This is a genomic window from Pseudomonas fluorescens (genome assembly GCF_902497875.1).
Lineage (GTDB): Bacteria > Pseudomonadota > Gammaproteobacteria > Pseudomonadales > Pseudomonadaceae > Aquipseudomonas > Aquipseudomonas fluorescens_BR.
The window spans coordinates 56,224-286,909 of the sequence record NZ_CABVHY010000003.1; the positions used below are offsets into that span (position 1 = coordinate 56,224).

The following is a 230,686-nucleotide window of genomic DNA, read 5'->3' on the forward strand; positions in this document are numbered from 1 at the left end:
TTGAAGAGTCCTGGCACTACCTATTCCCTATGACTATCCGTGACTTACGGACTCTTGATTATTCGATGCGTTCAATACCCTTCGTCTTGACAGAAGCGCAAATCACGCTCTCTGCCGAAAAATGCTTATAATGCCCAACGCTTTTTTCCGCTTTTATCTCAAACGTCGGCTGATCTTGTATACCCTGAATCGCCTAACGCCAAATTCATTCTTTTCTCTGGAAATCCAAAAGCCTTGATTCGTCTGCTGAAGTTTTTCGGGTGGTCTATCGTCGCTGTTTTCTGCGGACTGCTCCTCGGTCTGAGCGGCGCATTTCTCTATCTTAGTCCCGGGTTACCGTCCGTGGAGGCACTGAGAAGCATCCAGTTGCAGATTCCTTTGCGGGTGTACAGCAGCGATAACAAGCTGATCGCGGAGTTCGGCGAAATGCGTCGCACTCCGATCCGCTTCGCCGACATCCCGCCAAATTTCATCAACGCGCTGCTTTCTGCCGAAGATGACAATTTCGCCCATCACTATGGCGTAGACCCCAGCAGCCTGATGCGCGCCGCCACCCAACTGGTAAAAAGCGGACACATTCAGTCCGGCGGCAGCACTATCACCATGCAGGTCGCGAAGAACTTCTTCCTCACCAGCGAACGCAGCTTCTCGCGCAAGACCACGGAGATTCTCCTGGCCCTGCAGATAGAGCGTCAGCTGACCAAAGACGAGATCCTCGAGCTCTACGTCAACAAGATCTACCTGGGCAACCGAGCTTACGGGATCGAGGCAGCGGCACAGGTTTATTACGGCAAATCGATTCGCGACGTCACCCTGGCGCAGATGGCGATGATCGCCGGGCTGCCGAAGGCGCCTTCGCGCTTTAATCCATTGGCCAACCCGGCACGCAGCAAAGAACGTCGCGACTGGATCCTGGGCCGCATGTACAAGCTCGGGAAAATCGACGAAGCGGCCTATCAAACCGCTGTAAACGAGCCGCTCAACGCCAGCTACCATGTGCCGACACCCGAAGTTAATGCCCCGTACATTGCGGAAATGGCCCGTGCCGAAATGGTCGGCCGCTATGGCAGCGACGCCTATACCGAAGGTTTCCGCGTCACCACTACGGTGCCGAGTAATCTGCAGGAGATGGCGAACACCGCAGTCCATGAAGGCCTGATGACCTACGATCAGCGTCACGGCTATCGTGGCCCTGAATCGCGCCTGCCAGGCAAGACCCGCGAAGCCTGGGCCCTGGAACTGACCAAGCAGCGCACGATCAGCGGGCTTGAGCCGGCCATCGTCACTCAGGTCGACAAGAACGGCGCGCAGGTGCTGACCCGCACCGGCGAAGAGCATGTCGGCTGGGACAGCATGAAATGGGCCCGGCCGTTCCTCAACACCAACAGCATGGGCCCTAATCCCAAGCAGCCGGCAGACGTTGCCCAGGTCGGCGACCTGATCCGCGTGCAACGTCAGGCAGACAGTTCGCTGAAGTTCAGCCAGATCCCGGTCGCCCAGGGCGCACTGGTCTCGCTGGACCCGCAGAACGGTGCTATCCGCTCGCTGGTCGGCGGCTTCGCTTTCGAGCAAAGCAACTACAACCGGGCGCTGCAGGCCAAGCGCCAACCTGGCTCCAGCTTCAAGCCATTTGTCTACAGCGCCGCCCTGGACAGTGGTTACACCGCCTCCAGCCTGGTGAACGACGCACCGATCGTGTTCGTCGATGAATACCTGGACAAGGTCTGGCGTCCGAAGAACGACACCAACACCTTCCTCGGTCCGATCCGCATGCGCGAAGCGCTCTACAAATCGCGCAACCTGGTATCGATCCGCCTGCTGCAAAGCATGGGCGTCGACCGCACGATCGACTACATCAGCAAGTTCGGCTTCAACAAGCAGGACCTGCCGCGCAACCTGTCGCTGGCACTGGGCACGGCCACCCTGACCCCGATGGAAATCGCCACCGGCTGGAGCACCTTTGCCAATGGTGGCTACAAGGTTACCCCGTACATCATCGACAGGATCGACAGCCGCAACGGTGACAACCTGTTCACCGCCAACCCGCCCAGCGTGCCGACCGACGACAGCGCCAGCAACGGGATTGCCGCGCCAGTCGCCAATGCCTTCACCGTCAACTCGACGCCAGGCGAAGCAATGACGGCGCTGCCAACCGCGCAAACGCCTGCAGTGGCCGAACGCATCATCGACGGTCGGACTACCTTTATCCTCAACAGCATGCTGCAGGACGTGATCAAACTCGGCACCGGGCGCCGCGCCATGGCTTTGGGCCGAACCGATCTGGCGGGCAAGACCGGGACCACCAACGAGTCCAAGGACGCCTGGTTCTCTGGCTACAATGCCGATTACGTGACCACCGTCTGGACCGGTTTCGACCAGCCGGAAAGCCTCGGCCGGCGCGAATACGGCGGCACCGTCGCCCTGCCGATCTGGATGACTTACATGGCTGCCGCGCTCAAGGACAAACCGGCTCACACCCAGAACGAACCGGAAGGCATTCTGAGCCTGCGAGTCGATCCAATCAGCGGTCGAGCAGCCACACCTGGCACGCCAAACGCTTACTTCGAGCTGTTCAAGAGCGAAGATACGCCGCCTTCAGTCAACGAACTGAGCAACGGCAACGCGCCGGGCAGCCCGCTGCCAGCGGATGAAGCGGCGCCGATCGATTTGTTCTGACAGACCTTTTAGTCGCGACACCTGCTCGGTGTCGCGACCAAAAGATCTTTAGCCTTATCACCACCCATAGTTCAAACGCAAAAAGCCCCGGCTCTCACGAGCCGGGGCTTTTTGTTTTGACGCTACAACGGCTTAGCCGTTGAACACATCATCCACGCTTTTCAGCGGGTAGTTCTTCGGATACGGCAGGGTAGCCACTCCCGTCTCGATCGCGGCCTTGGCCACGGCGTCGGAGATCACGGTGATCAAGCGTGCATCCATTGGTTTCGGAATGATGTACTCACGACCGAATTCCAGCTTGATGCCACCGTAGGCATCGCACACTTCCTGAGGTACAGGCAGCTTGGCCAGTTCGCGCAGGGCGTTGGCGGCAGCTACTTTCATTTCTTCGTTGATGCGCTTGGCGCGAACGTCCAGGGCACCACGGAAGATGAACGGGAAGCCCAGTACGTTGTTGACCTGGTTCGGGTAGTCCGAACGACCGGTGGCCATGATCACGTCGTTGCGGGTAGCGTGAGCCAGTTCCGGAGCGATTTCCGGATCCGGGTTCGAGCACGCGAAGACGATCGGGTTGGCCGCCATCAGCAGCAGGTTTTCTGCGCTCAGCAGGTTCGGGCCGGACAGGCCGACGAACACGTCAGCGCCCTTCAGCGCGTCGGACAAGGTGCGCTTGTCGGTGGCGTGAGCGAAGACTGCCTTGTACTGGTTCAGGTCATCACGGCCGGAGTGGATCACGCCGGTACGGTCAACCATGAAGATGTTTTCGATATTGGCGCCCATGCTCACCAGCAACTTCATGCAGGAGATAGCGGCAGCACCAGCGCCCAGGCAGACGATCCTGGCTTCTGGCAGGGTTTTGCCAGCGATTTCCAGGGCATTGATCATGCCGGCAGCGGTCACGATCGCGGTGCCATGCTGATCATCGTGGAATACCGGAATATCGCACTGCTCGATCAGAGCGCGTTCGATTTCAAAGCACTCTGGCGCCTTGATGTCTTCCAGGTTGATGCCACCGAAGGTGATGGAGATGCGCTTGACGGTGTCGATGAAGGCTTGCGGGCTTTCGGAGTCGACCTCGATGTCGAACACGTCGATACCGGCGAAGCGCTTGAACAGCACGCCCTTGCCTTCCATGACCGGCTTGGAAGCCAATGGACCGAGGTTGCCCAGGCCGAGAATCGCGGTGCCATCGGAAATCACTGCAACCAGATTGCCCTTGCCGGTGTACTTGTAGGCGAGTTCAGGGTCGCGGGCGATTTCGCGGACTGGTTCGGCTACACCGGGGCTGTAGGCCAGCGACAGATCGCGAGCGGTAGCGGTGGCTTTGGTGAGCTCGACACTCAGCTTCCCCGGACGAGGATGGGCATGATATTCGAGAGCGGCAGTTTTCAGATCAGACATATCGGCATTCCGCTTTTTACTGTTGGACGACGGACCGCCGAGGATACTCGTGTCGCAAAGTCCCTACAAGACTGACCAGTCACCGGCGTCAAGGGCCCTACTATAAGACTTTGGGTGTAGAGCCACGGAACACAAGGGGTTAACTGTTCACAATAAGCTGAAAATATGTCTACAATTTTTCTTATTTCGCCAGCGCCAACATTCCCGGATGGCTCAACGGCAGCAACCAGCGAGCCTGAGTGGATTTCAGTCCACCTCGCCGGGAGCGGTCGAGCACCCAGCCACGCGCCTCGATCTGCCGCCCCTTGAGACGCTGCAGCATCGAGACGTCAAACTGGCTCAGCAGATTGGGCGCAACGCGCAATACAACCGAGCCCTGCAACTCGATCCACAGCCCGCCCTGATTGCGTTGAACATTGCTCACACGTCCGCTGAGCACGGTAAACCCCGAAGTGTTGATCTGATCCGCTTTCAGTACAGGTGATTGCCGCCAGAGCCCGAGGCCAGCCCGGCGCGCGCTGTGCTCTGCCGCTTGCTGGCAACGCAGAAGATCGACGTTCGGTGCAATAGCCACTTGATAGCCAAGACCTTCAGCCAGCAACTGGGCTTCAAGGTTCACACCATTGGCGCCATACACATGGGCCAGCGTACGGCCATAGTGATCCTTGCCCTCTTGCCCCAGACGCAGGCCAATCCGCCCGTCACTTTCGTTTACCAAAGCCTGCAGGCGCTTGCGGGCTGCCACAGCGAATGGTTCATCCGATCGGCCCTGCCTGCCCAACTCCGGAGTATTCAAGCCGATCATGCGCACGCTGCGGCCATCCTTCAGGCGAAGGGTGTCGCCATCGACCACTCGCTGGACCTGTACGGTGGCCAATGCGGTCGGCGCCGGACAGAAGGCCTGGGCGCTGGAAAAGCAAATCGCGGACATGAAAAAGGCGCCCGCAAGGGACGCCTTTTTCAACAGCGAGGAGAAGCCCATCGGGCTCTCCAGCACGACCAACCTTACTCTGCAGCAGCAGGAGCTTTGGTTGCGCCGAAAGCACCGAAACGCGACTTGAACTTGTCGACACGACCGCCGATGTCCAGAGTCTTCTGCTTACCGGTGTAGAACGGGTGGCACAAGTTGCAAACGTCAACCGGCAGTGGCTTAGCCAGGTTGGAACGGGTTTCGAAGACGTTACCGCAGCTGCAGGTAACTGTGATGGCTTCGTATACCGGATGGATATCGGCTTTCATGGTGTATTCCTCAGGCTAGCGTGCCGCCACCCAACACTATTGTTGAATACCGCACGTAATTAGGCCGCGGATTCTACCAGACCTTCGCAATCGCGCAAGCTGTCCCGGGTGCCCCCCATCAGAAAAGGCCGTTCAATTTTGACGGCGTCTGTTGTTCGGTCCGGCGTTCCGGCCATGCGGCGTTGCCGCTCCTCCCCATAGCGCTATGGCTCGTCGCGGCGCCTTGCCTGACCAAGGCGTCGGGCCGATTAAAATCCACACGTCAACTCTTGAACGCTTTCCTAATGCAGGACACTACTCCAGTGGTCTGCTAGGCTCCGGGCCTTCTTCACCGCCCGCTTACCGAGAAATTCCCGCGTGCCCGACGCCATTCTGCGCCTCGCCCTGCCTTCGCCGCTGCGCCGCCTGTTCGACTACCGCGCCCCGGCGGGCGTCCTGCGTGCTCATCTGCATCCGGGCATGCGCCTGCGCGTGCCATTCGGTCGACGCGAGATGATTGGCATTCTGGTGGAGGTCACCAGCCACAGTGAAGTCCCGATAGAAAAACTCAAGCCAGCCCTGGCACTGCTCGACGCCATGTCGCCCTTGCCACCGGCGCTGTTCAAGCTGTGCCTGTGGACTTCTCAGTACTACCAGCACAGCCTGGGCGACACCCTGAGCTGGGCACTGCCAGTATTGCTGCGTCAGGGCGAACTGGCTGAAGCCCGTCAGGAACGCTTCTGGTCGATCAGCCCTGGCGCACGCGTCGACGATCCTCGCATCAGTCGGGCTCCCCGCCAGCGCGAAGCCCTGGCGACCCTGGCGCAACATCCCCACGGCGTGGCCCATCAGTTGCTCAGTAAACTGATGCTCAGCAAGGACAGCCTTGACCTGCTGCTGGCCAAAGACCTGGTGCAGGTGGAAATCCGCAAGCACGCCCCCAGCGAACGCCACGAACACTGGCTGGCGCAACCGGAGTTGCCGCTCAACCCGGAGCAACGCGCCGCCTATGAAGCGATTCGCGCAGGCTTCGACAGCTTTCACGCGTTCCTGCTGGCCGGGGTCACCGGCAGCGGCAAGCCCGAAGTCTATTTGCAGTTGATCCGCGAAACCCTGGAAGCCGGCAAGCAGGCACTGGTGCTGATTCCCGAGATCAACCTCGGCCCGCAAACCCTGGCGCGCTTCGAGCAGCGCTTCAACGCCCGTATCGCGCTGGTGCACTCGGCAGTCAACGACCGCGAACGGCTGGAAGCCTGGCTGGCGGCCCGGGACGGCGACGCCGACATCATTATCGGCACCCGCTCGGCACTGTTCACGCCGATGAAGAATCCCGGCCTGATCATCATCGATGAAGAACACGACGGCTCTTATAAACAGCAAGAGGGCCTGCGCTATCACGCCCGCGATCTGGCATTGGTGCGCGCGCGCCAGGAAAACATTCCGATCGTGCTCGGCTCAGCCACGCCTTCACTGGAAAGCCTGCACAACGCCTACACCGGCCGTTACGGCCTGCTGCGCCTGAATCAACGGGCCGGCGGCGCGCAACAACCGCGTTTCCTGCGCCTGGACGTTAAAAGCCGCCCGCTGGACAGCGGCATTTCCGGGCCGATGCAGCAAGCCATCGGCCAGACCCTTGCGGCCGGGCAGCAAGTATTGGTGTTCCTCAACCGCCGCGGCTTCGCGCCGACCCTGCTGTGCCACGACTGCGGCTGGATGTCCGAGTGCAATCGCTGCGATGCACGCATGACCGTGCATCAGCGCTCCGCTGAACTGCGCTGCCACCACTGCGGTTATGTCGAGCGTGTGCCCCGTCACTGCCCGAAATGCGGCAAGGTTGATCTGCGTCCCGTTGGCGCGGGAACTGAGCGAGCCGAAGAGCGGCTGGGGATTCTCTTTCCGGATTACCCGGTGTTGCGAGTTGACCGCGACAGCACCTCGCGCAAGGACGCAATGAATCAGCTGTTTGCTACCATCCAGAAAGGCCAGCCATGCATTTTGGTCGGCACGCAAATGCTCGCCAAAGGGCATCACTTCCCACGGGTAACCCTGGTGTCGATTCTGGATGCCGATGGTGGGCTGTTTTCCGGCGACTTCCGCGCCAGCGAACGCATGGCCCAGCTGATCGTTCAGGTCGCCGGACGTGCCGGGCGCGCCGAAGAGCCCGGCAAAGTGATTATTCAGACGCACCTGGCCGATCATCCGCTGCTGGTGCAATTGACCGAGCAAGGTTATTTCGCCTTTGCCGAACAGGCCCTGAGTGAACGCCGCGCTGCTGGCTTGCCGCCATTTGCGCATTTGGCACTGTTACGGGCCGAAGCGCATAAGCCGGGGCAAGCCGAGAGCTTTCTCGATGAGGCCTGCAGTGAGGCCGAACGCTTGCTGGGCGAGCAGAACCTGACCGGTATCGAGCTGCTCGGCCCGGTACCGGCGCCCATGGAACGCCGCGCCGGACGCTATCGCGCGCAGCTTTTGCTGCAAGCCAGCGCTCGGGCGCCACTGCATCGATTGCTCAGCAGTTGGCTGCTGGCGCTGGAGAAAATGCCCAGCGGGCGGCAGGTGCGTTGGTCGCTGGATGTGGACCCGGTGGATTTGTATTGATCGATAAATAGTCAAAAGATCGCAGCCTGCGGCAGCTCCTACGGGATTAATGCTTGCTGCCGCAGGCTGCGATCTTTAACGGTCTTGCCAGACGCGAAGATCTTCCTGCCAGGCTCCGCAGGTCTACAACCTGCCCACGAAGGTTGGCAAGCCCGCCTTCGCAACGGATAATGCCCAGTTTTTCCACCTGCGCATCGAAGCGCCACCGCGTCTGCGGTCGAAAGAGAAGACCATGAAAGACACCATTCGCCAGCTGATCCAGCAAGCCATCACCCAACTCGTCAACGAAGGTGTGTTGCCTGAAGGCCTGACGCCAGCGATTCAGGTGGAGAATTCCCGCGACAAGACCCACGGCGACTTCGCCAGCAACATCGCCATGATGCTGGCCAAGCCCGCCGGCATGAAGCCACGCGATCTGGCAGAAAAAATCATCGCTGCGCTGCCGGCTGACGAAAACGTCAGCAAGGCCGAAATCGCCGGCCCGGGCTTCCTCAATTTCTTCCAGAACACCCAGGCCCTGGCTTCGCGCCTGGACGCCGCGCTTGCCGATCCGAAAATCGGTGTGCGCAAAGCCGGTCCGGTGCAGCGCACGGTGGTCGACCTGTCGGCACCCAACCTGGCCAAAGAGATGCACGTTGGCCATCTGCGCTCGACCATCATCGGCGACGGCGTGGCGCGGGTTCTCGAGTTCCTTGGCGACACCGTGATCCGCCAGAACCACGTCGGCGACTGGGGCACCCAGTTCGGTATGCTGATGGCGTACCTGCAGGAAAACCCGATCAGCAGCGACGAGCTGTCGGACCTGGAAAACTTCTACCGCGCCGCCAAGCAACGCTTCGACGAATCCCCGGAGTTCGCTGATCGCGCCCGCGGCCTGGTGGTCAAGCTGCAAGCCGGTGATCCGGATTGCCTGGCCCTGTGGACGCACTTCAAAGACATCTCGTTGTCTCATTGCCAGAAAATCTACGACCTGCTGAACGTCAAACTGACCCCGGCCGACGTCATGGGCGAAAGTGCCTACAACGATGACCTGATCAACGTGGTCAACGACCTCAAGGCCAAGGGCATGCTGGTCGAGAGCAACGGCGCCCAATGCGTGTTCCTCGATGAATTCAAAAACGCCGACGGCGAGCCGCTGCCGGTGATCATCGTCAAGGCCGACGGTGGCTATCTCTACGCCACCACTGACCTTGCAGCCGTGCGTTATCGTAGCGGCGTGCTGAAAGCAGATCGCGCGCTGTACTTCGTAGACCAGCGTCAGGCCCTGCACTTCCAGCAGGTGTTCGCGGTGGCCCGCAAGGCAGGCTTCGTGACCCATCCGATGGAAATGGAGCACATGGGCTTCGGCACCATGAACGGCGCCGATGGTCGTCCGTTCAAGACCCGTGACGGCGGCACCGTGAAGCTGATTGATCTGCTGACCGAAGCTCAGGAGCGCGCTTACGCGCTGGTGAAAGAAAAGAATCCGGAGCTGGCCGAAACAGAATTGCGCAACATCGCCAAAGTCGTGGGCATTGGCGCGGTGAAATACGCCGACCTGTCCAAGCACCGTACCAGCGATTACAGCTTCAACTTCGACCTGATGCTCAACTTCGAAGGCAACACCGCACCTTACCTGCTGTACGCCTATACCCGGGTGGCCGGCGTGTTCCGCAAACTGGGCCAGGACTTCAGCCAGGTTCAAGGGCAGATCGTGCTCGAGGCTGCGCACGAACACGAGCTCGCCGCCAAACTGGCACAGTTCGGCGAAGTACTGAACAACGTCGGCGACAAGGGTACCCCGCACACCCTCTGCACCTATCTGTACGACGTTGCCGGGCTGTTCTCCAGTTTCTACGAGAACTGCCCGATCCTGACCGCCGAAACCCCGGCACAGATGCAGAGCCGCTTGCGGCTCGCGGCGCTGACCGGTCGCACACTCAAGCAAGGCCTGGAGCTGTTGGGTCTGGAAACTCTGGAGCGTATGTAAGTTGGCTGCCAAGAAAAAACCTGCACCCAAGCGTGGCGCCAGCCGTTACCAAGCTCCTGCAAAGCAACCGATCCCGGGCTGGCTATGGATGGCCATCGGCCTGACCGTGGGCGCGTTCATCGTTTTCCTGATGAAGCTCGATCCGGGCCAGGGCGATGACGTCAAGCGGGTCAAGCAAGAGCAGCAGAAAGCCACCAGGATCGCCGAAGCGAACAAGACGCCTCCGAGCCCGCAGCAACCGGTGAAGCCTAAGTACGACTTCTACACCCTGCTGCCGGAATCCGAGGTGATAGTGCCGCCGGATGCCGTGCCGGAGAAAACCTTGCCGACACCACAACCGGTACCCGTGGCTCCGGTGACGCCAGCCGAAGCGGCGAAGATCGACACTGCCCGGGCTCAGGCGGCACTCGCCGGCATTACCCCGCCACCGCCACCGCCGGTCTCGAAAGCGGCGCCAGTGACCAAGTTCTTCCTCCAGGCCGGCTCGTTCCGCAAAGAGGCGGATGCCGACAAGGTTCGTGCGCAGATTATTCTGCTGGGGCAAAGCGTGGCGGTTGAGTCCGGCACCGTGAAGGACGAGACCTGGTATCGGGTGTTGGTGGGGCCGTTCAGCAATCGTGAACAACTGACCACCGCGCAAAAACAATTGGCCGGCAGCGGTTTCAGCAATCTGTTGTTACAACAGCGCCAGAGCCGATAGGCGAAGGCCTGGGATAGCTCCTACAGAACAATGCAATAACTGTAGGAGCTGCCGCAGGCTGCGATCTTTTCGGAGGTTGGGGGTTCGCTAAAAAACTGAAGCAAGATCAAAAGATCGCAGCCTTCGGCAGCTCCTACGGGCCTCGCACCGCTCGTCCCCCTTGCCCTTGTGCAGTTGAAAAACGCCCCGCCACCCCCATATGAGTTCCCATCAGGGCATTTTCGCCCCGCAGCGTGGAGACTCTCCCTTGACCACCATCGTTTCAGTTCGCCGCCACGGCAAAGTCGTCATGGGCGGCGACGGCCAGGTTTCTCTCGGCAATACCGTGATGAAAGGCAACGCGAAAAAAGTTCGTCGCCTCTACCACGGTGAAGTCATTGCCGGTTTTGCCGGGGCCACCGCTGACGCCTTCACCCTCTTCGAACGCTTCGAAGGCCAGCTTGAGAAACATCAAGGTCACCTGGTTCGTGCCGCCGTCGAACTCGCCAAAGAATGGCGCACCGATCGCTCCCTCAGCCGCCTCGAAGCCATGCTCGCGGTCGCCAATAAAGATGCCTCTCTGATCATCACCGGCAACGGTGACGTGGTTGAGCCCGAAGAGGGCCTGATCGCCATGGGTTCCGGCGGCGGCTACGCTCAGGCCGCAGCCAGCGCCCTGCTGAAGAAAACCGATCTGTCGGCCCGGGAAATCGTCGAAACTGCCTTGGGCATCGCCGGCGACATCTGCGTATTCACCAACCACACCTTCACCATTGAGGAGCAGGACCTCGCTGAGTAAGCCTGTTCCGGCCTTAGTGCCACAGCTCACTTTTGCTTGAGGACCGCCAATTACTATGTCCATGACTCCCCGTGAAATCGTCCACGAACTCAATCGCCATATCATCGGCCAGGACGACGCCAAGCGCGCCGTCGCCATCGCGCTGCGTAACCGCTGGCGCCGGATGCAACTGCCCGAAGAGCTGCGCGTCGAAGTGACGCCGAAGAACATCCTGATGATCGGCCCGACCGGTGTCGGTAAAACCGAAATCGCCCGGCGCCTGGCCAAACTGGCCAATGCACCGTTCATCAAGGTCGAAGCCACCAAGTTCACTGAGGTCGGTTACGTCGGTCGCGACGTCGAATCGATCATCCGTGATCTGGCCGATGCGGCAATCAAGCTCCTGCGCGAGCAGGAAATGACCAAGGTTCGTCATCGCGCCGAAGACGCCGCCGAAGAGCGCATCCTCGATGCCTTGCTGCCACCGGCACGCATGGGCTTCAACGAAGATGCCGCGCCGAGCCAGGACTCCAACACCCGCCAGCTGTTCCGCAAGCGCCTGCGCGAAGGTCAGCTGGATGACAAGGAGATCGAAATCGAAGTGGCCGAAGTGTCTGGCGTCGATATCTCCGCGCCACCGGGCATGGAAGAAATGACCAACCAGTTGCAGAACCTGTTTGCCAACATGGGCAAGGGCAAGCGCAAGAGCCGCAAGCTCAAGGTCAAGGAAGCGCTGAAACTGGTCCGTGACGAAGAGGCCAGCCGTCTGGTCAATGACGACGAACTCAAGGCCAAGGCCCTGGAAGCGGTCGAACAGCACGGCATCGTGTTCATCGACGAAATCGACAAGGTCGCCAAGCGCGGTAACTCCAGTGGCATCGACGTCTCCCGTGAAGGCGTACAGCGCGATTTGCTGCCGCTGATCGAAGGCTGTACGGTCAACACCAAGCTGGGCATGGTCAAGACCGACCACATCCTGTTCATCGCCTCCGGCGCGTTCCACCTGAGTAAACCGAGCGACCTGGTGCCGGAGCTGCAAGGCCGCCTGCCGATCCGTGTCGAGCTCAAGGCCCTGAGCCCGCAAGATTTCGAACGCATCCTCAGCGAACCGCACGCCTCGCTCACCGAGCAATACCGCGAGCTGCTGAAAACCGAGGGTCTGGCTATCGAGTTCTTGCCCGACGGCATCAAGCGTCTGGCCGAAATCGCCTGGCAGGTCAATGAAAAAACCGAGAACATCGGTGCCCGTCGCCTGCACACTTTGCTCGAGCGCCTGCTCGAAGAGGTGTCGTTCAGTGCCGGCGACCTGGCCACCGCGCAGGACGCTCAACCGATTCGCATCGACGCTGACTACGTCAACAGCCACCTTGGCGAATTGGCGCAAAACGAAGATCTGTCCCGTTATATCCTGTAGATCAAACTCTCCCTTGTGAGAGCGGGCCTCTGTGGCGAGGGAGCTTGCTCCCGCTGGGCTGCGAAGCGGCCCCAAAACCGGCAAATGCGGTGTATCAGCCAGACCGCATTGGCCGGATTTACGACTGCTGCGCAGCCCAGCGGGAGCAAGCTCCCTCGCCACGGATTACCCCGCTTCGGACTATCGGCCCATGACCAAACTCCCCAGCGCCATCGAACTGCACAAAGCCTCGAAAACCCTGACGCTGAAATATGCGCCGGATGAGGTCTATCACCTGCCCGCCGAATTCCTGCGGGTGCACTCTCCCTCCGCCGAGGTCCAGGGCCATGGCAAACCTATCCTGCAATTTGGCAAGATCGGCGTCGGCCTGAGCAAGGTTGAACCGGCCGGTCAGTACGCACTGAAATTAACCTTCGACGACGGCCACGACAGTGGTCTGTTCACCTGGGATTACCTGTACCAGCTGGCAGTACGCCAGGACGATCTTTGGGCGGATTATCTTGCCGAGCTCAAAGCCGCCGGAAAAACCCGTGACCCTAACGAATCCATCGTCAAGCTGATGCTCTAACTCAGGCCTCTCGCTGTTTAGAAGGCATTTTCTAATTTCATCTGTTTGAATGCTCTGCCGCGCAGGCAGCGTTTGGCCCGCTTGCGAAAAAAATTAAACTCGGGTAACCAATGTAGCTGGCAGGTTCCCTGCAGTGCTCTCTGAACTAAAAAGCAGCGATGCAGAATTAACGGTCACCCGAGCAGTAGTACCAGGCGTTTGCTGTGTGACTTCACAGCGGGTCCCGGTACTCGCCTCAGGACAATGGAGCGTCGTAGATGAGTAACAAGAATAACGATGACTTGAATCGCCAAGCCTCGGAAAACACTCTGGGGCTCAATCCCGTCGTCGGCTTGCGTGGAAAAGATCTGCTTACCTCTGCTCGAATGGTCTTGACCCAGGCCATCAAGCAACCGATTCATAGCGTCAAGCACGTCGCGCATTTTGGCGTCGAGCTCAAGAATGTGATGTTCGGTAAATCCAAACTGCAGCCGGAAAGTGACGACCGTCGCTTCAACGATCCGGCCTGGAGCCAGAACCCGCTCTACAAACGCTATCTGCAAACCTATCTGGCATGGCGCAAGGAGCTGCACGACTGGATTGGTGACAGCAACCTGTCCGAAACGGACATCAACCGCGCGCATTTCGTGATCACCCTGATGACCGAGGCGATGGCCCCGACCAACAGTGCGGCCAACCCGGCGGCGGTCAAACGCTTCTTCGAGACGGGCGGCAAAAGCCTGCTTGACGGCCTCTCGCACCTGGCCAAGGATCTGATCAATAACGGCGGCATGCCGAGCCAGGTCAACATGGGTGCCTTCGAAGTCGGCAAGAGCCTGGGGACCACCGAAGGCTCGGTGGTCTTTCGCAACGACGTGCTCGAATTGATCCAGTACCGGCCGACCACCGAACAGGTGCATGAGCGCCCGCTGCTGGTGGTTCCGCCGCAGATCAACAAATTTTATGTGTTCGACCTGAGCCCGGATAAAAGCCTGGCGCGCTTCTGCCTGCGCAACCACCAGCAAACCTTCATCGTCAGCTGGCGCAATCCGACCAAGGCACAGCGCGAGTGGGGCCTGTCGACTTACATCGACGCACTGAAAGAAGCCGTCGACGTAGTCTCGGCCATCACCGGCAGCAAAGACATCAACATGCTCGGCGCCTGCTCCGGCGGGATCACCTGCACCGCGTTGCTCGGCCACTACGCCGCCCTCGGCGAGAAGAAGGTCAATGCCCTGACCCTGTTGGTCAGCGTGCTCGACACCACCCTCGACTCCCAGGTTGCGCTGTTCATGAACGAGCAGACCCTGGAAGCCGCCAAGCGCCACTCGTATCAGGCTGGCGTGCTGGAAGGCCGCGACATGGCGAAAGTCTTCGCCTGGATGCGTCCCAACGATCTGATCTGGAACTACTGGGTCAACAACTACCTGTTGGGCAACGAGCCTCCGGTCTTCGACATTCTGTTCTGGAACAACGACACCACCCGCTTGCCTGCGGCGTTCCACGGCGACCTGATCGAAATGTTCAAAAACAACCCACTGATCCGGGCCAATGCACTGGAAGTGAGCGGCACGCCGATCGACCTCAAACAGGTCACGGCCGACATCTACTCCCTGGCTGGCACCAACGATCACATCACACCCTGGAAGTCTTGCTACAAGTCGGCGCAACTGTTCGGTGGCAAGGTTGAATTCGTGCTGTCCAGCAGCGGGCATATCCAGAGCATCCTGAACCCGCCCGGCAACCCGAAGTCGCGCTACATGACCAGCACCGAGATGCCGGTCAAGGCTGAGGACTGGCAAGAAAACTCGACCAAGCACACTGACTCCTGGTGGCTGCACTGGCAGGCCTGGCAGGCCGAACGCTCGGGCAAACTGAAAAAATCCCCGACCAAACTGGGCAATAAGGCCTTTGCGCCAGGGGAAGCCGCACCGGGTACTTATGTACATGAACGCTAAGCTGTAGGCAGCCACGAAGTCCGCGGCACTCGGAGGTGCCGCGAGCCCTACCCAACACGGACGAGGCCAGACCTCGAATTTTCTGGAACAAGCTAGGAAGGCTTGCCAGCGGTTTAATCACAGGGCTTCCGAGATGTCGCAACCGTTCATATTTCGTACTCTCGACCTGGATGGACAAACCATCCGCACCGCAGTACGCCCTGGCAAACCTCATTTAACGCCCCTGCTGATTTTCAATGGCATCGGCGCCAACCTGGAGTTGGTGTTTCCATTCGTTCAGGCGCTCGACCCGGATCTGGAAGTGATTGCCTTCGACGTTCCCGGGGTCGGCGGCTCGTCGACACCCAGCAGCCCCTATCGCTTCCCTGGCCTGGCCAAACTGACCGCGCGCATGCTCGACTACCTGGATTACGGGCAAGTCAACGTCGTGGGTGTGTCCTGGGGTGGTGCGCTGGCCCAGCAATTTGCCTACGACTACCCGGAGCGCTGCAAAAAACTGGTGCTAGCAGCCACCGCGGCCGGTGTCTTTATGGTGCCGGGCAAACCGAAAGTCCTGTGGATGATGGCCAGCCCCAGGCGCTACATCCAGCCGTCCCATGTGATTCGCATTGCGCCGCTGATCTATGGCGGATCCTTCCGCCGCGACCCAAATCTGGCCGCCGAACACGCCAGCAAGGTGCGTTCGGGCGGCAAGCTGGGTTACTACTGGCAATTGTTTGCAGGCCTGGGCTGGACCAGCATTCACTGGCTGCACAAGATTCATCAACCGACTCTGGTGCTGGCGGGTGATGACGATCCACTGATCCCGCTAATCAATATGCGCATGCTGGCCTGGCGAATTCCAAACGCCCAGCTACACATAATCGACGACGGTCATTTATTCCTGATTACCCGGGCCGAAGCCGTAGCGCCGATCATCATGAAATTTCTCGAAGAAGAACGTCAGCGGGCCGTGATGCACCCGCACCCGACACCGTTCGGCAGGACTTAGCGTCTTGCGTATGTCGACAGGATCATTGCCTGCGCAAGAGCGCTCTGGACCGACTATCGTGTCTGTCTTGAATTGATGTGCTTGTTGAAGGCTTGACGAAGGAGTGTTGACTCATGAGAGACAAAGCAGCGCAGGGCTCGTTGCCCACCCCCGCGTTTATCAACGCTCAGAGTGCCATTACCGGTCTGCGCGGCCGGGATCTGTTCTCGACCCTGCGCAGCGTGGCCGCCCACGGCCTGCGGCACCCGGTGAAAAGCGCCCGTCATGCGCTGGCCCTGGGTGGTCAGCTGGGTCGCGTGCTATTGGGTGAAACGCTGCACACACCGAACCCTAAGGACAACCGGTTTGCCGACCCGGCCTGGAGTCTGAATCCGTTTTATCGGCGCAGCCTGCAGGCCTATCTGAGCTGGCAAAAACAGGTCAAAAGCTGGATCGACGAAAGCGGCATGAGCCCCGACGACCGCGCCCGTGCACACTTCGCCTTCGCCCTGCTCAATGACGCCGTATCGCCCTCCAATACGCTGCTCAACCCGCTGGCCATCAAGGAACTGTTCAATTCCGGCGGTAACAGCCTGGTCCGCGGCCTCAGCCATTTGTTCGACGACCTGTTGCACAACAACGGGCTGCCGAGCCAGGTCACCAAACACGCCTTCGAGATCGGCAAGACGGTAGCGACCACCACCGGCTCGGTAGTGTTTCGCAACGAACTGCTCGAGTTGATGCAATACAAGCCAATGAGCGAAAAGCAGTACAGCAAGCCGCTGCTGGTCGTGCCGCCGCAGATCAACAAGTACTATATTTTCGACCTCAGCCCGGGCAACAGCTTCGTCCAGTACGCGCTGAAAAATGGTCTGCAAGTGTTCATGGTCAGTTGGCGCAACCCGGATGTTCGTCATCGCGAATGGGGCCTGTCCAGTTATGTGGAGGCTCTGGAGCAAGCGATGAATGCCTGCCGCGCCATCAGTGGTGCGCGCGAAGTCAATCTGATGGGCGCCTGTGCCGGCGGGCTGACCATTGCCGCCCTGCAAGGTCATCTGCAAGCCAAGCGGCAACTGCGGCGGATCTCCAGCGCCACTTACCTGGTCAGCATGCTCGATAGCCAGATCGACAGTCCGGCCACCTTGTTCGCCGACGAGCAGACCCTCGAAGCCGCCAAGCGCCATTCCTATCAGCGAGGCGTACTCGAAGGGCGCGACATGGCCAAAGTCTTCGCCTGGATGCGCCCCAACGACCTGATCTGGAACTACTGGGTCAACAACTACCTGCTGGGCAAGGAACCGCCAGCCTTCGACATCCTGTACTGGAACAACGACAACACGCGCCTGCCCGCGGCATTGCATGGCGACCTGCTGGACTTCTTCAAGCACAACCCGCTGAGTCATCCGGGTGGCCTGGAGGTGTGCGGTACACCGATCGATCTGCAGAAGGTCAATGTCGACAGCTTCAACGTGGCCGGCATCAACGACCACATTACTCCGTGGGATGCGGTGTACCGCTCGACCTTGCTGCTGGGCGGCAATCGCCGCTTCATACTGTCCAACAGCGGACACATCCAGAGCATCCTCAACCCGCCGAGCAACCCCAAGGCCGGTTTCATCGAGAATCCCAAACTCAGCAGCGATCCACGCGCCTGGTATTACGATGGCACCCATGTCGAAGGCAGCTGGTGGCCACGGTGGCTGAGCTGGATTCAGGAACGCTCCGGGACCCAACGGGAAACCCTGATGGCTCTGGGCAACCAGAACTATCCACCGATGGAGGCGGCGCCAGGTACCTACGTGCGCGTGCGCTGAATGCTCTCTGGACCACGGTCGGGCTATTGGCCGTGGCATGACTCAACAACCAAGAAGACTGGATGAAAACCCGCGACCGGATCCTCGAATGTGCCCTGCAACTGTTCAACCAAAAGGGCGAACCGAATGTCTCCACCATGGAAGTTGCCAATGAGATGGGCATCAGCCCGGGCAACCTCTACTACCACTTTCACGGCAAGGAACCGCTGATCCTCGGCTTGTTCGAGCGCTTCCAGGCCGAACTGACGCCGCTGCTCGACCCGCCGGCGGATGCGCAACTGACCGCTGAAGATTACTGGCTGTTCCTGCACCTGATCGTCGAGCGGCTGGCGCACTATCGCTTTCTGTTTCAGGACCTGTCCAACCTGGCCGGGCGCTTACCGAAACTGGCCAAGGGCATTCGTAATCTGCTCAATGCCTTGAAGCGCACCCTGGCCTCATTGCTGGCACGCTTGCAAGCGCAGGGGCAACTGGTCAGCGAAACCCAGGCGCTGGGGCAATTGGTCGAACAGATCACCATGACGCTGCTGTTTTCCCTCGACTATCAACGGATTCTGGGGCGCGAGGGCGAAGTACGGGTAGTGGTTTACCAGATCATGATGCTGGTAGCGCCACACTTGCTGCCACCGGCGAAACTGGCGACCGAACAGATGGCGTTGCGGTATCTGGAAGAGCATGTGTGATCTTTTGCGCTCGATCAGGCACCGGAGGGTTTTCTGAGCAAAACAAAAACGCCCGACCTTTGCAGGCCGGGCGTTTTTGTCTGTCCCGAAAAAATCAGGACTGACTGGATGGCGTCGAAGGGATCGGCGCGACAGTCGGGGTGACCGCAGGGGTCGGAGCAGCTGCAGAGTTCGAAGAGCTGAACGCAGTGGCCGGTTTGGCCTCTACGGCTGGCTTCGGCGCTGCGGCTTTGGGCGCAGCTGGCTTCTTGGCCACCGGCTTCTTCGCCGCTGCTGGCTTGGCAGCAGGTTTCGCGGCAGGTTTGGCTGCTGCGGTTTTTGCTGCGGGCTTGGCTGCTACTTTGGCCGGGGCTTTTGCCGCTGGTTTGGCTGCCGGTTTAGCGGCGGCCTTTACCAGAGGTTTGGCCGCGGTTTTAGCGGCCGGTTTGGCCGCTGCGGTCTTGCTCGCCGGCTTGGTCACCGAAGCACCGGTCAGGCGTTCGATCTGCTTGGTCAGGGTATCGACCTTGCTGTGCAGCGCCTTGACTTCATTGCGGCTTGGCACGCCCAGACGCGAAATGGCGCTGTTGAGTCGCTTGTCGAAAGCCTCTTCCAGCTCGCCCCATTTGCCCAGTGCGCGGTCTTTGACATCACCGACACGGGACTTGGCCGATTGAGCCGAATCCTTGGCGGCATCGACTTTTTTACCGACGGCGTTCTTGGTGAGTTTCTCGGCTTTCTCTCCATCTTTGACCAGGGTATCGAAGAGTTTGCTGCCGTCAGTGTCGATCTTCGAGTACACGCCTAAACCAGCAAGCCAGATTTTGCGGGAGTAGTCTTCGACTTTCCCGATCCACGAGCTGCCTTCTTTTTCAGTATTCTTTTTACCAGCCATCCCGTTCTCCTTAATGTTTACGCGCGACACGTTCAAGCAATGCCGTCAGCCCATCGAGCTTAGCAGAGAGTGTCTCAACATCATGTTTAGACGCAATGCCGAATCGATTCAAGGCACTTGCGACGCGCGCGTCAAAAGCCTTCTCGACTTTATCGAGCTGCACTTCGACTTTGCCCTTGAAGCTGGTGACGTCACCCTTGACGTTATCGATCTGACTGTTGGCCGCTTCAAGTTGCTGATCCACAACTTTTTTTCCTTTCTTTTCAACAGCTTGACCAGTCTCGATCAGCTCCTGAATGTACTCGCTGCCTTCCTGGCCGACCTTGGCGTAGGCCCCCAGGCCTGCCAGCCAGATCTTGCGAGCGTAGGATTTCACTTCGCTCGGAGCGGTAGTTTCAACATCGGTTTTTTTCTTCAAAATTACTTTGGCCATGGTGCACCTCACGCGCAAAAGGTTTGAGGAACTGCCCGCAGGAATGAGGGCTTAGGCACAAAGTAGTGAGAAAAATTAGAAACATCACCCTAGGTTACGAAGCAATCCCGGAGTGATGAGGTGACGGGCAACAAAAGGTTCGAACGCCGGATCGACCGAGGCATCCAAACCTTCTCTACCAAAGAGAGGCGGTCAGGTCAGTGCGCTATCCAACACTTTATTGATTTCAGCTTCGATCAGACCCTTCAGCGCACGCTGCAGGAAATTGAGATCGACATACACCCGGAGCTCATCCTCGGCGACCTTGAGCTGCCCGGTAATACCGGTGAGGCCATGCTTGACCGAAGCGTTGTTGCCTGACCATTGATGCTTGAGCCCGTATTGCTGCGAGAGGTCCGTCACCAGAGCCCTGGCCTTGTCCATCGCGAGCTCGAGGCCTAACGCATGGAACCGTGTAATGCTTATTTCTTGAGCCATCTTTGACTTCCTTTTCTGTGGGGGTGAATCTCCATGAAGCCAATTCTAGCCCCGCAAAAAGTCGATCAAATCCCAGACATATTTAGTGCCTTTTGCTGACTGACTTGGCGTAGGTCCAGCAGCCGGGCGGCTCCGCCCGATTCTGGAAAGTGCCCATTGCGGGTTACAAGAAAACCCTATCTGTTTGCCGCTGCGTCCTACAGCGGAAACTGAAAAGTCACTATCACGCCAGGGCTTTATCCAGCGCCTTTTCGATTTCCGACTTGATCGTGCCGCTCATGGCCGACATCAGCAGGCCCAGTTCGACATCGACCTTGATCGAGTCCTCGCCCACATACACCGCACCTTTCACACCGGAGCGCCTGAGGTTCAGGGTGTCGCCTGACCACTGCGGTTCCAGGCCATATTGATCGGACAGTCTCTGCGCCAACTTGTCGGCCTTTTCGCGGGCCGCTTCCTTACCCAGGCCGTGGGCACGTTCAACACTAATACGGGCCATCGAATGACTCCTGCTTTATCGGGACTTGCTCAAGACATCTTGACCTCGCCTGCGTCAAAACGTCCCGGCGGTTGCCTATCTTACCTTCAGCCTTGCCAAGACAAAGCAGGCCACCGGGATTAGAATGTCCCGCATTCTCTTCTGGTGACAGCGATATGACTGATCAGCGCAAAGGCAGCGATGCCGAACCCACCACTCACTTCGGCTTCAAAAACGTTCCGGAAAGCCAAAAGGCGGAAAAAGTCGCTGAGGTTTTCCACTCCGTAGCGGCCAAGTACGACTTGATGAACGACCTGCTGTCGGGCGGCATGCATCGGCTGTGGAAGCGCTTCGCGATCGAGCTGTCCGGCGTACGCACCGGCAACCGCGTGCTGGACATCGCGGGTGGTACCGGTGACCTGACCAGAAAGTTCTCGCACCTGGTAGGCCCGACCGGTCAGGTGGTATTGGCTGACATCAACGAATCCATGCTCAAGGTCGGTCGCGATCGTTTGCTGGATCTGGGTGTGGCCGGCAATGTCGAGTTCGTCCAGGCCGACGCTGAAAAGCTGCCGTTCCCGGACAACCATTTCGACTGCGTGACCATTGCCTTCGGCCTGCGCAACGTGACCCATAAGGAAGATGCCCTGCGCTCCATGTTGCGGGTGCTCAAACCCGGTGGCCGGCTGCTGGTACTGGAGTTCTCCAAGCCGACCAATGCGTTGATGTCCAAGGCCTACGATGCCTATTCGTTCGCCTTCATGCCGCTGATGGGCAAGCTGATCACCAATGACTCGGAAAGCTACCGCTACCTGGCCGAGTCGATCCGCATGCACCCCAACCAGGAAACCCTGAAGTCGATGATGGTCGAGGCCGGTTTCGACCGCGTGACCTATCACAACATGACCGCCGGCATCGTCGCCCTGCATCGCGGCATCAAGCCCTGATGCTGCTCAGCGGCCTGCTGGTCGGCGTCGAACTTGGCCTCAACCGCGTGCTTCGTCTCGACAGCACGGCGCTGCCGCGCCTGCAGCACTTGAGTGGCAAGGTGATCGCTGTCGACTGCCGCAGCCCGGCGTTGCAACTGTTCATCATGCCCAGCGATGAAGGCTTGATGCTCGCCGCCCACTGGGCCGCCGAAGCCGACTGCACCTTGCGCGCTCCGGCGTCGAGCTTGTTGAGCCTGGCGCTGAGCAAGGACAAGACCGCCGTGCTGCATGGCCCCGAGGTCGAACTCGAAGGTGACAGCGCGGTGCTGCTGGACCTGGCGGCGATACTGCAGGACCTCGAGCTGGACTGGGAGTACGAACTCTCCCGCTGGCTCGGTCCGGTCGCCACGCAATTGATTGGTGGCCATCTTCGCAGCCGCGCACAGTGGTACCAGCAGGGCTTCGCCAGCCTGAACCAGAACCTCGCCGAGTACCTCAGCGAAGAGTCGCGCACCCTGGTGGGCCAACGCGAAGCCGAAGCCCGTTTTAGTGAACTGGACCAGATCAAGCTTGATCTGGAACGTCTTGAGGCGCGCTTCGAGCGCCTTTCCCGATCCCTTGATTCAAGCGATAACGCATGAAGCTGCTTGCCGTCCGCCGTTTGTTGCGCATCCAGCGCGTCGTGATCCGCTACCGCCTCGATGACCTGTTGTTCGCCCTGCCACTGCCCTGGTTTCTCCTGGCGCTGCGCTACGCCTTGCCGTGGCGCTGGTTCCCGCGCAAGACACTGACACTGACTCGCGGTGCGCGTCTGCGCCTGGCGTTGCAGGATCTGGGGCCGATCTTCATCAAGTTCGGGCAGATTCTTTCCACTCGCCGCGACCTGCTGCCCGAAGACATCGCCGACGAGCTGATGCTGCTGCAAGACCGCGTGCCGCCGTTCGATTCGCAAGTGGCGATAGACCTGATCGAAAGCCAGCTCGGCAAGAAAATCAGCGAAGTCTTCAGCCGTTTCGACTTCGAACCGCTGGCCTCCGCGTCGGTGGCACAGGTTCATGCCGCACAGCTGAAAAGCGGTGAAGAAGTGGTGGTCAAGGTCATCCGCCCGGGCCTCAAGCCGATCATCGCCCAGGATCTGGCCTGGCTGTTCATCCTCGCCCGCGCTGCGGAAAAACTCTCCGCCGATGCCCGTCTATTGCACCCGGTGGACGTGGTCCAGGACTACGAAAAAACCATCTACGACGAGCTCGATCTGCTGCGCGAGGCGGCCAATGCCAGCCAGCTCAAGCGCAACTTCGACGGGTCGCCGCTGCTGTATGTGCCGCAAGTCTATTGGGACTGGTGCCGACCGAAAGTGCTGGTGATGGAGCGCATCTACGGTATTCAGGTCACCGACCTGGCCACCCTGGCCGACCAGCGCACCGACATGAAAATGCTCGCCGAACGCGGCGTGGAGATTTTCTTCACCCAAGTGTTCCGCGACAGTTTCTTCCACGCCGACATGCACCCCGGCAATATCTTCGTCAGCACCGTGCAGCCGTGGAGCCCGCAGTACATTGCCATCGACTGTGGCATCGTCGGCAGCCTGACGCCGGAAGACCAGGATTATCTGGCGCGCAACCTGTTCGCCTTCTTCAAGCGCGACTACCGCCGCGTCGCCCAGCTGCATATCGACTCCGGCTGGGTACCGGCGGAAACCAAGCTGAATGAATTCGAAGCGGCGATCCGGACCGTTTGCGAGCCGATATTCGAGAAACCGTTAAAAGATATTTCCTTCGGTCAGGTGCTGATGCGCCTGTTCCAGACTGCACGGCGCTTTAACATGGAAGTGCAGCCGCAGCTGGTTCTCTTGCAGAAAACCCTGCTGAACATCGAAGGCCTGGGTCGTCAGCTGTACCCCGAACTGGATCTGTGGAACACCGCCCAGCCGTTCCTCGAACGCTGGATGCGCGAGCGGGTCAGCCCCAAAACCTTGCTGGGCAACCTGCAGAGCCAGGTCGAGCAACTACCGCACCTGGCCAACATGACCCGCGACCTGCTGGAGCGCATGTCGCAACCACATGCGTCCAATGCGCCACCCGCCTGGCATCGACGCAAGGACGACTGGTTCCTGCGCCTGCTCGGCTGCGCCCATCTGGCTGGCGGCACGGTACTCGCTGCCGGCGGCCCATTGAATGAATTGGGGCACTGGCCGGCCGGAATCATGGTGGCGGTCGGTTTGTATCTGGTCGTGCGCCGATAGCCAGCAACGCGTGCTGCTGGCACACTGTTTCAACGCCTGGGCACAGCAATAAGCGCTGCGCCGGTTGTCGGAGTCGAAGATGAAAGATTGGCTGGACGAGATCAAATGGGACAATGACGGCCTGGTGCCGGCGATTGCTCAGGATCACAAGACCGGGCGCGTACTGATGATGGCCTGGATGAACCGCGAAGCGCTGGAACTGACCGCTGCCGAGAACCGCGCCATCTACTGGTCGCGTTCCCGTGGCAAACTGTGGCGCAAGGGCGAAGAGTCCGGGCACGTACAACAGCTGCACGAGATGCGCCTGGACTGTGACGCCGATGTGATCATCCTGATGGTCGAACAGGTCGGCGATATCGCCTGCCATACCGGCCGCCAAAGCTGCTTCTACCGCGTCTACGAAAACGGCGACTGGAAGACTGTCGACCCGGTACTCAAAGACCCGCACGCTATTTATTCGGCAGGACACTGAGATGACTGACACCCTGACCCGCCTGGCCCAAGTGCTGGAAGAGCGCAAAGGCGCTGCCGCCGATAGTTCGTATGTCGCCAGCCTGTACCACAAGGGCCTGAACAAGATTCTGGAAAAGGTCGGTGAGGAATCGGTTGAAACCATCATCGCCGCCAAGGACGCCGCCATCAGCGGCGATTGCAGCGATGTGATCTATGAAACCGCCGATTTATGGTTCCACAGTATGGTCATGCTCGCCCAACTGGGGCAGCATCCACAGGCTGTGCTGGATGAACTGGACCGGCGCTTCGGTCTGTCCGGACACGCTGAGAAAGCCTCGCGCCCGTCCGCTTGAATAACGCTTTTAAGAGAGGAATCGCAGCATGGGTATTTTTGACTGGAAACACTGGGTCGTCATCCTGGTTGTCGTGGTACTGGTGTTCGGCACCAAGAAACTGAAAAACCTCGGCACTGACGTCGGCGAGTCGATCAAGGGCTTTCGCAAGGCCATGAACGACGATGAGAAACCTGCTGATCCGACAGTGACACCGGCTCAACCGGTACCACCGGCACAACCGGCACAACCACAGGCTTCGACACTGAACGAGCCGCACACCATCGACGTGCAAGCACAAAAAGTCGAAGAGCCGATCCGCAAAGACTCGTGAGCACTGACTAATGTTTGGTATCAGCTTCTCTGAACTGCTGCTCGTCGGCCTCGTCGCGCTGCTGGTGCTCGGCCCTGAACGCCTGCCGGGTGCCGCGCGCACGGCCGGCCTGTGGGTCGGACGCCTGAAACGCAGTTTCAACGCGATCAAACAGGAAGTTGAACGGGAAATCGGTGCCGACGAGATTCGTCGGCAACTGCACAACGAACATATTCTGTCGCTGGAGCAAGAAGCGCGGAAGATTCTCGCGCCGCAACAGCAGACGCCGAGCACCTTCGAGCCAGTGGCGGAGCAGTCGATCCATGCTCCGGCGCAGGTCGCCACGGCTGCCGAGCCGGCGCCAGCAGCAGCCGTCAAACCGGCTGAACCGACTGTCGGCTCGCCTGCGACAGAAACTGTTTCTCCTGCGGCGGCACCCAGTACGCCTGCCCCCCTCGACCCCACTTTGCCGCCGCGAGCCCCATGAGCGCTGATAAACCGGAAAACGACCAGCACATGCCGCTGGTTTCGCACCTCACCGAGTTGCGCACCCGCCTGCTGCGTTGTGTCGCGGCGATTTTTGTGATTTTTGCCGGGCTGTTCGCTTTCACCCAGCAGATCTACACCTTCGTCTCCACGCCACTGCGCGAATACCTGCCGGTGGGCGCGACGATGATCGCCACCGATGTGTCCTCGCCGTTCCTCACGCCGCTCAAGCTGACGATGATGGTCTCGCTGTTTCTGGCGATCCCGGTGATCCTGCATCAGATCTGGGGCTTTATCGCGCCGGGCCTGTACAAGCACGAGAAGCGCATCGCAGTGCCCTTGCTGGTCTCGAGCATCATGCTGTTCTACACCGGAATGGCTTTCGCCTACTTCCTGGTGTTCCCGCTGATCTTCAAGTTCTTCGCCGCTGCCACCCCGGCCGGCGTGGAGATGATGACCGACATCACCAGCTACCTCGATTTCGTCATGACGCTGTTCTTCGCCTTCGGCGTTGCCTTCGAAATCCCGGTAGCCGTGGTGCTGCTGGTATGGATCGGTGTGGTCGACGTCAAATACCTGAAGAAAATCCGCCCGTATGTGGTCATCGGCTGCTTCGTGGTCGGCATGATCCTCACTCCGCCGGACATCTTCTCGCAGACCTTGCTGGCGGTGCCCATGTGGTTCCTGTTCGAAATCGGCATCCTTTTTGGCAGCCTGATCAGCAAGCGCGGCGAGCATCCGGACGACCAACCTGTCGACAGCGACCACGACGACCAGCCGCCAGCGACCCAAGCGTGAATCTGCTGCTTCTGGAAGAGGCCGACTTCATTGCGGCCGACCGGGTGATCCTGCGTGATCGACGCTTGACCCATATGCAGGAAGTCCATCGCAGCGCTGTCGGTGACAGCCTGCGGGTCGGGCGCATCGGCGGGTTGATGGGCTCAGCCGAGGTACTGCGCCTGGAAGCCAGCGAGGCGGAATTGCGGATCAGCCTCGACCAGCCCCCACCAGCGAAACTGCCGCTGACCCTGCTGCTGGCCCTGCCACGGCCGAAGATGCTCCGTCGGGTACTGCAAACCGTCGCCGCCATGGGCGTGCCACGGGTGGTGCTGGTGAACAGCTACCGGGTCGAGAAGAGCTTCTGGCAGACCCCATTCCTTGAGCCGCAAGCGGTTCGCGAGCAACTGATCCTCGGCCTGGAACAAGCCAGAGACAGCGTGCTGCCGCACATCATCATCGAGAAACGCTTCAAGCCTTTCGTCGAAGACCGCCTGCCAGCGATGACCGAAGGCACCCTCGGACTGGTGGGGCATCCGGGCAACTATCCGCCCTGCCCACGCGGGCTGGACGAACCGGTGACCCTGGCGATCGGCCCTGAAGGCGGCTGGATTCCCTACGAAATCGACCTGCTGGCCAAGGCTGGCCTGCAACCGGTACAGCTCGGCGAGCGCATCCTGCGGGTCGAGACGGCTGTGACAGCCCTCCTTTCCCGATTGTTCTAAGTCCAGCAAAAAAGCCCCTGTGGCGAGGGAGCTTGCTCCCGCTGGAGCGCGAAGCGGTCCAAAAAACGGTCACCGCGTTTTATCAGGCAGAACGCATTAGCTGATTTTACGACCGCTTCGCGGCCGAGCGGGAGCAAGCTCCCTCGCCACAGTAAGCAGCTTCGCATCTACAGATTCCGGCCGGCCTGCCGATACACTCCTGATAGACCCATCCATGCGTCAAGGGAGTTCACAGCATGTATCGTTGGCTAGCCCAAAACCTGGGAAATGTGAGCGTCAATCTGAAACTCGGCATCGGCTTCGGCCTGGTGCTGCTGCTGACCCTACTGATTACCTTCACCGGCTGGATGGGCCTGAGTAGCCTGATTGAGCGCAGCGACAAGCTGGCCTACATCTCCACGCTGAACGAGCTGACCAAAGACCTGCGCATTGCCCGCATGGACTACGACATGCGCCGCGGCGAACAAGGTCCGGCAGTCGTCAGCGATCTGCTGAACCAGCTGGACGAAGGCCTGCAAGTCGCACGCAAACGGCTTCAACAGCCCGACAACATTGCCATGCTCGACACACAGTTGGCCGCCGTAAACGAATACAAACGCGCCTTCGCCGACATGACCCAGGCAACCGCGAACCGCGAAGCCAGCCGCGCCAGACTCGGCGCCAGCGCCGATAATGCCATGGCCCGCGTGGCGGAAGTCGAGAAGTCCGTGCTGCAAGGTGACAGCGGCGCCGAGTTCAACAACGTGATCGAGTTGAGCAAGTTGGTCCAGCAAGCGCGCTTCCAGGTTCGCGGCTACACCTATAGCGCCAAGGCCGAGGCTGAAAAGCCGGCGCTGGACGCCATCGACAATGCCCTGAACAACCTCGAGAGCTTGCCCGACAAACTGCCGGAACAGCATATCGCCAACCTGCAACAGGCTACCGAGTCGCTCAAAGACTATCGAACGACATTCAGCCAGTTCCGCGACTCCCAGGTGGCCAGCGCCGCGGCCCTGAAACGCATGGCAGACCAGGGCAGCATCCTGCTCGACATGAGCAAGCAACTGACCGCCGCGCAAATCACCCAGCGTGACAGCGATGCAGCGCGAGCCAAAAGCACCTTGGAGCTGGTGACCGTGCTGACGCTGCTGTTCGGCCTACTCGCCGCCTGGGCCATCACCCGGCAGATCGTCATTCCGCTGCAACAGACCCTGACCGTGGTCGAGCGCGTGGCTGCTGGCGATCTCAGCCAGGACCTCGACGTCCAGCGCCGCGATGAGCTCGGTCAACTGCAACGCGCCATGCAACGCATGACCGTCGGCCTGCGGGAACTGATCGGCGGCATCGGCGAGGGCGTGACGCAGATCGCCAGCGCCGCCGCCCAGCTGTCAGCCGTCACTGAACAGACCAGCGCCGGAGTCAACAGCCAGAAGGTCGAGACCGACCAGGTCGCCAGCGCCATGCATGAGATGACTGCCACCGTGCAGGAAGTCGCACGCAATGCCGAAGAGGCCTCGGAAGCCGCCGTCGCCGCCGACCAGCAGGCCCGTGAAGGCGATAAGGTGGTCGGCGAAGCCATCGCGCAGATCGAACGCCTGGCCACCGAGGTCGGCAACTCCACCGAGGCCATGAGCCATCTCAAGCGCGAAAGCGACAAGATCGGCAGCGTGCTCGACGTGATCAAGTCAGTGGCGCAACAGACCAACCTGCTGGCGCTCAACGCGGCTATTGAAGCCGCTCGTGCCGGTGAGGCCGGACGCGGTTTCGCAGTGGTCGCCGATGAGGTGCGCAGCCTCGCCCAGCGCACCCAGAAGTCCACCGAGGAAATCGAAGAACTGATCATCGGCTTGCAAAGCGGCACCCAGCAAGTCGCCACCATCCTGGACAACAGCCGCAGCCTGACCGACAGCAGCGTCGAGTTGACCCGGCGCGCCGGCGGCTCGCTGGCCAATATCACCCGAACCGTGTCAGCGATCCAGGCGATGAACCAACAAATCGCCGCCGCCGTCGAACAGCAAAGCGCCGTGGCCGAAGAGATCAACCGCAGCGTGCTGAATGTGCGAGATGTGTCGGAGCAGACCTCTGCAGCCAGTGAAGAGACCGCCGCTTCCAGCGTCGAGCTGGCGCGATTGGGGACTCATCTGCAGATGTTGGTGGGCAGGTTCAAGGTTTAGAGGGTGATGCGGATGCCTCGGTTTATCTGAAACCGAGGCGATGCCATCGCGAGCAAGCTCGCTCCCACAAATACACCGCGGACAAACTGTGGGAGCGAGCTTGCTCGCGATAGCGGTTCGGCAGGCGCTAAATTTATAGAACCTGGCGCAAAAAGGCCTGCGCCCGCAGATCCTTCGGCGAAGCGAAGAATTCATCGGGCGGGGAATCTTCCAGCAGCTTACCGTGATCGAAGAACAGCACCCGGTCCGCCACTTCCCGGGCGAAGCCCATTTCGTGGGTGACGCAGACCATGGTCATGCCTTCCAGGGCCAGGGTTTTCATTACGTCGAGGACTTCACCAACCATTTCCGGGTCGAGCGCCGAGGTCGGTTCATCGAACAACATCACCTTCGGTTCCATGGCCAATGCCCGGGCTATCGCCACCCGCTGTTGCTGACCGCCGGAGAGGCGTGAAGGGAACTCGTTGGCCTTCTGCGCAATACCGACCTTTTCCAGCAACGCCCGGGCCTTGGCTTCGCGCTCCTGCTTACCGCGCTTGCGCACGACTTTCTGCGCCAGGCAGAGGTTTTCCAGCACGGTCATGTGCGGGAACAGGTTGAAATGCTGGAAGACCATCCCGACTTCACGGCGGTAGGCATTGACGTCGGTTTTCGGGTTGGCCAGTTCCAGGCCATCGATGCTGACGGAACCGGAGTCGAACTCTTCCAGGCCATTGAGGCAGCGCAGGAAGGTCGACTTGCCGGAACCCGACGGGCCGATCACCACCAGCACTTCGCCCTTGGCCACGTGCGTGGTGACGTTATCCACCGCGCGAACTACATGGCCACGGGTGTCGAAGACTTTTACCAGATCGCGGACTTCAATCACTTTGCGCGAGCCTCCGCTCAAGCCGGCTGGCGATTTTCGACAGCGGCAGGTTGATCAACAGATACAGTCCCGCCACGCAGAACAGGATCTCGAACGGCGAAAACGAGGTGGTGATGACTTCCCGACCGCTCTTGAGCAGTTCGGTAATGGCGATCACCGACACCAGCGAGGTGTCTTTCACCAGGCTGATGAATTGCCCCGCCAGCGGCGGCAGCACTCGCTTGAAGGCCTGTGGCAGGACCACATGGCGCATCGACTGGCCAGCGCTCAGACCCAGCGAGCGCGCAGCCTCGTTCTGGCCTCGGGCAATCGACTGCACACCGGAACGGACGATCTCCGCGACATAGGCGCCGGTGAACAGCGACAGCGCGGCAATCCCGGCGAATTCGCGGGACAGGTTCAACACTGTACCGATGAAGAAGTAGAAAATGAAAATCTGCACCAGCAATGGCGTGCCGCGCACCAGCTCGACATAGACCGTCGACAGGTCGCGCAAGGTCGGGTTGTTCGATAGCCGGCACAGACCGGTCGCCAGGCCGATCACCAGCCCGAGCACACCGGACACCACCGACAGCCAAAGCGTGGTCCAAAGGCCCCAGAGCAGCGGCCCTGCTGCCCAATGGCGAGTGACACCAATCACATCGCCTTCGGCCACATCGTCGCCACGGGCGATTTGCAGGCTGTTGTCGTCGACCGTCAGGTGCTGTTCGTCACCTGCTTCGTTGCGCAGGGTGACTTCGGCTTTATCGCCTTTACGCACCAGTTCGCTGACAGTTGAGATATCCGCTGCCCGCTGGGATTCTTCAGCGTGGTAGACGAAGTATTGCGGCACCCGGTTCCAGCGCCACTCATAGGACATCAGCGAGGTGGCGTAATACAACGCGCCAGCCAAGCCGATCAGCACCAGCACCGTCAACAGGTGCCAGGGCCATAGGACTTTTTTCTGTTTCATTGGGTTTACAGGTTCCGAATTCTTTGTCGCCAGGGAAGGCCTCATCGCGAGCAAGCTCGCGATTGGAGCGGCGCGGTGCTACTGACACCCCACCGCCAAAGTCCTTACTCCATATCCTTGAGCCAGGCGGTGTCTTTGAACCACTTGTCATGGATGCGATCGTAGGTGCCGTCTTCGCGGATCTGGTGCAGGAAGTTGTTGATGAAGTTGAGGCTGTCGTAGTCGCCTTTCTTCAGGCCAAAGGCCAGCGGCTCGTAGGTGAATGGCTTGTCGATGAACACCAGCTTGCCGTTGCCGACCTTGTTCACCGCCACGACGTTGTAAGGCGCGTCGTAGATAAAGGCGTCAGCCTTGCCATTGACCACGTCGAGCACCGCTTCCTGCTCGTTGTCGTAGCCGTGGTACTGGGCCTTGGAAATCAGCTTTTTGGCGACCATTTCGCCGGTGGTGCCGAGCTTGGAGGTGATGCGGTAGTCAGCTTTGTTCAGGTCTTTGTAGGACTTGATGGTGCCTTCCAGCTCCTTGCGGATCAGCAGGGTCTGGCCAACCACGATGAACGGTTCGCTGAAGTTCAGGCGCAGGTTGCGTTCCTGGGTCAGGGTCATGCCGCTGCCAATCATGTCGAACTTGTCGGTCAGCAGGGCCGGGATGATGCCGTCATAGCCGGTGGAAACCGTTTCCAGCTTGACGCCCATGGCCTTGGCCATGGCTTTGAGCAGGTCGACTTCGAAGCCGATGATCTCGCCACGCTTGTTGGTCATCTGGAACGGCATGTAGGTCGGGTCCATGCCGACTTTCAGTGTGCCGCGCTTGACCGCGTCCTCGATGGCGCCGGCCTGAGCCGTGTTGACTGCAACCATTGCCGTGACGCCAAGCAGCAGCATCGAGAGATACTTCTTCATCATCAAGTCCCCTGAACCCGTTTTATTGTGAGGCGCGCAAAAAGCCGATTTTCATTTGAAAACCGGCAGATACGGACAATAAGTTGTCCGGGCGCACCAATTCGGGGAGCGATGCTAACTCACCCGGCGGGTAGCACAAGGGGTTGGGCAGGATTTGTTGTTACAGGGACCACCAAAAAAAAGATCGCAGTCTCCGTCAGCGCCTACGCCGACCGCGTATACCCGCGAATTATCGGGTGTACGCAAATTCCGTAGGAGCTGCCGCAGGCTGCGATCTTTTGGCAGACGCCCCGCTCCCTAGCCAGGAGCAGGGCGCTTCATCAGGCTGGCTGTGCTTCAGCCGATATCGGCTGGAGCGGCAGCAGCGGCGCATGGGGATCAGCTTCGATCGACTGGCGCCAGGCACTCAGCCATTCGGCGTGATCTTCGTTCCAGACCTGCTCATGCAAGCGCCCCAGAGCTACCGGATCACTCAGCAGAGCCACACGTTCGTCGTTGCTGAGCCCGGCAGGGCCGACTTTCAGCGCGTGACGCACTCGCTCGATACGCAGCCATTCGATCGGCTCGGCCCCGCGGTGACGGGACGTGGCCAAGGCACATGCCAGGGCGTTCTGCTGCGGATCGACCACTGCTCGAATGAACCCTTCCTTGAGCGCGTGCCAACGGTTTTCGTGGGTGTACTGATCGGTCGCCAGCAATTCCTGTGGCGGCGCGTACTCCTCAGGAATCAGGAACAGGCTTTCGTCACGGGACTTGAGACCCAGACCGACACGGCTGGAAATCACCGAGACCGGGATCGACAGCATCAGCGAGCCGACGATCGGTACCAGCCACCAGAGGAAGCTTGGGTTGAGCCAGATCACCAGCAAGGCCCAGAAGAAGCCCAGCAAGGTTTGCGGACCATGGCGACGCACCGCTTCGCTCCACGGAGTGGAATCGTCGTCACGTTGCGGGGAGTTCCAGGTCGCGGCCCAGCCGAGGAACGCGGCGAGCACGAAACGGGTATGGAAAACCATCCGCACTGGCGCCAGCAGCATGGAGAACAGCATCTCCAGCAACATCGACAGGGTCACCTTGAACTTGCCACCGAACTCTTTCGCGCCCTTGGCCCAGATCAGGATGATGCTCAACAACTTCGGCAGGAACAGCAGCACGATGGTGGTCGAGAACAGCGCAATGGCCTTGTCCGGATGCCATTGCGGCCACAGCGGATAGAGCTGCCGGGGCTCAAGGAAGTACTGCGGCTCCATCAGCGTGTTGACCGCCAGCAGCGCAGTCGACAGCACCAGGAAGAAGAACCACAACGGCGCCGACAAGTAGGACATCACACCGGTCAGGAACACCGCGCGGTGCACCGGGTGCATGCCCTTGACCAGGAACAGCCGGAAGTTCATCAGGTTGCCGTGACACCAGCGGCGGTCACGCTTGAGTTCGTCGAGCAGGTTCGGCGGCAGTTCTTCATAGCTGCCGGGCAAGTCGTAGGCAATCCACACGCCCCAGCCGGCACGGCGCATCAGCGCAGCTTCGACGAAGTCGTGGGAGAGGATCGTACCGGCGAACGCGCCTTTACCGGGCAATGGCGCCAGGGCGCAATGCTCTATGAACGGCTTCATGCGAATGATCGCGTTGTGACCCCAATAGTGGGATTCACCCAACTGCCAGAAGTGCAAGCCCGCGGTAAACAATGGACCGTACACGCGAGTGGCGAACTGCTGCATGCGTGCATACAGCGTGTCCATGCCCGAAGCGCGTGGTGCGGTCTGAATGATCCCGGCGTCCGGCGTGGCTTCCATCAAGCGCACCAGACTACTCAGGCATTCACCACTCATCACGCTGTCGGCGTCGAGCACCACCATGTACTTGTAATCACCGCCCCAACGACGGCAGAAGTCGTCGAGGTTGCCGCTTTTGCGTTTGACCCGACGGCGACGACGGCGATAGAAGATCTTGCCGAAGGCCTTGGCCTCACGGCAAACGTCCAGCCAGGCCTGCTGCTCGGCAACACAAATGTCAGCGTCGTTACTGTCGCTGAGAACGAAGAAGTCGAAGCGATCCAGGTTACCGGTCGCCGCAACCGACTCGAACGTCGCTCGCAAACCGGCGAATACCCGCGGTACGTCTTCGTTGCAGATCGGCATCACCAGCGCGGTGCGCGCATCCTTGGCGATCGGCTCGTTGCCAGCACTTTTACCGGAAATGCGATATTTGTCATGCCCGGTGAGCAACTCGAGGAAGCCCATCAGTGCGGTCCAGAAGCCCGCCGATACCCAGCAGAACAGAATCCCGAACAATATCAGGATGCTGGTTTGCAGCGCATACGGCAGCACTTGCACAGCGGTTTGACTCAACGATTGATGCAGCACTTCGTTCAGGTCGACAAACGACCAGCCCTGGTACGGCATGATGCCTTTCATGTACCAGCCGGCAACGATGGTCTGGCCGAGCATCAGCACCAGCAAAATGTAACGACGGATCGAACCGACCGTGCGCCAGCGGGCGGCCGGCAGCACACGCTCATCGCGCGGCGGTGCCGGAGGGTTAGTGCGCCCGGTCAGGCGACGCCAGCCGCGCACCAGGATATTGGTGCGCCACGGCTCCGGCACGACCTTGGTCCGACGAATCGGCGGGGTCGCCTTGAGGCAGACCCGGCCTTCGGCGTCGACCGCCAACATCTCGGCCTCCTCCAGCTCTTGCGCGGAGTTCAAGGTCAGGCGGCGGCCTACCGAGGCTTGTGCAGCCTCGACAGGCGCGTCGAACGTCGAAGACGACAGGCGTTCATGCAACTCGCTGAACGACTTGCAACCCGCCAGTTCGGCGCGTTGCGCATCGCTCATCGGCAGATGCGCCAGATACTCGGCGAGAGTCTCTGGCTGTACTTGGGAATCACTCATCGGCAGGCAACTGGTAGCTCCAGGTCTCGGTCAATACTTTTTCAGTTTTTACCGATTCCGGGGTGACTGGGGCCGCTTCGGCAGCTGCAGGCTGCTTGGCGTCTGGTTCTTTCTGTTCGTCCTGTTTTTTCTGCTCTTGTTTCTGTTGCTGGTCTTTCTGGTCTTTCTGGTCTTTCTGGTCTTTCTGATCTTTCTGCTCTTGCACTGCTTGAGCCGCTTGAGCCGCTTGCTTCTCTTGCTGCTTGGCGGCGATTTTGTCGGCCTTGGCAATTGAAGAGCTGGTCACAGGAGCAACCTTGGCAGGCTCCGAAGCCTCGATGTTATGGACCAGCGCGGCACGCATCTCGGTCGGCTTGTTCGCATCCTTGATCTTCATGCGCAGCGTCAGGCGCCAGCCTTGGGTCTCAGGATTGTAGCGAACGCTGTTTTCCACCAGTTCGGCATTGTCGCCAACGCTGACCTGGCTGCGAACTTCCGCGTCCTGCGGCAGATCCTTGAGGGACGGACCCTGGAAGTCCACCAGATACGCGACACTGCCGTCCGGCTGACGGATCAGGTTGGACTGCTTCACGTCACCGGTAGAGCGCAGGGTCTGCTGGACCCAGGCGCTGTCGACCGGATGCAGCGCAGCTTCGTCCATGGTCCAGTGCATACGGTAAGCGAAGTCCAGCGGCTGGCCTGGCTCAGGGAGCTTTTCCGGGCTCCAGAAAGCTACGATATTATCGTTGGTTTCGTCGGCGGTCGGAATCTCGACCAGATCGACGGAGCCTTTGCCCCAGTCGCCCTTCGGTTCGATCCAGGCGCTTGGACGCTTGTCGTACCGGTCGTCGAGGTCTTCGTAGTTGCTGAAGTCACGACCACGTTGCAGCAGACCGAAACCACGCGGGTTCTCGACCGAGAAATTGCTCACGGCCAGGTGTTTCGGGTTATTCAGCGGACGCCAGATCCATTCGCCATTGCCGGCATGAATCGACAGACCGTCTGAATCGTGCAGTTCACGACGATAATTGAGCACCTTCGATGGCTGATTCGCGCCAAACAGGAACATGCTGGTCAACGGGGCGATGCCGAGCTTGTTGACCTTGTCACGCAGGTAAACCTGCGCCTTGACGTCGACGATGGTGTCGCTGCCCGGACGCAGGGTCAGCCGGTAGGCACCGGTCGAACGCGGCGAATCCAGCAAGGCAAAGATCACCAGGTGCTTGTCGCCCGACTTGGGTTGCTGAATCCAGAATTCAGTGAAGCGCGGGAATTCTTCACCGGACGGCAGCGCGGTGTCGATCGCCAGGCCACGAGCGGACAAACCATAGATGTGGCCTTTGCCGACAACGCGGAAGTAACTCGCGCCGAGCATGGTCATGATCTCGTCTTGCTTGTCAGCCTTATTGACCGGGTACAGCACCCGGAAACCGGCATAACCCAGCTGTTCGGTAGCCTTCGGATCGACTTTGACATCGCCAAAATCGAAACGACTTGGGTCGTACTTGATCTCTTGAACGGTGGTCGCGGTGATTTCGTTGATCTTCACCGGCGTGTCGAAATGCATGCCCTGGTGATAGAACGACAGCTTGAACGGGGTTTTCTGATCGGCCCATTCGGCTTTTTCGGTGCGGAAACGAATTTTCTGATAATCGGCAAACTTCATTTCCCGAAATTCGTTCGGCAGGTTACTGCGCGGGGCTTCGTACTTTTGCGCGGCCAGCTCTTTTGCCTTGGCCGACACATCATTCAGATTGAAAGCCCAAAGCTGGCCGGCGCTGAGCAGACACAGCAGTGCAGAGCCGGTCGCTAGAGCGTTTCGTAACCGTTTGGCAGACAATTTTGGTGTAATACAGGGACTAACAATCACGAGCAACCCTCGCCGAAAACAGATCAGAAAACCAACGGCCAGCTTCTATATGCCAGGTTGGCGAGCATTGTTCCGACTCCGATGGGACTAAATGATTCCCCAAACGGTTCCGGACAAGTCTCTACCTAAGTCAAAATGGACCAACGAACGCTGATCCCCGTAGCGCGCGATTATCTAGTAGGCCGCGTTACAACGCATCAGGGGTAACAAAGTATTTATCGCGAAAACGCCAGATTTCAGGCCCAAAAGGGCCTAAAAAGATGTTTCAAGCGCTTTCAGGTCTGTAACAGGAAGGTCACTGGGCCATCATTGACCAAATGCACCTGCATGTCCGCGCCAAATATCCCTGATGCCACATTGCCATGCAACTGCCGCGCCCTTATTAATAGATAGTCAAAAAGCTCTTCTCCCAATGCCGGAGGGGCAGCGGTAGAAAAGCTCGGGCGCAAACCGTTCCTGGTATCGGCGGCCAGGGTGAACTGCGACACCAGTAGCAAACCGCCACCGACGTCCGCCAAAGACAGGTTCATCTTGCCTTCGACATCACTGAATACCCGATAGTTAAGCAGCTTATGCAGCAATTTGTCGGCACTGGCCCGAGTATCCTCGGGTTCGACCGCCACCAGCACCAACAACCCCTGGTCTACTGCGCCAACGATCTCCCCCGCCACCTCGACTCGCGCGCTACGTACGCGCTGTAGCAAGCCCTTCATGCTTCTTCGGGTGGCAAGTCGAGCAAGCGTCGGGCCATTTTGCTCGCCGCGCGCACCAAGGCATCAGTGATCCCGGGTTCGGACGCTGCATGGCCGGCATCGCGAATCACCTGCAATTCGCTGTTCGGCCAAGCCTGATGCAGTTCCCAGGCGTTATCCAATGGGCAGATCACATCGTAGCGGCCATGGACGATCACCCCTGGCAGGTGGGCGATCTTCTGCATGTCGCGGATCAACTGATTGGGCTCAAGGAAGGCATTATTGGTGAAGTAGTGGCATTCGATCCGGGCAATCGACAGTGCGCGCTGCGGCTCGGAGAAACGATCGACGACCAACGGGTTGGGCCGCAAGGTCGCGGTGCGGCCTTCCCAGGTCGACCAGGCCTTGGCGGCGTGCATCTGGGCGATCTGGTCGTTGCCGGTCAGGCGCTTGTGGAAAGCCGTGAGCAGATCATCGCGCTCATCCAGCGGGATTGGCGCTACATAGTCCTGCCAGTAATCGGGAAACAGACGGCTGGCACCGGCCTGATAAAACCACTCGATCTCCTGCGGACGGCAGAGGAAGACCCCTCGCAGGATCAGCCCGTGGACCCGCTCCGGGTGGGTCTGCGCATAAGCCAGCGCCAGGGTCGAACCCCAGGAACCGCCAAACAGCACCCATTTTTCGATACCCAGATGCAGACGAATCCGCTCAAGGTCGGCAATCAGATCCCAGGTAGTGTTGTTTTCCAGACTGGCGTGAGGCGTCGAGCGACCGCAGCCACGCTGATCGAAGGTGACGATGCGGTACATATTCGGATCGAAATAACAGCGACTCTGCGCATCGCACCCGGCCCCTGGCCCGCCGTGGATGAACACCACCGGCAAACCTTCGGGTGAACCGCTTTCGTCGACATACAGTACATGGGGTTTTTCGACGGCCAGATCGTGCCGGGCGTAGGGTTTGATCTGCGGGTACAAAGTCTGCATTGCGCGCTCCGTAAGGGGTCGAGGTCATCCCTGGGGGGACTTCTATTAATCTGCCGTTGGGCATCATAAACCCGAATTGTGCAATGAGCATGTTCTTGGAGAAATCGGGGGAAATTCAACACAAGGAGTTACATAAAACCAGAGCCTCAATAACGCCTCTTAGTCCCAGAAGCTGTACCCGACGCGATAGGATTTTGGCTCTATCGCTGTCTCGATGCTCATTGGAACAATCAAAAAACGGACGACTCCATAATCAGATACTCGCTCACCTTGCTGGGATTGATGCTCTCCCTGAATACCCATGCGATGAACAACAGCACGTTCAGTCCGCTACCCAGTACACCCATTGAAATCCAAAAGACACCCACCATGATCACCCTGAGCGATGCCAAACGCATCGCGGATGCTTCCGAACAAATGGCCGTCAGCAAAGGTCTGAAAATCGTCATCAGTATTTTTGATAATCATGGAAATCTGAAGTACTTAAGCCGAATGGACGGTACGAGCGTCGGCAGTATTCAGGTTGCACAACTCAAGGCCTCGACCTCAGCCAACTTCCCGGTATCGACAATGGATCTGGCTACCAGAAGTGCCGGCCTGCCCGCCAACCCCTACAGCGCCATTCCAGAATTTTTGCTCCTTGGCGGTGGCCTGCCGATCGTCGACAAGAACAACGAGCATTTGGGGAGCATTGGAGTCAGTGGCGCAACCCCTGAACTGGATACCTTGTGCGCGCAGGCAGGGATAGACAGATTCCTGGAGAGCAGGGCAGCGGCCAGTTAACTGATCTCAGACGCACCAACCTTTATGGATCGCGCGCCTGATCACCCTCACCTCTGATAGTGCTTCTGCCCCCAATCCAGCAACCCTTGCAACAGCTCCTTGAGCACCACCTGAGTCGGCGTGGCCAGATCAGGGCGATAACGGAATGGCTCGATCTCTTCCATGTAAGTGCGTTGCCCCAACTCAAGCTGCACCGCATGGATGTTTTCCGCCGGGTTGCCGTAATGCCGGGTGATATGGCCGCCCTTGAAGCGACCGTTCAACACATGGCTGTAGTCCGTGTGTCGAGCGCAGATGGCTTCCAACTGATTAGCCAGCTGCGGATCGCAGCTGGCGCCATTGAAGGTACCGAGGTTGAAGTCCGGCAGTTGTCCTTCGAACAGATGCGGGATCACCGAGCGGATCGAGTGCGCATCGAACAGCAGCGCATAGCCGAACTCGGCTTTCAACCGTGCCAGTTCTTGTTGCAAGGTGCTGTGATACGGCGTCCAGACCTGTTCAAGGTAGCGAGTGCGCTCCTCGACGGACGGCTCCAGCCCTTCGCGGAACAACGGCACGCCATCGAACAGCGTTGCCGGATACAAACCGGTGGTTGCGCCCACATACAAAGGCTTGTCGTCGGACGGCCGGTTCAGGTCGATGACGAACCGCGAGTACTCGGCTGCCAGGGTGCTGGCACCCAGCGCTTGAGCGAACTCATAGAGCTGCGGGATATGCCAATCAGTGTCCGGCAGGCTTTGTGCCTCGGGGATCAGACCGGCTTGTACCGCAGGGGTCAGACGCACACCGGCATGAGGCATGCTGATCAGCAATGGCACCCGGCCTTGTTTGAAGTTCAGAACCTTATCCACAGCCATTCTCCTAAATCATGACTTCGGCGCCGTGGCGCACGACGCGTTTTTCCAGGTCACCGCCCAGCCAATATGCCAGGTCAGCCGGGCGATCGATCTGCCAGGCGACGAAGTCGGCGACCTTGCCGGCTTCCAGCGAGCCATGGGTTTTGTCCATGCCCAGCGCAGTGGCTGCATGAATAGTCGCCCCGGCCAAAGCCTCCTCCGGGGTCATACGGAAACAGGTGCAGGCCATGTTCAGCATCAGCCGCACCGACAGGGCCGGTGAGGTGCCGGGGTTAAGGTCGCTGGCGATGGCGATTTTCACCCCGTGTTTGCGCAAGGCCTCCATCGGCGGCAACTGGGTTTCGCGCAGGAAGTAGAACGCGCCCGGCAGCAACACCGCGACGGTACCGGACTTGGCCATGGCGATGGCGTCGTCCTCAGTCATGAATTCCAGATGGTCGGCTGACAACGCGTGATAACGCGCCGCCAGACTCGATCCATGCAGGGATGACAGCTGTTCGGCGTGCAATTTCACCGGCAAACCGAGGTTCTGCGCGGCGATGAACACCCGCTCGACCTGCGCGGGCGAAAACGCCAGGTATTCGCAAAACGCGTCCACCGCATCCACCAGTCCTTCAGCGGCCAGCGCCGGGAGCATTTCGGCGCAGATATGCTCGATGTAATCGTCGGCGCGATCCGCATATTCCGGCGGCAAGGCGTGAGCCGCCAGGCAGGTGCTGCGCACGCTGACCGGCAGCTCGGCGCCGAGGCGGCGAGCGACCCGTAGCATTTTGCGCTCATTGGCCAGGTCCAGGCCGTAGCCGGACTTGATCTCGACGCTGGTGACGCCGTCACGCATCAGGCTCTTGAGGCGCTTCGCGGCGCTGGCGAACAGTTCGTCTTCGGTCGCAGCCCGGGTCGCGCGCACGGTGCTGGCAATACCACCACCGGCCGCGGCGATTTCGGCATAGCTCACGCCTTGCAGGCGCTGCTCGAACTCACCGCTGCGGTTGCCGCCGAACACCGTGTGGGTGTGGCAGTCGATCAGGCCCGGGGTGACCCAGGCTCCGGCGAGGTCGTGGACCTCGGGGTACTCGCCTGCCGGCAGTTCACTGCGCGGGCCGATCCACTCTATGTGCGCTCCTGACGTCACGATGGCGGCATCCTCGATGATCGAGTAAGTACCCTGCGCCATGCTTGCAACGTGGCAGTGTTGCCAGAGAGTTTTCATCCGAGGCCTCCGTTAGATTATCGATGGGACAAAGAAGGGTCGTGGTTGACCTCGACCGCCTGTCCGGCCGCCGGTTTGACCCACAGTTTATAAGCAATCACCAACAGTACGATCCACACCGCACCCACCACCAGCGCTGCCTGGGTATCCGGGAAGTAACCCAATACGCCGAAGACAAACAGCATGAACACAATCGCCGCCGCCGGTGCATAAGGCCAGAACGGAACCGGGAACTGCAGCTGAGCGACCTGTTCGCGAGTCATCGAACGACGCATGGCCACTTGGGTGAGCAGAATCATCAACCAGACCCAGACCGTGGCGAAGGTCGCAATCGAGGCGATCACCAGGAACACGTTTTCCGGGATCAGGTAGTTCAGCAGCACGCCGCCCAGCAGGGCTGCGCCCATGACCACCACGGTCATCCAGGGCACGCCTTGTTTCGACAGTTGAGCAAAACCTTTGGGCGCCTGACCTTGTTGCGCCAGGCCGTACATCATGCGTCCGGCACCGAAAATGTCGCTGTTGATCGCCGAGACGGCTGCCGAGATCACCACAATGTTGAGGATGGTCGCCGCCGAGCTGATGCCCAGGTTGTCGAAAATCTGCACGAACGGGCTGCCTTGGCTGCCGATCTGCGGCCACGGATAGATGGCCATCAGTACAAACAGCGTCAGCACGTAGAACAGTAGAATCCGCAGTGGCACAGCATTGATCGCCCGTGGAATCACCCGCTGCGGGTCCTTGGCCTCACCGGCGGTGATGCCGATGATTTCGATACCGCCGAACGCGAACATCACCACCGCCAACGATGCGATCAAGCCACCGATGCCGTTAGGCATAAAGCCGCCATGGGCCCAGAGGTTGCTCAGGCCGGTAGCCTGTTCGGTGCTGGCCGAACCGATGCCGAACAACATGATGCCGAAGCCGCCAAGGATCATCGCGACGATGGCGGCGACTTTCAGCAGCGACAGCCAGAACTCCATCTCACCGAAGACTTTGACGTTGCACAGGTTCAGCCCGCCGATCAGGAACACGATGCCCAGCACCCAGACCCAGCGTGCGACCTCGGGGAACCAGAACCCCATGTAGATGCCGAACGCAGTGACGTCGGCCAGACAGACGATGATCATCTCGAAGGCATAGGTCCAGCCGAGGATGAAACCCGCCATCGGGCCCAGGTAGGTGCTGGCGTACTGACCGAAGGAGCCGGCAACCGGGTTGTGCACGGCCATCTCACCGAGGGCGCGCATGACCATGAACACCGCCGCACCACCAATCAGGTAGGCGAGCAGCACGGCCGGACCGGCCATTTGAATGGCCGAGGCAGAACCGTAAAACAGCCCGGTGCCGATCGCCGACCCCAGCGCCATGAAGCGAATATGGCGGGCGGACAGCCCGCGTTTCAAACCCTTTTCTTGCTGGTGCATTTCTCGTCCTTAATTGTTTTTATCCTGAGAAAGTCGCTTTTTTTTGTAGGAGCGAGCGAGCTCGCTCCTACAGAGGGGGGCAGGTCACAGACTCGGCAGCAACTTCGCCAGCACCAGCTCATTCAGGCAACGCGAGGCCAGCAACTCGCTCGCAGCATTGATGTCCGGCGCGAAGAAACGGTCCTTCTCGTAGAACGGCACTTTGCTGCGCAGGATGGCGCGAGCTTCTTCAAGTTTGCTCGAAGTCTTCAAACCGTCGCGCAGATCCAGGCCCTGGCAGGCGGCGAGCCATTCCACAGCGAGAACACCACGGGTGTTTTCGGCCATTTCCCAGAGACGCTTGCCGGCGGCAGGCGCCATGGAAACGTGGTCTTCCTGGTTGGCGGAAGTTGGCAGACTGTCGACCGAATGCGGATGCGACAGCGCCTTGTTTTCGCTGGCCAGGGCTGCAGCCGTCACCTGGGCGATCATGAAGCCGGAGTTGACCCCGCCGTTGGCCACCAGGAACGGCGGCAATTGCGACATATGCTTGTCCATCATCAACGAGATGCGGCGTTCGCTCAGCGAGCCGATTTCAGCGATGGCCAATGCCATGTTGTCCGCGGCCATGGCGACGGGTTCGGCGTGGAAGTTACCGCCGGAGATCACGTCGCCTTCAGCAGCGAACACCAGCGGGTTATCCGACACGGCATTGGCTTCGATGCTCAGCACTTCGGCCGCCTGACGGAACTGGGTCAGGCAGGCGCCCATGACTTGCGGCTGGCAGCGCAGGGAGTACGGGTCCTGGACCTTCTCGCAGTTCTGGTGGGAGTCGGAGACTTCGCTGCGCTCACCCAGCAGATCACGATAAGCCGCAGCGGCGTCGATCTGGCCGCGTTGACCGCGAGCATCGTGAATCCGCGCGTCGAACGGCGAGCGCGAACCCAGTACCGCTTCAACGGTCAAGCCGCCACACGCCACTGCCGCGGCGAACAGGTCTTCGCCTTCGAACAGGCCGCGCAGAGCGTAAGCGGTGGAGACCTGGGTACCGTTAAGCAATGCCAGACCTTCTTTGGCCGCCAGGGTCAACGGTTGCAGACCGGCTTGTTTCAGGGCGCTCACGGCGTCCAGCCATTCACCTTTGTAGCGCGCCTTGCCTTCGCCCAGCAGCACCAGCGACATGTGGGCCAGTGGCGCGAGGTCGCCGGAAGCACCGACCGAGCCTTTGAGCGGAATATGCGGGTAAACCTCGGCATTGATCAGGGCGATCAGCGCATCGATCACCTGACGACGGATGCCGGAGAAACCACGGCTCAGGCTGTTGACCTTGAGCACCATGACCAGGCGCACCAGCGCGTCGCTGATCGGCTCGCCGACGCCGGCAGCGTGGGACAGCACCAGGGAACGCTGGAGGTTTTCCAGGTCTTCGCTGGCGATGCGGGTCGAGGCCAGCAGGCCGAAACCGGTGTTGATGCCATAGGCAGTGCGGTTTTCAGCGAGGATCTGTTCCACACAGGCCACACTGGCGTCGATCTGCGCCGAAGCGCTGTCGTCGAGGCTGATTTTTACCGGCTGCTGGTAGACAGTCCGCAGCTGGGCAAGGGTCAGTTGGCCGGGAATCAAGTTTAGCGCAGTCACTTTTATGCTCCTTTTGAGAGTTTTATTAACTAGCCAGTCGCTCCGGATGATTCCGTTGTCCGTCGCTGCCCGCTTTATGAGGGGTTGCGCCTTGGCACGCTGGCTTTTGTGGAAACAGGTTTCAGTGCAAATTCGGTAACGCTTTGTGCAGCAATTGCGGGTCTTTGAGTACCGACGCGGCGCTGGCGATATCCGGCGCCAGCCAGCGGTCCTGGTCATAGGCCGGAACGCGCTCGCGCAGCAGTCGCCAGGCGACGTCGGTGCCGGCACCGAAGCGCTGTTCTTTGAGGAACTCGAAGGCCTGGGCCGCCAGCAGGTATTCGATGGCGAGGATCTGCGTGCAGTTTTCCAGCGCCTGATGCAGCTTCAGTGCAGCGTTGGTGCCCATGCTCAGGTGGTCTTCCTGCAGGCCCGAGGTGACGTAGTTATCGAGCACCGCCGGTTGCGCCAACTGGCGGTTTTGCGCGCAGAGCGAGGCAGCGACGTACTGGACAATCATCATCCCCGAATTGACCCCGGGGTTGCTCACCAGAAACGCCGGCAAACCGCTGACGTGCGGGTTGATCAGGCGGTCCAGGCGACGCTCGGCAATCGAGCCGATTTCCGCCATGGCAATCGCCAACAAGTCTGCAGCCAATGCCACCGACTGGCCGTGCGGGTTAGCCTGGGATATCACCCGAAAGTTGTCCGGCGTGCCCAATAGCAACGGGTTGTCGGTCGTCGAGTTGAGTTCGATTTCGATCTGCCGGGTGGCGTGATCGAGCTGATCTCGAGCCGCACCATGTACTTGCGGAATCGAACGAATACTCAAGGCATCCTGAGTGCGAATGCCTTTGCTGCTGGCGATCACTTCACTGCCGTCGAGCAGGCTGCGCAGGTTGATGCCGACCTGCTGCATGCCCGGATGGGGTTTGAGGGCGATGATTTCAGCGTCGAACGCGTCGATCTGACCACGCTGGGCTTCGAAGCTCATGGCGCTGATGACGTCGGCCCACTGAATCAAGCGGCTAGCGTCGGCCAGGGCCAGGCAGCTCAGGCCGCTCATGCACGGTGTGCCATTGACCAGGCACAGGCCGTCTTTCGCGCCGAGTTGCACAGGCTTCAAGCCTTCTTCAGCCAAGGCTTGCTGCGCCGAGACGATCTGCCCGCGATAGCTGACCTGGCCGACGCCAAGCAGACTGATGCCGATGTGCGCCATGTGGGTCAAATAACCGACCGAGCCCTGGGACGGCACTTGCGGCGTGATGCCACGATTGAGCAAGGCCAGCAGCGCTTCGACTACCTGCCGATGCAGGCCGGATTTACCGTGGCTGTAATTGATGATCGCCGCGCACATGATCGCCCGCGTCTGCTCGTCGGTCAGAGGAGCACCGACGCCACACGCGTGGCTGAGCAAGGTATTGCGCGACAACTGGGTCAATTGTTCGCCTTGCAGGGATACATTGCACAACGCGCCCAGGCCGGTGTTGACGCCATAAGCGCGCTCACCACTGACGACGATGCGCTGGACGATGGCCTGGGCATTGTCGATCCGCGCCCAGGTCTGAGGCGCCAGTTCCAGCACAGCGCCCTGCCGGGCGACTGCGACTACATCCTGCCAACGCAAAGGTGCATCGGCGATAACGATTTTTTCAGCCTGTGACATGTGAAGCCCCACATAAATTTTGTTGACGAGTTACACCTGTGGCGAGGGGGCTTGCCCCCGTTCGATCGCGAAGCGGTCGCAAAGCCGGCTCACTGGTTTTACCTGATGCAACCCGATTGCAGGTTTTGGGGCTGCTTCGCAGCCCAACGGGGGCAAGCCCCCTCGCCACAAATGGATATGCGTCGCTCAAACCACCGCAGCACGCCGCTGAACGAAACGATCCACATATTCATCGGCAGGCGAATGGAGGATTTCTTTCGGCGTACCGACCTGGATCAACCGGCCGTCCTTGAGAATCGCGATGCGATTACCGATGCGCACGGCTTCGTCGAGGTCGTGGGTGATGAACACGATGGTCTTGTGCAGGGTCTTTTGCAGCTCGAGCAACTGGTCTTGCATCTCGGCGCGGATCAGCGGGTCGAGCGCACTGAAAGCTTCGTCCATCAGGATGATGTCAGTGTCCGCCGCCAGCGCCCGCGCCAGGCCGACACGTTGACGCATACCGCCAGACAGTTGGTGCGGGTATTTGTTTTCGTAGCCTTTGAGGCCCACGGTATTGATCCAGTGCAGCGCGCGTTCAGCGCACACTTCCTTGGTCTCGCCACGAACCTTCAGGCCGTAGGCGACGTTATCCAGCACCGTCTTGTGGGGCAACAGGCCGAAGCTCTGGAACACCATGCTGATCTTGTGCCGACGGAATTCGCGCAGGGCTTCCATGTCGTACTGCAGGATGTCCACACCGTCCACCAGGATCGCCCCGCTAGTAGGGTCGATCAGACGGTTGAAGTGGCGAACCAGGGTCGATTTACCAGAGCCGGACAGGCCCATGATCACGAAGATCTCGCCAGTGCCGATGGACAGCGAAAGGTCATTCACACCGACCACGCAGCCGGTTTCGGCCAGTACCTGATCCTTGGTCTTGTTCTGGCGAATCATCTCCAGCGCATCCTTGGAGCGCGGGCCGAAAATCTTGAAGACGTTTTTGACTTCGATCTTGCTGATGGCTGCGTTAGTCATTTGTTCACCTCATGCCGTGGCCGACCGTAGGCCTGGGTAATGCGGTCGATGACCACTGCGAGAATCACGATCGCCAGGCCGGCTTCCAGGCCGCGCCCGACGTTGAGGGTCTGGATACCGACCAGGACATCTTCGCCCAGGCCACGGGCACCGATCATCGAGGCAATCACCACCATCGACAGCGCCATCATGGTGGTCTGGTTGATCCCGGCCATGATGCTCGGCAGGGCCAGCGGCAGTTGCACGCCGAACAGTTGCTGCATGCGGTTGGCGCCGAAAGCGTTGATCGCTTCCATCACTTCGTTGTCAACCTGACGAATACCCAGATCGGTCAAACGAATCAGCGGCGGCGCGGCGTAGATCACCGTGGCGAAAATCGCCGGAACCTTGCCCAGCCCGAACAACATCAGCACTGGAATCAGGTACACGAAGCTCGGCATGGTCTGCATGATGTCCAGCAGCGGCATCAGGAACGAACGCAGGCGATTACTGCGCGCCGAAAGAATGCCCAACGGAATGCCGATCAGTACCGAGATCACCGTCGCCACCATCATCAGCGCCAACGTCTGCATTAGCTTGTCCCAGAGGCCAACCGCGCCCACCAGGAACAACAAACCGACGATCACTGCGGTGGTCACCACTTTACGGGTGGCGTGCCAGGCGACGCCGGCCACAATCGCCAGCATCAACCACCAGGGTGCCGCACGCAGCAAGCCTTCGAGGTTGACGATGGCCCACAGCAGGGTGTCAGAGATCTGCCGGAACACATCACCGTAGTTGGTGACCAACGAATCGACCCAACTGTTGACCCAGTCGGCGATGGAGAATGTAAAATTTTCGGGGAACATAAGGTGCTCTCGATCAAGTGGTTGAGGTGAAGCTCCCGGTTGAACTTACGGCCAACCGGGAAGGTTCAACCTACAAAGCCGCGTCGATTTTCTTGGCTGCGTCGGCGCTCACCCACGCATGCCAGACTTCAGGATGTTCCTTGAGGAAGATCTTCGCCAGCTTCGGCGATTCGATACGTTCCTTGGCCATGCGCGCCAGGTTCTGGTTGAGCAGGTCGATAGGCAGATTGACCTTCTCAAACACTGCGACAAGCTCCGGTGCTTGTTCATGGAACGTCTTGGACAGTCCGACCTTGATGGTCACGCTCTTGTCCACACCCGGTTTCTCTTCCAGTTTCACCAGATCCACCTGACCCATCAGCGGGGTTGGCGACCAGTAGTAAAACAGGATTGGCTCACCGCGCTTGTAGCTGGAAAGCACGGCCGCATCCAGCGCCGGGCCGGTGCCTGGGCGGAAGTTGGTGTAGCTGCTTTCCAGGCCGTAGCTCTTGAGCATTTCACTGTTGTCCAGTTCACAGGTCCAACCGGCCGGGCAGTTGTAGAAACGACCCTTGGCTGGCTCTTCCTGATCCTTGAATACCGCAGAGTATTTGCCCAGATCAGCGATGCTTTTCAGGTCCGGGGCCTTGGCTTCCAGTTTACGCTTGGCGTCACCTTCGATCACATAACGTGGTACGTACCAGCCTTCGATCGCACCGACGACTGGCGCGCCGACACCGACGACTTTGCCGGCCTTCTCAGCCTTGTTCCAGACTTCGCTGCGGCCTACCCACTCCTCGGCGAAGACCTGGATGTCGTTGCTGCTCAGGGCGTTTTCCATGGTGATGGAATTGCCTGGCAAGGTGTCGACCTTGCAGTCGTAACCCTTCTCCAGCACCACCTGCAACACGTCAGTGAGCAGCATGCCGCTTTCCCAGTTCAGTCCGGCGAATTTCACCGGTTTTCCGGACTCGCACCAGCCGGCAGCCTGAGTGGCGCCAGCACTGGCCAACAGGCCCATGGAAAGTAACGTGGTCAGCAGGGTCTTATGCATTTTCATTGTGTGACGCTCCTAAACATGAAATGGATTACGGCAGTCAAGAAGGCATCCAGCCCTGTCCACGTCCAGTCAAGGTCTAGGCCGCAGCAACGCGGCCCGCCCCACTCAGCTTTTGTTCTGTCGCCGCGCCCTGCTCTACCGGCAGGATCAAACGGTCGGGTACCGCGCTATGCCACTTCTTCGCCATATCGCCGCCGGTACCACCAGACCAAGGACGCCGAAAATCAAAAGATCGCGGCCTGCGGCAGCTCCCGCAGGTTTTGCGTTAGGCCGCCCATCAAGGGCGGCCGATTTTTCAGCCAGTGATCATCGGCAGGTTCAAACCCTGCTCCTTGGCGCAGTCGATCGCGATCTGGTAGCCGGCATCGGCGTGACGCATAACGCCAGTGGCCGGGTCGTTGTGCAGTACGCGAGCGATACGCTCGGCCGCCTCGTCAGTACCGTCGCAGACAATCACCATGCCCGAGTGCTGGGAGAAGCCCATGCCGACGCCGCCGCCGTGGTGCAGGGAAACCCAGGTCGCGCCGCTGGCGGTGTTGAGCAAGGCGTTGAGCAGTGGCCAGTCGGACACGGCATCGGAACCGTCCTGCATGGACTCGGTTTCGCGGTTCGGGCTGGCCACGGAACCGGAGTCCAGGTGGTCGCGACCGATCACGATCGGCGCCGACAACTCACCGCTACGGACCATTTCGTTGAACGCCAGACCGAGCTTGGCGCGCAGACCCAGACCGACCCAGCAGATACGTGCCGGCAGGCCCTGGAAGGCAATACGCTCGCGCGCCATGTCCAGCCAGTTGTGCAGGTGTGCATCGTCCGGGATCAGCTCTTTGACTTTAGCGTCGGTTTTGTAGATGTCTTGTGGATCACCCGACAGCGCAGCCCAGCGGAACGGACCAACGCCACGGCAGAACAGTGGACGGATGTAGGCCGGTACGAAACCCGGGAAGTCGAACGCGTTTTCCACGCCTTCTTCTTGCGCCATCTGGCGGATGTTGTTGCCGTAGTCGAAGGTCGGAATACCCATTTTCTGGAAGTCGAGCATCGCTTTAACGTGCACGGCCATCGATTGCTTGGCGGCTTTCACCACGGCAGCTGGCTCAGTCTTGGCGCGAGCGCGGTATTCGTCCCAGGTCCAGCCGGCTGGCAGGTAACCGTTGAGTGGGTCGTGGGCGCTGGTCTGGTCGGTGACCATGTCCGGGCGCACGCCGCGCTTGACCAGTTCCGGCAGGATTTCAGCGGCGTTGCCGAGCAGGGCGATGGAAATCGCTTTGCCTTCCTTAGTGTATTTGGCGATACGCGCCAGAGCGTCGTCGAGGTCGGTGGCTTGCTCATCGACATAACGGCTGTTCAAACGGAAATCGATACTGACTTGTTGGCATTCGATGTTCAGCGAGCAAGCGCCGGCCAGGGTAGCGGCCAGAGGCTGAGCGCCGCCCATGCCACCGAGGCCCGCGGTCAAGACCCAACGACCTTTCAGGTCATCGTTGTAGTGTTGGCGACCGGCTTCGACGAAGGTTTCGTAGGTGCCCTGGACGATGCCCTGGCTGCCGATATAGATCCAGCTACCGGCGGTCATCTGGCCGTACATGGCCAGGCCCTTGGCATCCAGTTCGTTGAAGTGTTCCCAGCTTGCCCAGTGTGGCACCAGGTTGGAGTTGGCGATCAGCACGCGCGGTGCGTTGGTGTGGGTCTTGAACACGCCGACCGGCTTGCCGGATTGCACCAGCAGGGTCTCGTCGTCATTCAGGTTGGTCAGGCTTTCGACGATCTTGTCGTAGCATTCCCAGTTACGCGCGGCACGCCCGATACCACCGTAAACCACCAGTTCTTTAGGGTTCTCGGCAACTTCCGGGTCGAGGTTGTTCATCAGCATGCGCAGCGGCGCTTCAGTCAGCCAGCTCTTGGTGGTCAGCTTGTTGCCGCGGGCAGCGCGGATTTCAACGTCACGGTATTTCGTTGGTTTATTCTCAGTCACGAAAAGAACTCCTCAGCAATCAATCCAAACCAACCCAGGCAGTGGGCGAGCAAGCCAATGTGCAAACAGTGCACACCGGCGAATCAGTGGACGATGGTTGAGCCTTCGTGACTCATACGCATACGTCTTTACTTGTACATACAAGCATATGCAATCAAGCGGCCAACTTGCTGACTGGGCATTCACAAAAATCCTGAAAATCTCTGTAAGCCTTATGGATCAATGGCTTTGAGGCAGGAGGATTTTTTTGGCAGAGTTTTTTGAGAGAGAAACCACTGTTACCGAAGCGTGGTTTTGCGCCACGCTGGGGCGTTCGGTAACAATTTGAGAGATGTTGGTGCGCGGGAGGGAACGGTTAAAGGGGTTGGTTTACCCATGGGAAAACTGGATGGCCAAAAAAAGATCGCAGCCTTCGGCGGCTCCTACGGGATCGGCGTACACCTCTCATTTACGTGAGGAACGCGATAGGTGTAGGAGCTGCCGCAGGCTGCGATCTTTTGGCAATGCGAGATCAGACCACTGTCAGCTCAATCACACAGCACTGGCCAGCGACGACAACCTCCAGCAATCCACTGTTACCGTCGAGCTGCAGGCAATCATGCAAACCTAATACTTCAGGTGCGCTGTTACCCAATTCAACCTGCACCTGCTGCGCCACACTGAAAATCAGCAGCGTGCTCGCCGAGCTGAAAAACCGCTGCTCGCCCTCAAGCCACTGCAACCGCGCGTTATAGCGGTCCGGCGCGTAGATCAGATTAAAGTCACGAATCGCACCGCCGAGCAGCGCGCAGGAAACCTGGCTCTCGCCGCTGAAGGCAAACGGGTCCAGCGGTAACAACGGCCGCGTGGCCTGGCCGTCGACCGTCAAGGTCATGCCTGCGCCTTGCAACACGGTGATGACCCGCTGATACCCGGCGAAGGTGGAGAACCCACCCGATTCTCCAATATCGGCAATCGACAGTCGCCAGCCGAAACCGTCCAGGCCGGTGCCGGCATCACGGGTGATTTCTTCGGTGCTGCCACCGCCGTTTTTCCACGGCATGCGCGGATAGTTGGCCGCGCGCAAAACGTTCAACTGATTCATGTATGTCTCTTTCTATTTGTGGAACCGCCCTTCCAGACGATGACGGGAACCGGGGTGAATCAAGCGTGCGGCGGTTACCGGCTGACGCCCGGACCAGGTCCGGCGGCGAATCAGCAGGCACGGCTCACCGCGCTCGATCTGCAGCAACTTGCATTCTTCCGGCTCGGCCAGAATCGCCTCGACCACGTGTTCGCCTTCGGTCAGCGGTGCGACCTGGGACAGATAGGCGTAGGGCGTCTGCAAGGTGAAGTCTTGTTTGAGGTAATCCGGCGCCACCTGAGCGTTGACGAAACGGTCTTCGATTTGCACCGGAATATCGTTCTCGAAATGCACGATCAGCGAATGGAAAACCTTCTGCCCTTCGCGCATATCCAGCGCGACAGCGCGTTCGGAACCGGCGGACTCTTCGCCGAGGGTGATCACCTTGCAGGTGTGACGATGGCCGCGGGAGGCGATCTCGTCGGCAATGTTATGCACTTCGAACAGCGCTGACTGGCTCTTCGGTTCGGCGACGAACGTACCGACACCTTGCATGCGCACCAACAGACCGTCGGCGGTCATTTCACGCAGGGCGCGATTGATGGTCATGCGGCTGAAGCCCAACTGGTTCACCAGTTCACTTTCCGATGGCACCCGATAGTGCGGCGGCCAGTTTCCACTCTCGATCTGCTGAGTGATCATCTGTTTGACGCGGGCGTACAAGGGCGCCGGACTGTCACCCATTTGGGCAGCCAGCGGGGAGATGGCAGGGGGAGTCGGCACAGGAAATCCTTGTGAGTGAGTAAAGGTTACTAGCTTGCCGGAGTTTACCGAGCAGGCAAACGTCTGTATATGTATATACAAATAACACACGATGGGGTTCTGAACCATGTCCGCCTTCTTTGCCGAACGCGCGCTGCTGCCTAGTGGATGGGCTAACAATGTACGTCTTGAGGTCAGCGCCGATGGCTTGCTGACCCACATCCAGGCCGATGCCAGCGCCGATGGCGCCGAACGGTTGAACGGCCCGCTGCTGCCGGGGATGCCGAATCTGCACTCCCACGCGTTCCAGCGGGCGATGGCGGGGCTGGCGGAAGTCGCCGGCAATCCGAATGACAGTTTCTGGACCTGGCGCGATCTGATGTATCGCCTCGTCGGAAAAATCAGCCCGGAACAACTCGGGATCATCGCCCGTCAGCTCTACATCGAAATGCTCAAGGCCGGCTACACCTCGGTCGCCGAATTTCATTACGTGCACCACGACACGAATGGCCAGCCCTATACCGACCCGGCCGAGCTGTCGTTGCAGATCAGCCAGGCTGCCAGCGCTGCCGGTATCGGCCTGACCCTGCTGCCAGTGCTCTACAGCCACGCCGGCTTCGGTGGGCAAGCACCCAATGAAGGCCAGCGGCGCTTTATCAACAGCACCGAAAATTATCTGAAGTTGCAGGCACGTTTGCAGCCGCTGCTGGCGCAACAACCGGCGCAACAAATGGGCCTGTGCTTCCACTCGTTGCGCGCGGTAACACCGCAACAGATCAGCGAGGTACTGGCGGCCAGCGACAAACAGTGCCCGGTGCATATCCACATCGCCGAACAGCAAAAAGAAGTCGACGACTGCCTGAACTGGAGCGGTCGTCGTCCCTTGCAATGGCTGTACGAAAACACCGAGGTCGATCAGCGCTGGTGCCTGGTCCATGCGACTCACGCCAATCCCGAAGAAGTCACGCTGATGGCCAGGAGCAAAGCTATCGCCGGGCTGTGCCTGACCACTGAAGCCAACCTCGGCGACGGGATTTTCCCAGCCGTGGATTTCCTCGCTCAGGGTGGACGGATGGGCATCGGTTCCGACAGCCACGTATCACTGAGCGTGGTCGAAGAACTGCGCTGGCTGGAATATGGCCAGCGTCTGCGCGATCAACGGCGCAACCGCCTGTATCGCGGCGATCAGCCAATGGTCGGGCGTACGCTGTATGACGCCGCGCTGGACGGTGGAGCCCAGGCATTGGGCCAACCGATTGGCGCACTGGAAGTGGGCAAGCGTGCCGACTGGTTGGTGCTCGACGGCAACGACCCTTACCTGGCAACGGCAAATGACGACGCGATTCTCAATCGCTGGTTATTTGCCGGTGGCGATCGCCAGGTGCGGGATGTGCTGGTCAACGGTCAATGGGTGATCCGCGACGGTCATCATGCCGGGGAAGAGGACAGCAGCCGGGCGTTTACCCGTGTGTTGCGCGAGTTGTTGGGGTAAAAGCAAAAGATCGCAGCCTGCAGCAGTTCCTACGGAATGTGTGTGTGTGTACACAGGATCCCTTGTAGGAGCTGCCGCAGGCTGCGATCTTTTCAGTCACGCCGCTAATTCGAGGTCTTGGCCATCTTGGTATCCGACACTCGCCAGATCAGCCGCGTGGTGTCATACCCTTGCTCGCGCGCCTTGCTCAGCAGTTCCTCACGGACTACCCCATTGACCTCAGGCGAGCGCGACAGCAGCCAAAGATGCCGACGACTCGGGTCGCCAACGATCGCTGTCTTGTAGTCGCCGCTGACAAACAATACCCAGTACTCGCCCTTGGCCACGCCTGGCAGCAGGCGGGAAATCCAGTTATCGAATTCGACCCAGAGCTTGTCGGTCTTGCCGGGAATCTGCGGCGTTGCCGTGCCCCTGGCTTCTTCCCATTGCCATTGGGTGGTCAGGCAGCGGTTCAACACCGCGATATCGCCAGCGGCCTTGAGGGTGTAGTGGGCTTCGGATTGCGCACAGTTGCGCTGGAAATATATCGGCAGACGGGCCAACTCGTACCAGGTCCCTTGGTAACGCTTGAGATTGACACTGTTGACGGTCTTGGGCGCCAGGTCATTGCCAGAGGTGGCACAGCCGGCCAATACCAGGCCGGCTAAAAAAACTATTACGAACCGCATCATTATTTTTCTCCCGTGGGCTCAAAGCCCCGGTTTTTTTTACTTCAGGCCTTGCCCGGAAAACATCAATACTTTGTCACCGGCGTACTGCACGCTGATAAAGCTGTTCTTGTCACCCCAGGTGCAACTGGACATACCCAGGGCGCCAGAGCAATCGGATGGCTTACCCAGCAAGGTTTCGACTTCGGCTTTGGGCATGCCTGTCGAAAGCTTCGAGTAGTTTTCCTGGTTTACCTTGCTGCACGCGGCCAGCAGCACGCAGAACGACAACAAGGCAAGAGATCGCAGCGACATGGTGAAACTCCTGGAGGAAGGGGGAAGGCATGGCTGCCAACCAGAAGCTTAGAAGAGAAAAGGTCCATCTGGTTCCCGACACCATTGGCTATTTCTTGCACCGTCCATCCGCCATTCCTTCTGAAATCAAGCTCTTTTCCAGGCTTAACAACATTTCGTCGAGTTTTGCCAAAAGCGCCTCATTTTTGGCGCTCGCCGGTCGACATACAAAGCAGTTCAAAGCCCTTCACTGTGGCAAATTGACGCCCCTCGCTGACCAGTCCCTTGCGGTAGCTTACTTAATGACCAGAAACATGAAATTCAGCCACAAGATTCTGCTTGCAGCCGCTCTTGTGGTCGCCGTTGCATTCGCCTGCTTCATCCTGTTCAACGACTATCGGCAGCGCCAGACCTTGCGCAGCAGCACCGAATCCTCGATGCAGGAACTCGGCAGCCTGACCACCCGTAACATCCAGACCTGGCTGGAAAGCCGCATGCAGTTGCTGCAATCGCTGGCCCAGCAAATCGCCGTCGACGGCAGCGCGCCTGACAGCCTGAAACGCGCCGTCGGCTTACCGGCCTACACCAGCAATTTCCAGCTCAGTTACTTCGGTGGCCAGGACGGCGTGATGTTCTCAGTCCCGGCGGGCAACCGCGCCGCCGACTATGACCCGCGCTCCCGTGGCTGGTACAAAGCAGCCAACAGCGCCCGGCAGACCATCGTCACCGAGCCCTACATCGCTGTGTCCTCGGGCAAACTGGTAATCACCGTCGCCACCCCGGTGCAACACCAGAACCAGTTCATCGGCATCGCCGGCGCCGACATCGACCTCAGCAGCGTCAGCGCGATCATCAACTCGCTGGACTTCGGCGGTAATGGCCACGCCTTTATCGTCAGCGCTGATGGCAAGATCCTGATCCACCCGGACAGTAGACTGGTGCTTAAGAACCTGGCCGACGCGTATCCCAACGGTGCTCCCAAGGTCAGCCCGGGCATGAAAGAAGTTGAGGTGGACGGCAAGTCGCAATTCATTTCCTTCACCCATGTCAACGGTGTGCCGTCGGCGGACTGGTATGTGGCGCTGGTGCTCGACCAGGACACCGCGTTCTCGATGCTCAGTGAGTTTCGCACGTCGGCAATCATTGCCATGCTCATCGCCGTCGTGATCATCATCGCGTTGCTGGGACTGCTGATCCGTGTGCTGATGCAGCCACTGCTGACCATGGGCCGGGCGATGCACGATATCGCCGAAGGTGAAGGCGACCTGACCCGGCGCCTGACCATTCATGGCCACGACGAATTCGGCGCCCTGGGCATATCCTTCAACCGTTTTGTCGAGCGGATTCACACCTCGATTCGAGAAGTTGCGTCGGCCACCGGCCAAGTCAACGAAGTGGTCTTGCGCGTGGTCAGCGCTTCCAACTCGTCGATGTTCAATTCCGACCAGCAGGCTTCGCGCACCAGCAGCGTCGCCGCGGCGATCAATCAACTGGGCGCCGCCGCCCAGGAAATCGCCCAGAACGCCGCCCTCGCCTCGCAGCACTCCAGCGACGCCCGCAGCCTGGCCGAGGACGGTCAGCAGGTGGTGGATAAAACCATCGCCGCCATGCAACAACTGTCGGCCAAGATCAGTGATTCGTGCGGCAATATCGAAACACTGAACAGCAACACGGTGAACATCGGGCAGATCCTCGAAGTGATCACCAGCATCTCGCAACAGACCAACCTGCTGGCGCTCAACGCCGCGATCGAAGCCGCTCGCGCCGGTGAAGCCGGTCGCGGCTTCGCGGTGGTCGCCGACGAAGTGCGCAACCTGGCGCATCGCACCCAAGAGTCGGCGCAACAGGTGCAGACCATGATTGAAGAACTGCAAGTCGGCGCCCGCGAGGCAGTCCTCACCATGACCGACAGCCAGCGCCAGAGCGAAAGCAGCGTCGGTATCGCCAACCAGGCCGGTGAGCGCCTGGGCAGCGTGACCCAGCGCATTGGTGAAATCGACGGGATGAACCAGTCGGTGGCCACCGCCACTGAAGAACAGACTGCGGTGGTCGAGTCGATCAACGTCGACATCACCGAGATCAATACCCTCAACCAGGAAGGCGTGGAGAACCTGCAGTCGACCTTGCGCGCATGCGCGGACCTTGAGCAGCAGGCGGCGCGGTTGAAGCAGTTGGTGGGGAGTTTCAGGATTTAATCCACAAATCGAACCCCAAGTGCGCCTGTCTGACGGAACTGACGCAGGACTGAATTAAGACTAAACTCAGTCCTGCTCACCCAAACGAGATAACACCATGAAGCTTTCATCCCAGATAAAGCCCATCAGCTATCTGAAAAGCCATACAGCTGAGATCGTCAAGACCATTACCGAGAGTCGGGAGCCTTTGGTCATAACCCAAAACGGCGAAGCAAAACTGGTAGTGATGGATGTAAAGAGTTTCGAAGAGCAGGAAGATACGATGGCCCTGCTAAAGCTACTCGCGATGGGCAATCGCGAGATTGACGAGGGCAAATTCAGAGATGCGGAGGACGTTTTTGCAGAGCTGGATAAGGCCGATCATCAATGAGCTTTAATGTCGTCATTCTTCAGTCCGCAGAAACAGACCTCAAAGAACTACGTAGCTATATCACAAAACAATTCTCTGCCCAGACGTGGCGAAGCACCTACGCCAATCTAAAGACAGCAATCCGACATTTGGGGCCACTGCCTTATGCAGGATCAATCCCCGAAGAGATCGAGAAGCTAAATCTCAGCCAGTACCGACAGATTTTGTCAGGAATGAACCGAATCATTTATGAGGTGCGAGACCAGACTGTCTTCATCCACATCATTGCCGACACCCGAAAAAACCTGCCAACACTGTTGATGAAACGGCTTCTGCACGTGAATCCGTGAGTTTACGTAGTGCTTAGAACCGAGATCCCGGCTCACGCAAAAACGCCAACTCTTCAGGCGTGGAAACCCGCCCAAGCACGTTGTTGCGATGGGGAAACCGGCCAAACCGGGCGATGATTTTCTGATGCTTTTCGGCGTAATCGAGATGATCGGCAAACACTGGCTGATCGGCCAATGGCTGTTCTGCCTGCAAGGCTACAAAACGCGACACGCCTTCGTTCTGCACCGCGAGGTTTTCGCAATGTTCGAACACCAGGTAGATGAACGCCCGGCGCATGGCCGGCAGTTGCCGATCGAAATCCGCGGCAATCCCTTGAGCCACCAGCGCTTGAGCACGCAGGTCACCCGAAAAGGCTTTGGGGGTTTCGCGATAGATCATACGTGGCAATTGATCGAGCAACAGCACCAAGGCCAGCCAGCCTTGCGGGCATTGCGCCCACTCAGCCAATTCGCCGGCCAGTGCCTGCTCGACCCAGGCCCCGAAACGCTCACGCGCTTCGAGGTCCTGGCTGTCGCGCTTGCCGAACCACAACCTGCCCTTTTCAGCTACCACTTCGGCTGGAGACTCGGCTGAACCGAACCACCAATCGAGCAACGGCTGCCAAGGCGCAGGCATGGGTTTACTCCTTGTGGTAAGCGGTGACGCGTTCAACTTCTTCTTTCGAGCCAAGGAACACCGCTACACGCTGGTGCAAGCCTTCAGGCTGAATGTCGAGAATCCGTTGATGGCCGTCGGTAGAAATACCACCAGCCTGCTCGACCAGGAACGACATCGGGTTGGCTTCGTACATCAGGCGCAGTTTGCCCGGCTTTGATGGGTCGCGGTTGTCGCGCGGGTACATGAACAGGCCACCACGAGTCAGGATCCGGTGCACGTCGGCAACCATCGCGGCAATCCAGCGCATGTTGAAGTTCTTTTTCAGCGGACCTTCTTCACCGGCCAGCAATTCGTTGACGTAGCGCTGTACCGGAGCTTCCCAGTGACGCTGGTTGGACATGTTGATAGCGAATTCCTGGGTGGCTTCCGGGATCTTGATGTCTTCGTGGGTCAGCACGAAGCTGCCCATTTCACGGTCCAGGGTGAAGCCTTTGACGCCGTCGCCCAGGGTCAGCACCAGCATGGTTTGCGGGCCGTAGATGGCGTAGCCGGCAGCGACTTGTTCGGTACCCGGCTGCAGGAAAGCCTTCTCGCTGAGGGTTTCGTTCTGGCTCAGGTGCTCGTTCGGGCAACGCAGCACCGAAAAGATGGTGCCGACCGAAACGTTGACGTCGATGTTCGACGAACCGTCCAGCGGGTCGAAAACCAGCAGGTAGGCGCCTTTCGGATATTTGCCCGGGATCTGGTAGGCATTGTCCATTTCTTCGGACGCCATGCCGGCCAGGTGACCACCCCATTCGTTGGCTTCGAGCAGAATTTCGTTGGAAATCACGTCGAGTTTCTTCTGCACTTCACCTTGCACGTTTTCGGTGCCCATGCTGCCCAGAACACCACCCAGGGCGCCTTTGGAGACGGCGTGGCTGATTTCCTTGCAAGCACGCGCCACCACTTCGATCAGGAAACGCAGATCGGCAGGAGTGTTGTTGCTGCGGGTCTGCTCAATCAAATAGCGACTCAGGGTAACGCGGGACATGGATGGCTCCGGAGAAAGGGGGGGCTAAAAACCCGCGCAGTTTAACGCGAGTCGGGGCGCTTTTCCTCTTATCAGACGTGATCCGCCCCATAGAGTTCATGCGCCGGGTTCAGCGTAGCCCGAAACCGACCGAAGGTGGCTGAGGATTTTCCGAAGTTTCGGGCTACGCTGGCCGGCAGGACACCGATTGGGCGCGAAGCACCCATCGTCAGGTTTGCGCCGGTGGTTTGCGCAACAGACTGAATGCCATGACCGCGAGAAAGAACACACCCAGCAACAACACCGCCCACAAACCGATTTTCTTCCAGTCGGTGCCCACGACGATCGGTGGTGTTGCAGTGGTTGACTGAGCGAACAACAAACCACCGTCCACTTTTGCCTGACCCAAAGCCGCCAGACGCCCAGGGCTGTAATCTGGAATCAAGGTCGGCAGCGGCAGGTTTGCTGCTTTCACCGCCGAGCTGCCCAGGGCCAGGGTATACGGCGCTGCTCCGCGAGCGAGGAACACCAATTGGGTTGCCCGCACGGCAAAGTGCACGGCCGGGGCTTCAGCGCCCAGACCTCCACCGCGCTCGTCGACGACCAGCTTCAATTGCTGAACAGTCTGACCGGGCATCTGCAATTCATCTTGCACCACATCCTGGCCATTCTGGGTCAGGCGATAGAGCAACCCGCTGCTCAACGGCCGCCACGCCTGGCTGCTTTCGCGACGGCCGTACAAGGTAACGGGAGCAAGGCTGTTTGCCTGGTTCAGTTCCACCCGCAAGCGCTCGATGTTCAGGCCTGCCGGCAGTTGCCAAGTGTATTCGCCCGCCTTCACGCCAGTTCCGGCCAGCGGCTGCGACCAGATCAAGGACAGCGGCAGGCTGTTGATGCTGGCGCTTTCCAATTGGGCAGACGTGAGGATCGGCGCCGACTGCGGGGTGTCCCACAACAAGCGCAGATACCGCGCCCGCTGCCTCGGCAAAGCGACCTCGCGCTGCTCGATCCGCTCGTCGGCAAACGTCAGGCGCGCCACCTGCCCTTCGCCCCACGATTGCCAATGCTGTAAATCGTCACTGGCTTCAATACTGAATCGCTGGAAGCCGTCACGCTCGCTGGTCCAATCGAGAATCAACTGCTGCAGCGGCGCCTTGACTGCACTGGCTTCCAGCAACCAGCCACGCAGCACTTCTTCGCCTGCTTCAATCTGGCTGGAGGGCCGAACTTCTACCAGGGTACCGTTTGCATTGGTTTGCACCTGGATGCTCGGCGTGGCGTCACTGGCGTCCGTCGAGCTGTAAAGGGGGAACCATTTAACGTCGGTCAGGGCGCGATTTTCGCTGGTCTGTGCCTGCTCCCGGGCTAACGCGTAGGCCTGTACTTCACCGGCAGCGTTGAACACCCGCACGTCGCCGAGATCGGTCTGACGTGCGTTCAGTTGCACCTCTAGCGGTAATTCAAGGCGGTACCACGGCCCCTCGCCGCTCAAGGTCAACGGCATTTGGGTGGTGAAATTCCCCGGTTTTTCCTGAGCATTGGCCGACAATGCCGCACACAACCCGACAGCTCCCAACCAGCCCAGGCTCAGCTTCTGACTCAAGATGACACTCCTTCAGATTCATTGGCCGGCTTTCCAGCTGCCGGTTCGGTTTCGGCACGCTTGGGCGGCAGCGGCGCAAAATAGCCCACCACCAGCAGCAACACCCCCACACCGATAAAAGACACGATTCGCGCCAGCCCGCCACGGTTACTCAACTCGACAAAAAACAGTTTGGCGACCACCACGCCGATCAGCACCGCACCGATCAGCCAGACTTCGCGACGGTGACGCAAATGGCCGCCGATCATCAGACTCAGGGCAATCAGCGTCCAGACGATCGACAGCCCGGCTTGCACCAGCATCGACTGCAGCAGCGCGTCCAGCTCGAACGGCACCCCGCCCCACTGGTGAGCGCTGCGCATCACCAGTGCGGTGAAGAAGGCGAACAACGAGACGCCAGCCATCAGCTGCGTGGCAGGTTCGACATAGTCGGCGCGAGCGGCCCATTGCGTGAGCGCACTGCGCGACCAGGCATAAACCCCGAACAGGGCGAACAACAGCCCCAACTCCAATGGGTTGAGCAGTGGCACATAGGGCAGCGGTTCGGCGGTTCCGTCACTGGCGATGTTCGCCAGCCAGAACCAGCCAAGCATCAACACGGCCAACGGCAGCGCCGCGTAAAAGCGATACTCGGGGGAATGGCTCGAGACCGGCCACCGCCAGTTGCGAGGGGCGGCCATCAACACCAGATACAGGCTTGGTAGAATCGCCCAGCCCAGCCAGCGCCAGGCGTTGTATTGCTCGGACAACAGCAGCAGGCCGTAACGCAGCTCCAGCGCCAGTACGCCAATCAGCAGCCAGCAACCCAGGACATGGGCGACGCTCAAGGCCGTAGCGGGCAGCATCGGCGCCAAACGTCGCAACGCGAAGAAGTGCACGACAAACACCGCCACCCAAGCCAGCCAGCCGAAATGGGCTGCCGGGTGATAACGGGCGTGCCATGCCGCGACCAATACCAGACTCGCTGCCAGTACCAGCAAGGTGCAGAGCAGACCCAGCGCCGGCCACTTCAAGCGCAAGGCCAACAGGCACCACAGCGCCACACTCAACGCCGCGACGCCGAGTAACCACGCGGCTTGCAGATCCGCCGGGGCAAAGCGCAATACTTCACTGACCAACGCCAGCGCCCACCAGGCCGCGCCCCACACCAACAGCAGTTCGGACAAACGCTGCAAGCTCAAGGCATCGAAAGCCGTTGCATGAGCGCCTCGCTGCAAGCGCCAGGCACCGACCAACGCCGCCAAGCCGAGCACCATCGGCGTCCAGAAACCGCCATGAGCCAGTGGCCGCAGTCCTTCGCTGGACAACGATCCGAGCAGATCGGGCCCGGCAATCAGGAACGCCGCGCCGCCAATCAACTGCAACAGCAGACCAAAGACAAAACTCACACGCTGCTGCATGTACAGGCTCAGCCAGATGATCATCAGACCACTGGCGGCCCACACCGCGCTCGCCGTTTGCCATGGCAGCACAAACAATACCGCCAGGTTGATCAGCACCAGCCCCGCCAGCAACACCACCGACAGGCCGCGTAGCAGTCGCACGTCATTGCGCACCATGTCATCACGTGCCGCCAGTAACATCCCGCCAATCAACGCCAGGCCAATCAAGGAAGCACTGAGCAAACCACTCCAACCGGCACTGAACACCGCAGAGTCGCCCTGCGCGCCTTGCAGCCGCAGGAGGAACAACGCGCCAGCGAGCAGTTGTACGGCGAAGGCATTGAACAGGAACGTCCGCGATTGCAGGCGCAGGCCGACGAACAAGGTCGCCAGCCCCGCCAGCGCCCAACTGATAGCGGTACCTTGGGTGAAGAAAAACAAGGGTGCCAGCAGATAAAGGAATGCCAAGCCGCCGCAAGCCAATACCGGCAGCGCTATACGCTCCCGGTTCGACGCTTGCCCGGGCCGGGCTTCGCGCAATTGATAGAAACTGAACAGCAAGGCTGCCCCCAACATCAACGCCCCTAGTGGCGCACCGTCCAACAGGCTGGTCTCGCCACCCCGCAGTTCACTGAGGAATGACAGCGCCGAGCCCACTTGCAGGAGCAAGGCAAACGCCCGCGCCAAGGGTCGCTGCTGACGCAGGCCGAGCCAGAAAATCCCCGCGCCTTCCACCGCCCAGGCCGCCGCCGTCCACCGCGCATCCAGTCCCAGCGGAATCGCCAGGCTGGCGAAAATCACCCCCAGTGCCAGGCAGGTTTCCCCCAGTAACAGCGCTCGCCCACCGGCGAGCAAGCGGGCCAGGCCGATATAGACAATGCCCAGCGCCAGCGCGCTGAACGCCGCGGCGAACTGCAGATGCTGGACCAGCGCGAACTGCAAGCCGAAACCAACCAGCGGCGGGCCGAACAGCATAGTGCCGTCGACATAATCGCCCTTGCGCGCCGACCAGCGCAGCAGCGCTTCGCGGCTGGCGTCTGCGGGCGCATCGCTCAACTCCAGCAATTTTCGCCGTGCGAACAGCAGCCCGATCGCCAGGTACATCAGGAAGAACAGAATCAGGAACGGCTCGGTGCTCCACAGCAGTTGCGCAGTGTAAGAGCGCAGCCCCCAGGCGAAACCAATACCGAAGGTGCCGACGAAACCGATCAGGTTGAGCAAGCGCCAGGCCTTGAACCAGGCAATGGCCAGGATGCCGGCGTTGAGCAAGGCGAAATAACTGAACAACGCGACATGGTTGCCAGCCCCGGTGGAGGTCAGAATCGGCGCGGCAAAGCCACCGAGGGCCGCCACCGCAGCCAGGCCCAGCGCATCCTGGGTGATCGCCAGAATCGCCGAGAACACTGTGACCACCACCAGCAAGCCCAAAGCGGCAGTCGGATCAAGCAGTGGATGCAGGCGCATGGCGGCGAACACCGTCAGGTACAACACCGCGATCCCCGTGCCCTGCAACATCAGCGCGTAGCTGCTGTTGCGCAGACGCAGCCACCAACCGAGCCCGAGCAGGCCCAGGGCGCAAGCTGCAACCCCCGCGTAACGCAGCTCGATTGGCACCACCATGCCTTCGGTGGCATAGCGCAGCAGGAACGCCAAGCCGAGAAACAACAGCAGCACACCGACCCGCAGCACGGTGTTACCGCCGAACAACCCATTGCGCGCACTGCTCATGGCGCGTTCGATCAGGTTCGGTTCACGGCGGCCTGCCGGTTTTCCCGGCGCGCTGGCAGCGGGCTCTGGTTTCCAGGCATCGACTGCTGGAGGTTTGCTCGATTGCGGCGCGGCGGCATATTGCTCGCGTTCGAGTTCCGCCGGCCAATCCCAGACCAGCTCGGGGTCCGCACGCAAAGGCGCCGGAATCGATTCCGGCGCTTCGCTCAAGACCACTTCAGGAGGGGAATAGGGTTGGGCTGCTTCACTGGCAGCAGTCGGCTCGGCAGCTCTGATTCCAGACGCTTCGAGCAGTGCCAGACGCTGCTCGACAGCCGCTAAAGCTTTTTGCGCCAGTTCCAATTGCTGGCTTTGCTGCGCCGCTTGCGAACTCAGACCCGCAAGGCGGATCGCTTGCCCGACACCAACTCCGATCAGGGCGCCAAGCAAGGCATCGCTGAAGGTCTCATCGAGCATCCAGCCCAGCACCAGCCCTGTCAGCATGAAAATCCATTGCATGGTCGATATCCCTAAGCACTATCGCCAATCCGAGAAGATTAGCGCGGCCGAAATTGCCAAGATCGTCCGAACGCGGCCCGAGCCTGCGGCAGCTCCTACACAGATCGCGTTCACAAATGTCGCTTGTGAACACGGACCGTAGGAGCTGCCGCAGGCTGCGATCTTTTCCGGAGCACCACAGTATATCGACGCCTAAAACTTACTCCAGCGCCTTCCAGATATCCGTCGCGTACTCACGAATCGTCCGGTCGGACGAGAACCAGCCCATCCGGGCAGTGTTCAGCACCGCCGAGCGCCACCATTCTTTCGAATCGTGCCAGTGTGCTTCGACCCGTGACTGAGCATTCCAGTAGGAGTCAAAATCGGCGCAGACGAGAAAGCGGTCATGGTCGACCAGCGAATCGATCAACCCGGTGTAACGGGTCGGATCATCCGGCGAGAACACCCCGCTGCGAATCGCTTGCAACACGTCCCCGAGTCGATGGGAGGCCGCAATATCGGGCACGGCGCTGAACTCGGCGTTGAGTGTGCGCGCTTCGACCTGCTGGGCGCTGAGACCAAAGATAAACATGTGCTCGGCACCGATGCGCTCGCACATCTCCACGTTGGCACCGTCCAGCGTGCCGATGGTCAGGGCGCCATTGAGGCCGAACTTCATGTTGCTGGTGCCTGACGCCTCGAATCCGGCGGTGGATATCTGCTCCGAGAGGTCGGCGGCGGGAATGATGCACTCGGCCAGGCTCACGTTGTAATTGGGCAGGAACACCACCTTGAGCAGGCCGCGCACGGTCGGGTCATTGTTCACGGTGCGCGCGATGTCATTGGCCAGTTTAATGATCAACTTGGCCTGGTGATAACTGGCCGCGGCCTTGCCGCCGAAAATTTTCACCCTCGGCACCCAGTCGACTTCCGGCTCCGCGCGGATCGCCTGGTACAGCGCCACGGTGTGCAGCAGGTTGAGTAACTGGCGCTTGTATTCATGAATCCGTTTGACCTGCACGTCGAACATCGCCTCCGGATTGACCGTGATGCCCAACTGCTCCTGGATAATATTGGCCAGGGCTCTTTTGCTGTGCAGTCGCTGTTCGGCGAACTGCTTGCGGAACGCTGCCTTCTCGGCGAACGGCTCCAGGTCGATCAAGCGCTCTTCGACGTTATCCAACAGCTTGGGACCCAACGCATCGACCATCATCGAGGTCAGCTCCGGGTTGGCCTGGTACAGCCAGCGACGGAAGGTGATGCCGTTGGTCTTATTGTTAATCCGCTCCGGATAAAGCTTGTGCAGTTCGGAAAACACCGTGCTGCGCATCAGCTGGGTATGCAGGCCGGAAACCCCGTTGACGCTGTGGGAACCGAGAAACGCCAGATTGCCCATGCGTACCCGGCGACCGTTGTCTTCCTCGATCAATGACACGGCGCGCAGCACGTCGAAGTCGTGGATACCCTTGGCTCGCAGTGAGTCGATGTGATGGGCGTTGATCAGGTAGATGATCTGCATGTGTCGCGGCAGCATCCGCTCCATCAGCCCTACCGGCCAGGTTTCCAGCGCTTCGGGCAGTAACGTGTGGTTGGTGTAGGACAGCGTGTCGACAGTGATCTGCCAAGCGGTATCCCAATCGACACCATACAAGTCGAGCAACTGGCGCATCAGCTCGGCCACGGCAATCGAGGGATGGGTGTCGTTGAGCTGGATCGCGGCGTGGTCGCCAAGGCTCAGCACCGAGTCATGCATGTTCTTGTGCCGGCGCAGCAAATCCTGCAACGACGCAGAAACGAAGAAATACTCCTGACGCAGCCGCAACTCCTGGCCGGCTTCGGTGCTGTCGGCGGGATAGAGTACCCGGGAAATACTTTCCGCCCGCGCCACTTCGGCCACCGCGCCCAGATGGTCGCCGGCATTGAAGCGCTCCAGGTGCAGGTCTTCCATGGCCCGCGCCCGCCACAGACGCAGGGTGTTGACGCTGGCACCGCGCCAACCGACCACGGGCGTGTCGTAGGCCACTGCCCGCACGGTTTCCGCCGGCCACCAGACTTGCTTGGTCTTGCCGGTTTCATCCATCACGGTCTCGACTCCGCCGCCGAAGCCAATCGGGTAGATCACCTCAGGCCGCTCGAACTCCCAGGGGTTGCCGAAATCCAGCCAGTGCTCGGTCTGTTCCTGCTGCCAGCCGTCGACAATGGCCTGACGGAACAAGCCGTGTTCATAGCGAATACCGTAACCATGGCCAGCGATGCCGAGGGTCGACATACTCTCCATGAAACACGCCGCCAATCGCCCGAGGCCGCCGTTACCCAGCGCCGCGTCCGGCTCCAGCAGGCGAATGCGCTCAAGGTCGACGCCCAGTTCGGTCATCGCCTCGCGCGCCACATCCAGCAGGCCAAGATTACTCAGGCTGTCGTAGAGCAGACGGCCGATGAGGAATTCCAGCGACAGGTAGTACACACGCTTCTGGCCCTTGCGGTAGATCTGCCGCGTGTGGTCCATCCAGTGTTCGACCATATGGTCCCGCGCGGCCAAAGCAATGGCTTCGAACCAGTCATGGTCAAACGCGTGATCCGGGTCCTTACCCACTGCGTAGGTCAGTTTGGTCAAGACAGCGTCGCGAAATGCGGCCACCTCTGCGTCACGAACAAGTGGTTCCTGAGTCATCAATACAACCTCGAGCGAGATAGACGGCATGGAATTGTCTGAGCCTAGTCGGTCTGACACGAGGCAGAGGTTCCGGTTCGGTGTTTTCTGCAATTACTCAGGTAAACATTTTCCTCCGGCCGATACGCCCTGAAAAGATGCAGATGCCGTGCCGATCCGGTCAAAATACCCTGATTGGATGAAAAACCGGCAAATGGTTGTTCACACCTTCACCAACCCCGGTATCATCGCGCGCCCTGATACACCCCTGGTAACAACCGATGATGAAGTCCAACCTGATCGCTGCCGCAGAGATCGATCGCCTCGATACCTGGGCCAAGTATTCTGCGCCGATGTGCGGTTCCTGCGTGTCCAGCTGCTGCACGCTGCCGGTCGAGGTCAAGATCAAGGATCTGATCCGTATTGGCATCGTCGACGAATTCGAGCGCGGCGAGCCAGCGAAGAACATCGCCAAACGCCTGCAGAAGGAAGGGATCGTCGAGCGCTACAACCAGAAGTCCGAGATCTTCACCCTCCAGCGCATGAGTAACAACGATTGCCTGTACCTGGATCGTAAGAGTCGCCTGTGCACTATTTATGAAAAGCGCCCGGATACCTGCCGCAACCACCCGAAAATCGGGCCGCGGCCGGGGTATTGCGCCTATAAGCCGAAAGAAGTGGCGCGTGAGACCAGCAGCAACCGTCGCACGCTCGAGAAGTTCTGATCCGCAATCTCGCTGCCTGACCCGGCACGGCTCGCCTTTGATCAGCGAGCCGGACAAGGCTAAACCGTGTTGACGGAAAGGCTCAGGGCGTGATGGCGGCAGCCCAAACGACATCAAATCCCAGACAAACAAAAACGCCCCCGACCTTGCGGTCGGGGGCGTTTTTTTAAGCCTTAACTAAGTCGAAACTCAGTTACCGCTTTTCTTGGCAGCGCGGGTACGCTCGCTTTCGCCCAGGATCTTCTTGCGAAGACGGATGGACTTAGGCGTTACTTCACACAATTCGTCTTCTTGTACGAATTCCAGAGCTTGCTCCAGAGTGAAGCGGATAGGCGGAACCAGTGCGATGGTTTCGTCTTTACCGGAAGCACGCATGTTGTCGAGCTTCTTGCCTTTGGTTGGGTTGACGCCCAGGTCGTTGTCGCGGCTGTTGATGCCGACGATTTGACCTTCGTACACGTCTTCGCCGTGGCCCAGGAACAGCTTGCCGCGAGCCTGCAGGGTTTCCAGCGAGTAAGTCAGAGCCTTACCAGTGGCAACCGAAACCAGCACGCCGTTCTGACGGCCGGACATGTCGCCGGACTTCATCACGTCGTAACGGTCGAAGATCGAGGTCAGGATGCCTGCACCGGAGGTCAGGGTCAGGAACTCGTTACGGAAACCGATCAAGCCACGAGCCGGGATGTTGTACTCAAGGCGAACGCGGCCTTTGCCATCCGGAACCATGTTGGTCAGGTCGCCCTTACGGATACCGATCTGTTCCATGATCGCGCCCTGGGATTCTTCCGGCAGGTCGATGGTGACGTTTTCGTACGGTTCGTGTTTCACGCCGTCAACCAGACGGATGATCACTTCCGGACGACCAACAGCCATTTCGAAGCCTTCGCGACGCATGGTTTCGATCAGTACCGAGAGGTGCAGTTCACCACGGCCAGAGACTTTGAACTTGTCGGCGGTGTCGCCTTCTTCAACGCGCAGAGCAACGTTGAACAGCAGTTCCTTGTCCAGACGTTCCTTGATGTTACGGCTGGTGACGAACTTGCCTTCACGACCGCAGAACGGCGAATCGTTAACCTGGAAGGTCATGGAAACGGTAGGTTCGTCAACGGTCAGCGGTTTCATCGCTTCGACGTTCAGTGGGTCGCACAGAGTGTCGGAGATGAACAGCTGGTCGAAGCCGCTGATGCAGACGATGTCGCCGGCAGCTGCTTCTTCAACGTCGATGCGGTGCAGACCGTGGTGACCCATCAGCTTGAGGATACGACCGTTACGGCGCTTGCCGTCAACGTCGATGGCCACAACTTGAGTGTTCGGCTTGACGCGACCACGAGCGATACGACCAACGCCGATAACACCCAGGAAGCTGTTGTAGTCCAGTGCCGAGATTTGCATCTGGAACGGGCCTTCACGGTCGACTTTAGGAGCCGGAACGTGGTCAACGATCGCCTGGTACAGCGGCGTCATGTCTTCCGCCATGGCGGTGTGTTCAAGACCGGCAATACCGTTCAGCGCGGAAGCGTAAACGACTTGGAAGTCCAGCTGCTCTTCAGTAGCGCCCAGGTTGTCGAACAGGTCGAAGATCTGATCCAGAACCCAATCCGGACGTGCACCTGGACGGTCAACCTTGTTGATCACCACGATTGGACGCAGGCCAGCCTGGAAGGCCTTCTGGGTCACAAAGCGGGTTTGCGGCATAGGGCCGTCTTGAGCGTCAACCAGCAGCAGAACGGAGTCAACCATCGACATTACGCGTTCTACTTCGCCGCCGAAGTCGGCGTGGCCCGGGGTATCCACGATGTTGATGTGGTAGCCGTTCCAGTTGATGGCGGTGTTTTTCGCCAGAATGGTAATACCGCGCTCTTTCTCCTGGTCGTTGGAGTCCATCACGCGCTCGTCGTTGAGCTCGTTGCGCTCCAGGGTGCCGGATTGACGCAAGAGTTTGTCTACCAGGGTGGTCTTACCATGGTCAACGTGAGCAATGATGGCGATGTTGCGTAGATTTTCGATCACTTGTGTATCTCGATCAGAGGATTCGGTGTGCTGACAAGTCTTGGCAGCCATTTACAGTAGAGTCCGGCAAAGCCGTTACAGCTTGACGGCGGCGTCGGGGGGCCGGTGACGCAGGCCACAGGCATACAGCCCCGGGCTCTTAGCTCGGTCGATAAACGCGCACATTGGCATGCCCCTCACTGAGCAAATGGTGGGCATGCAGGCGACTCATCACGCCTTTGTCGCAATACAACAGGTACTGGCGAGTAGGGTCCAGTTCCTTGAAACGAGCGTTCAATGCATAAAACGGCATCGCTTGTACCTCGATGCCAGGCAGCTCCAGCGGCTCGTCGTCCTGAGCATCCGGGTGACGGATGTCGATCACGATTTGACCGGCCAGTGCTTCACTGACTTCTTCGACCTGCAAATCCTGGCCCAATTCATCGATAACCCGATCGATCGGCACCAGTTTGGCGTTCTCGAGCGCACGCTCGAGCACCGCCATATCGAACTGTTGTTCTTCATACTCCACGCGGTTGCGCTTGGCGTGGGTCTTGGGGTTGACCGAAATCACCCCGCAATATTCCGGCATATGCTTGGCGAAATCGGCAGTGCCGATCTCGTTGGCCAGATCAATGATGTCCTGCTTGTGACTGGCGATCAGCGGTCGCAGCACCAGCTTCTCGGTTACGCAGTCGATCACCGAGAGATTCGGCAGCGTCTGGCTGGACACCTGGGAGATCGCCTCACCGGTAACCAGCGCATCGATTTCCAGCCGATCGGCAATTCTTGAAGCCGCGCGCAACATCATACGCTTCAATACTACGCCCATATGACTGTTATCGACTTTACCGAGAATTTCTCCGAGCACTTCCTCGAACGGTACGCTGACGAACAGCACTCGCTGGGAGCTGCCGTACTTCTTCCAGATATAGTGCGCAACTTCCATCACGCCCAGCTCGTGGGCACGCCCGCCCAGGTTGAAGAAGCAGAAATGGCTCATCAACCCGCGACGCATGATCTGGTAGGCCGCCACCGTCGAATCGAAACCGCCGGACATCAGCACAAGTGTCTGTTCCAGGGCTCCCAGCGGATAACCGCCGATGCTGTTGTGCTGACTGTGGATCACAAACAACCGTTGGTCGCGAATTTCCATCCGCACTTCGATTTCCGGCTCTTTTAAAGAGATTCCGGCGGCACCGCACTGACGACGCAGCTGGCTACCGACGTATTTCTCGATTTCCATCGAAGTAAATTCGTGCTTGCCGGCGCGTTTACAGCGCACAGAAAAAATCTTGCCCGCCAAGGCATCACCGAAATGCTGTTTGCACTTGGCGACGATGTCGTCGAAGTCGCCCAACGGGTACTCGTCAACCTGCAGGAAATGCGCGATGCCCGGCATGCAGCTCAGGCGATCCATCATGTCCTTCAAGGCTTTCGGCTCGCTGACGCGGGTTTCCATCACGAGATTGTCCCACACACCGTTCACCACCACAGCCGGGTCCAGATCGCGGAGCACGGCACGGATGTTTTTGGCCAACTGGCGGATGAAACGCATCCGTACCGGGCGGCTCTTGATGATGATCTCTGGGAAGACTTTTACGATTAGTTTCATGGAAACAGCGCGCGAAGGGCCAGCCGAAAAAGGGGGGCGCGGATTATAGCGGAAATTGCTCAAGGTTTAACCAGTTAATGTGCAGATGGTTTTGTGCGCACTGAAATAGGGCGATTATGCTTTTGCGCGCAACATTTCAGTGCGTAAACTTTCCGAATTTTCCCGTTTGTACCTTTATATGCGTGAGTTTGGGGCAAAAAACCCAAGTCGGGGCACTGGCATGCAATTTGCTCCCTTGTGAGGCAGGTTGCCTTGGCAGAGTATTCGCGCCGGCATCACCCACATTCTAAGGGCACTCCACTACTAGCCCGAAGCCACCCCGGAGGACACTATGTCGAAGTCGGTTCAACTCATCAAAGATCATGACGTCAAATGGATTGATCTGCGCTTCACTGACACCAAAGGCACTCAGCACCACGTGACCATGCCAGCTCGCGATGCGCTGGATGAAGCTTTCTTCGAAGAAGGCAAAATGTTCGACGGCTCCTCCATCGCCGGCTGGAAAGGCATCGAAGCCTCCGACATGATCCTGATGCCGGACGACTCCACTGCCGTCCTCGACCCGTTCACCGAAGAGCCGACCCTGATCCTGGTTTGCGACGTGATCGAACCTTCGACCATGCAAGGCTATGACCGTGACCCACGCGCCATCGCCAAGCGCGCCGAGGAATACCTGAAGTCCACCGGTATCGGCGACACCGTATTCGTAGGCCCGGAGCCTGAGTTCTTCATCTTCGACGAAGTGAAGTTCAAGTCCGACATCTCCGGTTCGATGTTCAAAATCTTCTCCGAACAAGGCTCGTGGATGTCCGACCAGGACGTCGAAGGCGGCAACCGCGGTCACCGTCCAGGCGTGAAAGGCGGCTATTTCCCGGTTCCTCCGTTTGACCATGACCACGAAATCCGTACTTCCATGTGCAACGCCATGGAAGAAATGGGCCTGGTCATCGAAGTTCACCACCACGAAGTGGCGACTGCTGGCCAGAACGAAATCGGCGTCAAGTTCAACACCCTGGTAGCCAAGGCTGACGAAGTTCAGACCCTGAAATACTGCGTGCACAACGTTGCCGACGCTTACGGCCGCACCGCGACCTTCATGCCTAAGCCGCTGTATGGCGATAACGGTTCGGGTATGCACGTTCACCTGTCTATCTCCAAAGATGGCAAGAACACCTTTGCTGGCGAAGGTTATGCCGGCCTGTCCGATACCGCCCTGTTCTTCATCGGCGGCATCATCAAGCACGGTAAGGCACTGAACGGTTTCACCAACCCGTCGACCAACTCCTACAAGCGTCTGGTCCCAGGTTTTGAAGCTCCGGTAATGCTGGCCTACTCGGCTCGCAACCGTTCCGCTTCGATCCGTATTCCTTACGTGTCCAGCCCTAAAGCTCGCCGTATCGAAGCTCGCTTCCCGGATCCGGCAGCCAACCCGTACCTGGGCTTCGCTGCACTGTTGATGGCTGGCCTGGACGGCATCCAGAACAAGATCCACCCAGGCGACGCGGCTGACAAAAACCTGTATGACCTGCCGCCTGAAGAGGCGAAAGAGATCCCACAAGTTTGCGGCAGCCTGAAAGAAGCCCTGGAAGAGCTGGACAAAGGTCGTGCATTCCTGACCAAAGGCGGTGTTTTCAGCGATGACTTCATCGATGCTTACATCGCTCTGAAAAGCGAAGAAGAAATCAAGGTTCGCACCTTCGTACACCCACTGGAATACGAGCTGTACTACAGCTGCTAATCCAGTAACGCTTGCGCAAGCGGCGTAACAGAGGCCTCCTTCGGGAGGCCTTTTTTGTGGGCAATTTCTGACAGCTGATCGCACCCCATCCTCCGGCACTCACAGCCCCCTCTGGCATCAACGCAATTGCATTGCACGTAGCCTGACAGCACTCATTGGAGTCATCACGCCCCCCTGCAGAGGATAGAGCCATGAAAAAACCCGCCCCCGCCAGAACCTTGCTCGTCGCGCTCGCTTGCCTGCTCACGCTGGGCTGCAGCAATACCAATGCAAAGCCCGGGATCGAAAAGGAAGTCTTGCTGCAGAGCTCCTCCTCCTGGGATGGAACGCCCTATGCCTCCTATCCCCAAGGCAGCCCCGAACTGACCCTGCTCAAATTGAAGATACCTGCCAACACCGAACTAAAGTGGCACACTCATCCGATCCCCAATGCGGCTTATATCCTCGCCGGAGAGCTCACCGTCGAAGCCAGGGACAGTGGTCAGACCCGGGTACTCAAACAAGGGCAGACCCTGGCCGAAATGGTCAACACGGTGCATCGCGGCAAAACCGGCGACAGCCCGGTAGAACTCATAGTGTTCTATGCTGGCAGCCCGGGCATTGCGCTGTCGGAGTAACTTGTTCAATCCATCGGGAAGCCTGAATGCGGCCGTTTTTACTGTTTCTGCTTTTGCCCCTGGCCTTCTCGGCGACGGCGCAGATCTACAAATACACCGATGCCAATGGCAACACTGCCTATAGCAATCAGCCGCCCGACGGCACCCGGAGCCAGGCCGTTGACTTGCCGCCACTCAATAGCGTCGAGCGTCAGCCGCCTGCCCTGCCACACGCCAGCCCGGCACAAAACGCCCGTCAGCAAGACGATAGTGTCGCTGCATATGAGGTATTGGAGTTGACCGGGTTACCCAGCGAAGAAGCCCTGCGTGCCAACAATGGCACCTTCACCGTGGGTGTTGCGCTGCAACCGCGCCTGCAAGGCGAGCATCGCCTGCGTCTGCTGCTGGACGACCAGCCCTATGGTCAGCCGAGCAACGTGCCACGCTTGCAACTGGTGAACATCGATCGTGGCGAACACCGACTGGCGGTACAGGTACTGGATGGAGAGCGAGTTGTGCAACAAAGCCCGACCGCCACTTTTACCGTGCAACGGGTGCATAAGCCTTGATGCCTTTCACGGGTGCACTGGCGCTCTGCCTGCTGCTGATCGCCCTTCCGGCCACAGCCGAGGTCTACACCTATATCGACGCTCAAGGGAATCGGGTCTTCACCGACCAACCTCAACCGGGTAATGCCAAACGCGTTCAATTAGCTCCGGGCAATCGTATGTCGGCAAACCCGAACGGAGCAGCCCCGAAGCCATCCGCCAGCAAGCCCCAGGACAAACCGCTCTTCCACTATCAGATGCTGCGGGTTCTGGTGCCGGACCCAGACGCCACGGTACGCAGTACCCAGGGCGAGTTGATTGTCAGCGTCACCAATGAACCCGGCCTGCAACGTGGTCACCGCTATCGCTTGATACTGGACGGCCAACCGACCGCCGCTCCGGGCCCCAGCCCGGTATTCGCCTTGAGCAATATCGACCGTGGCACCCACCACCTGGCAGTGGAAATTCTCGATGAGCAAGGGCGAATCGTCGAGCGAACAGCCAATCAGCCTTTCCATATGCTGCGTATGTCCCTGGCGCAGAAACGCCAGGTCAAACCTTGCAGCCTTGTCGATTACGGCCAGCGTCCGGAATGTCCTTTGGCGGACAAACCTGAAGAAGAAAAAAGCATTTTTTCAATCTTCTAAACGCCCTTCAGGTTTTCGCACTATATTGGTGCGATTAGTTGCACTCCGATCACTGATCAACCCATTTTGGTTCGAAAATACCCGGCTGAGCAGGCATAACGCCACGCAATCGAGCTTAAAACGCCCGTTTCAGGGGTTTAGCGCTTCTTTTCGGAGCCTTGGTTTGGTTTTTGCATTTTCCTTGTATCAGCGCTTAATTCGCGCGCGCAATCCGGGACCGGTCTCGATTGCTCCGCTTCAAAAGAGGTCAAAATTCACTCATGACCATCAGCGACGCACTGCACCGTTTGCTACTCGACAACCTGACCACCGCAACCATCCTGCTCAACGCCGAGCTGCGCCTTGAGTACATGAACCCTGCGGCGGAAATGCTGCTGGCCATCAGTGGCCAGCGCAGTCATGGGCAATTCATCAGCGAGCTGTTCACCGAATCAGCCGAAGCCCTGAGCTCCTTGCGCCAGGCCGTCGAGCAGGCGCATCCATTCACCAAACGCGAAGCGATGCTCACCGCCCTGACCGGCCAGACCCTGACCGTCGATTACGCGGTAACGCCGATTCTCAGCGATGGCGCCACCCTGCTGCTGTTGGAAGTCCACCCCCGTGACCGTTTGCTGCGGATCACCAAGGAGGAGGCCCAGCTGTCCAAACAGGAAACCAGCAAGATGCTGGTGCGCGGCCTGGCCCACGAGATCAAGAACCCCCTCGGCGGGATTCGCGGCGCTGCCCAACTACTGGCCCGCGAGCTGCCGGAAGATAGCCTCAGGGACTACACTAACGTCATCATCGAAGAGGCTGATCGCCTGCGTAACCTGGTGGATCGCATGCTCGGCTCGAACAAGTTGCCGTCACTGGCGATGACCAATATCCATGAAGTGCTCGAACGCGTGGGCAGTCTGGTGGAAGCCGAAAGCCAGGGCTGCATCACTTTGGTGCGCGACTACGACCCGAGCATTCCCGATGTCTTGATCGACCGCGAGCAGATGATCCAGGCGGTGCTCAACATTGTGCGCAATGCCATGCAGGCCATCAGCAGCCAGAACGAATTGCGCCTGGGCCGTATCAGCCTGCGCACCCGCGCGATGCGCCAGTTCACCATCGGCCATGTGCGCCATCGCCTGGTGACCAAGATCGAAATCATCGACAACGGCCCGGGAATTCCCGCCGAACTGCAAGAAACCATCTTCTTTCCAATGGTCAGCGGCCGCCCGGACGGTACCGGGCTGGGCCTGGCCATTACTCAGAACATCATCAGCCAGCACCAGGGCCTGATCGAATGTGACAGCCATCCTGGCCACACCACGTTCTCGATCTTTCTGCCACTGGAACAAGGAGCCCCATCGACATGAGCCGTAGTGAAACCGTGTGGATCGTCGATGACGACCGTTCTATCCGTTGGGTTCTGGAAAAAGCCTTGCAACAGGAAGGCATGACCACGCAAAGCTTCGACAGCGCCGATGGCGTGATGAGCCGCCTGGCGCGCCAGCAGCCGGACGTGATCATCTCCGACATCCGCATGCCGGGTGCCAGCGGTCTGGACCTGTTAGCACGGATTCGCGAACAGCACCCACGGTTGCCTGTCATCATCATGACTGCTCATTCCGACCTGGACAGCGCTGTCGCGTCCTATCAGGGCGGCGCTTTCGAGTACCTGCCCAAGCCATTCGATGTCGACGAAGCCGTGTCCCTGGTCAAGCGCGCCAACCAGCACGCACAGGAACAGCAAGGCCTGCTGGAAGTGGTGCCCGCCCTGACCCGCACCCCGGAAATCATCGGCGAAGCGCCAGCGATGCAGGAGGTGTTTCGGGCCATCGGTCGTCTCAGTCACTCGAACATTACGGTACTGATCAACGGCGAATCCGGGACCGGTAAAGAGCTGGTAGCCCATGCCCTGCATCGCCACAGCCCGCGAGCGGCCTCACCGTTCATCGCCTTGAACATGGCGGCGATTCCCAAGGACTTGATGGAGTCCGAGCTGTTTGGCCATGAAAAAGGCGCATTCACCGGTGCAGCCAACCTGCGCCGTGGACGTTTCGAGCAAGCTGATGGCGGTACGCTGTTTCTCGATGAGATCGGCGACATGCCGGCCGACACCCAGACGCGCCTGTTGCGGGTGCTGGCCGATGGCGAGTTTTATCGGGTCGGCGGCCACACTCCGGTCAAGGTTGATGTGCGGATCATCGCCGCGACCCACCAGAATCTGGAAACCCTGGTTCATGCCGGGAAATTCCGTGAGGATTTGTTCCACCGTCTGAATGTGATCCGCATCCATATCCCGCGGATGTCCGATCGTCGCGAAGACATTCCGACCCTGGCCAAGCATTTCCTCGCCCGCGCCGCGCAAGAACTGGCGGTCGAGCCTAAATTGCTGAAAAGCGAAACCGAGGAATACCTGAAAAACCTGCCGTGGCCCGGCAACGTGCGCCAACTGGAGAATACCTGCCGCTGGATCACGGTGATGGCTTCGGGTCGCGAAGTGCATATCAGTGACCTGCCGCCGGAACTGCTGAACCTGCCACAGGACTCTGCACCCGTCACCAACTGGGAGCAGGCGTTGCGTCAATGGGCCGATCAGGCGCTGGCACGTGGCCAATCGAGCCTGCTTGACAGCGCGGTGCCGAGCTTCGAGCGGATCATGATCGAAACCGCCCTCAAACACACCGCCGGACGTCGCCGCGACGCCGCCGTGCTGCTGGGCTGGGGCCGCAACACCTTGACCCGCAAGATCAAGGAGCTGGGGATGAAGGTCGATGGTGCCGAGGAAGACGAGAGTGATGAGGGCTAAACAGCCTTTAGATCTGCGCTGATCTCTAGATCCAATCGCGAGCAGGCTCGCTCCCACAGTGGATCTTCAGTGTTTCACTAGTGTGTGAACACCATTGAACCCTGTGGGAGCGAGCCTGCTCGCGATGCTTTCAGGGCCAGCATGCACCGCCGCAATGCACCGTGAACCGCAATCGCGCACGACAACTGATTCGAAATCCCGCCTTCATCCACCAGAAACTCCATATCGCAAAAACAAGAAACCCCCGATTTACGGGGCTTTCAGCGCTGCTCAGCGACTTTCTGTTTCAACTTATTAAAAACTGGCACGCCCCCTGCAATAGTTCAATCAGTGATTCGATTCACTACCCGGTTTCGGGGACCTTGGTACAGGCAGGCCGGGGATTCCCCTCTTTACACCCAGGGCTCATAACGCAAACAGCGACGAGCCCTAGCCAGTTTTGGGGACCTTGGTACAGGCAGGCCGAGAATCCCCTTCTTTACAACCGGGGCTCATGACGCAACCGCGCCGAGCCCCACCCGGTTTCGGGAACCTTGGTACAGGCAGGCCGGGGATTCCCTCTTTTATTCCTCCTGGAGATGGATCTCCAAACGCCATCGACCTTCCACTTCGGCACCGGACCACTCGCCACGCAACGGCCGGGCCGCCAGCAGATTCAGCAACAACCCTCCATCACTCGAGCGCACCCGCCAATTCGCGTCCTTGCCGTTGATCTTCAGCTGACCCTTCTGCGCCCTGCCCGTCGCCTCGAACAGCAACGCCACGGTGCCCTCGATGTGTTCGCCATGCAGCTTGGGCTCAGTGTTGAACCACAGCACCAAGCCATCCGTGACGACATCCACCTGTTGCAGCTCGGTCGGATCCGGCGTGGTCAGGCGGCCAATCATCAGGCCGACCATGACGCCCACTATCACCAGCGAGAAAAACATCCGCCGCAATAGCTTCGGTCGCGGATCTGCTTCAGGCGTAGAATGCAGCCCATCTTTATCTTCGGAGCCGTGCATGTTTCACGTCATCCTTTTTCAACCAGAAATTCCGCCGAATACCGGCAACGTTATCAGGCTGTGCGCCAACAGTGGCTGCCACCTGCATTTGATCGAGCCGCTGGGCTTCGAGATGGACGATAAACGCCTGCGCCGGGCCGGCCTCGACTACCACGAGTATGCCACCTTGCAGCGCCATGCCGACCTCGCCAGTTGCCTGGAAAGCCTCGGCCACCCACGCGTGTTCGCCTTCACCACCAAGGGCTCGCGACCGTTTCACGACGCCAGCTTCGCCGAGGGCGACGCCTTCCTGTTCGGCCCGGAAAGCCGTGGCCTGCCGGCCGAGGTGCTGGACGCCCTGCCAACCGGGCAACGCCTGCGCCTGCCTATGCGCGAAGGCTGCCGCAGCCTCAATCTGTCGAATACAGTAGCCGTCGCCGTCTACGAAGGCTGGCGGCAATTGGGTTTCAAATAGCACCCCATTCCGGTTTCGCCCGCCCATGAAAAAAGCGCCTTCAACGGCGCTTTTTTCATGGGCGGGCGAACGCTTATTGCACAGTCGGCGCTTCGCCAGCGGCCTGCATGCGTTGCAGCTCTTGTGCGTACAGCGCGTCGAAATTCACTGGAGCCAGCATCAGCGCCGGGAACGAACCACGAACTACCAGGCTGTCCAGGGTTTCGCGAGCGTACGGGAACAGGATGTTCGGGCAGAACGCGCCCAGGGTATGGCTCATCGAAGCGTCGTCCAGGTTCTTGATCAGGAAGATCCCGGCCTGTTGCACTTCAGCGATGAACGCGACTTCGTCACCGTTCTTCACGGTGACCGACAAGGTCAGCACGACTTCATGGAAGTCGCCTTCCAGGCCCTTTTGGCGAGTGTTCAGATCCAGAGCAACGCTCGGCTCCCACTGCTGGCGGAAGATCGCCGGGCTTTTTGGCGCTTCGAAGGACAGGTCACGCACATAAATGCGCTGCAGCGAGAATTGCGGAGCAGTTTCTTCTTCGCTGGCAGCAGCAGTGTTCTGTTCATCAGTCATCGCAGATCCTTCTCACTTTTAGGGTCTTGTAGGGTTTTGGATTCAAGCCTCGAGCAGCGCGTCCAGCTTGCCGGCGCGCTCCAGAGCGTGCAGCTCGTCACAACCACCGACGTGGGTGCTGCCGATCCAGATTTGCGGCACGGAGGTCCGGCCAGCCTTCTGGGACATTTCAGCGCGCACCTGCGGCTTGCCATCGACCTTGATTTCTTCGAAGGCTACGCCTTTGCTCTCGAGCAGATACTTGGCTCGCGAGCAATAGGGGCAGTAATCGCTGGAATAGACGACGACGTTTTTCATCTCACTTCACCAGCGGCAGGTTGTCGGCTTTCCAGCTGGAAACACCACCGGACAACTTGGCCGCATTGAAACCGGACTTGAGCAGTTCGCGGGCGTGAGTTCCGGCGTGCTGGCCCTGGGCGTCGACCAGGATGATAGTCTTGGCCTTGTGCTTTTCCAGCTCGCCAACGCGGGCGGTCAGCTTGTCCTGCGGGATATTGAGAGCACCTACAATATGGCCGGCGGCGAAATCCTTGGTCGGACGGATGTCGATCACTACGCCCTGGTCATTGTTGACCAATGCAGTCAACTCACGGGTGCTGAGGCTTTTACCGCCGCGACTCATCTCACGGGCGATCAGCAATGCCAGCAGAACGACGAAGGCACCGACGAGCAAATAGTGGTTAGTGGCGAATTCAATCAGGTGAGCAACCATCTAGGAGGTTCCAGGGCGTTAAAATGTCGGCCAGTATACACAGCCGCCATGGTCGACCAAACCCCGCCCGGCGGTGACGGCGATTGAACTTGCCTTTAAACTGCCACTCTTTTTTCCATACCCTTTTAATCCAGCCACGAGTGGGATCTATGACTACCACGCCTAAACCTTTGGTCCTGATAATTCTGGATGGCTTCGGTCACAGTGAAAGCCAAGAACACAACGCCGTCTATTCGGCCAAAAAGCCCGTGCTAGACCGCTTGTACGCCACCGTGCCAAATGGTTTGATCTCGGGTTCGGGCATGGACGTCGGCTTGCCGGACGGGCAAATGGGCAACTCGGAAGTCGGCCACATGAACCTCGGCGCCGGCCGCGTGGTGTACCAGGACTTCACTCGGGTAACCAAATCGATCCGCGACGGCGAGTTTTTTGAAAACCCGACCCTCTGCGCGGCCGTGGATAAAGCCGTTGCCGTTGGCAAAGCGGTGCATATCCTCGGCTTGCTCTCGGATGGCGGCGTGCACAGCCATCAGGACCACCTGATAGCCATGGCCGAACTGGCATCCAGACGCGGTGCCGAGAAAATCTACCTGCACGCCTTCCTCGATGGCCGTGACACGCCGCCCAGAAGCGCCAAGTCGTCGATTGAACTGCTGGATGAGTCCTTCAAAACCCTCGGTAAGGGCCGGATCGCCAGTATCGTTGGTCGTTATTTCGCCATGGACCGCGACAATCGCTGGGACCGCGTGTCCCAGGCCTACAACCTGATCGTCGACGGCAACGGCGAATTCAACGCCGCCACCGCTCAAGAAGGCCTGCAAGCGGCCTACGAGCGCGGCGAGAACGACGAATTCGTCAAAGCCACGACCATCGGTGAACCGGTCAAGGTCGAAGACGGCGATGCCGTAGTGTTCATGAACTTCCGCGCCGACCGCGCCCGCGAGCTGACCCGCGTGTTCGTCGAAGACGACTTCAAGGACTTCGAGCGCGCCCGCCAGCCGAAACTGGCGGCATTTGTCATGCTGACCCAATACGCGGCCAGTATTCCTGCACCCTCGGCTTTTGCGCCGGGCAGCCTGGAAAACGTGCTGGGCGATTACCTGGCGAAAAACGGCAAAACCCAGCTGCGCATTGCCGAGACCGAGAAGTACGCCCACGTGACTTTCTTCTTCTCCGGCGGTCGTGAAGAACCCTTCCCCGGTGAAGAACGCATCCTGATCCCGTCGCCGAAAGTTGCGACCTATGACCTGCAACCAGAAATGAGTGCACCAGAAGTCACCGACAGAATCGTCGACGCCATCGAAAACCAGCGTTACGACGTTATCGTCGTCAACTACGCCAACGGCGACATGGTCGGCCACAGCGGCGTGTTCGACGCGGCAGTAAAGGCCGTTGAATGCCTGGACCTGTGCGTTGGTCGGATTGTCGAAGCCCTGGAAAAAGTCGGCGGTGAAGCACTGATCACCGCAGACCACGGCAACGTCGAGCAAATGTCCGATGACTCCACCGGCCAGGCCCATACCGCTCATACCACGGAGCCGGTACCGTTCATCTACGTCGGCAAGCGCGACTTTAAAGTCCGCGAAGGTGGAGTACTGGCGGATGTGGCGCCGACCATGCTCAAGCTGCTGGATCTCAAGCAGCCTGAAGAAATGACTGGTACTTCGATATTGGTCTGATTCAGACCCCTGCTACACCGCAAATCGACTGTGGGAACGTCGCCCGACCCTTCCCATATTTGATTTTGCGGTGTTTTTAAGTGTCAGACCCGCCTGAACCCACTCCGGTCATCACACAGGCATTTTTTTTGCGGTCCGCGGCGGGCATACTAGGCCGTCCCTTTCCCTGGTGTCGCCCGCCTCTATGCTTCGCGCTCTGATGACCCTTGCTCTTGTCTGCCTGCTCCAACCGGCCTTTGCTGACGAGCGCGTGCAAACCCAACAACAGCTGGACGCTACGCGTCAGGATATTGCCGAGCTGAAAAAGCTCCTGGGCAAGCTCCAGGAAGAAAAATCCGGCGTGCAAAAAGACCTGCGCGGCACCGAAACCGAAATGGGCAAGCTCGAGAAGCAGGTCGAGTCCCTGCAAAAAGAGCTGAAGAAAAGCGAATCCGAGCTGCAGCGGCTCGATGAAGAGAAAAAAAAACTTCAGAGCGCGCGCATTGAACAGCAGCGACTGATCGCCATTCAGGCTCGCGCGGCCTACCAGAACGGCCGCCAGGAGTATTTGAAGCTGTTGCTCAACCAACAGAACCCGGAAAAATTCGCCCGGACCCTGACCTATTACGATTACCTGAGCCAGGCGCGCCTGGAGCAGTTGAAAAACTTCAACGAGACCCTGCGCCAACTGGCCAACGTCGAACAGGACATCGCCCTGCAGCAGGCTCAGCTGCTGGTGCAAAAAAGCAGCCTCGACAGCCAGCGTGACGAACTCGATAAAGTCCGCAAAGAGCGCCAATTGGCGCTGGCCAAGCTCAACACCGACGTAAAGGCCCGCGACGAAAAACTCCAGGCCCGCGAGCAAGATCAGGCCGACCTGTCGAAAGTCTTGAAAACCATTGAAGAAACCCTGGCTCGCCAGGCCAGGGAGGCAGAAGAAGCACGACAAAAAGCGCTGATCGCCCAGCAGGAAGCCGAAAAAAAGCGCTTGCTTGAGGCCCAGGCGGTTGCCAGCGATAGTTCGGATAAACCGGCTAAAGCAGCAGCACCTGGCCCACTGGTTTCCAGTTCGGGAGCCTCCTACGGCGGCCCTTTTGTCTCAGCGCGCGGCAAGCTTCCATGGCCGGTTGACGGTCGACTGCTTGCGCGCTTTGGCGAAACCCGTGGCGATGATGCCCGTACCAAGTGGGACGGGGTAATGATCAGCGCCTCCGCCGGCAGCCAGGTACACGCCGTACATGGCGGTCGCGTGGTGTTCGCCGACTGGTTGCGAGGCGCCGGATTACTGGTCATTCTCGACCATGGAAACGGCTACTTGAGCCTGTACGGACATAACCAGACGCTACTTAAAGAAGCTGGCGACATTGTCAAAGCCGGTGAATCCATCTCCACTGTCGGTAGCAGTGGTGGCCAGGACACCCCAGCGTTGTATTTCGCAATTCGCCAGCAGGGTCGCCCCAGCGATCCAGCACAATGGTGCCGTGCGCAAGGATAAGCGCACCATCTAACTCAGGAGTTCGTTCGACATGCTGCATTTGTCCCGCCTTACCTCGCTGGCCCTGGCGATCGCCATTGTGATCGGTGCGCCCTGCGCGTTCGCAGCCGAAACTGCGAAGCCAGCGACCGCCGCGACCACCAAGGCGCCATTGCCGCCCGACGAGCTGCGCACCTTTGCCGAGGTCATGGACCGGATCAAGGCGGCCTATGTCGAGCCCGTAGACGACAAGACCCTGCTGGAAAATGCCATCAAGGGCATGCTCAGCAACCTTGATCCACACTCGGCCTACCTTGGCCCGGAAGACTTCGCTGAGTTGCAGGAAAGCACCAGCGGCGAATTCGGTGGCCTGGGCATCGAAGTCGGTGCCGAAGACGGCTTCATCAAGGTCGTCTCACCGATCGACGATACCCCGGCCTCCAAAGCAGGCATTCAGGCCGGTGACTTTATCGTCAAGATCAACGGCCAGCCGACTCGCGGCCAGAGCATGACCGAAGCGATCGACAAAATGCGCGGCAAGGTCGGCGAGAAAATCACCCTGACCCTGGTGCGCGATGGCGGCACGCCGTTCGACGTGACGCTGGCCCGCGCCATCATCCAGGTCAAGAGCGTGAAGAGCCAGTTGCTCGAGTCCGGCTACGGTTACATCCGTATTACCCAGTTCCAGGTCAAGACCGGCGAAGAAGTCTCCAAGGCCCTGGCCAAGCTGCGCAAGGACAACGGCAAGAAGCTCAACGGGATCGTCCTCGATCTGCGCAACAACCCGGGTGGCGTGCTGCAATCGGCGGTTGAAGTAGTCGACCACTTCATCACCAAGGGCCTGATCGTCTACACCAAGGGCCGCATCGCCAACTCCGAACTGCGTTTCTCCGCGACCGGCAAAGACGAAAGCGAAGCCGTTCCATTGGTGGTGCTGATCAACGGTGGCAGCGCCTCGGCTTCGGAAATTGTCGCGGGTGCCCTGCAGGACCAAAAACGTGCGGTCGTGATGGGCACTACCAGCTTCGGCAAAGGCTCGGTGCAAACCGTGCTGCCGCTGAACAATGAGCGTGCACTGAAGATCACCACCGCGCTGTACTACACCCCGAACGGTCGCTCGATCCAGGCTCAGGGCATCGTGCCGGACATCGAAGTGCGCAAGGCCAAGATTACCAACGAGCAAGACAGCGAATACTTCAAGGAAGCCGACCTGCAAGGCCACCTGGGCAATGGCAACGGCGGTGCCGACAAGCCGACTACCAGCGGCAAAGCCAAGCCGATGCCGCAGGACGATGATTATCAGTTGGCCCAGGCCTTGAGCCTGCTCAAGGGTCTGAGCATTACTCGTAACCACTGAGATGCGCCCGGTCCTCCTCAGTCTGCTGTGCTGCCTGGCGGGCGCTGCTCACGCAGCGACCGCCGAAACGGCGGCGGCCCCGCACAAGGCTTACCTGAGCCTGATCATCGATGACCTCGGGCAAAGCCTGCCACGGGACCGCCGGGTGCTGGCATTGCCCGGCCCGGTTGCCACCGCGGTGATGCCCGATACCCCCCATGCCGCCGAATTTGCCCGCGAAGCCCATCGCGCCGGCAAGACCGTCATGCTGCACATGCCTATGGACCCTGCTACCGGCCCATTCGCCTGGCATCCCGACTTACCCCAGGAAGAACTCGAGAAGCGCTTGAATGCGGCGTTCAGGGCCGTGCCCTATACCAGTGGCCTCAACAACCACATGGGCAGCCGCATGACCGCCGAACCCCAGGCCATGGCCTGGTTGATGGCCGACTTGCAGGGTCGGCACAAATTTTTCGTCGATAGCCGCACCAGTGCCAGAACCGCGGCCGCGGCCCAAGCGCAGAAGACAGGATTGGCGAGTGTTTCGCGGGACGTGTTTCTCGATGATGAACGCACCGAGGCGGCGATCTTCACTCAACTACAGACCGCTATCAGCCTCGCTCGCAAGCAGGGCTCGGCGGTGATGATCGGCCACCCTTATCCGCAAACCCTGGCGGTGCTTGAGCGTGAACTGCCCAAGCTCAAGGCCCAGGGCATCGACTGGATCGATATCAAGTTGATGATCAGTGTTCGCGGCAATCAAGCAACAGTAGCGCACGGAAAGAATGGGCGTTATCACGAAGTACGGTAACTCACTAACGCTCACCCTAAAAATCCGCGACTCATCCTTGCTGTTTTTCCTCGCAAGACCCGGCCCCTTGACAGACCCTGCACACGCGAACGCTTTGCGAAAGTGCCGCCGACCTTTATCGCCTGCAACATAAATATATATCACCCACCCTTATAAACCCGCCAATACAATCCCTGCACCCGTCACACAGTCAATAAACCATCATTACCAAGGAACGGTCATGAGACATATACTTGCCACAGTTATTTATTACATACTCAGCGCAGCACTTCTCTCCGGCCCCCTCCACGCTGAGGATCTCGGCGAGGGGCTTATTAATCAATCGCCGTCGATGTTACTGGAAAATCACCAAGGAAAATATAATCACTGGAATGGTATAGGCCAACTCTTCAAGGATAACCAACCCATCTGTACCGCCAGCCTTATTGACACTCGAGATGAAGAAAACAATGCACTCGGGCCGGCTTATGTGCTCACCGCAGGACACTGCGTATCCCTATATCTGCCCCGCCCTGGTGCAGTACATCCCTTTGAAGCCAACGTGAAATTTAATTTTTTCAATGATACCCAGCACGACTACAAAAGCTACACCATCCAGACAGCAAACTGGGCCAGCCTTATGGGTACTGACATTGCAATTCTGGAGCTAACTTCATCTCTTTCCACCTTGCTGGAAGATGGAATAACGCCACTTGAACTGACCCGCGATGCCTTTACCGCACCTGTCGATATCCTCATTGTCGGCGCCCCCGCAAGCCTTCCAGAGTCAGGCCTACGCGTGGCTGCCTGCCTTCAGGAACCAACAGCAGCAACACTTGTGGAAAACTGGTGGACCTATCCGGACACCCTGAAGAACACGTGCAAGGATATTCGTGGCGGATCCTCCGGGAGCCCTGTGCTTGATCGTAAAACCGGCAGTATCGTCGGCGTGTTATTTACGTCTACCTATGGATCGACACCCGATCAATTGTGCTTCGAAAATACCCCTTGTGAAGTAAAAAACGGAAAGCCCGAGTGGGTTCCTGAAACCCATTACAGCCACGCCATCGACTACTTGCCTGACTGTTTCGTAAAAGGGGTCTTTAACAGTGGTTTGAGTTCCTGCACGCTGGAACCAGGCTTCAAATTATCCATAGGGGACTACCTTCCATTGAGGTATACCACGGTGCCATCCGATGACAGTCAAGGGGCACCTACCTGGGGTCTGAGTTTTTCGACGGATACACCTTCCTACCGCTTTAAAAGCGTACGCGATGCCAGGGAATGCTCGTCTGCCCACTATTACAGCCAGGTAATAAGCTCCACCGAGGCCTTGATCGATACGCCTACGGGTCGCGAAGCAGGCCTGTATTTTCTTTGCGTGCTGGGCGTCGAATCAGCGGAGCAAACTCCAACAGCCGGACTGTTGAGAAATGCCTGGATCTCCCCGGCACAACTCGTCGAGGCAGAACCCGTCAGACTACCGGAGCCAACTATTACGCTGGGAGCTGACTGGAATTACCGCGTTACATGGCACTTTTCATATCCGCTGTATGCCGAAAGTTACTATTACGCCGGACCTGCAGACAAGACAAATTGCAGCGATGTAAAGATAGAAGAGTATATTTTAGTGACACAGCCCGTCACCTTCACCGCCGAACAACTTCCTCTGACGCTTTGCAGTTATGGAACGGACTATGATTCTCGCCCCTCCGCAATACGCACGGACCTGCTTGTCCTGCCCTGAAAGCATTCAGAGATAGCGCGCCATGATGTCGTCGACCACGCCTTCCTGGCGCAGCTGATCCAGCGCAGCCTGAAGTTTGTTCACCACCTCGTCCGGCACGTTCTTGTTCAACGCCAGATAGAGCTCTGCACTGTTAAAGCGCAATACCGTCTTGAGCCCGGTGACTCCGTCCTGCCGCGCCAGGTAACGGCCGGCCGGGTCGCCGGTGGCCCACAGGTCGATCTGGCCGTTGACCAGCTTCCTGGCGTTATCCTGATCGCGCAGGACTACCACTGGGGCCAACCCTTGCTTGGTCAGGGTCTCGGCAATCGCGTCGCCTTTGTAGGCGCCGATCTTGTACTTGCGTGCCTGCTGTAATGATTCGAGGCTGATCTTGCTGTCGGCCTTGGCCAGCATGATCCAGTCGTCCGGGCCGATGGGGCCGACCCATTTGAAGAGTTTTTCGCGATCCGCCAGACGCGCCATGACGAACACACCGTACCCCGGTTTCTCCAGGGCAAGCTTGTAGATTCGCTCCCATGGGAAGCGCAAGGTCAGGCTGTAGTTTATCTGGGCGCGCTTGAACATTTCGCGGACGATATCCACGGCGATGCCGTTGATATTTTCGTCCTGAGCGAAGTTTTTGCCGTTCTTCGCCATGTTGTACGGCGGGAAGTTTTCCGTCAGCAACACCAGTGGGGTGTCGGCATTCTCTGCAGCGTGAGCGCTGCCGGCGAGCAATACCGAAGCGCTGGCGAGTACAAGGAGAAGACGTTTGAACATAACGGGCTACCCAAATCCATGGCGTGCCCAAGAGTGCCGTGAGCCCGCCATGCTGTCTAGTGGCCTGTGTGGCCACTAGGGCCTTTATGTCGAACGACTAGCGAACAACGATGCCGCGCTGCGCCATATAGGCTTTGGCCTCGGGAACCGTGTATTCGCCAAAGTGGAAAATACTCGCCGCCAGGACCGCGCTGGCGTGGCCTTCAAGAATGCCGTCCGCCAGATGCTGCAGGTTGCCAACACCGCCGGAGGCGATCACCGGAATCCCCAGCGCGTCGCTGATGGCGCGGGTAACGCCCAGGTCGAAGCCGTTTTTCATACCGTCCTGATCCATGCTGGTCAGCAGGATTTCACCGGCACCCAGGCCTTCCATCTTCATCGCCCATTCCACCGCATCCAGGCCGGTCGGCTTGCGACCGCCGTGGGTGAAGATTTCCCAGCGCGGAGTTTCGCCCGGCAATGAAACCTTCTTGGCATCGATGGCGACGACGATGCACTGCGAACCGAAATGCTGCGCGGCTTCGCCAACGAATTCCGGATTGAATACCGCGGCGGTGTTGATCGAGACCTTGTCCGCACCGGCATTGAGCAGGTTGCGAATGTCCTGCACGGTCCGCACACCACCGCCCACGGTCAGCGGAATGAACACCTGGCTGGCCATGCGCTCGACGGTATGCAGCGTGGTGTCGCGACCATCGACACTGGCGGTGATATCGAGGAAGGTAATCTCGTCAGCGCCCTGCTCGTCATAAAGACGGGCAATTTCCACCGGATCACCGGCGTCACGGATGTTCTCGAACTTGACGCCCTTGACCACCCGGCCGTTATCCACGTCCAGGCAAGGGATGATGCGTTTGGCCAGCGCCATGGTGACTCCTCAGCCTTTGTACGAATCGCAGAAAGCTTGCGCTTCAGCGACGTCGAGAGTGCCTTCGTAGATCGCCCGGCCAGTGATGGCACCGATGATCCCCGGAGCCTTGGCATCCAGCAGCGACTTGATGTCGCCCAGGTTGTGGATACCGCCGGAAGCGATCACCGGGATCCGCGTGGCGGCCGCCAGTGCTGCGGTATACGACACATTGCAACCCTGCATCATGCCGTCTTTGGCGATATCGGTATAAACGATGGCCGAGACGCCGTCAGCTTCGAAACGCTTGGCCAGGTCAATCACCTGCACAGTGCTGATTTCAGCCCAGCCATCGGTAGCGACGAAACCGTCTTTAGCGTCCAGGCCGACAATCACCTTGCCCGGAAATGCGCGGCAAGCCTCGGCAACGAATGCCGGATCCTTGACCGCCTTGGTGCCGATGATCACGTAGCTGACGCCAGCCTTGACGTAATGCTCAATGGTTTCCAGTGAACGGATACCACCGCCGATCTGGATCGGCAGGTTCGGGTAACGCTTGGCAATCGCAGTGACCACGTCGCCGTTGACCGGCTTGCCTTCGAAGGCGCCGTTCAGATCGACCAGATGCAGACGGCGGCAACCGCCCTCCACCCACTTGGCGGCCATGCTCACCGGGTCATCGGAGAACACCGTGGAATCTTCCATGCGGCCCTGGCGCAGACGTACACAGGCACCGTCTTTAAGATCGATAGCGGGGATAATCAGCATCTGGCAAACCTTCAAATTCGATTTTTCAGCTTCACTCGAAAATCAGTTTTTCTCGAGCGCCCACAAGTCGCTTTCGATGCTTTCGAACCTCTCTTTGAGGTGCGTCTGCACATCGAAAATCGCCCTGTTGTAATAGTGCGGAGCAATTTCGCGGGTAAACAGATCGAGGATTTCAGCCGCCTCGAACGAGCCCAGGTCGAGTTCGAAGCGCTCTTCCATGAAGCGCTTGATCTTGCTGTTGGCTTCGTTCTCCTGCTCAGGAGTGAGCGTGAGAATCGGCGGCTTCTTCCTGGCCATTACCAGCGACCGTCCCAGGCGGCGAAGTTCTGCAGCAATTGCAGGCCATGGGTATGGCTCTTCTCCGGGTGGAACTGCACGGCAAAACGCGAACCTTCGGCCAGCGCGGCAGCGAAATCGACGCCGTAGTGACCACCACCTACCACCTGCCGCGGGTTGCCGGCAGCGATGTAGTAGCTGTGCACGAAGTAGAAACGCGCCAGGTCCGGAATGTTATGCCACAGCGGGTGATCCACCGCCTGGCGCACTTCATTCCAGCCCATGTGCGGGACTTTCAGGTGTTCGCCGTCTTCGTGCAGACCTTTGCCGAAGAACTTCACCTGGCCTGGAAACAGGCCGATGCAGTCAACGCCATCGTTCTCTTCACTGCGGTCGAGCAAGGCTTGCATGCCGACGCAAATGCCGAGAAACGGACGATCCTGGCTGACTTCACGGACCAGCGAATCGAAACCCAGGCGACGGATTTCCGCCATGCAATCGCGAATCGCGCCGACCCCGGGAAATACCACCCGGTCGGCTTCGCGAATCACGTTGGCATCACTGGTGATCAACACCTTGCCGGCACCGACGTGCTCGAGGGCCTTGGCCACCGAGTGCAGGTTGCCCATGCCGTAATCGATAACCGCGACCGTCTGCATCAGAGCACGCCCTTGGTCGAAGGCATTTGCCCGGCCATGCGCTCATCCAGTTCGACAGCCATGCGCAACGCGCGACCGAAAGCCTTGAATACCGTTTCGATCTGGTGGTGGGTGTTATGCCCACGCAGATTGTCGATGTGCAAGGAGACGTTGGCGTGGTTGACGAAGCCCTGGAAGAATTCCTGGAACAGGTCGACATCGAAGCCGCCGACGGTAGCGCGGGTAAAGGGAACGTGCATCTGCAGGCCTGGACGGCCGGAGAAGTCGATCACCACGCGCGACAGCGCTTCATCGAGCGGCACGTAGGCATGGCCGTAACGACGGATGCCTTTTTTGTCGCCGATAGCTTTGCTGAAGGCCTGACCCAGGGTGATACCGACGTCTTCCACTGTGTGGTGGTCGTCGATATGCAGGTCGCCCTTGCTCACGATATCAATGTCGATCAACCCGTGACGGGCGATCTGATCCAGCATGTGCTCAAGAAAAGGAACACCGATATCAAATCGGGCCTTTCCGGTGCCATCCAGGTTGATCGAGGCTTTGATCTGGGTTTCCAGAGTGTCGCGCTCGACAGACGCCTTACGTTCGGCCATCACCAGCTCCGCAAAATCATTGGGCGAAAAAGGCAGCCATTATAGGCTCGCGGACGGCAAACAGAAACATGAAGGTCGATATCACTGACGGGCTGAGTCCAGCGCCGCCCGCGATATACATGTCAGTACAAGCAAAGATCGCAGCCTGCGGCAGCTCCTACGCCGCGTAGGAGCTGCCGCAGGCTGCGATCTTTTCGGGCATAAACCCCATGCACCTGACACAACACATGGTTACCATTTGCTCATGAGCGAAAAATCAAACTGACATCACTTCTCTGTGTTCTCTGCTCTCGCACTGTCCCAAGGAAATCCCATGCCCATCGTTGTCGAGCCGCTGAACGAAGCCAGCTACCAGGATCAGCAGGACCTGCAGAAGATTTATCGCGACGCCCCGGACTGGCTGCTTGCACCCTTGGGCGATGAGCTGCATCTGATCGAACAAGGCCTGCGCGAAGGCAGCCTGATCGTGGGGCGTTTCAATGACCGGCTGCTGGGTGCGGCACGCCTGCAACGGCAGCCTGAGGCCTGGCACCTTTCGCAATTGTGCGTACGAAAAATTACCCGGCGCCGCGGCGTGGCCGAGCGCCTGGTAAGCGAAGCCCAAAGAATGGCCAAGCAGCAGGGCGCAACCCTGCGCCTGCTGGCCCCTGCCGGACATATGGAGGCGCAGGCACTGGCGGCCAAGCTGCAGCTGCCGCTGGATCCGCTCTAATCGCTATCCATGGCCTGCCGCCAGATTTGGAGCGCTATACTCCCCGGCTAAATTACGAATTCGACACACTACAAGGACTCGCCCATGAAAGCGTTTGGCAAAATCCTGGGTCTGGTAATTCTCGGGCTGTTGCTGATCATTGTGGCCCTGGGCTTTGCCCTGACCCACCTATTCGATCCCAACGACTACAAAGACGAGATTCGCCAGATGGCCCGCGACAAGGCCCACATTGAGTTGACGCTCAATGGCGATATCGGTTGGAGCCTGTTCCCCTGGCTTGGCCTGGAACTGCACGAAGCCAGCGTCGCGACCTTGGCCAACCCGACCAAACCTTTCGCCGACCTGCAGATGCTCGGGTTGTCGGTACGGGTGATCCCACTGCTGCGCCGCGAAGTACAGATGAGCGATGTCCGCGTCGAAGGGCTGAACCTGCGCCTCAATCGCGACAAGGACGGCCACGGCAACTGGCAGGACATCGGCAAGACCGCGCCGATCGCCACACCGGCCGACGCTGGCGCCACAACGGCCGGGGAACCCGCGTCCACTAGCCCTCCAGTGCCCGACAAACCGTCCCAGCCGATTCGCCTGGATATCGACAGCCTGACCGTGAACAACGCCCGGGTTGAGTATTTCGATGAGCGCAGCGGCAAGCAATTCAGCGCCGAAAGTATCCAGCTGAGCACTGGCGCGATCCACGAAGGCACGAATATTCCAGTCAAACTGACGGCGTTCCTGGGCAGCAGCCAGCCGGTAGTGCGGCTTAGAACCGAACTCGGCGGCGAACTGCGTTTCGATCGGGTCCTCCAGCGCTATCAGTTTGAAGACATGAAATTCTCCGGTGAAGCTTCCGGCGAACCGCTGCAAGGCAAGATCGTGACCTTCGCCGCCCAAGGCCAGTTGCTGGTCGACAAGGCAGCCAACGTTGCCGAATGGACCGGCCTGAAAATCTCCGCCAACCAACTGCGCGCCCTGGGCGAGCTGAAGGTCAACGATCTGGACAAGACCCCGCAAATCAGCGGCGGGCTGTCGATAGCCCAATTCGACCTGGCGAAGTTTGTCGACAGCATCGGGCAGAAACTCCCGGCCATGGCCGAGGGCAGCCTGAGCAAGGTTGAACTGGTCAGCCGCCTCAGAGGCACGCCGACCAGTATCGCCCTCGAAGATCTGAATCTGAAACTCGACGACGGCACCTTCACCGGGCGCCTTGCGGTCGACGACTTCGCCAAGCAGTCACTGCGCGTACAGCTCAAGGGCGACACCTTCAACGTTGATCGCTACCTGCCGCCAAAATCCGCGGAAGCCAACAGCGCTGCGGTGGCCCGCAAGGCTGAAGTGAAAAGCAGCGAGGACACTGCCATGGCCGGTCCTGCTACCTCCCCCCTGCCCGACGCACCAACCAAGGGCGCCTGGAGCACCGAAAGACTGTTGCCGGTCGAACGCCTGAGCAAACTGGATATCGACGCCGACCTGAGCTTCGGTCAACTGACCCTCGACAAGCTACCGATCCAGAATGCAACGCTCAAAGCTTCCGGCCAGGGCGGCCTGCTCAAGCTCGAAACCCTGCGCGGCGAGCTCTATGACGGCAATTTCGAAGCCAATGGCAACCTTGACGTGCGTCAGCCAGAGCCGATGCTGAGCATGCAGACACGCATCAACAAAGTGCCGGTCGAACGCATCCTCGAAAGCCAGGGGCAAACACCGCCGGTCAAAGGCCTGGTCAGCTTGAACAGCAACCTGACTGGCAGCGGTAATAGCCAGAAAGCCCTGATCGACAGCCTCAATGGCACCAGCAGCTTCGTCATCAACAACGGTGTGCTGCTCAACGCCAACCTCGAACAGCAACTCTGCCAGGGCATTGCGACACTCAATCGTAAAACGCTCAACGGCCCACCACGGGGCAAGGACACGCCGTTCGAGGAGCTCAAGGGCAACCTGACCTTCCGTAACGGCGTGGCCAGCAACCCTGACCTGAAAGTGCGAATCCCGGGGCTGACCGTCAAGGGCAACGGTGATGTCGACCTGCGGGTGCTGGGCATGGATTACCGTGTCGGGATCCTCATCGAAGGCGACAAGAGCGACATGCCGGACCCGGCCTGTCAGGTCAACGAGCGTTATGTCGGCATCGAGTGGCCATTGCGTTGCCGCGGCCCGCTGGAACTGGGGGCCAAGGCCTGCCGCCTGGACAATGACGGGCTGGGCAAGATCGCGGCCAAGCTGGCCGGTGACAAGCTCGGCGACAAGCTTGAAGAGAAACTCGGCGACAAAGTCAGTCCGGAACTGAAAGACGCCCTCAAGGGGCTGTTCAAACGATGAGAGCCGAGCAATTTTCAACGGCGGTGCTGGAGTGGTACGACCGCCACGGCCGCCACGACCTGCCCTGGCAGCAGGGCATCACCCCGTATCGGGTGTGGGTCTCGGAAATCATGTTGCAGCAGACCCAGGTCAGCACCGTGCTGAACTACTTCGACCGCTTCATGGCGTCATTGCCAACGGTCGAAGCCCTGGCTGCGGCACCGGAAGACGAAGTGCTTCATCTCTGGACCGGCCTGGGTTACTACACCCGCGCCCGGAACCTGCAGAAGACCGCGAAGATCATCGTCGCCGATCACGCCGGGGAGTTTCCCCGCGATGTCGAAAAACTCATCGAGCTGCCCGGCATTGGCCTGTCCACCGCCGGCGCCATCGCCAGCCTGAGCATGGGCTTGCGCGCACCCATCCTCGACGGCAACGTCAAGCGGGTGCTGGCACGCTTTACCGCACAAGAGGGCTACCCGGGCGAACCCAAGGTCGCCAAACAGCTGTGGGCCAATGCCGAGCGCTTCACCCCTCACAGCAGAGTCAACAACTACACCCAGGCAATGATGGACCTCGGCGCGACGCTCTGTACCCGCAGCAAACCCAGTTGCCTGCTCTGCCCACTGGAAAGTGGCTGCGAGGCGCACTTGCTTGGCCTGGAGACTCGCTACCCGATTCCAAAACCGCGCAAGAGCGTGCCGCAGAAGCGCACCCTGATGCCGTTGCTGGCCAACCGCGACGGCGCCATCCTGCTTTACCGTCGCCCGTCCACGGGCCTCTGGGGCGGCCTCTGGAGCTTGCCGGAGCTGGATGATCTCGGCGACCTGGAACATCTGGCGCTGCAGCACTCGCTGGAACTGGGCAAACATCACGCACTGCCAAGCCTGATCCACACCTTCAGCCATTTCCAACTGGCTATCGAACCCTGGCTGGTTCAGGTCCAGGAATCCGGCCATCACGTGGCCGAGGCTGACTGGCTCTGGTATAACCTCGCCACCCCGCCGCGCCTGGGCCTTGCCGCTCCGGTGAAAAAGCTGCTCAAACGCGCGGCCGATGTATTGAACGCAGGAGAGTCGTCATGACCCGCACCATCATGTGCCGCAAGTACAAAGAAGAATTGCCCGCCCTTGAGCGCGCCCCATTCCCGGGCGCCAAAGGCCAGGACATTTTCGATCACGTCTCGGCCAAGGCCTGGGCTGACTGGCAAAAGCACCAAACCCTGCTAATCAACGAAAAACGCCTGAACATGATGAACGCCGAGGACCGCAAATATCTGCAGGGCGAAATGGACAAGTTCTTTTCCGGAGAGGACTACGCCAAGGCCGAAGGCTACGTGCCGCCGTCCGAATAACCCCGATTTCTCGGGGCTTGGGTCGTAAGCGACGGTAATAATTAAACTTTTTTTGAAAACTTGCTTGACGACCCCCCGAAAAACCAGTTTAATGCGCCCCGTTGCCCAGATAGCTCAGTCGGTAGAGCAGGGGATTGAAAATCCCCGTGTCGGCGGTTCGATTCCGTCTCTGGGCACCACATTCAGTTTTCATGTGGTGTTATAGATCACATGAAAGCCTACAAAAAACCCGCCTTGTGCGGGTTTTTTGTTGCCTGTAGTTTTTCAAGACGCGTAATGGTTTTTCAGAAATCAGCGATCAATAACCCTCATTCCAGTGGAAGACCAGATCGCGAATAGCCCCGCCTTTGATCTCGGCGTCACTGCGTTTTTCCTGACCATTACGAGCGGCGACCACCGAGTATTTACCGGGCGGCAACTGAACGTAAACGATAGGCCCTACCTGACTCAGCTTCAGCACTGAGCTCCCCTGCATGTTCTGGATCACTAGATCGACATCAGGGATGTATTTATTGTCCGGCCCGATCGCAAAGGTCATGTGCAAGTTGTAACCCTTGGCTTGATGAATGGCCCGCGACTCATCCAGACCGATGCCCCCCGACAAGTACGTAATGCCGTTTTGCTGTTGTGGCTCCACCTGCACGCCGGACATATCGATCGGCTCCTCGGTGGCAGCCTGCAGTTCTGTTGCAGGCAATCCCGACAACATGAACGCTAGCGCTCCTGAAAACACGAGTAAGTGGAAGGACTTCATGATGACGACTCCCAGGTTCGTACAGACCGGATGAATGCGAAACCACCCTTGGGCGCTACGCCATAAACCAGCGGCATCCCGATTAAATCCCCTCCCTGTACTGTTGATCCATCCGACCATGAAAAGTTTATGCCTTGCTCATTGGGTGCTTAGATCAATTGAGTGTGAGGCTTGCGCATATTCGGACTACATCCAAACGTTGAATACCGCCTCAACACCCTCTTCCGTCCCGTTTGTCCACCGCCCCGGGAATGCACAGACTCATAAAGCCTGAGCATCTTTTGTTCGGCCCGCACAAGCCTTCGATCCAATATCGTCATCCGATAAAGAACCTACGGACAGTCAGGCAAGAATTGCCCTACAGACCAAAACCCGCCCCAAGGGAATGCTTATACCGGGGGCGTTAACCGGGTCAGACGCCAAACATTCAGCAGTAATCAGGAAGCTGAAATGCAAGCGTTGAAAGGGAAGGCAAGCGTACCTGTAGCACTGCCTGAACCGCTTATCAGTGTTGTTATCGCCGCCTACAACTACGCGGCCGTCCTGCCGCGGGCGCTGGATTCTGTGCTGTCACAGTGGGCTGAGGATATTGAAGTCCTGATCATCAACGACGGCTCCGAAGACAACACTGCACAAGTACTTGAGGAGTACGCCCAGGACCACCCAGACACGCTTCAAATCATCCACCAGCAAAATGCCGGTCCTGCAGCCGCGCGCAACCGTGGCATCCGCGCGGCCCGCGGGAAGTATGTGTTGTTGCTGGATGCCGATGACGAGCTGTTGCCTGAAGCGCTGCAAACTCTGCGTGCAGTGCTGCTCGACAATTCAGCGGCAGGCATGATCCTGGGTGCGCACATATCCGTTTTTGCCGACGGCCGTGAGCGGGTTCGCCTGCCTACTCCAGCCACGGGCTCGCCGCCGGAACTGATTCGGCGCTATCTGCTGGACAAGAAAATTTCCATTTCCCACAGCCGCACGCTATTTCGTCGCGATCTGCTGTTGCAGCGGCCCTACCCTGAGGCGCTGCGGGCAGGAGAAGACGTTGCAGTCTTTGCTTACCTGCTGGTAAGCGCACCGGTCGCCCTGACCCATCGCCCCCTGGCGCGAATCCATAAACACGCCAACAGCTTGCGCCATGACCGTCATGACGAAAAGGCGGTGGCCCAAGGCATGTTGCGCGAGGTTTTCACCAGCCTGCCTGAAGCTTGCCAGGTCCATCGAGCGGCGTATGAGGCGCAGCGTTATCTGTCGTTGTTTCGTGCAGCCATGCTGGCGGGTGACAAGCCTGCAGCACGACGCTTTTATCGGCATGCCCTGGGCTTGTCGCCCCTGCAGGCATTGCGCTGGAGCTATCTGAAGAAAGCTCTGCGGCTCGGGGCTGGACTGGGCTGATGCGCGTTCTGGTATTGACCGCGGCTGAACGTCTGCCCGATCTGACAACGCTATACGGCGAGCTTGCGCGACATGTGTCCCTTGAAGTTCACCGACTGACAAAAAGTCAGCAGCGAAATTTGCGCACATTTCTGGGCGCTCACGATCTGTCTGATTTTCAGCGAATCATTCTGGATTTGCCGTTCAAGAATGTGTATCGCCAAACGAGCTATCTGGCACACCTCAGCGGCTTGCTGGTCTACGAGGAAGATGCCTGTCAGAACTACCTGACCCGCTCGCGCTGGTGCGGGGCCTTCAGCCGGTTCTATCGCCGTTTGCCAGGTGCACGCATTCTGGTGACCGGAGCCGGTATCGCCGCCCGTTTGCAGGCCGAAGGCTTCAACGTGAGTTTCACGGCCAAAGGCTATGACCCGTACAGGTTATTTGCCGAGTCGGTCGAGCGTGACATCGAGTTAGGTTTTATTGGCAGAACGACGAGCGATGCCTATACGCAACGCAAATCGCTTCTAGAGCAGCTGGCCGCTTCTGAGCCCTTGCGGGTACTGCGCACTGATCCGGGCGAGCCTTATCGACAGATGCTCAATCGCATTCGCCTGTTTATCAGTGCTGATATCGGGCTAGGCGAGTACATGGCAAAGAACTTCGAGGCCATGGCTTGCGGTTGCGTATTGCTGGCCTGGCGTCAGGACACAGAAGAGACGGCGCTGGGTCTGCGCGATGGTGAGCATCTGCTGCTCTACAGCAGCCTTGCAGAGCTGCGCGGGCATATCGCCAAGCTGCGCAGCGATCCGGAGCTGGCGCAGCGCATCGCGGATTCGGGTCGCGCCTTTGTCGAAACCCATCATAGCTACAAACACCTCGCCGAGCAGATCGCCGGAGTGCTGGCAGAGCCTTGGCCGGCCATTCCCCCCCTCACCTATTGGCGAGCCTTGTGGCAGCGCCTGTGCCCCTACTGAGAGCGCCCGTATGACCCAGTCCGCGGCTGATCAACCCTTGGTCAGCATCATTATTGCCTCATACAACCATTGCGCCTTTATCGAGGCGAGCATCACCAGCGTACTCACGCAGACTTACCCGAACATAGAGCTATTAGTGGTCGATGATGGCTCGACAGATGGCAGCGTCGAACGCATTCAACGGTTGCAGCAACTGCATGGTTTCAGTTTTCTCGCGCAGGAAAACCAGGGCTTGTCGCGAACACTCAACGAAACCATAGCCCGGGCCCGAGGCAACCTGATCGCCCCCTTTGGTTCCGATGATGTGATGCTGCCTGCGCGCATAGCACTGCAAGTGGCGTATCTAAGGGATAGACCCGAGGTAGGGATTTGTGCCGGCAATATTCAAGAGATCGATGCCGAAGGGTACCCGCTAGGGAAGTTCCGCGATCTACCGCGGCGGCGCCTGGACTTCGAGGATGTTTTTCTCGACCGCAAAACAGGAGCACCGGCACCGACGCTGCTCTTTCGTCGTGAAGCACTGGAAAAAGTCGGTGGTTTCGATCCGCAGATTCGCCTGGAAGACTTGCTGATTCAGCTAAAGATCACCCGGGCAGGTTACTCCATCGATGTACTGAACGAAGTGCTGGCCCATTATCGCGTGCACGGCAGTAACACCTACAAAAACCATCGTTTCATGACCGATAACGTTTTGCGCACCTATGCACAGTTCAGTGATCACCCGGCCTATGCACAGGTGTGCACTAACTTTCGCAACTCGATGCTGCTCAAGTGCGCGCGCCGGGACAAGAAACTCGCCCGCGAGCTGCTGGCGCAACTCCCGTTCAGAACATGGAATGCAAAGACTTTACGGGGCCTGTGGCGCCTGGCTTTGCCTCATAACGATAAATGACGCGGTACTTCCCCGAATGACAACCACACCATCACTGAAAGCGACCCACTGGGGTTCAGCGCAGGCCGGGAAAATTTCCACCTGGCTCATTTTGTACTGGCTTCCCATCGGCTGGCTTGCCTTGCTCAGCGGGATGTTCTGGGTCGGTGATCGCGCCTTGTACCACAAACTTTACTACCTCACGCTTGCCGCACCGACCTTGATAGCTTTGCTCCTCGAGCCACAACTACTCAAACAACTATTAAGTTCGCCTTTGATAAAACTGTTCCTGTTGTTCTCGGCTTACATTCTGATTTCGGTGCAATGGTCAGGCACCGAAGAAACTCCCCTGACCATGAGTAAACGCCCGCTCTACATTTTGATGCTGCTGTTTGCCGCGATGTTGATCACCCTTAGATCCCCCGACCGACTTGACGGCATGACCAGGCTGGCAGCGATTCTTGCCGTAGTCTGTGCCGCCGCCTCACTGGTTTATTTCTTTTATTGTGAAGAAGGTGGTCGCTTCAATGGTTATGGCGCCTTATACAACCCACTGCTTAGCTCCCATGTATTTGGCTTTTTTTGCGCTTATTGGCTGAGCAGCTGGTATCTGGGCAGCAAACCCACCGCACTTTTACCCCTGATCGCCATGGCCATACTCTGGGCACTGCTGATCTTTACCGGATCGCGCACCCCGATCATGGCCATGTTCGGCTGCCTGCTGTGGATGGCCATTGCACAGTGGAAACATCGACTGTGGCTGGTCATAGCCGTCGCAATAGCGCTCGTGGTTGCCGTCCAATCATTGCCGCAATCGGAGGATTTAATGGTCCGCGGGGTTTCCTTCCGCCCCGCCATCTGGGCTGAAGCACTGCGGCAAATCCAGGCAAGCCCATGGATTGGCCTGGGCTTTACCCACCCGCAAGTCTTCTGGATCGAAGGGTTCCCCTATGCGCTGGCCGATCCACACAACATAGAACTCGGCGTACTGTTTGAGGGTGGCGTGATTGGCCTGACGCTGTGGCTAATGATGTATGCCTATGCCATGTTTTACGCTTGGCAACGTCGCGACCAACCCTGCGTGCTGATTGCCTCTACGTTGGTGGTCTATGGCTTCATGGCCGGTCTCACCGAAGGCAGTGCGTTTTTTTCCCGGCCCAAGGAGCACTGGTTTCTGATCTGGATCCCCCTGGCCTTATTGGCAGCGACCCGATTCAGCGCCAGGCAGCAGGCTGAAGAACAGCTGCCACTAAACCGCCCTGAAAATCGCCCACCTGCCTGACAAGCTCGCGTCGAAAAACCCCAAGTGTGTTTCCTTGGGGTTTTTTATTGCCAGGAATTTGCTAGCTTGCGCAACACGCCTTGCAGTAAATGTATCAATAGCACAAGGGACTCCAGCACTCATGAATCAGCAGATCACACCTGCGTCGGAGCTCCCGGCAACCACTGCACGGGCGGCCCCCAAAACGGAGCCTGGAGAACCATTCAAGGAAGTAGCTGCTGATGGTTTCACCCTTGGCGGTTTCACCTGGCGTCATCCACTGGCGGACATCAGACGCCCGGTAGTGATCATCAATGCGGCGACCTCCGTGCGCTGTCGTCATTATTTTCGCTTCGCCGATTATCTATTTGCCAACGGCTTCGACGTCATCACCTACGACTATCGAGGGATCGGCGAGTCACGCCCGGCATCCTTGCGTGGTTTCAGCGCATCATGGACGGATTGGGGCGCGCTCGATTTCGAGGCCATGTTGCAACGGGCGACCCGGGAATTTCCCGGCCAACCCATAGACGTGGTGGGTCACAGCTTCGGCGGTTGCGCGGCCGGGCTGGGTACCTCCGGACATCTGATCCGACGCCTGGTGACCGTAGGGGCGCAATTCGCCTATTGGCGCGACTACGCACCGGCCAACCGTTGGCGGATGTTCTGCAAATGGCACTTATTGATGCCGTTGGTGACGATGCTCTACGGTTACTTCCCCGGCAAGCGTCTGGGCTGGCTTGAAGACACTCCCGCTGGCGTGGTCCGGGACTGGAGCACCCCGACCGCACTCTACGAAAGACGTCCCAGCGGGCGCTTGCTCGATAAATTGCCCTTCCACGCTGTCACCGCGCAAACCCTTGCCATCAGCCTCAGCGACGATCCCTATGGCACGATCCCGGCCATCGAGCGACTGCTTGGCTACTTCAAGGCCGGCTCAAACTCGCACCTGCGAATTGCCCCGCAAGACATCGGCGAAGTGGAAGTCGGACATTTCGCCTTTTTTCGCAGCCCGTACCAAGCCACACTATGGCCCATTGCATTGTCCTGGCTGCAAAACGGCGAACTTGCTCCCGGTACGCCTGGGCGCTTGATGCCACGCAGCTGATTGACCTGCCTGCCCTACTCAACAGAATTCGGAATACGGAACGAAGCCCATGGCATCCGCGAACAAACAACACAAGCGCGCCACCCGCGCAAAAGCCAAGGCCAAGCAGAATCGAACTCAACGCGCAGGCGTCGCCGTCGAAGCGCTGGATCCGAATGACGATCGCATCGACTTTGAATCAGTGGATCTGACCGAGCTGTTCAAGAAAATGCGCACGGCCGAAACCACCAGCCAACAAGCCATGTGCGCGGCTTTCCTGGGAGACCCTCTGCCCGAGTTGGTGCTGGAGCAGGAAGGCGAAGAAGGCGCGACTGACTTCATACTCGCGGCGCTCATCGAATATCGCCAGTGGTCCACCGAGGCGGACGAGGCAGCAGCCCTTGCCTGGATCGAGAGTCCGCAATTCCAGGCGGACTATGTTGCGGCATCGGACGCATTGCTGAAGTCGTAAGCCTGACTTTTTCGAACTGACAAAATCGGCCGCCATCATTACTGATGGGTGGCCGTTTTCGTCAAAAAAGGCATCACGAAACGTCCCACCCTTCGCCAGCCCGCACGTATATCCCCTTGACATATCCCACCTCTATTCTATCCTTGGGGTTACTCTGCAATTCAGCGCCCAGGAGTATTAAATGGAGCAGACCACCATTTTCATGAGCAACAGAAGCCAGGCAGTTCGGCTTCCAAAAGCAGTAGCGATGCCTCAAGACGTGAAGCGGGTCGATATCGTGGCGATCGGACGAACCCGTGTCATTACCCCTGCTGGCGAGGCTTGGGACAGTTGGTTCGACGGTGAAAGTGTGAGCTGCGACTTTATGGCCGATCGTGAACAACCAGCCAATCAGGAGCGCGAGTCGCTCTAATGATCAAGTTCATGCTCGATACCAACATCTGCATCTTCACCATCAAGAACAAACCACAAATCATGCGTGAAGCATTCAATCGTCACCATGGCCAACTGTGCATCAGCGCTGTCACGCTAATGGAGCTGATCTACGGTGCCGAAAAATCGGCTGCACCGGAAAGGAATTTGGCGGTAATCGAGGGATTCTCTGCTCGACTTGATGTATTGCCCTATGACTATGAAGCAGCTGCGCATACCGGCATGATCAGGTCCGAACTTGCTAAGGCCGGAACACCGATAGGCCCGTATGACCATATGATCGCTGGTCATGCTCGCTCACAGGGCTTGATTGTAGTGACAAACAACCTTCGAGAGTTTGAACGTGTTCGCGGCTTGCGCGTTGAGGACTGGGTAAGCCCCTGCTGATCCAAGCTGCCAGGGTATAGCTCCACGACATTAGCCCTTCATCGTAACTTGCGGGCAATCGCTTTTCTTGGGCGCTCAAACTGTGACGCACTGCGTCACGAATTGAGCCGAACTGCCTCGAGCAGACTTAAACGAAAAGCAGCTGGAGGTATAACCCCATCAGACAGCCGAATGTACTATTTTTCAGGTACTCCACATTCGGAACGCAGTGCGTCCCGAATTTGAACTGATACGCATTGCCGCGACTAACAAACGAGTTATCAAAAATCCCGATTTATCGGTTTTTGTTCCTGCGTTTTAATAGCTGCAAATCTCTCCCCCCTACTGAAAACGACCCAAACCAATGGCATCCCTGAACAAACAACAGAAACGCGCCAAACGCGCAAAGGTCAAAGCCAAGCAACTGCGCATGGGCATCAGAAGACCCACGGCAATGTACGACGAGCCGACCGACCTGGACGACGAGGTAATTCCGGCGGACATCCTGGAGATGTTCCTCTTCATGAAAGACGCAGAAGAGACCACCAATCGCGTAGATATGCTGGTGAGAATGCTCATGTCGCTTAGCAAGATTATCGACAAGCAGCCGGATCTGCTGGACATGGAAAATGCCGAGAACGAGGCGATGGCTGCCACCCACCTGGCGGCGGACATGCTGATTGATTACCGCATGTGGGCCGACGGCATTGATCGCGAGCAAGCCCAGCTTTGGCTTCAAGACCCTGAAGTCATCGCTGATTTTGGGACCGCGCTGGACAGCTATAAGAAGATGCTCGATATAGCGCTGAAAACGGACGAGTAAACCCATCGTTAAAGCATCGGAAACAAAAACGGCCGCTGTCAGGAATGACAGCGGCCGTTTTCATTGAGCGATTGAATCAAACCATTAGGTCAACACCACCGCCCTACGCCTCTCGATTTTGCGACGACGCGCAACGATCAAGCCCGCTGCAACCACCAGAACACTCAGCAGCCCTGTCGCGAGAATCTCCACGCGATGTGCTTCCTGGACCAGCATAATCGCCAATACCCCGACGATGAACACGATCACCGCGTAAGTCAGGCCCGGGAACAGCCACATCTTGTAGTCGATCTTCTCGCCGACAGCCATGCGCTTCTGACGCATGCGCAGCTGGGATACAGCGATTACCAGGTAGACCAGCAAGGCAATGGCGCCGGAACTGGCGAGCAGGAATTCGAACACCGCAGCCGGGGCCACATAGTTAGCGAATACCGCGAGGAAGGCTGCCGCGGTGGACAGAATCACTGCCCAGTACGGTGTGCCGCTGTTGTTGGTGATCTTCGCAACCGCCGGGGCATCACCGCGGTTGCCCAAGGAGAAGAGCATGCGCGAGGCAGTGTACAACGCCGAGTTCAGGCAGCTGGTTACGGCAACCAGGACCACCAGATCAACGATCAGTTTGGCGTTGGGAATGCCCATGCGGTCGAGCACGGTCTGGTACGAACCGACCTGCGCCAGGCCTGAGTCGTTCCACGGCACCAGCGCCACGACGATGAAGATCGACACCAGGTAGAACAAGCCGATCCGCCAGATCACCGAGTTGGTGGCCTTGGAGATTTGCTTGCCCGGGTCCTTCGATTCAGCGGCGGCGATGGTGACGATTTCGGTGCCCATGAACGAGAACATCGTGGTCAGCATTGCGGCCAGGACCGCGCCCATGCCGTTGGGCAGGAAGCCTTGCGTATCAAACAGGTGCGAAACACCGCTGACCTGGCTGTTCGGCAGAAAACCGAAGATCGCCAGCACGCCGAGGATGATAAAGCCGATGATCGCGACAACCTTGATCAGCGCAAACCAGAATTCGAACTCGCCGTAATTCTTCACGCTGAACAGGTTAGTCACCGTCAACAGCAGGGTAATGACCAGGGTGAAGGCCCAGATCGCCACGTCGGGAAACCAGGCGTGGAGGATGGTTGCGGCGGCGTTGGCTTCCAGCGGGATCACCAATACCCAGAACCACCAGTACAGCCAGCCGATAGTGAAGCCAGCCCAGTGACCGATCGCCTGATCGGCATAGGTCGAAAACGAGCCGGTGTCCGGCGAAGCAATGGCCATTTCGGCCAGCATGCGCATAACCAACACCACCAAGGTACCGGCGGCGGCATAGGCCAACAGCACAGCGGGACCGGCGGCGGCGATGGCATGCCCGGAGCCGACGAACAGCCCGGCGCCGATCACACCGGCGATCGACAGCATGGTCACATGCCGTGGTTTAAGCCCCTGTTCGAGGCCATTGGAGCTATGGGTACTGCTCATTGAAACTACCTTTGCGGGTGAAAGCGATTCAGTCCACCCCGTCCGCAGACTCTCTCGTAAAAAGTATCCAACGGGGCGTTCCTTATTTTTTACGCAAGTTTTGCGCCAAAATGTTTCAAAACGCCGGTTTCCGGGGGCTGTGGAGCAACCGGGAAAAATTCGTAACCCATTGAGATTAATGGCATTTTGCCAGAACGTTACCCTCCGACCCATCTGCAAAGCCAATCGACGCACAAGAAACACACTCTAAATGCAGGTCATGCACAATTAAGGGGTGGATATGGGTCCGTTGAGCTGCCTGGCGCTTCCAACACCCGGCCAAAGCTGGCACCATCGCGCCCTTTTTTACGCGACAGCCGCCGTGACAGAGATTCAAACGAGTGTTCGGTTGTTGATGGCGCGACAGTCTGCTGTGTCGATGCGACAACCTGCCACATGCCACCTGTTTACCCCCCGTAGCCCTGTTGGCTGTCATTCAAACGCTATGCTAGCTTGGCCGCCTCGCCAGGAAGGCCGCCAACAGCAGGAGCGCTACAGAACAATGAGGACCGCACATGGCTGAGGCCACGCCCGCGCTTGAAATCCGCAACTTGCATAAACGCTACGGCACGCTTGAGGTACTCAAAGGTATCTCGCTGACCGCACGCGACGGCGATGTGATCTCGATCCTGGGTTCCTCCGGTTCCGGCAAGTCCACTTTCCTTCGTTGCATCAACCTGCTGGAGAACCCGCATCAGGGCCAGATCCTCGTGGCCGGCGAAGAGCTCAAGCTCAAAGCCGCGAAAAACGGTGACCTGGTCGCTGCCGACAGCAGGCAGATCAACCGCATGCGCAGCGAAATCGGTTTTGTGTTCCAGAACTTCAACCTCTGGCCGCACATGAGCGTGCTCGATAACATCATCGAAGCACCACGCCGGGTGCTAGGGCAGAGCAAGGCCGAAGCCATCGAAGTAGCCGAAGCCTTGCTGGCCAAGGTCGGCATCGCTGACAAACGCCACGCCTATCCCGCGCAACTCTCCGGCGGCCAGCAGCAGCGCGCGGCCATCGCCCGTACCCTGGCGATGCAACCCAAAGTCATTCTGTTCGATGAGCCGACTTCGGCCCTTGACCCGGAAATGGTTCAGGAAGTACTTAATGTGATCCGCGCATTGGCTGAAGAAGGCCGCACCATGCTGCTGGTCACCCATGAAATGGGCTTCGCCCGTCAGGTTTCCAGTGAAGTGGTGTTCCTTCACCAGGGCCTGATCGAAGAGCAAGGATCGCCACAGCAGGTTTTCGAGAACCCGCTTTCGGCACGCTGTAAACAATTCATGTCCAGCAACCGCTAACGGAGCAACACGCATGCAGAGCTATAAAAAATTCCTCTTGGCCGCTGCCGTTACCATGGCGTTCAGCGCCACCGCCGCTGCCGAAACCCTGAAGATGGGCATCGAAGCGGCCTACCCACCGTTCAACAATAAAGATGCCAGCGGCCAGGTCGTCGGTTTCGACGTCGATATCGGCAACGCTCTGTGCGCCAAGATGAAAGCCGAGTGCACCATCGTCACCTCCGACTGGGACGGCATCATCCCGGCCTTGAACGCGAAAAAGTTCGACTTCCTGATCTCCTCGATGTCGATCACTGACGAGCGCAAGCAAGCCGTCGACTTCAGCGAACCGTACTACTCGAACAAGCTGCAATTCATTGCGCCAAAAGCCAAAACCGACTTCAAGACCGACAAAGAATCCCTCAAAGGCAAAGTCATCGGCGCCCAACGCGCGACCCTGGCCGGTACCTGGCTGGAAGACAACCTGGGTGACGCGGTCGATATCAAACTCTACGACACCCAGGAAAACGCCTACCTGGACCTGACTTCCGGTCGTGTCGACGCGATCCTGGCCGACAAGTACGTCAACTACGAATGGCTCAAAAGCGACGCGGGCAAGCCCTATGAGTTCAAGGGTGACCCGGTTGAAGAAAGCGACAAAATCGGTATTGCCGTGCGCAAAGGCGACCCGATCCGCGAGAAGCTGAACGCCGCACTGAAAGAAATCGTGGCTGACGGCACCTACAAGAAGATCAACGACAAGTACTTCCCGTTCAGCATCTATTGATCCTGACTTGCCTGACCGTCACCGCAACCCCGCGGTGACGGTCCTTGGCAAAGCCTGCCGCGATTTAAAAAAAGAATTCCATGAATATCGATCTCTACGGATTCGGCCCGGCGCTCGCCGCTGGCGCGCTGATGACCGTCAAACTGGCTCTCTCGGCACTGTGCCTGGGGCTGGTGCTCGGTCTGCTCGGCGCCTTGGCCAAGACTTCCCCGTACAAGCCGCTGCAGTGGCTTGGCGGTACTTACTCGACACTGGTGCGCGGTATCCCGGAACTGCTTTGGGTACTGTTGATTTACTTCGGCACGGTCAACCTGATGCGCGCCCTGGGCGAGTTCTTGGGTAATCCCGATCTGGAGCTCAATGCCTTCTCCGCCGGTGTGATTGCCTTGGGCCTGTGCTTCGGCGCCTATGCCACGGAAGTCTTCCGCGGGGCGATCCTGGCGATTCCCAAAGGCCACCGTGAAGCTGGCGTGGCCTTGGGCCTGTCGAAATTCCGGATCTTCACCAGGCTGATCATGCCGCAAATGTGGCGCATCGCCCTGCCGGGGCTGGGCAACCTGTTCATGATCCTGATGAAGGACACCGCGCTGGTATCGGTGATCGGCCTGGAAGAAATCATGCGTCATGCGCAAATCGGCGTGACCGTGTCCAAGCAGCCATTCACCTTTTATATGGTTGCCGCCTTCATGTACCTGGGCCTCACGGTTCTTGCCATGACCGGCATGCACTTTCTGGAACGACGCGCCGCTCGCGGCTTCGCGAGGAGCACGCAATGAACTGGGAAGTGATCATCAAATGGCTGCCGAAACTGGCGCAGGGGGCAACCCTGACCCTGGAACTGGTCGCCATCGCCGTCATCCTCGGCTTGCTGCTGGCCATTCCGCTGGGCATCGCCCGCTCGTCGCGGCGCTGGTATGTACGGGCCCTGCCTTATGCCTACATTTTCTTCTTCCGTGGCACGCCGCTGCTGGTGCAGTTGTTCCTGGTCTACTACGGTCTGGCGCAATTCGACGCAGTACGCGGGAGTATCTTCTGGCCTTACCTGCGTGATCCGTTCTGGTGCGCCACTGCCACCATGACCTTGCACACGGCGGCCTATATCGCCGAGATCCTGCGCGGTGCGATTCAGGCCATCCCACCCGGCGAGATCGAAGCGGCGCGTGCCCTGGGCATGTCCCGGCCCAAGGCGCTGTTCTACATTATCCTGCCGCGTGCGGCGCGGATCGGTTTGCCGGCCTACAGCAACGAAGTGATCCTGATGCTCAAGGCCAGCGCCCTGGCCAGTACCGTGACCCTGCTGGAACTGACCGGCATGGCCCGGACCATCATTGCGCGGACCTATCTGCCGGTGGAGATCTTCTTCGCCGCGGGCATGTTCTACCTGCTGATGGCCTACGTCCTGGTACGCGGCTTCAAGCTGCTGGAGCGCTGGTTGCGCGTCGATGCCTGCCAGGGACGCTGATCTGCCACAGGTGTTGAAGGGCGAGCAGCTGCTCGCCCGCTTCAAGGCCCTGGATGCCTTCCTCATCGAGCATCAGGCGTTGTGGCGGCCGCGACCCTTTACCCATCGGCAACTGCCCTGGGAGGCGCAGCATCCCGAGCTGGCCAACTGGTTGCGGCAACGTTCGCTGGACGACGCCGAAGCCAGCCACAACCAGCCACAACACCTGGATGCCCCGGCACCCTTTGCAGCGCTGGCGGCCACCTCGGTCGCGCTCAGCGCTGTCGGTGATCTGCCCAGTCATCCGCTCGATCCTGCCACCCGGCGCTTGAACGTTGATGTACCCGGGCGCAAATGGCAGCAGATCGAGGCCTTCGCCGGTTGCCTGCAGTTTGCGCAAACGCCCACTCACTGGCTCGATTGGTGCGCGGGCAAGGGTCATCTGGGCCGGCGTCTGCTACAAAGCGGGCAACAACTGACTTGCCTGGAATACGACCCGGCGCTGATCGCCTCCGGCCAGCAGCTCAGCCAACGTCATCGACTGCCCGCAGCCCATGTACAACAGGATGTACTGGCAGACGACGCCGTCTCGCGCCTGAGCACCGGACACACCCCGGTCGCCCTGCACGCCTGTGGCGACCTGCACGTACGCCTGATGCAACTGGCCAGCGCCGCCGGCTGCAAGCAACTGGCTATCGCCCCGTGTTGCTACAACCGCATCCGCGGCGATGAGTACCAGGCGCTGTCCATCGCAGCCAAGGCATCAGGCCTGCGGTTATCGCTGGATGACCTGGCACTGCCTATCAGCGAAACCGTCACCGCCGGCGCTCGTGTACGGCGCCAGCGTGATACCTCGATGGCCCGGCGCCTGGCCTTCGACCTGCTGCAACGGCAACTGCGCGGCTGTGACGAGTACCTGCCGACGCCGTCATTACCCAGCGCCTGGCTGGACAAGCCGTTCGCCGACTATTGCCGTGACCTCGCCGACCTCAAAGAGTTATCCACAACCGAACGGGATTGGTCGGCACTGGAAGTCGCCGGTTGGCAGCGGTTAGCGCAAGTGCGCAATCTGGAGCTGCTGCGTGGCTTGTTTCGGCGGCCACTGGAACTCTGGCTGGTGCTCGATCGCGCATTGTTTCTGCAAGAACAAGATTACGCCGTACGCCTCGGATTGTTCTGTGAAACCCCACTGACACCGCGCAACCTGATGCTCCTGGCCGAACGCAAATAACCACCCTCTTTTGTTCTCCAGCCTGTGGATAACTCTGTTGATGAAACTTGCGCGGCGCCAATCTCAGCGCTGTTTCAGAGCTGACACACCACCTGTTCAGTTTTGTATCACTGACTAAAAAAACCCAAAAAACAGCCAGTTGCGCAATGCTGAAAATGGATCCAGAAAATCGCTTATAAATCTTGATTGCGACGGGTCAATTGTGCATAAGCATTCGCACCAACGGCCTGGATAAAGCTGAGCTATTGTTTTCAAACGCCAGAATGGTCTGGCGAAAGGACAGCAAGGAGCTGGAACACCATGAGCACAGTGAACAGTGCACAGGAAGCTGTAGATACCGTCGCCGACCAGGCCATTCTCGCCGCCATACAGCAAACCTTCGCCGTCGGCGGCGCCATCATCAATAACGCGACCGGCGAAGTCATAGTCGCGATGCACAACAATGTCCTGATGCCCTTCCTGGGCAGCACCACCTACTTCCTGCCTCACGACCCGACCGCCCACGGTGAGCGACAACTGGTCGACTGGTATTACGAGAACGTCGGGGCGTTGAACCTTCCTACGCCCAACCAGCTGACCGTGGTAACCACCCTCGACCCTTGCGCGATGTGCGCCGGCTCGTTGCTGACGGCCGGCTTCAACGTCGCCGTCAGCGCGATCGATACCTACGCCGGGATCAACTACAACAGCCTGTTCAACTTCCCGTCCCTGCCGCCGCAGATTCGCCAGCAGGCGCAAAACACCTGGGCCTATTACGCCATCGGCGCCCCGGTCAACCGGAGCTATCAGGGCTCGACAAGCCCGGTATTCGGCGGCCAGGGCATCGACTCATCGACCTACTACCTCACCGCGTCGATCTTCGACGCCAGCGTCAATACCGTGCGCGAAGCCAGCAACAACAGCGGCCTGGACCCTTCGCAGCTGCAGAACCCGGCGACACTCCCGGCCAACAGCCCGGTGCGCAAAGCGCTGACCAAGCTCAGCCCCTACGCCTTGACCGTCACCTCGGCCAACCCGCGAGACCCCGGCGCAGAACTGGCCCAGCCGTTGCTACAGACCGCGCAAAAAGCCGATGTCTTCAACGCCGTGGCCTTGCTTGACCCCTTCGGCAACCTGCTGGTGTGCCTTGGCGGAGTAGAGAACCAGTCGCCGATCCGTACCGCGTTCATGGAGACCACCCGCAACTACGCCGTCATGCGCTGGACCTTGATGAACGACCCGGACCCAGTCGTTCGCGCACAGGCCGAGCAGTACCTGACGCACCCGAAATACGGCACCTTCGTGTTCCTTTACGCCCCCGACCCGAGCACCCCGCAAGCCGTGATGACCTTCGGCGCCTACGGCTCGACCATGGAAGGCCCGGTGCCCCAGAGTTACCCGTCGAACCTGCAATACGTGCTGTTGCCGGGCAATACCACGCCTCAGGCGCTGGCGACCCTGGCCCAGGACCTGCCACCCTTCTATACCCAAAGCGTTCAAGTAGCGCCGAATCAAGTCCTTAGCCAGGACCTGATCAACGCGGTCAAAAACGGCGTGTAGAGAGCGAAGTAAAACTGAAAGCCTGATCCCTGAGTGACTCAGCGGATCAGGTGCTTTCCGCATGTTTGCTGAAAGGCTGCCGGGCACCCGTCTTTGGCCGCTTCGCCCCACATTTTCTGATTGAAGCTGGCTAAACTCAGGCATCGGGCTTGAAATACAGGCACATAAGCGATCGCCTGTGCGCCCCCCATTCCCCTTCATTTCTGACCATCGGGAAGCGACAGTGACGTTCATTTCTTACGCACAGAATTTTGAAGACATCAGGTTGTGGCGCGCACTCAAGTACTTTGAAAACGGTTTTTACATCGACGTCGGAGCTAACCACCCCTCACACGACTCAGTCACCAAAGCCTTCTATGACCGCGGCTGGACCGGCATCAACATTGAACCGGTCGAGGAATACTACGCCGCCCTGGCCCAGCAACGCCTCAAGGACATCAACCTGCAATGCGTGGCCGGCGAGACCGAAGAGACTCGCACCCTCTACGGCATCGCCGGCACCGGCCTGTCGACCGTCGAGGCCGAGGTCGCCAAGCTTCACAGAGACTCCGGCATGGACGTGCAGACTCAAACCGTCACCTCACGCACCCTGTCCTCCATTTGCGCGGAGCACGTCCAGGACCGGCCCATCCACTTCATGAAAATCGATGTCGAAGGCCACGAAGAATCCGTGCTGCGTGGCATGGACTTCAAGCAATGGCGGCCCTGGATCATGCTGATCGAGACCCCATGGAACAGAGACCAGGCCTGGGAAAAAATCGTCATCGAAGCCGGTTATCAAGTCGTCCAGTTCGATGGCCTGAACACCTTCTACCTGGCCGAAGAACACCTGAACCTGCTGGGCGCCTTCAACACCCCACCGTGCAACCTCGATGAATTCCAGTTCTGCTACGGCCATAAATTCAGCTACCCGCTGGCCGACCTCGAAAACGCCCTCAAACAGGAACGCCAACGCGCCGACCGCGCCGAAGCAGAACTTCGCGCGCTCAAGCTGAGCCGCTCATGGCGCGCCGTGCAAAAACTGAAAACCCTGCTGGTTCGTGGCTAGACGTTTTCAGCCCTAACCCCCTGTAGGAGCTGCCGAAGGCTGCGATCTTTTGATCTTCAGATTTCCCCTGAGCGAAAGGGCATAACAACCATTCAGAGCGATTGTTTAACACTCGACAGCGTTAAATCACCGAATGACCACCAGTCCACTCAGGGACGACGCCTTGGGCTGCGCTCTTCTAGACTCAATGGATAGTCGTAGACAGAATCGACCACGTCGCTTTCGTGCAGATGAATCAAAGCCAGCGTGGCAAGCTGCCTGATATGCCCTGAAGAGGTGCGGCAAAGACCGCACCCGGCCCAACAAGATGCCCGCTCAGGGTGCCTGGCCAACGGCCTGAAAATGCCACGATACCGTGACGTGGTGTGAAGCCGCAGCCGACACTTTCGGACGACCGACAACCGCCTGGTTTGTCCGTGACCGTGAGGAATGCTGTATGCCTGATGAGATGTTGCACCTGCCTATGGTCAACAGCCTGCTGGAGCGCCACAAGCGCTCCCCCGGCGCACTGTTGCCCATCCTTCATGAGATTCAGGAGGGCATCGGTTACATCCCCGATGCCGCCATCCCCGAGATTGCCCACGCCCTCAATCAGAGTCAGGCTGAGATTCGCGGGGTAATCAGCTTCTACCATGACTTCCGCACCGCGCCCCCGGCCCGGCATATCCTGCGTCTGTGCCGGGCTGAGTCCTGCCAGAGCCGCGGCGCCGAGCAGCTCGCCGCGCAGTTGCGCGAACGCCTGCAACTGGACGACCACGGCAGCAGCGCCGACGGCAACATCAGTCTGCGCCCGGTGTATTGCCTCGGCGCCTGCGCCTGCTCGCCAGCCCTGGAGCTGGATGGCCAGGTGCATGCGCGGCTCAGCGCCGAACGCCTGGATGCCCTGCTCGACGCTTGCCAGGAGGACGTATGAGCCTCTATTTGCCCAGTGATTCCCTGGCCCGTGCCGTGGGTGCCGATCAGGTGGCGGTGGCCCTGACGGCTCAGGCCCAGGAACGCAATCTGCCGCTGGATCTGCAACGCACCAGCTCGCGCGGCTTGTATTGGCTGGAGCCGCTGCTGGAAATGGACACCCCGCAAGGCCGTATCGGCTTCGGCCCGCTGACCGCTGCCGATGTGCCGTCGCTGCTGGATGCGCTGCGCGGCGAGCCGTCCGCCCATCCTCTGGCCTTGGGCTTGGTGGAAGAGCTGCATTATCTGAAGACGCAACAGCGCCTGCTGTTCGCCCGCGCCGGCATTACCCGGCCGCTGTCCCTGGAGGATTACCGGGCCCACGGTGGCTTCGAAGGCCTGACGCAGGCCATCGCCCTGGGCGGCGAGCAGACCGCGACCGCCGTGTTCGATTCGGGCTTGCGTGGCCGTGGCGGCGCGGCGTTCCCGGCCGGGATCAAATGGCGCACGGTGCGCGCTACCGAAGCGGCGCAGAAATACATTGTGTGCAACGCCGATGAAGGCGACTCCGGCACCTTTGCCGACCGCATGCTGATGGAAGGCGACCCCTTCCTGCTGATCGAAGGCATGGCCATTGCCGGTCTCACCGTCGGGGCCAGCTACGGCTACATCTATGTTCGCTCGGAATATCCGGATGCCGTGGCCACACTGCGTGCAGCGCTGAACATCGCGCGGTCTGCCGGTTACCTGGGCTCCAATGTCGGCGGCAGCGGCCAGGCCTTCGATATGGAAGTGCGGGTCGGTGCCGGCGCTTACATCTGCGGTGAGGAAACCGCGCTGCTGGACTCGCTCGAAGGCAAGCGCGGGATTGTCCGCGCCAAGCCGCCGATTCCTGCCTTGAAGGGCCTGTTCGGCCTGCCGACCCTGGTGCACAACGTGCTGACCCTGGCCTCGGTGCCGCTGATTCTGGCCAAGGGCGCGCAGTTCTATCGCGATTACGGCATGGGTCGCTCCCTGGGCACCATGCCCTTCCAGCTGGCGGGCAATATTCGTCACGGCGGCCTGGTGGAACGGGCCTTTGGCCTGACCCTGCGCGAACTGGTGGAAGACTACGGTGGCGGCACCGCCAGTGGCCGACCGCTGAAAGCCGCCCAGGTCGGTGGCCCGCTCGGCGCCTGGGTACCGCCGTCGCAATTCGACACTCCGCTGGATTACGAAGCCTTCGCCGCCATCGGCGCCATGCTCGGTCACGGTGGTGTGGTGGTGGCTGACGACAGCCTGGACATGGCCCACATGGCGCGCTTCGCCATGCAGTTCTGCGCCGAGGAATCCTGTGGCAAATGCACCCCCTGCCGCATCGGCTCGACCCGGGGCGTGGAGGTGATTGACCGGCTGCTGGCCGCGCCTGACCAGAGCGGTCGTGATGAGCAGGTGATCATTCTCAAGGACCTGTGCGACACCCTGCAATACGGTTCGCTGTGCGCGTTGGGCGGCATGGTCTCCTTTCCGGTAGCCAGCGCCCTCAAGCACTTCCCCGCCGACTTCGGTCTGCAACCTTCGGAGGCCGACCAATGATCACTCTCTTCGACCCGAACACCGATATCGATCTGGGAACCCCTGCCCGCGACAGCCAGGTGCAGGTCACCCTGAACATCGATGGCCGCAGCATCAGCGTGCCCGAAGGCACCTCGGTGATGCGCGCCGCTGCGCTGCTGGGCACCACCATTCCTAAACTGTGCGCCACCGACAGCCTGGAAGCCTTCGGCTCCTGCCGCATGTGCCTGGTGGAAATCGACGGCATGCGCGGCTACCCGGCGTCCTGCACCACGCCGGTCAGCGAAGGCATGAGCGTGCACACCCAGACGCCGAAGCTCGCGACCCTGCGCCGCAACGTCATGGAGCTGTACATCTCCGATCACCCGCTGGACTGCCTGACCTGCTCGGCCAACGGCAACTGCGAGCTGCAAACCGTAGCCGGCCAGGTCGGCCTGCGGGAGGTGCGTTACGGTTATGAAGGCGACAACCATCTGGCCGACCTGAAGGACACCTCCAACCCTTACTTCGACTACGACCCGAGCAAGTGCATCGTCTGCAACCGCTGCGTGCGCGCCTGCGAAGAAACCCAGGGCACCTTTGCCCTGACTATTACCGGGCGCGGTTTCGAATCCCGGGTCGCGGCCGCCGGTGGCGAGAACTTCCTCGACTCGGAATGCGTGTCCTGCGGCGCCTGTGTGCAAGCCTGCCCCACCGCGACCCTGATGGAAAAAAGCGTGGTCGAACTGGGTCAGCCCGAACGCAGCGTGATCACCACCTGTGCCTATTGCGGCGTGGGCTGCTCGTTCCGCGCCGAGATGAAAGGCGACCAGCTGGTGCGCATGGTTCCAGACAAGAACGGCCACGCCAACCACGGCCACTCCTGCGTCAAAGGGCGCTTTGCCTGGGGCTACGCCACCCACCCGGATCGCATCATCAAGCCGATGATCCGCAACTCCATCAACGACCCTTGGCAGGAAGTCAGCTGGGATGAAGCGGTGACCTACGCCGCCAGCGAATTCCGCCGGCTGCAGCAAAAATACGGCCGTGACTCCATTGGTGGCATCACTTCCAGCCGCTGCACCAACGAAGAAACCTACCTGGTGCAAAAACTGGTGCGCGCCGCCTTTGGCAACAACAACGTCGACACCTGTGCGCGGGTCTGCCACTCGCCGACCGGCTATGGCCTGAAACAAACCCTGGGCGAGTCCGCCGGTACCCAGAGTTTCGACTCGGTGATGCAGGCCGACGTGATCCTGGTGATGGGCGCCAACCCCAGCGACGCCCACCCAGTGTTCGCTTCCCAGCTCAAACGCCGCCTGCGTGAAGGCGCGCGGCTGATCGTCATCGACCCACGACGCATCGATCTGGTGGACTCGGTGCATGCCCGCGCCGAACTGCACCTGGCCCTGCGCCCGGGCACCAACGTCGCCATGCTCAACGCCCTGGCCCACGTCATCGTCACTGAAGGCCTGCTCGACCAGGCCTTTATCGACGCCCGTTGCGAGGGCAGCGATTTCGCCCGCTGGAGCGAGTTTGTCAGCCGCGCGGAAAACTCGCCGGAAATCCTTGGCGACATCTGCGGCGTAGCCGCTGCCGACATCCGTGCCGCCGCCCGTCTGTATGCCACTGGTGGCAATGCGGCGATCTACTACGGCCTGGGCGTCACCGAGCACAGCCAGGGCAGCACCGCGGTCATGGGCATCGCCAACCTGGCCATGGCCACCGGCAACATCGGCCGCGAAGGCGTTGGCGTGAACCCGCTGCGTGGGCAGAACAACGTTCAAGGCTCCTGCGACATGGGCTCCTTCCCCCACGAGCTGCCCGGCTACCGGCACATCTCCAACGAGGTGGTACGGGCGCAGTTCGAACAGGCCTGGAACGTCACCCTGCAACCCGACCCGGGCCTGCGCATCCCCAACATGTTCGAGGCCGCCCTGGGCGGCAGCTTCAAAGGCCTGTATTGCCAGGGTGAAGACATCGCCCAGAGCGACCCCAATACCCAGCACGTCACCGCGGCGCTGTCGGCCATGGAATGCGTGGTGGTGCAGGACATTTTCCTCAACGAAACCGCCAAGTTCGCCCACGTGTTCCTGCCGGGCAGCTCATTCCTGGAAAAAGACGGCACCTTCACCAACGCCGAGCGGCGCATCTCCCGGGTGCGCAAGGTCATGGAGCCTCTGGGCGGCAAGGCCGACTGGGAAGGCACAGTGGCCCTGGCCAACGCCCTGGGCTACCCGATGAACTACACGCACCCGTCGCAAATCATGGATGAAATCGCCAGCCTGACGCCGACCTTCAGCAACGTCAGCTACGCCGCACTGGATAGCCACGGCAGCCTGCAATGGCCATGCAACGCCGCGGCACCGGACGGCACGCCGACCATGCACATCGAGGAATTCGTGCGCGGCAAGGGGCGCTTCATGCTCACCGGCTACGTGCCCACCGAGGAAAAGGTCAACAATCGCTATCCCCTGCTGCTGACCACCGGGCGCATCCTCAGCCAGTACAACGTCGGCGCCCAGACCCGGCGTACCGACAACGTCGCCTGGCACGACGAAGACCGCCTGGAAATCCACCCGACCGACGCCGAGAGCCGTGGCATCAACGAAGGTGACTGGGTCGGCATCGGCAGCCGCGCCGGCCAGACCGTACTGCGTGCGCGGGTCACCGAACGGGTAGCCCCAGGCGTGGTGTACACCACCTTCCACTTCCCTGAATCGGGGGCCAACGTCATCACCACCGACAACTCCGACTGGGCCACCAACTGTCCGGAGTACAAGGTCACCGCCGTGGAAGTCAGCCGCGTCTACCACCCTTCCGAGTGGCAAAAACGCTTCCAGGAATTCAGCGACGAACAACACCGCCTGCTCGACAAACGCCGCCAGGCACGCACCACCGGAACAAAAGCCGAGGTACGTCGATGAGCACCGCCAACCTGATCAAAATGGCCAACCAGATCGCCCAGTACTTCGCCAGCGAACCGGACCAGCAACAGGCCGTGCTCGGCGTGCGCAATCACCTGCAGATGTACTGGACGCCCGGCATGCGCAAGGAATTGCTGGCCTGGCAGACGGCGCATCAGGGGGCAGACTTGCACCCACTGGCGCAAGCGGCGGTAAGTGGGGCGGGCTGGGAGGCTTAGGTTCACACGATCACTGGGGATTGCCTCTTGGCCTGTAAAGAACAGGCCAAGAGGGCGTTCCAGAGGCTTTTAAAGTCGACCATTCGAGGGCGCGGAGAACCCACATACCCCCGAGCACAAAGCGTCAGCACGCCTCACGCAAAAATAGTCAGATTTCAGGGGTTTACAGAACCAAACCAATCGCTATAATCATCGCCCAACACGCCGGTATAGCTCAGTTGGTAGAGCAACTGACTTGTAATCAGTAGGTCCCGAGTTCGACTCTTGGTGCCGGCACCATACAAAACGAAGGCTCGCAGAAATGCGGGCCTTTGTTGTTTCTGGAATCCAGAAACCCAACTGCTACAAATACCCCATAACACCCCGTAATACTCCGTAGGAGCTGCCGAAGGCTGCGATCTTTTGATCTTCAGATCTCGACCCCGACGCGAATCCGGTTGTCCCCTTGAAAAAGATCGCAGGCTGCACCCGCCTCGACCCAAAACCACTCCTCCACCCGACAACCTCGCAACCGGAAATGTTTGCGTGATTGACACTCTTCCCATCCGGATCGAAAATAGATGCTGAGGACTGCAATTGCGCATCTCTGGGCATGGGCTCCAGTAACGCCCCCCCGGAATTTCGGCAGCAGAGATACTGGCACTCTCTGAAGTAGTGACGATGAGCTTGCTCATCGGATCCTGAACCCAAGGTCAGTTATGACCCGGAGCTAAAGAATCGCTGCGACTACTCCTCATGAATCACTAAAGGCGCCCTATAGGGCGCCTTTTTTATGGGGCTACCGCAGACTTGGAAACTCGACCGGCCAAGGTCCCGTCCAAACGTCGCTTCGGATACCACGTGATCACGTAATACCCAAAACCACGACGCTCATTTCTCGGCTCCAACACCAGAGAGCCAGCAGGCGTCTTCATGACCGCCAAACGATGATTCCCCCCGCAGCTCACGAAACTCGCAATAAATCGGCGCACCCCGAACTATCATTCGGGCCACATGCGCAGCTACGTCATCGATTCCATCACAGCCATACTTGAGCAAATCTGAACGATGCGCCGCCCAGATATGCCTGATCCCAAATCCTCTATTCTCACCCTTATGCACCCCCACCCTGAGGTAAATCTCACCGCCCGGCAAAGCGAACGCCGGCATTTCAGGAATGGTGCCGAAGCTGAGCGAACCAGAGGGATGTGAAACCAGCGCATTTTCTTTGAGCTTGAGCAATTCAGACAAGAAGCTATCCATAGCCAGCGAGAACGGAATGGGTGATTACAAGCAGCCGGCATTGTGAGGTACAACCAAGACCCAAGGCGTTGTTATGGGTTGGGATTGTGTAAGGTTATTTGTCTAGGTAGCCCCCGTTACAATTTCACTTCAGCGCAACGTTGACGACCTCCTCCACAGACCTAAAATGCTCCCCAATACACCCGCCAAGCCTAGGTTGATCCGGTCAGCAAGCTCAAATCGTGCGGGTTTTTATTGCCCGGAAAAAACTGCATGAGACCCTTCGACAAACTGGCCATCACCGTAGAACAGCAGTTGGCGCTGCGAAAGCAAGAGGCCTGAATATCGATCTGTCACTGACATCCAGGCTGGCCGTAAGCTGAGAATGCCGGCACTTAATAAATGATTCGCCACCAGCAAGAGCTAGCAGGAATCTGGATCCTTTCCGGAGTTGATCCTGCGGCCAGATGGGGTGATGTTAGAAAAAATAAAACCGTTCCCTTTTCTCCTCATTGGTTCATCTGCACCACTTCTCAGAGGTCATTGTTCCCGGATGCCGCTCACGCCTGGGGCCCTTCGCCGAGAAAGGGGGCGGTTTCCACTTCCAGCATCAGCAACACCATTTCCGTCAACTCGGCGTCGGACTTCTGTCCCGCATAGAGGTCATGGAGTGCTTTGGCGAAGGGAATGCGCAGGTCCTGGTTTTCTTCGCGGGCGGTATCGCTGTATTGCATGAGTTCGCTGATGGCTCGCAGCACAGCCGCTTGCCACCGAGCGGTGGTCCGAGGACCATCGCCGGTGATTGCAATCAACTTATCCTTCGTCAGCTGGCGAAGGGCAGGTTCGCGCAACGGCTTAAGCGGCTTTGGATTGCGAGTGATCTTTGACATACCGGACGATACTCAGCGTTTCCTGCCGGAACTGCTCGTAGTCGATCTGCTGGGCGTTAATAAAGGTGCTGCCCATCATGGTCAGCGCGCCCATAAAGCTGGCTTCGGAAATTTCCTCGTCGCTCGCGCCAAACAAGCGCGCGGCTTCGGTATGGAACAAGGCGCAATACTTACAACGGGTCGCCCCGGACACCGCCAGGCCTATCAACTCCTTGTACTTATTCGGAATCTTGGTATCCGCCAGCCAGAAGTCCCGGGCCACACCCCAGAATCCGTTCGCTCCGCCTTCCGGCATCTGCTTAATCCACTCTGGTACCTGACCCAGGGTCTGTTCAATTTCCCGATAGGTATCTTGAATGGCCATTTAACACCTCCTGCCTCTCTGGAGACATTTGCTCCATAGGTACAACTAGTTAGTTTAGTTCGCTGGCGGCCATGCCAGAGCCGGCAACAGGACGACTCCATAAATGAATTGTTAAACATCGTAGAAACAACAGGATGGATTTAGATTTTTTTGGCGCAATGACGTACCACTAAGTACCTGGAGGTATCAAATTTGGTGGGGGTGGGCTACTGCGGCATCCACTCCCGGCTCATTCACATCTGCGGGCAGCTCAAGAGGATCGGGCGTCGGCAATCTTACGGGGCCGAGCGCGTCTGGTTGCTTCCACCACTTTGGAACGACAGCCACGGCTTCTTTCGTAACATTGCTGATTATTCGAACGGTGTCGTAGGAGCGAACGCCATCAACGTGCTCACTCAGGCTTGCAGCGGTGGCCGCCCACATAGGATCAAGAATGAAGTCGATACCGTTCGTTCTGGCTAGCTTGGCTGCCGGCACAAAATCGGAATCGCCGGCAACCAACACAATCACATCAGCCAGTTTGTTGAGTGCCAGGGTCGTGATGTCCATGCCGAGCTTTATATCTACGGCCTTCTGATCGATAGCGAAGTGGAAGTCTTCATTCGTGAGTTCCTCCCACTTTTTTTGACCCTTTAGAAGGCCGTCAAGAACATGGTCTGTCAGGCGCCATCTACCACTCTTTGAGAGCTCGCCTAACCGAAGCGCGGTCTTCCTGCTTTTCTTGAGGCTATCGTGAAGCTCTCCGCGCACCTTGTAAGGAGGGTGATCCTTGAAGTTTTTGCTACCAGGCGTTTTGTGCCCTTCCGGAGTAATTGGAAATCGAACCTGTTTATCGTTGGGTGGGCAATCGTAGTAGTAAACGCGATAAAGCTCTCTTGGTAAGGCTTTGCGTTCCTCGATATGGTATTTCACCAGTAGGTGAACGATGGTACTGAGATGCTCAGAGGTAAGGACGAAGTCCGGCCTAAAGTATTTTCGAACGAAAAAACGAACGCGCTCGAAGAAGAAACCACCATCAACCAGTACCGCCGTCCGCTTCATCGCTATTCCTTTAGGCAAAAAAAAGTCCAGGACCGCCGGGCAGGTTCTAAAGATTGCCTGCGAGCTGTACTGGACTGTTAATCAATTTTGATTATGGTTGGCCGCAGTGTCAACTCCCTGAACGTTACTGCAGATTACGCTGCAGCCATCCTGGATCACCGCTACGAACCCTGTCGATATGGGTGACAAGGCGCGCTGACGTATGTGCAGCAGTTGCCTTTAACATACAAACATCCAAGGACCGTGCACTTAATAGCTGAGCGCGGCCAGCACATGTTCCGGGTCATTGTGAATCGCTCGTAACAGGGCACGGGCAGGGCCTTCTGGATCGCGGCGTCCTTGTTCCCAGTTGCGCAACGTCCCTACCGCGACATCAATTCTTTTAGCAAATGCCGCCTGAGAAAGGCCGGTGGCCAGGCGGATTTTCTTTACTTGAACAGCATCGATATGGAATTCACGCGATGGCTGACGCTCACCATGATCGATCTCATCCATCTGCGTCACGCTCTCTACAAGACGATCGAAGAGATTTTTTCCATTATTTCCATCCTTGATTGATGGCACAAAAAGCTGGTTTTCTTTATTCGAAAAGGTGCCTGAAGCACCTTTGCGGTAGATCAGAGAATCATGCAAACCTGCTATGCGTCAATGGCGTATACGAATAATAAAAGCCACCCGACAACCCGCTATCAGCCAAAGAAATAAATGCCACCCACTCATTGTAAATGCGAACCGTTATCTTTAAAGTCTCCATCCTTTCCCGTCGCATGACTGTGCCGAATGTCGAGCATGACCACCGAAGAGCTGGAATTGGCCTTCAAGGCCCATGCGGGAGAGTTGCGCTCGTTTTTGTATCGGCATTTGAGAAACACCGAGACCGCCGCCGACCTGGCCCAGGAAACCTACTTGCGCTTGCTGCGCCAACCGCCGCGCAAACCGGTGCTGAATTTGCGCGGGTTTATTTTCCGGATTGCCCGCAACCTGGCCATCGATCACGCCCGCAGCCGTGGCACACGGGAGCAGCATGATCAGGGCATGGCCTATCTTTATGAGGTCACCGGCGAAAGCCCTGAACTGTTCGAGGTGGTTGCCGCTCACCGAGAGCTGGCGTCTCTGGCCGAGGCGCTGCAACGGCTGCCGGCGCAGTGTCAGCAGATATTTTTGCTGTGCCGTCTACAAGGTATGCCCCACAAGCAGACCGCCGAGCAATTGGGAATTTCGGTCAGCACCGTTGAAAAACAATTGGCTATCGCTCTCGACTTTCTTCGCCAATGTCTGCAACGTTAACCGTTATGCACGAGCGCCTGCCCACCCATGCCGTTGAACCCGATGCTCACCGCGTTGCCCATGCCTGGGTGATTCGCCTGACCTCGGGCGCTGTGTTGCCCGCAGATATTGCCGCGGCCCGCGCCTGGTGTGAGCAGGATCCGGCCCATCAAACTGCTTTCATTGAAGCCCGGCACCTGTGGCAACTGAGTGGCCAGTTATCCGTTCCGGTCGCCAAGCGCTCGTTCACCCGGCACTGGGCGATGGCGAGTGCGGCGGTGCTGGTGCTGGGATTGAGCCTGTTGCTGGTGCGGCAGAACGCTTGGGATGCGGATTACCGCACCGCTCAGGGAGAGCAAAAACAGATCCAGTTGGCCGATGGTTCCCGGATTATCCTCGACTCGGATTCCGCGCTCGATGTGCAGCTGACACCGAACGGTCGGCAGATGGTGCTGCGCAAAGGCGAAGCGCTGTTCGACGTGGCCCATGACCCTGGGCGTCCGTTCAGCGTACAAGCGGGGGATCTGCGGGCCACGGCGCTGGGGACGGTTTACGCGGTGCGCCGCGAAGGTGCGCAAGCGCAAGTCACGGTTGCCCGGGGCCGAGTCGCGGTCAGCGCTGCGGCAGGCAAGGTGGTGCTGCAAGCGGGGGAGGCGGTCGCCCGACAGGCCAATGGCCTGGGCGCGAAACATCAGGTCGATACCGACAAGGCACTGGCCTGGCAACACGGGCGACTGGTGTTCGAGCTGACACCCTTGGCGCAGGTACTCAAAGAGATCGAGCGTTATCGCCCGGGATTCATCCTGATCAGCGACGACCGACTGCGTGATCTCAAGGTCAGCGGTAGCTTCCGCTTAGACCGCCTCGATGGAGGGTTGGCCGCGCTGGAGCAGGTGTTCCCGTTGAAAATCGAGCGCTACACGGACTATTTGCTTGTTCTCAAACCTCGCGGCTGACTTATTTTTACGGGTCTGCGCGACTCGCACGTCTTTCTTCTCTAAAACGATAATGCTTCGCATTTATTAGAGAGGAACACCGATGCACCGTCCGTTACCCCAAGGTTTTCAGCGTAAACCTCTGGCTATGGCCCTGGGCCGAATCTCGTTCCTGTTGGCCTTGATTCCCGGGCTGGCATTGGCTGAACCTCTGCAGTTCGACATCAGTGCTCAGCCGTTGAGTAGCGCGCTCAATCGCCTGGCGGCGCAGAGCGGTTTGCAAGTGATCTATGACGGTAACATGGTGTTGGGCAAATCGAGCCACAGCGTCAGCGGTCGTCAGGAACCGGAAGCGGCCCTTGCCCAAATGCTCCAGGGCAGCGGCCTGACCTGGCGCGCCACCGGCAGCGGTAGCGTGATGCTGGAAAAACTGCCAGAGCCAAGCGGGGCGCTGGAATTGGGCGCGACCAACATCAATGGCAAGCAACTGGGCGAAACGACCGAAGGTACTGGCTCATATACCACTGGTACCACGCAAACGGCGACCAAACTGCCTTTGTCGATTCGCGAAACGCCGCAATCGGTGACCGTGATTACCCGTCAGCAAATGGACGATCGCGGCGCACAGGACGTCGGCGATGTGTTGCGCAACACCCCTGGCATTACCCAGCAGGCATACGACAGCGACCGCATGGAGTTCTCTGCCCGCGGCTTTACCATCACCAACTACCAGTACGATGGCGTCAACCGCATCTACGACGGTGTTTATGGTGAAGCGGCCACCAACGTCGACGCGGCCACCCTGGACCGTGTTGAAGTCATCAAAGGCGCGACTGGCCTGATGACCGGTTCGGGCGACCCGTCCGCTACCGTCAACCTGGTGCGCAAGAAGCCGACCAAGGAATTCAAGGCGTCGATCAGCGGCTCCGCGGGTTCCTGGGACAACTACCGCACCGAAGGCGACATCTCCGGCCCGTTGAACGATTCTGGCTCTGTGCGTGGTCGCTTCGTCGGCGCCTACCAGGACCGCAATTCGTACCTGGACCATTACAGCCAGAAAAAAGACCTGTTTTACGGGATCCTTGAAGCCGACCTGACGCCCGATACCCTGCTGACCTTCGGCATCGACAAGTCAAGCGTGACCCCGCGCGGCACCTCCTGGACTGGTAACCCGACCTACTTCGCCGACGGCGGCCGCACCGATTTCTCCCGTAGCTTCAACCCGGGTGCTGACTGGAGCCGTCGCGATTTCGACGACATCACCTATTTCACCTCGCTGGAACAGGCGCTGGCCAACGACTGGAAACTCAAGGTCAGCCTCGACGAGAAAATCACCGATCACGACACACGCCTGGCCTCGGCCAGCGGCGGCAACCCGGACCGGGCGACCGGCGAAGGCATGTTCCTGTTTTGGGGTCGCTGGGAAGGCCATCGCGTCCAGGACACCGCCGACGTGAACCTCTCCGGCCCGTTTACCCTGGGCGGTCGCGAACATGAACTGGTGGCCGGCGTGATGGCGTCCCACTCTCGCCAGACGGGTTCGACCTTCGACACCAGCGCGTTCAGCGAGGTGCCAGGCAGCATTTACGACTGGAGCGGCGACCTGCCGGAACAGGACTTCCCGAAAAACGGCAAGTACGAACGCACCCAGAGCCAGAACGGTATTTACCTGGCGACACGCTTGCGTCCGACCGACGACCTGTCGTTCATCCTCGGCAGCCGTCTGAGCACCTTCAAGTACGACGAAGACTACACCTACAACGCCAGTGCCGGCCTGGACGATACCCACGCGAGCTACAAGGAACATGGCGTCGTCACACCGTACGCCGGCGTGGTCTATGACCTGAACGATGTCTACTCGCTGTACGCCAGCTACACCTCGATCTATCAGCCACAAATCTACAAGGACGCCGATGGCACGACCCTGGCTCCGGTTGAAGGCGATAGCTACGAGACCGGCCTGAAAGCGGCCTACCTGGACGGCAAACTGAACGCCAGCCTGGCCTTATTCCGCATCGAGCAAGACAATGTCGCCGAGTCGATCGGCACCAACCCGATCACCAACGAAGGCATCTACAAAGCCATCGACGGCGCCACCACCAAGGGTGTGGAACTGGAGCTGGCCGGCGAGCTGCAAGAAGGCTGGAACCTGTCTGCTGGCTACACCTACGCCCGCACCCGTGACGCCGACGAACAACGCATCTTCGGTTACCCGTTGTCCACCAGTAAACCGGAACACGTGGTGCGCATGTTCACCACTTACCGCCTGCCCGGCGTCCTGGACAAAGTCACCGTCGGTGGCGGCGTCAGCTGGCAGAGCGCCTTCTACGGCAAGATCTACAGCTCTACCGTCGGCGACTACACCCAGATCAAACAAGGCGGCTACACCCTCGTGGACCTGATGACCCGTTATCAGTACAACGAGCACCTGAGCTTCACCGCCAACGCCAACAACGTCTTCGACAAGCAGTACCTGACCGGCCTGGGCAACTTCGACACCACCTTCTACGGCGAGCCGCGTAACCTGATGCTCACCACCAAGTGGGATTTCTGAGTCGTTGAAGGGGTAACGCCAGCGGGCTGAACGTAAAAAATGCCCCTATCGTGAGATAGGGGCATTGAGCCAAACCGGCTGGCTTCGTTTATCGACGACGCTGCGCACAGCTCTCAGTGGCCGGCGCTCTGACCGCCATCGACGTGCAAGATTTCGCCGGTGACGAAATGGGCGGAGTCCAGATACACGACGGCTTGAGCGATATCGCTGATCTCGCCCATGTGCCCGACCGGGTGCAAACTCCCCAGCGCTTCATGGGTTTCTTCGCCGTGCATCGGGGTTTTGATGATGCCGGGGGAAACCGCATTCACACGGATGCCGCGCTTGGCGTACTCGATGGCCAGGGATTTGGTCGCGGCGTTGAGGCCACCTTTGGTCAACGACGCGAGTACCGACGGCACGCCTTCGATGGCGTGGTCCACCAGGCTGGTGGTGATGTTGACGACGTGGCCACTGCCCTGTTTTTCCATCTCGGTGATTGCGAGTTGGGTGATGTAGAAGAAACCATTCAGGTTCACCGACAGCACAGCAGCATAGTCTTCGTGGGTATAGGCGGTGAACGGCTTGGCGATGAAGATCCCGGCGTTGTTGACCAGGGTGTCGATACGGCCAAAACGTGCGATCGTTTCATGGATAACTCGCTGGGCGATCGCCGGGTCGGCGATGTCACCCGCCACGGTGAGAATGTCCGGATCGGTGGACGGTTTGATCGAACGCGAGGTGGCAACCACCCGGTAATCGAGATCACGGAAGGCCTTGAGCATGCCGGCGCCGAGACCTTGGGATGCGCCAGTAATAACAATGACTTTTTTCGAATTGCTCATAATGAACCTCTACAAAAAATGATGGTTTGAAAAAGTGATCAATCAGGCTTGGGCGGGGACCTGCGCCATTTGCCTCAGCATCTGTTCGTAGTACTCAACCGATTGCGAACCGGACACCAGATGACGACCGTTGAGGATCATGGCCGGTACCGAATTGATGCCGCGCTCGCGGTAAAACCCTTCAAGCGCACGCACCTCGTTGGCGAACGCTCCGGACGCCAGCACTTCATTCGCACGCGCCCTGTCCAGCCCCGCTTCACCGGCCAGACGCACCAGCGTCTGGTGATCGCTCGGGTTCTGGCCGTCGGCGAAATACGCGCGCAGCAAGGCTCGCTTGAGCGCGATCTGCCGCCCTTCCCGCGCCGCCCAGAACAACAGACGGTGAGCATCAAAGGTATTGTAGAAGTGGCTGCGTTTTTCCAGGTCGAACCGGAAACCGATGGCCTGACCGCGAGCGATCTGCAGCGCTTTGCCGGCGGCGACTTCCTCGGCGCTGCGGCCGTATTTGCGCATCAAGTGCTTGACCGCGTTCTCGCCTTCGGCAGGCATGTCCGGGTTCAGCTCGAAAGGCTTGTAGGTCAGCTCGACCGAGACTTCATCGGCCAGGTTCTCGATGGCTTGCTCCAGTGCCGTCGCACCCAAGGCGCACCACGGGCACACCACATCGGAGACGAAATCGATGGTGACGGACGGTCTCATGACTGCTCCTGCGCCAGTTGTTTTCGGTACTGAGTGGTGGTCATCCCGGCATAGCCCCAGTTATCGGTGTCGACTTCTTCGATTACGATGTGGGTCAGGTCCGGGCGTTTGTGGAGGACCCGTTCCAGGGTTTCAGTGATTTCAGCGATCACCTGAGCTTTCTGCTCCGTGGTAACGCCATCGCGGGTAATGCGCACGCTGACAAAAGGCATGACGACTCTCCTGTGACCTCCCTTCGACATGAAGGATAGGCAAGTGGAGGTCAATGTAGGACGTTGCTCTGGAGGGATAAAGACAGGAAAAAGAACATCATTTGTGACGTGGTGTAATGAGTGCGGGCGGATATCGAAGGTGGGAGACGTTATTTTCCCAGGCCATTTTTTTGTGCCTGACTCAACGCTTTCGCAGGCCCTGCCCCCCGGAAACAGGAAACATTTGTGTTATTGACACTCTCCCAATCCAGGTTGAAAATAATGACTGAGGACTGCAATTGCGCATTTCTGGATATGGGCTCCAGTAACGCTCCCCCAGATTTTCGGCAGCAGAGAAACTGGCTCTCTCTGAAGTAGTGACGATGAGTCCGCTCATCGGATCCTGACCCCAAGGTCGCTGATGACCCAGTGCTAAAGAATCGCTGCGACTACTCCTCACGAATTATTGAAGGCGCCCTGCAGGGCGCCTTTTTTATGGGCCACCCGCAGGTCTGGCCACTCGGTTGACGAACGCCCCCCCTCCGTCCCGTGCCCCTGGCTTACTGATGCCCTGCACTCTAAACAGCCACCTTCTCGGCCTCTGCTGGTTTCTTGTTGATCAAGGTCCTTCCGTACGCCTGCCCTTTCATCTCGATGTACTTGTAGGTGAACATCGACAGCACAACCACCGACGACACGATCAGCATCGCCACGGTATTGTTTATCCAGACGTTCCCGATATCCAGGTACCTGTCGCCGTCAATGTTTGTGGTGAAATCGATTCCGATTACTTTGCTGGCCACCATGAATACCGACAACGCACAAAACAGAATGGCCGCATGCGTCAGGTAGATGGAGTAGGACAGCTTCCCGAGGAACTTGAAAAAACCTACGTTCAACAACCTGGAGAAAGCGCCGCCATCAAAGGCGAAGATCACGATAACCAGGCAGAACATCAGGCTCACCACGGTGGCTTTTTGCTCTATGTCAGCCATCATCAACGTCGCAGCGCAGATCAATGACACGCCTTCCAGAACCGTCAGTAACCAAAACCCGGGGTTGATGACTTTAGTGAGGGCGATAAACACTACGTAGGTTAAGCAGCCGGCAAAAAAGCACGACAGGCCTCGCAGTGATTCCTGGGTGAAAAAAACGTTATCTTGATAAATAAGCACGAACGCCAGCAGGGATATCGCAGCCCACAATAGCTTGCGGCCAACCAGGGCGATGCCCAAGGTCACGGCGAAAATCATGTAGGTGTAGTATTCAATACTGATACTCCATGACGGATAGTTGAAAGAAAGTGGATTAGTCAAGCTTGTCCAAGATTGCACCAGGAACAAGTTCGGGATTATTCCAGAGGGCGCGAACTTCCCGGTAAAGGGCTCATTATTAAACTCCATGCCCTTTTGATGCGCTATGTACCTGCCCACTTCCAGCAGAATAAACACCCCCAGCATGAAGAGGTGCAAAGGAAACAGCCTGAAGGTCCGGGAGATAAAAAACCTTCTGATATCGACGGTCATTTTCGAGCCATAGGCATGGGCCAGCACAAATCCACTGAGGACAAAAAAGAAGGCCACTAACGCGGCGGAGTTTCGAAAGAACTCAAGTTCGGTAAAACTCCCCACCACGCGCAGATGGTAGACCACCACGGCCAATGCACAGAGTCCCCTGAAACTATCCAGCGCCTGAAATCTATGTTCTTTTTGCATACAAACTCCCTTGTATTTATCTTTTCAAAGCACTGTCTGGAACTCCACAAGTACACTTCGTCATAGCTTAATGGTGGCACTGCACAGAGCTTAGGACAAAAACCGCTAAGCGCCTGCTCGGCTAGGCATGGGAAAGTTTATTTTTCGACATAAGAATATGGCTTTCGCCCATTTCGCAGTATATGAGCCGACTCCTTTCCCGGGAGCACTTAAGCAAAAGCCCCGAACCAGTCGGGGCTTTTTATTGTTCAGCCTGAAATCAGACAGGGGTGACGCAACCGATCGTCAGAAAATGTTGATCGGGTAATCGACGAACACCCGCACTTCGTTGCCGCTGACGTTGTATTCGCTGGATTTCTGCGACACGCGCAGGATCGAGCTGCGCAGTTTCACGCTCAGGTCTTTGGCCGGGCCGCTCTGCACCACGTACTTGAACTGGTTGAAGATTTCCCGCTCGGTGCCGCCGGTGCTGGTAGAAGTGGTGATGTTGTCGCCACGCACGTAGGCGAAGTTGTAGCTCAGGCCAGGAACGCCGAAGGCGCCGAAGTCGAGGCCGTAGCCCAGCTGCCAGGAACGTTCGTCTTCGGCGTTGAAGTCGGACCAGTAGGAGTTGGCCAGATAGATGGAGTTGCCACCATCGCCCACGCGGTTTTGATCTTTCTGATAGCCGCCGTATGCGTAGCCGAGATTGCTGTCACCGGTGCTGCGCTGGTGAGCGAGGGTGAACGAATGTGGGCCGGTGGCGAAGATGGCTGCCAGGCTCCAGATCTTGTTGTCATCACCGGTCGCGCCGGTGGAACGGACGTAGGAGTCCTCCAGCTTGGTGCGATAGCCGTTCAAGTCCAGGGTCAGCGACTGATCGCTGGCCAGCGGGAATACGTAGTTGGCGTTGATGTACTGCTTCTTCAGCACGTCTTCGACATCGGAAGCGTACAGACCAGCCTTGAAGTTGTCGGTGAACTGGTAGCTACCGCCGAGGACGTTGATGCTTTTCAGGCCACCGCTGTCATGGCCTTCAGCGCTCTTGCGCGATTCGGCGGTGAAGCGCCCGGCGTTCAGCTCCAGGCCTTTGATCTCCTTGGAGGTGATCAGGGTACCGGTGTAGCTTTCTGGCAGCAGACGCCCGTTGTCATAGCTCAGGACCGGCAAGGCAGGCATCTGATCGCCGTAGGTGAGCACGGTGCTGGAAACACGGAACTTGACCGCGGCGCCGGCCTTGGACAGGTCGTTGGCAGCGCTGCCGCTGTCACCTTGCTTGAAGAAGTCGATCCCGCCAGCACCGCTGCGACCCTTGCCGCCATCCAGACGCAACGCGTACAGACCGAAAGCATCGACACCGACGCCGACGGTACCCTGGGTGAAGCCGGAGGAAAAGGTGCCGATAGCCGCCTGGCCCCATTCCGCCTTGTCCGGATTACCGTCTTTATAGTCACGGTTCATGTAAGCATTGCGCAGCAGCACTTTCAGGCTGCTGTCTTCAACAAAACCTTTGGAATCGGCTTGGTCGTTAGCCATTGCTTGAGTGGTGCTCAAAATCCCCAGTGCGATCAGACTAATCCGCTTGTTCAACATTTTGTTATTCCTTTATTACCGGTTGATACGCCCCGCGACTGCAGGCTGAAGTGGCGCTTGAACGCTCTTTTTTCAGCCAAAAACAAAAAGGCCCGCCCACGAGTGATCGCGGCGGGCCTTTTTATTATTTTGAAGTCATGGCTGATAGCCACAGGCGTTGGATCGAATCCTATCCGCGCCTTCAATGTAGTGTCAATTTCGTGAATCGTTAGTGAATATGTAAAAATCGTCTAAGAACGTAGTTGCCATAGCCGCGGCGAGTTCCAGCAACCGCGCCGTCTGCAAATGCCCCAACAATTCAAGACCCCGTCCGGACAATTGCTCTGCGGCCAGAATGGCAGTGATTCGCGGTGCTCGAATGTCCTTCAGGTCCACGTATTTCAAGCTCTGAGCGCGTCAGACACAACTCGAAACAATCAACCCAATGAACATTTCAAGAATAATTAACAGAAGCAAATAACAAGCATTATCATTCGCGCCCTCGATTTTTATCACCCTTGCGGATGTGCTTTTTAGAATGCCTGTTCCCTCCTGTCTCATGCCCGTTACCCTCGGGCTCTGCGCCTTGCTGTCTGCCGAACTCACTGGCGCCGCAACCACCACCCTGCCCGAGACGTCCATCAGCGCCGAAGCTGATGTCGATGATCCACGGGTCAAGGAAGTCAGCACCGCGACCCGGACCGCCACCCCGGTGCGTTATGTGCCACAAGCCATCGACTCGGTGAAGACGTCGAACGTCCTCGACTATGGCACGAACGATCTGGGCAAGGCACTGAGCGGTATCCCCAACGTCAGCAGCGGCGCCGACACCCGCTTCGACAGCCTGCGCATCCGCGGTTTCGACGCCAGCAATGACTTCTACCTCGACGGCATTCGCGACGACAGCCAGTACGTGCGCGACCTGCACAACATCGAACGGGTCGAAGTGCTCAAAGGCCCGGCCGCCGTACTTTACGGCCGTGGCAGCCAGGGCGGGATCGTCAATCGGGTCAGCAAGCTGCCGCAGTTCGGCCGCCGCTCGACCCTCGAAGCCCAGGGCGGCAGTGAGGATTTGCGCAGCCTTTACGCGGACCTCAGCACTGACCCGTCGGAAAACATCAGCCTGCGCCTGAACATGGGCAACATGGACCAGAACAGCTTTCGCGATGGGGTAAGTGGCAATCGCCAACTGTTTGCACCCTCGATGAGCTGGCAACTGACGCCCGAGCTGAACTGGCTGGTGCAGTACGAATACAGCCGCTACAACCGTACGCCGGATCGTGGCATTCCTGGGGTTGACGGGCGTCCGGCGGATGTCGGCCGCGATACCACCTACGGCGATAAACGCGACTACATCGACGACAAGTCGCAATCGCTGCGTTCGAAACTCAGCTACGAGCTGACCGAGAATTGGCAGCTGCGACACACCCTGGGCGTATTCAAGCTCAACAGTGATTTCGACAACACCTACGTGACCGGCTACAACGCAGCGGCGAGCACCGTGACCCGGCAACGTTGGCAGCAGGACCTGACCACCCGTAACGTCTTCAACAACCTGGAGCTGGAAGGCGGCTTCGATACCTTCGGCCTCGAGCATCGCCTGCTCACCGGTATCGAGATCGGCAGCCAGCGCCGCGACCCGACGCTGTACAACGCGGCGGCGGTGAGTGCCGGCGGTCGTGCGGTGCCAGCGCTGGACCTGTACAACCCCGATCGCAATCTGAGCCATACCGGGCGGATGCAAGTCTCCAGCGACAACCATACCGAAGTCGAAAGCCGCGCCGTCTACGTACAGGACCAGCTACGCCTGAACGACCAATGGCAACTGCTCGCGGGCCTGCGCTACGACACCTTCGATATCGAGACGACCAACAAGCTGCGTGATCTTTCCGAAGATCGCGACAGCCACAGCACCAGCCCGCGTGTCGGTGTGGTCTGGACTCCGCTGCAGAACCACTCGTTCTATGCCTCCTGGACCAAGACCTTCTCTCCGGTAGGCGGCGGTCTGATCGGCATCACCCCCGGCGCGGCCGGCAACAGTAACGACCTGAGTCCCGAGCTGACCAAGCAAAAAGAAATCGGCGTGAAAAGCGACTGGCTCGACGATCGCCTGAGCACCACCCTGGCTATCTACGAGCTGGAACTCTACAACCGTCGCACCAGCGATCCGAATGATCCGACCGTCACGTTACTCACCGGCGTGCAGCGCTCACGCGGGATCGAGCTGACCGCCAGCGGAAAAATCACCGGCAACTGGTACCTGCGAGGTGGAGTCGGGCTGCAGGATGCCACCGTCGAGAAGGACAACAACGGCTTCGAAGGCAAACGCATCAGCAACGTCGCCAAACGCAACGGCAGTCTGTTCCTGACCTGGAAACCGGAGATGGGCTGGTACGCCGAAACCGGCCTGACCCTGGTCGGCGAACGCTACGCCGACAACCTCAACACCACGGTGTTGCCGGGTTATGGCAGTTGGGACGCGTTGGCCGGGTTCCGTCAGAAGGACTGGGACCTGCGCGCGGCGCTGAACAATATCAGCGATAAGACCTATTACTCATCGTCCACCAGTGCGGCGCAGATCCAGCCGGGCGAACCGCGCAGCCTGGTGGTGACTGGAACTTACAGCTTCTAGACACCGCAAAAACCTGTGGGACATTGGTTCGGTGTTGATCACGCATCTGTATTTCCCAAACAAAACCTTCGCCCATAAAAAAAGCGCTGCCATCCGGGCAGCGCTTTTATCAATCCGTTGTTTGCTTATCCTTCCATTACATCCCACAACGCTTCCAGTTCCGCTTCGCTGAATAAACCAGCGGGGTAGCGCTCGATCATCATCCGGCGCGGATCAGAGTCTCTGATCTGACACGTTCCATTGGATTCCAACCAGTGCGCCAGAACCGGGAGCGATTCGCTATTCATCGCCAAGGGATGCGATGTCCGCTCGCTGACCGTGTTCACTTCGGCGTTCATTTCAGCGCTCTCTCCTGGTTTATGAGCGGCTAACTTATCCAAGGTTTATGACAGAACATCGCAGTTCCACACGTCCTAGATTTACCCCCGAACAGATACAAGAGCTGTGCCAATGTTGCGTTTTGAAGGACCGCACCCACAAAAAAGCCCGCAGTCCAGTCGGGCTGCGGGCTTGGTACGGGCTGGAGAGTTGGATCCACAGCCCCGGTCGTCTTTCAGGCGACAAGGGCTGTTACAACTGCACTCAACCTTTGTGCGGCGCGGGCTGCTGTTGGGTAAGGCAATGGATATTGCCACCGCCCAGTAACAGTTCGCGGCCGGGGACCATCACCACTTCGTGCTGCGGAAACAGGCGCTGGAGAATCTCCCTGGCCTGGTTATCCAGGGGATCGTCGAAGCTTGGCGCGATGATGCCGCCGTTGACGATCAGGAAGTTGACGTAAGAACCCGCCAAACGCACTGAAGGATTACGCTCCTGAGTGCCGTCCACCGGATCAACCCCAGCACACTCTTCCTCGGTCGCAAACAGCGGCCCGGGAATCGGCATTTTATGCACGGTAAAAGTGCGACCCTTGGCATCGCGGCTGCTTTCCAGCACCTTCATTGCCGCCTGGCAGCGCGGGTAGTTCGGGTCTTGCGGGTCATCGGTCCAGGCCAGCAACACTTCACCCGGGCGCACGTAGCAGCAGAAGTTATCCACATGCCCGTCGGTTTCGTCGTTGAACAAACCGTCCGGCAACCAGATGATCTTATCCACAGCCAGCTGCGCGCTGAGTAACGCTTCGATCTCGGCACGATTCATGTGCGGGTTGCGATTGTGGTTGAGCAGGCACTCTTCGGTGGTGATCAACGTGCCTTCGCCGTCGACATGGATCGAACCGCCTTCGAGCACGAAGCCCTTGGTGCGGTAGCGCTGGCAACGTTCGATCTCCAGCACCTTGCCGGCGACCTGCTCGTCACGGTTCCACGGGGAATACAGACCGCCCTCGAAGCCGCCCCAGGCATTGAAGTCCCAGTCGACACCACGAACTTCGCCAGTGTTATTGATGACAAAGGTCGGACCGGTATCACGGACCCAGGCATCGTCGCTGGACATCTCCACCAGGCGGATATTCGGCACGTCGAGACGCGCACGGGCGTTCTCGTACTGCCCGGCGGACACCGCGACGGTCACCGGCTCGAACCGGGCGATGGCCTTGGCCACCGCCACGTGCGCGGCCTGCGCCGGCTTGCCGCCCAGACGCCAGTTGTCCGGACGCTCAGGCCAGATCATCCAGGTCTGCGTCTGGGTGGCCCACTCGGCCGGCATGAAAAAACCGTCGGCGCGAGGCGTGCTATTCAAAGTGGTCATGGCGATCAGGACTCCAGCGAACCGTCGAGGGTTTTGATTGCGCTATACAGGTTCGGGCGACGGTCACGGAACGAACCCCAGGCACTGCGAGTGTGCTCCAGCTCGTCGAGGTCGAAGCTGTGGACCAACACGCCTTCTTCGGTTTCGTTGAGCTCCTGAACCTTCTCGCCGAACTGGTTGGCGATGAACGACGAGCCGTAGAAGGTGATGTCGTAGCCATCCTGCTCTTCATTGCCGATACGGTTGCTGGCGATCAACGGCATCAGGTTGGCGCCGGCATGGCCTTGCTGCACGCGCTGCCAGTGGTCGCGGGACGAGATGGTCTTGTCGTGCGGCTCGCTGCCGATGGCGGTTGGGTAAAACAGGATTTCCGCGCCTTGCAGCGCCATGCTGCGGGCGCATTCCGGGAACCACTGATCCCAGCAGATACCCACGCCGATTTTCGCGTAACGGGTGTTCCAGACTTTGAAGCCGGTATCGCCCGGGTTGAAGTAGTACTTTTCGTGGTAGCCAGGACCATCCGGGATGTGGCTTTTACGATAAATCCCGAGGTTGCTGCCGTCCGCATCAATGATCGCGATGCTGTTGAAGCGGGCGCGGCCAGCCAGTTCGAAGAAGCTGATCGGCAGCACGACTTGGAGTTCTTTGGCGACTTTCTGGAAATGCTTGATGGCGACGTTGTCTTCAACCGACGTGGCCAATTGCAGGTAATCCGGATTCGGCTTCTGGCAGAAGTACGGAGTCTCGAACAACTCCTGAATCAGGATGATCTGCGCGCCCTTGGCCGCAGCCTCACGGACCAGCTTCTCGGCGGTCTCGATGTTGGCTTCCAGGTCCCAGGAACAGGCCATCTGGGTAGCGGCGACGGTAACGATACGACTCATGAATCATCTCCTGGGCGAGTACAGAGGGTCGATTTTGGCATCGACCGATGACAGAAATGGGGAACAGGCAAGGCGTGGTTACCCACCGCCTTGAGGTATGGCGACTTTATAGACGATAAAAATCGGCTTTAAAAGCATTTCTATCTTACTACGTCGTAATTATTTCAAATATTCCCGATAACAATCGAGTTATCGCGTGGTGACGCTTGTTGTAGGAGCTGCCGCAGGCTGCGATCTTTGGCGGTCACACAGACTCCGAAAATCTACGGCAAAATCAAAAGATCGCAGCCTGCGGCAGCTCCTACGGGTGTCATCCGCGTTTAAAGCCCCTCATCCAACACCTTCGACAAGGTATCGACGAAGAAGTCCACGCTCCGACGCGAGGTCACCATCGGCGGCTTGATCTTGAGGATGTTCAGGTAGTCGCCGGTCGGCTGCATGAAGATCCCCAGTTCGCGCAAGCGATCGCACAGCGCGGTGGTTTCTTCGGTGGCCGGCTCCAGGGTTTCGCGGTTGCGGATCAATTCCACCCCCAGATAGAAGCCCGAACCGTGCACGGCGCCGACCAGTGGGTGGCGGTCGATCAGTGCCTCAAGACGCTCCTTGAAATACCCGCCGACGATCTGCGCGTTTTCCCAGAGTTTCTCTTCCTCCATTACGTCCAGTACCGCTATGCCGATTCGGCAACTGACCGGACTGCCACCGGCTGACGAGAAAAAGTAACCCTCGGCTTCCAGCGCTTCGGCGATTTCCCGACGAGTGATGACCGCGCCCAATGGCTGACCGTTGCCCATGCCTTTGGCCATGGTGATGATGTCCGGCACCACGCCCTGCTCTTCAAAGCCCCAGAAGAACTTGCCCATTCGGCCATATCCGACCTGCACTTCGTCGGCGATACACACACCGCCCTGGGCGCGGACCCGTGCATACACCTGTTGCAGATAGCCCGGCGGCAGCGAAATACCGCCGGCATTGCCGTATACCGGTTCGCAGATAAAACCGGCCAGCTGGCGATTCTGTTCGGCCAGCCTGGCCAGGTTGTGCTCGACGCTGCGCACGTAATCCGGCGCGCTGTCGAGGCCGCGAAACTCACCGCGATAGGTGTTCGGCGCGGTCACCGGGTGTACCCAGTCCGGACGGGTGCTGAGGGCTTTCGGGTTATCGGCGATCGAGGTGGAAATCGCATCAGTGGCCACCGACCAGCCGTGATAAGCCTCGAGCACGCTGAGCATGTCCCGACCGCCGCTGTAGGCCCAGGCCAGCCGGATCGCCAGGTCATTGGCCTCGGTGCCGCTGTTGACCAGGAATACCCGGTCCATGGAATCCGGCGCCAGCGCCAGCAACCGTTCGGAGAACTCGGCAATCGCCGCGTAGTGGAAACGCGAGTTGGTGTTGAGCAGCGACCATTGGCGACTGGCTTCGGCGGCCATGCGCGGATGACCGTGACCGAGTACCGCGACATTGTTGAGCATGTCCAGGTAGGAGCGGCCCTGCATGTCGATCAGGTGGTTGCGCCAGCCGCGCTCGATGCGCGGCGGGTCGAGGTAATAGTGTTTCTGCGAACGGGCGAAACTGGCGTCGCGGCGGGCCAGCAGGGCTTGCGGGTCGAGTTCGGGTTCGGCATCGCAGGCCAGCCCCAACAGCGCCGCTGGCGAGGGGCACAACGCCTGCCAGGCGGGGGCCTGTGAAGGGCTGCAGAACAGCGGTGGGTTGAGCTCCAGTCCTCGGCACCACTGCACTCGCAACAGACCACTGACCTCGCCCAGGACCTGGCCTTTGACCAGCGCCGCGCCCGAATGCAACGACGGTTTGACACCCCACAGACGCACGCGCAACTGCGCACTGTCGAGCTGCAGAGCGCCATCGGCCGCCACGTGCACCACGCCCGCAAACGGCGCCTCGACCGCAGTGCCAAGGGGCACCTGCAACTGCACATGCAGCGGGCAAGTGTCCGGCTCAACGGGACTGTCCGGACGGGTCCGGGACAAACGGTATTGTCCATAACGGCTGGCCGCCAAACCATGAGTGGCGCCGGCTTCACTCAGCAAACGCTCATCGATGCCTTCCTGCTCCCAGTTGCCGGCCTCGAAATGCGGGCTGAGCACGCCCAGGTCAATCAAGGCGAATTCACGTCCCACCAGGCTCGGCAGCAACGGCGCGAAGCCTTCACTGGCAATCGGCGGCAACGAATGCCCCACCGCCGTGAGAATCGCCGCATCCATCAAGTCAAACGGCGCTGAGGTGGCGACACGAAAGATCTCCCATTCATGGGTGAGATTGTCGCGGCTGTATTGATTCTCTGGATCGATGCTGACCTGTTGCTCGCCGCTGAGCACCAACACCGCCGCGCGCGCGACGATCAGCGGCCAGAGCGCCAGCAGCTCCTGATGTTGCAGCGGATTGACCGCGTGGTAGGCGCGGATCGCTGGCAGAATGCCGAACGGATCACCCTCGGCATGGTGCAGCAAGGCCGCGCAGGTCACCGACAGATCGGTAATGCGCCAGGTGCGAATCAGGTCGCCGAAATCGATCACCCCCTGCAGTTGCCATTGACGCTGCGGGTCGCGCAGCCAGACCACGTTGTCATCGGTGATGTCCATATGGATCGCCTGCACCGGCAGGTCCGCCACCAGTGGTTGCAAACGACGTTCAGCCTCAAACGCGGCGCTGGCGATCAAGCCGCGCTGGCGCTCATCGGTGATCACCGGCAACAGGTGATTGATCAAGCCGTTGGCGTGCCGCGCATCCCATTGCAGCGCGCGTTCCAGCCCCGGGTGCCGGAACTCGGCCAGGGCCAGATCCATCTCGCCGCAGAGTCGCCCCAGGCCGCACACCAGATCATGACCCAGATGCTTGAGATGCGTCAGCGACTGGCCTTCGATGTAATCGAGCAAACGTACATGCAGCAGTTGCCCGGCCACTTCCAGCGTGAGCAGGTCCTGACCGTTGATCGCCGGTATCACCCCAGGCACATGCAGCTCGGGATGCGCGCCCAGATGCTTGAGGGCCGCGTGCTGGGCTTCAAGCTCAATGCCCGCATAGTCACCGCGACAGATTTTCAGGACGAAGCGGCCCAGGTCGCTGTCGAGACGGTAGTTGAGATCCTGCTGGCTACCCAGCGAATGCAACGTCCCGCTCAAGCCGTAATGCACCTGCAGCAGCTCCAGCGCTTGCTGCTCAGTGACCTGCGGGCTTGGCAGACTGGCGCGATGAATCAACGTGGCAAGCGACATACAACGGACCTCTGGATTTTATTATCAGGCGCCTATATCGCCACTGCGACCGCCGATACGCAACCCCCGGATGCCAGTCAGTCATCGGTGACGGATTCCACTCAGGGATTTTTCCTACTCAACGCGTAGAACGCCAGGAATGTTCGGACCTTATCCATGCTGATAGGCTGATTTACTTGGAGCGCTGCTCCTACAGGCGAAAGCGTCATCCCGGACTCCCGGCTCTGACCAGCACCACCCCTGGCCTGCCAACACGCTATGATCCAATGGCTCTACGCCCGTCTTGAGGAGTAAGACTACCGACATGCGCATTCTCATTACCGGCGGCGCCGGCTTTATTGGTTCGGCCTTGATCCGCCATCTGATTTCGCACACCGAACACGAAGTGCTCAATCTGGACAAGCTGACCTACGCTGGCAATCTGGAGTCGCTGACCAGCATCGCGACCGATACCCGCTATGAGTTCGTGCAGGCCGATATCGTCGATCAAGCCGCCGTCAGCGCCGTGCTGGCACGGTTCCAGCCGCATGCAATCATGCATCTGGCGGCCGAATCCCATGTCGACCGCTCCATCGACGGCCCGGCGGATTTCATCCAGACCAACATCGTCGGCACCTACAGCTTGCTGGAGGCCGCTCGCGCCTGGTGGCAGACATTGGCCGAGCCGGATAAAAGCGCCTTCCGTTTTCACCATATCTCCACCGATGAGGTCTACGGCGACCTGCACGGCGTCGATGAGCTGTTCACCGAAACCACGCCCTACGCCCCTAGCTCTCCGTATTCGGCCAGCAAAGCCGCCTCCGATCACCTGGTTCGTGCCTGGCAGCGCACCTACGGTTTGCCAGTGTTGTTGAGCAACTGTTCGAACAATTACGGGCCGTTCCATTTCCCGGAGAAGCTGATCCCGCGGGTGATCCTCAACGCGCTGTCCGGGAAACCGCTGCCGGTTTACGGCGACGGCCTGCAGGTACGTGACTGGCTGTACGTCGAAGATCACGTCCGTGCACTGCTCAAGGTGCTGACCAAAGGTGTGGTCGGTGAGACCTACAACATCGGAGGCCATAACGAGCAACGAAACATCGACGTGGTGCAGAGCATTTGCAGCCTGTTGCAAGAGCTTGTGCCGCAGCGCCCGGCCGGCGTCGGGCAATTTTCCGAGCTGATCACCTTCGTCAAGGACCGCCCGGGCCACGACCTGCGGTACGCTATCGATGCCAGCAAAATCGAGCGCGAACTCGGCTGGGTTCCCGAGGAAACCTTCGAAAGCGGGCTGCGCAAAACCGTGCAGTGGTACCTCGACAACCTCGACTGGTGTCGCCGCGTTCAGGACGGTAGCTATCAAGGCCAACGCCTGGGCAACAGCGACTTCAAGGATCTGATCGCATGATGAAGGGCATTGTTCTGGCGGGCGGCACAGGTACACGCCTGCACCCGATTACCCTTGGCGTGTCCAAACAACTGCTGCCGGTTTACGACAAACCAATGATCTATTACCCGATCTCGGTACTGATGCTGGCCGGCATCAAGGACATCCTGGTGATTTCCACCCCCCAGGACCTGCCGCAGTACCGCAACCTGCTGGGTGACGGCAGTCAGTTCGGGGTGCGGTTCACCTATGCCGAGCAGCCGTCCCCGGACGGGCTGGCCCAGGCTTTCCTGATCGGTGAAGCGTTTATCGGTGACGATTCGGTGTGCCTGATCCTCGGCGATAACATTTTCCACGGGCAGCACTTCACCGAGAAACTGCTACGCGCCGCCGAGCAGCCAGCAGGGGCCACGATATTCGGTTACTGGGTCAAAGACCCTCAGCGTTTTGGGGTGATCGATTTCGATAGCCAGGGGCATGTCTTGTCGATCGAGGAAAAACCTCAACAGCCGAAATCGAGCTATGCCGTCACCGGCCTGTATTTCTATGACAACTCGGTGGTAAACATCGCTAAAGCCGTCAAACCTTCAGCCCGTGGCGAACTGGAAATCACTGACGTCAACAATGCTTATCTGCAGCGCGGCGACTTGCGCGTCGAACGCTTCGGTCGAGGCTTTGCCTGGCTCGATACCGGCACCCACGACAGCCTGCTGGAGGCCTCACAATACGTGCAGACCATCGAGCACCGACAAGGCCTGAAAGTCGCCTGTCTCGAAGAGATCGCCTACAACCAGGGCTGGATCGACCGCCAGCACCTGCTCAAGCACGCTCGTTATTTTGGTAAAACCGGATACGGCCAATACCTGCTCACCCTGGCCGGAGAAACCCCATGAATGTAGTCAAGACCGATCTGCCTGGTGTTCTGATCATCGAACCCAAGGTATGGGGCGATGAGCGCGGTTTTTTTTACGAAAGCTACAACGCCAGGGCCTTCGAAGAAGCGACCGGCCTGAAGCGGAAATTTGTTCAAGACAATCATTCACGCTCGCAAAAAGGCGTGCTGCGCGGCTTGCACTACCAACTGGAAAACACCCAGGGAAAGCTGGTAAGGGTCACCGCCGGAGAGGTGCTCGACGTTGCGGTGGACATCCGTCGCAGCTCGCCGAATTTCGGGCGCTGGGTTGCCGTGCGCGTATCGGCTGAGAACCATCGCCAGCTATGGATTCCGGAAGGTTTCGCCCATGGTTTCCTGGTACTGAGCGACTTCGCCGAATGCCTCTACAAAACCACCGATTACTACTCTCCATCGGCCGAGCGCTGTATTCGCTGGGACGATCCGACCCTGGCCATCGACTGGCAGCTCGACGAAGCGCCACGCCTCTCGGCCAAGGACCAGGCTGGCAAGCTGCTGCAAGAGGCTGATATGTTCCCATGAGCACGTCCCTGAAGATCCTTATCAGTGGCCAGCACGGGCAGGTTTCCCGCGAGCTGCAACTGCACCTCAAGGACCTCGGCGAGCTGATCGTGCCGGGACGCGACCGGCTCGACCTGACTCAGCCCGAGCAGATCCGCCAGCAACTGCGCAGCTTGCGCCCGGATCTGGTTATCAATGCCGCGGCGCACACGGCGGTCGATCAGGCTGAAAGCGAGCCGGATCTGGCGTTCGCGCTCAACGCCACGGCGCCAGGGATCCTCGCCCAGCAAGCCTTTGAGCTGGGCATCCCGCTGATTCACTATTCCACCGACTACGTGTTCGACGGCAAGAAAACCGCGCCCTACACCGAGGATGATCCACCCAACCCGTTGAGCGTCTACGGCAAAAGCAAACTCGCCGGTGAGCAGGCGATCCGCAACGTCGGCGGCGAGCATTTGATTCTGCGTACCAGTTGGGTCTACTCGGCCCATGGCCACAATTTTCTGTTGACCATGCAACGCCTGCTGCAAGAAAAACCGCAGCTGCAGATCGTCGCGGACCAGATCGGCGCCCCCACTTGGGCCGGAACCATCGCCAACAGCACCCGCCTCCTGATTGAGCGCTGGCAAACAGGTCAGGCCGGGACCTGGGGCACCTACCACCTGACCGCTTGCGGCGAAACTTCCTGGTTCGGTTTTGCCCAAGCGATCCGTGAGCAGCTGCAATCCTTGGGCAAGCCGTGCGCGACCCTCGAACCGATTCCGTCCAGCGCCTACCCGACGCCAGCCCTCCGACCGTTGAACTCGCGCCTGGATTGCAGCCGATTGCAACAACAATGGGGCATCACTCAGCCGGACTGGCGCAGTGCTTTACGCGAGTGTCTTGCGCAGCAAGGCTAGGCATAATGCGTCTGTACCCACAGGCGTTCGACACCCATGACTCCCACCCTTCCCCGCAGACCCCGATGGCGCAGCCTGGCACTGCTCGCGCTATGCCTGGCGCCGTTGCTGTGGCCACTGGAGCACCTGGCCGAGCGTTATTACCGCAGCGAGCTGGCAGGGCAGAACCGGCAGACCCTCGACCTCTACGTCGCCAACCTGCTGGGCACGCTGCATCGCTACGAAGTGATGCCGCAAATCGTCGGTGACCTGCCAGCCTTGCGTGCCGCCCTCGCCACCCCTGAACAGGGTGCCAGTCAAGATAACGCCAACCGCTTGCTCAAGGACATCTGCGCCCAGACCGGCGCCGAAGTCATGTATTTGATGGACCCCTCCGGCAAGACCCTGGCGGCGTCCAACTGGGACAAAAAAGACAGTTTTGTCGGACGTAATTTCTCTTTCCGGCCGTATTTCAGCGAAGCCATGGCCGGGCGTCTGGGGCGTTTCTTCGGACTGGGCACGACTTCGGCCAAGCGCGGTTACTTCTTTGCCGCCCCGGTACGCGACGGTGAGCGGATCATTGGCGTGCTGGTGGTCAAGGTCGACCTTGATCATACCGAAAGCCTCTGGGGCAAGACCCCCGAACAACTGCTGGTGACCGATCACAACGGCGTGGTGATCCTCACCTCGAGACCGGAATGGCGCTTTCGTGCGACCCGTCCGCTGACCGACCAAGAGCGTGGGGCGATTGCCGCGGTCCAGCCCTACCCAACCCTCAACCCACAACCGCTGGACTTCAGCCCTAATGCCTGGCTGACCCAGACCCGGCAAATCGAGGAAACCGGCTGGAGTGTCAGCATCCTCGCCCCACGCACCCTGATCGACCGCCCGGTCCGTACCGTGGTCGCGGTGGGTGGCGCGACGCTGTTGGCGCTGATGCTGCTGCTCGGCCTGATGATGCAGCGCCGCCGCCATTACCTGGACCGCATCGCCTTCGAAGCCAAGACCCGTCGCGAGCTGGAAGTGCGCGTCGCCGAACGTACCAGCGACCTCGAAGGCCTCAACCGTCGCCTCAAGCAGGAAGTGCTGGAGCGCGAGCATGCCCAGCAAGAGCTGGTCCGCGCTCAGGATGACCTGGTGCAGGCCGGCAAGCTGTCGGCGCTGGGCACCATGTCGGCGAGCATCAGCCACGAACTCAATCAACCGCTGGCGGCGATCCGCAGTTATGCGGAAAACGCCGAAGTACTGCTCGACCACCAACGCACAGAGGATGCTCGCGGCAACCTGAAACTGATCAGCGAGCTGACCGGACGCATGGCCTCGATCATCGCGCATCTGCGGGCCTTCGCCCGCCGCGACCGCCATGCGCCGGAAAGCGTTGCCCTGCAACCGGCGCTGGATGATGCACTGGCCTTGCTGGCCAAGCGCAGGCGCGCCATGGAAGTCGAACTGATCCGCGACCTGCCGGCCGCTACGCTGTGGGTCGAGGCCGGCGAAACCCGCCTGCGCCAGGTGCTCGGCAACCTGCTGGCCAACGCCCTCGACGCACTGACCGAAAAAGGTCCGCCACGCAAACTCTGGCTGAGTGCCGAAGCCACCGCCAATGGCGTCAACCTGTACATTCGCGACAACGGACCAGGCTTTTGCATGGAGGCCCTTGGCCGCGCCAGCGAGCCTTTCTACACCACCAAGACCCGCACCCAAGGGCTCGGGCTGGGCCTGGCCATTTGCGACACCCTGATGCGCAACTTCGGCGGTGAACTGTCGTTTGCCAACCATCGCGAAGGTGGCGCCCTGCTAACCCTGCGACTGCGCGCTGGAGCGCCAGGAGTCAATTTGCAACCCTCCGAGGACCGCAGTGCATGAGCAATGCTATCGACAGCCGCATCCAGGTGGTGTTGATCGACGACGATCCCCATTTGCGCCAGGCCCTGGGCCAGACCCTCGACCTCGCCGGGCTGAAAATCCTCCCGCTGGCCGAAGCCAAGGGCCTGGCCGGGCGTCTTGGACGCGACTGGCCGGGGGTGGTGGTCAGTGACATCCGCATGCCTGGCATGGACGGCATTGAGTTGCTGAACGAACTGCACGCGCAAGACCCGGACCTGCCGGTGCTGCTGATCACCGGGCATGGCGACGTACCCTTGGCGGTACAGGCCATGCGCGCCGGAGCCTATGACTTCCTGGAAAAACCCTTCGCCAGCGACGCCCTGCTCGATAGCGTGCGCCGTGCCCTGGCCTTGCGCCAACTGGTGCTGGACAACCGCAGCCTGCGCCTGGCCCTGAGCGACCGGCATGAACTCAGTGCGCGGCTGGTGGGCCACTCGGCGCCCATGCTGCGCCTGCGCGAACAGATCGGCGCACTGGCCGCGACCAAAGCCGACGTGCTGATCCTCGGCGAGACCGGCGCCGGCAAGGAAGTGGTTGCCCGCGCGCTGCACGACCTGTCGAGCCGTCGCAACGGTCCGTTTGTCGCGATCAACGCCGGAGCCTTGGCCGAATCAGTGGTCGAGAGCGAATTGTTCGGCCACGAGCCCGGGGCGTTCACCGGTGCGCAAAAGCGCCGCATCGGCAAATTCGAATTCGCCAACGGCGGCACGCTGTTCCTCGATGAAATCGAAAGCATGAGCCTGGATGTACAGGTCAAATTGCTGCGTTTGCTGCAAGAGCGGGTGGTCGAGCGCCTGGGTGGCAATCAACTGATCCCGCTGGATATCCGCATCATCGCCGCGACCAAGGAAGACCTGCGCCAGGCGGCGGATCAGGGGCGTTTCCGCGCCGACTTGTATTACCGGCTGAACGTCGCGCCGCTGCGTATTCCACCGCTTCGCGAGCGCGGCGAAGACGCGCTGATGCTGTTCCAGCACTTCGCCGACGAGGCCAGCACCCGCCACGGCCTGCCGCCCCACGAGCTGCAACCGGGGCAACGGGCCTTGCTGCTGCGCCATAGCTGGCCGGGCAATGTGCGCGAACTGCAGAACGCCGCTGAACGTTTCGCCCTCGGTCTCGAACTGGCGCTGGATAACAACACCGAGAGCGGCAGCGGTGCTCCCATCACCGTCGACCTCAGCGGCGGTCTGAGCGAGCAAGTGGAAAACTTCGAGAAATCCCTGATCGCCGCCGAGCTGGCTCGCTCCCACGGCTCGCTGCGCAGCCTTGCAGAAGCGCTGGGCATTCCACGCAAGACCTTGCACGACAAACTGCGCAAACACGGTCTGAATTTCGCCGACAGCGCTGCCAGCAGCAACCCCGACGAGCTCGATTGAGCCACCGACTAATCTTCCCACCAGCATTCTGAAAAAGAGGCCCGTGCATGAACCCCGACAGTCGTTATCTGGAATCGATCCTCCATCACGACATCCCCCTCACGCGGGACATGGGCCTCAAGGTGCTCGACTGGAAAGCCCGACAACTGCGCCTGCATCTGCCGCTGGAGGCCAACGTCAACCACAAAAGCACCATGTTCGGCGGCAGCCTCTACTGTGGCGCGGTATTGGCGGGCTGGGGCTGGCTGCATTTGCGCCTGCGTGAAGAGGGTATCGAAGACGGGCACATCGTGATTCAGGAAGGCAAGATCAGCTATCCATTGCCCGTCACCACCGATGCCAGCGCCATTTGCGATGCGCCGAGTGACCCGGTGTGGAAGAAGTTTCTGGCGACGTACCAGCGTTACGGACGGGCCCGGCTGACGCTGCATTCACGCATCGTCAATGCCGGCAGTGATGAGGATGCCGTGGTCTTTACCGGGCAATATGTGTTGCACCGGTAGGAGCTGCCGCAGGCTGCGATCTTTTGATCTTCAGGAGCGAGCCAACACCAGCAACTTCTCCCGCCACGCAGCTTTGGCCGGCAATGCCAGGAAGAACGGATTCAATAACGATTCCCGCGCCGGATAGCTGAACGGCGCACCGCTCAAATCCAGCACCTCTCCCCCCGCGCCTTCCAGCACGCCCTGCGCGGCAGCGGTGTCCCACTGCGAAGTCGGCGCCAGCCGTGGATAACAATCGGCAGCACCTTCCGCCAACAGGCAGAACTTTAGCGAGCTACCGATACTCGCCAATTGCAGCTCACCCAGACTGTCACTCAGCCCGGCCAGCAATCGCTCCTGCTCGGGGCTCGAATGCCGACGGCTGGCGACCACGGTAAACGCTTCACCCGCGGGCGGAACGTCGCGTACCTGAATCGGTGTCGGCTCAGTGTCCTGGTCGGCGCGCCAGGCACCCAGACCAGCACCGCCGAAATAGCAGCGGCCATTGGTCGGCATCGACACCACGCCGAACACCACCCGCCCCTGCTCGATCAAGGCGATGTTGACGGTGAACTCTTCACTGCCGGCAATGAATTCCTTGGTGCCATCCAATGGGTCCACCAGCCACCAGCGCTGCCAGCCGGCGCGCACGCTCAGCGGGATATCGGCATCTTCCTCCGACAGCACCGGGATGCTCGGGTCCAGTGCCGTCAGGCCAGCGAGGATCAGATGATGAGCGGCCATGTCAGCCGCGGTCACCGGCGAGTCGTCGAGCTTGGCGGTGACCACCACATTGGCGCGCCAGAACGGCAGAATGGCTTCACCGGCCTGAAGGGCCAGTTCGATGACCGGAGCCAGCAATGGATGGGGCAAGCCCATGGCAGATTGGCTCATGGCTGAAACATCCCACGCTCGGTCAGCACATCGCGGGCCAGGTACAGGGCCGCCAAGGCACGGCCTTCGGTGAATTGCGGATTCTGCACCAGGGCAGACAATTCGCGCAGATTGACTCGATCCACGCGCATCGGCTCGGGTTCGTCGCCCTCAAGGCGATCCTCATACAGTTCGGTCGCCAGCACCACCTGAATCTTCTGGCTCATGTAGCCGGGCGACAACGACAGCTCGGTCAAATGTTCAAGCTGGTGCGCACCAAAACCAGCCTCTTCCTTGAGCTCGCGCTCGGCTGCCGCCAACACATCTTCGCCCGGCTCGATCAGCCCCTTGGGCAAAGACAATTCGTATTCATTGGTGCCGCCGCAATACTCTTCAATCAATACCGCATGATCGTCATCGATCATCGCCACGATCATCACCGCGCCATAACCGACACCTTTGCTGACCAACCGCTCATAGGTGCGTTCGACGCCATTGGAGAAGCGCAACTGCAGCTCTTCGACGCAGAACAAACGGGTGGTGGCGACTATCTCGCGGGCAAGTATGGTGGGTTTCTGGCGCATGGCGGCTCCTTGAGGTGAACGCGGTACTATACCCCGGCTTACCCGATTGTTTGTGTCGGATATCTTTCTACCGTTCGAGAAGTTTTCCATGCCCTCATTGCCCTGGCGCGATATCGATACCGTTCTGCTGGATATGGACGGCACACTGCTGGACCTGCACTACGACAATCATTTCTGGCTCGAGCACCTGCCTCAGCGCTACGCCGAGTTGCATGGGGTGAGCCGGGCCATGGCGGAGCTGGAATTGCAGCCGCTGTTCGAGCGCAATGCCGGTCAGTTGCAGTGGTATTGCCTGGACTTCTGGAGCGCTGAGCTGAAACTGTCGGTGCGCGAACTCAAGCTGGAAACCGCCCATCTGATTGCTCTACGCCCGGACGCCGACACCTTCCTGGCGGCGATCAAACAGGCCGGCAAGCGGGTTGTGCTGATCACCAACGCGCACCGCGATTCGCTGTCATTGAAGCTGGAAAAAGTCGAGTTGGCGCCGTATTTCGAGCGGTTGATCAGCTCCCACGATTACGGCTTCGCCAAGGAAAGTCCGCAGTTCTGGGATGCCCTGCAAGCCGATATCGGTTTCGATCCGGCCCGCAGTCTGTTTATCGACGATACCTTGCCGATCCTGCGCAGTGCCCGCGACTTCGGCGTCGGGCATCTATTGGCCGTCAGCCAACCGGACAGCCGCCGAGAGCCCAAGGACACCGCGGAGTTTGCCGCGGTGGGGGATTATCGGGAGTTGATTGCAGGGCTCTAGACCGAAGGGGCTGCCTCTGTAGGAGCTGGCGCAGCCTGCGATCTTTTGATCTTTTTTGACTGATGAATCGCGGAAGATCAAAAGATCGTCCGAACGCGGCCCGAACCTTCGGCAGCTCCTACAGAAGACCTCAAATTATTCAGGAATCCGCAACGTCTGCCCCGGGTAGATTTTGTCCGGGTGCGACAGCATCGGTTTGTTGGCCTCGAATATTTTGTTGTACTGGTTGGCGTCGCCGTACTCGGCCTTGGCAATCGCACTGAGGGTGTCGCCTTTTTTCACGGTGACAAAACGCGCCGCCTTGGCAACAGGGCCCGTCACGGTGATCTGATCGTCAACGCTACCGACTCCGGCAATGTTGCCCACGGCCAGCAGTATCTTCTCTTTCTCCTCCTGACTGGCGACTTCACCGGTGAGCGTGACTTTGTCGCCGTCTACCGTAGCCTGTACATTCGGATTACCCAGGCCGACCTTGGCGATGTGTTCCTTCAACTGCTCGCTGGCATTGGCATTGCCGGGCGTCAGCAGATCGATAAGCTTTTCACCTGCTTCCTTCACAAAGCTAAAAATACTCATGGCGCACACTCCTTGGTTATTTATGGGTCCAGACGCGAAAGACTAGACCAACCTGGCAAGGAGCGGTTCCAGGCCGACCAATGACCCCACCCTGTGCAAGCGCTAGAATCCCGAGCCTAGCCAGCGCCCCGGAGCGAAGATGGACATCAAACAGCTGAAATTCCTCATCGCCCTCGACGAAACCCGTCACTTCGGCCAAGCCGCCGCCCGCTGTCACATCACCCAGCCGACCTTGTCCATGCGCCTGCGCAGCCTCGAAGAAGAGCTCGATCTGCCGCTGGTCAATCGCGGGCAGCGTTTCGAGAGTTTTACTGCCCCCGGGGAGCGGGTGCTGGCGTGGGCCCGCACCGTGCTGGCGGCCTACGATGGCCTGCAAGCCGAGGCCGCAGCCTGTCGCGGCAACCTGGTCGGGACCCTGCGCCTGGGCGTGGTGCCACTGTCGAACTTCGACCCGCTACCGCTGCTGCAGCGCCTGCACAAAGAACACCCGAGCCTGCGCTTCGAACTGTCGGCGTTGAGCTCCGAGCAAATCCTCGAGCAACTGGCGAGCAATCGCCTGGACCTTGGCGTTTCGTACCTGGAGCGGCTGGACAACGAACGTTTCGACTCGCTGGCCCTGAGCGAAACCCGCATGGGCCTGCTTTACGACCAACGCTTCTTCAGCTTCGGTGAAAAACCCCTGAGCTGGGAGGCGCTGATCGAATTGCCCTTGGGCATGCTCACCAGCGGCATGCACTTTCGCCAGTCCATCGACCACAACTTCCATAGTCGTGGTCTCCACCCGCAACCGCTACTGCAAACCGACGCGGTTCATCAGCTGCTCCAGGCGGTGCACGGCGGCCTGTGCTGCGCGGTAATGCCTCTGGAAGGCGGTCTTGAAGCCTTGACCGACGACCTGCGCCTGCAACCGATCGAGAATGCCCAAACCCTCGCCCGCCTGGGGCTGATCATGCGCCGCAGCGCGCCGCGTTCAGCGCTGGCTGAAGCCTGTTTTGCGCTTTATCAAAAATCGTTCAACAAGTCTTGATCGACGGCATCTATCGGTACATCAGAACTAGCGATTAGACGCGACACTTTGACGCGCCTAGTCTTAAAGGTGAATACACCGTCGGTACTGCCTCATGAACGCCAAGCGCAAGCCTCGCGCGGCGCCTGCCCTGGAAATTCCCGCGCTCGCCGCCAGTCAGAGCTATCACTACTGCAACCTGGAACACACTGAATCAGCCAGCACCGCGCTCGCTGAAGAAGTCGCGCTGGCGATCGCCTATAACGGGATCAGTCAGGCGGTGATGCTGGTCACCCCCAGCGATCTTGAAGACTTCATTGTCGGCTTCAGTATTGGCAGCGGGATCATTAGCGACGTTTCGGAAATCTACGACCTGAAACTCAGCGGTTCGGGCTCGGCGCAGTACGCGCACGTGGAAATCGCCAGCCGCGCTTTCTGGAACCTCAAGCAGCAACGCCGCCAACTGGCCGGAACCAGCGGTTGCGGGCTCTGTGGTGTTGAAGCGGTTGAGCAGGCATTGCCTGAACTGAATGTATTACCTGGCGCGCCCTTGCCGCCAGCCGAGTGGCTCGACGGGTTGCGTCAGCGCATCAGCGCTTTTCAGCCCTTGGGACAGTACAGCGGCGCAGTGCATGCGGCGGTGTTCATGAACAACCGGGGCGAACTGCTGCTGGGTCGCGAAGACATCGGCCGACACAACGCCCTCGACAAACTGATCGGCGCGCTGATTCGACAGAACATTCCCACTGCCGGCGGCCTGGCGATTGTCACCAGCCGCTGCAGTCTGGAACTGATCCAGAAAGTCTTGCGCGCAGGCATTCAGACCTTGGTCAGCCTGTCGTCACCCCCCGGCCTGGCCCTGCAGTGGGCCCGCCGGCACAACCTCAATCTCATTCACCTGCCGCAAAAAAGTGCGCCGCGGGTCTATAGCCCTGCGATGGAGAATCACGCGTGAGCAGTCATCAACAAGCCGACCAAAAACCAACCCCGCGCTACAAGCCCTACAGGGGCCCGGCCGGCGGTTGGGGCGCACTGATCAGCGTCGCTCAAGCCTGGTTGACCAGCGACAACGCACTGAAAAACATCCGCATGATGCTCAAGACTAACCAGAACGGCGGCCTTGACTGCCCGGGTTGCGCCTGGGGCGACTCGCCGGAAAGTGGCATGGTCAAGTTCTGTGAAAACGGCGCCAAGGCAGTCAACTGGGAAGCCACCAAGCGCCGGGTAGATGGCGCTTTTTTCGCCAAGCACAGCGTCAGTTCGTTGCTGGAGCAGAGTGATTACTGGCTCGAATACCAGGGTCGCCTCACCGAGCCGATGAGCTATGACGCTGAAACCGACCGTTACACCCCCATCAGTTGGCAAGCGGCTTTCACGCTGATTGGCAAGCACCTGCAAAACCTCGCCAGCCCCAATCAAGCCGAGTTCTACACCTCGGGTCGGGCCAGCAACGAAGCGGCGTACCTTTATCAGCTGTTTGTGCGCGCCTATGGTACCAACAACTTCCCCGACTGCTCGAACATGTGCCACGAAGCCAGCGGTGTAGCCATGGCGCAGAGCATCGGAGTCGGCAAAGGCACAGTGACTTTCGATGACTTCGAACACGCCGATGCGATTTTCGTCCTCGGGCAAAACCCCGGCACCAACCACCCGCGGATGCTCGAACCCTTGCGCGAGGCGGTGAAACGCGGCGCCCAGGTGGTGTGCATCAACCCGCTCAAAGAGCGCGGGCTGGAACGCTTCCAACACCCGCAACGCCCTATCGAGATGCTCACCAACGGTGATCGTCCGACCAACACCGGGTACTTCCGTCCGGCGTTGGGCGGTGACATGGCGTTGCTGCGCGGCATGGCCAAGTTCCTGCTGCAATGGGAACGCGAAGCACAGCTGGCAAACGAACCGGCGGTGTTCGACCACGACTTCCTCAACGAACACACCGCTGGCGTGCTCGAGTATCTGGCCGCTATTGACGCTACCTCGTGGGAACAGATCATCGAGCAGTCCGGCTTGCCGCTGGCTGAGATCGAACAGCTCGCGCGCATGTACGCCAAGGCCCAGAACGTCATCATGTGCTGGGCCATGGGCATTACCCAGCATCGCCACTCGGTGCCAACCATCCAGGAAATCACCAACCTGATGCTGCTGCGCGGCAACCTCGGACGCCCGGGCGCTGGCCTGTGTCCGGTACGCGGCCACAGTAATGTGCAGGGCGACCGCACCATGGGCATCAACGAGCGCCCACCGGCGTTCTTCCTCGATGCGCTGGAACGACGCTTCCAGTTCAAGGTACCGCGTGAAAACGGTCACAACGTCGTCGAGGCCATCCATGCGATGCTCGACGGCCGCTCGAAAGTCTTTATCGGCCTGGGTGGCAACTTCGCCCAGGCGACCCCGGACAGTACACGGACCTTTCAGGCGCTGAGCAATTGCGACCTGACCGTGCAGATCAGCACCAAGCTCAACCGCAGCCATCTGGCCCACGGTAAAGAGGCACTGATCCTGCCATGCTTTGGCCGTACCGATATCGACCTGCAGTCCGAGGGCCCGCAAGCGGTCACCGTGGAAGACTCTTTCAGCATGGTCCACGCCTCTAACGGGCAGTTACAGCCAATCTCCAAACTGATGCGCTCAGAGCCGTCGATCATTGCCGGCATCGCTGCCGCGACATTGGGGACGCACCCGGTGGACTGGAACTGGCTCGTCGCCGATTACCGACGCATTCGCGAACTGATTGCCGACACCATTCCCGGCTTCAAGGACTTCAACCAGCGCCTGGAAAATCCGGGTGGTTTCTACCTGGGCAGCAGCGCTGGCGAAAGGCGCTGGAATACCGCATCGGGCCGGGCGAATTTCCGCCCGAACATTTTGCCGGTCGATCTGGTGCATGAGCGCACCCGCGCCACTGGCGTACTGCCAGACCTGATTATGCAGTCGATGCGCTCCCACGATCAGTACAACACCACCATCTACGGCCTCGACGATCGCTATCGTGGCGTCAAGGGTCAGCGTGACGTGTTGTTCGTCAACGAAGCCGACATCATCCGCCTGGGCTTCAAACCCGGCCAGAAAGCCGACATCGTGTCGATCTGGGACGATGCTCGCGAACGGCGGGTCAAGGGCTTCACCTTGCTCGCCTTCGATATCCCCGCCGGGCAAGCTGCCGCCTATTACCCTGAGGTGAACCCGCTGGTGCCGCTGGAAAGCACTGGCGACGGCAGCCACACGCCGACATCGAAGTTTGTCGCGATCCGCCTGGAAGCGGCGAGTGACAATGGATTGATCATGGCGAAGTCGGCGTAAAAGCAAGATCAAAAGATCGCAGCCTGCGGCAGCTCCTACAGGATTGATGTGCATCTGAAATTCTACGGGTATACGCGGTCGGCGTAGGAGCTGCCGCAGGCTGCGATCTTTTAAAGGTGGCGCTGATCAGCAACTTTCCAAACGCCCACAAAAAAGGCCGCTTTCGCATGAAAACGGCCCGTCACCAGTAGTTAAAGACCCGCGAAAAACCGTTAAGTTCCGCCTAAAAAACAGTAACTTATAGAAATGTGTTGAAGTCGTGTTACTCGTCGGATTTCGATTGTAACGCCCATCACTCAGCCTCAGGATCGCGCCGTCATCCCCTTGAGGTTTTTCGTATGAAGTTCTCCTCGATTCTCTTGTTGTCCCTTAGCCTGGCCAGTGGCATCGCTTCTGCCGGAGGCACCACCGAAGCAGGTGTGGGCGGCGCATTGGGCGGGGTTCTAGGCTCGGTGGTCGGTCAGTCGTTAGGCGGCAGCACCGGTTCCACTATCGGTGCAGCCCTGGGTGGCGCAGGCGGTAGTGCGGTCGGCGCGGACAAACGTAGCCGTGGCGAAGCAGCCATCGGCGGTGCGCTGGGCGCAGCCGGCGGTAACGTGGTCGGCCGCAGCATGGGCGGCACCACCGGCAGCCTGATCGGTTCTGCCGCGGGTGGCGGTGCCGGTGGCGCGCTGGGTAACTACATGGGCAACAAGAGCGATGACGACGACGATCGTCGCCACAGCAGTCGCGGCCGCGATGACCGCCGCTACTACCGTGACGGCCATCCCGGCCGTGGTCATGCCTATGGGCATCGCAAGCATCACAAACACAATCGCCACCGTTAAGGCTTAAAGTGTTTTGCGCTCGGCCTTTCTAAAAGATCGCAGCCTGCGACAGCTCCTACATGAGCTGCCGACAGGCTGCGATTTTTTTGTTCACACCACCAATTGCTCCAGTGCCCCGCGCAACGCCGCAGGAATCGCCACCGGCTGATTCGACGCCCGATCCACAAACACATGCACGAAGCGCCCCGCCGCGCAGGCATCTTCTTCTCCCGCCTTGAACACCGCCAGCTCGTACTGCACCGAACTATTGCCCAACTTGCCGACCCGCAAACCGATTTCGATGCGCTCGGGGAAAGCAATCGAGGCAAAGTAGTCGCAGGCTGAACTCACTACAAAGCCCACCACCTCTCCGTCGTGAATATCCAGCCCACCCTCTTCGATCAGGTAGGTGTTCACCGCTGTGTCGAAAAAGCTGTAGTAGGTGACGTTATTCACATGACCGTAGACATCATTGTCGTGCCAACGGGTGATGATCGGCTGGAAGTGGCGGTAATCAGCGCGTTGTGGCATCTGGTCGGTCATTGAGTGGTCTCTCGGCTAATGGGGCAAATAGTGTAATCGCTGCGATCGCCTCGGTCGGGGGCGACACGTTGTCCTAAAGATTCTCCTCGGCCCACTGCCTCACCTCGGCATAGGGATAGTCCTCCAACGCGGCAAACCCCGGAATCGCCCGGGCCTTGAGTTTGGTGAACAGCGGCACGCTGATCCCGCACAGGAATCGCGTCAGTCGCTCAGCACCCGGCAGGCTGCCGGTGTACTGCTCATGCCTGTGGATAAAGTCGCCGCACAGTGCCTGGAAGTTTTTATCCACAAGCGCCGGCAATACAGGAGGTGCTGGTAGGCGAGCAACCTGTCCATGGCACACCGAACAGTGCCCGCACTGCTGAGGCGCGTTTTCGTCGCCGAAATACCGGGCCAGTCGATAACCAAGGCAATGCTCGGTGGCGAACAAATCGAGCATGGCGTGAATCCGCGCGATCTCGGTGCGTTCATGCTGGGTGAAACCAGCATGCAATTCAGCGCTCAGCAGCTGCGCATCGAAATCCGTCTTCAGCAAGCTGTAGACCTCGGTCATTTGCTTGCTTTCCAGTTCCACCCAGCCCTTCTCCTGGAAATAATCCAGGGCCTTCACCACCCGGTTTCGTTCGGCTTGATGCTGCTGATACAAGGCGTCGAAATTCACCGTGGCCCAGGTTCGGGCGCGGCTTGAGGTCTGAATGATCGCCGAGACAAAGTCCCGTCGTTCACCCTCGAAACGTGCCAGCAAGGCCTCTGGCTCGACCAGAAACTTGAAGCGGTAGTCAGCGAAATAGGCATAGCGTGGCGCAATCAAACCGCGCAGCTCTAGCTGCACCAGCAAGGTCTTGAGCGGCAATTGGCGAATGTTGCTCTGATCCGCCAAGGGTCCGAGCAGAAACTCCCATTGCCCTTCGGGGCTGGCCGCTTGCAGCTCGTCCAGCACACAGCGAATCCCGCTCAGCTCCGGCGTGTCACCGTAAACGAAATTCTCCAGCACATTGAGACTGTCGCGGTTGGCCAGCACCAGGCAGTCGGACGGCTGCCCGTCACGCCCGGCGCGGCCGATTTCCTGGCTGTAGTTCTCGATGGATTTCGGCAAGTCGAAATGCACCACGTTGCGGATATCGCTCTTGTCGATACCCATGCCGAAAGCGATGGTGGCGACGATGCAATTGCACTGTCCAGCCATGAACCGCCGCTGAATCGCCTCGCGTTTTTCATTGGGTAGACCGGCGTGGTATCCCTCGGCCGCAATGCCATGCTGGCTGAGGTGCAGAGCGATCTGCTCGGCGGTTTTCTGCAAGGTGACGTAGACGATACTCGGCTGCCCGGCACGCTGGCCCAGCCACTCGACCAAACGTCGACGCTTGTCCTGGCCGCGCACCGGCTCCACCAACAGGTTGAGGTTCGGCCGGTAGAAACCGGTGGTCACCACATCATCCGCCGCGATGGCGAATTTCGCCTGCATGTCGGCGATCACTTTCGGCGTCGCGGTGGCGGTCAGCAGCAACGCCTGGGGGATGTTGAACTGGCGTTGATAGCCCGGCAGCTTCAAATAGTCCGGACGGAAGTTATGCCCCCATTCCGAAATACAGTGCGCCTCGTCGACCACCAGCAGAGAGATCGGTACCTGCTGCAAAAAATTGCGGAAGCGCTCGTTCTTCAGGCGCTCCACGGAAATCATCAGGATCTTCAACTCGCCGGACCGGGCCCGCGCCATGACCTCGTTGGCGTCATCCCGGCTCTGTACCGAATCGATACTCGCCGCCGCGATGCCATGACGCGCCAGGAACGCCAGCTGATCCTGCATCAACGCCAGCAACGGCGAGACCACCAGCGTCAGGTGCGGCAGCAGCAAGGCCGGCAGTTGATAACACAACGACTTGCCCGACCCGGTAGGAAAAATCGCCGCCGCCGAACGTCCAGCCAACACCGCACTGACCGCCATCTCCTGGCCGGGCCGGAACTGTGGATAACCGAAGACCTGTTCAAGGGTGTTGTGCATAAGCTGTCACTCCGTTGACCGCTGAGATGTCTGAAGCCTAGCGCGACAAGCTCAGCGGATCGAAAAAAGGTCGGGGGTAAAACACTACAGGTTGATACAAACGGCACAACTAATTACCTCACTCCCCCGCACCTTCAACCGATAAGGTTCATCGCTTGCGCCCGGACTGACCTGGCGTGGCCAAAAAAATCAGGGCGACAAAAATCTCTGCTCAACACACCTCGCCCGTAGCAATAACCACCGTCCGCGGCCCCCTCATCACGGCAGGAAGCCTGATGCCCGCGGATCCTACATGAAGGATTGCATCATGCAGTTTATGTTTTCAGTGCTATCGCGCACCGGCTTGCTGACCGTGCCACTGTTATTGGCCGGATGCCTTACCGTCCCGGAAACACCCATAGTAGAGCCAGGCGCAGCAGCCTTCGAAACACCCGAGTATCAGGCGCAAAAAGGCTTGGCCGTGATCAAGGCCTCGACGCTTTACGCGCGTGGCGGCACCGGCCAGGGCGTCACCGTTGCCCTGATCGACTCAGGCTTGAACGCCAGCCTGCCAGCGTTTCAGGGGCGCCTGGCCGATCCTGGCTACGACTTTGTGCGCAATCTGCCCGGCACTATTGACCCCAAGGGACACGGCACACAAATGGCCGGCATCCTCGCCGCGAACAAGAATGATCAAGGGATGCACGGCATGGCCTTCAACGCCCAACTGATCCCCATGCGATTCGGTGACGACAAGGAACCCTTCTACTTCGACAGCGAAATCGCCAAGTCCTGGCAGGCCGGATTCGACAAGGGTGCACGCATCCTTAGTAACTCCTGGGCCAACCCGATAGAAGCCAACACCAATGAAACCGTGATCTATGAACGGTTGATGGGCGACTCCCTCGAAGTGGCCAAAAAACTGGTGGATCAAGGTGCGGTATTCGTTTTCTCCACCGGCAATGAAGTCAAGCGTGAACCCCTGGCCGAACCGGGACTGCCGGCTTTGGTGCCCGAACTGGAAAAGGGCTGGATCGCGGTCATGGCCCTGAAGAACGATGGCACCGCCATCAACCTCAAATCCAACTACTGCGGCCTGGCGGCGCGCTGGTGCATCGCGGTGCCAGGCGGCGATGGCGGCGCAGGGCTGTTGACCACCGGCAACGACGGCAGCTATGTGCAAACCGCCGGCACCTCGCCAGCTGCCGCGATGGTCAGCGGCGCCCTTGCAGCCCTGCAAAGCCGTTACCCGAAACTCAGCCCGCAGCAAGTGCGCGAATTGTTGCTCAGCAGCGCCAACCGCACCGGCATCTACGCCAATAGCGAAGCTTACGGCAGAGGCTTGCTGGACCTCGAGGCCGCCTCGCGTCTCACACCTGAACAGATGGTCGAATAATCCGGTGAGTTCCCACGCGAGCGTGGGAGCACACAAAATTGATTACCCCCTATCAAGGCCGGATCTCGATGCAGGTGATGTCATCGTCACCGCCAGGATCCTTGATCGCCCCCGCTTCCAGAGAGGCCAATTGTATGTCTATGGACAGATCCGCCCAAAACCCGTCACTGGCCAGCAGCCAGCGTGAACCGGGCTGGAGATCAAATCGGCTGACGCAAGGATCCAGTTCACGTCGCCCACTGAAACTACGTGTCAGTCTGTGACGACCAACATCACGAGCAATGACTTCATGAGCAAGGTCACCGCGCCAGTTCGGCTGGCAGTGAGGCGCCGTCAGCCATTCAATTGACCCCTCCTGCTCGCGCCGGCCAAAGCAGCAATCACCACCATGGATGACCGTGATAACGTCGGGTCCCAACACCACTATCAAATAACTGACGCACGCCACCTTGTATTGACTGACCAACGCATATCGAGCATCGGACAAAAGCTCCAGGAGCAGTGCCTCGGCTCCACCCGTTTTCAGCAGATCTTCGCTCAGCGCAGAGAAGCCGGTCTACATGTACCTGACCAGTGCATAAGCCAGTTCGCCACTCTCGGCGGACGTGCTGCTGCCATCGGCAATCAGGTACAAATGGAAGTCGCCCTGACTGGCAAAGCCCGCATGATCGCGAATATCGGCGGTGCGAGTTCCTTGAAAGCTCATCAGTCTATGGCTGGGCACCCGGCTAATTTCCTTCACTCATTTTGGCAAAACGGTGACGAAGTATTTGCTCGCGTTCCCCATCATTTCGCGTAGCACTTTGCAGGACGTAACCGAAATCCCGGTTTCGGAGCAAAGCTGTGAAATGCTCGGCCAGATACTGCTTCAGGGGCTCTGCAGCTTCACTGACTTCGGCGATCAGTTCTTCGCGGCCATCAACCAGGTTGACGATGTCTTCTATGTCTTTGCTATTGAGCACATCACCCCGGCCCCTACCGGCGTAGGCTGCAAATTTTGTTGCCAGAAAGCAGGCTGGAGAAAACACCCTGATCTCCAGACCACTCGGCAAGGTATGCAACTGTGCCTGCTGAAAACCTTCATCGAACCAGATATTGGAATAGCCGAGGATTGATTCATCTGACGGCATGAAATCCACTTTCAACTCGCCCAGACGCATCCTGCAGTTCACCTCATCCAGAGGGCTTTCCATGAAGCCGCGCTGACGGAGTTGCTCCATCAGCCTGGGCCAGCCTGCATAGCCCGCGAGGTGAACCACCAGATCGACATCATCGGTAAAACGCAGATCTTCCAGCGTGACTTCGTCAGTCACCAACAACGCCGTAGTGCAACCGCCGACAAACGCCACCTGCTGTCTTAGCTCATCACCCAACGCCTGTGCGACAACGTCCAGCATCTCCAGCAGCTCTTGTTGTTTCTTACTCATGAAGCATCCATTTTCTTAGCATTGAGTTCGCGACCTCAGCTTCTCGCGGGCTTCCGATGCGAACCGCATCGACCAACGCCAGATAGTGATACAGCAAATAATCCGACTTCACGGCCTGAGGCACTGTCTTGTAAATCGGGGTGATGGCCTGGCCTTTCTTCTTCCCCTGCGCCGAGGGCCAGACCGGGATCAGCTCACCCGCACTCATCAGCTTGCCCTCAAGAATGGGCGCAGCAAACGCAGTAGGAATACCTCTTACGATGGCGCCTGGCCTGGCAGGAAAGAAATACTTGAGCCCATGCGCCACCAGGTCCAGTAAACCTCTTCGGTTGACGCGCGGAAGGTTCTCTTCCAGGTAAGAAATCACCAGCCCCACCTCCCGGCAGCGTTTGAGGGAACTGGATATCTCGGTTTTACCCAACCCCAAGGCAGCAGCCAACCCTCGAACGGTATAACTTTCCGTATTAACCGGGAGTTCGTCATAGGGTTCATCGTCCCAACCTTGCCAGTCCAGCGCATCGGAAAGTTGAATGCCAACGATTTTCACTGTCCGCTCAACATCGATGTAACGTCCGGACTCCTCTCTGATCTCTTGAGCCTCTAGCTCATCCAGTCGACGAGAAACATTGAGGCGGATTTTCTTGCTCTCATCCCCCAGTTCCTGCTCCTCCAGGCTGACGAGCTTGAAGAGAAGCAAAATATCTTGACCTTTCATAAAGCCCTCACCCATCTTGTCCGCAGTCCGCGGACTGAGGACACTGTAGAGTAGAAGTAGGTTTACCTGTCAACCGGAAAAACAAGTAGGACGTTTGGATCAGTCTTCGCCTCAGTCTTTAGCTGCTTAGCCACAACCCATTGAGGCCTCGCAACACCTTGCACGGCTACGCGAAACACCCCTATAGTTCGCGCCGTCGCTGCAAAATCAGCGAACAGGTTTGGTCACCTGAAAACAGCACACATAAGTGCCATCACTTGCTCTGCGAGCTTCTATGCCTTCGCGGCGCATTGCTATGGCGGCTGTGTGTGGGACGCCTTCGGGCGTACCGGATTGCTGTTTCCGGTTGACCAACCTGCACACAGTCCGCCACCCATTGTTTGGTCACGATGATGGCGGTTACTTAACAGCAAACCGAGTAACCAACATGCAAACTATGAATCCGTTTGTAGAACGCTACCGCCCCCTCAAAACCAGCATCACTGACACGTCCGTGCTCGCCATCGACACAGAGGCCTGCCCTCAAGCCATCCTCGACGCCGCCCATCAACGTATCCGCGCCTCCAGCGACTTGCTCGAAACCCTGTATTGCCTGTGCTTCAACCAGGCAGACATTAAAGACATCCCCCACATCACTAATGCCCTCTACCTGCTGACACAGGACGGCTGCGACCTTCTCGAAGTCGCGCAGCAACGCATGTTGAATTGGAAAGCACCCAGCTGACACACCGCACTAACAGGCACGCCATGCCTCTTGTGGGAGCTGGCTTGCCTGCGAAAAAACTATGGCCCAGTGATTTTCCCTGACCCTCACGCAAAAGCCCGGAAACCTGGGAGCACCAAAAAGCCAACGGCCGGCCCCGATCCCTTGAACTACAATTGGGTCTTGCAGCGTGAGGCAAACGTGATGAACAAACTGACGTTTGAGCAAAAGCAGGACCATTACGACAGCGTCCGCCGGTCAAACTACCTGGCGAGCCTGCGCCTGGAAGGCTTCGACACAACACGTGCCGACACCGACAAACCGCTCCCCAGCCGGGAAGCGGTACTGCGTAAATACCTCAAGAGCCCAAGCTGATGCCCGGTCAATATGGGGGCAACCTGGATCCTTATTGCTATCCGGATAGCGGAGTGCTGCGCAACCTGCTCAATATTCATGACGAGCCCCTCCTTCAGCAGGCCGAACGAGAGTTCTCTGAAATTGCCGCCAGCACACTTCGTCTACACCCTGCGCCCTACGATCTGGGCTTCTTCCAGGTCGTTCATAAAACCCTGTTTTCGGACGTCTACGAATGGGCCGGCGAACTAAGGACAATCAATATCCAGAAGGATGAAACCCTGTTCTGCACCGCTGAACGAATCGTCCCCGAGGCCGAGAAAATATTTCGCGCCATGGAAAAAGCCTCCTGGTTCGCGGGCGCATCCAAATCCGATCTGGTGATCAAGGTTGCCGAGGCATATGGCGATCTCAACGTCATTCACCCGTTCCGTGATGGCAACGGTCGAGCCCAACGCATCCTGTTCGAACACATCATCATCAATGCCGGTTTTACCGTTGATTGGTGGCTGGTCGATGTTGCCGATTGGGTACCGGCCAACGTCGACGCCGTAGCCTGCGACTACCGAGGGCTGGAGACCCTATTCAAACGCTGTATCGGAAAAATCCCGCGCTAGATGCTGACGGTTTGGCTTTACACTCGCCGCCAGCCCGCAACCCCAACCGGATTGTTAACCATGAAACTCGCCATCGGCTTCCCCGACGATCAAGCGATGCGACGCCTCATGCAGCTGCTGCACGAAGAGCTCGGCCTGCCTGAACGCAAAACCATCAGCCTGCAAACCTCGATCAACTTCGACCTCGGCTGCGACGGCGCCGACGCAGAGCAACTGATGGAAGCACTGACCGAGCACTTCACCCTCGACCTCATCGACTACGACGCCTATTGCTACTTCCAGCCGAAAGGCTACGACCCGTTCCTCAAACGCAGGGCCAAGGGCCGCGGCGACAAACTCCCGCTGACCATCGGCATGCTGTATGGCGCTATCAAGGCGCAGCGCTGGGAGACTCAGGAGCTGGAAGGGCTCTAGTTTCCAAGCCATCGCGATCAGGAATAAAGCGTGGGAAGTCTGGCTCAGCATTCAACAAGCAAAAAAAAACCGCCTCTGAAAGGGCGGTTTTTTTGTTACCTCAAACCACTAGCCGATAATTACAACTTCGGGCCAGCAGCCTTGATCGCGTCGCTTACATCGAACTTCTTGAAGTTCTCAACGAACAAGCCAGCCAGTGCTTTGGCCGCTTCGTCGTAAGCCGCTTTGTCGGCCCAGGTGTTGCGTGGGTTCAACAGGCCAGTCTCAACGCCCGGTACGACCAGGGGCACGTCGAGGTTGATGGTGTCCAGGTGTTCGGTTTCTACGCCGATCAACGCGCCGCTCTGGATCGCCGCGATGACGCCACGGGTGGTCGGGATGTTGAAGCGCTTGCCGACGCCGTAGCCACCGCCGGTCCAGCCGGTGTTGACCAGGTAGACCTTGGAGCCGAAGCCGCGGATGCGCTTGATCAGCAGTTCAGCGTATTCGCCGGCCGGACGCGGGAAGAACGGTGCGCCGAAGCAGGTGGAGAAGGTCGACTTGATGCCGCTGCCGGAACCCATTTCGGTCGAACCCACCAGAGCGGTGTAGCCGGACAGGAAGTGGTAGGCCGCTTGTTCTTCGCTGAGGATCGAGACGGGCGGCAGTACGCCGGTCAGGTCGCAGGTCAGGAAGATCACAGCGTTTGGCTCGCCACCGAGGTTTTTCGGCGCGCGTTTTTCGATCAGTTCACGCGGGTAAGCGGCGCGGCTGTTCTGGGTCAGGCTGTCATCGGCGTAGTCGGCTTTCTTGGTGACCGGATCGAGTACGACGTTTTCCAGTACGGCGCCGTGCTGGATGGCTTTCCAGATGACCGGCTCGTTCTTCTCGGAGAGGTCGATGCACTTGGCATAGCAACCGCCTTCGATATTGAACACCACGCCAACACCCCAGCCGTGTTCGTCGTCGCCGATCAGGTAGCGGCTTTCGTCAGCGGACAGCGTGGTTTTACCGGTGCCGGAGAGGCCGAAGAACAGAGTAACGTCGCCCTCTTCGCCCATATTGGCCGCGCAGTGCATCGGCAGGACGTCGACTGCTGGCAGCAGGAAGTTCTGGACCGAGAACAGGGCTTTTTTCATTTCGCCGGCGTAACGCATGCCTGCGAGCAGGACTTTCTTGGCCGCGAAGTTAATCATCACGGTGCCATCGGAGTTGGTGCCGTCACGCTCAGGTTCGCAGACGAACGCTGGGGCGTTGATGACTTGCCACTCGTCCTTGCCAGCCGGGTTGTACGCTTCAGGATTGATGAACAGGCAACGGCCGAACAGGTTGTGCCACGCAGTCTCGGTGGTCATTTTGACCGGGAGGTAGTGCGCAGGATCAGAACCTACATGAACGTAGGAAACAAAACGCTCGCGCTCGGCCAGATAGGCTTCAACGCGGTTCCACAGGGCGTCGAACTTGTCGGCCGGGAACTTGCGGTTGATCGGGCCCCAGGCAATGGCGGCCTGGGTGGAAGGCTCTTCAACGATGAAACGGTCGACTGGCGAGCGACCGGTACGGTGACCGGTGTGAACTACCAGAGCGCCGGTATCGGACAGCTCGCCTTCGCCGCGGTTCAGGGCTTCTTTAACCAGATCGTCAACACTCAGATCGGTGTATACGGCGTTATTGGCTTGCGTCATGAGGTTCCCCGTCGGCCAGTGGCCGAGTGCTCGAAACGTTTTGTAGTAGAAAGTCGTGCACTACTACCGCGAAAAAAGTGGGCCGGATTATGCCAGAAATGACCAAAAATAGTAGGGCCCTCCCGTCAGACCGGCGTTATTCCGGCGTTCAACAGGTGATTTACCTGTGCTGAATCGTTTTAGTGACGAGTATCTGACGGTGTGTCGACACCCGCTCCCGCGAACAATTGAGCGATATCGGCGGCGTCAAACAGGTAGCGTTGGTTGCAGAACTGGCAATCGATCTCGACGCTACCGCCATTTTCGATGACCAGTTGTTGCGCGTCTTCCTGCCCCAGACTGACCAGCGCGTTACCCGAACGATCCCGCGAGCAGCTGCAGCGAAAGCGCAGAGTCTGCACATCGAACAGGCGTACCGCTTCGTCATGGTAGAGGCGGTGCAACACGGTTTCGTTATCCAGGCTGAGCAGTTCATCGGCGGTCAGGGTGCCGGCCAGGGTGGTGATGTGCTGCCAGCTGGCGGCGCGTTCTTCGTCGTCCTTGATGCGATCGGCCGGCAGTTGCTGCAGCAGCAGGCCACGGGCGCGACGGCCATCGGCATTGAGCCAGAAGCGCGTGCCGACTTGCTGGGACATGACGAAATAATTGGTGAAGCATTCCGACAGGTCGGCGCCGTCGAGGTCGACGATGCCCTGGTAACGCTGGCCATGGGTGGGATCGACGGTCAGCGCCAGCACACCTTGCGGCATCAGATCGGCAAGGGTGGCGTCAGGGGCGATCTGCTCGGCGTGATAACGGGCCAGGCCACGGATTTCGCGTTCGCTGGAGCACTCGATCATCAGCAAGGGTACCGGGCCTTCGGAGCGGGCCTGGAGAATCAGCAAGCCATCGAACTTCAAAGTGCCAACCAGCAGCGACGCAGCCGCCATCAGCTCGCCGAGCAGTTGGGCGACCGGTTCCGGATAGGGGTGTTTGGCGAGTACTTCGGCGTAGCTACGCTCCAACGCAACCAGCTCGCCGCGGGCGTCGCTGTCATCGAAGATGAAGCGTTGGGTGTAGTCGGTATCCGGTAGATCGGTCATAGGTCTGGGTATCTGAAGTGATGACTAGAGGGTTACAGGGCGACGAAAAGCGTTTTGACACCGATCGGTGCGTGATTCTCGGCCATGGGAGGCATTTTATGAACAATCGGGGATTGTTCCAAGCCAGGCAGCTCTTGGCGGGTTGGCTCCGGGTAATTTACTCCCTCAAGCGGGACAGCCCTACTCCCCATCATGTCCACCATGGAACTTGAATAGATCGCGCCGTTGTTTCTTGGTCGGCTTGCCGTCGGTACTGACCCCCAGGGAACCGGCCTTGCGCATTGCCGCAGCGTTTTCGCGCTTGGCGATGCTGGCTTCGGTTTCGGCGTACAGTGCCTGGGCTTCCGGCGCGCCACGGCGCACCACGGACAACCCCAGGACCACTATAGTGCGCTCGTCGTAACCGGCGCGGATCTGAAATTCATCGCCGATTCTCGGTTCTTTGCCTGGCTTGCAACGATCGCCCCGGCAATGCACTTTACCGCTTTCAATCGCCGCTTTGGCCAGCGCGCGGGTTTTATAAAAGCGCGCAGCCCACAACCACTTATCCAGACGAACCTTGTCGTCCTCTTCGGTTTTTTGTGCCATGGAATTTCCTCGTTCGGTGGATGCTCGGAACTGTACTACTGTTTCTGTCGGGCCCATCAATCCATGTGGGCGGATAGAATGCCCGGCTTATGCCTGTAGTCTTGGCGCGGAGTTCACGAGTGACCATTTTCCCGACATCTTTAACCTCAACCTCAACCTCGCCCAGCGACCACTGCCAGGGATGCCAGCAGGACAACCCGCTGGGTTTCGACTTTACCTTTGCTTACCAACCCATCGTCGATTTGCGCGATCAGTCCATTTTCGCTCATGAGGCGCTGGTCCGGGGTACGGCAGGTGAAGGCGCGCTGTCGGTACTCGAGCAGATCACCGAAGAAAACCGTTACCGTTTCGATCAGCTTTGCCGCATCCGGGCCATTGAAGGCGCAGCGTCTTTAGGCATGCAGAGTCACCTCTCCATCAACTTCATGCCCAATGCGGTTTACCGCCCGGAGCTGTGTATTCGCAGCACCCTGGAGGCGGCCAGAAAACACGATTTCCCTCTCGACAAGCTGATTTTCGAGACACTGGAAAGCCAGCACGTAGATAACTATCGCCATTTGACCAATATTCTGCGTGAATACCGCGAATTCGGCTTCAAGACGGCCATCGATGATTTTGGTTCGGGCTATTCCGGGCTGAATTTACTCGCAGATTTCCAACCGGACCTGATCAAACTCGACATGGCGCTGATCCGCGATGTCGACCGTGACCGTGTCCGTCAGGCCATCGTGCGGGGGATTGTCGCCATGTGTGCGGAACTGGACGTTACAGTCATTGCCGAAGGCATCGAAAGTGCTGGTGAACGGGACTTTCTGGACGACTGTGGAATATTTCTGATGCAGGGTTACTGGTTCGCCAAACCCGCATTCAAAGCGCTGGCCCCGGTTGCTCCCGAGGCTTGGATACGTTAATCGCTGGCTGACCCATTTGAAGACATTTGACCATTTGACCGTTGTTGGTCTGCGCGAGTGGATAGCGCTCCCGGATTTGGGAGTGGCGGGCCTGCGGGCGGAGATCGACACCGGCGCCAGCACCTCCAGCCTGCATGCCACCGAGATCGAGCCGTTCGAGCGTGACGGGGAAAAGTGGGTGCGCTTCAATGCGCACCTGGGCACCGTGGTGCAACTGCGCCATCGGCACTGCGAAGCGCCGCTGGTGGCAATGAAGACGATTAAAAGCTCCAACGGTCAGGCACAAGTGCGTTACGTGATCAGCACCACCCTGGCGCTGGGCGATCGGGTCTGGCGGGTGGAGTTCACCCTGGCCTGCCGCAAGTCCATGCGTTATCGCTTGTTACTCGGTTCCAAAGCCCTGATCGACGGCCAGTTGGTGGTCAATCCGGGAATCAAATACGTTCAAGACAAGCCGGCATTCCCGGCATCCACTACCCTTGCCACAGGTGTTGCATGAAGATCGCTGTGCTGTCGCGTAACCCGCGTCTGTATTCCACTCGTCGTCTGGTCGAGGCCGGCACCGAGCGTGGCCATGAAATGGTGGTGGTCGATACCCTGCGCGCCTATATGAACATTGCCAGTCATAAGCCGCAGATCCACTACCGTGGCAGGCCACTGGAGGGCTTCGATGCGGTGATCCCGCGGATCGGTGCTTCGGTGACGTTTTATGGTTGCGCAGTATTGCGCCAGTTCGAAATGATGGGCGTGTTCCCGCTCAACGAGTCCGTGGCCATCGCCCGCTCGCGGGACAAACTGCGTTCGCTGCAATTGCTTTCGCGTCGTGGTATCGGCTTGCCGGTCACCGGTTTTGCCCACTCACCGGACGATATTCCCGACCTGATCGCGATGGTTAACGGCGCACCGCTGGTGATCAAGGTGCTGGAAGGCACCCAGGGCATCGGCGTGGTGATGTGCGAAACCGCCACTGCGGCGGAGTCGGTGATCGAGGCGTTCATGGGCCTCAAGCAGAACATCATGGTCCAGGAGTACATCAAGGAAGCCGGAGGTGCGGACATCCGCTGCTTCGTGGTCGGCGACAAGGTGATCGCGGCGATGAAGCGTCAGGCCAAGCCCGGCGAATTCCGCTCCAACCTGCACCGGGGTGGCAGCGCCAGCCTGATCAAGATCACCCCCGAAGAGCGCATGACTGCCTTGCGCGCGGCCAAGGTCATGGGCCTGAGCGTGGCGGGCGTGGATATCCTGCGCTCCAACCACGGGCCGTTGGTGATGGAGGTTAATTCCTCGCCAGGGCTGGAAGGGATTGAAACCACCACTTGCAAGGATGTGGCGGGGATCATCATCGAGCATCTGGAAAAGAATAGCGGGCCGAATATGACAAGGACCAAGGGTAAGGGCTGAGGCCCTGCCCAATCCACTGTGGCGAGGGGGCTTGCCCCCGCGGCCCGGTCCGCGCTCGGGCGTAGCGGTCGTAAAACCAGCTTCCGTATTTCATCTGATAGAGCGCGGTTGCTGGCTTTGGGAGTCCTTCGGCCTCCAGCGGGAGCAAGCTCCCTCGCCACAAGGATCGCGACCAGCTCGCTGCTTTCCGATTTTCCCTACACCGCATCCCTCGGCAACATCAGCCCCAACGGCAAGCGCACTCGCGCTTCGAGCCCGCCGCCTGCGCGGTTGCGCAGTTCTACATTGCCGCCGTGCATCGAGGCGATCCGTTTGACGATAGCCAGGCCCAGCCCGGTGCCTTTGCCGCCTCGGGCGCGGTCGCCGCGGGTGAACGGGTTGAAGATCGCTTCGAGCTCAGACTGATCGATACCGCCCCCACGATCCATCACGCTCAACACCACGTAGGGTGCGTTGGTGTCACCTGACACATGGGCGGCCACTTCGACTCCGGTACCGGCATGATGCAAGGCGTTGCCGATCAGGTTGTTCAACAGGCGCTTCATCGAAACCCGGCGCAACGGGAACGGCTGGATCGGTTCCAGGCGCAGGCGAACCCGCTCCTCGTTCTGGTTGTAAGGCGCCGCGACTTCACGCACCAGATCGGTGAGGTCGACTTCTTCGACCGTCTCATCGCGACCGTCGCGAATAAACGCCAGGAACTGATCGAGAATCGCGTCCATGTCTTCGATGTCGCGCACCATGGCGTCCGTGAGGTCGCTGTGGTCGCCCATCAGCTCCAGGGACAGCCGCAAGCGGGTCAGCGGAGTGCGCAGGTCATGGGACACGCCAGCCAGCATCAGCTCACGTTCACGCCCGGCCTGTTCGACATCCTCGGCCATCTGGTTGAAGGCGCGATACACCTCGGCCATTTCACTCGGGGTGTCGCTGATCGGCAGACGCACGCTACGCCCCTGACCTAACTGGCGGGCGGCATACACCAGTCGCTTGAGGGGTTGGTTGAGCTGGCTGACGAAGATCCAGGCCGAGGCTGTGGATAACAGACCGATCGCCAGGAACCAGCCCAGCACGCTCCAGATTTTCTGGCCACGCAGCGGGTGTGGGTACAACGGCACTTTCAGCCAGCCATCACCGAGACTCGGCGCGCGCACCCATAGGGCCGGCGGTGCGTGCATGCGCAAGCGGACTTCGGTGTCGGCACCCAGTTCGGCCTGCATCTGTCGCTGGTAGATCTCGCTGTACGGCCAGTGCTGCTCACCTTCAGGCACACCTGCGCCAACCACTCGAATCAGCGTGGCGGCTTCGGCGATTTTCTCGCGGTTCGCTTCGTCCGCAGCCCAATAAGAGCGCAAGGTCAGCGCGACACCGTGGCTGTATTGGCGATCCACCAGCACGTCTTCGTTCATCAGCAGGTAAACCAGGGTCAGCGCCTTGGAAAACAGCACGACGATCAGCACCAGCCAAAGGGTGCGGGAGAAAAAACTTTGAGGGAACCACACGGGGGTCTTCATAGACGGCAACTACACACTTTGCAGGAGCGAGCGGCGCTCGCGGAATTGCGGATCGCGAGCCGCCCGGGTTGCCGTCATGTGACAGATCGCCCGAGAAACCCGCTCCTACAAATTACCGATCACTTGGTCGCGGTGCCATCCGGTACGAACACATAACCCACACCCCAGACAGTCTGGATATAACGCGGCTTGGACGGATCGGGCTCGATCATCCGGCGCAGGCGGGAGATCTGGACGTCGATGGAGCGCTCCAGGGCATCCCACTCGCGGCCACGGGCCAGATTCATCAGCTTGTCGCGGGTCAGCGGCTGGCGAGCATTCATCACCAGTGCCTTGAGTACCGCGAACTCACCGGTGGTGAGCATGTGTACTTCCTCGCCCCGCTTGAGTTCACGGGTGGCCAGGGACAGCTCGTAGTCGCCGAAGGTCACGCTTTCGTCTTCGCTGCCGGGTGCGCCAGGCACCGGCGCCGACTGACGCCGCAGGACCGCTTTGACACGGGCCAGCAGTTCGTCCGGGTTGAACGGTTTGGCCAGGTAATCATCGGCGCCATCTTCGAGGCCTTTGATGCGGCTCAGCTCGTCGCCCTTGGCGGTGAGCATGATGATCGGTATCTGGTTTTTCGCCACACGCAGGCGTTTCAGCGCGCTAAGGCCATCTTCACCGGGCATCATCAGGTCGAGCACCACCAGGTGGAAAACCTCGCGCCCCAGCAGACGATCCATTTGTTCGGTGTTCGGCACGGCCCGGGCGCGAAAGCCCTTGCTGACGAAAAAACGTTCCAGCAGGCTGCTCAGCCCCGGATCGTCATCAACGATGAGAATTTTTTCGCCTTCAGCAGTTTGTGCAGTGCTGCTCATTGGATGCTCCTTTGATCTCGGTGCGCATTATGGCGTAGCTGCCGTTATACGCACCGTGTGCATTGTTAGCAGATTTTTCCTCGATCGCCAGTAAACCGGCCATTGTGCCTACATGGCACGATATCCCCCTAGGGCCGAACGCTGGTTATAATGCGCCGCCTTTTGTGCAGGGCAACGTCTGATCGTTACTGTGGGTGGCCACTCTTTATTTTCCATGGCCGCGCAGTAATTTTTCGATTTCACGGGTCAACAGGGCTGCCTTTTGATCCAGGTAGCGGCGCCGGCCAGGCCGCTCAACCAGACTCGCCAAGCCCGAACCCCGCGCCTGCGAGCCTGCTTTCACAATTTGTCAGGTGGTTTTATGGACAGCATCAACAGCCGCATCGCCGAGGAACTCGGTGTACGCCCGCAACAGGTCGAAGCGGCCGTCGCTCTACTGGATGAAGGCTCCACGGTGCCCTTCATCGCCCGTTACCGGAAAGAAGTGACCGGCAGCCTCGATGACATCCAATTGCGGCACCTGGAAGAGCGCCTGCGCTACCTGCGAGAACTCGACGAACGGCGCCTCAGCATCCTCGCCAGCATCGAAGAGCAAGGCAAGCTGACCCCGGAGTTGGCCCGCGACATCAAACTCGCCGACACCAAGACCCGCCTCGAAGATTTGTACCTGCCGTACAAACAGAAGCGCCGCACCAAGGGCCAGATCGCCCTGGAGGCCGGCCTCGGCGAGCTGGCCGACGGCCTGTTCAACGACCCGACGCTGTCTCCGGAATCCGAAGCCGCGCGTTTCGTCGATGCCGAAAAAGGCGTTGCCGATGTCAAGGCGGCTCTCGAAGGCGCCAAGTATATCCTCATGGAGCGCTTCGCCGAAGACGCCAGCCTTCTGGACAAGCTGCGCAGCTACCTCAAGCAGGAAGCCACCCTCAGTGCCCGCGTGATCGCCGGCAAGGAAGAGGAAGGCGCCAAGTTCCGCGATTATTTCGAACACGACGAACCGCTGAAAAGCATGCCGTCGCACCGGGCCCTGGCGATTTTCCGTGGTCGCAACGAAGGCATCCTCAGCTCCTCGCTGAAAGTCGGTGAAGAGCTGCCGGGCGCCATGCACCCATGCGAAATCATGATCGGCGAGCGTTTCGGCGTGAAAAACCAGAGTCGCCCAGCCGATAAGTGGCTGAGCGAAGTGGTGCGCTGGACCTGGAAGGTCAAGCTCTACACCCACCTGGAAACCGATTTGCTGGGCGAGTTGCGCGACGGCGCCGAAACCGAGGCAATCAACGTGTTCGCCCACAACCTCCACGACTTGCTGCTGGCCGCACCGGCCGGACCGCGCGCAACCCTGGGCCTGGACCCGGGCCTGCGCACCGGTTGCAAAGTCGCAGTGGTCGATGCCACCGGCAAGCTGCTGGATTACGCCACGGTTTACCCCCACGTACCGAAAAACCAGTGGGACCAGACCATCGCCGTGTTGGCCGCCCTGTGCGCCAAGCACTCGGTGGACCTGATCGCCATCGGTAACGGCACCGCCAGCCGCGAAACCGACAAGCTGGCCGCTGAGCTGATCAAAAAATACCCAGGCATGAAGATGACCAAAGTCATGGTCTCCGAGGCCGGTGCCTCGGTGTACTCGGCTTCGGAACTGGCCTCCAAGGAATTCCCGGACCTCGACGTGTCGATCCGTGGCGCGGTGTCGATTGCCCGTCGCCTGCAGGATCCGCTGGCCGAACTGGTGAAAATCGATCCGAAATCCATCGGTGTCGGCCAGTACCAGCACGATGTGTCGCAGCTGAAACTGGCGCGCGGCCTGGATGCAGTGGTCGAGGACTGCGTGAACGCGGTCGGCGTCGACGTGAACACCGCTTCGGTGGCGCTGCTGGCACGGATTTCCGGGCTCAACGCGACCCTGGCGCAGAACATCGTGAATCACCGTGATGAAAACGGTGCGTTCAAGACTCGCGCTGCATTGAAGAAAGTTTCGCGCCTGGGCGAAAAAACCTTCGAACAGGCCGCCGGCTTCCTGCGGGTAATGAACGGCGACAACCCGCTGGATTCGTCCGCGGTTCACCCGGAAGCCTATCCGCTGGTACAGCGCATCGCCGCTGAAACCGAGCGCGACATCCGCTCGCTGATCGGCGACGCCAGCTTCCTCAAGCGTCTCGACCCGAAGAAGTACACCGACGAAACCTTCGGTCTGCCGACAGTCACCGACATTCTTCAGGAGCTGGAAAAACCCGGTCGCGATCCGCGTCCAGGGTTCAAGACCGCCGAGTTCCAGGACGGCGTCGAAGACCTCAAGGACCTGGAACTGGGGATGATCCTCGAAGGCGTGGTGACCAACGTGACCAACTTCGGTGCTTTCGTCGATATCGGCGTGCATCAGGACGGTCTGGTGCACATTTCCGCCTTGTCGGAGAAATTCATCAAGGATCCGCGTGAAGCGGTGAAAGCCGGCGATGTGGTCAAGGTCAAGGTCATGGAAGTCGACATCCCGCGCAAACGCGTCGGTCTGTCGATGCGCATGAGCGACACCCCGGGCGAGAAAATCGACGGTGCCCGTGGCGCGCGCCCTGGCTCGGCGCCACGCCAGTCGCAAAACACCGCACCGCGCAAAGAAACCACGGCGCCGGCTCCGGCCAACAACGCCATGGCTTCGTTGTTCGCCAACGCCAAGCAGTTGAAGAAACGCTGATGGAAATCCCTGCAGGGCTGACCGAAAGCGCTTTCTTCAAGCTGCTGGGTTGCCGTTTGCACAGTCTTGAGGTCGGGGTGGCGCAAGTCACCCTGGGCCTCGAGCCGCAATTGCGCAATCGCGGCGGCAAGCTGCACGGCGGGGCCTTGTTCAGTCTGGTGGATATCGCCATGGGGCTGGCCTGTTCCAGCACTCATGGCTTCGACCAGCAGAGCGCGACCATCGAGTGTAAAATCAACTATGTTCGCGCAGTGAATGAAGGCGAAGTGTTATGCACGGCACGGGTCATACACCCTGGCCGGCGCACGCTCGTCGTCGAAGCGGATGTGATGCAAGGCGATAAACTCGTCGCAAAAGCACAAGGCACCTTCGCTGTCCTATAGCTCCCTGCCATCAATTTGAGTTAATTTCGGCGCTACGAACGTGGCGTCGGGGTTTTCTGCCTGCGCCCAAGCCAGATTCAGGGATGAAGTGCAGCGTTTTCATACGGGTCAGTACGACTCAATAACCAGGCGACCACGCCAGTTTTCACTTCACCCTTGTAGACCGTCTTGCCCACCCCCATATTGGGGCGACTGACGCGTGAAGGAATCCAACTTGAGCGAACTTCTCAACCGCCGCCTGGCTCTGCTTGGCGAGCGCGCTAACCTCTCTCTGCTCGAGCAGTGCCTGCATGGTATCGAGCGCGAATGCCTGCGCGTCAACGATGCCGGCCGTCTGGCGCAGACGCCGCACCCTGAAGAGCTGGGCTCGGCACTGACCCACGAACAAATCACTACCGACTATTCCGAGTCGCTGCTGGAGTTCATCACTCCGGCCCTGCCTGATCCGGCAGAGACGCTGAGCAGCCTCGACAAGATCCACCGTTTTGCCTACAGCAAGCTCGGCAAAGAGTACCTGTGGAGTCCATCGATGCCGTGCCCGTTGCCGGCCGAGGAAGATATCCCGATTGCTTATTACGGCACCTCCAACATCGGCAAGCTCAAGTACGTGTACCGCAAGGGGCTGGCCCTGCGTTACGGCAAGACCATGCAATGCATTGCCGGCATTCACTACAACTTCTCCCTGCCGGAGAAACTCTGGCCGCTGCTCAAGCAGGACGAAGGCTTTGTCGGTACCGACCGCGACTATCAGTCGGCGGCCTATATCGCATTGATCCGTAACTTCCGCCGCTATAGCTGGCTGTTGATGTACCTGTTCGGCGCCTCGCCGACACTCGATGCGGGTTTTTTGCGCGGTCGCTCCCATCAGCTTGAGCAACTTGATGCAGACACGCTGTATCTGCCTTACGCCACCAGCCTGCGCATGAGCGACCTGGGTTACCAGAGTAACGCTCAGGCCGGGCTGACGCCGTGCTACAACGATCTGCACAGCTACACCGACAGCCTGCGCAAGGCAGTGGCCACAGCCTATCCGCCCTATGTCGAGATCGGCACCCACAAGGACGGTGAGTGGATTCAGCTCAACACCAACATCCTGCAGATCGAAAACGAGTACTACTCCAACATCCGCCCGAAACGCGTGACCTACACCGGCGAGCGGCCGATCCAGGCGCTGGTGGCCCGTGGCGTTCAGTACGTCGAAGTGCGTTGCCTGGACATCAACCCGTTCCTGCCGATGGGCATCGATCTGCAGGAGGCACGTTTCCTCGACACCTTCCTGTTGTACTGCGCGCTGAACGAGAGCCCGCTGATCGCCAACAGAGAATGCGGCAATTGCACCTCGAACTTCCTCGCAGTGGTCAAGGAAGGTCGCCGCCCGGGCCTGCAATTGCAGCGCCAAGGCCAACCGGTGGACCTGAAAGAGTGGGCCGGCGAGTTGCTGGAGAAGATTGCGCCATTGGCCGCGCTGCTCGATCAAAGCCACGGCGGCGATGCCCACAGCAAAGCCCTGGACGCGCAACTGGCGAAGGTCAAGGATCCGTCCCTGACTCCGTCAGCGCAGGTGCTGGCCGCCATGCATGAGCATAAGGAGAGCTTTACCCAGTTCTCCCTGCGCCAGAGCCAGGCCCATGCCGAGTACTTCCGCAGCGAACCGTTGAGTGCGCAAGACCAGGCTCGCTTCGAGGAGCTGGCGCGCAGTTCACTGGCGCAGCAGGCAGAACTGGAGCAGAGCGAAGTCGGCGATTTCGATGTGTTTGTCGGCGCGTACCAGGCAAGTATTCTGGCGATCAGTAATTAAGCGACGCCTGTAAAAAGATCGTCCGAACGCGGCCCGAACCTGCGGCAGCTCCTACGGGACCGGTTATCAACCCGCCTTTGTAGGAGCTGCCGTAGGCTGCGATCTTTTGATCCTTAGAATTTTCTGCTCATATGCTAATTCTAAAAAGTTATTTATTTTGTGATTCTTAGATCATTTAGTCTCCTTGTCAGCCGATCCTCCGGCCGCTTGAACAAGGAGCTTCTCCATGAAAACGAACTTTCCCCTGCGCCTCCTGGCGGCCGCGTCCCTGGCTGCGGCAAGCTTCTTTGCCCAGGCGGCTGACGTTACCGTCGCCTACCAGACCACCGTTGACCCGGCGAAAGTCGCCCAGGCCGACGGCGCTTATGAAAAAGCCACTCACGCAAAAATCGACTGGCGAAAATTCGACAACGGTGCCGACATCATTGCCGCCATTGCTTCGGGCGATGTGCAGATTGGCTACCTCGGCTCCAGCCCGCTGACGGCGGCGATTACCCGCAAAGTCCCGGTGCAGACTTTCCTCATCGCGACCCAGATCGGCGCCGCCGAAGCCCTGGTGGCCCGCGACGGTTCCGGGATCAAAACCCCACAAGACCTGATCGGCAAGAAAATCGCCGTGCCCTTCGTTTCCACCGGCCACTACAGCCTGCTGGCGGCACTGAAACACTGGAACATTGACCCTTCGAAAGTACAAATCCTCAACCTCGCACCGCCAGCGATCGTTGCCGCCTGGAAACGCGGCGATATCGATGCGACCTACGTCTGGGACCCGGCACTGGGCGTGGCCAAGGAAAACGGCAAGGTGCTGATCACCTCGGGCGAACTGGCCAAGTTCGGCGCGCCGACCTTCGATGCCTGGATCGTGCGTAAAGACTTCGCCGAGAAGCACCCGGAAATTGTCACCGCCTTCGCCAAAGTCACCCTCGACGCCTACGCCGATTACCGCAAAGACCCCCAAGCCTGGCTGGCAGACAAAGGCAACGTCGACAAGCTGGTGAAACTCTCCGGCGCCAAAGCCAGCGACATCCCGTTGCTGCTGCAAGGCAACGTCTATCCGCTGGCGGCTGACCAGGTGATCACCCTCGGCGCGCCGACCACCAAAGCCATCACCGACACCGCCACGTTCCTCAAGGAACAAGGCAAGGTCGAAGCCGTACTGCCGGATTACGCTCCGTACGTCAGCGCCAAGTTCATTACCAACTGATCAGGAGCAAACAGCGATGGCCTTGTTAGAACTGGAGCGCATCGGCGCACAGTACCCAGGCAGCCCCGAGCCGGTGCTGGCGGATATTTCCCTGAGCCTTGGGCCACAGCAGTTGCTGGTCGCCCTCGGCCCGTCCGGCAGTGGCAAGACCTCGCTGTTGAACCTGATTGCCGGTTTCGTCGAACCGAGCGCCGGACGCATCACCCTCGACGGCGTTCCGGTAAAAGGCCCGAGCGCCGAGCGCGGCGTGGTATTTCAGGATGACGCGCTGCTGCCGTGGCAGGACGTATTGGCTAACGTCGGCTTCGGCCTGGAACTGGCGGGCATCCCCAAGCCGCAACGGGAAACCCGCGCGCGGGAAATGCTCGCGCTGGTGGACCTCGCCGGCTTTGACCAGCGCCGCATCTGGCAGCTGTCCGGCGGCCAGAAACAGCGTGTCGGTCTGGCCCGCGCCCTGGCCGCTGACCCGCGCGTGCTGCTGATGGACGAACCCTTCGGTGCCCTCGATGCCTTCACCCGCGAGCAGATGCAGGAGCTGCTGCTGCAAGTCTGGAAGCGCACCGCCAAACCGGTGTTCCTGATTACCCACGACATTGAAGAAGCGGTGTTCCTCGCCACCGAGCTGATTTTGCTCGCGCCCAATCCCGGGCAAATCGTCGAGCGTCTGAGCCTGGACTTCGGCCGGCGTTATGCCGCCGGTGAATCGGCCCGAACGATCAAGTCCGACCCGCGTTTTATCGAAACCCGTGAACACGTGCTTGCTCGAGTGTTCTCTCAACGCAGCGCCATCCAGCAGCAGGAGCGCGCATGAGCAGCTATGGATTACCGGCCACGGCCACAAAAACCAGCGCCAACTCATCCGCGGCGATTGCTGTTCGTCGCAGTCTGAGTACCCGCTGGATCAGCGTACTGACCTTGATCACGCTGCTTGCCCTCTGGTGGGCCGTGACTGCCAGCGGATTGATTGAACCGCTGTTTCTGCCACCTCCCTCAGCGGTCCTGCAAAAAGGCTGGTTACTGGCGACCAGCGGCTACATGGATTCGACCTTGTGGCAGCACCTGGGCGCCAGCCTCAGCCGTATTGGCATGGCCCTGGGGTTCGCCGTGCTAAGCGCCATTCCGGTGGGTATCGCCATCGGCCACAACCGCATCGCCCGCGGCATTCTCGATCCGTTGATCGAGTTCTACCGCCCTATTCCACCGCTGGCCTATCTGCCGCTGATCGTCATCTGGTGCGGGATTGGCGAGTTGTCCAAAGTCCTGCTGATTTACCTGGCGATCTTCGCCCCAATTGCCATCGCCACCGCCACCGGCGTGCGTACCGTCGACCCGACCAAACTCCGCGCCGCGCAATCCCTGGGCGCGACGCGGGCCCAGTTGATTCGCCATGTGATCCTGCCCAGCGCCCTGCCGGACATTCTCACCGGTGTGCGGATTGGCCTGGGTGTCGGCTGGTCGACGCTGGTCGCCGCCGAATTGATCGCTGCCACCAGTGGCCTGGGCTTTATGGTCCAGTCGGCTGCGCAGTTTCTGGTCACCGATGTGGTGGTACTGGGAATTCTGGTGATCGCGCTGATCGCCTTCACCATGGAAATGGGCCTGCGTGCCCTGCAACGCAAGCTGGTGCCGTGGCATGGCCAGGCGCATTGAACAGAACTGACTACGCCGACACTTCGGCGCCGAATTCGAGAAATATCATGAGCCTGAGCATTACGCCCCTTAGCTGCACCCTTGGCGCCCGGATCAGCGGTGTCGACATCACCCAACCGCTGAACGTCGAACAGCGCGACGCCATCGAGCAGGCGTTGCTCAAGCATCACGTCCTGTTCTTTCGTGAGCAGCCGTTGAACCCACAGCAGCAAGCACGGTTCGCCGCCAATTTCGGTGACTTGCACATTCATCCGATCTACCCGAATGTCCCGGAACAGCCTGAGGTGCTGATCCTCGACACGGCGCAAACCGACGTCCGCGATAATGCCGTCTGGCACACCGACGTGACTTTCCTGCCGACCCCGGCCCTGGGCGCGGTGCTCAGCGCCAAGCTGCTGCCGGCGTTTGGTGGCGACACCCTGTGGGCCAGCGGCATCGCGGCTTACGAAGCACTGTCGGCGCCGTTGCAAAGCTTGCTGCAAGGCCTGACCGCAACCCACGACTTCATCAAATCCTTCCCGCTGGAACGCTTCGGCACCACCGCCGAAGACCTTGCGCGCTGGGAAGAGGCACGCAAGAAGAACCCGCCGCTGTCACACCCGGTGATCCGCACTCACCCTGTCAGCGGACGCAAGTCGCTGTTCGTCAACGAAGGCTTCACTACCCGCATCAACGAGCTGTCGGAAGCCGAAAGCGAAGTGATCCTGAAACTGCTGTTCGCCCACTCCACCCGCCCGGAATTCACTATCCGCTGGCGCTGGGAAGAGAACGACGTAGCGTTCTGGGACAACCGCGTCACCCAACACTTCGCCGTCGACGACTACCGCCCGCAACGGCGCGTGATGCACCGGGCGACGATTTTGGGGGATGTGCCGTTTTAAGTGGTCGGCCCGTTACACCGTCTTCGCGGGCAAGCCCGCTCCCACAAGGATCGCCCAATACCTGTGGGAGCGGCGGTGCGGCGATCCGACTTGCCCGCGAAAGCTTTTTGATAGGCGATAAATCAATCGGAAACGATTACTCAGCCGTCGACGGCTTCTCCCACAAATTAATCCCGCCTTCCTGGGCAAACCGGTCGATTTCGGCCAACTCCTCTGCGCTGAAGCTCAAATTCTTCAACGCCCCGACGTTTTCGATGATCTGCTCCGGGCGGCTGGCGCCAATCAGCGCGGAGGTCACCCGCGGGTCACGCAGGGTCCAGGCCAGGGCCATTTGCGCGAGGCTTTGGCCGCGGCGTTGGGCGATTTCGTTGAGGGCGCGCACGTGGGCAATATTGGCCTGCGACAGGTGCGAGGCTTGCAGCGAACCGCCGCCCGGGCGGTTCACCCGCGCATCCTTGGGCACGCCGTTGAGGTATTTATCGGTCAGCAGGCCCTGGGCCAACGGCGTGAAGGCGATCACCCCGGCGCCGAGTTCATCGGTTGTATCCAGCAGGTCTTTTTCCACCCAGCGGTTGAGCAGGTTGTAGGCTGGTTGATGGATCAACAGCGGCACTTTCCACTCTTTCAGCAAAGCTGCGATTTCCCGGGTTTTGGCCCCGGAATACGACGAGATACCGATGTACAGCGCCTTGCCTTGCTGCACGGCGGTGGCCAGAGCACCGGCGGTTTCTTCCAGAGGAGTATCCGGGTCGAAGCGGTGCGAATAGAAGATGTCCACATAGTCGACGCCCAACCGCTGCAGGCTCTGATCAAGGCTTGCCAGCACGTATTTTCGCGAACCGCCGCCCTGACCGTACGGACCGGGCCACATGTCCCAACCGGCTTTACTGGAGATGATCAGTTCATCGCGGTAGTGCTTGAAGTCTTCACGCAGCAAACGACCGAAGTTGATCTCCGCGCTGCCGTAGGGCGGGCCATAGTTGTTGGCCAGGTCGAAGTGATTGATGCCCAGGTCGAAGGCCGTGCGCAGCAACGAGCGCTGGGTATCGATCGGCGTACTGTCGCCGAAGTTGTGCCACAGGCCCAGGGACAATGCCGGCAGCACCAGACCCCTGCGTCCGACGCGGCGGTAAGGAATGGAGTCGTAGCGGTTTTCGGCAGCAATGTAAGTCATCGAATCCTCTCTGGTTTGAGTCTGCGGTGTCTCTGAAACTCTGAAGGTCATTGCGACCTTATCGCGGGCAAAGTCTTGTCATCGTATTCGATACGGCACCACTAACCCATGATCGTTCCCCCCACCTATGCGCGAGGGAACGATCACCTGCTTCACGCCGACAATTCTCTCAATGCCGCCGCAGCCAGAAATCCGGACCGTGAGCTGTAACGACGGTCCCGTTTTACAGTTTGATCAATACGTTCAAGTAACTGCTCAGGAAGCGTGGCGTTGAAGCGAACCGATTTCCCGAAATAAGGTGTAACGTCAAACTCAACAACCCCCCATACACCACCGGCATAGTCGGGATTATCAAGGTGATCATCTATCTCGTGCACGTGTGGAAGTGGATCGCCATCGGCGACCAGTCCTTCGTAATGCAAGGACAATGCTTCTTTCACGTTTTCGAATGCTTGCGACACAGTGCTACCCGCGGAGAAGCAACCCGGCACATCAGGGACAATCACTCCGTAGTCTGAGTCGGCATCCTTGTGCAGAACGACTGGGAATTTCATGTTGGTGGACCCTTCCTCTAAATCCGGTTTCGTTGGAGACCGGTTTCTCTTCAATACGACCCCATGAGGGTGTTCGTACCTGCTTACCGGCTTCATTTCAGTCCGGCCTGTTTCAGTATGCTGTTGATCGTACCTTTCGGAAGGTCGGAGTCCGGGTGCTTGATGGTGACCCTCCCATGCTTGCTCGCATGTTTGTATTGGTGATGACTGCCTTTCACCGCCACCAGATACCACCCGTCCTCCTCGATCGCTTTGATCATTTCCCGACTTCGCATCACCCTCGCCCTTTTCGACAGCCTCTGTGGCGCACTGTACACAGCAAAGGGCGAGCTCAATACACACCATACACACTCGGTTAAATATTAGTCTACAAATCCTGCCTTTATTTCTCCTCAGACTGACGGTTACTCAGCGGTGGCAAACACCTCACTCAACCAATCGACAAACACCCGAACCCGTGGCGACATGTGTCTGTTGTGCGGATAAAGGACCGAAACCGGCATGGGTGGTGGTGGGGTGTCGGCAAGGATTTCCTGCACCAACCCCTGGGAAATCTGCGTCGCCATGCGGTAGTGCGGGCACTGGATGAGGCCCAGGCCGGCGACTGCCGAGGCGGCGTAGATTTCCGCGCCGAGCACTGACAGCGCGCCGTCGACAGGAACTTCTTTCAGCTCACCGTCGACCATGAATTCGAACGGGAACAGTTTCGCGGTGGTGCGCGAGACGTAGTTCACCGCGCGGTGCTGCGTCAGGTCGGCGAGGCTTTTCGGTTCGCCGTATTTGCGCAAGTAGGCCGGGCTGGCGCAGGTCACCTGACGCAGGGTCGCGACGCGGCGGCCAATCAGCGACGAATCGCCCAGGGTGCCGGCGCGCAATACGCAGTCGACGCCTTCGGCGATCAGGTCGACGAAGCGGTCCGCTTCGCTGATGCACAGTTCGATTTCCGGGTAGCGTTCCATGAATTGCGGCAGCGCCGGGATCACGAAGTACTTGGCCAAAGTGCCATGCAAGTCGACCCGCAGCCGCCCTTTCGGCGCCACCGATCGAAACGCCAGTTCAGCCTCTTCCAATTCCGCCAGCAACTGCACGCAACGCAGGTAGTACGCCTCGCCATCGAGGGTCGGACGCACCCGCCGCGTGCTGCGTTCCAGTAACCGCGTACCGAGCCAGGCTTCGAATTGATTGAGGGTGTGGGTCAGGGTGGCGCGAGGCAAGTTCAGGTCATCGGCGGCCAGCGTGAAGCTGCTGCGCTCGTAGATGCGCACGAAAACCTTCATCGCTTTGACTTGATCCACGCTGGACTCCTGTCGCTCGATTGTTGGCGATTATTGAACAGTCAAGGCAACTCTGCTGCATTTATCGACCCTGGTAAACATGTGAATCTTGCTCCAACAGCAACTCACTAGCCCCAAGGAATCCTCGCCATGACTACTCAAACTTCGAAAGTCGCCCTCGTTACCGGAGCTTCGCGCGGCATCGGCGCAGCAATCGCCGAGCAACTCGCAAGCGAAGGCTTCGCGGTCGCCATCAACTACGCCAGCAGCGCTGGCGAAGCCTCGGCCCTGGTCGTGGCACTGCGTCAGGCCGGTCACCAGGCCATAGCGATCAAGGCCGACGTGGCCAACGCCGCTGACGTCCGCCGGATGTTCGACGAGACCGAAGCGCAATTGGGCAAGGTCGATGTGTTGGTGAACAACGCCGGGATCCTCAACGTCCTGCCGCTGGCCCAGCACAGCGACGAATTGTTCGAGCAGACCTTCGCCATCAACACTCGTGGCACCTTCAACACCCTGCGCGAAGCCGCGACCCGCCTGAATGCCGGCGGACGGATCGTCAACTTCTCCAGCAGCACCGTCGGCCTGAACCTGCCGGGCTACGCCGTGTACATCGCCAGCAAAGCGGCGGTTGAATCCCTTACCCAGGTGTTCGCCAAGGAACTGCGCGGTCGCAACATCACCGTCAACGCGATCGCTCCCGGCCCGGTCGCCACTGAACTGTTCCTGCACGGCAAAAGCGAAGAGCAGATCCAGACCTTCGCCAAGATGCCGCCACTGGAACGCCTCGGTCAGCCAGAAGACATCGCCAAGGTCATTTCCTTTCTGGTCAGCCCGGCTGCCAGCTGGGTCAACGGGCAAATCCTGCGGGCCAATGGCGGGCTGGTTTGAGTCGTCAAGGTTCTCAACGCCTATGCTCGTTATGACGGAGTGTTGGACGTGTGGGAGCGAGCTTGCCCGGCTGCTCCTACAAGGGCCCAGCTTTCGCTTAAAGGAGGACACCCACGTGCACACCACCATCATCATCACTTTCGGCCTGGTCCTTCTGGCGCTGATGTTGTTCATCGGCCAGAAACTCGGTTTCAGCCAGCAGACCGTTACCTACAGTTTCATCGTCCTGTGGCTGGCGCTGACGCTGATCAACGGCGCCGTGGGCCTGGTCACTGCAGGGCAGTCGCTGGTCTCTGAACTGATGGTCGGTAGTGTGGTGTTCAGCGTACCGGTGGCTGCTCTGGTGCTATTCATGGTGTTGAACAATGCCTGAGCGCCACCGCGCTTCGATCAACGTACCAGGTGCAGGAACTGCAGGTGCCGTTCGTACTGGTCGAGGATGTCGTTGATGATCTGCTCTTTGGTGTAACCCACCAGATCGTAGTCCTGACTGCCTTCGCTCAGGTGTACTTCAGCCCGGTAATAGCGACGGTTGTTGAGCTCTTTGGAGCCCATCCCGCCACGGGCGAAGGACGGCGTGAAATAGCCGCGCATTTGCACCTGATAGATGAACGGATGCTGCTCGCCATGGCCGATTTCCAGGCTGACGCTGTCATTGGCCGGGTCCGGTTGAGCGACCACGTTGAGGCCTTTTTCGACGAACACCGCCGTCACTTCTTCGATGGCCGGGCGCACCGTGGAGTCGAGGAAACGGTACACCTCATCCCGTGACGGGAAATGCACGGCCTGGCTCAGGCGCTGACGCCAACCGCCGCGCCGCGAACCGGACACCGGTGCCAGCGAGTGCATTTGCGCGATCTGCTTCTGCGACTCGAGGTAGAACGCCTTGTGCAGGCCCCACATCATCAGTAGCAAGATCAACGAGAACGGCAGCGAAGTGAGCACCACCGCTGATTTCAGCGAGTCGATACTACCGGCGAACAACAAGGCACTGGTGATCAGCGCGGTCATCGCACCCCAGAACACCCGCAGCCATTTCGGCCCGTCTTCGTCGGGGTTGCCGCCACGGGCTGAAAGCGTCGAGAGCACCACGGTGCCGGAGTCTGCCGAGGTGACGAAGAACACAAAGCTGATAAACACCGTGACCGCGATGACAGTCTTGCCCCACGGGTAGGTTTCCAGCAGCAGGTACAGGGTCATCGACGGATTTTCGAGGGCCGACATTCCCATCGCGCTCATGCCATGGTTGAGCACCTGATCGATGGCGCTGTTGCCGAAGATCGACATCCACGCCAGGGTGAAACCCAGGGGAATCAGCAGCACGCCGAAGACGAATTCGCGGATGGTTCGGCCACGGGAAATCCGCGCGATGAACAACCCCACGAACGGCGACCATGCGATCCACCAGGCCCAATAAAACACCGTCCAGCCGCCCAGCCAGTCGCTGGGTTTATCGTAGGCGTAGAGATCGAAACTCTTCATCGGCAAGGCACCGAGGTAATCGCCGATGTTCTGGATCAGGGTGTTGAGCAGGTGCTGGGTGGGCCCGGCGAACAACACGAACAGCAGCAGCGCGCAGGCCAGCAGCATGTTGATGTCGGACATTACCCGCACGCCTTTATCGACACCGGACACCGCAACGATGATCGCCGCGCCCATCATCAGCGTGATCAGGCCGACCTGAATCCACTGGGTGTGAGCGATGCCGAACAGGAAGTCGAGACCGGAGTTGAGGTGCAATACGCCAAAGCCCATGTCCGCGCCCAACCCAAACACCGTGGCGATGATGCCGAAGCCATCCACCGCGTAGCCGATCGGGCCGTTGATGCGCTTGCCGATCAACGGGTACAGCGCCGAGCGCAAAGCCAGTGGCAGGTTATGCCGATAGGCGAAGTAGGCCAGCGCCATGCCGACGAAAGCGAACACGCCCCAGCCGTGCAGGCCCCAGTGCAGAAACAGAATCTGCATGGCCTGGCGCGCGGCATCCGCCGTGCCGGCTTCGCCTTGAGGCGGCTGCAGCATGTGAGTCAGCGGCTCGGACACACAGAAGAAAAACAGCGTGATGCTGATCCCGGCGGCGAACAGCATGCCGGCCCAGGACAGGTAACTGAATTCGGGTTCGTCGTGGTCGGCACCGAGCTTGATCTTGCCGTAGCCGGACAAGGCGGTGACCACCACGAAGACCAGATACAGAGTCATCGCCAGCATGTAGTACCAGCCGACCGTATTGGCCGCCCAGTTTTGTGCGGCCAGTAGCCAGGCACCGGCCTGTTCCGGCACGGCGATGACCACCAGGCCGAACAACAGAATGAAACTCGCCGAGAAATAGAACACCGGCGGATTCATGCGGATCTGACCGCTTGGAGGGGTGGACGATGCACTCATGAAAGCTGCACCTCGAGGGGATGGAATGTGGCTGGATAAAACGGACTCAGCAAAGGTAAGCCTCCTGTTGTGAGCGGGCAGCGAACCACCGATTTAACTTGAACGAGCGTTCAAGTTAAACATGGAAAGGCGCTTCAGGACTAATCGCAAGGCTCAGCGGCGTCTTGTGGCGAGGGGGCTTGCCCCCGTTGGGCTGCGAAGCGGCCCCGAAACCTACAACCGAATTCTTTCAGTTAAAGCCTGCATATGCGTTCTCCCTGGCACAATGCGATTACTGATTTTAGGGCCGCTACGCGACCCAGCGGGGGCAAGCCCCCTCGCCACAGGTGTCAAGCGCCAACCGGGTTACTTCTGCGTCCCGTCATCATGCTGCAGATTGGCCTGGGTCAGGTTGCAGCTGGCCGGCACGCTGCGAGTCAGCCAGACATTGCCGCCGATGGTCGAGCCCTTGCCGATGGTGATCCGCCCGAGGATGGTCGCGCCGGCATAGATCACCACATCGTCTTCGACAATCGGGTGGCGCGGATGGCCTTTTTGCAACTGGCCGTCCTCGTCCGCGGGGAAACGTTTCGCGCCGAGCGTCACCGCCTGATAAATGCGCACCCGCTCGCCGATGATCGCTGTCTCGCCGATCACCACACCCGTCCCGTGATCGATAAAGAAGCTGGCGCCGATCTGCGCGCCGGGGTGGATATCGATACCCGTTGCCGAGTGGGCGATCTCCGAACTGATCCGCGCCAATAGCGGCAAACCCGCGCGATACAGGTGATGCGCCAGGCGATGATGAATCACCGCGAGAATGCCCGGGTAGCACAACAGCACTTCATCCACGCTGCGCGCCGCCGGGTCACCGTGGAAGGCGGCCAGCACATCGGTATCGAGCAGACTGCGCAAACCCGGCAAGGCCAGGGCGAAATCCTGGATCAACCGGATCGCCTTGACCTCGACTTCGTTGTCGACCAGCGCGCTTTGCCGCGCCACATAACGCAGTTCAAGCCGCGCCTGGGCCAACAGGGCATTGAGCGCCACATCCAGGGTATGGCCGACGTAGAAGTCTTCACTCTCCTCGCGCAGGTCCACCGGACCAAGGCGCATCGGGAACAGTGCACCGCACAGCGCCTCGAGAATCTCGGCCATGGCCTCTCGCGACGGCAATTCACGCCCGCCCTGCTCGCCGCTGCTACGGCCGTTCTGAGTACGCCACTGATCTCGGGCTTCGCGCAGTTGGCTGACGATGGTCTGCAACTGCCAATGGCTGGAACGCTCGCTCACGGTAAAGACTCCTCATTCATGCGGCCGGACTGTCTGGCTGCGGAAACGGCATCCACTTTACGGTACACGCCCGAACCTGAATTAAGAACGAATTGTGTGGGTGTAAGCACATTTGGATATAAGCGATTGACGGTTGCTCCAGTAAAAAGGCCTGCCTATAGTCCAGACACCTCCTACAACCAGTACGGACCCATGATCAAACAACAGCTTGCTCGCTTCAATCGTCTGGAACTCCTCGGCACCGCCACTGCGCTGGAGAAACTCGAGCGCCTGTCGGCCTGGCTGGGTCGCGATATTTATGTCAAACGCGATGACACCACACCACTGGCCCTGGGCGGCAACAAGCTTCGCAAACTCGAATACCTGGCGGCCGATGCGCTGGCTGCCGGTGCCGATACCTTGATCACCGCAGGTGCCATTCAGTCCAACCATGTGCGCCAGACCGCGGCATTGGCCGCCAAGCTCGGGCTGGGCTGCGTCGCACTGCTGGAAAACCCCCTCGGCACCAGCGACAGCAACTACCTGGCAAACGGTAACCGCCTGCTGCTGGATTTGTTCGACGCCAAGGTCGAGCTGGTGGAGAACCTGGACAACGCCGACGATCAACTGCACGCCCTCGCCGAACGCCTGCGGTCCAGTGGCAAGAAACCCTATCTGGTGCCGATTGGCGGCTCCAACGCTTTAGGTGCCTTGGGTTATGTCCGGGCCGGTCTGGAACTGGCCGCGCAGATCGAGGACAGCGGCCTGAAGTTCGCCGCGGTAGTGCTGGCCTCCGGCAGCGCCGGGACTCATAGCGGTCTGGCCTTGGCACTGAGCGAAGCGCTGCCGGATTTGCCAGTAGTGGGTGTCACGGTTTCGCGCACTGATGAAGCCCAGCGGCCGAAGGTCCAGGACCTGGCCGAACGCACCGCGCAACTGCTCGGCATGAGCGTGCCGGCGAGCTTCAAGGTGGAACTGTGGGACGAATATTTCGCCCCCCGTTATGGCGAGCCGAATGCCGGCACCCTGGCGGCGATCAAGCTGGTGGCCAGTCACGAAGGCTTGTTACTGGACCCGGTGTACACCGGCAAGGCCATGGCCGGCTTGCTCGATGGCATCGGCCGCAATCGTTTCGATGACGGCCCGATCATCTTCCTGCACACCGGCGGGGCGCCGGCGTTGTTTGCGTATGCGGGGATGTTTTAAAAGCAAAAGATCGCAGCCTGCGGCAGCTCCTACGGGATCGGTGCTCAACCTGCCTTTGTAGGAGCGGCCGCAGGCTGCGATCTTTTCGAATGCGATAAAATTATTATTCCATAAAGAAATAAGAATGTATTTTTATATTATTTTCTTATCTAAAGGTCCCGTCATATAGTCGCTCCATAGGCGAATATGCCACGAGACGCATAAGCTGCTTTAAGGCAGGATGTTGCAGTCGTCCAGATCCAGAGATTCGCCTTCTTTTCCAAATGCATCTTCATAAGAAAACATAGGGGCTTTTCATGAATTTTTCCGCACTACGTCGAAACCTGCTTATTGGTTCGCTGGGTCTGGCACTGGGTGCCGGTCTGCTGGGGCAAGCGATTGCCGGTGAGCAACTGCAAAAAATCAAGGATGCCGGCGTGATCAACGTCGGTCTGGAAGGCACCTATCCACCGTTCAGTTTCGTCGATGCCGACGGCAAACTGGCCGGCTTCGAAGTAGAGTTCTCCGAAGCCCTGGCCAAAGAGCTGGGCGTGAAAGTCAAACTGCAGCCAACCAAATGGGACGGTATCCTCGCGGCCCTGGAATCCAAGCGTCTGGACGCGGTGATCAACCAGGTAACCATCTCCGAAGAGCGCAAAAAGAAGTATGACTTCTCCCAGCCCTACACCATCTCCGGGATTCAGGCGCTGACCCTGAAAAAGAACGAAGGCACTATCAAGACCGTCGACGATCTGGCCGGCAAGAAGATCGGCGTGGGTCTTGGCACTAATTACGAGCAATGGCTCAAGGATAACCAACCTAAAGCCATCATCAGAACCTACGATGATGATCCGACCAAGTATCAGGACCTGCGCGTAGGCCGTATCGACGCCATCCTGGTAGACCGTCTGGCCGCTCTCGAACTGACCTCCAAAGCCAAGGACACCGCCGTTGCCGGCGAACCGTTCTCCCGTCAGGAAGCCGGTATTGCCCTGCGCAAAGGCGAGCCTGAACTGCTGGCGGCGGTGAACAAAGCCATCGACAAGCTGCGCGCCGACGGCACCCTGGCCAAGATCTCGCAGAAATACTTCAACGCTGACGTCACTAAATAATGGAAGAAGCTTTCCAACTCGCGCTGGATTCCGCGCCCTTCCTGCTGAAGGGCGCGTACTACACGGTCATCTTGAGCCTCGGCGGGATGTTCTTCGGCCTCGTGCTGGGCTTCGGCCTGGCCTTGATGCGCCTGTCGCGCTTCAAGCTGGTGAGCTGGATCGCCCGCATCTACGTGTCGTTCTTTCGCGGCACGCCGTTGCTGGTGCAACTGTTCGTGATCTATTACGGCTTGCCGCAATTGGGCATCGAACTTGATCCGCTGCCAGCGGCCCTGATCGGCTTCTCGCTGAACATGGCCGCCTACGCCTGCGAAATCCTCCGTGCCGCGATCAGCTCCATCGAGCGCGGCCAGTGGGAAGCCGCCGCCAGTATCGGCATGACCCGCGCGCAGACCCTGCGCCGGGCCATCCTGCCGCAAGCGATGCGCACGGCCCTGCCGCCGCTGGGCAACAGCTTCATTTCGCTGGTCAAGGACACCGCGCTGGCCGCCACCATTCAGGTGCCGGAACTGTTCCGTCAGGCGCAGCTGATTACCGCCCGCACCTTCGAAATCTTCACCATGTATCTGGCCGCCGCACTGATCTACTGGATTCTTGCAACGGTGCTGTCGCACCTGCAAAACCAGTTGGAAGCGCGGGTCAATCGGCACGACCAGGAGTTTTGACCCAATGATTGTCGTGGAAAAACTGACAAAGCAGTTCAAGGGTCAAGTCGTGCTCAACGGCATCGATCTGCAAGTGAAGGAAGGCGAGGTAGTAGCGATCATCGGGCCCAGCGGGTCGGGCAAAACGACCTTCCTGCGCTGCCTGAACTTTCTCGAAGAACCCACCAGTGGCCGGATCAAGGTCGGTGATATCGAGATCGATGGCAGCCGACCGCTGAACCAGCAACAGGGGCTGGTGCGCCGGTTGCGCCAGCACGTGGGTTTCGTGTTTCAGAGCTTCAACCTGTTCCCCCATCGCACGGCGCTGGAAAACGTGATCGAGGGCCCATTGGTCGTCAAGAAAATGCCCAGGGACAAAGCGCTGGTCCTGGGCCGTGCGCTGATGGCCAAGGTTGGCCTGGCGGGCAAGGAGGACGCTTACCCGCGCAGGCTCTCCGGTGGACAGCAACAGCGGGTAGCGATTGCCCGTGCGCTGGCGATGGAGCCGGAGGTGATTCTATTCGATGAACCCACCTCCGCCCTGGACCCGGAATTGGTGGGCGAAGTACTGGCGACCATTCGCGGCCTGGCCGAAGAGAAACGCACCATGGTGATTGTCACCCATGAAATGGGCTTCGCCCGGGACGTGGCCAATCGGGTGGTGTTTTTCGACAAGGGTGTCATTGTCGAACAAGGAGAAGCCAAGGCATTGTTTGCCAATCCGAAAGAAGAGCGGACTCGACAGTTTCTCAGTAAATTTCTTAACGCCAGCGTTTAATTAAACCCCGATCAAGTCGCCCCAAGGATGGAGCGAGTCCTGCCGAAATATAGGTGTATAAGTTCCGCACCACCCACTCATTACACTTCCTGACGCCTGAACAATTAGCCGTCGTTGCATAACGACTTCTATATAACGTCTTTATCAAACCGTCATGCCTCCCGCCCTATCCTCTCAGTCGCTTGGCCGTGCGGTTATTAATTGTATACGACGCCTGTACATACCTCCTGTTACACATTTCTTTGAAAAACCTGGAATAACCGTGACCATGGTTTGCATGGCCTACTGGCCAGTAATGCGACTATTCGGCGCAATAGCCTCTGGGTAAAAGTCATATGACGCACACACTAAAATGCCAATAACATGTAGGTTTTTTCTGATTAGAGGCCGATCAACAAGTTTACCAATAGAACTGCTTGACATGAACTCCGCCCCAAACTTATCTAAACAAACACATCAGAACCTATTACACACTCTGAATTTTTCAACTCATTGGCTTTATCACTTTTACTTGCGTGGCGCTCTATAGATGAAGGCTTGGCACTTGCGTTGTGTTCTTGCCCGAAACGGATTTCGCTGCACTCTATCAAGGAGAACGACATGACACGTACCTCAGCAAAACCGGAACTTGGCGCTCCGTCTCTGGCACATAACCCTATGCATGGCATAGGTGTCATGGCTGCCGCTCATCTGCTGATCGAAATACCGCCCTATGCCGCCATGGACGAAGCTGACCTCATCGAATTGTTCTGGGACGGCTGCTATGTGGCGTCCCGGTCACTCAAGGCCGCCGACATCGGAAAGCCTGTCAGCCTGCGGGTGCCGGAGAGCTTTGTGCAGAATGGCACTTCGCGTATCCACTATCGAGTCATGCAAGTCGGGCAGGGGCCGGCGCTATCGGCCGTGCGACGGGTCCAGGTCAAGCTCGACTGCCCGGGCGGGCAACCGTCGGAACTCTGCGGCGACGAAAACCAGAGCCTTGAGCCCCTGGGTATCCCCGAAACGATTCGCCGCCAGGGGGTCAACCCCAATCAGATCAACCGCGGCGTGCCGCTGACCATAGCGCCTTACCTGAACATGGCCGCCGAGGATGAAATCACCCTGCGCTGGGGCGACGTGCGCATGGACCTGCCTAAAGTCAAAGCCGACGAAGTCGGCCAGCCGATCAACGTATGGGTTCCACCGGCGGTGATTCTGGAGGCGGGGGAAGACAATCAACTGGAAATCACCTACTGCATCCTCGATCGCGTAGGCAACAGCTCGCGCTGGGCGCCGGCGTGCAAGCTGAAGATCGGGGCCGCCAACCCTTACAGCAAAACACCCGTGAGAACGGTACTTCGCGCCGCCGAAACGCGGCGCCACTGAGCCTTCCTCCGCTCCCGCTCCGGGCTTGGGAACTCCGGAGCGCAGACCCTCACAGCAGCCCTTCTATGCTTATTCCTATAAGTTAGTTTATTAATTTTTAATACGCGATTAGGGTATATAGACCGGACCACCGGACATTCTTGTTTTTGATTTCGCCGCAGCTTTCGCGGCATTTCCATGAGATGTGAGGTAGGTATGGTCCGGAACACAATCACCCGAGTGCAGATCGCCAGGGCATTGCGTGCAGCCAAGGAGCGGCACTAATGTCTAGTCTGGCAGATGCATCCATCCAGAGTGATCTGGACACCGCCCCGCTGTTGTTGCCCGCACGGGTCTTGCGTAATGACGCGCAAGCGCTCAAAGCCGCCCACGAACTGGCTGAAGTCGCCCGCCTGCAAGCCTCCCGGCGCGACCGGCAGCGCAAGTTGCCGTGGTCGGAAATAGAGCAGTTCACCCGCAGCGGCCTCGGCAGTATTTCCATTCCCCGTGAATTCGGCGGCCCGCAGGTCTCCTTCGTGACCATTGCCGAAGTGTTCGCGATCATTTCCGCGGCTGACCCGGCGCTGGGGCAGATCCCGCAAAACCAGTTCGGCATTCTCAATGTGCTATTGAGCAGCGCTACCGAACGGCAAAAAAAGCAGCTGTTCCAAAGCGTGCTCGAAGGTTGGCGGATCGGTAACGCCGGCCCCGAACGCGGCACCAAAAACACCCTCGAACTCAAAGCCCGGATCACCGCCGAAGGTGAGGGTTTCGTCATCAACGGCCAGAAGTTTTACTCGACCGGTGCGTTGTTCGCCCACTGGATCACCGTCAAGGCGCTGAATGATGACGGCAAGCAAGTCATGGCATTCGTCCGCCGTGGCACGCCCGGGCTGCGCATCGTCGATGACTGGTCAGGTTTTGGCCAACGGACGACCGCAAGTGGAACCGTATTGCTCAACAACGTACCGGTCGAAGCCGAGCTGGTGGTGGATAACTGGCGGTTGAGCGAAGTTCCGAATACCCAGGGTGCCGTGTCGCAATTGATTCAGGCCGCCATTGACCTCGGTATCGCCCGTGGCGCGATCGACGACAGCATCAGCTTTGTCCGCGAACGTTCGCGGCCGTGGATTGACGCCAATGTCGAACGGGCCAGTGATGACCTCTACGTGATCGCCGAGATCGGCAAACTGAAAATCGAACTGCATGCCGCCGAGGCACTGCTGCGCAAGGCCGGGCAAGTGCTCGATCAGGTCAGCGCCGCTCCGGTGACAGCCGAATCCGCCGCTCGCGCCTCGATCGCCGTGGCCGAAGCCAAAGTACTGACCACCGAGATCTCGCTGCTGGCCAGCGAAAAGCTGTTCGAGCTGGCCGGCAGCCGCGCGACCCTCGCCGAATTCAATCTCGATCGCCACTGGCGCAACGCTCGCGTCCACACCCTGCACGACCCGGTGCGCTGGAAATATCACGCAGTGGGCGCCTATCACCTGAACGGCACCCTCCCGGCCCGGCATTCCTGGATCTGACGACCCGCACACATTGACCAGATCTCTGGAGAAACACATGACTCTTTCTCAACACGTCGCGGTCATCACCAGCGACGAACAAGCCTTGATCGTCGCCAGCGACCTGGCCGAAGACTTCAAGCGCGACAGCGCCTTGCGTGATCGCGAGCGCCGCCTGCCACTCCCGGAGCTGGAAGTGTTTTCGCGCTCCGGTCTCTGGGGCATCAGCGTGCCGAAAACCTACGGTGGCGCGGGCGTTTCCAATGTCACTTTGGCCAAAGTCATTGCGTTGATCGCCCAGGCCGACGCCTCCCTGGGGCAGATCCCGCAGAACCATTTTTATGCCCTCGAAGTACTGCGGGTAAACGGCAGCCCTGAGCAGAAAAAACGTCTCTACGCCGAAGTACTGGCCGGCCAGCGTTTCGGTAATGCGCTTGCCGAACTGGGCACCAAAACCGCCCACGACCGCGTCACCAGCCTCAACCGGGACGGCGAGGGTTATCGCATCAACGGTCGCAAGTTCTATTCCACCGGTGCCCTCTACGCCCAGCGGATTCCGACCTCCGTGGTGGATGAACACGGCGTGCAGCAACTGGCCTTTGTGCCGCGCGACAGCCAGGGGCTGACGGTGATCGACGACTGGAGCGGCTTCGGTCAGCGCACCACCGGCAGCGGCTCGGTGGTGTTCGACAACGTGTATGTGGTGGCCGAAGACGTGATCCCGTTTCAAAGCGCCTTCGAGCGCCCGACGCCGGTCGGCCCGTTGGCGCAAATCCTCCACGCGGCCATCGACACCGGGATTGCCCGCGCCGCGTATGAAGACGCGCTGCATTTTGTCCGAACCAAGACCCGGCCGTGGATTGATTCGGGCAACGACAACGCCACTGAAGACCCATTGACCCTGAAGAGTTTCGGCCATTTGAGCATTCGCCTGCACGCCGCCGAAGCACTGCTCGAACGCGCCGGTGAGTTTCTCGACCGGGCCCAAGCTGAAACCAACGCCGAGACCGTCGCCGCCGCATCTATCGCTGTCGCCGAAGCCCGCGCCATCAGCAGCGAAATTTCCCTGGCGGCCGGCAGCACCTTGTTCGAACTGGCCGGCAGCCAGGCCACCCTGGCCGAACACGGTCTGGACCGCCACTGGCGCAATGCCCGGGTGCACACCCTGCACGACCCGGTGCGCTGGAAGTACCACGCGGTCGGCAACTATTACCTCAACGATGAAAATCCGCCGCTACGGGGGACTATCTGATGCCCTCGCCTTTAACAAAGAGCAAAAAAATCCTGCTCAATGCCTTCAACATGAACTGCATTGGGCACATCAACCACGGCCTGTGGACTCACCCGCGGGACAATTCGACTCAATACAAGACCGTCGAATACTGGACCGAACTGGCGCAGCTGCTGGAACGCGGGCTGTTCGACGGGTTATTCATTGCCGACATCGTCGGCGTCTACGACGTCTATCAACACTCAGTGGACGTACCGCTGAAAGAGTCGATCCAGTTGCCGGTCAACGATCCGTTGCTGCTGGTATCGGCCATGGCCGCTGTGACGAAAAACCTGGGTTTCGGCCTGACTGCCAACCTGACCTACGAACCGCCCTATCTGTTCGCCCGACGCATGTCGACACTGGACCACCTGAGTCGTGGCCGGGTCGGCTGGAATATCGTCACCGGTTACCTCGACAGCGCCGCCAAGGCCATGGGTCTGACCCAGCAGGTCGAACATGACCGGCGATACGACCAGGCCGATGAATACCTGGAGGTGCTCTACAAACTCTGGGAAGGCAGTTGGGAAAACGACGCGGTGCTCAATGATCCGCAGCAGCGGATCTACGCGCAGCCGGACAAGGTCCACAAGGTTGCGCACCATGGCGAGTTTTACCAGGTCGAGGGCTATCACCTGTGCGAGCCGTCCCCTCAGCGCACGCCGGTGCTGTTCCAGGCCGGCAGCTCGGATCGCGGCTTGCAGTTCGCCGGGCGGCATGCCGAGTGCGTGTTCATCAGCGGGCAGAACAAGGCGTCAACCAAGGTACAGGTGGACAAGGTTCGCGCCAGCGCCGTCGAAGCCGGACGCAACCCCGTGGATATCAAGGTGTTCATGGGCTTGAACGTGATTGTTGGCGCGACTGAAGAGCTGGCCTGGGCCAAGCACGCCGAGTACCTGAGCTACGCCAGCGCCGAAGCCGGCGTTGCGCATTTCTCGGCGTCCACCGGGATCGATTTTTCCGGGTACGAACTCGACGAACCGATCCAGCACGTGAAAAGCAACGCCATCCAGTCCGCCACCAAGATCCTGCAAAACAACGACTGGACCCGGCGCAAATTGCTCGAACAACACGCTTTGGGCGGACGTTACATCACCCTGGTCGGCTCACCGGAACAGGTCGCCGATGAACTGGAATCCTGGATCGCCGAAACCGGCCTGGACGGCTTCAACCTGACGCGGATTGTCACACCGGAAAGCTATGTCGATTTCATTGATCTGGTGATCCCCGAGTTGCAGCGCAGAGGGTCGTACAAGACTGCGTATGACAACGGCAGTCTGCGGGAGAAGCTGTTTCATGCAGAGGCGCATTTACCGCCGCAACACACCGGCGCCCGCTACCGACACTAAAAGCTTCGCGGGCAAGCCCGCTCCCACAGGGGTTGCGGTGCACTTGTGGGAGCGGGCTTGCCCGCGAAGATGCCAGACCAAACACCACACCTTTATGCCCTGACTGGAAAAATATCATGACCAAAAATCTCTTCACCCAACCAGTCAAAGCACTGGCCCTCGCCCTCGGACTGTTCAGCGCCGTCGCTCACGCTGCTGACGCCCCACTGAAAATCGGCACCACCGCCGCCTTCGCCATTCCCCTGGAAGCCGCGGTAGAAGAAGCCAACAAGCAAGGCCTGAAAGTCGAACTGGTGGAGTTCAGCGACTGGATCGCGCCCAACGTCAGCCTGGCCTCGGGCGATATCGACGTGAACTACTTCCAGCACATTCCGTTCCTGGAAAACGCCAAGGCCGCCGGCGGTTTTGAGCTGGTGCCGTTTGCCCCGGGGATCATCAACAACGTCGGGCTCTACTCGAAAAAGTACAAAAGTTTCGACGAGCTGCCCCAAGGCGTCAGCGTGGCCATCGCCAACGACCCGATCAACAGCGGACGCGGCTTGCAACTGCTGGCCAAGGCAGGGCTGATCACCCTGAAACCCGGGGTCGGCTACAAGGCCACTGAAGACGACATCATTGCCAACCCGAAGAAGATCAAAATCCTTCAAGTCGAAGCCGTGCAACTGGTGCGCGCCTACGATGACGCCGATCTGGTGCAGGGCTACCCGGCCTATATCCGCTTGGCGAAAACCTTCGATGCCGAGTCTGCCTTGCTGTTCGACGGCCTCGATCACAAGGAATACGTGATCCAGTTCGTGATCCAGCCAAAGAGCAAAACCGATCCACGGCTGATCAAATTCGTCGACATCTACCAGCACTCCCCAGTCGTGCGCGCAGCGCTGAACAAAGCCCACGGCAAGCTCTACCAAGCCGGCTGGGAAGGTTAAGCATGAGTACAGCGACCGCCCAACGCAGGCTGGACAACCCGCCAGCGCAGAACGCTGAACAGACCGAGTTGCATCCCGAACTGAATCGCGCCCATGTGCGCTTTATCGGCCTGGGCAAGACCTACGAGGGCCAACAAGGACCGGTCAATGCCCTGCACGGCATCGACCTGGCGATCCAGCGCGGCGAAGTGTTCGGCATCATCGGCCGCAGCGGCGCCGGCAAGTCGTCGCTGATCCGTACCATCAATCGTCTGGAGCAACCGAGCACTGGCCGGGTGCTGATCGATCATGTGGACATCGGTGAGTTCGACGAGGACCGGCTGGTGGCGCTGCGTCGACGGATCGGCATGATCTTCCAGCACTTCAATCTGATGTCGGCCAAGACGGTTTGGCAGAACGTCGAATTGCCGCTCAAGGTCGCTGGCGTATCCAGGGAAAAACGCGAAAAAAAAGTTGGTGAATTGCTGGAGCTAGTGGGTCTGCAAGACAAGCACAAGGCCTATCCGGCACAGCTTTCCGGTGGGCAAAAACAGCGCGTCGGAATCGCCCGGGCGTTGGTCCATGACCCGGCGATTCTGCTCTGTGACGAAGCCACCTCGGCGCTCGACCCGGAGACCACCCAGTCGATCCTCGGCCTGCTGCGCGAGATCAATCAACGCCTGGGCCTGACCATCATTTTGATCACCCATGAAATGGCGGTGATCCGCGATATCTGTGATCGGGTGGTGGTGCTCGAACACGGAAAAATCGTCGAACAAGGACCCGTCTGGGAAGTCTTTGGCAACCCACAGCACGAGGTCAGCAAAACCTTGCTCGCACCGTTGCAACATGGCTTGCCGCAAGAGCTGCAAAGCCGTCTGCAAGCGCAACCGCAGTCGGCGCAGGCCGCCGTGGTGTTGCGACTGCAGTTCACCGGCAGCGCGGCTGACGAACCGGATCTGGCCGCGCTGTTCAGCGCCCTTGGCGGCCGTGTGCGGCTGTTGCAGGGCGGAGTCGAACGGATTCAGGGGCACGCATTGGGACAACTGCTACTGGCGGTGACGGGCTCGTCTCACAGCGCGGAAGAATTACATCAGCGCGCCAGACAATGGGCACAACAAACGGAGGTGCTGGGCTATGTGGTTTGATCGGTTGCTGCAAGGCTTCATCGACACCTTCCTGATGGTCGGCGTGTCGTCTTTGATCGCACTGTTGGCGGGTATTCCACTGGCGGTGATTCTGGTCACCAGCTCCAAGGGCGGGATCTATGAAGCCCCGGCGCTGAACCGGGCGTTGGGCGCATTCGTGAACCTGTTTCGTTCGATTCCGTTTCTGATTCTGATGGTCGCGCTGATTCCCTTCACCCGGCTGATCGTCGGCACCACCTATGGCGTATGGGCAGCCGTGGTCCCGCTGACCATCGCCGCCACCCCGTTCTTCGCACGCATCGCCGAAGTCAGTTTGCGCGAGGTCGATCATGGATTGATCGAAGCCGCCCAAGCGATGGGCTGCCGGCGCAAGCATATCGTCTGGCATGTGCTGTTGCCGGAAGCGCTACCGGGAATCGTCGGCGGTTTCACCATCACCCTGGTGACCATGATCAACTCCTCGGCCATGGCCGGTGCGATTGGCGCAGGTGGCCTTGGAGACATCGCCTACCGCTATGGGTATCAACGGTTTGATAGCCAGATCATGCTGACGGTGATCGTGCTGCTGGTGATTCTGGTGGCGGCGATTCAGTTGGGTGGGGATCGGTTGGCGCGGGGGTTGAATAAGCGCTGAGTTTGCCGGCCTCGAAGATCGAAAGATCGAAAGATCGAAAGATCGCAGCCTGCGGCAGCTCCTACAAAGGGATTTGCGTACGCCAGCGATACCGCAGGTGTACTCGGTCGGCGTAGCTGCCGCAGGCTGCGATCTTTTAAGGCGCGGCGCTTTTTCGAGGCGTATGAGCTTGGGGTATAGTCGGCTCATCGCCCTTTGCCTGCGCAGCCCATCATGAAACTCGCCCCGACCGACCTCGAACAGATCACCTCCACCACCCTGGGCCATTACAACCAGGTGGCCGAGAGCTTTCGTGAAGGCACTCGCGACCACGACGTCAGCCAGAACATCGACGCGCTGCTACGACATATTCAAGGCCCGGCGCCGTTCACTATTCTCGACTTCGGCTGTGGCCCGGGGCGCGACCTGCAAACCTTCACGCGCATGGGCCATATCGCGGTGGGCCTCGACGGCTCGGAGCGTCTTGCGCAAATGGCCCGGGAAGACAGCGGTTGCGAGGTCTGGCAGCAGGACTTTCTCAAGCTCGACCTGCCCAACGAGCACTTCGACGGAATCTTCGCCAATGCTGTGTTGTTTCATGTGCCGGGGCAGGAACTGCCTCGGGTTTTGAAGCAGCTACATGCGGCCCTGAAACCAGGCGGTGTGTTGTTCAGCTCCAATCCCCGAGGAGAGAATCAGGAGGGCTGGAACGGTCCCCGTTATGGTGCGTATCACGACCTGACATCGTGGCGCAGAATGTTGACCGAGGCCGGGTTTGTCGAGCTTGAACACTATTATCGACCACCCGGACTGCCGCGCGAGCAGCAACCCTGGTTGGCGAGTGTCTGGCGTAAAACTTAAGAAAATCCAATGCTCATCGGCACCAGGAAGTCAGCTTTAACCGAGACTCAAGTTGGCCGTCATGACGTCTTCGCGGGCAAGCCCGCTCCCACAGATTTTTCGGTTGAACACAAAATGTGGGCGGCCGCAGATTTGTGGGAGCGGGCTTGCCCGCGAATGGATCCGTCAGCGCCGCAAATCGACCTGATACTCCTTCACTTCCCCGCTCGCCTCAAACGCCGCAATGCTGTGCCCTTCATAAAGTCGGCCCGCTACCTCACGCGCTTGCGGATCAAAGTTGGCCACCAGCCGCGTCCCATCGGCAAAGGTCGTCTGCTGCACCTGTCGGTCCGTCGTCAGCCAACGAAAATCCGTCAATGCCTGAGTGGCGAGGCGTTCGTGCAGCGGGCGGAAGAAAGTGTCCTGGCGCTGCATCAGCGGCAAGCGTTGTTTCAGCGTGGCAGCACTCAAGTGATAGAGCGGCGGGACGTTGTAGAGCAGCTGGGCCAGCTCGTTTTCGGCACGAACGTTGCTCAGTTTGAGGCTGTCGAACAGCCAGTGATGAGTCGTGATCACTGAGCCATGAAACACCGCTTGATACAACGGTATCCGGCTCACCGGGTCGAAATGAACGGTTCGATAGGGTTCTTTGATCGGCACCGATTTGAAGAACACGCTTGGCTGCTCCGGTGGATACCAGTTGCCCAGGTAGTACGGCGATTGTTTGTTCTTGCTCAGGTCCGGATCACCCCAACCAATGACCGGGGTTTGCATACCGTGGGCGAACAGGATGCCCTGCGCAGTGGGGGCATTGCCGTCTTCGGAACCCACAGGCAGTTTCAGGGTGTCGGTGATCCAGCGTGCGGCATCGATATTACCTGCGGCATTTTGTGCCTGAGTCATCGTCGCGCCAGGACGGTAGCTGTCGAATAGCATGCTGGTGGCGTAAGCATCGAGAAACCAGCTGTTGAAACCGGTCTTGGCCTGAACGGCCTTTATCCGCGCCTCGAGCAAAGGCCGCACACAGCGTGGGTCGGTGTAATGCCCGGACTGCTGGAAGCCGCGTTTCAGTTCGCCGTTTTTCAGGACAATCGCGCAATTGCGATGGGCCCGGGAGCCCAGGTGGGCGGTGGTCCAGTCCGGATTTTCACGGCTGCTTAACGCGGTTTCATAAGAGTCATAAGGCGCCATCAGAAAACCGGCCTGCACCCCTGCATGCACCGCTTCGGGATGCCAAAGCCCCCCTTCCCAGCCTTCTCCCAGCCCCAACCACAAACGCGGCAAATGGGCTGCTTGCAACTGTTTTATCGTCGTCATGGACAAGGTACTTCCCCAGCGCTCAGGGTTCGGCGTGAGCGCCGCGGCGAACACCGTTGCAACTTCACCGCGCAACTCACCGTAGCGACCGGCCAGTTTTTGCATGTCGGGTTCCGTGGTTGCCTGCCAGCTTTCTCGAGCCTTCTTATTCAGGGCGCCGTTGAGACCGCGCAGCAACGTGGCTTGTTGATAGCGGTCGAGGGGCGGCTGAGCCTTGATCAGCACTTGAGTGGCGTCGCGATCCAGATAACCGCGCAGTTGCGCAGCCAACGCGTCCTTACCGCGCAACAATGCCAACAAGTGTGGCCAGCTACGCACGTCGTCCAGCCCCAGCAGGTCATTGCCCCACAGATAAATATGGCTCGCACCGAGCAATTTTTTGGCCTCAGGTGCTTTAAGCAGTTTGTCACTTAGCGATTCATACCGGCCGGTTTCAATCAGCCATTGCCGATAACGTTTGGCACCGGCCAGCGGATCAGCACCCCCCAGGTACAAGATGAAGGTGAGCGGCGCCGTAGGGTCCAACGAGGTGAACTCATGACTGGCGGCAAGCGCCAGGGCTTTGCCTTCGGGACTGAACGTCAGGCGATTGTTGTAAGGATTGGTCATCAACCAATTCAATGTGAATCCGCCGTGATCGACGCCCCACAGCGGCAGGCTCAGATCCTGGGTGGTGTTGAAATCGCCTTGATCCAGCAAGAACTCCTGCCATATCGGATTGCCAATCGGCACGTAACGTCCTTCGGTCAGTGGCCACATCAGCCCCTTGCCCATGGCGCTACCGGGTTGTGTGAGGAAGCTCAGCTCACCGGCGCTGCGGGCTCTAATCGAGAGGGAGAGTTCACGCTGATCCAATCGGGCGCTTAGGGTCCAGTCGCCATCGTCCCATTGCCAGTCGACTTGATTTGCGGTCGCTTCCAATCCGCTGACGCGGTGCGCCGTCACCCCAGCGGAAGCCTGCACTGCGGGTTTCTGGGCCGGCGTAGCGCGAATCGCAAGCGTCGTCGGATCAAGTTCAAGGCGCCAGAGATCGTTTTCCAGCACTGTGTTACCCAGCGCCCATGGCGACAGCAGTGGTGTGCACGTCAACAGGACGTAGCACAGACAGCGAGTAACAGGCGACATCGGTAGTCCCTTCTCGATTGAAGGGACGCAGGGTAAGTCAATCGAAGAGTGAAGAGCACCGGGACGAATTCTGAAAAGAACGTCAGATCATTCCACACCGGGGGCGGGAATGATCATCTCGTCAGACCGCCTCTTTCTTTGGCTCTTCGATCTTGTACCAGGCCACATACAGCGCCGGCAGGAACAACAGCGTCAGCAAGGTCGCAATGATGATCCCGCCAATCATCGCGTAGGCCATCGGCCCCCAGAACACTTCGCGGGCGATGGGGATCATGCCCAGGCTCGCGGCGGCGGCGGTGAGCAGGATCGGTCGACGGCGATGCTCGGTAGCTTGCACCACCGCGTCCCATGGCGCGAAGCCGTCGCGTTCGTACTCATCGATCTGGGTCACCAGGATCACCGAGTTACGGATGATGATGCCGATCAGCGCGAGGATCCCGAGGATCGCCACAAAGCCCATCGGCGTGCCAGTGGGGATCAGCGCCAGGACCACGCCGATCAGCCCCAGCGGCGCGACGCTGGCGACCAGGAACAGCTTCTGCACGCTGTGCAGCTGAATCATCAGGAAGGTCGCCATCAGGAACAGCATCAACGGTACGACTTTGGCGATCGGCCCCTGGGCTTTGCTGCTTTCCTCTACCGTGCCCCCGGTCTCGACCGAATAACCGACAGGTAACGCAGCAGCGAATGTGTCGATGTCGGGCTTCAACTGTTTGACCAGATCGGTCGGCTGGATCTCGTCGCGCACCGCGGCCTTGATGGTGATGGTCGGTTTGCGATCGCGGCGCCAGACCAGGGGTTGTTCAAGCTCATAACGCACGCTGGCGAACGCCAGCAGCGGAATCGAGGTGCCACCCGGGGTGAGGATCTGCAGGTTCTGCAGGGTTTCCGGCGAGCCGCGCTCAGCGTCTTCGGCGCGGCCGACCACCTTGATCAGGTAGATATCATCACGCACCTGGGTCACAGACACACCGCTGACGATGCTGTTCATCACGTTCGCCACGTCTTCCGAGGACAATCCCAACTGCCGCGCCTTGTCCTGGGCGATGTCGATGCGCAGGACCTTGCCCGGCTCGTTCCAGTCGTAAATCATCTCGCCGATGTGCGAATTTTTGTCGAGCATGGTCGCCAGATCGATGGCATGTTTGCGCACCTGGTCGATGTCCTTGCCGCTGACCCGATACTGGATCGGCCGCCCCACGGGCGGGCCCATTTCCAGCGCCTGTACATAGCTGCCGATGCCGACAAAATCTTCGCGCAAGCGTTTGTTCAAACGTTGGGTCAGCGCCGTGCGCGCTTCCAGACCTTTGCTGACGATCACCAATTGCGCGTAGTAGGGGTTCTGCAATTGCTGGTCGAGGGGCAGGTAAAAACGAATCGCGCCTTCACCGATGTAAGTGCTCCAGCGCAGGATGTCCGGATCGTCTTTAAGCGTCGCTTCAAGGCGGTCGACCGCCAGCCGGGTTTCGTTGATCGAGGCGTTTTGCGGCAGGTTCAGGTCGACCAGAATTTCCGGACGGTCCGAGGATGGGAAGAACTGATTCTGCACAAAGCCCATGGAAAACACCGCGAGCACGAACAGCAGCACGGTGATGCCGATCGCCCACCAGCGATTGCGCAGGCTCCACAGCAGTCCGCCGTTGAAAGCGCGGCCGATGCGCCCCGGTTCTGCCGAATGGGGTTTCACGTTGGTACTGAGGATGTGCACGCCGATCACCGGGGCGAACAGCACCGCGACGATCCACGACACCAGCATCGCCACGGCGATCACCGCGAACAGGGTGAAGGTGTATTCGCCGGCGGAGCTGGCATTCAAACCGATGGGCACGAAGCCGGCCACGGTCACCAGGGTGCCGGTGAGCATCGGGAACGCGGTCGAGGTGTAGGCGAAGGTGGCCGCTTGCTCCTTGGTCTCGCCTTTTTCCAGGCGAGTCACCATCATTTCGACGGTGATCATCGCGTCGTCCACCAGCAAGCCGAGGGCGATGATCAATGCACCGAGGGAAATCCGCTGCATGGTGATGCCGCTGTATTCCATGAAGACAAAGACCATCGCCAGCACCAGCGGAATCGAGCAGGCCACCACCAGCCCGGCGCGCACGCCAAGGCTGACGAAGCTGACGAGCAGAACGATCACCACCGCCTCGAACAGCGCACGGGTAAAGCCCCCCACTGCCACTTCCACCACTTCGGCCTGATCGGAAACCTTGTGCACGCCGACACCCACCGGCAGATCGGCGGTGAGGTCTTGCATACGTTTATGCAGGGCGCTGCCGAAGTCCTGAATGTTCCCACCCTTTTTCATGGCGATCGCCAAGCCGATGGCCGGCTGACCATTGAAACGGAACAGCGGCGTTGCCGGATCGACATAACCTCGGCTGATGTCGGCGACATCCGCGAGGCGATAGAAGCGGTCATTGAGCCGCAGATTGACGTTGGCCAGGTCTTTCTCTGAAGCGAATTGCCCCGAAGTGCGCACCGAGATGCGTTCGGGTCCTGCCTCGATCACCCCGGCCGGGGTCACCGCATTCTGCGATTGCAGGCTTTGCAGCACCTGGCTTTGATCGATGCCCAGCGCCGCGAGTTTGCGGGTGGAGAAGTTCAGGTAGAGCACTTCGTCCTGCTCGCCGATCATTTCGACTTTGCCCAGGTTCGGCACTTCGCGGATCTCGGCGCGTACCTGCTCGACGTAATCGCGCAACTGGCGCATCGTCAGCCCATCGGCGGTGAAGGCATACACCGAGCCATAGACGTCGCCGAACTCGTCGTTGAAGGCCGGCCCCTGCAACCCTGGCGGGAAGGTGCCCCGGATGTCATCGATCTTCTTGCGCACCTGGTACCAGATCTCGGGGATGTCCTTGGCACTGGTGGTGTCGCGCAGGAACACGAACACGGTCGACTCGCCGGGGCGGGTGTAGCTCTTCACGTAATCGAGGGAATCGAGCTCTTCGAGTTTTTTCTCGATGCGGTCAGTGACCTGCTTGAGGGTTTCCTCCTGGGTCGCGCCGGGCCAGCGGGACTGGATCACCATGGTTTTGATGGTGAACGAGGGGTCCTCTTCACGGCCCAGGTTCAGGTACGAGAACACGCCCATCAGCAACGCGACGAACATCAGGTACCAGACAAAGGACTGATGCTTGATGGCCCACTCGGATAAATTGAAACTCCCTTTCATCGCCGGCTTCCCTCGTCGACTTTGACTTTCTGCCCCGGTTTGAGGCTGTTCACACCGGCGCTGACCACCCGCTCACCGGCCTTGACCCCGGAGGCCAGGACCACCGTGTTGCCATTGCGGCTGACAAAGGTCACCTCACGGGGTGACACGGTCTGCGTCTGGGTATCGATGACCCAGATCCGGCTCTTGCCGTCGACGTCCTGCACGGCACTGAACGGCAATTCGATTCGCGGTTCGATGGCCGAGCTGAGGGTCACGCTGATGGCGGTGCCCAGGCGAAATCCGCCAGGCGTCTCGGCCAGTGTCAGACGCGCACGCCGAGTGCGGGTCGCGCTTTGCGCCTGGGGTTCGATCTCGCGCACGATGGCAGAGGTGTTGATACTCGGATCGAGCTGTGCGGCAACCTTGAACACCACCTCGGCGGGCAGCCGCTCAACCAGGCTCGCCGGCAAATCGATCACCGCTTCCTTGATGTCCGGCCGCGCCAGGGTTACCACTTGCTGGCCGGCGCTGACCACCTGCCCGGCTTCGGCATTCCAGGCGGTGACGATGGCCGCGTGATCAGTGCGCAGTTCGCTGTAGTTGAGCTGATCGCGGGCCTGATTGACCGCGGCCCTGGCTTGCTCCAGCGAGGCGCTGGTGGTTTTCAGATCGGTCTGGGCAATGTCCAGTTGTGCCTGAGCGCCGACTCCGCGGTCGAACAGCTCCTGCTGCCGCCGGGCGTTGGCCTGGGCGTTGATCCATTGCGCCTCGATCCGCGCCAGGTCGCCTTGACTCGCACGCAGCTGATTCTGTTGATCGGTGGGGTCGAGGGTCGCGAGCAAGGCGCCCTTCTCCACTTCGCTGCCGACATCGACGTTGCGGCTGGCGATCCTTCCCGACACCCGAAAACCGAGATTGCTTTCATACCGAGCCTGAATGCTCCCGGCGAAACGTCCGAGGTTTTCTTCCGATTCGGACTGGACCTCAATGGACAGCACCGGGCGCACCGGCTCCGGCGGTGGCTCTTTTTTCGAACAGGCGGCAAGCAGCACACCAACCGCCAACACTGTGAGCAAGCGCTTCATGGCCGGGCTCCTGGCTGAATCGGGCCCTGCGCAGGCTGCGCGGCGATCTCCACCAACATCCCCGGGTGCAACAATTGCCCGCCGGCGGTCACGACTTTTTCGCCACCGTTCAGCCCCTCGCTGATGATCACCTTGCCGGTCAGGTAACGGGCAACCTTGACCGTATGCAACTGCGCCTTGTCTTCGCCATCCACCAGCCACACGGCCGGGTCGCTGAGGTTCTTGGTCAAGGCCGACCACGGCAATTCAACGGCGGACTTGCCCGGCACCTTGGCCGTGGCACTGACCACCGAGCCCAGTTCCATGCCCGCAGGCAGTTCGCTCAAGGTCACCTTGATCTGCACCGTGCCAGTTTGCGCGGAGACCGCCGGAGTGATTTCGCGGACGGTGCCGGTGGTCTTGACTTGCGGATTGTCGAGCAGGCTGACCACCACGGTCTTATCCGTCGGTGGCTCGACCAACAGCGACTCGTAGACGTTGAATACCGCGTCGCGTTCCCCATCCCGGGCCAGGCTGAAGACCGGCACCGTGGCTTGCATCACCTGACCGACTTCGGCCTGACGTGCAGTGATCACCCCCGGCGCATCGGCGACCAGCGCGGTGTAACTGAGTTGCTCGCGGGCATTGGCCAGTTGCGCCCGGGCGGCGGCCAGGGCGCTCTGGCTGCTGCGCAACGCCGCCTGGGCGGCGTCGTATTCGCTCTGGCTGGTGTAACCCTTGGGCAATAGCTTTTGTTGTCGGACAAATGCCGCGGCGGTCTGTTTGACCCGTGCCTGCTCGGCAACCACCTGCGCCTGGGCTGAATCGACGTTGGTCTGCAAATCTTTAGGATCGAGTCGGGCCAGCACCTGCCGGGCCGAAACCCTGTCACCGACATCGACCATGCGCTGGATAATTTTTCCGCCGACCCGAAACGACAATTCCGTCTGCACCCGTGCCTGGACATCGCCGGTAAGGGTCACCGTCGCGGCGAAGTCGGCTGGCCGCACCTCTTGCACCAACACCCGCGGACGCTGGCGTTCCACGGGCGGTTTATCGTCGCATGCGGTCAACAAGGCAAAGAGACTCAAGCCTAAGACCAACTTCAATCCGGGACCAGCCATGCAGACTCCTTTGCGTGATACGGGCGGACAGGTGACGATACGACTGTGAGCTTATATCAGGGTTCCACCCCAGCGCTCGCCAGCCATGATATTTGTGGCGAGGGGACCAGCCCCCTCGCCACATTGGATCGCTGTCATCCCTAACCCATAGGTCATCAGGCACACTGGCGAACCACGCAGCAGGATTTCCCCAATGCTCAAAACCCTCGCGGTGGCCAATTACCGCTCGATCAACAAACTGATCATCCCCCTCGAACGATTGAACGTGATTACCGGCCCCAACGGCAGCGGCAAGTCCAACCTGTATCGCGCCCTGCGCCTGTTGGCGGAGACAGCGCAAGGCGGCGTGATCAATGCACTGGCCCGTGAGGGTGGGCTGGATTCGAGCTTTTGGGCCGGGCCTGAAAACCTTTCGCGGCGCATGCGAAACGCCGAAGTGGCCATCGAAGCCTCTGTGCGCCAATCCCCCAAGCGCTTGCGCCTGGGATTTGCCGGTGAAGACTTCAGTTACGCGATCGCACTGGGTCTGCCAGAGCCCAGCCTTTCGTACTTCTCTCTGGACCCGGAAATCAAACGCGAATGCATCTGGGCAGGACCGATTTATCGCCCGGCCAGCCTGCTGGTCAATCGCGCCGGTCCGATGATCCGTGCCCGTGAAGGCCGCGGCTGGGATGTGCTCGCACAACACACACCCACCTTCGACAGCCTGTTTGACCGGGTCGGCAGCCTGCGCACCTCACCGGAGGTGTTGCTGCTGCGCGAGACCATTCGCGGCTGGCGCTTTTATGATCACTTTCGCAGCGATGCCGAGGCACCCGCGCGCCAACCGCAACTGGGCACCCGCACCCCGGTGTTGCACCACGACGGTCGCGACCTGGCCGCGGCGTTGCAAACCATCCGCGAAATCGGCGACCCACCGGCGTTGCAAGCCGCCATCAGCGACGCCTTCCCCGGCGCGACGCTGAATATCGCGCCGCTGCAAGGTGGGCGCTTCGCCATTGAGTTTTATCAGGAAGGCTTGTTGCGCCCGCTATCTGCCGCGGAACTGTCGGATGGCACGCTGCGTTATCTGCTGCTGGTCGCCGCGCTGCTGACCCCGCGCCCGCCAACGCTGATGGTGCTCAACGAGCCGGAAACCAGCCTGCATCCCGACCTGTTGCCGGCGTTGGCGCGGCTGATCATCCGCGCCTCGGAAAACTGCCAGATATGGGTGGTGTCCCACGCCAACCGCTTGATCGCGGCGCTGCAGCAAGACCAGGAGTGCAACTCCATCGTGCTGGAGAAAAATTTCGGTCAGACCGAGATCGTCGGACAAGGGATGCTGGATGAGCCGGCGTGGCATTGGCCGGATTGAGGTGTTGTGACGTGGGGGAAGCGGGAGACAGCTATGTCCCTTTGCGCTGTAGGAGGAATCTTTTTTTAGTCATCACTCTCCAAGGATGGACAGCTATTGGCCAGACTCGCCGGCCAATCGACAACAAGGATGGGAACATGGCTGACGCAAAGGCACCACTGCGGCTGGATCCACAGGACGTCGTGAAATGGCTCGTAGCATTGCGCCGGGCACTGGAGAGCCGCCGGTCTCGCGGGTAAAGCGGGCATGAAACACTGGCGTTTGTGGCAGAGGCTGGACCGATGGTGGCCGTTCTGTAGGAGCTGGCGCAGCCTGCGATCTTTTTCGCAGGCACCCAAGATCAAAAGATCGCAGCCTGCGGCAGCTCCTACGGGATTGTGTGTATTCGGCAGATCTATGCCGAACACGGTGATTACGGGCATCGCGCAGATCTTTCTGCAATCACGGTCGGCGTAGGAGCTGGCGCAGCCTGCGATCTTTTAGCGGTTCTGCAGATTGCCAAGAAGCAAGATCAAAAGATCGCAGCCTGCGGCAGCTCCTACGGGATTGTGCCTGCCCGCGAAAGGTCTGAAGGACCATTCTCTCAGCCAATAAAAAACGCCGACGCTTTACCAGCCGCCGACGTTGAAACCTTGAAAGGTTGGGTGCGCTGAAGAGCGCCGCGAATCAGAACGCCGGCAGTACTGCGCCGCTGTATTTTTTCGCGATGAATGCTTTCACTTCCGGGCTGGTCAGTGCTTTGGCGAGTTTCTGGATGGCGACGCTGTCCTTGTTGTCCGGACGGGCCACCAGGAAGTTCACGTAGGGCGAATCGGCACCTTCGATGATCAGTGCGTCCTTGGCCGGGTTCAGGCCGGCTTCCAGCGCATAGTTGGTGTTGATCATGTCCAGATCAACTTGATCCAGAACACGCGGCAACATGGCCGACTCAAGCTCTTTGAACTTGAAGTTATGCGGGTTCTTGGCGATGTCTTTCGGGGTCGCCAGGGCGTTTTTCGGGTCTTTCAATTCGATCAGGCCGGCTTTCTGCAGCAAGATCAACGCACGGCCGCTGTTGCTGCCTTCGTTCGGGATGGCAATGGTCGCGCCGTCCTTGAGCTCGGCCAGGGTTTTGACTTTCTTCGAGTAACCGCCGAAAGGTTCGACGTGAACGCCGATCACGGTCACCAGGTTAGTGCCTTTGCCTTCGTTAAAGCTTTTCAGGTACGGCAGGGTCTGGAAGTAGTTGGCGTCCAGACGCTTCTGATCGACCTGCACGTTCGGTTGTACGTAGTCGGTGAACACCTTGATTTCCAGATCCACGCCCTCTTTGGCGAGGGCCGGCTTGATCAGCTCGAGGATTTCAGCGTGCGGCACCGGCGTCGCGGCAACCACCAGTTTCTCGCCAGCCTGGGCGATGCCTGCGGACAGGGCAGCCGCCAGTGCGGTGAACAACAGAACCTTTTTCATGCAGTGTCCTTATCGAAAATCACAGTCGTCAGCGACGACGGCTTCAAGTGAGGTGCCAGTGAAGTGCTATCGCTGGCGTGGTGCGGACAATACCGAGATTTTTTATTCCCGAACAATATCTTTTATTCACTTTCATATTCCATTTTGCTCATACAGACGCCGCCTGCTCTACGCCGTGACCTATAAGGACTGCGTAAGCCGTTCCAGCAGGTCTTTCAGGGCTGCCCGTTCGCTGGCAGAACCGCCGCTGACGATTCGCTCGACCTGCTCTTCGATCAGCGGCAACGGCGCCAGGCTTTCCGGCAGATTCAGATGCTCCGGCAAAATTTCGTCGCCACTGCTGACCAGCAACGCAAAGTGGATGACGTTCTCCAGCTCACGGGTGTTGCCCGGCCAACTGTGATGCTCCAGCAGTTGCTGCGCCGCTTCGCTGATCAATGGCACCGGCAGACCCAGGCGCTGGCTGTAGATGCCGAGGAAGTACTCGGCCAATGAAAGGATATCGCCGACCCGTTCGCGCAATGCCGGCAGGTCCAGTTGGCCTTCGTTCAAGTAGTGATAAAGCCGCTCATGGAATTTCCCGGCAGCCACCGCTTGCGCCAGGTCGATACTGGTAGCCGCCACCAGCCGCACGTCCACCGGGCTTGGCTGCTGAGCACCAACACGGGTGACTTCGTGGTTCTCCAGTGCCGCGAGCAGCTTGATCTGGATCGGCAGCGGCAAGTCGCCGATTTCGTCCAGGTACAAAGTGCCGCCGTTGGCTGAACCGAACCAGCCGGCCCGACTGCTGGCCGAGCCGCTGTGACTGCCGGCGGCATAGCCGAACAACTCGGCATCGGCGTAGGTCGGACTGATCGCCCCGCAGTTGACCGAAACGAACAAACCACCACGGTCGCTGCCCCGGTGGATATGCCGCGCCAGCAGTTCTTTACCGCTACCGGTTTCACCGCGGATCAGCACGCAAATCGAGCGTGGTGCCAGCTGCTCAAGCTCGTGGCGCAGTTGTCGTGAACGAGGGTCAACGAACACCAGCGCCTTGGCGCGAATGCTCAACGGGCTTTTTTCCGCGTCGGGAAAGGTCAGCAACCGCTGACCGAAGGTTTCATGCAAGCTCATGACAGACTCCCGCCCAAATCCGCCGGGAGACGGCAGGCGTTAAAAAAATAAAAGACTCAAGCGCGACGCAGGGAATGCTGTTCCATGCGGTTTTGCAGACGGTAGAGGTAGGCGAAGCCCTGCTCCCAGCGTTGGTGCCCGGACTTCACATTAATGTGCCCGGCACCGGCCAGAATCCCGGCTTCGGCGCCCCAATGGCGGGCCAGCTCAAGGGCACGAGTGGCGCTGACGGCAGTGTCGTTGTCCGAGCTGACGACCTGGCTGGGAAACGGCAACAGGTGCGTCGGGATCGGTGCGAAGTTGCGCAAGGCCGGTGCGCAGGCAGGGCGTTCGACATCCGCGGGGGCGACCAGCAAGGCGCCGCGGACCTGCCGCAAAAAGCCGACGGGCGCCTGTGCCGCCCAATGAGCAACGGTGATGCACCCCAGGCTGTGGGCGATCAGGATCACCGGCGTGCTGTCGGCGGCGATGGCCTCGGCCAGCGCGGCAACCCAATCTTCACGACGCGGTGTTAACCAGTCGGCTTGCTCCACACGCGCGCTGTTCGGCAAACTGCTCTGCCAATGGCTTTGCCAATGATCTTCTGACGATCCTTGCCAGCCCGGCACGATCAGGTAGCGAATTGATTCGTAGCGCATGGGGAGCCCTCCGGCTGCTTGTCTGTTCGGGAGCAAGTATAGGGAGGAGAGTTATATTCGTTAAGGAATAAGAAGCTATTTATTAAGACCTAAAAAGAATATAAGCATCGCACCCTGTAGCGGATGCTGCAGGCTGCGATCAACCGAGGCAAGAAATCAAAAGGCCGGCACGCTAGGCGGGATACCCGAGTGAATCGCGCAATCGGTACCAACTGATCGCCAGCGCGGCACCGAGCTGGCGGGCGGGGTACAGCGGCAGGCGTGAGACCGGGGTGACGGGAAACTCCAGTTGCGCGACGTCGCAACCACGCACGGCCTGCGCGAGCACGCGCCCCAGTGCAGTGCCCATCGCCACGCCGCGACCGCAATAGCCGTACGCGGTCCATACACCGTCCGCCAATTGATGCAGGCGCGGCAGATCATCGATGGTCATGCCGACGCGACACGCCCAACCATGTACCCAGTCCACACCGGCGAGTTCCGGAAAACGTTCGATAGCCGCGGCCTGAAGTTGCGCCCGTGTTGCGGGATCGAGTGTGTCGGCAGAATGCCCGCGGCCCCCAATGACAAAGCGGCCGTCGGGGTCGATACGACAGTAGTAGGTGATTTTGCGCGTCTCCGAGACGCCCGCCCCACGCGACATGATGCGTTCGCGCAAGGTAGCTGGAAGAGGGTCGGTTGCGATCTGCGCGCTCGACACGGTGACATACGATTGCGCAACGGAAGGCCACAGCCGGTCGGTATAAGCATCAGTGGCCAGAATCACCTGCTTCGCCCGAACAATGTGACCATTCACTGTCAGCTCGACGCCACCGGCAACAGGTGTGATCGCACTGACTGGCGAGTGTTCATGGATGGCCGCCCCGCAAGCCAGTGCGGCGCTCGCGAGCCCTAGGGCATAGGCCAGCGGATGCACCGCGCCGGCACGGCGCTCAAGCAAACCTGCCGGCCAGAATTTCGAGCCAGTCGCCACAGCCATGGCGTCGCGGTCGAGGTACTGGGCGTCACCGCCGTGATTGTTGATTGCTTGTGCCCGAGCCTGTAAATACCGGGCGGACGCTTCGGAAAACGCCCCCTGGATCCAGCCATCGCGCGTCGGTGAGCAATCGATCTTATAGCGCTCGACGAGCTCGAACAGCTCATCCGCACTGTGATACCCAAAACGCATCATGCGCGTCGCGGTCTCAGCGCCAAACCGTTTGATCAGTGCCGCCGGTGTCGGTTTGAAGCCCGGGACCACCTGGCCACCGTTGCGGCCGGAGGCTCGGTGGGCGATTTCGGACGCCTCGAACAGGGCGACATTGACACCCGATTCAGCAAGATGGAGCGCGGCGGACAATCCGGTGAAGCCACCACCGATCACTGCGACATCGACAGAAAGTGGCCCGGTAATCGGCGGTGTCGCGCTACGCGCAGCAGTGGTCGCCGCCCACAGCGTGGACGTCGGGAAGTGCATATTCGCTGTCATGGTAAAGCCTATACGGTATGCGGGTTCGGGAACGGCAAGCGCCGCTGGATGGCTTAACTTGCGTGCGTGACTCGGCGCAGGAAATCGCGCATGCGTTCGTTGCTCGGCGCGCTCAATACTTCTCTGGACGGCCCCTGCTCGGCGATGCGTCCGCCATCGAGAAACAGCACTCGGTCGGATACGTCTCGGGCGAAACCCATCTCGTGGGTGACGATGATCATGGTCATCCCTTTCTCGGCCAGCCCGCGCATGACCGCCAGCACCTCGCCGACCAGTTCCGGGTCAAGTGCAGAGGTGGGTTCGTCGAACAAGATGGCTTCAGGCTGCATGGCCAGGGCGCGGGCGATTGCCACTCGCTGCTGCTGACCTCCGGACAACTGGTGCGGGAAGTGGTCAACTTTTTCCGCGAGGCCCACACTGGCAAGCAGCTCGCGTCCCCGTTCGGCGGCCTCGCGGGGATTTTCACCTTTCACATGAACCGGGCCTTCGATCACATTCTCGAGCGCCGTGCGATGGGGAAAAAGATTGAATCGCTGGAACACCATCCCGACACGTTGCCGTACATGGCGAATGTCCGATCGCCCAGCATCAACCTTCAGGCCTTCGACCGATACGCTACCGGCTTCGTAACGCTCCAGCCCATTGATGCAGCGCAGCAGCGTCGACTTGCCCGAGCCGGAAGGGCCGATCAGGCAAACTACTTCGCCAGAATGAATTTCTGCGTTGATGCCGCTCAACACGCGGTGCGCGCCGAATGACTTGCTCAGGTTCTCGATTTTGATCATTTTTTGCTCCCCATGCTTTTTTCGAGACGGCCGATCGCGTACATCATTGGCAGGCTCATCGCGAGGTACATCAGCGCGACAAGGGTAAAGACCGTCGAACTATTGAAGGTGGCTGCAGCGATCAATTTGCTTTGCATCGACAGCTCGACCACGGTGATGACAGCCGTTTGGGAAGAGTCCTTGAGCATCATCACCACGTTGTTGCCATAGGGCGGCAATGCCATGCGCAACGCCTGCGGCAGCACCACTCGGCGCATCAACTTCGCACGCGACATGCCAATCGACTGGGCAGCCTCGAACTGCCCGACATCCACCGCATCGATACCCGCACGAAACACTTCTGCCATGTACGAGGAATAGGCGATGCCCAGGCCCAGGGAACCGGCCTGAAACGCGGTCAGGCTGATGCCGATCTCCGGGATCACGAAGTACATGTAAAACAGCACCACGATGATCGGGATGCCTCGGAAGACGTTGGTCAGCACGCGGCTGGCATGGGCAAGCGGGGCGATACCACTCACCCGCAGAAGGGCCCAGAACAAGCCGAGTACGGTAGCGATCACCAGCGCAGTGGCGGTGATGTAAATCGTGGTCAGTGCGCCCTGCAGCAGCATGGGCAGGTAATCCACTGCATCAGTCAGGAAGGAATCGAACATCTACAACCTCCGGAGCGTGTGCACGCGCCGTCCCGGGCTAAGGGACCGCGTGCGGGTTAGGAGAGGAACCGATCAGGAGGCGACGGCCCACTTCGCGAGAATCGTGCGCAAAGTGCCGTCCTGGCGAAGTTTGTCGATGGCCGCGTTGATCTTCGCGACGGTCGCGGCATCGCCCTTCTTCACGGCCAGCGCGATGTCGGTTGCGATCACCGATTTGTAAGTGTCGACCAGGCGCACCCTGGCGCCGACCTGGCGCACTTGATAGGCGACTACCGGACCGTCACCGAACGCGGCGTCCAGGCGACCGAGCGCGATGTCTCGAACCATATCGGCCATCGTGTCGTAGAGTTTCACTTCCTTGAAGCCACCCACAGCCGTTATCGGCTCGACATAAGACGTACCGACTTGCACGCCGATGATCTTGCCTTTCAGGTCGGCAAAACTGAGGTAGGGCGTGGCATCCGCTGCGGGGACGATCAACCCCTCGCCGTAGCTCACAACGATGTCCGAGAAGTCGACGACCTCGGCGCGGGCCGGAGTGCGGGCGAATGCCGAGGCAATGATCTGGATCTTGCCGGTTTGCAAGGCGGGTACGAGGGAGGTGAACGGAATCGGTACGATCTCGGGCGTGAAGCCGACCTCCTTGCCGACGGCACCGGCAATGTCGATCATCAAGCCCTTGAGCGTGTTGCTCTGCGGATCCAGATAATTGAACGGCACCGCACTTGGCGTGGCGCCGACCTTCAGCACCGGGAGTTCGGCGTGCGCCGTCGACAGCAAGGCAACGGTGGAGACGACGGCGACCAACGATTTTATTGTTTTATGCAACATGTGGAATCCCCTTTTGAAACCGCCTCTGAAAGCGCGCGGACTGTGCCGACCAGGATCGGTCAGAACGGAATTTCAGACCATTAACCGTATCGCACAGCGATATGCATATATTGCATGCAGATTCGATCCTGCATCAGCAACCCATTACCGTCAATAGTCAAAAATCGGCAGGCACGGTGAAATATCCACAGCCGAGGTTTTACCAATGGGCCGTAAACACTGAGGTTATGGCCTTGTTCGGGGAGATTTTTCGGGGAGCGGGGCCCCTACTTGACGCCTGCGATCTATCGATATACGGTCAGCTTCTATCGAGATGCAGTCTCTATCTATTGATATTCGGGCGGCTTTGTCGCCAGGCAACGGACTACCATGAACCCCGCAGATTCGACGTTGTATGTGCAATCTCTCGCCACTGGCATCGCCGTGCTCGATGCCTTCGATCCGCAGCATGCGTCGATGAGCCTGCCGGAGATCGCCGCTGCTGCCGGCATCAGCCGTAGCGCCGCGCAGCGATTCGCCTTCACGCTGGAAGCGCTTGGCCTGTTGCTCAAAGACCCGGTCAGCAAGCGCTATTCGTTGTCGTCGCGAACCCTTGATGCGGGCTGTCACTACCTACAGTCACATTCGCTACTGGATCGAGCGAATCCCTATCTGCTCGAATTGAATCGAAACGCGGGGGAGACGGTGAACCTGGCGGAGCCGGCCGGTACGGACATGATCTACATCGGCCGATTTCCAAGCCCGATGCGCCTCATGGTGCACATGCCGGTTGGACGCCGAATTCCGATGTATTGCTCTTCAACGGGGCGCGCCTATCTCTCGTGTTTGCCTGAAGAGCAGGCGCTCGCGATCCTGGAAAGCACACAGCGGATTCGTTTCACGCCAAATACCGTGGTTGATCTGGAAGCACTGCTCGATCGCCTTCAAATAGCGCGGCAAGAGGGCTATGCGTACTGCAGTGAGGAGTACTACCGCGGAGACCTCGCGCTCGCCGTACCGGTGTTCGATCTCAATCACCACGTGGTGGCCAGCCTGCAGATGTCCGTGCCGGTGTCCAAATGGTCACTCAAGAAAGCCGTCTCGCGCTTCATCCCGATGATGCAGGACACGGCGCGATTGATCTCGACCACGCCGCCGACACAGCGGCCGCTGACCTCATTTCTTGGGCCAAATATCGAACAGCCGGTGGCACCGGCCGCACCGGTAAAATCGCGCTAAAACCGTGGGAGCCTGGAGCGCCTGCAGTTGAACCAGCCGCTTGCGGCAAAAGAACAAAAAAAAGGCCGCACCCTGCCAAGGAGACGGCCCGAAAATCGTTGAGCGCCGGGTGATAACGTGCGCTCGATGCAGGCCTATGATTGATTTGAAGCACTTATATCTCAAAGTAATTTTTTATATTTTTACTAGATCAAAAATAAATATAAGAATTCATCATTTCACTCAAACGGCTTGCCCATTCGGGCGCCTGGGGCTTGCAGAAGTACCCCGCATGATTCCATTCTCTGATTATTGATGTTCGCCTCCTGCCCTGCGTCATCGCGCAGCGTGCTCGCCGTGAACGCCAACCTGTTGACTGGAAGCGCCAATCATCATGATTGAACCTACCTCCCTCGCCAGTTGGACCCGCGCCCTGCGCAAACAACTCGATGCGCTTGGCCTCGACAGCGATGCACTGTGCCGCGAAGCCGGGCTCGACCCGCAACTGATGGACGACCCGAACGCCCGGTATCCGCTGTCCGCCACCACGCGCCTGTGGGAAGTGGCGGTCAAGGCCAGCGGCGACCCGGCGATCGGCTTGCGAGTCTCGCGCTTCGTCAGCCCGACCAGCTTTCACGCGCTGGGTTATGCGCTGGTGGCCAGCGGCAGCTTGCGTGAAGTCTTTGAGCGGATCGTGCGTTATCACCAGGTGGTCAGCGATGCGCTGGAGCTGGAACTGAACCAGCACGGCGACCGCTACTGCTTTCATCTGAAGGTGCCTCAGAGCAGCCCGACGCCAGCCTACGAAGCCATCGATGCCTTTGCGGCGATTTATGTACGTACCTGCCGCAACCGTCTGGGTCGGGACTATGCACCGCTGGCGGTGTACCTGCGCCGGCCGGAACCGGCTGATCCCAAACACTGGCACACAGTGTTCCGCGCGCCGATCTTCTTTGCGGCCGACGAGGACCGTCTGGAGTTTGCCGTCAGCGATTTCGACAGTCATCTGGATGACGCCAACCCGGAACTGGCCGAACACAACGAAACAGCGCTCGAGCGCACCCTGACGCAATCGAAACCATTGACCTGGGAGCGCAAGGTCCGCGCTGCAATTGAAGCGCAATTACCGGAAGGCGAACCCTCTGCTGAACGCATCGCCGAGGCTCTGCATTTGAGCCTGCGCAGTCTGCATCGACATCTGGCCGATGAAGGTTATCGCTTTGATACCTTGCTCAACGAATGTCGGGAGAACCTGGCGCTGCTGCACCTGCGTGACCCGCAGTGCTCATTGAGCGAGATCAGCTATCTGCTGGGCTTTGCCGATACCAGCAGCTTCAGCCGCGCGTTCAAGCGCTGGACCGGGATGACCCCGGGGCAGTTTCGGGATGGGTTGCGGTGAAAATTTGTGTTGCCTGCGCCGGCCCCATCGCGAGCAAGCTCGCTCCCACAGGTAAGGAGGTGTTCACAAACCTGTAGTCAGACTCCTACCTTGTGGGAGCGAGCTTGCTCCGGGCGGCGATCCGACGATGGCATTAGCCCGGACACCCCCAATCACCGCCCCCGATCACGCCGTAACAACTTGCGCACCCGTGCCACCAGCTCACTCGTGGCAAACGGCTTGAGCAAATAATCATCGTCATGCAACTCAAGCCCGCGCAGCCGATCTTCAATCCCGTCCCTGGTGGTCAGAAACAACACCGGCGTCGCGCCGCGCTTACGAATCTGCTGCTGCAATTGCCAGGCATTGAGCCCAGGCAACATGACGTCAAGGATGACCAGATCGTACTCAGGCCGCTCTTCGATAAAGCGTCGCCCCTGCATCCCGTCGACCGCCACATCCACCGCATAGCTCGCTTCGCCCAGGCCCTCGGCCAAGAGTTTTGCAGTCTTGGGTTCGTCTTCCACTAACAGCAAACGCATGGTGCACCTCGATTATCGTGGACACAGGCTAGGCGCCTTGGCGGCCATTGCCCATCACTAACGGTTATTTCGGATGAGCCGACTGATTCAGGCCTGCGCCGCGCCCCGTAATTTTTCCAGATCCAGCACTTCGATCTCGCCATAATTCAACTGCACGATGCCCTGGTTCTGCAGGTCCTTGAGGATCTGGTTGGTGGTCTGCCGGGAAAGCGAAAGCATCAGCGCCAACTGTTCCTGGGGCAACTGCAGGACCCGGCGCGAGGACTCGGTCTCGCCATAACCTTCGGCAATCATCAGCAGTCGGTGAGCCACACGCGCCGCCGCGGGCATCAGGCTCAGCTGTTCGAGATTGATGAACGTCAGGCGCAATTTATGGCTCATCAACAACGCCAGGTGGCGCCAGTACAGTGGATGCTCTTCCAGCAGTTCGAGCATCGCACTCTGAGTCACCTGCAACAGAGTGCAGCGGCCGACACCGTAGGCGTCGTGGGTTCGCGGCCGGCCATCGAACAGGCAGATTTCACCGAACCAGTGCGGCGGTTCGACCACACTGAGCAGCGCTTCCTTGCCCTGCTCGCTGACCGCGCCAATGCGCACCGCCCCCTCAAGCACCCCATACAAGCCACAAGGCGGATCACCGCGCTTGAACAACCGTTGACCGGGCGCCAGGCGCCGCACCCTGGCGGCCGCCAGCAGACTATCCTGTAACAAGGCAGGTAAATGAGCGAACCACTGACCGCTCGACAACAGCGCACGCCAGGCCTGCCTATCCATTAGAACTCCCGATGATTGTCGCCTGGCTGACAGAGCGAAGATTGAGCGCAGGGCATGATCGAACTCCCTAAAGGAGCCAATAACAATGAAAAGCCTCGTTGACCATCTCAGTCAATACGCCGCCTACCATCGCGACCCGCGAAATATCATCAGCCACTTTATTGGCATACCGCTGATCGTGGTCGCTGTTGCGGTATTGCTGTCACGGCCGCAATGGCCGCTGGCCGGGCTCTGGGTGTCGCCAGCGGTGCTGTTGGCACTGGCCTCGGCGTGGTTCTATTTGCGTCTGGAACTGCGCCTGGGCGTGTTGATGAGCGTGTTGCTTGGCCTGTCCGTTTGGCTAGGTCAGGTGCTTGCGCAGGAAAGCACGTTGGTTTGGCTCGGCAGCGGCATCGGTATGTTTGTCATCGGCTGGGCCATCCAGTTTGTCGGCCATCACTACGAAGGGCGCAAACCGGCGTTTGTCGATGACGTGACGGGATTGATAGTCGGGCCGCTGTTTGTCGTGGCCGAACTGGCGTTCATGCTGGGGTTGCGGCGGGACCTCAAAGAGCAGATCGAGGCGCGAGTGGGTGGGGTCCGGATCAATCGGAAAAATGCGGCGGCTTGAAAATTCTTAAAAGATCGCAGCCTGCGGCAGCTCCTACAGGTGTCCGAAAATCCCCGTAGGAGCTGCCGCAGGCTGCGATCTTCTGATCTTAAAGGTTAGCCACTTTCTGCCAGACCTTCGGCTTGAAGAACAACGTCTCACCGCGCGCCAGGCCGATCAGGCTGTCGTGATCCTTGACCACTTCCGCTTCGATCAACTCACTCTGCCCTTCGACTTTCAGCGTCACCCGGGTAGTCGCGCCCAGTGGGCGGATATCGCGCACTTCAGCAGCGTGGTGGTCTTCCAGTTCATGGCGCGACAGCGACACCTCGTGCGGGCGAAACAGCACGTGGTTGTCTTCGCCAAGGTGCAGGCGGTTGGAGTCGCCAAGGAAGTGATAGACGAAATCGCTGGCCGGGTTTTCGTAGACTTCACCTGGCGAGCCGATCTGCTCGATCACGCCCTTGTTCATCACCACGATACGGTCGGCCACTTCCATGGCCTCTTCCTGGTCGTGGGTCACGAACACCGAGGTCAGGTTGATGTCTTCGTGCAACCGCGCCAGCCAGCGCCGCAGTTCTTTACGAACCTTGGCATCCAGCGCGCCGAAGGGTTCGTCCAGCAGCAGGACTTTCGGCTCCACCGCCAGGGCACGGGCCAGGGCGATACGTTGACGCTGGCCACCGGAAAGCTGTTCCGGGTAGCGGTCGGAGAGCCAGTCCAGTTGCACCATGTTCAGCAGTTCGTGGACTTTGACCGCGATCTGGCTTTCGCTCGGGCGCTGTTTTTTCGGCTTCATGCGCAGGCCAAACGCGACGTTGTCGAACACCGTCATGTGGCGAAACAACGCGTAGTGCTGGAACACGAACCCGACGTTTCGATCACGCACGTCGTGACCGGAGACGTCTTCGCCGTGGAACACAATGCTGCCGTCATCCGGGGTTTCGAGGCCGGCGATGATCCTCAGCAGCGTGGTCTTGCCGCAACCGGAGGGGCCGAGCAGCGCCACCAGTTCACCGCTCTGGATGTCCAGATTGATGCGGTCCAGGGCTTTGAAGGCGTGGAAGTTCTTGCTGACATTACGGACTTCGATCGACATGATTTATTCCTCCGCCGCACTGGCGCGCAGGCGGTTAATACGGTTCTCGCTCCACTGCTTGAGCAGCAGGATGAAGAGCGCCAGGATCAGCAACAGACTCGCCACGGCAAACGCCGCGACATGGTTGTATTCGTTGTAGAGGATCTCGACATGCAGCGGCAAAGTGTTGGTCACCCCGCGGATGTGCCCGGACACCACCGAAACCGCGCCGAACTCACCCATCGCCCGCGCGGTACAGAGCACCACGCCGTAGATCAGACCCCATTTGATGTTCGGCACCGTGACATGCCAGAACATCTGCCAGCCGTTGGCGCCCAGCAGCCGCGCGGCTTCTTCTTCCTGGGTACCCTGCTCCTGCATCAGCGGGATCAGCTCCCGGGCCACGAACGGCACGGTGACGAAGATGGTCGCCAGTACGATGCCTGGCAGCGCGAAGACGATCTGGATGTCGTGGTCCTGCAGCCATGGGCCGAAGAAGCCCTGGGCGCCGAACATCAGCACATAGACCAGACCGGCGATCACCGGCGACACCGAGAACGGCAAGTCGATCAGGGTCACCAGCATGCTCTTGCCGCGGAACGAGTACTTGCTCACGCACCAGGCGGCGCTGACGCCGAACACCAGATTGAGCGGCACCGAAATCAGCACCGCGACCACCGTCAGCTTCAGGGCCGATAGCGCATCCGGCTCGAAGATCGCGGTGAAGAATGCGCCGAGGCCGAGTTTCAGCCCCTGGGACACCACGATAAACAGCGGCAACAACAGAAACAGGGCGAAGATCAGCCAGCCGAGGCCAATCAGAATGCGTCGTGAAACGGCGCTGCCACGACGGGCAGCGTTAGCCGAGGAAGCGGCGGTAAGCGTTGAACTGGACATATTCCGGGCCTCCTTATGGGGTTTCGATGCGCCGCTGCAACAAGTTGATCAGCAGCAACAGGACGAAGGAAACCACCAGCATCAGCACGCCGATGGAGGTGGCGCCGGTGTAGTCGTATTGGTCGAGCTTGACCATGATCAGCAGCGGCAGGATCTCGGTCTTCATCGGCATGTTGCCGGCGATGAAGATCACCGAACCATACTCACCAACGCCACGGGCGAAGGCCAGGGCGAAACCGGTCAGCCAGGCGGGCAGCAACGCCGGCACCAGGATGTAGCGAAACACCTGCAATGGCTTGGCCCCCAGGCAGGCAGCGGCTTCTTCGACTTCGCGAGGGATGTCGGCGAGCACCGGCTGCACCGTACGCACCACGAACGGCAAGGTGACGAAGGTCAGCGCCAGGGTGATACCCAGCGGGGTGTAGGCAATCTTGAAGCCCAGATCAGCGGCGAACTGCCCGACCAGTCCGTTCGGAGCGTACAGCGCAGTCAACGCAATACCGGCCACGGCGGTGGGCAACGCGAATGGCAGGTCGATCATCGCGTCGATGATCTTGCGGCCGGGGAAGGTGTAGCGCACCAGCACCCAGGCCAGCAACGTACCGATGATGCCGTTGATGATCGCGGCGTACAGCGCGGTACTGAAACTCAGCTTCAACGCCGCCAGCACGCGGGGGGCGGAGATGATCGCCCAGAACTGATCCCAGGTGAGTTGAGCGGCATGCACGAACATCGCTGCCAGGGGTATGAGCACAATCAGGCTGAGGTACACCAAGGTGTAACCCAGCGTCAGCCCGAAGCCGGGTATGACGGGGGAGATACGACGCGACATAAAAGTCCTTGGTTGAACGCGCGAAGCCCCGAATCGTAATCCGGGGCTCTTTGCTAGCTACTGAGCAATCCGCTTCACGGCGTTATTGCGCGGTGTAAATCTGGTCGAACACACCACCGTCATTGAAGAATTTCGGTTGGGCAGTTTTCCAGCCGCCGAAGTCTTTGTCGATAGTCACCAGATCCAGTTTCGGGAACTGCTGGGCATACTTGGCCGCCACATCCTTGTCACGCGGACGGTAGAAGTTTTTCGCCGCGATCTCCTGGCCGGCCGGGCTGTACAGATGCTTCAGATAGGCTTCGGCGATTTCGCTATTACCCTTCTTCTCGGCGTTCTTATCCACCACCGCCACGGGCGGCTCGGCGAGGATCGACAACGACGGCACCACAATGTCGAACTTGTCCGCGCCACCGTCTTCTTTCAGCGCCAGGAAAGCTTCGTTTTCCCAGGCCAGCAACACGTCGCCCTGACCGTTGTTGACGAAGGTAATGGTCGAACCGCGAGCGCCGGTATCCAGCACCGGAACATGCTTGAACAGCTCCTGGACATATTCCTGAGCCTTGGCTTCGCTACCGCCGGCTTTCAGGCCATAGGCCCAGGCGGCGAGGAAGTTCCAGCGCGCGCCGCCGCTGGTTTTCGGGTTCGGGGTGATCACTTCAACACCCTTTTTGGTCAAATCGCCCCAGTCCTTGATACCTTTTGGGTTGCCCTTGCGCACCAGGAACACGATGGTCGAGGTGTAGGGAGTGCTGGCCTCAGGCAAGCGCTTTTGCCAATCGGTTGGCAGAGACTTGCCAAGCTTGGCGATTTCGTCGATGTCACCGGCCAACGCCAGTGTCACTACATCCGCCCGCAGGCCATCAATCACCGCCCGGCCCTGTTTGCCCGAGCCGCCGTGGGATTGCTGGATTTTCACGTTGTCGCCAGCGTGGTCTTTCTTCCAGAAATTGACGAACTCAGCGTTGAAATCCTGATACAGCTCACGGGTCGGGTCATAGGACACGTTGAGCAACTCGTAATCCTTGGCAACCGCGGAACCCGCAAAAATGGCGCTGGCCAGAGCGGCCAGGGCGTAACGGCGAATCGACGACATAGTGAAAGCTCCTGAAATTCTTGGGGTGTTGGCTTTTCTTATGGGTTCTGGAATCGGGTCGCCTCGGGAAAAGATCGCAGCCTGCGGCAGCTCCTACGGGGAGTTGTGTACACCTGTAGGGGCCTGCGATCTTTTGACGTTGGCTGTGGTAATCAGCTCGGTTTGTTACCTGGGTGCTGCAAACGGAATTTTTCCTTGCGTTCGATCTGTACCACTTGCGCGTTATGCACGGTGATCTCCACCGCCCCGAAGCGCAGGTCGCGCAATGCGCTCTGGATCTCACGCAAAATGGTTGCTTCGTCCTGGCCGTCAACGCTACGTAGAGATGCGCTCATGGTGCTGCTCCTGAAATAAGAGGTGCCTGGCAGTGGCGGCACTGCTTGCGGCGTGAGAGCAATAGTAGATAGGCACGGATATTCTTAAAAATACTATTTAAGAATGTTTATATAACCAAAATGAATTATTTGTTGGGGCGGGGGGTTACGTGGGGAAATGTAGATTTTGAAAGGCTCGAAGACCTCTGTGGCGAGGGGGCTTGTCGGGGCGCGCAGCGGCCCTAAATCGGCAATCGCGGTTTTTCAGACAGAACGCATCAGCAGGTTTTACGACTGCTGCGCAGCCGAACGGGGCGGTGCGGCGTCCCGACAAGCCCCCTCGCCACAGTTGTATGCCACAGGTTTACAACTGCCCCTCTAGCCAACGTAGCTACCGAATCACCGGCGCCCTCGCCCAATCCAGCTGCTGCGCCGGCACTGGCCGCCCAAACCAGTAGCCCTGGCCCAGGTCGCAGCCATGCTCGAGCAGGAAACCCGCTTGTTCGATCTGTTCGATGCCTTCGGCGTGCACCTGCATGCCCATGCTTTGTGCCAGGGCGATAATCACCCGCACAATGGCTGCATCGTCGTCATCCCAAGGCAATCCGGCGACAAAACCCTGGTCGATCTTGAGTTTCTGCACCGGCAGCCGCTTGAGCCGCAGCAGCGATGAATAGCCCGTGCCAAAGTCATCGATGGCCAGACGTAAACCCAATTCGCGCAACCGGTGCATTTGCTCCAGCGCCACCTCAGGATCCTCCATCACCGCACTTTCGGTGACTTCCAGTTCCAGAAAGGCCGGATCCAGCCCGGTGTCGTGCAACACCTGGGCGACCTGCTGATAAAGCTCGCGACGGGCGAACAGACGACTGGAGACATTCACCGCGACGAACGACAACACCACTCCCGCCTTCAGCCATTGGCACATCTGCTGACAGGCTTGCTGCAGGACCCAGGCATCGATCTCGGCAATCAATCCGGTGCGCTCGGCAATCGGAATGAACTCGGCCGGTGAAACCAGGCCACGCTCGGGGTGCTCCCAACGCACCAGCGCCTCGACGCCGATCAACCGACTGGTTTGCAATTCATGCACCGGTTGGTAGTACACCCGCAACTCCTGCTGCTCCAGGGCGCGCCGCAACTCATTGGCGATCTCTACCCGGTGCTGAGCGTGAGCGGTGAGTTCTTCGGTATACAGGGCATACCCTTCACGCCCGGCACTTTTGGCCTTGAACAGCGCCGAATCAGCGTTGCGCAGCAGTTGCTCGGCATTCAACGCATCGCTGGGGAACAGACTGATGCCGATGCTGGCATTGATAAAGAGTTCGTGCCCGTCGACCTGGAACGGCTCCTTCAGCCCGTCGATGATCCGCTGGGCCAGCGCTGCCGCTTGCATCAATTGCGGGCAACTTTCGGCCAGCACGGCAAATTCGTCGCCACCCAGGCGCGCCAAAGTGACCCCGGGGCCGAACATCCCTCGCAGCCGCTCGGCCACCGCCTTGAGTAGCTGATCGCCGACATTGTGGCCGAGGCTGTCGTTGATGATCTTGAAGTGATCCAGATCGATCAACAGCAAGGCACAGCCACGCTTGTGGGTCTGCGCCGAGGCCAACGCCTGTTCGGCCCGGTCGGTGAAGAGCAAACGGTTGGGCAAGTCGGTCAGCGGGTCGTGGTGCGCCAGGTGCGCCAGTTCATGCTGCGACTCCTTGATTGCGCTGATGTCGGAAAATACCGCGACATAATGGCTAAGCTCACCCCGGTCATCCTCGATGACCCGGATGGTCTGCCACTGCGGATAAATCTCACCGCACTTTCGCCGGTTCCAGATCTCACCGCTCCACTCCCCGGTGCTTTTCAGGGACTCAAACATGGCGGCATAAAACGTTGGCGGATGGTGGCCGGACTTGAACATGCTCGGCTGGCGACCGAGCACTTCTTCACGCTGATAGCCGGTAATTTCCATGAACGCCCGGTTCACATGGACGATCAGCCCGCGCCGGTCGCTGACCAGCACCCCTTCGCGGGTGCAATCGAACACCGCCGCTGCCTGACGCAAACGCTCGCGGTCTTCACGTTGGTGGCGCAACGTTGCGCCGAAGCCGAGAAAACTCAGTAATCGTGCGCGAGAGCTGAAGATCAGGCCGGCACTGAACAGGGCCCAGACATAGCCGTTGATCAGTTGCCAGTGGACCAGATCAGTCGACTCATCGAAGAACCTGCTCAATAAATGACCACTGAGTTGCAGCCAGATAACTGACAGCAGCAGGTAGAGCAGCGCCGCACGCAGAGCATCGCGATAAGAAATCGACATAAGCCAACAAATGTCCCTACGGAAAGATTGGAATTATAGAGGAAAGACACATCCCGCCACTCTTATCTGAAAGGGCGACTGGTTTTATCTGTGGGCTGAGTGATAATGCGGAGGCTGATTTTCATTTTTTCGAGGACCATACAACCTATGTGGTACAACGGTTTTCTCGACTTGTCGCCTTGGCAACTGGTGGCAGTCACCCTATTGATGACTCATGTGACCATTGTCGGCGTCACAGTCTATCTGCACCGCTATTCAGCCCATCGCTCCCTGGAGCTCAATGCCGGCCTGAAACATTTCTTCCGCTTCTGGCTGTGGCTGACCACGGCACAGAACACCCGCGAGTGGACCGCTATCCACCGCAAGCATCACGCCAAATGCGAAACCGTCGATGATCCGCACAGCCCGGTGATCAAAGGTCTCTCCACAGTCCTGCGCAAAGGCGCCGAACTGTACCGCGCCGAAGCGGAAAACCCCGAGACCCTGCGCATCTACGGCAAGAACTGCCCGGACGACTGGATCGAACGCAACCTCTACACCCGCTACCCGCTGCTGGGCGTCGGGATCATGGGCGTCATCGATCTGCTGCTGTTCGGCACCATCGGCATCACCATCTGGGCGATCCAGATGATGTGGATTCCGTTCTGGGCCGCCGGCGTCATCAACGGCCTGGGCCATGCGGTCGGCTATCGCAACTTCGAATGCCGCGATGCAGCGACCAATCTGGTGCCCTGGGGCATCCTGGTCGGTGGCGAAGAGCTGCACAACAACCACCACACCTACCCCAACTCGGCAAAACTGTCGGTGAAGAAGTGGGAGTTCGATCTCGGTTGGGCATGGATCAAGGTCTTCAGCTTCCTGCGCCTGGCCAAGGTTCAGCGGGTCGCGCCGATCGCCCACCGGGTCGAAGGCAAGGGCAGCCTGGACATGGACACCGCCATGGCGATCCTCAATAACCGCTTCCAGATCATGGCCCAGTACCGCAAATTGGTCATCGCGCCACTGGTCAAGCAGGAGCTGGAAAAGGTCGATCATTCGGTTCGTCACCAGTTCCATCGGGCCAAGCGCCTGCTCTCGCGGGAAACCAGCCTGCTGGATGACAAGCACCACCTGCGTATCCAGACCATGCTCGAGCACAGTCAGGCGTTGAAGGTCATTTACGAAAAACGCCTCGCTCTGCAGCAGATCTGGCTCAAGACCAGCACCAACGGTCATGACATGCTGGCGGCGATCAAGGAGTGGGTTCACGAAGCCGAGGCCAGCGGTATTCAATCGCTGCGCGACTTCGCCCATCAGTTGAAAACCTACTCGCTGCGCCCCGCTACCACCTGACTGTGGCGTCCCGTTCGGCCGCATACCGGCGGTAAACCTGGCAATGCGTTTTAACTGAAAAAACGCATTCCACGGTTCGGGACGGCTTGACCGCCCAGCGGGAGCAAGCTCCCCAGCCACGAAAAACGGGAACTTAGCTGCAAATCCCCTATCTCAAGGAGCAATTCGCCCTCCAGGCGGGCTGCTGTGGCCGCTTTCTAACCTTGAGCGGCACGCCCTTCGAGATCTGTGCCGATGGTCCATAAAGATCTACCCATTCCATCCTCTCAGGCGTGGCCCGACGCTGCGCAAACGCTGCTTGCCTTGATGCATGCCCAAGGCGAAGTCGCGCGTCTGGCCGAGCGTGAACAACTGTTCAGCTCCTTGCTGGTGAGCGTCAACGCGGTGCTGTGGGCTATCGACTGGGAAGCGCGAAAAGTGCTGTATGTCAGCCCGGCCTATGAGCGCATCTTTGGCCGTTCCGCAGGCCTGCTGTTGGCCGACAGCAACGAATGGCGCGACAGCATTTACCCGGACGACCTCGAGTACGCCGAACGCAGCCTGGCCGAGGTTTTTCGCAAAGGTGCCGTCGAGGATCGCGAGTACCGCATCATCGCGGCCGACGGCCAGATTCGCTGGATCAGCGATAAATGCTTCATCAACCGCCAGGCCGAGCCGGGCCAGCCGTTGATCGTGGTCGGCATTGCCGAAGACATCACCGAAAAAAAGCGGCTCGAAGCCGAACTGCAACGCCTGGCCACCACCGACGTCCTGACCCAGAGCAGCAATCGTCGACACTTTTTCGAATGCGCCAATCGCGAGTTCGAAAAGGCTCGGCGACAAGGCTCACCGCTGTCTTTTCTGCTGCTGGACATTGATGACTTCAAGCTCGTCAACGATACCTATGGCCATCCGGAAGGCGACCTGGTGCTGCAACGCATCGCCGAAAGCGGCCGGGCGGCACTGCGTCGCGGTGACGTGTTCGGACGCATCGGCGGTGAGGAGTTCGCGGCGGTCTTCCCCGGCTGCGCACCCGAAATGACCATGCAAGTGGCGCAACGTCTGCAGCGGGAAATTCAGCGCCTGTGCTTCTGCCACGAAGGACAGTCTTTCGGCATCACGGTGAGCCAGGGCTTGACCAGCCTCACCGCCGCAGACCAAAGCCTGGACAGCCTGTTCGCTCGCGCCGACGCCGCGATGTACGAGGCCAAGCGCCAGGGCAAGAACCGGGTTGTTTCGGGGTGAGTTCGCCTGACTCAGGAACGATGACGACCAAGGAGCTGGCTTGCCCTCGAAAGCGATGTTCGTCGCAAAA

At 59.4% G+C, this 230,686-nt stretch carries 214 protein-coding genes, 2 tRNA genes and 2 pseudogenes (1 of these 218 cut by a window edge); 117 read left to right on the plus strand and 101 right to left on the minus strand.

The window, feature by feature from the left end:
• On the minus strand, nt 1-17 hold the 5' portion of the coding sequence (locus F8N85_RS03280; RefSeq protein WP_150802250.1) for a pilus assembly protein PilM. Its footprint begins 1,048 nt before the window's first position; the window shows 17 of its 1,065 coding nt (coding positions 1-17); its start codon is at nt 15-17; its stop codon lies off the left edge, out of view.
• A gap of 220 nt (nt 18-237) precedes the next feature.
• Between F8N85_RS03280 and F8N85_RS03285 the strand changes: the two genes are divergently transcribed.
• Nucleotides 238-2,676, plus strand: a complete 2,439-nt coding sequence (locus tag F8N85_RS03285; protein ID WP_412072476.1) for a penicillin-binding protein 1A — start codon at nt 238-240, stop codon at nt 2,674-2,676.
• Between the two features lie 132 nt (nt 2,677-2,808).
• Here the strand turns inward: F8N85_RS03285 and F8N85_RS03290 are convergent, their stop codons facing one another.
• From F8N85_RS03290 to rpmE, 3 genes are all read right to left on the minus strand, one after another.
• On the minus strand, nt 2,809-4,077 hold the full coding sequence (locus F8N85_RS03290; RefSeq protein WP_150802252.1) for a malic enzyme-like NAD(P)-binding protein: 1,269 nt from the start codon (nt 4,075-4,077) through the stop codon (nt 2,809-2,811).
• A 181-nt stretch (nt 4,078-4,258) separates the two neighbouring features.
• The gene (locus tag F8N85_RS03295; RefSeq protein WP_150802253.1) at nt 4,259-5,059 is read right to left on the minus strand and encodes a thermonuclease family protein; all 801 of its coding nucleotides are present in this window, start codon (nt 5,057-5,059) and stop codon (nt 4,259-4,261) included.
• Between the two features lie 23 nt (nt 5,060-5,082).
• Nucleotides 5,083-5,316 carry a 50S ribosomal protein L31 gene (rpmE, locus tag F8N85_RS03300; RefSeq protein WP_150644193.1) on the minus strand — a complete coding sequence of 78 codons (234 nt, stop codon included), beginning with the start codon at nt 5,314-5,316 and terminating at the stop codon, nt 5,083-5,085.
• A gap of 357 nt (nt 5,317-5,673) precedes the next feature.
• Here rpmE and F8N85_RS03305 point away from each other — a divergent pair, with 357 nt between their 5' ends.
• The 10 genes from F8N85_RS03305 to F8N85_RS03355 all read left to right on the plus strand — a co-directional run bounded on the left by F8N85_RS03305 (nt 5,674) and on the right by F8N85_RS03355 (nt 18,705).
• Complete coding sequence (locus tag F8N85_RS03305; protein WP_150802254.1) at nt 5,674-7,893, plus strand: primosomal protein N'; 2,220 nt, start codon at nt 5,674-5,676, stop codon at nt 7,891-7,893.
• Between the two features lie 232 nt (nt 7,894-8,125).
• On the plus strand, nt 8,126-9,862 hold the full coding sequence (gene argS / locus F8N85_RS03310; protein WP_150802255.1) for an arginine--tRNA ligase: 1,737 nt from the start codon (nt 8,126-8,128) through the stop codon (nt 9,860-9,862).
• Nucleotide 9,863: 1 nt separating this feature from the next.
• Entirely contained in the window at nt 9,864-10,562 is a 699-nt protein-coding gene (locus F8N85_RS03315) for an SPOR domain-containing protein (RefSeq protein ID WP_150802256.1), read from the plus strand.
• Nucleotides 10,563-10,809: 247 nt separating this feature from the next.
• On the plus strand, nt 10,810-11,340 hold the full coding sequence (hslV, locus tag F8N85_RS03320; RefSeq protein ID WP_150802257.1) for an ATP-dependent protease subunit HslV: 531 nt from the start codon (nt 10,810-10,812) through the stop codon (nt 11,338-11,340).
• Nucleotides 11,341-11,395: 55 nt separating this feature from the next.
• A complete protein-coding gene (gene hslU, locus F8N85_RS03325) occupies nt 11,396-12,733 on the plus strand; it encodes an ATP-dependent protease ATPase subunit HslU (protein WP_150802258.1) in 1,338 nt (445 codons plus the stop codon).
• 190 nt (nt 12,734-12,923) lie between these two features.
• The gene (locus tag F8N85_RS03335; RefSeq protein WP_150802259.1) at nt 12,924-13,301 is read left to right on the plus strand and encodes a gamma-butyrobetaine hydroxylase-like domain-containing protein; all 378 of its coding nucleotides are present in this window, start codon (nt 12,924-12,926) and stop codon (nt 13,299-13,301) included.
• A 257-nt stretch (nt 13,302-13,558) separates the two neighbouring features.
• Complete coding sequence (gene phaC, locus F8N85_RS03340; RefSeq protein ID WP_150802260.1) at nt 13,559-15,238, plus strand: class II poly(R)-hydroxyalkanoic acid synthase; 1,680 nt, start codon at nt 13,559-13,561, stop codon at nt 15,236-15,238.
• 133 nt (nt 15,239-15,371) lie between these two features.
• Complete coding sequence (phaZ, locus tag F8N85_RS03345) at nt 15,372-16,229, plus strand: poly(3-hydroxyalkanoate) depolymerase (RefSeq protein WP_150802261.1); 858 nt, start codon at nt 15,372-15,374, stop codon at nt 16,227-16,229.
• A gap of 113 nt (nt 16,230-16,342) precedes the next feature.
• Nucleotides 16,343-18,022, plus strand: coding sequence for a class II poly(R)-hydroxyalkanoic acid synthase (gene phaC / locus F8N85_RS03350; RefSeq protein ID WP_150802262.1), 1,680 nt, complete (start codon nt 16,343-16,345; stop codon nt 18,020-18,022).
• 62 nt (nt 18,023-18,084) lie between these two features.
• Complete coding sequence (locus F8N85_RS03355; RefSeq protein WP_150802263.1) at nt 18,085-18,705, plus strand: TetR/AcrR family transcriptional regulator; 621 nt, start codon at nt 18,085-18,087, stop codon at nt 18,703-18,705.
• Between the two features lie 94 nt (nt 18,706-18,799).
• Here the strand turns inward: F8N85_RS03355 and F8N85_RS03360 are convergent, their stop codons facing one another.
• The 4 genes from F8N85_RS03360 to F8N85_RS03375 form a co-directional block, all read right to left on the minus strand.
• On the minus strand, nt 18,800-19,579 hold the full coding sequence (locus F8N85_RS03360; protein ID WP_150802264.1) for a phasin family protein: 780 nt from the start codon (nt 19,577-19,579) through the stop codon (nt 18,800-18,802).
• 10 nt (nt 19,580-19,589) lie between these two features.
• Complete coding sequence (locus tag F8N85_RS03365) at nt 19,590-20,012, minus strand: phasin family protein (RefSeq protein WP_150802265.1); 423 nt, start codon at nt 20,010-20,012, stop codon at nt 19,590-19,592.
• A gap of 192 nt (nt 20,013-20,204) precedes the next feature.
• On the minus strand, nt 20,205-20,489 hold the full coding sequence (locus tag F8N85_RS03370) for a polyhydroxyalkanoic acid system family protein (RefSeq protein WP_150802266.1): 285 nt from the start codon (nt 20,487-20,489) through the stop codon (nt 20,205-20,207).
• Between the two features lie 223 nt (nt 20,490-20,712).
• Nucleotides 20,713-20,988 (minus strand): polyhydroxyalkanoic acid system family protein, encoded by a 276-nt coding sequence (locus tag F8N85_RS03375; RefSeq protein WP_150802267.1) that lies wholly within the window; start codon nt 20,986-20,988, stop codon nt 20,713-20,715.
• Nucleotides 20,989-21,143: 155 nt separating this feature from the next.
• On the opposite strand from F8N85_RS03375, the gene ubiE reads away from it, so the two are divergent.
• From ubiE to F8N85_RS35685, 11 genes and pseudogenes are all read left to right on the plus strand, one after another.
• Nucleotides 21,144-21,914, plus strand: coding sequence for a bifunctional demethylmenaquinone methyltransferase/2-methoxy-6-polyprenyl-1,4-benzoquinol methylase UbiE (gene ubiE, locus F8N85_RS03380; protein WP_007989286.1), 771 nt, complete (start codon nt 21,144-21,146; stop codon nt 21,912-21,914).
• Entirely contained in the window at nt 21,914-22,537 is a 624-nt protein-coding gene (locus F8N85_RS03385) for an SCP2 domain-containing protein (RefSeq protein WP_150802268.1), read from the plus strand. Before ubiE ends, F8N85_RS03385 begins: the two co-directional genes overlap by 1 nt.
• On the plus strand, nt 22,534-24,138 hold the full coding sequence (ubiB, locus tag F8N85_RS03390) for a ubiquinone biosynthesis regulatory protein kinase UbiB (protein WP_150802269.1): 1,605 nt from the start codon (nt 22,534-22,536) through the stop codon (nt 24,136-24,138). The genes F8N85_RS03385 and ubiB overlap by 4 nt, the downstream gene beginning before the upstream one ends.
• Nucleotides 24,139-24,217: 79 nt before the next feature.
• Nucleotides 24,218-24,610: a phosphoribosyl-AMP cyclohydrolase gene (hisI, locus tag F8N85_RS03395; RefSeq protein ID WP_150802270.1), complete on the plus strand. Its 393-nt coding sequence runs from the start codon at nt 24,218-24,220 to the stop codon at nt 24,608-24,610.
• Nucleotide 24,611: 1 nt separating this feature from the next.
• Nucleotides 24,612-24,944, plus strand: a complete 333-nt coding sequence (locus F8N85_RS03400) for a phosphoribosyl-ATP diphosphatase (RefSeq protein WP_150802271.1) — start codon at nt 24,612-24,614, stop codon at nt 24,942-24,944.
• Between the two features lie 28 nt (nt 24,945-24,972).
• On the plus strand, nt 24,973-25,257 hold the full coding sequence (locus tag F8N85_RS03405; protein ID WP_150802272.1) for a twin-arginine translocase TatA/TatE family subunit: 285 nt from the start codon (nt 24,973-24,975) through the stop codon (nt 25,255-25,257).
• Nucleotides 25,258-25,267: 10 nt separating this feature from the next.
• Nucleotides 25,268-25,723, plus strand: a complete 456-nt coding sequence (gene tatB / locus F8N85_RS03410) for a Sec-independent protein translocase protein TatB (RefSeq protein ID WP_150802273.1) — start codon at nt 25,268-25,270, stop codon at nt 25,721-25,723.
• On the plus strand, nt 25,720-26,520 hold the full coding sequence (gene tatC / locus F8N85_RS03415) for a twin-arginine translocase subunit TatC (RefSeq protein WP_150644213.1): 801 nt from the start codon (nt 25,720-25,722) through the stop codon (nt 26,518-26,520). The genes tatB and tatC overlap by 4 nt, the downstream gene beginning before the upstream one ends.
• Nucleotides 26,517-27,224: a 16S rRNA (uracil(1498)-N(3))-methyltransferase gene (locus F8N85_RS03420; protein ID WP_150802274.1), complete on the plus strand. Its 708-nt coding sequence runs from the start codon at nt 26,517-26,519 to the stop codon at nt 27,222-27,224. The genes tatC and F8N85_RS03420 overlap by 4 nt, the downstream gene beginning before the upstream one ends.
• A 347-nt stretch (nt 27,225-27,571) precedes the next feature.
• A pseudogene (locus F8N85_RS35680) lies at nt 27,572-28,519 on the plus strand (methyl-accepting chemotaxis protein); the annotation flags it as partial.
• A gap of 144 nt (nt 28,520-28,663) precedes the next feature.
• Nucleotides 28,664-29,377, plus strand: a complete 714-nt coding sequence (locus F8N85_RS35685) for a methyl-accepting chemotaxis protein (RefSeq protein WP_412072477.1) — start codon at nt 28,664-28,666, stop codon at nt 29,375-29,377.
• Between the two features lie 133 nt (nt 29,378-29,510).
• Here the strand turns inward: F8N85_RS35685 and F8N85_RS03435 are convergent, their stop codons facing one another.
• From F8N85_RS03435 to pip, 7 genes are all read right to left on the minus strand, one after another.
• Complete coding sequence (locus F8N85_RS03435; RefSeq protein WP_150802276.1) at nt 29,511-30,245, minus strand: amino acid ABC transporter ATP-binding protein; 735 nt, start codon at nt 30,243-30,245, stop codon at nt 29,511-29,513.
• Nucleotides 30,238-31,197 (minus strand): amino acid ABC transporter permease, encoded by a 960-nt coding sequence (locus F8N85_RS03440; RefSeq protein WP_150802277.1) that lies wholly within the window; start codon nt 31,195-31,197, stop codon nt 30,238-30,240. Before F8N85_RS03440 ends, F8N85_RS03435 begins: the two co-directional genes overlap by 8 nt.
• 104 nt (nt 31,198-31,301) lie before the next feature.
• Entirely contained in the window at nt 31,302-32,099 is a 798-nt protein-coding gene (locus F8N85_RS03445; RefSeq protein ID WP_150802477.1) for a transporter substrate-binding domain-containing protein, read from the minus strand.
• A 320-nt stretch (nt 32,100-32,419) separates the two neighbouring features.
• Nucleotides 32,420-34,990, minus strand: a complete 2,571-nt coding sequence (mdoH, locus tag F8N85_RS03450; RefSeq protein WP_150802278.1) for a glucans biosynthesis glucosyltransferase MdoH — start codon at nt 34,988-34,990, stop codon at nt 32,420-32,422.
• Nucleotides 34,983-36,839: a glucan biosynthesis protein G gene (locus tag F8N85_RS03455; RefSeq protein WP_150802279.1), complete on the minus strand. Its 1,857-nt coding sequence runs from the start codon at nt 36,837-36,839 to the stop codon at nt 34,983-34,985. Before F8N85_RS03455 ends, mdoH begins: the two co-directional genes overlap by 8 nt.
• Before the next feature lie 275 nt (nt 36,840-37,114).
• Nucleotides 37,115-37,552 carry a D-aminoacyl-tRNA deacylase gene (gene dtd, locus F8N85_RS03460; protein WP_150802280.1) on the minus strand — a complete coding sequence of 146 codons (438 nt, stop codon included), beginning with the start codon at nt 37,550-37,552 and terminating at the stop codon, nt 37,115-37,117.
• Nucleotides 37,549-38,520 (minus strand): prolyl aminopeptidase, encoded by a 972-nt coding sequence (gene pip / locus F8N85_RS03465; RefSeq protein WP_150802281.1) that lies wholly within the window; start codon nt 38,518-38,520, stop codon nt 37,549-37,551. Before pip ends, dtd begins: the two co-directional genes overlap by 4 nt.
• Nucleotides 38,521-38,889: 369 nt before the next feature.
• Between pip and F8N85_RS03470 the strand changes: the two genes are divergently transcribed.
• A complete protein-coding gene (locus F8N85_RS03470) occupies nt 38,890-39,303 on the plus strand; it encodes a GlcG/HbpS family heme-binding protein (protein ID WP_224795621.1) in 414 nt (137 codons plus the stop codon).
• Nucleotides 39,304-39,350: 47 nt separating this feature from the next.
• On the opposite strand, the gene hutG is transcribed toward F8N85_RS03470, so the two are convergent.
• The 11 genes from hutG to hutC all read right to left on the minus strand — a co-directional run bounded on the left by hutG (nt 39,351) and on the right by hutC (nt 52,745).
• A complete protein-coding gene (hutG, locus tag F8N85_RS03475; RefSeq protein ID WP_150802283.1) occupies nt 39,351-40,154 on the minus strand; it encodes an N-formylglutamate deformylase in 804 nt (267 codons plus the stop codon).
• A gap of 10 nt (nt 40,155-40,164) precedes the next feature.
• A complete protein-coding gene (gene hutI / locus F8N85_RS03480) occupies nt 40,165-41,370 on the minus strand; it encodes an imidazolonepropionase (protein WP_150802284.1) in 1,206 nt (401 codons plus the stop codon).
• Between the two features lie 17 nt (nt 41,371-41,387).
• Nucleotides 41,388-42,797, minus strand: coding sequence for an amino acid permease (locus tag F8N85_RS03485; protein WP_150802285.1), 1,410 nt, complete (start codon nt 42,795-42,797; stop codon nt 41,388-41,390).
• 84 nt (nt 42,798-42,881) lie between these two features.
• Nucleotides 42,882-44,414 (minus strand): histidine ammonia-lyase, encoded by a 1,533-nt coding sequence (hutH, locus tag F8N85_RS03490; protein WP_150802286.1) that lies wholly within the window; start codon nt 44,412-44,414, stop codon nt 42,882-42,884.
• A 121-nt stretch (nt 44,415-44,535) separates the two neighbouring features.
• Nucleotides 44,536-46,059, minus strand: coding sequence for a histidine ammonia-lyase (hutH, locus tag F8N85_RS03495; protein ID WP_150802287.1), 1,524 nt, complete (start codon nt 46,057-46,059; stop codon nt 44,536-44,538).
• A 186-nt stretch (nt 46,060-46,245) separates the two neighbouring features.
• On the minus strand, nt 46,246-47,076 hold the full coding sequence (locus tag F8N85_RS03500; protein WP_150802288.1) for a quaternary amine ABC transporter ATP-binding protein: 831 nt from the start codon (nt 47,074-47,076) through the stop codon (nt 46,246-46,248).
• Nucleotides 47,073-47,924, minus strand: coding sequence for an ABC transporter permease (locus tag F8N85_RS03505; RefSeq protein ID WP_150802289.1), 852 nt, complete (start codon nt 47,922-47,924; stop codon nt 47,073-47,075). The genes F8N85_RS03500 and F8N85_RS03505 overlap by 4 nt, the downstream gene beginning before the upstream one ends.
• 70 nt (nt 47,925-47,994) lie before the next feature.
• Nucleotides 47,995-48,963 (minus strand): ABC transporter substrate-binding protein, encoded by a 969-nt coding sequence (locus tag F8N85_RS03510; protein WP_150802290.1) that lies wholly within the window; start codon nt 48,961-48,963, stop codon nt 47,995-47,997.
• A gap of 295 nt (nt 48,964-49,258) precedes the next feature.
• Nucleotides 49,259-50,938 (minus strand): urocanate hydratase, encoded by a 1,680-nt coding sequence (gene hutU / locus F8N85_RS03515; RefSeq protein WP_150802291.1) that lies wholly within the window; start codon nt 50,936-50,938, stop codon nt 49,259-49,261.
• 511 nt (nt 50,939-51,449) lie between these two features.
• Nucleotides 51,450-52,022: a HutD family protein gene (locus F8N85_RS03520; RefSeq protein WP_150802292.1), complete on the minus strand. Its 573-nt coding sequence runs from the start codon at nt 52,020-52,022 to the stop codon at nt 51,450-51,452.
• 12 nt (nt 52,023-52,034) lie between these two features.
• Nucleotides 52,035-52,745 carry a histidine utilization repressor gene (hutC, locus tag F8N85_RS03525; protein ID WP_191636108.1) on the minus strand — a complete coding sequence of 237 codons (711 nt, stop codon included), beginning with the start codon at nt 52,743-52,745 and terminating at the stop codon, nt 52,035-52,037.
• Between the two features lie 145 nt (nt 52,746-52,890).
• Here hutC and F8N85_RS03530 point away from each other — a divergent pair, with 145 nt between their 5' ends.
• Nucleotides 52,891-54,255, plus strand: coding sequence for a formimidoylglutamate deiminase (locus tag F8N85_RS03530; protein ID WP_150802294.1), 1,365 nt, complete (start codon nt 52,891-52,893; stop codon nt 54,253-54,255).
• A gap of 104 nt (nt 54,256-54,359) precedes the next feature.
• Here F8N85_RS03530 and F8N85_RS03535 read toward each other — a convergent pair whose 3' ends face one another.
• Together F8N85_RS03535 and F8N85_RS03540 are read right to left on the minus strand one after the other, a co-directional pair.
• Nucleotides 54,360-54,926 carry a lipocalin family protein gene (locus F8N85_RS03535; protein ID WP_150802295.1) on the minus strand — a complete coding sequence of 189 codons (567 nt, stop codon included), beginning with the start codon at nt 54,924-54,926 and terminating at the stop codon, nt 54,360-54,362.
• A 36-nt stretch (nt 54,927-54,962) separates the two neighbouring features.
• The gene (locus tag F8N85_RS03540; protein WP_150802296.1) at nt 54,963-55,217 is read right to left on the minus strand and encodes an outer membrane protein assembly factor BamE; all 255 of its coding nucleotides are present in this window, start codon (nt 55,215-55,217) and stop codon (nt 54,963-54,965) included.
• 281 nt (nt 55,218-55,498) lie between these two features.
• Between F8N85_RS03540 and F8N85_RS03545 the strand changes: the two genes are divergently transcribed.
• The 3 genes from F8N85_RS03545 (at nt 55,499) to F8N85_RS03555 (ending at nt 58,090) form a co-directional block, all read left to right on the plus strand.
• Entirely contained in the window at nt 55,499-57,391 is a 1,893-nt protein-coding gene (locus tag F8N85_RS03545; protein WP_224795622.1) for a methyl-accepting chemotaxis protein, read from the plus strand.
• A gap of 97 nt (nt 57,392-57,488) precedes the next feature.
• On the plus strand, nt 57,489-57,761 hold the full coding sequence (locus F8N85_RS03550; RefSeq protein WP_150644179.1) for a type II toxin-antitoxin system Phd/YefM family antitoxin: 273 nt from the start codon (nt 57,489-57,491) through the stop codon (nt 57,759-57,761).
• Nucleotides 57,758-58,090, plus strand: a complete 333-nt coding sequence (locus F8N85_RS03555; RefSeq protein WP_150802298.1) for a type II toxin-antitoxin system RelE/ParE family toxin — start codon at nt 57,758-57,760, stop codon at nt 58,088-58,090. Before F8N85_RS03550 ends, F8N85_RS03555 begins: the two co-directional genes overlap by 4 nt.
• A 13-nt stretch (nt 58,091-58,103) precedes the next feature.
• On the opposite strand, the gene F8N85_RS03560 is transcribed toward F8N85_RS03555, so the two are convergent.
• From F8N85_RS03560 to F8N85_RS03580, 5 genes are all read right to left on the minus strand, one after another.
• Entirely contained in the window at nt 58,104-58,706 is a 603-nt protein-coding gene (locus F8N85_RS03560; RefSeq protein WP_150802299.1) for a DUF924 family protein, read from the minus strand.
• Between the two features lie 4 nt (nt 58,707-58,710).
• Nucleotides 58,711-59,721 carry a class 1 fructose-bisphosphatase gene (locus F8N85_RS03565; protein ID WP_150802300.1) on the minus strand — a complete coding sequence of 337 codons (1,011 nt, stop codon included), beginning with the start codon at nt 59,719-59,721 and terminating at the stop codon, nt 58,711-58,713.
• Between the two features lie 208 nt (nt 59,722-59,929).
• A complete protein-coding gene (locus F8N85_RS03570) occupies nt 59,930-61,303 on the minus strand; it encodes a DUF3999 domain-containing protein (protein ID WP_150802301.1) in 1,374 nt (457 codons plus the stop codon).
• Entirely contained in the window at nt 61,300-64,911 is a 3,612-nt protein-coding gene (locus F8N85_RS03575; RefSeq protein WP_150802302.1) for a DUF2339 domain-containing protein, read from the minus strand. The genes F8N85_RS03570 and F8N85_RS03575 overlap by 4 nt, the downstream gene beginning before the upstream one ends.
• A gap of 199 nt (nt 64,912-65,110) precedes the next feature.
• Nucleotides 65,111-67,561 (minus strand): glycogen/starch/alpha-glucan phosphorylase, encoded by a 2,451-nt coding sequence (locus F8N85_RS03580; RefSeq protein WP_150802303.1) that lies wholly within the window; start codon nt 67,559-67,561, stop codon nt 65,111-65,113.
• A 263-nt stretch (nt 67,562-67,824) separates the two neighbouring features.
• On the opposite strand from F8N85_RS03580, the gene F8N85_RS03585 reads away from it, so the two are divergent.
• Nucleotides 67,825-68,265: a YkgJ family cysteine cluster protein gene (locus F8N85_RS03585; protein WP_150802478.1), complete on the plus strand. Its 441-nt coding sequence runs from the start codon at nt 67,825-67,827 to the stop codon at nt 68,263-68,265.
• A gap of 189 nt (nt 68,266-68,454) precedes the next feature.
• Here the strand turns inward: F8N85_RS03585 and typA are convergent, their stop codons facing one another.
• Both typA and thiI read right to left on the minus strand, forming a co-directional pair.
• A complete protein-coding gene (gene typA / locus F8N85_RS03590; protein WP_150802304.1) occupies nt 68,455-70,275 on the minus strand; it encodes a translational GTPase TypA in 1,821 nt (606 codons plus the stop codon).
• A 139-nt stretch (nt 70,276-70,414) separates the two neighbouring features.
• Nucleotides 70,415-71,869 carry a tRNA uracil 4-sulfurtransferase ThiI gene (thiI, locus tag F8N85_RS03595; RefSeq protein WP_150802305.1) on the minus strand — a complete coding sequence of 485 codons (1,455 nt, stop codon included), beginning with the start codon at nt 71,867-71,869 and terminating at the stop codon, nt 70,415-70,417.
• Between the two features lie 331 nt (nt 71,870-72,200).
• Here thiI and glnA point away from each other — a divergent pair, with 331 nt between their 5' ends.
• The 6 genes from glnA to ntrC all read left to right on the plus strand — a co-directional run bounded on the left by glnA (nt 72,201) and on the right by ntrC (nt 78,180).
• Nucleotides 72,201-73,607, plus strand: a complete 1,407-nt coding sequence (glnA, locus tag F8N85_RS03605) for a glutamate--ammonia ligase (RefSeq protein ID WP_150802306.1) — start codon at nt 72,201-72,203, stop codon at nt 73,605-73,607.
• A 191-nt stretch (nt 73,608-73,798) separates the two neighbouring features.
• Nucleotides 73,799-74,224, plus strand: a complete 426-nt coding sequence (locus F8N85_RS03610; protein WP_150802307.1) for a cupin domain-containing protein — start codon at nt 73,799-73,801, stop codon at nt 74,222-74,224.
• Between the two features lie 26 nt (nt 74,225-74,250).
• Entirely contained in the window at nt 74,251-74,772 is a 522-nt protein-coding gene (locus F8N85_RS03615) for a DUF4124 domain-containing protein (protein ID WP_150802308.1), read from the plus strand.
• Nucleotides 74,772-75,398: a DUF4124 domain-containing protein gene (locus tag F8N85_RS03620; RefSeq protein WP_150802309.1), complete on the plus strand. Its 627-nt coding sequence runs from the start codon at nt 74,772-74,774 to the stop codon at nt 75,396-75,398. Before F8N85_RS03615 ends, F8N85_RS03620 begins: the two co-directional genes overlap by 1 nt.
• A 260-nt stretch (nt 75,399-75,658) precedes the next feature.
• On the plus strand, nt 75,659-76,744 hold the full coding sequence (gene glnL / locus F8N85_RS03625; RefSeq protein WP_150644167.1) for a nitrogen regulation protein NR(II): 1,086 nt from the start codon (nt 75,659-75,661) through the stop codon (nt 76,742-76,744).
• Nucleotides 76,741-78,180, plus strand: a complete 1,440-nt coding sequence (gene ntrC, locus F8N85_RS03630) for a nitrogen regulation protein NR(I) (RefSeq protein ID WP_150802310.1) — start codon at nt 76,741-76,743, stop codon at nt 78,178-78,180. The genes glnL and ntrC overlap by 4 nt, the downstream gene beginning before the upstream one ends.
• A 563-nt stretch (nt 78,181-78,743) precedes the next feature.
• Here the strand turns inward: ntrC and F8N85_RS03635 are convergent.
• The gene (locus F8N85_RS03635; protein ID WP_150802311.1) at nt 78,744-79,184 is read right to left on the minus strand and encodes a hypothetical protein; all 441 of its coding nucleotides are present in this window, start codon (nt 79,182-79,184) and stop codon (nt 78,744-78,746) included.
• On the opposite strand from F8N85_RS03635, the gene F8N85_RS03640 reads away from it, so the two are divergent.
• Nucleotides 79,183-79,638 carry a tRNA (cytidine(34)-2'-O)-methyltransferase gene (locus tag F8N85_RS03640; protein ID WP_150802312.1) on the plus strand — a complete coding sequence of 152 codons (456 nt, stop codon included), beginning with the start codon at nt 79,183-79,185 and terminating at the stop codon, nt 79,636-79,638. The genes F8N85_RS03635 and F8N85_RS03640 overlap by 2 nt on opposite strands.
• Before the next feature lie 73 nt (nt 79,639-79,711).
• Here F8N85_RS03640 and secB read toward each other — a convergent pair whose 3' ends face one another.
• The 3 genes from secB to F8N85_RS03655 are packed head-to-tail and all read right to left on the minus strand — an operon-like array spanning nt 79,712 to nt 80,912.
• Entirely contained in the window at nt 79,712-80,200 is a 489-nt protein-coding gene (secB, locus tag F8N85_RS03645; RefSeq protein WP_150802313.1) for a protein-export chaperone SecB, read from the minus strand.
• 42 nt (nt 80,201-80,242) lie between these two features.
• Nucleotides 80,243-80,497, minus strand: a complete 255-nt coding sequence (gene grxC, locus F8N85_RS03650) for a glutaredoxin 3 (protein ID WP_150802314.1) — start codon at nt 80,495-80,497, stop codon at nt 80,243-80,245.
• Nucleotide 80,498: 1 nt separating this feature from the next.
• Nucleotides 80,499-80,912, minus strand: a complete 414-nt coding sequence (locus tag F8N85_RS03655; RefSeq protein WP_150802315.1) for a rhodanese-like domain-containing protein — start codon at nt 80,910-80,912, stop codon at nt 80,499-80,501.
• A gap of 149 nt (nt 80,913-81,061) precedes the next feature.
• On the opposite strand from F8N85_RS03655, the gene gpmI reads away from it, so the two are divergent.
• From gpmI to F8N85_RS03680, 5 genes are all read left to right on the plus strand, one after another.
• Nucleotides 81,062-82,591, plus strand: a complete 1,530-nt coding sequence (gene gpmI, locus F8N85_RS03660; RefSeq protein ID WP_150802316.1) for a 2,3-bisphosphoglycerate-independent phosphoglycerate mutase — start codon at nt 81,062-81,064, stop codon at nt 82,589-82,591.
• Between the two features lie 184 nt (nt 82,592-82,775).
• Nucleotides 82,776-84,065, plus strand: a complete 1,290-nt coding sequence (locus tag F8N85_RS03665) for a murein hydrolase activator EnvC family protein (RefSeq protein ID WP_150802317.1) — start codon at nt 82,776-82,778, stop codon at nt 84,063-84,065.
• A gap of 31 nt (nt 84,066-84,096) precedes the next feature.
• Nucleotides 84,097-85,401 carry a S41 family peptidase gene (locus F8N85_RS03670; protein WP_150802318.1) on the plus strand — a complete coding sequence of 435 codons (1,305 nt, stop codon included), beginning with the start codon at nt 84,097-84,099 and terminating at the stop codon, nt 85,399-85,401.
• Between the two features lies 1 nt (nt 85,402).
• The gene (locus F8N85_RS03675) at nt 85,403-86,191 is read left to right on the plus strand and encodes a divergent polysaccharide deacetylase family protein (RefSeq protein ID WP_150802319.1); all 789 of its coding nucleotides are present in this window, start codon (nt 85,403-85,405) and stop codon (nt 86,189-86,191) included.
• A gap of 220 nt (nt 86,192-86,411) precedes the next feature.
• Complete coding sequence (locus F8N85_RS03680; protein ID WP_150802320.1) at nt 86,412-87,917, plus strand: trypsin-like serine peptidase; 1,506 nt, start codon at nt 86,412-86,414, stop codon at nt 87,915-87,917.
• A 6-nt stretch (nt 87,918-87,923) separates the two neighbouring features.
• Here F8N85_RS03680 and F8N85_RS03685 read toward each other — a convergent pair whose 3' ends face one another.
• The 6 genes from F8N85_RS03685 to hisB form a co-directional block, all read right to left on the minus strand.
• The gene (locus tag F8N85_RS03685) at nt 87,924-88,679 is read right to left on the minus strand and encodes a substrate-binding periplasmic protein (RefSeq protein WP_150802321.1); all 756 of its coding nucleotides are present in this window, start codon (nt 88,677-88,679) and stop codon (nt 87,924-87,926) included.
• Between the two features lie 97 nt (nt 88,680-88,776).
• A complete protein-coding gene (gene hisF, locus F8N85_RS03690; RefSeq protein ID WP_150802322.1) occupies nt 88,777-89,547 on the minus strand; it encodes an imidazole glycerol phosphate synthase subunit HisF in 771 nt (256 codons plus the stop codon).
• 9 nt (nt 89,548-89,556) lie between these two features.
• Nucleotides 89,557-90,294 (minus strand): 1-(5-phosphoribosyl)-5-[(5-phosphoribosylamino)methylideneamino]imidazole-4-carboxamide isomerase, encoded by a 738-nt coding sequence (gene hisA / locus F8N85_RS03695; protein WP_150802323.1) that lies wholly within the window; start codon nt 90,292-90,294, stop codon nt 89,557-89,559.
• Between the two features lie 42 nt (nt 90,295-90,336).
• On the minus strand, nt 90,337-90,591 hold the full coding sequence (locus tag F8N85_RS03700) for a DUF2164 domain-containing protein (protein ID WP_150802324.1): 255 nt from the start codon (nt 90,589-90,591) through the stop codon (nt 90,337-90,339).
• Complete coding sequence (gene hisH / locus F8N85_RS03705; RefSeq protein ID WP_150802325.1) at nt 90,591-91,229, minus strand: imidazole glycerol phosphate synthase subunit HisH; 639 nt, start codon at nt 91,227-91,229, stop codon at nt 90,591-90,593. The genes F8N85_RS03700 and hisH overlap by 1 nt, the downstream gene beginning before the upstream one ends.
• Nucleotides 91,229-91,822: an imidazoleglycerol-phosphate dehydratase HisB gene (gene hisB, locus F8N85_RS03710; protein ID WP_150802326.1), complete on the minus strand. Its 594-nt coding sequence runs from the start codon at nt 91,820-91,822 to the stop codon at nt 91,229-91,231. Before hisB ends, hisH begins: the two co-directional genes overlap by 1 nt.
• Nucleotides 91,823-92,135: 313 nt before the next feature.
• On the opposite strand from hisB, the gene F8N85_RS03715 reads away from it, so the two are divergent.
• From F8N85_RS03715 to F8N85_RS03735, 5 genes are all read left to right on the plus strand, one after another.
• Complete coding sequence (locus tag F8N85_RS03715) at nt 92,136-92,534, plus strand: acetyl-CoA sensor PanZ family protein (protein WP_150802327.1); 399 nt, start codon at nt 92,136-92,138, stop codon at nt 92,532-92,534.
• Nucleotides 92,535-92,618: 84 nt separating this feature from the next.
• Nucleotides 92,619-94,847 (plus strand): AsmA family protein, encoded by a 2,229-nt coding sequence (locus F8N85_RS03720; RefSeq protein WP_150802328.1) that lies wholly within the window; start codon nt 92,619-92,621, stop codon nt 94,845-94,847.
• On the plus strand, nt 94,844-95,911 hold the full coding sequence (gene mutY, locus F8N85_RS03725) for an A/G-specific adenine glycosylase (RefSeq protein ID WP_150802329.1): 1,068 nt from the start codon (nt 94,844-94,846) through the stop codon (nt 95,909-95,911). The genes F8N85_RS03720 and mutY overlap by 4 nt, the downstream gene beginning before the upstream one ends.
• Nucleotides 95,908-96,180, plus strand: a complete 273-nt coding sequence (locus F8N85_RS03730; RefSeq protein ID WP_150643273.1) for an oxidative damage protection protein — start codon at nt 95,908-95,910, stop codon at nt 96,178-96,180. The genes mutY and F8N85_RS03730 overlap by 4 nt, the downstream gene beginning before the upstream one ends.
• A 103-nt stretch (nt 96,181-96,283) precedes the next feature.
• Nucleotides 96,284-96,359 (plus strand) — tRNA-Phe (locus F8N85_RS03735).
• Nucleotides 96,360-96,478: 119 nt separating this feature from the next.
• Here the strand turns inward: F8N85_RS03735 and F8N85_RS03740 are convergent.
• Entirely contained in the window at nt 96,479-96,934 is a 456-nt protein-coding gene (locus F8N85_RS03740) for a carboxypeptidase regulatory-like domain-containing protein (protein WP_150802330.1), read from the minus strand.
• Between the two features lie 450 nt (nt 96,935-97,384).
• On the opposite strand from F8N85_RS03740, the gene F8N85_RS03745 reads away from it, so the two are divergent.
• The 9 genes from F8N85_RS03745 (at nt 97,385) to F8N85_RS03785 (ending at nt 104,594) form a co-directional block, all read left to right on the plus strand.
• Entirely contained in the window at nt 97,385-98,326 is a 942-nt protein-coding gene (locus F8N85_RS03745) for a glycosyltransferase family 2 protein (protein WP_150802331.1), read from the plus strand.
• A gap of 119 nt (nt 98,327-98,445) precedes the next feature.
• Nucleotides 98,446-99,282, plus strand: coding sequence for a glycosyltransferase (locus F8N85_RS03750; protein ID WP_224795623.1), 837 nt, complete (start codon nt 98,446-98,448; stop codon nt 99,280-99,282).
• Between the two features lie 10 nt (nt 99,283-99,292).
• A complete protein-coding gene (locus F8N85_RS03755; protein ID WP_150802333.1) occupies nt 99,293-100,174 on the plus strand; it encodes a glycosyltransferase in 882 nt (293 codons plus the stop codon).
• Between the two features lie 133 nt (nt 100,175-100,307).
• Complete coding sequence (locus F8N85_RS03760; RefSeq protein WP_412072478.1) at nt 100,308-101,435, plus strand: O-antigen ligase family protein; 1,128 nt, start codon at nt 100,308-100,310, stop codon at nt 101,433-101,435.
• Nucleotides 101,436-101,556: 121 nt separating this feature from the next.
• Nucleotides 101,557-102,522: an alpha/beta fold hydrolase gene (locus F8N85_RS03765; RefSeq protein ID WP_150802335.1), complete on the plus strand. Its 966-nt coding sequence runs from the start codon at nt 101,557-101,559 to the stop codon at nt 102,520-102,522.
• A gap of 49 nt (nt 102,523-102,571) precedes the next feature.
• On the plus strand, nt 102,572-102,973 hold the full coding sequence (locus F8N85_RS03770; protein WP_150802336.1) for a hypothetical protein: 402 nt from the start codon (nt 102,572-102,574) through the stop codon (nt 102,971-102,973).
• Nucleotides 102,974-103,154: 181 nt separating this feature from the next.
• Complete coding sequence (gene vapB / locus F8N85_RS03775) at nt 103,155-103,385, plus strand: type II toxin-antitoxin system VapB family antitoxin (RefSeq protein ID WP_150802337.1); 231 nt, start codon at nt 103,155-103,157, stop codon at nt 103,383-103,385.
• On the plus strand, nt 103,385-103,792 hold the full coding sequence (gene vapC, locus F8N85_RS03780) for a type II toxin-antitoxin system tRNA(fMet)-specific endonuclease VapC (protein WP_150802338.1): 408 nt from the start codon (nt 103,385-103,387) through the stop codon (nt 103,790-103,792). Before vapB ends, vapC begins: the two co-directional genes overlap by 1 nt.
• Before the next feature lie 343 nt (nt 103,793-104,135).
• On the plus strand, nt 104,136-104,594 hold the full coding sequence (locus tag F8N85_RS03785) for a hypothetical protein (protein WP_150802339.1): 459 nt from the start codon (nt 104,136-104,138) through the stop codon (nt 104,592-104,594).
• Nucleotides 104,595-104,678: 84 nt separating this feature from the next.
• Here F8N85_RS03785 and gabP read toward each other — a convergent pair whose 3' ends face one another.
• Complete coding sequence (gene gabP, locus F8N85_RS03790; RefSeq protein WP_150802340.1) at nt 104,679-106,070, minus strand: GABA permease; 1,392 nt, start codon at nt 106,068-106,070, stop codon at nt 104,679-104,681.
• Nucleotides 106,071-106,624: 554 nt separating this feature from the next.
• On the opposite strand from gabP, the gene F8N85_RS03795 reads away from it, so the two are divergent.
• The 12 genes from F8N85_RS03795 (at nt 106,625) to F8N85_RS03850 (ending at nt 119,271) form a co-directional block, all read left to right on the plus strand.
• Nucleotides 106,625-107,398, plus strand: coding sequence for an ABC transporter ATP-binding protein (locus F8N85_RS03795; RefSeq protein ID WP_150802341.1), 774 nt, complete (start codon nt 106,625-106,627; stop codon nt 107,396-107,398).
• Nucleotides 107,399-107,411: 13 nt separating this feature from the next.
• Entirely contained in the window at nt 107,412-108,164 is a 753-nt protein-coding gene (locus F8N85_RS03800; RefSeq protein WP_150802342.1) for an ABC transporter substrate-binding protein, read from the plus strand.
• Between the two features lie 80 nt (nt 108,165-108,244).
• Complete coding sequence (locus F8N85_RS03805) at nt 108,245-108,940, plus strand: ABC transporter permease (RefSeq protein ID WP_150802343.1); 696 nt, start codon at nt 108,245-108,247, stop codon at nt 108,938-108,940.
• Nucleotides 108,937-109,626 (plus strand): ABC transporter permease, encoded by a 690-nt coding sequence (locus tag F8N85_RS03810; RefSeq protein ID WP_150802344.1) that lies wholly within the window; start codon nt 108,937-108,939, stop codon nt 109,624-109,626. Before F8N85_RS03805 ends, F8N85_RS03810 begins: the two co-directional genes overlap by 4 nt.
• On the plus strand, nt 109,607-110,836 hold the full coding sequence (locus tag F8N85_RS03815) for a methyltransferase (protein WP_150802345.1): 1,230 nt from the start codon (nt 109,607-109,609) through the stop codon (nt 110,834-110,836). Before F8N85_RS03810 ends, F8N85_RS03815 begins: the two co-directional genes overlap by 20 nt.
• Nucleotides 110,837-111,136: 300 nt before the next feature.
• Entirely contained in the window at nt 111,137-112,375 is a 1,239-nt protein-coding gene (locus F8N85_RS03820; RefSeq protein ID WP_150802346.1) for a nucleoside deaminase, read from the plus strand.
• 223 nt (nt 112,376-112,598) lie between these two features.
• Nucleotides 112,599-113,423, plus strand: a complete 825-nt coding sequence (locus tag F8N85_RS03825; RefSeq protein ID WP_150802347.1) for an FkbM family methyltransferase — start codon at nt 112,599-112,601, stop codon at nt 113,421-113,423.
• A 436-nt stretch (nt 113,424-113,859) separates the two neighbouring features.
• Nucleotides 113,860-114,336, plus strand: a complete 477-nt coding sequence (locus F8N85_RS03830; protein WP_150802348.1) for a formate dehydrogenase subunit gamma — start codon at nt 113,860-113,862, stop codon at nt 114,334-114,336.
• Nucleotides 114,333-115,889: a formate dehydrogenase beta subunit gene (locus F8N85_RS03835; protein WP_150802349.1), complete on the plus strand. Its 1,557-nt coding sequence runs from the start codon at nt 114,333-114,335 to the stop codon at nt 115,887-115,889. Before F8N85_RS03830 ends, F8N85_RS03835 begins: the two co-directional genes overlap by 4 nt.
• A complete protein-coding gene (gene fdhF / locus F8N85_RS03840) occupies nt 115,886-118,774 on the plus strand; it encodes a formate dehydrogenase subunit alpha (RefSeq protein ID WP_150802350.1) in 2,889 nt (962 codons plus the stop codon). The genes F8N85_RS03835 and fdhF overlap by 4 nt, the downstream gene beginning before the upstream one ends.
• Nucleotides 118,771-118,992: a formate dehydrogenase subunit delta gene (locus tag F8N85_RS03845; protein WP_150802351.1), complete on the plus strand. Its 222-nt coding sequence runs from the start codon at nt 118,771-118,773 to the stop codon at nt 118,990-118,992. Before fdhF ends, F8N85_RS03845 begins: the two co-directional genes overlap by 4 nt.
• Nucleotides 118,993-119,195: 203 nt before the next feature.
• Nucleotides 119,196-119,271 (plus strand) — tRNA-Thr (locus F8N85_RS03850).
• 591 nt (nt 119,272-119,862) lie between these two features.
• Here F8N85_RS03850 and F8N85_RS03855 read toward each other — a convergent pair.
• From F8N85_RS03855 to F8N85_RS03875, 5 genes are all read right to left on the minus strand, one after another.
• Complete coding sequence (locus F8N85_RS03855) at nt 119,863-120,222, minus strand: hypothetical protein (protein ID WP_224795624.1); 360 nt, start codon at nt 120,220-120,222, stop codon at nt 119,863-119,865.
• 551 nt (nt 120,223-120,773) lie between these two features.
• Nucleotides 120,774-121,025: a hypothetical protein gene (locus F8N85_RS03860; RefSeq protein WP_224795625.1), complete on the minus strand. Its 252-nt coding sequence runs from the start codon at nt 121,023-121,025 to the stop codon at nt 120,774-120,776.
• A 43-nt stretch (nt 121,026-121,068) separates the two neighbouring features.
• Nucleotides 121,069-121,467 carry a carboxymuconolactone decarboxylase family protein gene (locus tag F8N85_RS03865; RefSeq protein ID WP_150802352.1) on the minus strand — a complete coding sequence of 133 codons (399 nt, stop codon included), beginning with the start codon at nt 121,465-121,467 and terminating at the stop codon, nt 121,069-121,071.
• Nucleotides 121,468-121,653: 186 nt separating this feature from the next.
• The gene (locus tag F8N85_RS03870) at nt 121,654-122,508 is read right to left on the minus strand and encodes an NYN domain-containing protein (protein WP_150802353.1); all 855 of its coding nucleotides are present in this window, start codon (nt 122,506-122,508) and stop codon (nt 121,654-121,656) included.
• Between the two features lie 249 nt (nt 122,509-122,757).
• The gene (locus F8N85_RS03875) at nt 122,758-123,003 is read right to left on the minus strand and encodes a helix-turn-helix domain-containing protein (protein ID WP_150802480.1); all 246 of its coding nucleotides are present in this window, start codon (nt 123,001-123,003) and stop codon (nt 122,758-122,760) included.
• A 285-nt stretch (nt 123,004-123,288) separates the two neighbouring features.
• On the opposite strand from F8N85_RS03875, the gene F8N85_RS03880 reads away from it, so the two are divergent.
• The 3 genes from F8N85_RS03880 to F8N85_RS03890 all read left to right on the plus strand — a co-directional run bounded on the left by F8N85_RS03880 (nt 123,289) and on the right by F8N85_RS03890 (nt 127,263).
• On the plus strand, nt 123,289-123,795 hold the full coding sequence (locus F8N85_RS03880; protein ID WP_224795626.1) for an RNA polymerase sigma factor: 507 nt from the start codon (nt 123,289-123,291) through the stop codon (nt 123,793-123,795).
• A gap of 5 nt (nt 123,796-123,800) precedes the next feature.
• Nucleotides 123,801-124,730, plus strand: coding sequence for a FecR family protein (locus F8N85_RS03885; protein WP_150802354.1), 930 nt, complete (start codon nt 123,801-123,803; stop codon nt 124,728-124,730).
• Nucleotides 124,731-124,812: 82 nt separating this feature from the next.
• On the plus strand, nt 124,813-127,263 hold the full coding sequence (locus F8N85_RS03890) for a TonB-dependent siderophore receptor (RefSeq protein WP_150802355.1): 2,451 nt from the start codon (nt 124,813-124,815) through the stop codon (nt 127,261-127,263).
• 113 nt (nt 127,264-127,376) lie between these two features.
• On the opposite strand, the gene F8N85_RS03895 is transcribed toward F8N85_RS03890, so the two are convergent.
• The 6 genes and pseudogenes from F8N85_RS03895 to F8N85_RS34800 form a co-directional block, all read right to left on the minus strand.
• Complete coding sequence (locus F8N85_RS03895) at nt 127,377-128,087, minus strand: SDR family NAD(P)-dependent oxidoreductase (RefSeq protein ID WP_150802356.1); 711 nt, start codon at nt 128,085-128,087, stop codon at nt 127,377-127,379.
• A 42-nt stretch (nt 128,088-128,129) separates the two neighbouring features.
• Complete coding sequence (locus F8N85_RS03900) at nt 128,130-128,786, minus strand: DsbA family oxidoreductase (protein ID WP_150802357.1); 657 nt, start codon at nt 128,784-128,786, stop codon at nt 128,130-128,132.
• Nucleotides 128,783-128,998 (minus strand): tautomerase family protein, encoded by a 216-nt coding sequence (locus F8N85_RS03905; RefSeq protein WP_150802358.1) that lies wholly within the window; start codon nt 128,996-128,998, stop codon nt 128,783-128,785. Before F8N85_RS03905 ends, F8N85_RS03900 begins: the two co-directional genes overlap by 4 nt.
• 557 nt (nt 128,999-129,555) lie before the next feature.
• Nucleotides 129,556-130,692: an acyltransferase family protein gene (locus F8N85_RS03910; protein ID WP_150802359.1), complete on the minus strand. Its 1,137-nt coding sequence runs from the start codon at nt 130,690-130,692 to the stop codon at nt 129,556-129,558.
• A 285-nt stretch (nt 130,693-130,977) separates the two neighbouring features.
• Complete coding sequence (locus tag F8N85_RS03915) at nt 130,978-132,264, minus strand: OprD family porin (protein WP_150802360.1); 1,287 nt, start codon at nt 132,262-132,264, stop codon at nt 130,978-130,980.
• A gap of 261 nt (nt 132,265-132,525) precedes the next feature.
• Nucleotides 132,526-132,618 (minus strand): annotated as a pseudogene (locus F8N85_RS34800) (DsbA family protein); the annotation flags it as partial.
• Between the two features lie 163 nt (nt 132,619-132,781).
• Between F8N85_RS34800 and F8N85_RS03925 the strand changes: the two are divergent.
• Complete coding sequence (locus F8N85_RS03925; protein WP_150802361.1) at nt 132,782-134,875, plus strand: TonB-dependent receptor; 2,094 nt, start codon at nt 132,782-132,784, stop codon at nt 134,873-134,875.
• 125 nt (nt 134,876-135,000) lie between these two features.
• On the opposite strand, the gene F8N85_RS03930 is transcribed toward F8N85_RS03925, so the two are convergent.
• The 4 genes from F8N85_RS03930 to F8N85_RS03945 form a co-directional block, all read right to left on the minus strand.
• Nucleotides 135,001-135,213 carry a hypothetical protein gene (locus F8N85_RS03930; protein ID WP_150802362.1) on the minus strand — a complete coding sequence of 71 codons (213 nt, stop codon included), beginning with the start codon at nt 135,211-135,213 and terminating at the stop codon, nt 135,001-135,003.
• 244 nt (nt 135,214-135,457) lie between these two features.
• Nucleotides 135,458-136,564 (minus strand): agmatine deiminase, encoded by a 1,107-nt coding sequence (gene aguA, locus F8N85_RS03935; RefSeq protein ID WP_150802363.1) that lies wholly within the window; start codon nt 136,562-136,564, stop codon nt 135,458-135,460.
• A 5-nt stretch (nt 136,565-136,569) separates the two neighbouring features.
• Nucleotides 136,570-137,448: an N-carbamoylputrescine amidase gene (gene aguB, locus F8N85_RS03940; protein ID WP_150802364.1), complete on the minus strand. Its 879-nt coding sequence runs from the start codon at nt 137,446-137,448 to the stop codon at nt 136,570-136,572.
• A 320-nt stretch (nt 137,449-137,768) separates the two neighbouring features.
• Nucleotides 137,769-140,681 carry an aminotransferase gene (locus F8N85_RS03945; protein ID WP_150802365.1) on the minus strand — a complete coding sequence of 971 codons (2,913 nt, stop codon included), beginning with the start codon at nt 140,679-140,681 and terminating at the stop codon, nt 137,769-137,771.
• Between the two features lie 304 nt (nt 140,682-140,985).
• Here F8N85_RS03945 and rfbB point away from each other — a divergent pair, with 304 nt between their 5' ends.
• Genes rfbB through F8N85_RS03980 form a run of 7 tightly spaced genes read left to right on the plus strand, consistent with a single transcriptional unit; the run spans nt 140,986 to nt 148,105 of the window.
• A complete protein-coding gene (rfbB, locus tag F8N85_RS03950) occupies nt 140,986-142,068 on the plus strand; it encodes a dTDP-glucose 4,6-dehydratase (RefSeq protein ID WP_150802366.1) in 1,083 nt (360 codons plus the stop codon).
• Nucleotides 142,065-142,940, plus strand: coding sequence for a glucose-1-phosphate thymidylyltransferase RfbA (gene rfbA, locus F8N85_RS03955; protein ID WP_150802367.1), 876 nt, complete (start codon nt 142,065-142,067; stop codon nt 142,938-142,940). Before rfbB ends, rfbA begins: the two co-directional genes overlap by 4 nt.
• Nucleotides 142,937-143,482 (plus strand): dTDP-4-dehydrorhamnose 3,5-epimerase, encoded by a 546-nt coding sequence (gene rfbC, locus F8N85_RS03960; RefSeq protein ID WP_150802368.1) that lies wholly within the window; start codon nt 142,937-142,939, stop codon nt 143,480-143,482. Before rfbA ends, rfbC begins: the two co-directional genes overlap by 4 nt.
• Nucleotides 143,479-144,360 (plus strand): dTDP-4-dehydrorhamnose reductase, encoded by an 882-nt coding sequence (gene rfbD, locus F8N85_RS03965; protein ID WP_150802369.1) that lies wholly within the window; start codon nt 143,479-143,481, stop codon nt 144,358-144,360. The genes rfbC and rfbD overlap by 4 nt, the downstream gene beginning before the upstream one ends.
• 36 nt (nt 144,361-144,396) lie before the next feature.
• Nucleotides 144,397-146,205, plus strand: coding sequence for a sensor histidine kinase (locus tag F8N85_RS03970; protein WP_150802370.1), 1,809 nt, complete (start codon nt 144,397-144,399; stop codon nt 146,203-146,205).
• The gene (locus tag F8N85_RS03975) at nt 146,202-147,602 is read left to right on the plus strand and encodes a sigma-54-dependent transcriptional regulator (RefSeq protein ID WP_150802371.1); all 1,401 of its coding nucleotides are present in this window, start codon (nt 146,202-146,204) and stop codon (nt 147,600-147,602) included. Before F8N85_RS03970 ends, F8N85_RS03975 begins: the two co-directional genes overlap by 4 nt.
• Before the next feature lie 47 nt (nt 147,603-147,649).
• Nucleotides 147,650-148,105 carry a thioesterase domain-containing protein gene (locus F8N85_RS03980; RefSeq protein ID WP_150802372.1) on the plus strand — a complete coding sequence of 152 codons (456 nt, stop codon included), beginning with the start codon at nt 147,650-147,652 and terminating at the stop codon, nt 148,103-148,105.
• Nucleotides 148,106-148,135: 30 nt separating this feature from the next.
• Here the strand turns inward: F8N85_RS03980 and cysQ are convergent, their stop codons facing one another.
• Nucleotides 148,136-148,963 carry a 3'(2'),5'-bisphosphate nucleotidase CysQ gene (cysQ, locus tag F8N85_RS03985; RefSeq protein WP_150802482.1) on the minus strand — a complete coding sequence of 276 codons (828 nt, stop codon included), beginning with the start codon at nt 148,961-148,963 and terminating at the stop codon, nt 148,136-148,138.
• A gap of 11 nt (nt 148,964-148,974) precedes the next feature.
• Nucleotides 148,975-149,541 (minus strand): ADP compounds hydrolase NudE, encoded by a 567-nt coding sequence (gene nudE / locus F8N85_RS03990; RefSeq protein ID WP_150802373.1) that lies wholly within the window; start codon nt 149,539-149,541, stop codon nt 148,975-148,977.
• Nucleotides 149,542-149,629: 88 nt separating this feature from the next.
• Between nudE and yrfG the strand changes: the two genes are divergently transcribed.
• Nucleotides 149,630-150,292 carry a GMP/IMP nucleotidase gene (yrfG, locus tag F8N85_RS03995; protein ID WP_150802374.1) on the plus strand — a complete coding sequence of 221 codons (663 nt, stop codon included), beginning with the start codon at nt 149,630-149,632 and terminating at the stop codon, nt 150,290-150,292.
• Between the two features lie 135 nt (nt 150,293-150,427).
• Here the strand turns inward: yrfG and lysM are convergent, their stop codons facing one another.
• Nucleotides 150,428-150,868 carry a peptidoglycan-binding protein LysM gene (lysM, locus tag F8N85_RS04000; RefSeq protein WP_150802375.1) on the minus strand — a complete coding sequence of 147 codons (441 nt, stop codon included), beginning with the start codon at nt 150,866-150,868 and terminating at the stop codon, nt 150,428-150,430.
• Nucleotides 150,869-151,007: 139 nt separating this feature from the next.
• Here lysM and F8N85_RS04005 point away from each other — a divergent pair, with 139 nt between their 5' ends.
• From F8N85_RS04005 to F8N85_RS04020, 4 genes are all read left to right on the plus strand, one after another.
• Nucleotides 151,008-151,895, plus strand: coding sequence for a LysR family transcriptional regulator (locus F8N85_RS04005; RefSeq protein ID WP_150802376.1), 888 nt, complete (start codon nt 151,008-151,010; stop codon nt 151,893-151,895).
• A gap of 94 nt (nt 151,896-151,989) precedes the next feature.
• On the plus strand, nt 151,990-152,829 hold the full coding sequence (gene fdhD / locus F8N85_RS04010; protein WP_150802377.1) for a formate dehydrogenase accessory sulfurtransferase FdhD: 840 nt from the start codon (nt 151,990-151,992) through the stop codon (nt 152,827-152,829).
• Entirely contained in the window at nt 152,826-155,174 is a 2,349-nt protein-coding gene (locus F8N85_RS04015) for an FdhF/YdeP family oxidoreductase (RefSeq protein WP_150802378.1), read from the plus strand. Before fdhD ends, F8N85_RS04015 begins: the two co-directional genes overlap by 4 nt.
• Nucleotides 155,175-155,512: 338 nt before the next feature.
• Nucleotides 155,513-156,001: a glycine zipper domain-containing protein gene (locus F8N85_RS04020; protein WP_150802379.1), complete on the plus strand. Its 489-nt coding sequence runs from the start codon at nt 155,513-155,515 to the stop codon at nt 155,999-156,001.
• A 90-nt stretch (nt 156,002-156,091) separates the two neighbouring features.
• On the opposite strand, the gene F8N85_RS04025 is transcribed toward F8N85_RS04020, so the two are convergent.
• Together F8N85_RS04025 and F8N85_RS04030 are read right to left on the minus strand one after the other, a co-directional pair.
• Complete coding sequence (locus tag F8N85_RS04025) at nt 156,092-156,523, minus strand: acyl-CoA thioesterase (protein WP_150802380.1); 432 nt, start codon at nt 156,521-156,523, stop codon at nt 156,092-156,094.
• 73 nt (nt 156,524-156,596) lie between these two features.
• Nucleotides 156,597-158,525, minus strand: a complete 1,929-nt coding sequence (locus tag F8N85_RS04030) for an ATP-dependent DNA helicase RecQ (protein ID WP_150802381.1) — start codon at nt 158,523-158,525, stop codon at nt 156,597-156,599.
• Between the two features lie 307 nt (nt 158,526-158,832).
• Here F8N85_RS04030 and F8N85_RS04035 point away from each other — a divergent pair, with 307 nt between their 5' ends.
• The gene (locus F8N85_RS04035; protein WP_191636105.1) at nt 158,833-159,900 is read left to right on the plus strand and encodes a S8 family peptidase; all 1,068 of its coding nucleotides are present in this window, start codon (nt 158,833-158,835) and stop codon (nt 159,898-159,900) included.
• A gap of 52 nt (nt 159,901-159,952) precedes the next feature.
• Here the strand turns inward: F8N85_RS04035 and F8N85_RS04040 are convergent, their stop codons facing one another.
• The 4 genes from F8N85_RS04040 to F8N85_RS04050 form a co-directional block, all read right to left on the minus strand.
• Nucleotides 159,953-160,387: a protein phosphatase 2C family protein gene (locus F8N85_RS04040; RefSeq protein ID WP_150802382.1), complete on the minus strand. Its 435-nt coding sequence runs from the start codon at nt 160,385-160,387 to the stop codon at nt 159,953-159,955.
• A 69-nt stretch (nt 160,388-160,456) separates the two neighbouring features.
• Nucleotides 160,457-160,606 carry a hypothetical protein gene (locus F8N85_RS34490; protein WP_191636106.1) on the minus strand — a complete coding sequence of 50 codons (150 nt, stop codon included), beginning with the start codon at nt 160,604-160,606 and terminating at the stop codon, nt 160,457-160,459.
• Between the two features lie 22 nt (nt 160,607-160,628).
• Nucleotides 160,629-161,327 (minus strand): nucleotidyl transferase AbiEii/AbiGii toxin family protein, encoded by a 699-nt coding sequence (locus tag F8N85_RS04045; RefSeq protein WP_150802383.1) that lies wholly within the window; start codon nt 161,325-161,327, stop codon nt 160,629-160,631.
• Entirely contained in the window at nt 161,320-162,042 is a 723-nt protein-coding gene (locus tag F8N85_RS04050; protein ID WP_150802384.1) for a hypothetical protein, read from the minus strand. Before F8N85_RS04050 ends, F8N85_RS04045 begins: the two co-directional genes overlap by 8 nt.
• A gap of 427 nt (nt 162,043-162,469) precedes the next feature.
• Here F8N85_RS04050 and F8N85_RS04055 point away from each other — a divergent pair, with 427 nt between their 5' ends.
• The 4 genes from F8N85_RS04055 (at nt 162,470) to F8N85_RS04070 (ending at nt 164,130) form a co-directional block, all read left to right on the plus strand.
• Nucleotides 162,470-162,766, plus strand: a complete 297-nt coding sequence (locus F8N85_RS04055) for a hypothetical protein (RefSeq protein ID WP_150802385.1) — start codon at nt 162,470-162,472, stop codon at nt 162,764-162,766.
• Nucleotides 162,767-162,949: 183 nt separating this feature from the next.
• Nucleotides 162,950-163,120: a YhfG family protein gene (locus F8N85_RS04060; protein WP_150802386.1), complete on the plus strand. Its 171-nt coding sequence runs from the start codon at nt 162,950-162,952 to the stop codon at nt 163,118-163,120.
• The gene (locus F8N85_RS04065; RefSeq protein WP_150802387.1) at nt 163,120-163,716 is read left to right on the plus strand and encodes a Fic/DOC family protein; all 597 of its coding nucleotides are present in this window, start codon (nt 163,120-163,122) and stop codon (nt 163,714-163,716) included. The genes F8N85_RS04060 and F8N85_RS04065 overlap by 1 nt, the downstream gene beginning before the upstream one ends.
• A gap of 60 nt (nt 163,717-163,776) precedes the next feature.
• On the plus strand, nt 163,777-164,130 hold the full coding sequence (locus tag F8N85_RS04070) for a DUF1493 family protein (protein ID WP_150802388.1): 354 nt from the start codon (nt 163,777-163,779) through the stop codon (nt 164,128-164,130).
• A gap of 119 nt (nt 164,131-164,249) precedes the next feature.
• Here the strand turns inward: F8N85_RS04070 and F8N85_RS04075 are convergent, their stop codons facing one another.
• From F8N85_RS04075 to F8N85_RS04085, 3 genes are all read right to left on the minus strand, one after another.
• The gene (locus F8N85_RS04075; protein WP_150802389.1) at nt 164,250-165,794 is read right to left on the minus strand and encodes a phosphoenolpyruvate carboxykinase; all 1,545 of its coding nucleotides are present in this window, start codon (nt 165,792-165,794) and stop codon (nt 164,250-164,252) included.
• A gap of 179 nt (nt 165,795-165,973) precedes the next feature.
• Complete coding sequence (gene hslO, locus F8N85_RS04080; RefSeq protein ID WP_150802390.1) at nt 165,974-166,876, minus strand: Hsp33 family molecular chaperone HslO; 903 nt, start codon at nt 166,874-166,876, stop codon at nt 165,974-165,976.
• Between the two features lie 180 nt (nt 166,877-167,056).
• The gene (locus tag F8N85_RS04085) at nt 167,057-167,464 is read right to left on the minus strand and encodes an RNA-binding S4 domain-containing protein (protein ID WP_150802391.1); all 408 of its coding nucleotides are present in this window, start codon (nt 167,462-167,464) and stop codon (nt 167,057-167,059) included.
• A gap of 119 nt (nt 167,465-167,583) precedes the next feature.
• On the opposite strand from F8N85_RS04085, the gene F8N85_RS04090 reads away from it, so the two are divergent.
• From F8N85_RS04090 to rimK, 3 genes are read left to right on the plus strand one after another with little or no spacing between them, the layout of a single operon-like run.
• On the plus strand, nt 167,584-168,375 hold the full coding sequence (locus F8N85_RS04090; RefSeq protein ID WP_150802392.1) for an EAL domain-containing protein: 792 nt from the start codon (nt 167,584-167,586) through the stop codon (nt 168,373-168,375).
• 49 nt (nt 168,376-168,424) lie between these two features.
• Complete coding sequence (locus tag F8N85_RS04095; protein WP_191636109.1) at nt 168,425-168,874, plus strand: ATP-dependent zinc protease; 450 nt, start codon at nt 168,425-168,427, stop codon at nt 168,872-168,874.
• Nucleotides 168,871-169,776, plus strand: coding sequence for a 30S ribosomal protein S6--L-glutamate ligase (rimK, locus tag F8N85_RS04100; protein ID WP_150802394.1), 906 nt, complete (start codon nt 168,871-168,873; stop codon nt 169,774-169,776). Before F8N85_RS04095 ends, rimK begins: the two co-directional genes overlap by 4 nt.
• Before the next feature lie 197 nt (nt 169,777-169,973).
• Here the strand turns inward: rimK and F8N85_RS04105 are convergent, their stop codons facing one another.
• Nucleotides 169,974-171,287, minus strand: a complete 1,314-nt coding sequence (locus tag F8N85_RS04105) for an ATP-binding protein (protein WP_150802395.1) — start codon at nt 171,285-171,287, stop codon at nt 169,974-169,976.
• Between the two features lie 119 nt (nt 171,288-171,406).
• The gene (ompR, locus tag F8N85_RS04110; protein ID WP_150802396.1) at nt 171,407-172,147 is read right to left on the minus strand and encodes a two-component system response regulator OmpR; all 741 of its coding nucleotides are present in this window, start codon (nt 172,145-172,147) and stop codon (nt 171,407-171,409) included.
• A gap of 361 nt (nt 172,148-172,508) precedes the next feature.
• On the opposite strand from ompR, the gene F8N85_RS04115 reads away from it, so the two are divergent.
• The 7 genes from F8N85_RS04115 to tauD all read left to right on the plus strand — a co-directional run bounded on the left by F8N85_RS04115 (nt 172,509) and on the right by tauD (nt 180,749).
• Nucleotides 172,509-174,833: a Tex family protein gene (locus F8N85_RS04115; protein WP_150802397.1), complete on the plus strand. Its 2,325-nt coding sequence runs from the start codon at nt 172,509-172,511 to the stop codon at nt 174,831-174,833.
• Entirely contained in the window at nt 174,833-175,216 is a 384-nt protein-coding gene (locus tag F8N85_RS04120) for a PaaI family thioesterase (RefSeq protein WP_150802398.1), read from the plus strand. The genes F8N85_RS04115 and F8N85_RS04120 overlap by 1 nt, the downstream gene beginning before the upstream one ends.
• 214 nt (nt 175,217-175,430) lie before the next feature.
• A complete protein-coding gene (gene gshA / locus F8N85_RS04125) occupies nt 175,431-177,014 on the plus strand; it encodes a glutamate--cysteine ligase (protein WP_150802399.1) in 1,584 nt (527 codons plus the stop codon).
• A gap of 226 nt (nt 177,015-177,240) precedes the next feature.
• Entirely contained in the window at nt 177,241-178,218 is a 978-nt protein-coding gene (gene tauA, locus F8N85_RS04130; protein WP_150802400.1) for a taurine ABC transporter substrate-binding protein, read from the plus strand.
• 16 nt (nt 178,219-178,234) lie between these two features.
• Entirely contained in the window at nt 178,235-179,029 is a 795-nt protein-coding gene (tauB, locus tag F8N85_RS04135) for a taurine ABC transporter ATP-binding subunit (RefSeq protein ID WP_150802401.1), read from the plus strand.
• Nucleotides 179,026-179,868: a taurine ABC transporter permease TauC gene (gene tauC / locus F8N85_RS04140; RefSeq protein WP_150802402.1), complete on the plus strand. Its 843-nt coding sequence runs from the start codon at nt 179,026-179,028 to the stop codon at nt 179,866-179,868. The genes tauB and tauC overlap by 4 nt, the downstream gene beginning before the upstream one ends.
• A 47-nt stretch (nt 179,869-179,915) precedes the next feature.
• On the plus strand, nt 179,916-180,749 hold the full coding sequence (gene tauD / locus F8N85_RS04145; RefSeq protein ID WP_150802403.1) for a taurine dioxygenase: 834 nt from the start codon (nt 179,916-179,918) through the stop codon (nt 180,747-180,749).
• Between the two features lie 136 nt (nt 180,750-180,885).
• Here tauD and mgrA read toward each other — a convergent pair whose 3' ends face one another.
• The 4 genes from mgrA to F8N85_RS04165 form a co-directional block, all read right to left on the minus strand.
• Nucleotides 180,886-181,923, minus strand: a complete 1,038-nt coding sequence (gene mgrA / locus F8N85_RS04150) for an L-glyceraldehyde 3-phosphate reductase (RefSeq protein ID WP_150802404.1) — start codon at nt 181,921-181,923, stop codon at nt 180,886-180,888.
• A 152-nt stretch (nt 181,924-182,075) separates the two neighbouring features.
• Nucleotides 182,076-182,477, minus strand: a complete 402-nt coding sequence (locus tag F8N85_RS04155; protein ID WP_150802405.1) for a type II toxin-antitoxin system HicB family antitoxin — start codon at nt 182,475-182,477, stop codon at nt 182,076-182,078.
• A 92-nt stretch (nt 182,478-182,569) separates the two neighbouring features.
• Nucleotides 182,570-182,752, minus strand: coding sequence for a type II toxin-antitoxin system HicA family toxin (locus F8N85_RS04160; RefSeq protein WP_150802406.1), 183 nt, complete (start codon nt 182,750-182,752; stop codon nt 182,570-182,572).
• A gap of 129 nt (nt 182,753-182,881) precedes the next feature.
• The gene (locus tag F8N85_RS04165) at nt 182,882-183,772 is read right to left on the minus strand and encodes a LysR family transcriptional regulator (RefSeq protein ID WP_150802407.1); all 891 of its coding nucleotides are present in this window, start codon (nt 183,770-183,772) and stop codon (nt 182,882-182,884) included.
• A 129-nt stretch (nt 183,773-183,901) separates the two neighbouring features.
• Between F8N85_RS04165 and F8N85_RS04170 the strand changes: the two genes are divergently transcribed.
• Both F8N85_RS04170 and F8N85_RS04175 read left to right on the plus strand, forming a co-directional pair.
• Nucleotides 183,902-184,642, plus strand: a complete 741-nt coding sequence (locus tag F8N85_RS04170; protein WP_150802408.1) for an SDR family oxidoreductase — start codon at nt 183,902-183,904, stop codon at nt 184,640-184,642.
• A 115-nt stretch (nt 184,643-184,757) separates the two neighbouring features.
• Entirely contained in the window at nt 184,758-185,015 is a 258-nt protein-coding gene (locus tag F8N85_RS04175; RefSeq protein WP_150802409.1) for a hypothetical protein, read from the plus strand.
• Between the two features lie 17 nt (nt 185,016-185,032).
• Here the strand turns inward: F8N85_RS04175 and betT are convergent, their stop codons facing one another.
• Nucleotides 185,033-186,988, minus strand: a complete 1,956-nt coding sequence (betT, locus tag F8N85_RS04180) for a choline transporter BetT (protein WP_191636110.1) — start codon at nt 186,986-186,988, stop codon at nt 185,033-185,035.
• A gap of 384 nt (nt 186,989-187,372) precedes the next feature.
• Nucleotides 187,373-188,299: a serine O-acetyltransferase EpsC gene (gene epsC / locus F8N85_RS04185; RefSeq protein WP_150802411.1), complete on the minus strand. Its 927-nt coding sequence runs from the start codon at nt 188,297-188,299 to the stop codon at nt 187,373-187,375.
• Nucleotides 188,300-188,491: 192 nt separating this feature from the next.
• Here epsC and F8N85_RS04190 point away from each other — a divergent pair, with 192 nt between their 5' ends.
• The 12 genes from F8N85_RS04190 to F8N85_RS04245 all read left to right on the plus strand — a co-directional run bounded on the left by F8N85_RS04190 (nt 188,492) and on the right by F8N85_RS04245 (nt 200,992).
• Nucleotides 188,492-189,484 (plus strand): D-cysteine desulfhydrase, encoded by a 993-nt coding sequence (locus F8N85_RS04190; RefSeq protein WP_150802412.1) that lies wholly within the window; start codon nt 188,492-188,494, stop codon nt 189,482-189,484.
• A 296-nt stretch (nt 189,485-189,780) separates the two neighbouring features.
• Complete coding sequence (gene tcyJ / locus F8N85_RS04195) at nt 189,781-190,575, plus strand: cystine ABC transporter substrate-binding protein (RefSeq protein ID WP_150802413.1); 795 nt, start codon at nt 189,781-189,783, stop codon at nt 190,573-190,575.
• The gene (gene tcyL / locus F8N85_RS04200) at nt 190,575-191,240 is read left to right on the plus strand and encodes a cystine ABC transporter permease (protein ID WP_150802414.1); all 666 of its coding nucleotides are present in this window, start codon (nt 190,575-190,577) and stop codon (nt 191,238-191,240) included. The genes tcyJ and tcyL overlap by 1 nt, the downstream gene beginning before the upstream one ends.
• A 4-nt stretch (nt 191,241-191,244) precedes the next feature.
• A complete protein-coding gene (gene tcyN, locus F8N85_RS04205; RefSeq protein WP_150802415.1) occupies nt 191,245-191,997 on the plus strand; it encodes an L-cystine ABC transporter ATP-binding protein TcyN in 753 nt (250 codons plus the stop codon).
• A gap of 600 nt (nt 191,998-192,597) precedes the next feature.
• A complete protein-coding gene (locus F8N85_RS04210; RefSeq protein ID WP_150802416.1) occupies nt 192,598-193,362 on the plus strand; it encodes a hypothetical protein in 765 nt (254 codons plus the stop codon).
• A gap of 263 nt (nt 193,363-193,625) precedes the next feature.
• Nucleotides 193,626-194,867: an SfnB family sulfur acquisition oxidoreductase gene (locus tag F8N85_RS04215; protein ID WP_150802417.1), complete on the plus strand. Its 1,242-nt coding sequence runs from the start codon at nt 193,626-193,628 to the stop codon at nt 194,865-194,867.
• 37 nt (nt 194,868-194,904) lie between these two features.
• Nucleotides 194,905-196,098 (plus strand): SfnB family sulfur acquisition oxidoreductase, encoded by a 1,194-nt coding sequence (locus tag F8N85_RS04220; protein WP_150802418.1) that lies wholly within the window; start codon nt 194,905-194,907, stop codon nt 196,096-196,098.
• On the plus strand, nt 196,098-197,465 hold the full coding sequence (locus tag F8N85_RS04225; RefSeq protein WP_150802419.1) for an LLM class flavin-dependent oxidoreductase: 1,368 nt from the start codon (nt 196,098-196,100) through the stop codon (nt 197,463-197,465). The genes F8N85_RS04220 and F8N85_RS04225 overlap by 1 nt, the downstream gene beginning before the upstream one ends.
• 116 nt (nt 197,466-197,581) lie before the next feature.
• Complete coding sequence (locus tag F8N85_RS04230; RefSeq protein WP_150802420.1) at nt 197,582-198,391, plus strand: MetQ/NlpA family ABC transporter substrate-binding protein; 810 nt, start codon at nt 197,582-197,584, stop codon at nt 198,389-198,391.
• Nucleotides 198,392-198,393: 2 nt separating this feature from the next.
• On the plus strand, nt 198,394-199,518 hold the full coding sequence (locus tag F8N85_RS04235) for a methionine ABC transporter ATP-binding protein (protein ID WP_150802421.1): 1,125 nt from the start codon (nt 198,394-198,396) through the stop codon (nt 199,516-199,518).
• A complete protein-coding gene (locus F8N85_RS04240; protein ID WP_150802422.1) occupies nt 199,508-200,152 on the plus strand; it encodes a methionine ABC transporter permease in 645 nt (214 codons plus the stop codon). Before F8N85_RS04235 ends, F8N85_RS04240 begins: the two co-directional genes overlap by 11 nt.
• Nucleotides 200,153-200,365: 213 nt before the next feature.
• Entirely contained in the window at nt 200,366-200,992 is a 627-nt protein-coding gene (locus F8N85_RS04245) for a class I SAM-dependent methyltransferase (RefSeq protein WP_150802423.1), read from the plus strand.
• A 165-nt stretch (nt 200,993-201,157) separates the two neighbouring features.
• On the opposite strand, the gene F8N85_RS04250 is transcribed toward F8N85_RS04245, so the two are convergent.
• The 4 genes from F8N85_RS04250 to F8N85_RS04265 form a co-directional block, all read right to left on the minus strand.
• Nucleotides 201,158-203,413: a glycoside hydrolase gene (locus F8N85_RS04250; RefSeq protein WP_150802424.1), complete on the minus strand. Its 2,256-nt coding sequence runs from the start codon at nt 203,411-203,413 to the stop codon at nt 201,158-201,160.
• A 121-nt stretch (nt 203,414-203,534) separates the two neighbouring features.
• Nucleotides 203,535-206,588: an efflux RND transporter permease subunit gene (locus tag F8N85_RS04255; RefSeq protein WP_150802425.1), complete on the minus strand. Its 3,054-nt coding sequence runs from the start codon at nt 206,586-206,588 to the stop codon at nt 203,535-203,537.
• Entirely contained in the window at nt 206,585-207,655 is a 1,071-nt protein-coding gene (locus F8N85_RS04260) for an efflux RND transporter periplasmic adaptor subunit (RefSeq protein ID WP_150802426.1), read from the minus strand. The genes F8N85_RS04255 and F8N85_RS04260 overlap by 4 nt, the downstream gene beginning before the upstream one ends.
• Complete coding sequence (locus tag F8N85_RS04265) at nt 207,652-208,758, minus strand: efflux RND transporter periplasmic adaptor subunit (protein ID WP_150802427.1); 1,107 nt, start codon at nt 208,756-208,758, stop codon at nt 207,652-207,654. The genes F8N85_RS04260 and F8N85_RS04265 overlap by 4 nt, the downstream gene beginning before the upstream one ends.
• 193 nt (nt 208,759-208,951) lie before the next feature.
• Between F8N85_RS04265 and F8N85_RS04270 the strand changes: the two genes are divergently transcribed.
• On the plus strand, nt 208,952-210,112 hold the full coding sequence (locus tag F8N85_RS04270) for an AAA family ATPase (RefSeq protein ID WP_150802428.1): 1,161 nt from the start codon (nt 208,952-208,954) through the stop codon (nt 210,110-210,112).
• Between the two features lie 666 nt (nt 210,113-210,778).
• Here the strand turns inward: F8N85_RS04270 and F8N85_RS04275 are convergent.
• From F8N85_RS04275 to F8N85_RS04305, 7 genes are all read right to left on the minus strand, one after another.
• Nucleotides 210,779-211,561 carry a MetQ/NlpA family ABC transporter substrate-binding protein gene (locus tag F8N85_RS04275; protein ID WP_150802429.1) on the minus strand — a complete coding sequence of 261 codons (783 nt, stop codon included), beginning with the start codon at nt 211,559-211,561 and terminating at the stop codon, nt 210,779-210,781.
• 180 nt (nt 211,562-211,741) lie between these two features.
• Complete coding sequence (locus F8N85_RS04280; protein ID WP_150802430.1) at nt 211,742-212,677, minus strand: sigma 54-interacting transcriptional regulator; 936 nt, start codon at nt 212,675-212,677, stop codon at nt 211,742-211,744.
• A 56-nt stretch (nt 212,678-212,733) separates the two neighbouring features.
• Nucleotides 212,734-213,315: an alpha/beta hydrolase gene (locus F8N85_RS04285; protein ID WP_150802431.1), complete on the minus strand. Its 582-nt coding sequence runs from the start codon at nt 213,313-213,315 to the stop codon at nt 212,734-212,736.
• 172 nt (nt 213,316-213,487) lie between these two features.
• On the minus strand, nt 213,488-214,771 hold the full coding sequence (locus F8N85_RS04290) for an NAD(P)/FAD-dependent oxidoreductase (protein ID WP_191636107.1): 1,284 nt from the start codon (nt 214,769-214,771) through the stop codon (nt 213,488-213,490).
• Between the two features lie 65 nt (nt 214,772-214,836).
• Nucleotides 214,837-215,568, minus strand: a complete 732-nt coding sequence (locus F8N85_RS04295; RefSeq protein WP_150802433.1) for an amino acid ABC transporter ATP-binding protein — start codon at nt 215,566-215,568, stop codon at nt 214,837-214,839.
• Nucleotides 215,565-216,224 (minus strand): amino acid ABC transporter permease, encoded by a 660-nt coding sequence (locus F8N85_RS04300; RefSeq protein ID WP_150802434.1) that lies wholly within the window; start codon nt 216,222-216,224, stop codon nt 215,565-215,567. The genes F8N85_RS04295 and F8N85_RS04300 overlap by 4 nt, the downstream gene beginning before the upstream one ends.
• A 72-nt stretch (nt 216,225-216,296) precedes the next feature.
• The gene (locus F8N85_RS04305; protein ID WP_150802435.1) at nt 216,297-217,055 is read right to left on the minus strand and encodes an ABC transporter substrate-binding protein; all 759 of its coding nucleotides are present in this window, start codon (nt 217,053-217,055) and stop codon (nt 216,297-216,299) included.
• Nucleotides 217,056-217,424: 369 nt separating this feature from the next.
• Here F8N85_RS04305 and F8N85_RS04310 point away from each other — a divergent pair, with 369 nt between their 5' ends.
• On the plus strand, nt 217,425-218,273 hold the full coding sequence (locus tag F8N85_RS04310; RefSeq protein ID WP_150802436.1) for an IclR family transcriptional regulator: 849 nt from the start codon (nt 217,425-217,427) through the stop codon (nt 218,271-218,273).
• Between the two features lie 373 nt (nt 218,274-218,646).
• Nucleotides 218,647-219,651: an AraC family transcriptional regulator gene (locus F8N85_RS04315; protein ID WP_150802437.1), complete on the plus strand. Its 1,005-nt coding sequence runs from the start codon at nt 218,647-218,649 to the stop codon at nt 219,649-219,651.
• A gap of 152 nt (nt 219,652-219,803) precedes the next feature.
• Here F8N85_RS04315 and F8N85_RS04320 read toward each other — a convergent pair whose 3' ends face one another.
• Together F8N85_RS04320 and F8N85_RS04325 are read right to left on the minus strand one after the other, a co-directional pair.
• Entirely contained in the window at nt 219,804-220,172 is a 369-nt protein-coding gene (locus F8N85_RS04320) for a response regulator (protein ID WP_150802438.1), read from the minus strand.
• Nucleotides 220,173-220,259: 87 nt separating this feature from the next.
• Nucleotides 220,260-220,946, minus strand: coding sequence for a Crp/Fnr family transcriptional regulator (locus F8N85_RS04325; RefSeq protein ID WP_150802439.1), 687 nt, complete (start codon nt 220,944-220,946; stop codon nt 220,260-220,262).
• A gap of 85 nt (nt 220,947-221,031) precedes the next feature.
• Here F8N85_RS04325 and F8N85_RS04330 point away from each other — a divergent pair, with 85 nt between their 5' ends.
• Nucleotides 221,032-221,556 (plus strand): DUF962 domain-containing protein, encoded by a 525-nt coding sequence (locus F8N85_RS04330; RefSeq protein ID WP_150802440.1) that lies wholly within the window; start codon nt 221,032-221,034, stop codon nt 221,554-221,556.
• An 88-nt stretch (nt 221,557-221,644) separates the two neighbouring features.
• Here F8N85_RS04330 and F8N85_RS04335 read toward each other — a convergent pair whose 3' ends face one another.
• The 6 genes from F8N85_RS04335 to dibA form a co-directional block, all read right to left on the minus strand.
• Nucleotides 221,645-222,634 (minus strand): sulfate/molybdate ABC transporter ATP-binding protein, encoded by a 990-nt coding sequence (locus F8N85_RS04335; RefSeq protein ID WP_150802441.1) that lies wholly within the window; start codon nt 222,632-222,634, stop codon nt 221,645-221,647.
• Between the two features lie 3 nt (nt 222,635-222,637).
• Nucleotides 222,638-223,510 (minus strand): sulfate ABC transporter permease subunit CysW, encoded by an 873-nt coding sequence (cysW, locus tag F8N85_RS04340; RefSeq protein ID WP_150802442.1) that lies wholly within the window; start codon nt 223,508-223,510, stop codon nt 222,638-222,640.
• A 13-nt stretch (nt 223,511-223,523) separates the two neighbouring features.
• Entirely contained in the window at nt 223,524-224,342 is an 819-nt protein-coding gene (gene cysT / locus F8N85_RS04345) for a sulfate ABC transporter permease subunit CysT (protein WP_150802443.1), read from the minus strand.
• Nucleotides 224,343-224,424: 82 nt separating this feature from the next.
• A complete protein-coding gene (locus F8N85_RS04350; protein ID WP_150802444.1) occupies nt 224,425-225,435 on the minus strand; it encodes a sulfate ABC transporter substrate-binding protein in 1,011 nt (336 codons plus the stop codon).
• A gap of 152 nt (nt 225,436-225,587) precedes the next feature.
• Nucleotides 225,588-225,770: a sulfur starvation response protein OscA gene (gene oscA / locus F8N85_RS04355; RefSeq protein WP_123436359.1), complete on the minus strand. Its 183-nt coding sequence runs from the start codon at nt 225,768-225,770 to the stop codon at nt 225,588-225,590.
• Nucleotides 225,771-226,140: 370 nt separating this feature from the next.
• Nucleotides 226,141-228,060, minus strand: coding sequence for a phosphodiesterase DibA (gene dibA / locus F8N85_RS04360; RefSeq protein ID WP_150802445.1), 1,920 nt, complete (start codon nt 228,058-228,060; stop codon nt 226,141-226,143).
• Nucleotides 228,061-228,207: 147 nt separating this feature from the next.
• On the opposite strand from dibA, the gene desA reads away from it, so the two are divergent.
• Together desA and F8N85_RS04370 are read left to right on the plus strand one after the other, a co-directional pair.
• On the plus strand, nt 228,208-229,392 hold the full coding sequence (desA, locus tag F8N85_RS04365; RefSeq protein WP_150802446.1) for a delta-9 fatty acid desaturase DesA: 1,185 nt from the start codon (nt 228,208-228,210) through the stop codon (nt 229,390-229,392).
• Nucleotides 229,393-229,626: 234 nt separating this feature from the next.
• Nucleotides 229,627-230,616 (plus strand): GGDEF domain-containing protein, encoded by a 990-nt coding sequence (locus F8N85_RS04370; RefSeq protein WP_150802447.1) that lies wholly within the window; start codon nt 229,627-229,629, stop codon nt 230,614-230,616.
• Nucleotides 230,617-230,686 lie beyond the last annotated feature (70 nt).

Coding starts and splice junctions, on each gene's coding strand:
- F8N85_RS03670 (WP_150802318.1), top strand. CDS start 84,097: ATGCTGCATTTGTCCCGCCTTACCTCGCTGGCCCTGGCGATCGCCATT.
- secB (WP_150802313.1), bottom strand. CDS start 80,200: ATGACTGATGAACAGAACACTGCTGCTGCCAGCGAAGAAGAAACTGCT.
- cysW (WP_150802442.1), bottom strand. CDS start 223,510: ATGTCCAGTTCAACGCTTACCGCCGCTTCCTCGGCTAACGCTGCCCGT.
- rpmE (WP_150644193.1), bottom strand. CDS start 5,316: ATGAAAGCCGATATCCATCCGGTATACGAAGCCATCACAGTTACCTGC.
- F8N85_RS03580 (WP_150802303.1), bottom strand. CDS start 67,561: ATGACTCAGGAACCACTTGTTCGTGACGCAGAGGTGGCCGCATTTCGC.
- tcyN (WP_150802415.1), top strand. CDS start 191,245: ATGATTGTCGTGGAAAAACTGACAAAGCAGTTCAAGGGTCAAGTCGTG.
- tatC (WP_150644213.1), top strand. CDS start 25,720: ATGAGCGCTGATAAACCGGAAAACGACCAGCACATGCCGCTGGTTTCG.
- F8N85_RS03655 (WP_150802315.1), bottom strand. CDS start 80,912: ATGGTTGCTCACCTGATTGAATTCGCCACTAACCACTATTTGCTCGTC.
- F8N85_RS03510 (WP_150802290.1), bottom strand. CDS start 48,963: ATGAAAATGCATAAGACCCTGCTGACCACGTTACTTTCCATGGGCCTG.
- F8N85_RS04230 (WP_150802420.1), top strand. CDS start 197,582: ATGACCAAAAATCTCTTCACCCAACCAGTCAAAGCACTGGCCCTCGCC.
- mgrA (WP_150802404.1), bottom strand. CDS start 181,923: ATGACTTACATTGCTGCCGAAAACCGCTACGACTCCATTCCTTACCGC.
- tauB (WP_150802401.1), top strand. CDS start 178,235: ATGGCCTTGTTAGAACTGGAGCGCATCGGCGCACAGTACCCAGGCAGC.
- F8N85_RS03770 (WP_150802336.1), top strand. CDS start 102,572: ATGGCATCCGCGAACAAACAACACAAGCGCGCCACCCGCGCAAAAGCC.
- vapB (WP_150802337.1), top strand. CDS start 103,155: ATGGAGCAGACCACCATTTTCATGAGCAACAGAAGCCAGGCAGTTCGG.
- F8N85_RS04305 (WP_150802435.1), bottom strand. CDS start 217,055: ATGTTGCATAAAACAATAAAATCGTTGGTCGCCGTCGTCTCCACCGTT.
- mdoH (WP_150802278.1), bottom strand. CDS start 34,990: ATGAGTGATTCCCAAGTACAGCCAGAGACTCTCGCCGAGTATCTGGCG.
- F8N85_RS04285 (WP_150802431.1), bottom strand. CDS start 213,315: ATGCGCTACGAATCAATTCGCTACCTGATCGTGCCGGGCTGGCAAGGA.
- F8N85_RS04105 (WP_150802395.1), bottom strand. CDS start 171,287: ATGAAGACCCCCGTGTGGTTCCCTCAAAGTTTTTTCTCCCGCACCCTT.
- F8N85_RS04350 (WP_150802444.1), bottom strand. CDS start 225,435: ATGTCGTCGATTCGCCGTTACGCCCTGGCCGCTCTGGCCAGCGCCATT.
- F8N85_RS04060 (WP_150802386.1), top strand. CDS start 162,950: ATGAACAAACTGACGTTTGAGCAAAAGCAGGACCATTACGACAGCGTC.
- F8N85_RS04120 (WP_150802398.1), top strand. CDS start 174,833: ATGGAAATCCCTGCAGGGCTGACCGAAAGCGCTTTCTTCAAGCTGCTG.
- F8N85_RS03845 (WP_150802351.1), top strand. CDS start 118,771: ATGAGCACCGCCAACCTGATCAAAATGGCCAACCAGATCGCCCAGTAC.
- F8N85_RS03555 (WP_150802298.1), top strand. CDS start 57,758: ATGAGCTTTAATGTCGTCATTCTTCAGTCCGCAGAAACAGACCTCAAA.
- F8N85_RS04020 (WP_150802379.1), top strand. CDS start 155,513: ATGAAGTTCTCCTCGATTCTCTTGTTGTCCCTTAGCCTGGCCAGTGGC.
- hisH (WP_150802325.1), bottom strand. CDS start 91,229: ATGCAGACGGTCGCGGTTATCGATTACGGCATGGGCAACCTGCACTCG.
- F8N85_RS03680 (WP_150802320.1), top strand. CDS start 86,412: ATGAGACATATACTTGCCACAGTTATTTATTACATACTCAGCGCAGCA.
- F8N85_RS03865 (WP_150802352.1), bottom strand. CDS start 121,467: ATGGCCATTCAAGATACCTATCGGGAAATTGAACAGACCCTGGGTCAG.
- F8N85_RS04050 (WP_150802384.1), bottom strand. CDS start 162,042: ATGAAAGGTCAAGATATTTTGCTTCTCTTCAAGCTCGTCAGCCTGGAG.
- glnL (WP_150644167.1), top strand. CDS start 75,659: ATGACCATCAGCGACGCACTGCACCGTTTGCTACTCGACAACCTGACC.
- F8N85_RS03685 (WP_150802321.1), bottom strand. CDS start 88,679: ATGTTCAAACGTCTTCTCCTTGTACTCGCCAGCGCTTCGGTATTGCTC.
- tauD (WP_150802403.1), top strand. CDS start 179,916: ATGAGCCTGAGCATTACGCCCCTTAGCTGCACCCTTGGCGCCCGGATC.
- F8N85_RS04290 (WP_191636107.1), bottom strand. CDS start 214,771: ATGCACTTCCCGACGTCCACGCTGTGGGCGGCGACCACTGCTGCGCGT.
- F8N85_RS04210 (WP_150802416.1), top strand. CDS start 192,598: ATGACACGTACCTCAGCAAAACCGGAACTTGGCGCTCCGTCTCTGGCA.
- F8N85_RS03715 (WP_150802327.1), top strand. CDS start 92,136: ATGCCCATCGTTGTCGAGCCGCTGAACGAAGCCAGCTACCAGGATCAG.
- F8N85_RS03915 (WP_150802360.1), bottom strand. CDS start 132,264: ATGTTGAACAAGCGGATTAGTCTGATCGCACTGGGGATTTTGAGCACC.
- F8N85_RS03720 (WP_150802328.1), top strand. CDS start 92,619: ATGAAAGCGTTTGGCAAAATCCTGGGTCTGGTAATTCTCGGGCTGTTG.
- F8N85_RS03980 (WP_150802372.1), top strand. CDS start 147,650: ATGAACCCCGACAGTCGTTATCTGGAATCGATCCTCCATCACGACATC.
- F8N85_RS04220 (WP_150802418.1), top strand. CDS start 194,905: ATGACTCTTTCTCAACACGTCGCGGTCATCACCAGCGACGAACAAGCC.
- nudE (WP_150802373.1), bottom strand. CDS start 149,541: ATGCGCCAGAAACCCACCATACTTGCCCGCGAGATAGTCGCCACCACC.
- F8N85_RS03520 (WP_150802292.1), bottom strand. CDS start 52,022: ATGAATCAGTTGAACGTTTTGCGCGCGGCCAACTATCCGCGCATGCCG.
- F8N85_RS04065 (WP_150802387.1), top strand. CDS start 163,120: ATGCCCGGTCAATATGGGGGCAACCTGGATCCTTATTGCTATCCGGAT.
- hisB (WP_150802326.1), bottom strand. CDS start 91,822: ATGGCCGAACGTAAGGCGTCTGTCGAGCGCGACACTCTGGAAACCCAG.
- F8N85_RS03875 (WP_150802480.1), bottom strand. CDS start 123,003: ATGGATGAGATCGATCATGGTGAGCGTCAGCCATCGCGTGAATTCCAT.
- F8N85_RS03615 (WP_150802308.1), top strand. CDS start 74,251: ATGCGGCCGTTTTTACTGTTTCTGCTTTTGCCCCTGGCCTTCTCGGCG.
- F8N85_RS04335 (WP_150802441.1), bottom strand. CDS start 222,634: ATGTCGATCGAAGTCCGTAATGTCAGCAAGAACTTCCACGCCTTCAAA.
- tcyJ (WP_150802413.1), top strand. CDS start 189,781: ATGAATTTTTCCGCACTACGTCGAAACCTGCTTATTGGTTCGCTGGGT.
- F8N85_RS03635 (WP_150802311.1), bottom strand. CDS start 79,184: ATGCACGGCTCCGAAGATAAAGATGGGCTGCATTCTACGCCTGAAGCA.
- F8N85_RS03675 (WP_150802319.1), top strand. CDS start 85,403: ATGCGCCCGGTCCTCCTCAGTCTGCTGTGCTGCCTGGCGGGCGCTGCT.
- phaC (WP_150802260.1), top strand. CDS start 13,559: ATGAGTAACAAGAATAACGATGACTTGAATCGCCAAGCCTCGGAAAAC.
- F8N85_RS03445 (WP_150802477.1), bottom strand. CDS start 32,099: ATGAAGAAGTATCTCTCGATGCTGCTGCTTGGCGTCACGGCAATGGTT.
- ubiE (WP_007989286.1), top strand. CDS start 21,144: ATGACTGATCAGCGCAAAGGCAGCGATGCCGAACCCACCACTCACTTC.
- dtd (WP_150802280.1), bottom strand. CDS start 37,552: ATGAAGGGCTTGCTACAGCGCGTACGTAGCGCGCGAGTCGAGGTGGCG.
- F8N85_RS04240 (WP_150802422.1), top strand. CDS start 199,508: ATGTGGTTTGATCGGTTGCTGCAAGGCTTCATCGACACCTTCCTGATG.
- F8N85_RS03370 (WP_150802266.1), bottom strand. CDS start 20,489: ATGGCTCAAGAAATAAGCATTACACGGTTCCATGCGTTAGGCCTCGAG.
- F8N85_RS03585 (WP_150802478.1), top strand. CDS start 67,825: ATGAAGTCCAACCTGATCGCTGCCGCAGAGATCGATCGCCTCGATACC.
- F8N85_RS03945 (WP_150802365.1), bottom strand. CDS start 140,681: ATGTCGCTTGCCACGTTGATTCATCGCGCCAGTCTGCCAAGCCCGCAG.
- hutI (WP_150802284.1), bottom strand. CDS start 41,370: ATGAAAACTCTCTGGCAACACTGCCACGTTGCAAGCATGGCGCAGGGT.
- F8N85_RS04270 (WP_150802428.1), top strand. CDS start 208,952: ATGCTCAAAACCCTCGCGGTGGCCAATTACCGCTCGATCAACAAACTG.
- F8N85_RS04320 (WP_150802438.1), bottom strand. CDS start 220,172: ATGCGTTTGCTGTTAGTGGAAGACGAACCCAAGACTGCAAAACTCTTG.
- thiI (WP_150802305.1), bottom strand. CDS start 71,869: ATGAAACTAATCGTAAAAGTCTTCCCAGAGATCATCATCAAGAGCCGC.
- tauA (WP_150802400.1), top strand. CDS start 177,241: ATGAAAACGAACTTTCCCCTGCGCCTCCTGGCGGCCGCGTCCCTGGCT.
- yrfG (WP_150802374.1), top strand. CDS start 149,630: ATGCCCTCATTGCCCTGGCGCGATATCGATACCGTTCTGCTGGATATG.
- F8N85_RS03565 (WP_150802300.1), bottom strand. CDS start 59,721: ATGTCCCGCGTTACCCTGAGTCGCTATTTGATTGAGCAGACCCGCAGC.
- F8N85_RS03730 (WP_150643273.1), top strand. CDS start 95,908: ATGACCCGCACCATCATGTGCCGCAAGTACAAAGAAGAATTGCCCGCC.
- F8N85_RS04005 (WP_150802376.1), top strand. CDS start 151,008: ATGGACATCAAACAGCTGAAATTCCTCATCGCCCTCGACGAAACCCGT.
- F8N85_RS03385 (WP_150802268.1), top strand. CDS start 21,914: ATGCTGCTCAGCGGCCTGCTGGTCGGCGTCGAACTTGGCCTCAACCGC.
- aguB (WP_150802364.1), bottom strand. CDS start 137,448: ATGAGTCGTATCGTTACCGTCGCCGCTACCCAGATGGCCTGTTCCTGG.
- F8N85_RS03785 (WP_150802339.1), top strand. CDS start 104,136: ATGGCATCCCTGAACAAACAACAGAAACGCGCCAAACGCGCAAAGGTC.
- F8N85_RS03530 (WP_150802294.1), top strand. CDS start 52,891: ATGTCCGCCTTCTTTGCCGAACGCGCGCTGCTGCCTAGTGGATGGGCT.
- F8N85_RS03800 (WP_150802342.1), top strand. CDS start 107,412: ATGCAGAGCTATAAAAAATTCCTCTTGGCCGCTGCCGTTACCATGGCG.
- F8N85_RS04325 (WP_150802439.1), bottom strand. CDS start 220,946: ATGGATAGGCAGGCCTGGCGTGCGCTGTTGTCGAGCGGTCAGTGGTTC.
- glnA (WP_150802306.1), top strand. CDS start 72,201: ATGTCGAAGTCGGTTCAACTCATCAAAGATCATGACGTCAAATGGATT.
- rimK (WP_150802394.1), top strand. CDS start 168,871: ATGAAGATCGCTGTGCTGTCGCGTAACCCGCGTCTGTATTCCACTCGT.
- hisI (WP_150802270.1), top strand. CDS start 24,218: ATGAAAGATTGGCTGGACGAGATCAAATGGGACAATGACGGCCTGGTG.
- F8N85_RS34490 (WP_191636106.1), bottom strand. CDS start 160,606: ATGAGCTTTCAAGGAACTCGCACCGCCGATATTCGCGATCATGCGGGC.
- F8N85_RS03505 (WP_150802289.1), bottom strand. CDS start 47,924: ATGTTCCCCGAAAATTTTACATTCTCCATCGCCGACTGGGTCAACAGT.
- F8N85_RS03365 (WP_150802265.1), bottom strand. CDS start 20,012: ATGGCCAAAGTAATTTTGAAGAAAAAAACCGATGTTGAAACTACCGCT.
- F8N85_RS03795 (WP_150802341.1), top strand. CDS start 106,625: ATGGCTGAGGCCACGCCCGCGCTTGAAATCCGCAACTTGCATAAACGC.
- F8N85_RS03740 (WP_150802330.1), bottom strand. CDS start 96,934: ATGAAGTCCTTCCACTTACTCGTGTTTTCAGGAGCGCTAGCGTTCATG.
- F8N85_RS04155 (WP_150802405.1), bottom strand. CDS start 182,477: ATGAAATTCCCAGTCGTTCTGCACAAGGATGCCGACTCAGACTACGGA.
- F8N85_RS03620 (WP_150802309.1), top strand. CDS start 74,772: ATGCCTTTCACGGGTGCACTGGCGCTCTGCCTGCTGCTGATCGCCCTT.
- F8N85_RS04255 (WP_150802425.1), bottom strand. CDS start 206,588: ATGAAAGGGAGTTTCAATTTATCCGAGTGGGCCATCAAGCATCAGTCC.
- F8N85_RS03295 (WP_150802253.1), bottom strand. CDS start 5,059: ATGGGCTTCTCCTCGCTGTTGAAAAAGGCGTCCCTTGCGGGCGCCTTT.
- F8N85_RS03640 (WP_150802312.1), top strand. CDS start 79,183: ATGTTTCACGTCATCCTTTTTCAACCAGAAATTCCGCCGAATACCGGC.
- F8N85_RS03895 (WP_150802356.1), bottom strand. CDS start 128,087: ATGAGCAATTCGAAAAAAGTCATTGTTATTACTGGCGCATCCCAAGGT.
- F8N85_RS03400 (WP_150802271.1), top strand. CDS start 24,612: ATGACTGACACCCTGACCCGCCTGGCCCAAGTGCTGGAAGAGCGCAAA.
- F8N85_RS03970 (WP_150802370.1), top strand. CDS start 144,397: ATGACTCCCACCCTTCCCCGCAGACCCCGATGGCGCAGCCTGGCACTG.
- hisF (WP_150802322.1), bottom strand. CDS start 89,547: ATGGCGCTGGCCAAACGCATCATCCCTTGCCTGGACGTGGATAACGGC.
- F8N85_RS03700 (WP_150802324.1), bottom strand. CDS start 90,591: ATGGCCAGGAAGAAGCCGCCGATTCTCACGCTCACTCCTGAGCAGGAG.
- rfbD (WP_150802369.1), top strand. CDS start 143,479: ATGAGCACGTCCCTGAAGATCCTTATCAGTGGCCAGCACGGGCAGGTT.
- phaZ (WP_150802261.1), top strand. CDS start 15,372: ATGTCGCAACCGTTCATATTTCGTACTCTCGACCTGGATGGACAAACC.
- dibA (WP_150802445.1), bottom strand. CDS start 228,060: ATGTCGATTTCTTATCGCGATGCTCTGCGTGCGGCGCTGCTCTACCTG.
- F8N85_RS03830 (WP_150802348.1), top strand. CDS start 113,860: ATGCCTGATGAGATGTTGCACCTGCCTATGGTCAACAGCCTGCTGGAG.
- aguA (WP_150802363.1), bottom strand. CDS start 136,564: ATGACCACTTTGAATAGCACGCCTCGCGCCGACGGTTTTTTCATGCCG.
- F8N85_RS04275 (WP_150802429.1), bottom strand. CDS start 211,561: ATGAAAAAGGTTCTGTTGTTCACCGCACTGGCGGCTGCCCTGTCCGCA.
- F8N85_RS03805 (WP_150802343.1), top strand. CDS start 108,245: ATGAATATCGATCTCTACGGATTCGGCCCGGCGCTCGCCGCTGGCGCG.
- cysQ (WP_150802482.1), bottom strand. CDS start 148,963: ATGGGCTTGCCCCATCCATTGCTGGCTCCGGTCATCGAACTGGCCCTT.
- F8N85_RS03550 (WP_150644179.1), top strand. CDS start 57,489: ATGAAGCTTTCATCCCAGATAAAGCCCATCAGCTATCTGAAAAGCCAT.
- F8N85_RS04170 (WP_150802408.1), top strand. CDS start 183,902: ATGACTACTCAAACTTCGAAAGTCGCCCTCGTTACCGGAGCTTCGCGC.
- F8N85_RS03815 (WP_150802345.1), top strand. CDS start 109,607: ATGCCTGCCAGGGACGCTGATCTGCCACAGGTGTTGAAGGGCGAGCAG.
- F8N85_RS04280 (WP_150802430.1), bottom strand. CDS start 212,677: ATGAGCTTGCATGAAACCTTCGGTCAGCGGTTGCTGACCTTTCCCGAC.
- lysM (WP_150802375.1), bottom strand. CDS start 150,868: ATGAGTATTTTTAGCTTTGTGAAGGAAGCAGGTGAAAAGCTTATCGAT.
- F8N85_RS03910 (WP_150802359.1), bottom strand. CDS start 130,692: ATGCAAAAAGAACATAGATTTCAGGCGCTGGATAGTTTCAGGGGACTC.
- F8N85_RS03880 (WP_224795626.1), top strand. CDS start 123,289: ATGTCGAGCATGACCACCGAAGAGCTGGAATTGGCCTTCAAGGCCCAT.
- F8N85_RS04115 (WP_150802397.1), top strand. CDS start 172,509: ATGGACAGCATCAACAGCCGCATCGCCGAGGAACTCGGTGTACGCCCG.
- tatB (WP_150802273.1), top strand. CDS start 25,268: ATGTTTGGTATCAGCTTCTCTGAACTGCTGCTCGTCGGCCTCGTCGCG.
- F8N85_RS03575 (WP_150802302.1), bottom strand. CDS start 64,911: ATGCAATGGATTTTCATGCTGACAGGGCTGGTGCTGGGCTGGATGCTC.
- F8N85_RS03610 (WP_150802307.1), top strand. CDS start 73,799: ATGAAAAAACCCGCCCCCGCCAGAACCTTGCTCGTCGCGCTCGCTTGC.
- hutH (WP_150802287.1), bottom strand. CDS start 46,059: ATGTCACAGGCTGAAAAAATCGTTATCGCCGATGCACCTTTGCGTTGG.
- F8N85_RS03665 (WP_150802317.1), top strand. CDS start 82,776: ATGCTTCGCGCTCTGATGACCCTTGCTCTTGTCTGCCTGCTCCAACCG.
- gabP (WP_150802340.1), bottom strand. CDS start 106,070: ATGAGCAGTACCCATAGCTCCAATGGCCTCGAACAGGGGCTTAAACCA.
- F8N85_RS03835 (WP_150802349.1), top strand. CDS start 114,333: ATGAGCCTCTATTTGCCCAGTGATTCCCTGGCCCGTGCCGTGGGTGCC.
- F8N85_RS04075 (WP_150802389.1), bottom strand. CDS start 165,794: ATGACGCAAGCCAATAACGCCGTATACACCGATCTGAGTGTTGACGAT.
- F8N85_RS03810 (WP_150802344.1), top strand. CDS start 108,937: ATGAACTGGGAAGTGATCATCAAATGGCTGCCGAAACTGGCGCAGGGG.
- ompR (WP_150802396.1), bottom strand. CDS start 172,147: ATGAGCAGCACTGCACAAACTGCTGAAGGCGAAAAAATTCTCATCGTT.
- desA (WP_150802446.1), top strand. CDS start 228,208: ATGTGGTACAACGGTTTTCTCGACTTGTCGCCTTGGCAACTGGTGGCA.
- pip (WP_150802281.1), bottom strand. CDS start 38,520: ATGCAGACTTTGTACCCGCAGATCAAACCCTACGCCCGGCACGATCTG.
- F8N85_RS04260 (WP_150802426.1), bottom strand. CDS start 207,655: ATGAAGCGCTTGCTCACAGTGTTGGCGGTTGGTGTGCTGCTTGCCGCC.
- F8N85_RS04035 (WP_191636105.1), top strand. CDS start 158,833: ATGCAGTTTATGTTTTCAGTGCTATCGCGCACCGGCTTGCTGACCGTG.
- grxC (WP_150802314.1), bottom strand. CDS start 80,497: ATGAAAAACGTCGTCGTCTATTCCAGCGATTACTGCCCCTATTGCTCG.
- hisA (WP_150802323.1), bottom strand. CDS start 90,294: ATGCTGATTATCCCCGCTATCGATCTTAAAGACGGTGCCTGTGTACGT.
- F8N85_RS03890 (WP_150802355.1), top strand. CDS start 124,813: ATGCACCGTCCGTTACCCCAAGGTTTTCAGCGTAAACCTCTGGCTATG.
- F8N85_RS03930 (WP_150802362.1), bottom strand. CDS start 135,213: ATGAACGCCGAAGTGAACACGGTCAGCGAGCGGACATCGCATCCCTTG.
- F8N85_RS03470 (WP_224795621.1), top strand. CDS start 38,890: ATGATCACCCTGAGCGATGCCAAACGCATCGCGGATGCTTCCGAACAA.
- F8N85_RS04310 (WP_150802436.1), top strand. CDS start 217,425: ATGAACCCCGCAGATTCGACGTTGTATGTGCAATCTCTCGCCACTGGC.
- F8N85_RS03355 (WP_150802263.1), top strand. CDS start 18,085: ATGAAAACCCGCGACCGGATCCTCGAATGTGCCCTGCAACTGTTCAAC.
- F8N85_RS03870 (WP_150802353.1), bottom strand. CDS start 122,508: ATGAAGCGGACGGCGGTACTGGTTGATGGTGGTTTCTTCTTCGAGCGC.
- F8N85_RS04045 (WP_150802383.1), bottom strand. CDS start 161,327: ATGAGTAAGAAACAACAAGAGCTGCTGGAGATGCTGGACGTTGTCGCA.
- F8N85_RS04225 (WP_150802419.1), top strand. CDS start 196,098: ATGCCCTCGCCTTTAACAAAGAGCAAAAAAATCCTGCTCAATGCCTTC.
- hslU (WP_150802258.1), top strand. CDS start 11,396: ATGTCCATGACTCCCCGTGAAATCGTCCACGAACTCAATCGCCATATC.
- gpmI (WP_150802316.1), top strand. CDS start 81,062: ATGACTACCACGCCTAAACCTTTGGTCCTGATAATTCTGGATGGCTTC.
- F8N85_RS03500 (WP_150802288.1), bottom strand. CDS start 47,076: ATGACTAACGCAGCCATCAGCAAGATCGAAGTCAAAAACGTCTTCAAG.
- F8N85_RS03975 (WP_150802371.1), top strand. CDS start 146,202: ATGAGCAATGCTATCGACAGCCGCATCCAGGTGGTGTTGATCGACGAC.
- phaC (WP_150802262.1), top strand. CDS start 16,343: ATGAGAGACAAAGCAGCGCAGGGCTCGTTGCCCACCCCCGCGTTTATC.
- F8N85_RS03540 (WP_150802296.1), bottom strand. CDS start 55,217: ATGTCGCTGCGATCTCTTGCCTTGTTGTCGTTCTGCGTGCTGCTGGCC.
- F8N85_RS03900 (WP_150802357.1), bottom strand. CDS start 128,786: ATGAGACCGTCCGTCACCATCGATTTCGTCTCCGATGTGGTGTGCCCG.
- F8N85_RS04030 (WP_150802381.1), bottom strand. CDS start 158,525: ATGCACAACACCCTTGAACAGGTCTTCGGTTATCCACAGTTCCGGCCC.
- mutY (WP_150802329.1), top strand. CDS start 94,844: ATGAGAGCCGAGCAATTTTCAACGGCGGTGCTGGAGTGGTACGACCGC.
- argS (WP_150802255.1), top strand. CDS start 8,126: ATGAAAGACACCATTCGCCAGCTGATCCAGCAAGCCATCACCCAACTC.
- F8N85_RS03335 (WP_150802259.1), top strand. CDS start 12,924: ATGACCAAACTCCCCAGCGCCATCGAACTGCACAAAGCCTCGAAAACC.
- F8N85_RS03885 (WP_150802354.1), top strand. CDS start 123,801: ATGCACGAGCGCCTGCCCACCCATGCCGTTGAACCCGATGCTCACCGC.
- ubiB (WP_150802269.1), top strand. CDS start 22,534: ATGAAGCTGCTTGCCGTCCGCCGTTTGTTGCGCATCCAGCGCGTCGTG.
- F8N85_RS04085 (WP_150802391.1), bottom strand. CDS start 167,464: ATGGCACAAAAAACCGAAGAGGACGACAAGGTTCGTCTGGATAAGTGG.
- F8N85_RS04055 (WP_150802385.1), top strand. CDS start 162,470: ATGCAAACTATGAATCCGTTTGTAGAACGCTACCGCCCCCTCAAAACC.
- F8N85_RS04160 (WP_150802406.1), bottom strand. CDS start 182,752: ATGCGAAGTCGGGAAATGATCAAAGCGATCGAGGAGGACGGGTGGTAT.
- hslO (WP_150802390.1), bottom strand. CDS start 166,876: ATGACCGATCTACCGGATACCGACTACACCCAACGCTTCATCTTCGAT.
- fdhF (WP_150802350.1), top strand. CDS start 115,886: ATGATCACTCTCTTCGACCCGAACACCGATATCGATCTGGGAACCCCT.
- tauC (WP_150802402.1), top strand. CDS start 179,026: ATGAGCAGCTATGGATTACCGGCCACGGCCACAAAAACCAGCGCCAAC.
- F8N85_RS03290 (WP_150802252.1), bottom strand. CDS start 4,077: ATGTCTGATCTGAAAACTGCCGCTCTCGAATATCATGCCCATCCTCGT.
- fdhD (WP_150802377.1), top strand. CDS start 151,990: ATGAACGCCAAGCGCAAGCCTCGCGCGGCGCCTGCCCTGGAAATTCCC.
- F8N85_RS04300 (WP_150802434.1), bottom strand. CDS start 216,224: ATGTTCGATTCCTTCCTGACTGATGCAGTGGATTACCTGCCCATGCTG.
- F8N85_RS04070 (WP_150802388.1), top strand. CDS start 163,777: ATGAAACTCGCCATCGGCTTCCCCGACGATCAAGCGATGCGACGCCTC.
- cysT (WP_150802443.1), bottom strand. CDS start 224,342: ATGTCGCGTCGTATCTCCCCCGTCATACCCGGCTTCGGGCTGACGCTG.
- hutC (WP_191636108.1), bottom strand. CDS start 52,745: ATGGGTGACAGTCCGGCGCCCTTGTACGCCCGCGTCAAACAGATGATC.
- F8N85_RS04370 (WP_150802447.1), top strand. CDS start 229,627: ATGGTCCATAAAGATCTACCCATTCCATCCTCTCAGGCGTGGCCCGAC.
- tcyL (WP_150802414.1), top strand. CDS start 190,575: ATGGAAGAAGCTTTCCAACTCGCGCTGGATTCCGCGCCCTTCCTGCTG.
- betT (WP_191636110.1), bottom strand. CDS start 186,988: ATGAATCCGCCGGTGTTCTATTTCTCGGCGAGTTTCATTCTGTTGTTC.
- F8N85_RS03375 (WP_150802267.1), bottom strand. CDS start 20,988: ATGGCCCGTATTAGTGTTGAACGTGCCCACGGCCTGGGTAAGGAAGCG.
- oscA (WP_123436359.1), bottom strand. CDS start 225,770: ATGAGCGCATCTCTACGTAGCGTTGACGGCCAGGACGAAGCAACCATT.
- rfbA (WP_150802367.1), top strand. CDS start 142,065: ATGATGAAGGGCATTGTTCTGGCGGGCGGCACAGGTACACGCCTGCAC.
- F8N85_RS04250 (WP_150802424.1), bottom strand. CDS start 203,413: ATGTCGCCTGTTACTCGCTGTCTGTGCTACGTCCTGTTGACGTGCACA.
- ntrC (WP_150802310.1), top strand. CDS start 76,741: ATGAGCCGTAGTGAAACCGTGTGGATCGTCGATGACGACCGTTCTATC.
- F8N85_RS03405 (WP_150802272.1), top strand. CDS start 24,973: ATGGGTATTTTTGACTGGAAACACTGGGTCGTCATCCTGGTTGTCGTG.
- F8N85_RS35685 (WP_412072477.1), top strand. CDS start 28,664: ATGCATGAGATGACTGCCACCGTGCAGGAAGTCGCACGCAATGCCGAA.
- F8N85_RS03820 (WP_150802346.1), top strand. CDS start 111,137: ATGAGCACAGTGAACAGTGCACAGGAAGCTGTAGATACCGTCGCCGAC.
- F8N85_RS04265 (WP_150802427.1), bottom strand. CDS start 208,758: ATGGCTGGTCCCGGATTGAAGTTGGTCTTAGGCTTGAGTCTCTTTGCC.
- F8N85_RS04330 (WP_150802440.1), top strand. CDS start 221,032: ATGAAAAGCCTCGTTGACCATCTCAGTCAATACGCCGCCTACCATCGC.
- F8N85_RS04235 (WP_150802421.1), top strand. CDS start 198,394: ATGAGTACAGCGACCGCCCAACGCAGGCTGGACAACCCGCCAGCGCAG.
- F8N85_RS03760 (WP_412072478.1), top strand. CDS start 100,308: ATGTTCTGGGTCGGTGATCGCGCCTTGTACCACAAACTTTACTACCTC.
- F8N85_RS04190 (WP_150802412.1), top strand. CDS start 188,492: ATGATCAAACAACAGCTTGCTCGCTTCAATCGTCTGGAACTCCTCGGC.
- F8N85_RS04295 (WP_150802433.1), bottom strand. CDS start 215,568: ATGATCAAAATCGAGAACCTGAGCAAGTCATTCGGCGCGCACCGCGTG.
- F8N85_RS03745 (WP_150802331.1), top strand. CDS start 97,385: ATGCAAGCGTTGAAAGGGAAGGCAAGCGTACCTGTAGCACTGCCTGAA.
- F8N85_RS03765 (WP_150802335.1), top strand. CDS start 101,557: ATGAATCAGCAGATCACACCTGCGTCGGAGCTCCCGGCAACCACTGCA.
- F8N85_RS04215 (WP_150802417.1), top strand. CDS start 193,626: ATGTCTAGTCTGGCAGATGCATCCATCCAGAGTGATCTGGACACCGCC.
- F8N85_RS03545 (WP_224795622.1), top strand. CDS start 55,499: ATGACCAGAAACATGAAATTCAGCCACAAGATTCTGCTTGCAGCCGCT.
- F8N85_RS03925 (WP_150802361.1), top strand. CDS start 132,782: ATGCCTGTTCCCTCCTGTCTCATGCCCGTTACCCTCGGGCTCTGCGCC.
- F8N85_RS03440 (WP_150802277.1), bottom strand. CDS start 31,197: ATGAAACAGAAAAAAGTCCTATGGCCCTGGCACCTGTTGACGGTGCTG.
- F8N85_RS03535 (WP_150802295.1), bottom strand. CDS start 54,926: ATGATGCGGTTCGTAATAGTTTTTTTAGCCGGCCTGGTATTGGCCGGC.
- F8N85_RS03905 (WP_150802358.1), bottom strand. CDS start 128,998: ATGCCTTTTGTCAGCGTGCGCATTACCCGCGATGGCGTTACCACGGAG.
- rfbB (WP_150802366.1), top strand. CDS start 140,986: ATGCGCATTCTCATTACCGGCGGCGCCGGCTTTATTGGTTCGGCCTTG.
- F8N85_RS03560 (WP_150802299.1), bottom strand. CDS start 58,706: ATGCCTGCGCCTTGGCAGCCGTTGCTCGATTGGTGGTTCGGTTCAGCC.
- F8N85_RS03485 (WP_150802285.1), bottom strand. CDS start 42,797: ATGCACCAGCAAGAAAAGGGTTTGAAACGCGGGCTGTCCGCCCGCCAT.
- F8N85_RS04315 (WP_150802437.1), top strand. CDS start 218,647: ATGATTGAACCTACCTCCCTCGCCAGTTGGACCCGCGCCCTGCGCAAA.
- F8N85_RS03360 (WP_150802264.1), bottom strand. CDS start 19,579: ATGGCTGGTAAAAAGAATACTGAAAAAGAAGGCAGCTCGTGGATCGGG.
- rfbC (WP_150802368.1), top strand. CDS start 142,937: ATGAATGTAGTCAAGACCGATCTGCCTGGTGTTCTGATCATCGAACCC.
- F8N85_RS03755 (WP_150802333.1), top strand. CDS start 99,293: ATGACCCAGTCCGCGGCTGATCAACCCTTGGTCAGCATCATTATTGCC.
- F8N85_RS04245 (WP_150802423.1), top strand. CDS start 200,366: ATGAAACTCGCCCCGACCGACCTCGAACAGATCACCTCCACCACCCTG.
- vapC (WP_150802338.1), top strand. CDS start 103,385: ATGATCAAGTTCATGCTCGATACCAACATCTGCATCTTCACCATCAAG.
- F8N85_RS04025 (WP_150802380.1), bottom strand. CDS start 156,523: ATGACCGACCAGATGCCACAACGCGCTGATTACCGCCACTTCCAGCCG.